The sequence below is a fragment of the Pricia antarctica genome (assembly GCF_900101815.1).
GTDB classification, from domain to species: domain Bacteria; phylum Bacteroidota; class Bacteroidia; order Flavobacteriales; family Flavobacteriaceae; genus Pricia; species Pricia antarctica.
In genome coordinates this window covers 1-230,686 of record NZ_FNAO01000003.1, presented here as the reverse complement: position 1 = coordinate 230,686, position 230,686 = coordinate 1, and the positions used below count along the sequence as shown (strand labels likewise).

208 protein-coding genes and 3 pseudogenes (1 of these 211 cut by a window edge) are annotated in these 230,686 nt (G+C 44.4%); 103 read left to right on the top strand and 108 right to left on the bottom strand.

Going from position 1 to position 230,686, the window contains the following annotated elements; genetic code table 11:
• From eno to BLT07_RS06220, 8 genes are all read left to right on the top strand, one after another.
• On the top strand, positions 1-927 hold the 3' portion of the coding sequence (gene eno, locus BLT07_RS06255) for a phosphopyruvate hydratase (RefSeq protein ID WP_091866885.1). It extends 366 nt beyond the left edge of the window; 927 of the gene's 1,293 nt are visible here — the last part of the coding sequence; its start codon lies off the left edge, out of view; the stop codon is at positions 925-927.
• 179 nt (positions 928-1,106) lie between these two features.
• Positions 1,107-2,642 (top strand): glycogen synthase, encoded by a 1,536-nt coding sequence (locus tag BLT07_RS06250; protein ID WP_091866883.1) that lies wholly within the window; start codon positions 1,107-1,109, stop codon positions 2,640-2,642.
• 124 nt (positions 2,643-2,766) lie between these two features.
• The gene (locus tag BLT07_RS06245) at positions 2,767-4,053 is read left to right on the top strand and encodes a citrate synthase (protein ID WP_091866881.1); all 1,287 of its coding nucleotides are present in this window, start codon (positions 2,767-2,769) and stop codon (positions 4,051-4,053) included.
• A 342-nt stretch (positions 4,054-4,395) separates the two neighbouring features.
• Positions 4,396-5,310 carry a dimethylarginine dimethylaminohydrolase family protein gene (locus BLT07_RS06240; RefSeq protein ID WP_091866879.1) on the top strand — a complete coding sequence of 305 codons (915 nt, stop codon included), beginning with the start codon at positions 4,396-4,398 and terminating at the stop codon, positions 5,308-5,310.
• 3 nt (positions 5,311-5,313) lie between these two features.
• The gene (gene ctlX / locus BLT07_RS06235; RefSeq protein ID WP_091866877.1) at positions 5,314-6,243 is read left to right on the top strand and encodes a citrulline utilization hydrolase CtlX; all 930 of its coding nucleotides are present in this window, start codon (positions 5,314-5,316) and stop codon (positions 6,241-6,243) included.
• Between the two features lie 146 nt (positions 6,244-6,389).
• On the top strand, positions 6,390-6,551 hold the full coding sequence (locus BLT07_RS06230) for a DUF1328 family protein (RefSeq protein WP_091866874.1): 162 nt from the start codon (positions 6,390-6,392) through the stop codon (positions 6,549-6,551).
• Positions 6,548-7,960: a nicotinate phosphoribosyltransferase gene (locus tag BLT07_RS06225; RefSeq protein WP_091866872.1), complete on the top strand. Its 1,413-nt coding sequence runs from the start codon at positions 6,548-6,550 to the stop codon at positions 7,958-7,960. The genes BLT07_RS06230 and BLT07_RS06225 overlap by 4 nt, the downstream gene beginning before the upstream one ends.
• A gap of 208 nt (positions 7,961-8,168) precedes the next feature.
• On the top strand, positions 8,169-9,443 hold the full coding sequence (locus BLT07_RS06220) for a chloride channel protein (RefSeq protein WP_091866870.1): 1,275 nt from the start codon (positions 8,169-8,171) through the stop codon (positions 9,441-9,443).
• 15 nt (positions 9,444-9,458) lie between these two features.
• Here BLT07_RS06220 and BLT07_RS06215 read toward each other — a convergent pair whose 3' ends face one another.
• The 3 genes from BLT07_RS06215 to BLT07_RS06205 all read right to left on the bottom strand — a co-directional run bounded on the left by BLT07_RS06215 (position 9,459) and on the right by BLT07_RS06205 (position 13,261).
• Positions 9,459-10,916, bottom strand: coding sequence for a BCCT family transporter (locus tag BLT07_RS06215; protein WP_262503239.1), 1,458 nt, complete (start codon positions 10,914-10,916; stop codon positions 9,459-9,461).
• A gap of 320 nt (positions 10,917-11,236) precedes the next feature.
• The gene (locus BLT07_RS06210) at positions 11,237-12,661 is read right to left on the bottom strand and encodes an SDR family oxidoreductase (protein ID WP_091866866.1); all 1,425 of its coding nucleotides are present in this window, start codon (positions 12,659-12,661) and stop codon (positions 11,237-11,239) included.
• Positions 12,662-12,835: 174 nt separating this feature from the next.
• The gene (locus BLT07_RS06205) at positions 12,836-13,261 is read right to left on the bottom strand and encodes a hypothetical protein (protein WP_091866864.1); all 426 of its coding nucleotides are present in this window, start codon (positions 13,259-13,261) and stop codon (positions 12,836-12,838) included.
• Between the two features lie 223 nt (positions 13,262-13,484).
• On the opposite strand from BLT07_RS06205, the gene argS reads away from it, so the two are divergent.
• Positions 13,485-15,329 carry an arginine--tRNA ligase gene (gene argS, locus BLT07_RS06200; protein ID WP_091867351.1) on the top strand — a complete coding sequence of 615 codons (1,845 nt, stop codon included), beginning with the start codon at positions 13,485-13,487 and terminating at the stop codon, positions 15,327-15,329.
• A gap of 239 nt (positions 15,330-15,568) precedes the next feature.
• On the opposite strand, the gene cysI is transcribed toward argS, so the two are convergent.
• The 4 genes from cysI to BLT07_RS06180 form a co-directional block, all read right to left on the bottom strand.
• The gene (gene cysI, locus BLT07_RS06195) at positions 15,569-17,269 is read right to left on the bottom strand and encodes an assimilatory sulfite reductase (NADPH) hemoprotein subunit (RefSeq protein ID WP_091866862.1); all 1,701 of its coding nucleotides are present in this window, start codon (positions 17,267-17,269) and stop codon (positions 15,569-15,571) included.
• Positions 17,270-17,308: 39 nt separating this feature from the next.
• Positions 17,309-19,123, bottom strand: a complete 1,815-nt coding sequence (locus BLT07_RS06190) for an assimilatory sulfite reductase (NADPH) flavoprotein subunit (protein WP_091866860.1) — start codon at positions 19,121-19,123, stop codon at positions 17,309-17,311.
• 230 nt (positions 19,124-19,353) lie between these two features.
• Positions 19,354-20,247, bottom strand: a complete 894-nt coding sequence (locus BLT07_RS06185) for a LysR family transcriptional regulator (RefSeq protein WP_091866858.1) — start codon at positions 20,245-20,247, stop codon at positions 19,354-19,356.
• A 71-nt stretch (positions 20,248-20,318) separates the two neighbouring features.
• On the bottom strand, positions 20,319-21,236 hold the full coding sequence (locus tag BLT07_RS06180; protein ID WP_245726462.1) for a 3-keto-disaccharide hydrolase: 918 nt from the start codon (positions 21,234-21,236) through the stop codon (positions 20,319-20,321).
• A 507-nt stretch (positions 21,237-21,743) separates the two neighbouring features.
• Between BLT07_RS06180 and BLT07_RS06175 the strand changes: the two genes are divergently transcribed.
• Positions 21,744-24,392 (top strand): DUF7133 domain-containing protein, encoded by a 2,649-nt coding sequence (locus BLT07_RS06175; RefSeq protein ID WP_091866856.1) that lies wholly within the window; start codon positions 21,744-21,746, stop codon positions 24,390-24,392.
• A 61-nt stretch (positions 24,393-24,453) separates the two neighbouring features.
• On the opposite strand, the gene BLT07_RS06170 is transcribed toward BLT07_RS06175, so the two are convergent.
• From BLT07_RS06170 to BLT07_RS06160, 3 genes are all read right to left on the bottom strand, one after another.
• Entirely contained in the window at positions 24,454-26,976 is a 2,523-nt protein-coding gene (locus tag BLT07_RS06170; protein ID WP_091866854.1) for a TonB-dependent receptor, read from the bottom strand.
• On the bottom strand, positions 26,957-27,868 hold the full coding sequence (locus BLT07_RS06165; RefSeq protein ID WP_091866852.1) for a FecR family protein: 912 nt from the start codon (positions 27,866-27,868) through the stop codon (positions 26,957-26,959). Before BLT07_RS06165 ends, BLT07_RS06170 begins: the two co-directional genes overlap by 20 nt.
• 144 nt (positions 27,869-28,012) lie before the next feature.
• Positions 28,013-28,525, bottom strand: a complete 513-nt coding sequence (locus BLT07_RS06160) for an RNA polymerase sigma factor (RefSeq protein ID WP_091866850.1) — start codon at positions 28,523-28,525, stop codon at positions 28,013-28,015.
• A gap of 91 nt (positions 28,526-28,616) precedes the next feature.
• Here BLT07_RS06160 and BLT07_RS06155 point away from each other — a divergent pair, with 91 nt between their 5' ends.
• The 4 genes from BLT07_RS06155 (at position 28,617) to BLT07_RS06140 (ending at position 34,156) form a co-directional block, all read left to right on the top strand.
• Complete coding sequence (locus tag BLT07_RS06155) at positions 28,617-30,002, top strand: hypothetical protein (protein WP_091866848.1); 1,386 nt, start codon at positions 28,617-28,619, stop codon at positions 30,000-30,002.
• A gap of 189 nt (positions 30,003-30,191) precedes the next feature.
• A complete protein-coding gene (ffh, locus tag BLT07_RS06150; RefSeq protein WP_091866846.1) occupies positions 30,192-31,520 on the top strand; it encodes a signal recognition particle protein in 1,329 nt (442 codons plus the stop codon).
• A 130-nt stretch (positions 31,521-31,650) separates the two neighbouring features.
• The gene (gene folD, locus BLT07_RS06145) at positions 31,651-32,535 is read left to right on the top strand and encodes a bifunctional methylenetetrahydrofolate dehydrogenase/methenyltetrahydrofolate cyclohydrolase FolD (protein ID WP_091866844.1); all 885 of its coding nucleotides are present in this window, start codon (positions 31,651-31,653) and stop codon (positions 32,533-32,535) included.
• Between the two features lie 553 nt (positions 32,536-33,088).
• Positions 33,089-34,156, top strand: a complete 1,068-nt coding sequence (locus tag BLT07_RS06140) for a PAS domain-containing sensor histidine kinase (RefSeq protein ID WP_091866842.1) — start codon at positions 33,089-33,091, stop codon at positions 34,154-34,156.
• Positions 34,157-34,314: 158 nt separating this feature from the next.
• On the opposite strand, the gene BLT07_RS20920 is transcribed toward BLT07_RS06140, so the two are convergent.
• Positions 34,315-34,461, bottom strand: coding sequence for a hypothetical protein (locus BLT07_RS20920; protein WP_175455270.1), 147 nt, complete (start codon positions 34,459-34,461; stop codon positions 34,315-34,317).
• Positions 34,462-34,604: 143 nt separating this feature from the next.
• Here BLT07_RS20920 and BLT07_RS06135 point away from each other — a divergent pair, with 143 nt between their 5' ends.
• The 5 genes from BLT07_RS06135 to BLT07_RS06115 all read left to right on the top strand — a co-directional run bounded on the left by BLT07_RS06135 (position 34,605) and on the right by BLT07_RS06115 (position 40,449).
• Positions 34,605-35,909 (top strand): MFS transporter, encoded by a 1,305-nt coding sequence (locus BLT07_RS06135; protein WP_091866840.1) that lies wholly within the window; start codon positions 34,605-34,607, stop codon positions 35,907-35,909.
• A 182-nt stretch (positions 35,910-36,091) separates the two neighbouring features.
• Positions 36,092-36,889 (top strand): 3-keto-disaccharide hydrolase, encoded by a 798-nt coding sequence (locus BLT07_RS06130; protein WP_091866838.1) that lies wholly within the window; start codon positions 36,092-36,094, stop codon positions 36,887-36,889.
• 16 nt (positions 36,890-36,905) lie between these two features.
• The gene (locus BLT07_RS06125) at positions 36,906-38,330 is read left to right on the top strand and encodes a Gfo/Idh/MocA family protein (RefSeq protein ID WP_091866836.1); all 1,425 of its coding nucleotides are present in this window, start codon (positions 36,906-36,908) and stop codon (positions 38,328-38,330) included.
• A 31-nt stretch (positions 38,331-38,361) separates the two neighbouring features.
• Positions 38,362-39,222 (top strand): alpha/beta hydrolase, encoded by an 861-nt coding sequence (locus BLT07_RS06120; RefSeq protein WP_091866834.1) that lies wholly within the window; start codon positions 38,362-38,364, stop codon positions 39,220-39,222.
• A 255-nt stretch (positions 39,223-39,477) separates the two neighbouring features.
• Positions 39,478-40,449, top strand: a complete 972-nt coding sequence (locus BLT07_RS06115) for an aldo/keto reductase (protein ID WP_091866832.1) — start codon at positions 39,478-39,480, stop codon at positions 40,447-40,449.
• Between the two features lie 24 nt (positions 40,450-40,473).
• Here BLT07_RS06115 and BLT07_RS06110 read toward each other — a convergent pair whose 3' ends face one another.
• The 4 genes from BLT07_RS06110 to BLT07_RS06095 all read right to left on the bottom strand — a co-directional run bounded on the left by BLT07_RS06110 (position 40,474) and on the right by BLT07_RS06095 (position 44,097).
• Positions 40,474-40,899: a VOC family protein gene (locus BLT07_RS06110; protein WP_091866830.1), complete on the bottom strand. Its 426-nt coding sequence runs from the start codon at positions 40,897-40,899 to the stop codon at positions 40,474-40,476.
• A gap of 49 nt (positions 40,900-40,948) precedes the next feature.
• On the bottom strand, positions 40,949-41,923 hold the full coding sequence (locus tag BLT07_RS06105; RefSeq protein ID WP_091866828.1) for a YitT family protein: 975 nt from the start codon (positions 41,921-41,923) through the stop codon (positions 40,949-40,951).
• 20 nt (positions 41,924-41,943) lie between these two features.
• The gene (locus BLT07_RS06100) at positions 41,944-42,492 is read right to left on the bottom strand and encodes a hypothetical protein (protein ID WP_091866826.1); all 549 of its coding nucleotides are present in this window, start codon (positions 42,490-42,492) and stop codon (positions 41,944-41,946) included.
• A 102-nt stretch (positions 42,493-42,594) separates the two neighbouring features.
• Positions 42,595-44,097 (bottom strand): helicase HerA-like domain-containing protein, encoded by a 1,503-nt coding sequence (locus BLT07_RS06095; RefSeq protein WP_091866824.1) that lies wholly within the window; start codon positions 44,095-44,097, stop codon positions 42,595-42,597.
• Positions 44,098-44,252: 155 nt separating this feature from the next.
• Between BLT07_RS06095 and BLT07_RS06090 the strand changes: the two genes are divergently transcribed.
• Positions 44,253-44,900 carry a 7-carboxy-7-deazaguanine synthase QueE gene (locus BLT07_RS06090; RefSeq protein WP_091866822.1) on the top strand — a complete coding sequence of 216 codons (648 nt, stop codon included), beginning with the start codon at positions 44,253-44,255 and terminating at the stop codon, positions 44,898-44,900.
• A 15-nt stretch (positions 44,901-44,915) separates the two neighbouring features.
• Here the strand turns inward: BLT07_RS06090 and BLT07_RS06085 are convergent, their stop codons facing one another.
• Positions 44,916-45,842, bottom strand: a complete 927-nt coding sequence (locus BLT07_RS06085) for a hypothetical protein (protein ID WP_091866820.1) — start codon at positions 45,840-45,842, stop codon at positions 44,916-44,918.
• A 222-nt stretch (positions 45,843-46,064) separates the two neighbouring features.
• Entirely contained in the window at positions 46,065-46,766 is a 702-nt protein-coding gene (locus tag BLT07_RS06080; RefSeq protein WP_091866818.1) for a class I SAM-dependent methyltransferase, read from the bottom strand.
• 150 nt (positions 46,767-46,916) lie between these two features.
• Here BLT07_RS06080 and BLT07_RS06075 point away from each other — a divergent pair, with 150 nt between their 5' ends.
• Together BLT07_RS06075 and BLT07_RS06070 are read left to right on the top strand one after the other, a co-directional pair.
• Positions 46,917-47,423, top strand: coding sequence for a YkgJ family cysteine cluster protein (locus BLT07_RS06075; protein ID WP_091866816.1), 507 nt, complete (start codon positions 46,917-46,919; stop codon positions 47,421-47,423).
• Positions 47,424-47,562: 139 nt separating this feature from the next.
• The gene (locus BLT07_RS06070; RefSeq protein ID WP_091866814.1) at positions 47,563-48,420 is read left to right on the top strand and encodes a sterol desaturase family protein; all 858 of its coding nucleotides are present in this window, start codon (positions 47,563-47,565) and stop codon (positions 48,418-48,420) included.
• Here BLT07_RS06070 and BLT07_RS06065 read toward each other — a convergent pair.
• Positions 48,389-49,768 carry an exo-beta-N-acetylmuramidase NamZ family protein gene (locus BLT07_RS06065; RefSeq protein ID WP_245726461.1) on the bottom strand — a complete coding sequence of 460 codons (1,380 nt, stop codon included), beginning with the start codon at positions 49,766-49,768 and terminating at the stop codon, positions 48,389-48,391. The genes BLT07_RS06070 and BLT07_RS06065 overlap by 32 nt on opposite strands.
• Before the next feature lie 15 nt (positions 49,769-49,783).
• Between BLT07_RS06065 and BLT07_RS06060 the strand changes: the two genes are divergently transcribed.
• From BLT07_RS06060 to BLT07_RS06050, 3 genes are all read left to right on the top strand, one after another.
• Positions 49,784-51,025 (top strand): ABC transporter permease, encoded by a 1,242-nt coding sequence (locus tag BLT07_RS06060; protein WP_091866812.1) that lies wholly within the window; start codon positions 49,784-49,786, stop codon positions 51,023-51,025.
• Between the two features lie 234 nt (positions 51,026-51,259).
• Complete coding sequence (locus BLT07_RS06055) at positions 51,260-52,240, top strand: PLP-dependent cysteine synthase family protein (protein ID WP_091866810.1); 981 nt, start codon at positions 51,260-51,262, stop codon at positions 52,238-52,240.
• A 149-nt stretch (positions 52,241-52,389) separates the two neighbouring features.
• Positions 52,390-53,163, top strand: coding sequence for an aldose 1-epimerase (locus tag BLT07_RS06050; RefSeq protein ID WP_091866808.1), 774 nt, complete (start codon positions 52,390-52,392; stop codon positions 53,161-53,163).
• Between the two features lie 110 nt (positions 53,164-53,273).
• Here BLT07_RS06050 and BLT07_RS06045 read toward each other — a convergent pair whose 3' ends face one another.
• The 4 genes from BLT07_RS06045 to BLT07_RS06030 all read right to left on the bottom strand — a co-directional run bounded on the left by BLT07_RS06045 (position 53,274) and on the right by BLT07_RS06030 (position 59,042).
• The gene (locus BLT07_RS06045; RefSeq protein WP_091866806.1) at positions 53,274-53,990 is read right to left on the bottom strand and encodes a DUF4369 domain-containing protein; all 717 of its coding nucleotides are present in this window, start codon (positions 53,988-53,990) and stop codon (positions 53,274-53,276) included.
• 398 nt (positions 53,991-54,388) lie between these two features.
• Positions 54,389-55,651: a DUF819 family protein gene (locus tag BLT07_RS06040; protein WP_091866804.1), complete on the bottom strand. Its 1,263-nt coding sequence runs from the start codon at positions 55,649-55,651 to the stop codon at positions 54,389-54,391.
• Positions 55,652-55,881: 230 nt separating this feature from the next.
• Positions 55,882-56,685 (bottom strand): HAD family hydrolase, encoded by an 804-nt coding sequence (locus BLT07_RS06035; protein WP_091866802.1) that lies wholly within the window; start codon positions 56,683-56,685, stop codon positions 55,882-55,884.
• A 98-nt stretch (positions 56,686-56,783) separates the two neighbouring features.
• Entirely contained in the window at positions 56,784-59,042 is a 2,259-nt protein-coding gene (locus BLT07_RS06030; RefSeq protein WP_091866800.1) for a transglycosylase domain-containing protein, read from the bottom strand.
• A 125-nt stretch (positions 59,043-59,167) separates the two neighbouring features.
• On the opposite strand from BLT07_RS06030, the gene BLT07_RS06025 reads away from it, so the two are divergent.
• Positions 59,168-59,938 (top strand): S1/P1 nuclease, encoded by a 771-nt coding sequence (locus BLT07_RS06025; RefSeq protein ID WP_091866798.1) that lies wholly within the window; start codon positions 59,168-59,170, stop codon positions 59,936-59,938.
• 18 nt (positions 59,939-59,956) lie between these two features.
• Here BLT07_RS06025 and BLT07_RS06020 read toward each other — a convergent pair whose 3' ends face one another.
• The 3 genes from BLT07_RS06020 to BLT07_RS06010 form a co-directional block, all read right to left on the bottom strand.
• Positions 59,957-60,235 carry a TIGR03643 family protein gene (locus BLT07_RS06020; RefSeq protein ID WP_091866796.1) on the bottom strand — a complete coding sequence of 93 codons (279 nt, stop codon included), beginning with the start codon at positions 60,233-60,235 and terminating at the stop codon, positions 59,957-59,959.
• 304 nt (positions 60,236-60,539) lie between these two features.
• Positions 60,540-61,154 (bottom strand): alpha-ketoglutarate-dependent dioxygenase AlkB family protein, encoded by a 615-nt coding sequence (locus BLT07_RS06015; protein WP_091866794.1) that lies wholly within the window; start codon positions 61,152-61,154, stop codon positions 60,540-60,542.
• Between the two features lie 121 nt (positions 61,155-61,275).
• Positions 61,276-62,163 (bottom strand): AraC family transcriptional regulator, encoded by an 888-nt coding sequence (locus BLT07_RS06010; RefSeq protein ID WP_091866792.1) that lies wholly within the window; start codon positions 62,161-62,163, stop codon positions 61,276-61,278.
• A gap of 212 nt (positions 62,164-62,375) precedes the next feature.
• Here BLT07_RS06010 and BLT07_RS06005 point away from each other — a divergent pair, with 212 nt between their 5' ends.
• On the top strand, positions 62,376-62,957 hold the full coding sequence (locus BLT07_RS06005) for a hypothetical protein (RefSeq protein ID WP_091866790.1): 582 nt from the start codon (positions 62,376-62,378) through the stop codon (positions 62,955-62,957).
• A 160-nt stretch (positions 62,958-63,117) separates the two neighbouring features.
• Here BLT07_RS06005 and BLT07_RS06000 read toward each other — a convergent pair whose 3' ends face one another.
• The 5 genes from BLT07_RS06000 to BLT07_RS05980 all read right to left on the bottom strand — a co-directional run bounded on the left by BLT07_RS06000 (position 63,118) and on the right by BLT07_RS05980 (position 66,329).
• Positions 63,118-63,471, bottom strand: a complete 354-nt coding sequence (locus BLT07_RS06000; RefSeq protein WP_091867345.1) for a DoxX family protein — start codon at positions 63,469-63,471, stop codon at positions 63,118-63,120.
• An 80-nt stretch (positions 63,472-63,551) separates the two neighbouring features.
• Positions 63,552-64,184: an MOSC domain-containing protein gene (locus BLT07_RS05995; protein ID WP_091867343.1), complete on the bottom strand. Its 633-nt coding sequence runs from the start codon at positions 64,182-64,184 to the stop codon at positions 63,552-63,554.
• Positions 64,185-64,352: 168 nt separating this feature from the next.
• Positions 64,353-64,772 (bottom strand): hypothetical protein, encoded by a 420-nt coding sequence (locus BLT07_RS05990; RefSeq protein WP_091866788.1) that lies wholly within the window; start codon positions 64,770-64,772, stop codon positions 64,353-64,355.
• 18 nt (positions 64,773-64,790) lie between these two features.
• Positions 64,791-64,979: a hypothetical protein gene (locus BLT07_RS05985; RefSeq protein WP_091866786.1), complete on the bottom strand. Its 189-nt coding sequence runs from the start codon at positions 64,977-64,979 to the stop codon at positions 64,791-64,793.
• A gap of 231 nt (positions 64,980-65,210) precedes the next feature.
• Complete coding sequence (locus tag BLT07_RS05980; protein WP_091866784.1) at positions 65,211-66,329, bottom strand: helix-turn-helix domain-containing protein; 1,119 nt, start codon at positions 66,327-66,329, stop codon at positions 65,211-65,213.
• A gap of 144 nt (positions 66,330-66,473) precedes the next feature.
• On the opposite strand from BLT07_RS05980, the gene BLT07_RS05975 reads away from it, so the two are divergent.
• The gene (locus BLT07_RS05975) at positions 66,474-68,072 is read left to right on the top strand and encodes a solute:sodium symporter family transporter (RefSeq protein ID WP_091867341.1); all 1,599 of its coding nucleotides are present in this window, start codon (positions 66,474-66,476) and stop codon (positions 68,070-68,072) included.
• A 125-nt stretch (positions 68,073-68,197) separates the two neighbouring features.
• Entirely contained in the window at positions 68,198-69,010 is an 813-nt protein-coding gene (locus BLT07_RS05970; protein ID WP_091866782.1) for an inositol oxygenase family protein, read from the top strand.
• A 12-nt stretch (positions 69,011-69,022) separates the two neighbouring features.
• On the opposite strand, the gene corA is transcribed toward BLT07_RS05970, so the two are convergent.
• The 4 genes from corA to BLT07_RS05950 all read right to left on the bottom strand — a co-directional run bounded on the left by corA (position 69,023) and on the right by BLT07_RS05950 (position 73,436).
• Positions 69,023-70,129 carry a magnesium/cobalt transporter CorA gene (corA, locus tag BLT07_RS05965; protein ID WP_245726460.1) on the bottom strand — a complete coding sequence of 369 codons (1,107 nt, stop codon included), beginning with the start codon at positions 70,127-70,129 and terminating at the stop codon, positions 69,023-69,025.
• Between the two features lie 93 nt (positions 70,130-70,222).
• Positions 70,223-71,188, bottom strand: coding sequence for a succinylglutamate desuccinylase/aspartoacylase family protein (locus BLT07_RS05960; RefSeq protein ID WP_091866780.1), 966 nt, complete (start codon positions 71,186-71,188; stop codon positions 70,223-70,225).
• Positions 71,175-72,053, bottom strand: coding sequence for a 30S ribosomal protein S6--L-glutamate ligase (gene rimK / locus BLT07_RS05955; RefSeq protein WP_091866779.1), 879 nt, complete (start codon positions 72,051-72,053; stop codon positions 71,175-71,177). The genes BLT07_RS05960 and rimK overlap by 14 nt, the downstream gene beginning before the upstream one ends.
• Before the next feature lie 357 nt (positions 72,054-72,410).
• Positions 72,411-73,436: a glutamine synthetase beta-grasp domain-containing protein gene (locus BLT07_RS05950; protein WP_091866777.1), complete on the bottom strand. Its 1,026-nt coding sequence runs from the start codon at positions 73,434-73,436 to the stop codon at positions 72,411-72,413.
• A 241-nt stretch (positions 73,437-73,677) separates the two neighbouring features.
• Between BLT07_RS05950 and BLT07_RS05945 the strand changes: the two genes are divergently transcribed.
• Positions 73,678-75,864, top strand: coding sequence for a glutamine synthetase III family protein (locus tag BLT07_RS05945; RefSeq protein ID WP_091866775.1), 2,187 nt, complete (start codon positions 73,678-73,680; stop codon positions 75,862-75,864).
• Between the two features lie 42 nt (positions 75,865-75,906).
• Positions 75,907-77,085: an AIR synthase related protein gene (locus BLT07_RS05940; RefSeq protein ID WP_091866773.1), complete on the top strand. Its 1,179-nt coding sequence runs from the start codon at positions 75,907-75,909 to the stop codon at positions 77,083-77,085.
• A gap of 7 nt (positions 77,086-77,092) precedes the next feature.
• On the opposite strand, the gene BLT07_RS20915 is transcribed toward BLT07_RS05940, so the two are convergent.
• Positions 77,093-77,236, bottom strand: a complete 144-nt coding sequence (locus BLT07_RS20915) for a hypothetical protein (protein WP_175455269.1) — start codon at positions 77,234-77,236, stop codon at positions 77,093-77,095.
• A 267-nt stretch (positions 77,237-77,503) separates the two neighbouring features.
• Between BLT07_RS20915 and BLT07_RS05935 the strand changes: the two genes are divergently transcribed.
• From BLT07_RS05935 to pyrF, 7 genes are all read left to right on the top strand, one after another.
• Complete coding sequence (locus BLT07_RS05935) at positions 77,504-77,950, top strand: QcrA and Rieske domain-containing protein (protein WP_091866771.1); 447 nt, start codon at positions 77,504-77,506, stop codon at positions 77,948-77,950.
• Positions 77,951-77,980: 30 nt separating this feature from the next.
• Positions 77,981-78,415 carry a thioredoxin family protein gene (locus BLT07_RS05930; RefSeq protein ID WP_091867337.1) on the top strand — a complete coding sequence of 145 codons (435 nt, stop codon included), beginning with the start codon at positions 77,981-77,983 and terminating at the stop codon, positions 78,413-78,415.
• Positions 78,412-79,407, top strand: a complete 996-nt coding sequence (locus BLT07_RS05925; protein WP_091866770.1) for an FAD:protein FMN transferase — start codon at positions 78,412-78,414, stop codon at positions 79,405-79,407. Before BLT07_RS05930 ends, BLT07_RS05925 begins: the two co-directional genes overlap by 4 nt.
• A 78-nt stretch (positions 79,408-79,485) precedes the next feature.
• Complete coding sequence (locus BLT07_RS05920) at positions 79,486-79,698, top strand: DUF4266 domain-containing protein (RefSeq protein WP_394331305.1); 213 nt, start codon at positions 79,486-79,488, stop codon at positions 79,696-79,698.
• 77 nt (positions 79,699-79,775) lie between these two features.
• Positions 79,776-81,053 (top strand): DUF3570 domain-containing protein, encoded by a 1,278-nt coding sequence (locus BLT07_RS05915; protein WP_245726459.1) that lies wholly within the window; start codon positions 79,776-79,778, stop codon positions 81,051-81,053.
• A gap of 164 nt (positions 81,054-81,217) precedes the next feature.
• Positions 81,218-82,294 (top strand): peptide chain release factor 1, encoded by a 1,077-nt coding sequence (prfA, locus tag BLT07_RS05910; RefSeq protein ID WP_091866766.1) that lies wholly within the window; start codon positions 81,218-81,220, stop codon positions 82,292-82,294.
• Positions 82,295-82,407: 113 nt separating this feature from the next.
• Positions 82,408-83,229 (top strand): orotidine-5'-phosphate decarboxylase, encoded by an 822-nt coding sequence (gene pyrF / locus BLT07_RS05905; protein WP_091866764.1) that lies wholly within the window; start codon positions 82,408-82,410, stop codon positions 83,227-83,229.
• Here pyrF and BLT07_RS05900 read toward each other — a convergent pair whose 3' ends face one another.
• The 4 genes from BLT07_RS05900 to ubiE form a co-directional block, all read right to left on the bottom strand.
• On the bottom strand, positions 83,230-83,427 hold the full coding sequence (locus BLT07_RS05900; protein WP_091866762.1) for a hypothetical protein: 198 nt from the start codon (positions 83,425-83,427) through the stop codon (positions 83,230-83,232).
• 285 nt (positions 83,428-83,712) lie between these two features.
• Entirely contained in the window at positions 83,713-84,393 is a 681-nt protein-coding gene (locus tag BLT07_RS05895) for a DUF4197 domain-containing protein (protein WP_091867332.1), read from the bottom strand.
• A gap of 91 nt (positions 84,394-84,484) precedes the next feature.
• On the bottom strand, positions 84,485-85,204 hold the full coding sequence (gene porT, locus BLT07_RS05890) for a type IX secretion/gliding motility protein PorT/SprT (protein WP_091866760.1): 720 nt from the start codon (positions 85,202-85,204) through the stop codon (positions 84,485-84,487).
• A gap of 1 nt (position 85,205) precedes the next feature.
• A complete protein-coding gene (gene ubiE / locus BLT07_RS05885; RefSeq protein ID WP_091866758.1) occupies positions 85,206-85,937 on the bottom strand; it encodes a bifunctional demethylmenaquinone methyltransferase/2-methoxy-6-polyprenyl-1,4-benzoquinol methylase UbiE in 732 nt (243 codons plus the stop codon).
• A 202-nt stretch (positions 85,938-86,139) separates the two neighbouring features.
• Here ubiE and trkA point away from each other — a divergent pair, with 202 nt between their 5' ends.
• On the top strand, positions 86,140-87,489 hold the full coding sequence (trkA, locus tag BLT07_RS05880; protein WP_091866756.1) for a Trk system potassium transporter TrkA: 1,350 nt from the start codon (positions 86,140-86,142) through the stop codon (positions 87,487-87,489).
• A 16-nt stretch (positions 87,490-87,505) separates the two neighbouring features.
• On the top strand, positions 87,506-88,996 hold the full coding sequence (locus BLT07_RS05875; RefSeq protein ID WP_091866754.1) for a TrkH family potassium uptake protein: 1,491 nt from the start codon (positions 87,506-87,508) through the stop codon (positions 88,994-88,996).
• Positions 88,997-89,002: 6 nt separating this feature from the next.
• On the opposite strand, the gene xseB is transcribed toward BLT07_RS05875, so the two are convergent.
• The 3 genes from xseB to BLT07_RS20910 all read right to left on the bottom strand — a co-directional run bounded on the left by xseB (position 89,003) and on the right by BLT07_RS20910 (position 90,982).
• A complete protein-coding gene (xseB, locus tag BLT07_RS05870) occupies positions 89,003-89,230 on the bottom strand; it encodes an exodeoxyribonuclease VII small subunit (RefSeq protein WP_091866753.1) in 228 nt (75 codons plus the stop codon).
• A gap of 3 nt (positions 89,231-89,233) precedes the next feature.
• Positions 89,234-90,634 carry an exodeoxyribonuclease VII large subunit gene (xseA, locus tag BLT07_RS05865; RefSeq protein WP_091866751.1) on the bottom strand — a complete coding sequence of 467 codons (1,401 nt, stop codon included), beginning with the start codon at positions 90,632-90,634 and terminating at the stop codon, positions 89,234-89,236.
• A gap of 198 nt (positions 90,635-90,832) precedes the next feature.
• Positions 90,833-90,982: a hypothetical protein gene (locus BLT07_RS20910; protein ID WP_175455268.1), complete on the bottom strand. Its 150-nt coding sequence runs from the start codon at positions 90,980-90,982 to the stop codon at positions 90,833-90,835.
• Between BLT07_RS20910 and BLT07_RS05860 the strand changes: the two genes are divergently transcribed.
• Both BLT07_RS05860 and BLT07_RS05855 read left to right on the top strand, forming a co-directional pair.
• A complete protein-coding gene (locus tag BLT07_RS05860) occupies positions 90,981-91,316 on the top strand; it encodes a hypothetical protein (RefSeq protein ID WP_091866749.1) in 336 nt (111 codons plus the stop codon). The two genes, BLT07_RS20910 and BLT07_RS05860, sit on opposite strands and share 2 nt — an antisense overlap.
• A gap of 102 nt (positions 91,317-91,418) precedes the next feature.
• Positions 91,419-92,459 carry a quinone-dependent dihydroorotate dehydrogenase gene (locus tag BLT07_RS05855; protein WP_091866747.1) on the top strand — a complete coding sequence of 347 codons (1,041 nt, stop codon included), beginning with the start codon at positions 91,419-91,421 and terminating at the stop codon, positions 92,457-92,459.
• Between the two features lie 83 nt (positions 92,460-92,542).
• On the opposite strand, the gene BLT07_RS05850 is transcribed toward BLT07_RS05855, so the two are convergent.
• Entirely contained in the window at positions 92,543-92,968 is a 426-nt protein-coding gene (locus BLT07_RS05850; protein ID WP_091866745.1) for a Dabb family protein, read from the bottom strand.
• Positions 92,969-93,165: 197 nt separating this feature from the next.
• Between BLT07_RS05850 and BLT07_RS05845 the strand changes: the two genes are divergently transcribed.
• From BLT07_RS05845 to guaB, 10 genes are all read left to right on the top strand, one after another.
• A complete protein-coding gene (locus BLT07_RS05845) occupies positions 93,166-93,792 on the top strand; it encodes a LysE family translocator (RefSeq protein WP_091867330.1) in 627 nt (208 codons plus the stop codon).
• A gap of 31 nt (positions 93,793-93,823) precedes the next feature.
• On the top strand, positions 93,824-94,690 hold the full coding sequence (locus tag BLT07_RS05840) for a hydroxymethylglutaryl-CoA lyase (RefSeq protein ID WP_091866743.1): 867 nt from the start codon (positions 93,824-93,826) through the stop codon (positions 94,688-94,690).
• 357 nt (positions 94,691-95,047) lie between these two features.
• Positions 95,048-96,322: a ribonucleotide-diphosphate reductase subunit beta gene (locus BLT07_RS05835; RefSeq protein ID WP_091866741.1), complete on the top strand. Its 1,275-nt coding sequence runs from the start codon at positions 95,048-95,050 to the stop codon at positions 96,320-96,322.
• Complete coding sequence (locus BLT07_RS05830) at positions 96,323-98,110, top strand: ribonucleoside-diphosphate reductase subunit alpha (protein WP_091866739.1); 1,788 nt, start codon at positions 96,323-96,325, stop codon at positions 98,108-98,110.
• A gap of 412 nt (positions 98,111-98,522) precedes the next feature.
• Complete coding sequence (locus tag BLT07_RS05825) at positions 98,523-99,848, top strand: DUF4856 domain-containing protein (RefSeq protein ID WP_091866737.1); 1,326 nt, start codon at positions 98,523-98,525, stop codon at positions 99,846-99,848.
• A gap of 46 nt (positions 99,849-99,894) precedes the next feature.
• Entirely contained in the window at positions 99,895-101,043 is a 1,149-nt protein-coding gene (locus BLT07_RS05820; protein WP_091866735.1) for an imelysin family protein, read from the top strand.
• Between the two features lie 111 nt (positions 101,044-101,154).
• Positions 101,155-102,522 (top strand): HTTM domain-containing protein, encoded by a 1,368-nt coding sequence (locus BLT07_RS05815; RefSeq protein WP_091867329.1) that lies wholly within the window; start codon positions 101,155-101,157, stop codon positions 102,520-102,522.
• A complete protein-coding gene (locus BLT07_RS05810) occupies positions 102,503-104,977 on the top strand; it encodes a TonB-dependent receptor domain-containing protein (RefSeq protein ID WP_091866733.1) in 2,475 nt (824 codons plus the stop codon). The genes BLT07_RS05815 and BLT07_RS05810 overlap by 20 nt, the downstream gene beginning before the upstream one ends.
• 47 nt (positions 104,978-105,024) lie before the next feature.
• Positions 105,025-105,498, top strand: coding sequence for a heme-binding domain-containing protein (locus BLT07_RS05805; protein ID WP_091866731.1), 474 nt, complete (start codon positions 105,025-105,027; stop codon positions 105,496-105,498).
• A gap of 37 nt (positions 105,499-105,535) precedes the next feature.
• Positions 105,536-107,008, top strand: coding sequence for an IMP dehydrogenase (guaB, locus tag BLT07_RS05800; protein ID WP_091866729.1), 1,473 nt, complete (start codon positions 105,536-105,538; stop codon positions 107,006-107,008).
• A gap of 135 nt (positions 107,009-107,143) precedes the next feature.
• Here the strand turns inward: guaB and BLT07_RS05795 are convergent, their stop codons facing one another.
• Complete coding sequence (locus tag BLT07_RS05795; protein WP_091866727.1) at positions 107,144-107,680, bottom strand: thioredoxin family protein; 537 nt, start codon at positions 107,678-107,680, stop codon at positions 107,144-107,146.
• Between the two features lie 63 nt (positions 107,681-107,743).
• A complete protein-coding gene (gene lysA / locus BLT07_RS05790) occupies positions 107,744-108,997 on the bottom strand; it encodes a diaminopimelate decarboxylase (protein WP_091866725.1) in 1,254 nt (417 codons plus the stop codon).
• A 210-nt stretch (positions 108,998-109,207) separates the two neighbouring features.
• On the opposite strand from lysA, the gene BLT07_RS05785 reads away from it, so the two are divergent.
• The 3 genes from BLT07_RS05785 to BLT07_RS05775 all read left to right on the top strand — a co-directional run bounded on the left by BLT07_RS05785 (position 109,208) and on the right by BLT07_RS05775 (position 111,807).
• Entirely contained in the window at positions 109,208-109,855 is a 648-nt protein-coding gene (locus BLT07_RS05785; protein ID WP_091866723.1) for an LON peptidase substrate-binding domain-containing protein, read from the top strand.
• Positions 109,856-109,998: 143 nt separating this feature from the next.
• Complete coding sequence (sucC, locus tag BLT07_RS05780; RefSeq protein ID WP_091866722.1) at positions 109,999-111,192, top strand: ADP-forming succinate--CoA ligase subunit beta; 1,194 nt, start codon at positions 109,999-110,001, stop codon at positions 111,190-111,192.
• Positions 111,193-111,465: 273 nt separating this feature from the next.
• Positions 111,466-111,807: a hypothetical protein gene (locus BLT07_RS05775; protein WP_091866721.1), complete on the top strand. Its 342-nt coding sequence runs from the start codon at positions 111,466-111,468 to the stop codon at positions 111,805-111,807.
• A gap of 80 nt (positions 111,808-111,887) precedes the next feature.
• Here the strand turns inward: BLT07_RS05775 and ald are convergent, their stop codons facing one another.
• The 5 genes from ald to BLT07_RS05750 form a co-directional block, all read right to left on the bottom strand.
• Positions 111,888-112,976: an alanine dehydrogenase gene (ald, locus tag BLT07_RS05770; protein ID WP_091866719.1), complete on the bottom strand. Its 1,089-nt coding sequence runs from the start codon at positions 112,974-112,976 to the stop codon at positions 111,888-111,890.
• Positions 112,977-113,075: 99 nt separating this feature from the next.
• On the bottom strand, positions 113,076-114,227 hold the full coding sequence (locus tag BLT07_RS05765; protein ID WP_091866717.1) for an AEC family transporter: 1,152 nt from the start codon (positions 114,225-114,227) through the stop codon (positions 113,076-113,078).
• Between the two features lie 127 nt (positions 114,228-114,354).
• Entirely contained in the window at positions 114,355-115,542 is a 1,188-nt protein-coding gene (locus BLT07_RS05760) for a pyridoxal phosphate-dependent aminotransferase (protein ID WP_091866715.1), read from the bottom strand.
• A 28-nt stretch (positions 115,543-115,570) separates the two neighbouring features.
• A complete protein-coding gene (locus BLT07_RS05755; RefSeq protein WP_091866713.1) occupies positions 115,571-116,080 on the bottom strand; it encodes a hypothetical protein in 510 nt (169 codons plus the stop codon).
• Between the two features lie 28 nt (positions 116,081-116,108).
• On the bottom strand, positions 116,109-119,057 hold the full coding sequence (locus BLT07_RS05750; RefSeq protein ID WP_091866711.1) for a TonB-dependent receptor: 2,949 nt from the start codon (positions 119,055-119,057) through the stop codon (positions 116,109-116,111).
• 559 nt (positions 119,058-119,616) lie between these two features.
• On the opposite strand from BLT07_RS05750, the gene BLT07_RS05745 reads away from it, so the two are divergent.
• Together BLT07_RS05745 and BLT07_RS05740 are read left to right on the top strand one after the other, a co-directional pair.
• Positions 119,617-120,090 (top strand): Lrp/AsnC family transcriptional regulator, encoded by a 474-nt coding sequence (locus BLT07_RS05745; RefSeq protein WP_139205110.1) that lies wholly within the window; start codon positions 119,617-119,619, stop codon positions 120,088-120,090.
• A gap of 187 nt (positions 120,091-120,277) precedes the next feature.
• Positions 120,278-120,613, top strand: a complete 336-nt coding sequence (locus BLT07_RS05740; RefSeq protein ID WP_091866707.1) for a hypothetical protein — start codon at positions 120,278-120,280, stop codon at positions 120,611-120,613.
• Positions 120,614-120,658: 45 nt separating this feature from the next.
• Here the strand turns inward: BLT07_RS05740 and BLT07_RS05735 are convergent, their stop codons facing one another.
• Entirely contained in the window at positions 120,659-121,021 is a 363-nt protein-coding gene (locus tag BLT07_RS05735; RefSeq protein WP_091866705.1) for a DUF1456 family protein, read from the bottom strand.
• Between the two features lie 127 nt (positions 121,022-121,148).
• On the opposite strand from BLT07_RS05735, the gene BLT07_RS05730 reads away from it, so the two are divergent.
• Positions 121,149-121,550 (top strand): hypothetical protein, encoded by a 402-nt coding sequence (locus BLT07_RS05730; RefSeq protein ID WP_091866703.1) that lies wholly within the window; start codon positions 121,149-121,151, stop codon positions 121,548-121,550.
• A 332-nt stretch (positions 121,551-121,882) separates the two neighbouring features.
• On the top strand, positions 121,883-122,308 hold the full coding sequence (locus BLT07_RS05725) for an Hsp20/alpha crystallin family protein (protein WP_091866701.1): 426 nt from the start codon (positions 121,883-121,885) through the stop codon (positions 122,306-122,308).
• Between the two features lie 678 nt (positions 122,309-122,986).
• Here BLT07_RS05725 and uvrB read toward each other — a convergent pair.
• The 4 genes from uvrB to BLT07_RS05705 all read right to left on the bottom strand — a co-directional run bounded on the left by uvrB (position 122,987) and on the right by BLT07_RS05705 (position 128,452).
• Positions 122,987-124,975 (bottom strand): excinuclease ABC subunit UvrB, encoded by a 1,989-nt coding sequence (uvrB, locus tag BLT07_RS05720; RefSeq protein ID WP_091866699.1) that lies wholly within the window; start codon positions 124,973-124,975, stop codon positions 122,987-122,989.
• Positions 124,976-125,034: 59 nt separating this feature from the next.
• Positions 125,035-126,486 (bottom strand): T9SS type B sorting domain-containing protein, encoded by a 1,452-nt coding sequence (locus BLT07_RS05715; protein WP_091866697.1) that lies wholly within the window; start codon positions 126,484-126,486, stop codon positions 125,035-125,037.
• A gap of 124 nt (positions 126,487-126,610) precedes the next feature.
• Positions 126,611-127,444 (bottom strand): ABC transporter permease, encoded by an 834-nt coding sequence (locus BLT07_RS05710; RefSeq protein WP_091866695.1) that lies wholly within the window; start codon positions 127,442-127,444, stop codon positions 126,611-126,613.
• A gap of 105 nt (positions 127,445-127,549) precedes the next feature.
• Positions 127,550-128,452 (bottom strand): ABC transporter ATP-binding protein, encoded by a 903-nt coding sequence (locus BLT07_RS05705; protein WP_091866693.1) that lies wholly within the window; start codon positions 128,450-128,452, stop codon positions 127,550-127,552.
• Positions 128,453-128,629: 177 nt separating this feature from the next.
• Here BLT07_RS05705 and BLT07_RS05700 point away from each other — a divergent pair, with 177 nt between their 5' ends.
• Positions 128,630-129,712 (top strand): hypothetical protein, encoded by a 1,083-nt coding sequence (locus tag BLT07_RS05700; RefSeq protein WP_091866691.1) that lies wholly within the window; start codon positions 128,630-128,632, stop codon positions 129,710-129,712.
• Between the two features lie 4 nt (positions 129,713-129,716).
• Here the strand turns inward: BLT07_RS05700 and BLT07_RS05695 are convergent, their stop codons facing one another.
• The 11 genes from BLT07_RS05695 to BLT07_RS05640 all read right to left on the bottom strand — a co-directional run bounded on the left by BLT07_RS05695 (position 129,717) and on the right by BLT07_RS05640 (position 141,351).
• Positions 129,717-130,775, bottom strand: coding sequence for a nucleoid-associated protein (locus BLT07_RS05695; protein ID WP_091866689.1), 1,059 nt, complete (start codon positions 130,773-130,775; stop codon positions 129,717-129,719).
• 218 nt (positions 130,776-130,993) lie between these two features.
• Positions 130,994-131,488 carry an IS1096 element passenger TnpR family protein gene (locus BLT07_RS05690; RefSeq protein ID WP_091866687.1) on the bottom strand — a complete coding sequence of 165 codons (495 nt, stop codon included), beginning with the start codon at positions 131,486-131,488 and terminating at the stop codon, positions 130,994-130,996.
• Positions 131,489-131,719: 231 nt separating this feature from the next.
• Positions 131,720-132,748 (bottom strand): COX15/CtaA family protein, encoded by a 1,029-nt coding sequence (locus BLT07_RS05685; RefSeq protein WP_091866685.1) that lies wholly within the window; start codon positions 132,746-132,748, stop codon positions 131,720-131,722.
• Positions 132,749-132,910: 162 nt separating this feature from the next.
• On the bottom strand, positions 132,911-133,849 hold the full coding sequence (locus BLT07_RS05680; RefSeq protein ID WP_091866683.1) for a PorP/SprF family type IX secretion system membrane protein: 939 nt from the start codon (positions 133,847-133,849) through the stop codon (positions 132,911-132,913).
• A 179-nt stretch (positions 133,850-134,028) separates the two neighbouring features.
• The gene (locus BLT07_RS05675; RefSeq protein ID WP_091866681.1) at positions 134,029-135,438 is read right to left on the bottom strand and encodes a CCA tRNA nucleotidyltransferase; all 1,410 of its coding nucleotides are present in this window, start codon (positions 135,436-135,438) and stop codon (positions 134,029-134,031) included.
• A 126-nt stretch (positions 135,439-135,564) separates the two neighbouring features.
• The gene (locus tag BLT07_RS05670; protein ID WP_091866679.1) at positions 135,565-136,134 is read right to left on the bottom strand and encodes an L-threonylcarbamoyladenylate synthase; all 570 of its coding nucleotides are present in this window, start codon (positions 136,132-136,134) and stop codon (positions 135,565-135,567) included.
• A gap of 46 nt (positions 136,135-136,180) precedes the next feature.
• Complete coding sequence (locus BLT07_RS05665; protein WP_091866677.1) at positions 136,181-136,966, bottom strand: glycosyltransferase family 2 protein; 786 nt, start codon at positions 136,964-136,966, stop codon at positions 136,181-136,183.
• On the bottom strand, positions 136,956-138,050 hold the full coding sequence (locus BLT07_RS05660; RefSeq protein WP_091866675.1) for a glycosyltransferase: 1,095 nt from the start codon (positions 138,048-138,050) through the stop codon (positions 136,956-136,958). The genes BLT07_RS05665 and BLT07_RS05660 overlap by 11 nt, the downstream gene beginning before the upstream one ends.
• On the bottom strand, positions 138,047-139,162 hold the full coding sequence (locus tag BLT07_RS05655) for a glycosyltransferase family 4 protein (protein ID WP_091866672.1): 1,116 nt from the start codon (positions 139,160-139,162) through the stop codon (positions 138,047-138,049). The genes BLT07_RS05660 and BLT07_RS05655 overlap by 4 nt, the downstream gene beginning before the upstream one ends.
• Before the next feature lie 207 nt (positions 139,163-139,369).
• Positions 139,370-140,419, bottom strand: coding sequence for a glycosyltransferase family protein (locus tag BLT07_RS05645; RefSeq protein WP_091866669.1), 1,050 nt, complete (start codon positions 140,417-140,419; stop codon positions 139,370-139,372).
• 92 nt (positions 140,420-140,511) lie between these two features.
• A complete protein-coding gene (locus BLT07_RS05640) occupies positions 140,512-141,351 on the bottom strand; it encodes a glycosyltransferase family 2 protein (RefSeq protein WP_091866667.1) in 840 nt (279 codons plus the stop codon).
• Between the two features lie 304 nt (positions 141,352-141,655).
• Between BLT07_RS05640 and BLT07_RS05635 the strand changes: the two genes are divergently transcribed.
• Positions 141,656-142,534: a GT-D fold domain-containing glycosyltransferase gene (locus BLT07_RS05635; protein WP_139205109.1), complete on the top strand. Its 879-nt coding sequence runs from the start codon at positions 141,656-141,658 to the stop codon at positions 142,532-142,534.
• 68 nt (positions 142,535-142,602) lie between these two features.
• On the opposite strand, the gene BLT07_RS05630 is transcribed toward BLT07_RS05635, so the two are convergent.
• Entirely contained in the window at positions 142,603-143,418 is an 816-nt protein-coding gene (locus BLT07_RS05630; protein WP_091866663.1) for a 2,3,4,5-tetrahydropyridine-2,6-dicarboxylate N-succinyltransferase, read from the bottom strand.
• Positions 143,419-143,555: 137 nt separating this feature from the next.
• Here BLT07_RS05630 and ruvX point away from each other — a divergent pair, with 137 nt between their 5' ends.
• The 3 genes and pseudogenes from ruvX to BLT07_RS05615 form a co-directional block, all read left to right on the top strand.
• Positions 143,556-143,969 (top strand): Holliday junction resolvase RuvX, encoded by a 414-nt coding sequence (gene ruvX / locus BLT07_RS05625; RefSeq protein ID WP_091866661.1) that lies wholly within the window; start codon positions 143,556-143,558, stop codon positions 143,967-143,969.
• A complete protein-coding gene (gene def, locus BLT07_RS05620; protein ID WP_091866659.1) occupies positions 143,966-144,556 on the top strand; it encodes a peptide deformylase in 591 nt (196 codons plus the stop codon). The genes ruvX and def overlap by 4 nt, the downstream gene beginning before the upstream one ends.
• A 61-nt stretch (positions 144,557-144,617) precedes the next feature.
• Positions 144,618-145,037: pseudogene (locus tag BLT07_RS05615) on the top strand (DUF5606 family protein); the annotation flags it as partial.
• Positions 145,038-145,193: 156 nt separating this feature from the next.
• On the opposite strand, the gene BLT07_RS05610 reads toward BLT07_RS05615, so the two are convergent.
• From BLT07_RS05610 to BLT07_RS05580, 7 genes are all read right to left on the bottom strand, one after another.
• A complete protein-coding gene (locus BLT07_RS05610) occupies positions 145,194-146,810 on the bottom strand; it encodes a family 20 glycosylhydrolase (RefSeq protein ID WP_091866656.1) in 1,617 nt (538 codons plus the stop codon).
• A 92-nt stretch (positions 146,811-146,902) separates the two neighbouring features.
• Complete coding sequence (locus BLT07_RS05605) at positions 146,903-147,550, bottom strand: GDSL-type esterase/lipase family protein (protein WP_091866654.1); 648 nt, start codon at positions 147,548-147,550, stop codon at positions 146,903-146,905.
• Positions 147,551-147,605: 55 nt separating this feature from the next.
• Positions 147,606-148,331 (bottom strand): MIP/aquaporin family protein, encoded by a 726-nt coding sequence (locus BLT07_RS05600; RefSeq protein WP_091866652.1) that lies wholly within the window; start codon positions 148,329-148,331, stop codon positions 147,606-147,608.
• 144 nt (positions 148,332-148,475) lie between these two features.
• On the bottom strand, positions 148,476-148,934 hold the full coding sequence (locus BLT07_RS05595; protein ID WP_091866650.1) for a DUF1569 domain-containing protein: 459 nt from the start codon (positions 148,932-148,934) through the stop codon (positions 148,476-148,478).
• A 60-nt stretch (positions 148,935-148,994) separates the two neighbouring features.
• Entirely contained in the window at positions 148,995-149,219 is a 225-nt protein-coding gene (locus BLT07_RS05590) for a hypothetical protein (RefSeq protein ID WP_091866648.1), read from the bottom strand.
• A 126-nt stretch (positions 149,220-149,345) separates the two neighbouring features.
• Positions 149,346-150,530 carry a pyridoxal phosphate-dependent aminotransferase gene (locus BLT07_RS05585; RefSeq protein WP_091866646.1) on the bottom strand — a complete coding sequence of 395 codons (1,185 nt, stop codon included), beginning with the start codon at positions 150,528-150,530 and terminating at the stop codon, positions 149,346-149,348.
• A gap of 46 nt (positions 150,531-150,576) precedes the next feature.
• Positions 150,577-151,677 (bottom strand): fatty acid desaturase family protein, encoded by a 1,101-nt coding sequence (locus BLT07_RS05580; RefSeq protein ID WP_091866644.1) that lies wholly within the window; start codon positions 151,675-151,677, stop codon positions 150,577-150,579.
• Positions 151,678-151,804: 127 nt separating this feature from the next.
• On the opposite strand from BLT07_RS05580, the gene rsmG reads away from it, so the two are divergent.
• Positions 151,805-152,440 carry a 16S rRNA (guanine(527)-N(7))-methyltransferase RsmG gene (gene rsmG / locus BLT07_RS05575; protein WP_091867327.1) on the top strand — a complete coding sequence of 212 codons (636 nt, stop codon included), beginning with the start codon at positions 151,805-151,807 and terminating at the stop codon, positions 152,438-152,440.
• An 18-nt stretch (positions 152,441-152,458) separates the two neighbouring features.
• Here the strand turns inward: rsmG and BLT07_RS21550 are convergent, their stop codons facing one another.
• The 5 genes from BLT07_RS21550 to BLT07_RS05550 form a co-directional block, all read right to left on the bottom strand.
• Positions 152,459-152,587: a hypothetical protein gene (locus BLT07_RS21550; RefSeq protein ID WP_262503237.1), complete on the bottom strand. Its 129-nt coding sequence runs from the start codon at positions 152,585-152,587 to the stop codon at positions 152,459-152,461.
• A gap of 256 nt (positions 152,588-152,843) precedes the next feature.
• Positions 152,844-153,356, bottom strand: a complete 513-nt coding sequence (locus tag BLT07_RS05570) for a DinB family protein (RefSeq protein WP_091866642.1) — start codon at positions 153,354-153,356, stop codon at positions 152,844-152,846.
• Between the two features lie 195 nt (positions 153,357-153,551).
• Positions 153,552-155,180: an L-glutamate gamma-semialdehyde dehydrogenase gene (gene pruA, locus BLT07_RS05565; RefSeq protein ID WP_091866641.1), complete on the bottom strand. Its 1,629-nt coding sequence runs from the start codon at positions 155,178-155,180 to the stop codon at positions 153,552-153,554.
• A 93-nt stretch (positions 155,181-155,273) separates the two neighbouring features.
• A complete protein-coding gene (gene apaG / locus BLT07_RS05560; RefSeq protein ID WP_091866639.1) occupies positions 155,274-155,660 on the bottom strand; it encodes a Co2+/Mg2+ efflux protein ApaG in 387 nt (128 codons plus the stop codon).
• Positions 155,661-156,205: 545 nt separating this feature from the next.
• Positions 156,206-157,450 carry a type IX secretion system plug protein gene (locus BLT07_RS05550; protein WP_091866636.1) on the bottom strand — a complete coding sequence of 415 codons (1,245 nt, stop codon included), beginning with the start codon at positions 157,448-157,450 and terminating at the stop codon, positions 156,206-156,208.
• 174 nt (positions 157,451-157,624) lie between these two features.
• Here BLT07_RS05550 and BLT07_RS05545 point away from each other — a divergent pair, with 174 nt between their 5' ends.
• From BLT07_RS05545 to BLT07_RS05510, 8 genes are all read left to right on the top strand, one after another.
• The gene (locus BLT07_RS05545) at positions 157,625-158,977 is read left to right on the top strand and encodes a Na(+)-translocating NADH-quinone reductase subunit A (RefSeq protein ID WP_091866634.1); all 1,353 of its coding nucleotides are present in this window, start codon (positions 157,625-157,627) and stop codon (positions 158,975-158,977) included.
• A 3-nt stretch (positions 158,978-158,980) separates the two neighbouring features.
• Positions 158,981-160,258 (top strand): NADH:ubiquinone reductase (Na(+)-transporting) subunit B, encoded by a 1,278-nt coding sequence (locus BLT07_RS05540; RefSeq protein WP_091866632.1) that lies wholly within the window; start codon positions 158,981-158,983, stop codon positions 160,256-160,258.
• A 2-nt stretch (positions 160,259-160,260) separates the two neighbouring features.
• The gene (locus tag BLT07_RS05535; protein ID WP_091866630.1) at positions 160,261-161,010 is read left to right on the top strand and encodes a Na(+)-translocating NADH-quinone reductase subunit C; all 750 of its coding nucleotides are present in this window, start codon (positions 160,261-160,263) and stop codon (positions 161,008-161,010) included.
• A gap of 1 nt (position 161,011) precedes the next feature.
• Positions 161,012-161,659 (top strand): NADH:ubiquinone reductase (Na(+)-transporting) subunit D, encoded by a 648-nt coding sequence (locus BLT07_RS05530; protein WP_091866628.1) that lies wholly within the window; start codon positions 161,012-161,014, stop codon positions 161,657-161,659.
• Between the two features lie 22 nt (positions 161,660-161,681).
• On the top strand, positions 161,682-162,551 hold the full coding sequence (gene nqrE / locus BLT07_RS05525; protein WP_245726458.1) for an NADH:ubiquinone reductase (Na(+)-transporting) subunit E: 870 nt from the start codon (positions 161,682-161,684) through the stop codon (positions 162,549-162,551).
• 3 nt (positions 162,552-162,554) lie between these two features.
• Positions 162,555-163,862: an NADH:ubiquinone reductase (Na(+)-transporting) subunit F gene (gene nqrF, locus BLT07_RS05520; RefSeq protein WP_091866626.1), complete on the top strand. Its 1,308-nt coding sequence runs from the start codon at positions 162,555-162,557 to the stop codon at positions 163,860-163,862.
• A gap of 120 nt (positions 163,863-163,982) precedes the next feature.
• A complete protein-coding gene (locus BLT07_RS05515) occupies positions 163,983-164,342 on the top strand; it encodes a Na(+)-translocating NADH-quinone reductase subunit F (protein WP_091866624.1) in 360 nt (119 codons plus the stop codon).
• Positions 164,343-164,517: 175 nt separating this feature from the next.
• Positions 164,518-165,525 (top strand): FAD:protein FMN transferase, encoded by a 1,008-nt coding sequence (locus BLT07_RS05510; protein ID WP_091866621.1) that lies wholly within the window; start codon positions 164,518-164,520, stop codon positions 165,523-165,525.
• A gap of 46 nt (positions 165,526-165,571) precedes the next feature.
• Here the strand turns inward: BLT07_RS05510 and BLT07_RS05505 are convergent, their stop codons facing one another.
• From BLT07_RS05505 to gpmI, 3 genes are read right to left on the bottom strand one after another with little or no spacing between them, the layout of a single operon-like run.
• Positions 165,572-166,336 (bottom strand): class I SAM-dependent methyltransferase, encoded by a 765-nt coding sequence (locus tag BLT07_RS05505; protein WP_091866619.1) that lies wholly within the window; start codon positions 166,334-166,336, stop codon positions 165,572-165,574.
• Between the two features lie 52 nt (positions 166,337-166,388).
• Positions 166,389-167,207 carry a type I methionyl aminopeptidase gene (map, locus tag BLT07_RS05500; RefSeq protein ID WP_091866617.1) on the bottom strand — a complete coding sequence of 273 codons (819 nt, stop codon included), beginning with the start codon at positions 167,205-167,207 and terminating at the stop codon, positions 166,389-166,391.
• Between the two features lie 20 nt (positions 167,208-167,227).
• Positions 167,228-168,745 carry a 2,3-bisphosphoglycerate-independent phosphoglycerate mutase gene (gene gpmI / locus BLT07_RS05495; RefSeq protein ID WP_091866615.1) on the bottom strand — a complete coding sequence of 506 codons (1,518 nt, stop codon included), beginning with the start codon at positions 168,743-168,745 and terminating at the stop codon, positions 167,228-167,230.
• 217 nt (positions 168,746-168,962) lie between these two features.
• Between gpmI and BLT07_RS05490 the strand changes: the two genes are divergently transcribed.
• Entirely contained in the window at positions 168,963-169,358 is a 396-nt protein-coding gene (locus BLT07_RS05490) for an ankyrin repeat domain-containing protein (protein WP_091866614.1), read from the top strand.
• A 119-nt stretch (positions 169,359-169,477) separates the two neighbouring features.
• On the opposite strand, the gene BLT07_RS20905 is transcribed toward BLT07_RS05490, so the two are convergent.
• The 5 genes from BLT07_RS20905 to BLT07_RS05470 all read right to left on the bottom strand — a co-directional run bounded on the left by BLT07_RS20905 (position 169,478) and on the right by BLT07_RS05470 (position 176,636).
• On the bottom strand, positions 169,478-169,645 hold the full coding sequence (locus tag BLT07_RS20905; protein ID WP_175455267.1) for a DUF6747 family protein: 168 nt from the start codon (positions 169,643-169,645) through the stop codon (positions 169,478-169,480).
• Between the two features lie 218 nt (positions 169,646-169,863).
• Positions 169,864-170,655 (bottom strand): M48 family metalloprotease, encoded by a 792-nt coding sequence (locus BLT07_RS05485; protein WP_091866612.1) that lies wholly within the window; start codon positions 170,653-170,655, stop codon positions 169,864-169,866.
• A gap of 42 nt (positions 170,656-170,697) precedes the next feature.
• The gene (locus BLT07_RS05480) at positions 170,698-171,432 is read right to left on the bottom strand and encodes a M15 family metallopeptidase (protein WP_091866610.1); all 735 of its coding nucleotides are present in this window, start codon (positions 171,430-171,432) and stop codon (positions 170,698-170,700) included.
• A gap of 165 nt (positions 171,433-171,597) precedes the next feature.
• Positions 171,598-172,749: a T9SS type B sorting domain-containing protein gene (locus tag BLT07_RS05475; protein WP_091867326.1), complete on the bottom strand. Its 1,152-nt coding sequence runs from the start codon at positions 172,747-172,749 to the stop codon at positions 171,598-171,600.
• A 170-nt stretch (positions 172,750-172,919) separates the two neighbouring features.
• Positions 172,920-176,636 (bottom strand): beta strand repeat-containing protein, encoded by a 3,717-nt coding sequence (locus tag BLT07_RS05470; RefSeq protein ID WP_091866607.1) that lies wholly within the window; start codon positions 176,634-176,636, stop codon positions 172,920-172,922.
• A 312-nt stretch (positions 176,637-176,948) separates the two neighbouring features.
• Between BLT07_RS05470 and BLT07_RS05465 the strand changes: the two genes are divergently transcribed.
• Both BLT07_RS05465 and BLT07_RS05460 read left to right on the top strand, forming a co-directional pair.
• The gene (locus tag BLT07_RS05465; RefSeq protein WP_091866605.1) at positions 176,949-177,695 is read left to right on the top strand and encodes a carboxypeptidase-like regulatory domain-containing protein; all 747 of its coding nucleotides are present in this window, start codon (positions 176,949-176,951) and stop codon (positions 177,693-177,695) included.
• Positions 177,695-178,471: a carboxypeptidase-like regulatory domain-containing protein gene (locus BLT07_RS05460; RefSeq protein ID WP_175455266.1), complete on the top strand. Its 777-nt coding sequence runs from the start codon at positions 177,695-177,697 to the stop codon at positions 178,469-178,471. The genes BLT07_RS05465 and BLT07_RS05460 overlap by 1 nt, the downstream gene beginning before the upstream one ends.
• 62 nt (positions 178,472-178,533) lie before the next feature.
• On the opposite strand, the gene purU is transcribed toward BLT07_RS05460, so the two are convergent.
• Both purU and BLT07_RS05450 read right to left on the bottom strand, forming a co-directional pair.
• Entirely contained in the window at positions 178,534-179,385 is an 852-nt protein-coding gene (gene purU, locus BLT07_RS05455; RefSeq protein WP_091866603.1) for a formyltetrahydrofolate deformylase, read from the bottom strand.
• 121 nt (positions 179,386-179,506) lie between these two features.
• Positions 179,507-179,902, bottom strand: coding sequence for a hypothetical protein (locus BLT07_RS05450; RefSeq protein ID WP_091866601.1), 396 nt, complete (start codon positions 179,900-179,902; stop codon positions 179,507-179,509).
• Positions 179,903-180,042: 140 nt separating this feature from the next.
• On the opposite strand from BLT07_RS05450, the gene BLT07_RS05445 reads away from it, so the two are divergent.
• The 4 genes from BLT07_RS05445 (at position 180,043) to BLT07_RS05430 (ending at position 184,973) form a co-directional block, all read left to right on the top strand.
• Complete coding sequence (locus BLT07_RS05445) at positions 180,043-180,534, top strand: Lrp/AsnC family transcriptional regulator (RefSeq protein WP_091867323.1); 492 nt, start codon at positions 180,043-180,045, stop codon at positions 180,532-180,534.
• A 143-nt stretch (positions 180,535-180,677) separates the two neighbouring features.
• Positions 180,678-182,750 carry a T9SS type B sorting domain-containing protein gene (locus BLT07_RS05440; protein ID WP_091866599.1) on the top strand — a complete coding sequence of 691 codons (2,073 nt, stop codon included), beginning with the start codon at positions 180,678-180,680 and terminating at the stop codon, positions 182,748-182,750.
• Positions 182,751-182,849: 99 nt separating this feature from the next.
• Positions 182,850-184,262, top strand: a complete 1,413-nt coding sequence (locus BLT07_RS05435; protein ID WP_091866597.1) for an alpha/beta hydrolase — start codon at positions 182,850-182,852, stop codon at positions 184,260-184,262.
• A gap of 51 nt (positions 184,263-184,313) precedes the next feature.
• A complete protein-coding gene (locus BLT07_RS05430) occupies positions 184,314-184,973 on the top strand; it encodes a DUF1684 domain-containing protein (RefSeq protein ID WP_091867321.1) in 660 nt (219 codons plus the stop codon).
• Positions 184,974-185,040: 67 nt separating this feature from the next.
• On the opposite strand, the gene BLT07_RS05425 is transcribed toward BLT07_RS05430, so the two are convergent.
• From BLT07_RS05425 to BLT07_RS05400, 5 genes are all read right to left on the bottom strand, one after another.
• Positions 185,041-186,111 (bottom strand): outer membrane beta-barrel protein, encoded by a 1,071-nt coding sequence (locus tag BLT07_RS05425; RefSeq protein WP_091866595.1) that lies wholly within the window; start codon positions 186,109-186,111, stop codon positions 185,041-185,043.
• A 118-nt stretch (positions 186,112-186,229) separates the two neighbouring features.
• Positions 186,230-187,468, bottom strand: a complete 1,239-nt coding sequence (locus BLT07_RS05420; protein ID WP_091866593.1) for an ammonium transporter — start codon at positions 187,466-187,468, stop codon at positions 186,230-186,232.
• 27 nt (positions 187,469-187,495) lie between these two features.
• Entirely contained in the window at positions 187,496-187,834 is a 339-nt protein-coding gene (locus BLT07_RS05415) for a P-II family nitrogen regulator (protein ID WP_091866591.1), read from the bottom strand.
• A gap of 337 nt (positions 187,835-188,171) precedes the next feature.
• The gene (gene crcB / locus BLT07_RS05410) at positions 188,172-188,543 is read right to left on the bottom strand and encodes a fluoride efflux transporter CrcB (RefSeq protein ID WP_091866589.1); all 372 of its coding nucleotides are present in this window, start codon (positions 188,541-188,543) and stop codon (positions 188,172-188,174) included.
• A 378-nt stretch (positions 188,544-188,921) separates the two neighbouring features.
• Positions 188,922-189,110, bottom strand: a complete 189-nt coding sequence (locus BLT07_RS05400) for a hypothetical protein (RefSeq protein WP_091866585.1) — start codon at positions 189,108-189,110, stop codon at positions 188,922-188,924.
• Positions 189,111-189,275: 165 nt separating this feature from the next.
• Between BLT07_RS05400 and BLT07_RS05395 the strand changes: the two genes are divergently transcribed.
• Complete coding sequence (locus tag BLT07_RS05395; RefSeq protein WP_091866583.1) at positions 189,276-189,662, top strand: pyrophosphohydrolase domain-containing protein; 387 nt, start codon at positions 189,276-189,278, stop codon at positions 189,660-189,662.
• 79 nt (positions 189,663-189,741) lie between these two features.
• Here the strand turns inward: BLT07_RS05395 and BLT07_RS05390 are convergent, their stop codons facing one another.
• On the bottom strand, positions 189,742-190,806 hold the full coding sequence (locus tag BLT07_RS05390; RefSeq protein WP_091866581.1) for a branched-chain amino acid aminotransferase: 1,065 nt from the start codon (positions 190,804-190,806) through the stop codon (positions 189,742-189,744).
• Between the two features lie 115 nt (positions 190,807-190,921).
• Between BLT07_RS05390 and mnmD the strand changes: the two genes are divergently transcribed.
• The 9 genes from mnmD to BLT07_RS05345 all read left to right on the top strand — a co-directional run bounded on the left by mnmD (position 190,922) and on the right by BLT07_RS05345 (position 200,256).
• Positions 190,922-191,581: a tRNA (5-methylaminomethyl-2-thiouridine)(34)-methyltransferase MnmC2 gene (gene mnmD / locus BLT07_RS05385; protein WP_091866579.1), complete on the top strand. Its 660-nt coding sequence runs from the start codon at positions 190,922-190,924 to the stop codon at positions 191,579-191,581.
• 144 nt (positions 191,582-191,725) lie between these two features.
• A complete protein-coding gene (locus BLT07_RS05380) occupies positions 191,726-192,706 on the top strand; it encodes a TIGR01777 family oxidoreductase (protein WP_091866577.1) in 981 nt (326 codons plus the stop codon).
• 289 nt (positions 192,707-192,995) lie between these two features.
• Positions 192,996-193,559 carry a nucleotide exchange factor GrpE gene (locus BLT07_RS05375; protein ID WP_091866575.1) on the top strand — a complete coding sequence of 188 codons (564 nt, stop codon included), beginning with the start codon at positions 192,996-192,998 and terminating at the stop codon, positions 193,557-193,559.
• Positions 193,560-193,643: 84 nt separating this feature from the next.
• Entirely contained in the window at positions 193,644-194,771 is a 1,128-nt protein-coding gene (dnaJ, locus tag BLT07_RS05370; protein WP_091866573.1) for a molecular chaperone DnaJ, read from the top strand.
• A 241-nt stretch (positions 194,772-195,012) separates the two neighbouring features.
• Positions 195,013-195,948 carry an ABC transporter ATP-binding protein gene (locus BLT07_RS05365; protein ID WP_091866572.1) on the top strand — a complete coding sequence of 312 codons (936 nt, stop codon included), beginning with the start codon at positions 195,013-195,015 and terminating at the stop codon, positions 195,946-195,948.
• The gene (locus BLT07_RS05360) at positions 195,941-197,269 is read left to right on the top strand and encodes an ABC transporter permease (RefSeq protein ID WP_091866570.1); all 1,329 of its coding nucleotides are present in this window, start codon (positions 195,941-195,943) and stop codon (positions 197,267-197,269) included. Before BLT07_RS05365 ends, BLT07_RS05360 begins: the two co-directional genes overlap by 8 nt.
• 2 nt (positions 197,270-197,271) lie before the next feature.
• Positions 197,272-198,201, top strand: a complete 930-nt coding sequence (locus tag BLT07_RS05355; protein ID WP_091866568.1) for a mechanosensitive ion channel family protein — start codon at positions 197,272-197,274, stop codon at positions 198,199-198,201.
• Positions 198,198-199,082, top strand: coding sequence for a DUF6268 family outer membrane beta-barrel protein (locus tag BLT07_RS05350; protein WP_091866566.1), 885 nt, complete (start codon positions 198,198-198,200; stop codon positions 199,080-199,082). The genes BLT07_RS05355 and BLT07_RS05350 overlap by 4 nt, the downstream gene beginning before the upstream one ends.
• A 10-nt stretch (positions 199,083-199,092) precedes the next feature.
• Positions 199,093-200,256, top strand: a complete 1,164-nt coding sequence (locus tag BLT07_RS05345) for a sigma-54-dependent transcriptional regulator (protein WP_091866565.1) — start codon at positions 199,093-199,095, stop codon at positions 200,254-200,256.
• 55 nt (positions 200,257-200,311) lie between these two features.
• Here BLT07_RS05345 and BLT07_RS05340 read toward each other — a convergent pair whose 3' ends face one another.
• Positions 200,312-201,010 (bottom strand): hypothetical protein, encoded by a 699-nt coding sequence (locus tag BLT07_RS05340; protein ID WP_091866563.1) that lies wholly within the window; start codon positions 201,008-201,010, stop codon positions 200,312-200,314.
• 195 nt (positions 201,011-201,205) lie between these two features.
• Between BLT07_RS05340 and BLT07_RS05335 the strand changes: the two genes are divergently transcribed.
• The 3 genes from BLT07_RS05335 to BLT07_RS05325 are packed head-to-tail and all read left to right on the top strand — an operon-like array spanning position 201,206 to position 204,470.
• Positions 201,206-202,090, top strand: a complete 885-nt coding sequence (locus BLT07_RS05335) for a PPK2 family polyphosphate kinase (RefSeq protein ID WP_091866561.1) — start codon at positions 201,206-201,208, stop codon at positions 202,088-202,090.
• Complete coding sequence (locus tag BLT07_RS05330) at positions 202,087-203,478, top strand: M28 family peptidase (protein WP_091866559.1); 1,392 nt, start codon at positions 202,087-202,089, stop codon at positions 203,476-203,478. The genes BLT07_RS05335 and BLT07_RS05330 overlap by 4 nt, the downstream gene beginning before the upstream one ends.
• Positions 203,479-203,537: 59 nt before the next feature.
• Complete coding sequence (locus BLT07_RS05325; protein WP_091866557.1) at positions 203,538-204,470, top strand: peptidylprolyl isomerase; 933 nt, start codon at positions 203,538-203,540, stop codon at positions 204,468-204,470.
• A 332-nt stretch (positions 204,471-204,802) separates the two neighbouring features.
• On the opposite strand, the gene BLT07_RS05320 is transcribed toward BLT07_RS05325, so the two are convergent.
• The 4 genes from BLT07_RS05320 to BLT07_RS05305 all read right to left on the bottom strand — a co-directional run bounded on the left by BLT07_RS05320 (position 204,803) and on the right by BLT07_RS05305 (position 207,367).
• A complete protein-coding gene (locus BLT07_RS05320; RefSeq protein WP_013994176.1) occupies positions 204,803-204,997 on the bottom strand; it encodes a cold-shock protein in 195 nt (64 codons plus the stop codon).
• Between the two features lie 203 nt (positions 204,998-205,200).
• On the bottom strand, positions 205,201-205,590 hold the full coding sequence (locus tag BLT07_RS05315; protein ID WP_091866555.1) for a hypothetical protein: 390 nt from the start codon (positions 205,588-205,590) through the stop codon (positions 205,201-205,203).
• A gap of 127 nt (positions 205,591-205,717) precedes the next feature.
• A complete protein-coding gene (locus BLT07_RS05310) occupies positions 205,718-206,566 on the bottom strand; it encodes a hypothetical protein (RefSeq protein WP_091866553.1) in 849 nt (282 codons plus the stop codon).
• Between the two features lie 162 nt (positions 206,567-206,728).
• Positions 206,729-207,367, bottom strand: coding sequence for a peroxiredoxin (locus BLT07_RS05305; protein ID WP_091866551.1), 639 nt, complete (start codon positions 207,365-207,367; stop codon positions 206,729-206,731).
• Between the two features lie 109 nt (positions 207,368-207,476).
• Between BLT07_RS05305 and BLT07_RS05300 the strand changes: the two genes are divergently transcribed.
• Positions 207,477-208,037 (top strand): YfiT family bacillithiol transferase, encoded by a 561-nt coding sequence (locus BLT07_RS05300; RefSeq protein WP_091866549.1) that lies wholly within the window; start codon positions 207,477-207,479, stop codon positions 208,035-208,037.
• A gap of 195 nt (positions 208,038-208,232) precedes the next feature.
• Here BLT07_RS05300 and BLT07_RS05295 read toward each other — a convergent pair.
• Positions 208,233-208,789 (bottom strand): annotated as a pseudogene (locus BLT07_RS05295) (thioredoxin family protein).
• Between the two features lie 386 nt (positions 208,790-209,175).
• Here BLT07_RS05295 and BLT07_RS21690 point away from each other — a divergent pair.
• A pseudogene (locus BLT07_RS21690) lies at positions 209,176-209,286 on the top strand (tRNA-binding protein); the annotation flags it as partial.
• A 23-nt stretch (positions 209,287-209,309) separates the two neighbouring features.
• The gene (locus BLT07_RS05285) at positions 209,310-210,353 is read left to right on the top strand and encodes a 1-acyl-sn-glycerol-3-phosphate acyltransferase (protein WP_091866547.1); all 1,044 of its coding nucleotides are present in this window, start codon (positions 209,310-209,312) and stop codon (positions 210,351-210,353) included.
• Between the two features lie 68 nt (positions 210,354-210,421).
• Here the strand turns inward: BLT07_RS05285 and BLT07_RS05280 are convergent, their stop codons facing one another.
• From BLT07_RS05280 to BLT07_RS05270, 3 genes are all read right to left on the bottom strand, one after another.
• The gene (locus tag BLT07_RS05280; RefSeq protein ID WP_091866545.1) at positions 210,422-212,944 is read right to left on the bottom strand and encodes a M14 metallopeptidase family protein; all 2,523 of its coding nucleotides are present in this window, start codon (positions 212,942-212,944) and stop codon (positions 210,422-210,424) included.
• 228 nt (positions 212,945-213,172) lie between these two features.
• The gene (locus BLT07_RS05275; protein WP_091866544.1) at positions 213,173-213,553 is read right to left on the bottom strand and encodes a PUR family DNA/RNA-binding protein; all 381 of its coding nucleotides are present in this window, start codon (positions 213,551-213,553) and stop codon (positions 213,173-213,175) included.
• 91 nt (positions 213,554-213,644) lie between these two features.
• The gene (locus tag BLT07_RS05270; protein ID WP_091866542.1) at positions 213,645-215,399 is read right to left on the bottom strand and encodes an ABC transporter ATP-binding protein; all 1,755 of its coding nucleotides are present in this window, start codon (positions 215,397-215,399) and stop codon (positions 213,645-213,647) included.
• A gap of 148 nt (positions 215,400-215,547) precedes the next feature.
• Between BLT07_RS05270 and nusB the strand changes: the two genes are divergently transcribed.
• From nusB to BLT07_RS05250, 4 genes are all read left to right on the top strand, one after another.
• On the top strand, positions 215,548-216,495 hold the full coding sequence (gene nusB, locus BLT07_RS05265) for a transcription antitermination factor NusB (protein ID WP_091866540.1): 948 nt from the start codon (positions 215,548-215,550) through the stop codon (positions 216,493-216,495).
• A gap of 174 nt (positions 216,496-216,669) precedes the next feature.
• A complete protein-coding gene (locus tag BLT07_RS05260; RefSeq protein WP_091866538.1) occupies positions 216,670-217,140 on the top strand; it encodes a DUF1573 domain-containing protein in 471 nt (156 codons plus the stop codon).
• Between the two features lie 252 nt (positions 217,141-217,392).
• The gene (gene yajC, locus BLT07_RS05255; RefSeq protein WP_091866536.1) at positions 217,393-217,680 is read left to right on the top strand and encodes a preprotein translocase subunit YajC; all 288 of its coding nucleotides are present in this window, start codon (positions 217,393-217,395) and stop codon (positions 217,678-217,680) included.
• Between the two features lie 154 nt (positions 217,681-217,834).
• A complete protein-coding gene (locus BLT07_RS05250; RefSeq protein WP_091866534.1) occupies positions 217,835-219,184 on the top strand; it encodes a Gfo/Idh/MocA family protein in 1,350 nt (449 codons plus the stop codon).
• 60 nt (positions 219,185-219,244) lie between these two features.
• On the opposite strand, the gene pepT is transcribed toward BLT07_RS05250, so the two are convergent.
• Positions 219,245-220,474, bottom strand: a complete 1,230-nt coding sequence (pepT, locus tag BLT07_RS05245) for a peptidase T (RefSeq protein ID WP_091866532.1) — start codon at positions 220,472-220,474, stop codon at positions 219,245-219,247.
• 148 nt (positions 220,475-220,622) lie between these two features.
• Between pepT and BLT07_RS05240 the strand changes: the two genes are divergently transcribed.
• Positions 220,623-223,481: a TonB-dependent receptor gene (locus tag BLT07_RS05240; protein ID WP_091866531.1), complete on the top strand. Its 2,859-nt coding sequence runs from the start codon at positions 220,623-220,625 to the stop codon at positions 223,479-223,481.
• Between the two features lie 458 nt (positions 223,482-223,939).
• On the opposite strand, the gene BLT07_RS05235 is transcribed toward BLT07_RS05240, so the two are convergent.
• From BLT07_RS05235 to BLT07_RS05225, 3 genes are all read right to left on the bottom strand, one after another.
• Positions 223,940-224,704 (bottom strand): LytR/AlgR family response regulator transcription factor, encoded by a 765-nt coding sequence (locus BLT07_RS05235; protein WP_091866529.1) that lies wholly within the window; start codon positions 224,702-224,704, stop codon positions 223,940-223,942.
• Between the two features lie 64 nt (positions 224,705-224,768).
• On the bottom strand, positions 224,769-225,803 hold the full coding sequence (locus tag BLT07_RS05230) for a sensor histidine kinase (RefSeq protein WP_091866527.1): 1,035 nt from the start codon (positions 225,801-225,803) through the stop codon (positions 224,769-224,771).
• A 172-nt stretch (positions 225,804-225,975) separates the two neighbouring features.
• The gene (locus BLT07_RS05225; protein WP_091866526.1) at positions 225,976-226,392 is read right to left on the bottom strand and encodes a hypothetical protein; all 417 of its coding nucleotides are present in this window, start codon (positions 226,390-226,392) and stop codon (positions 225,976-225,978) included.
• Between the two features lie 344 nt (positions 226,393-226,736).
• On the opposite strand from BLT07_RS05225, the gene BLT07_RS05220 reads away from it, so the two are divergent.
• Together BLT07_RS05220 and BLT07_RS05215 are read left to right on the top strand one after the other, a co-directional pair.
• On the top strand, positions 226,737-228,326 hold the full coding sequence (locus tag BLT07_RS05220) for an FMN-binding glutamate synthase family protein (RefSeq protein WP_091866524.1): 1,590 nt from the start codon (positions 226,737-226,739) through the stop codon (positions 228,324-228,326).
• Positions 228,327-228,372: 46 nt separating this feature from the next.
• On the top strand, positions 228,373-230,601 hold the full coding sequence (locus BLT07_RS05215; protein WP_091866522.1) for an FUSC family protein: 2,229 nt from the start codon (positions 228,373-228,375) through the stop codon (positions 230,599-230,601).
• Positions 230,602-230,686: the final 85 nt, after the last annotated feature.

Here is a 230,686-nt window from a genome sequence, read left to right as displayed (position 1 = left end):
AACGAGCTCGGTATGTCCTTATATCGTTATGTGGGGGGAGTAAGCGCGAATACACTTCCGGTTCCGATGATGAATATTATTAATGGAGGTTCGCATTCAGACGCACCGATTGCTTTTCAAGAATTTATGGTGATGCCGGTCAAGGCAAAAAGCTTTTCCCATGCCATGCAAATGGGTTCGGAAATCTTTCACAACCTTAAAAAGGTATTACACGACAGAAATCTAAGTACGGCGGTAGGTGACGAAGGCGGATTTGCACCCACATTGGAAGGTACAGAAGATGCCCTCGAAACAATTGCCAAGGCTGTTGAAAATGCAGGTTATAAATTAGGGGACGATGTAATGATCGCCCTGGATTGTGCCGCAGCGGAATTTTATGTCGATGGCGCATATGACTACACTAAATTCGAAGGCAGCAAAGGCGCCGTGCGCACATCTGAGGAACAAGCACAATATTTAGCGGACCTCTCCCAGAAGTATCCGATAATTTCTATCGAAGACGGTATGGATGAAAACGATTGGGACGGATGGAAGTCCCTTACCGATAAAATTGGGGATAAAGTACAATTGGTGGGCGACGATCTATTCGTAACCAATGTCGAACGACTGGCAAAAGGTATCGAAAATGGTATTGCCAATTCTATACTTATCAAGGTGAACCAAATTGGTACGTTAACAGAGACCATTGCCGCCGTGAACATGGCCAAAAACGCGGGATATACTTCGGTAATGTCCCACAGATCGGGTGAAACCGAAGACAACACCATTGCCGATTTGGCGGTCGCACTGAATACCGGACAGATCAAGACCGGATCGGCATCGCGTTCCGACCGTATGGCCAAGTATAATCAATTGTTACGTATTGAGGAAGAATTGGGCGATGTTGCTTATTTCCCCAAGGAAAAGGCGTTTAATCTAAAAAAGTGAAAAAGTTGACGGTAGTTGCTGTAGAAAATTGGATGTAAGCACACCAGATGACAGACCATAAACGTCAAACAATTTAAAAAAAGCCTTTCGAAACTCGGAGGGCTTTTTTTTGCGATATCATTAAATTTATTTAACTTAAATCGATATATTGTAGTCTGACACAAACTAACGAAGACCCTATGAATAATTTTCTTTTTGTTGCCGCTGAAAACGATGGTATCCATAACTGCAAAGCTGGGGGCATGGGCGATGTGGTACGAGATGTTCCCAGGGAGATAGCAAAGCGCGGGGATAAGGTTCACGTGGTGGTTCCTTCGTATTCGCGGTTACATAATGATGGCACTCTTGTGGCCAATTTGAATTTTCCGTTGAGAGGAACAACCTATACGGCCGAACTGTACCAGGTCGCGCCAAAAAAAGAGTTCGACAACATTACGCATTATGTGATACATCATCCCGAAATCACCGAGGGTGGTATAGCCCATATCTATCATGATGATCCTACCGAGCCGTTTTTCAACGACTTTGTTAAATTCATGGTTTTCAATACAGCGGTCGCCGAGGCCATCAAAGTCGGAGCTTTTGGTGATCTTGATATCGTACATATGCACGATTGGCATTCCGCCGCACTGCTGTTTATCAAAAAATACCATCCGAATTACCAAGACTTGAAGAAGATGCGTTATGTGTACAGCATTCATAACCTTGCGATACAGGGTATACGTCCGTTCTATGATAATTATGCTTCCGTACATCATTGGTTTCCGGAGGTCCCGTTAGATATCGAAGCTTTGCAAGATCCTCAATATCCAGATTGTATCAACCTGATGGGTGTAGGCATCCGGCTCGCTGATGCGGTACATACGGTTTCCCCATCCTATAAAGAGGATATTATGTTGCCCAGCGCCCGGCCCGAGTTTGTCGGTGGGGAAAGTTTGGAGAAAGGGCTTCAAAAAGCCAACGATGAAGGTAGGTTGTACGGTATTCTCAATGCCTCGAACTACAATAACATCAGAAAGGCCGAAAAAGGACTGCTCTATCGGAATACCGTCAAGGCGCTGTTTCGATGGCTTCAAGATGAATCCAAAAAATACAAGGCGGATTTTCTGGCGCATACCGGCGAAAAAATTATGGAGTTCGTTACGGACCGCCCCAAGTTCATTGTATCGAGTGTGGCCCGCTTGACCGAGCAGAAATTCTATTTTATGATGCGTTCCCCCGAATCCTTCGAAAAAATGCTGGAAAGTTTGAAGAAAGTCGATGGCATCTTTATGCTGTTGGGCACGGGCGATCCCGATTACGAAGAGATGTTCCGAAGTTTGAGTTACAAGCATAAGAATTTTGTTTTCACGAATGGGCAGTCCGAAGATCTCATCGATTCCATGTATCTCGAAACGGACCTGTATTTTATGCCCAGCCTTTTCGAACCTTGCGGTATCAGTCAAATGTTGGCCATGCGAAATGGTAACCCATGCCTTGTTCACCATACCGGCGGTCTTAAAGATACCGTGGAACATATGAAAACGGGATTTGCCTTCGACGGGGAAACCTTTGAGGCCAAGCTTGAGGATATGGTGGTGCGATTCGATGAGGCACTGGATATATGGCAAAATGACAAGCCGAAATGGAAGAAAATACAAGCCGCGGCCAAAAAAATGCGGTTTACTTGGGATAAATCCCTCGATGAATACTACGATAAACTATATTTATTGTAGTAGTTTCCCATTGCACTTCCGAACGAGAAACGCGTTGTTAATTATTACCCAAAGGAATGTCCTGCCAGTGTAAGAACTGCGGTTTTTGCTAAATTTACATTTACCCTTAAAATCAATAAAATACATGTCAGATAAAGCTACTTTAGAATACAACGGTAAAAAATATGAATTTCCTGTCATAAAAGGTACCGAAGAGGAGTTCGCAATCGATATAAAAACCTTGCGTTCTGCGACCGGTGGCCTTATTACTTTAGATCCCGGTTATAAGAATACGGGTTCCTGTGAGAGTGCTATTACATTTCTTGATGGTGAAAAGGGGGTTCTCAGATATCGGGGGTATACTATCGAAGAACTGGCAGAAAAGGCCCAGTTTTTGGAAGTGGCCTATTTATTGATTTTTGGAGAGTTGCCTAATAAAGAGGAATTGGCCAAATTCCATAAAGACATTACCGACGAGTCGCATATCGATGAAGAAATGAAGAAGATTTTGGACGGTTTTCCGAAATCGGCGCATCCGATGGGTGTTCTTTCTTCGTTGACCAGCGCATTGATTGCCTTCAACCCATCTACCGTGGATGTTTCTTCCGAGAAGGAAATGTATCATGCCATCGTTCGTATTTTAGCCAAGTTTCCAGTATTGGTGGCTTGGACGCTGAGGAAGAAAAAGGGGCTGCCCCTGGATTATGGCGATGACGATTTGGGATATGTGGAGAATATCCATAAGATGATGTTCAAAAGACCGAGCCAAACTTATAAAAAGAACGATGTAGTTATAGAGGCTTTGGATAAATTGTTAATCCTACATGCCGATCACGAACAGAATTGCTCTACTTCCACGGTACGGATTGTCGGTTCTTCGCACGCTGGGCTCTTCGCCTCGCTTTCCGCGGGAATATCGGCTCTTTGGGGACCTTTGCATGGTGGTGCGAACCAAGCCGTACTTGAAATGCTGGAAGCTATCGAAAAAGATGGCGGCGATACCAAAAAATATATGGCCAAAGCCAAGGATAAGGACGATCCCTTTAGACTGATGGGTTTTGGTCACAGAGTGTACAAGAACTTCGATCCCAGAGCAAAAATTATTAAAAAGGCTGCCGATGATGTTTTGGCAGATCTCGGTATCGACGACCCCATCTTGGAAATTGCGAAAGGCCTGGAAAAAGAAGCCTTGGAAGATTCCTATTTCGTGGATAGAAAATTATATCCGAACGTCGATTTTTATTCTGGAATTATTTATAGGGCACTGGGCATACCCACCGAAATGTTTACGGTAATGTTCGCCATGGGCCGCCTACCCGGATGGATTGCCCAATGGCGCGAAATGCGATTGCGTGGAGAGCCAATAGGTCGACCGAGACAGGTGTATACCGGTGCGACGAAAAGGCCTTTCGTCGAAGTTGAGAACCGATAATTAAAAAATAAGGGGACTATCTCATAAAGTGTGTAAAGATCAAGGACCTGTCCAGTTAAAAATGTGGCAGGTCTTTTTTATTGGTTTTAAGCAATCGGCAATCGGCAATCGGCAATCGGCAATCGCCTTACGCGCTTCGCCTTCCGCACGTGGCCAATCGCCAATCCCCTTTCGTCTTTCGCGCTTCGCCTTCGGCACGGACCTAATCGCCAATCGTCTGTCGCCCCGTCGCAGTGTCACCCCGTCGCACTGTTGCACTGTCGCAGGCGTTTTTAAAATTTGGCAGCTTTAATTTGGAATTTCAGTTCCCAACCTCCCTATCTTTACATAAATTTAAATTGGATGCTTCTATTGAATGTCAATGACGAGATTTCCCCGTTAAAAGCGGTGGTGTTGGGTACGGCCGAAAGTCCCGGTCCCGTTCCCAGGCCCGATCAGGCATATGATCCGAAATCTCTGGAACATATTTTGGAAGGCACCTATCCCAAGGAATCCGATATGGTCCGTGAAATGGATGCCTTTGCCCAAGTTTTTGAAAATTACGGCGTGAAGGTCTATCGGCCGGAGGTGTTGAAGGATTGTAACCAGATTTTCTCCCGTGATATTGCCTTTGTAATTGGTGACAAGCTGATTAAAGCCAATATCCTGCCGGAAAGGGAGAAGGAGGTCGAAGCAATTTTACATGTTTTGGATAAGATTGATGATAAAAATATTTTACAACCACCGGAAGAGGTGCATGTAGAAGGCGGGGATGTGATGCCTTGGTACGACCATATTTTCATGGGTACATACACGGCTATGGATTATCCCGATTTTATTACAGCCCGTACCAATGGAGCAGCTGTCGAATATATTGCGGAGCAATTTCCGGATAAGATTATAAAATCCTTCCAACTCAGAAAATCGAATACCGAGGCTATAGAGAACGCCCTGCATCTCGATTGCTGTTTCCAGCCCTTGGGAAAGGGAAAGGCAATACTTCATAAAAATGGATTTTTAGTCGAAGAGGAGTACCAATGGTTAGTAGATTTCTTTGGAAAGGAAAATGTCTTCGAGATTACCAAACAGGAAATGTACCGCATGTTCAGCAATGTTTTTTCCATTTCGCCCGAAGTTGTGGTCTCGGAACGCAACTTTACCCGTCTTAATGATTGGCTGCGAAAGCAAGGATTTACGGTTGCCGAAATTCCCTATGGCGAGATTTCCAAACAAGAGGGATTGTTGCGCTGTAGTACCTTGCCCTTAATAAGAGAATAAAAAATGCAAAGCACCAACACTATATTGATGATTCGTCCGGTCAATTTTCGAATGAACGAACAGACTGCGGTCAACAATTATTTTCAAGAGGATATCGATATAAAAAATTCAGCCATAAATACAAGGGCACAAGAGGAGTTCGATACTTTTGTTACCGTTTTACGGAAAAGGGGAGTTCATGTTATCGTAGTAGAAGATACTAAAAATCCTGATACCCCCGATTCCATTTTTCCCAATAATTGGATTTCCTTTCATGAAGACGGCACGGTCGGCATCTACCCCATGTTCGCGGAAAACCGTCGCAACGAAAGACGGAACGACATTTTGGATATTTTGGAAAACGAAGGATTCGTCATCAAAAACAGCATAGATTACACCGCCGCCGAGGCCGAAGGTTTTTTCTTGGAAGCAACGGGTAGCATGGCTTTGGACCGCGTCAATAAAAAGGCCTATTGCGCCCTTTCCGACAGGGCCGATGAAGCCCTTTTTATCGAATTCTGCGAAGATTTTGAATATTCCCCTGTAATTTTTACCGCTTATCAATCCGTCGGGGGAAAGCGGATGCCTATCTACCACACGAACGTGATGATGTGTTTGGCCGATACGTTTGCGGTCATCTGTTTGGATACCATCGATGATAAAAAGGAAAGAAAGAACGTCGCCGATCATCTAAAACAAGACGGCAAGGCAATCATAGCCATAACCGAACAGCAAATGCACCATTTTGCCGGAAATATGTTGCAGGTATTGGGTGCGGACAACGAGCCTCTACTGGTTATGAGTACCCAAGCTTATAATAGCTTGACTCCTGCACAAGTGGCGTCCATAGAAAAAAATTGCGGTATCGTGCACAGTTCGTTAGAGACGATAGAGACCTGCGGTGGCGGAAGTGCCCGCTGTATGATGGCGGAAGTATTCTTACCGAAGATGTAAAAATAGTCTGTGTATCCAATCTTCGCACATATCTTAATGCGATACCGCGTACCTTTTTAGATTATATTTAGAACTGATAACGCACAGCTTCCGAAATCCATTAACGTAGTTTTAACTTACAAAAGTTAAATTAAAACAATCTGATTATGTTTAAATGGATGATTATCTTTATTATTATCGCAGTTATAGCCGGAATCTTTGGTTTCGGGGGAATTTCTGAAGCTGCGGCTGGTATCGCGAAAATTATTTTCTTTATTTTTATCGTTCTAGCCATAATTTCTTTCTTACTTTTTAAAAAGATTTTTTGAAAACGATTTCAGGTCTGTTTACTGATCACTATCAACTATCAATGGCCGAAGGTTATTTTTCAGCCGGCCGGAAAGATGATAGGGTCAACTTCGATTATTTTTTTCGCAAAAATCCTTTCGGCTCGGGTTTCACAATCTTTGCCGGACTGCAGGTGCTTTTTAATCTGATCGAAGATTTTCAATATGATTCTGATGATATCGATTTCCTTTATAAGAGGGGGTTTCATGACGATTTTCTTGATTTTCTGAAAAACTTCCGCTTTCGGGGTAGTATCTATGCTCCCAAGGAAGGAGAAGTGATCTTCCCCACGGAATCTATACTTAGCGTAGAAGGGAATATCATAGAGGCCCAATTATTGGAAACGCTGCTTCTGAACACACTTAACTACCAATCTCTCATAGCAACTAAAGCAAACCGCTTACGGCAGTCCGCCGGAAAGCGATCTGTAATGGAATTCGGCATGCGTCGGGCACAGGGATGGGCAGCGATCCATGGAAGCAGGGCCGCCGTAATCGGTGGAGCCGATAGCACCTCTAACGTGCAGAGTGCCTATATCTACGACTTGGATTCTTCGGGGACACAGGCGCATTCATGGGTGCAAAGCTTTGACGATGAATTGACGGCGTTTAGAACCTTCGCCCAATTGCGACCGAAAAAATGTGTACTGCTGGTCGATACTTACCATACTCTAAACAGTGGCGTTCCCAATGCAATCAAAGTTGCCAAGGAAATGCAGCAACAGGGACACCAACTTTTTGGTATCAGATTGGATAGCGGCGACTTGGCCTATCTCTCTAAGAAGGCGAGAATTATGTTGGATAAGGCAGGATTGCCAGAAGTAAAAATCGTTGCCTCTAACCAGCTGGACGAATATCTCATAAAAAGTCTTATCCATCAAGGAGCGAAAATCGATGTTTTCGGGGTAGGAACAAACCTGATTACTGCAAGGGACGATGGAGCCTTAGACGGAGTTTACAAATTAAGTGCAGTGAACGATAGACCGACAATCAAATTATCGGAAGACGTTGCTAAAGTGACCTTGCCGGGAAAAAAGAAGGTGATAAGATATTTGAATGGCAATGGCGAATTCTACGCGGATGGCATTTTGCTTTCCGAGGATGATCCAGATGATGTCGATATGATTTATCATCCCCAATATGCGGATAAAAAATCGATGGTAAATGGATTGGAAAAAGAAAATTTGACTTCGAAGGTTTTTGAAAACGGAAACGTGCTGACAGCGAAAAAATCCATTGGGGAAATCTCGGAATATAGGAGTTTAAGGGTCTCTCAGTTGGCCGACGAATATAAAAGATTTGAATACCCGCATATCTACAAAGTGGGATTAAGTAGCAATCTGATTCAATTAAGAATGGACATGATAGCCGAATCTAAACGATCGAAGTAGGGTTTTTGCGTGCAAATGATTTTAAGTTGGCGTTTAGACCTTAAGACCGATGGTTATCTAAAAGTCTTAGTTTTTTTAGTATTATGGCTTGCCGTAGCGCATAAAATAAAAATCTCCACCTATATTTGCACCCCGATATGCCAATTGACCTCAATGGCTTAATCCATTTTGTGGTTTACCGCTATTTTGTCATAAATTAAGCGCTCCATTGAAACTGAAAAGAAGAAGGAAATTAGTCAATTACCTGAATATGTTGGATCAGCCGATACGGTTTAATCCTTTTCTTTTCAGTCGTACGTTTTTACTATGGGCCGTTCTAGGATTGATAGGCGGACTTCTCTCCGGACTGTATTGGATTGTTCTTATATTCCTAACGGAAAAAATTGCTTTTTTCGATGGTTGGCAGGTAATTCCGGCTATGACTATCTGTGGTTTTTTGGCAGGTTTAGTCATTCATTTTATCGGTGAGCCGGGGGAGATACACTTGATCGTTAACAACATACGTTTCAATAAGGGAAAATTAGATCCCAAGAACAATCCGTCGATGATTTTGTCGTCGTTGCTCTGTATCGCCTCGGGCGGAAGCCTCGGGCCTGAAGCCCCCCTGATCCAGGTCACGGGATCTACTGGTACCTGGTTAGGGAAACTTTTTCGTTTAAAGGGTGAAGATTTGCGTTCGATGAGTATTGCGGGAATGGCCTCAGGTTTTACCGCAATGTTCGGTGCCCCTTTGGGCGGCAGCCTGTTCTCGTTAGAAATTTTGCATCATCGCCATGCCGTTGAATATTATAAAGCAATCATACCAGCATTGGTAGCGAGCAGTTTTAGCTATATAGTATTTGCCTTGATCATTCACTTGGGCCTCGGTGCTATATGGGATTTGTCCGCCTATGAATATTCCGATATTTTCGACTTTGGATACGCCGTACTGTTTGCCGTACTAGGGGCGTTTACAGGTTGGTGCTTTATCTATTGCACCAAGTTTTTTAAGGTCGTCTTCGAAAAAAAACCGATTCCCATTTATCTAAAAACTGCTATCGGCGGCCTCTTGCTGGGAATCATCGCTTTTTATTTTCCACTGACCCGGTATTTCGGACACTTTGAGATTGCGGAACTTCTGACAGGGGGTTTCCCCATTCGCCTATTATTTTTATTGCTGGTCTTTAAGCTGATTGCCATTGCGATTACGGTAACTTCGGGCTGGCGGGGCGGTTTTATTATTCCCCTTTTCTTTGTCGGGGCGACATTGGGGCTGATTATCCATCACTTTTTCCCCGGCACTTCGGTGACTTTGGTGGTCGTAAGCTGTATGGCCGCCATCAACGCTTGCGTTACCCGAACCCCAATGAGCACTACTATTTTATTGGCCACGCTGACGGGTTTCTCTTACTTCGTTCCTATACTGTTCGCGAGTTTGACGGGCTATTTCTTGGCTCCTAGAATTCCGTTTATCGGTTCTCAGATGGATAAAGGAGAAAAATGAGCTAAAAGCTGATTTTTACGGATCCGTCGGCTTTCTTTTTTTTGATACTTCTAGGATAAATAGGATAGCCATAAAGACCATAAAGAAAGCGAAAGGTAGCGAGGTGATAATCAATAATTTCTGTACTGCCGTGAGTATATCGATATCGGGTTTGGCATTTCCTAAAAGTAGTAGCGCCATCGTTCCCAAAAGGATGAATACCGACCAGATCAGGCGATGTTTTTTACTGGGTTCTTTTTTGCCCTTATCCGTAAACATGCTCAAAACGAACACGGCAGAATCCAGCGAGGTTACCAAAAATCCGATGAGCAAAAATAACGTTACCACATTCAAAAGTGTAGCCAAGGGGTAGTGGCTGAAAAAGACGAACAAGGAAGAGAACACGTTTCCGAATTCGTCGTTGTAAGTTCCGAAAGATTCGATCAATTGAAAAGCCGAAGTACCGAATACGGAGAACCAAAAGAAAGTACCTAACGAAGGCAGAATCAAAACGCCAAATAGAAGCTGTCGCAAGGTTCTTCCCTTCGATATCCTTGCAATAAAAATACCTGTAAAGGGAGCCCAAGCAAGCCAAAAGGCCCAGTAATAAAACGTCCAATCCGTGAGAAATTCGATTCCAGGATTATAGTTTCCTAAGGCTAGACTCATGGGAATGAAATCGACGAGGTAGTTAGATGTCGCTATTCCGAAGGCCCTACCTATCGCTATCATATCACTGGTAAAGAATATGAAGAGCAGCAGGAGAAAGGTGACCAGAATATTAATTTTGGATATGATTTTTATGCCTTTGTCGACTCCTTGCCAAGCTGAATAAAAGGCAATTGCAGAAATCAGAACGGCCAGCGACAAGGTAACCGCCAATCCGAATCCGCCGCCGAAAACATGGTTCAGACCGCCGTTTATCTGGGCGACGCCAAGCCCTAAGGCAGCTATCAACCCGAATACAGTGGTAATGATAGTTGTGATATCTATACCTTTTCTGGCCACTTTGTTCGAGATGGTATCCTCGATGGTAGCACTGACGCGCACCTTCTTTTTTCGTACGAAAAGAGCGTAGCCCATAACCATGGCGAAAAGTCCGTAGAACGCCCAAGCGGTAAAACCCCATTGGTAGAAGGTGAATTCCAGCGCCAAGATTTCCGGTTCGAGACCGGAAGCGTAAGGTGGATTCTGCTGCATAAAGATGGGTTCCTGAACCGCGCGCAAAAGAATGCCTGCACCCATTCCGGCGCTGTATAGCATGGCCGTCCATGCCCATAAGGAATGTTCCGGGGTATCGTTTGTAGCGCCAAGTTTGAGTTTCCCGAGGGGTGAAAATGCCACCCCAAAAAGTAGAAGAACGCAGCCTAAGCCTAGATATAGATAGAAGTATCCGAAGTAGGTGCGTACCCAGAGCGAGACCTCCTCAATGGCATTGTAACTAGCCTCTGTGGCAAAGAGTACAAAAGCTGAACAGAGAAAGATTATCCCGATAGATATGGTAAGCAGGGGATTTTTAAATAAAGATTTTGAAGTGATGGCTTGGGTTTAAATTTTAGGTAATTGTGAAAATTTAAGTTTCAATCGCTACTTGATAGCAGTTCAAGGTTCAAGGTATAAAAGTTTAGGGGTTTATAAGGTTTAGAAGTTTAGATTTAGAATGTTTCCACGCAAATGGGCAAACTTTAAGGTTCAAATCTGCCGTAGTCAGATTTGAACCTTAAAGTTTTCAAGCTGAGCGGTTAACCTCGACATTTTTAACAAGGAGACATCGGACACCGAGCATCGAGCATCTAGCATCGAACACCGAGCATCTAACCTTTTGCGATTCCTCGGATCATCCCGCCGAAAATAAAATAATGAAAGGGCACGATACTGTACCAATACAAACGCCCTTTCAATCCTCTTGGACGAAAGGTAGCGGTTTGGTGTAAGATATTATTTTCGTCGATCCTGAATTCCAGCCAGGCTTCACCGGGCAACTTCATTTCGGCAAATAGCAGCAGGCGTTTTGCCTTTTTGTCCGCTAACAGCACCCTCCAAAAATCAAGGGCATCGCCCGCATAAATCTTGTCTGGGTGGGTGCGCCCGCGACGCAGGCCGACGCCACCGGAGAGTTTATCCATGAATCCACGTAATTTCCATAGCCAATCACCATAGTACCAGCCTGTACTTCCGCCGATTTTCCAGATATTTTTTAGTACTTGTTTAGGGTCGTCGATCTGTATTTTTTTTACATCCCTTAAGACCCCGAACTTAGGTACCTGAATATACTTTTCTAGGTTTTTTTTAAAGCGGCCACTGATCATGCTGTCCTTCCAACTGCTGACCACCAAATTCTGTTCGATTTTTTTGAAGGCCATGTCTATAGCTTCCCGATAGGTATGGGGTTTGATGCCTAAGATATCTTGTAAACGGGTATCCCTGGCAATCACTTCCACTTTCATACTGTCCACGAGGTTCAAGGCCAACTTGTAGGAGGTCGAGGTCACAAAATAAAGCCAGTAGCTCGAAAGTTTTGGCGTCATGACCGGTACCGTAAGTATCCAGTTCTTAAAATCGCGCTGTTCGGCATATTGATACAGCATTTCTTTATATGTGAGTACGTCGGGCCCGGCAATGTCGAAAGAATCGTCATAGGTTTCTTTGTGACCGAGCACTTTGGTAAGAAAGCTTATAATATCGCGAATCGCAATCGGTTGCGTTTTGGTCAGCACCCATTTCGGGGTAATCATGAAAGGTAATTTTTCGCAGAGGTCACGAATAATCTCAAAAGAAGAACTTCCCGAACCGACAATGATTCCGGCGCGAAGCACAGTGAGGTGAAAAGGCCCTTCGGACAATATTTTCTCGACATTTTTTCTCGACCACAGGTGTTTTGAAAGATTCTCATCGTTCACAATGCCACTGAGGTAAATGACCTGTTCGATTTGTGTATCCTTTAGGTACAGATTGAAGTTTTCAGCCGTTTTGGATTCCATCTCCACAAAGGCTTCTGTGGACGAGCTCATGGAATGGATTAAAAAATACGCAACATCGATATCCTTGGGTAATTTTCCTTCGACGACCTCATTTAAAAAATCGATTTCCACCACCTCGATCTGCGAGCGCATTTCTTTATCAATGGCGAACCGTTCTTTATCGCGAACCGTGCAGATGACTTCATGGCCCATTTCGATCAATTGGGGTAGCAGGCGCATGCCGATGTAGCCGTTGGCACCTGTGAGGAGTATTCTCATAGCTTTGAAATTCTACTGTTTTTTTAATGATGTCTTATTAGCGGCACAAGTACGGTACCAGAACCAGGGCTGTTCCTTTAAGGCCAAGTCCTTGATTATTGTGGATTAAGACCCAGGTTTATGAGTCAAGACCTTTTCATTCCAGTATCTCGACGCTAATATTTGCTTCCTTCCTTAGAGATCCTCCACCGAGGTCGGCGCATTATCCGCTTTGTAATCCAACAACTTCCTGAAAAATTTCTGCACGGCCTTCGTATCTGCTTGCACTTTTATAAAATAATGATCACGATATATGGAAAATATGGCCAGATCACCTTTGTAAACCGTGAGTTTATAAAAGGGAATGACCAACGCAAAAGTTTCCAGCAGGGAACGGAACCGAACGATAATACCTTTCGGGCGTATTTCGACGTTGCACTGGTCGCGATTGTTGTCAAGTATGAGAAGATTTCTGATTTCTATACTGGTTTCCGTAATGAACAGCCGCGGTGACCCGATGCCCCCCATGGCCCAGCGTTCTTTTAGGGTGAAAGGCTTGCCGACCTCGGCATCGACTTTTCGGGTAATTTCTTTGTTGTTGTAGGATACGTTTACGAGCATTTGCAATTTTTCATAAAGTTAACGGTAACTGACCAGTACCGAAAACGGAATAGGTAAAAAAAAGCAATCAATCCGAAATTATTTTAGTCGAAGGCCAAAGTGTGATTTCTTTGGGCACTTTATACATCAACGGCCTTCCAGCGAGACAAGCTTGCTCACTTTGCGCTTAGAAAAGTCTGAAAAATGATTAGTTTTGCAGCCTGAAAGCGCTTATCAAAAAAAAATGAATTTAGAAACATTACTTACCCAAAAAGTCAAGGAAGTCATTTTTAATGAATTTTCGATGGAATTGCCAGCAGTGGAATTCCAACCTACCCGCAAGGATTTCGAGGGTGATATTACCGTAATGGTGTTCCCGATGCTACGCCACATAAAAGGCAATCCTGTAAAAATCGGGGAGCAAATCGGGGCTTTTCTTAAGAAGGAAGTTGATGCGGTTTCCGATTATAATGTAATCCAAGGATTTTTGAACGTCGTCATCGATGACGCCTATTATCTCGATTTTTTTAATGGGATAAAAAATGATTCGGCGTATGGATTCGTAACCGAATTGGGAAAGGAGGGGGTCATGGTGGAGTATTCCTCACCGAATACCAACAAACCTTTGCATTTAGGGCATATCCGCAATAATCTCTTAGGATATTCGGTCGCCGAAATATTGAAGGCCTCGGGCAAAAAAGTCTACAAAACGCAGATAATAAACGACCGCGGCATTCATATTTGTAAAAGTATGTTGGCCTGGCAACGTTTCGGAAATGGGGAAACTCCCGAAAGTACCAGCCTAAAAGGCGATAAACTAGTGGGTAACTATTATGTAGCCTTCGACAAGGCGTATAAAAAACAAGTAGCCCAAAAAATCGCAGGGGGAATCGACCCGAAAGTGGCCGAAAAGGAAGCCCCTATTCTCTTGGAGGCTCAAGAAATGCTCCAAAAATGGGAGGCCGGTGACGAGCAAGTAGTTGCCCTGTGGAAAACCATGAATGGCTGGGTTTACAAAGGTTTCGAGGAGACCTATAAAAACCTAGGTGTCGATTTCGACACTTTATATTACGAAAGTGATACCTATTTATTAGGTAAGGATGTGGTGACGGAAGGCCTACAAAAAGGTGTTTTCTACCGGAAAGACGACGGTAGCGTTTGGATCGATCTTACCGATGAAGGCCTTGATGAAAAAATAGTGCTTCGTTCCGATGGCACCGCCGTCTACATGACACAGGATATCGGCACCGCCATACAGCGGATTAAGGACCGCCCCGATGTCGGGGGAATGGTGTACACCGTCGGCAATGAACAAGACTATCATTTTAAAGTACTCTTTCTTATCCTGAAAAAACTGGGATACGAATGGGCCCAAAGTCTTTACCATTTAAGCTACGGTATGGTAGATCTGCCCAGTGGAAAAATGAAGAGTAGGGAAGGTACGGTGGTCGACGCCGATGACCTGATGATTGACATGACCCGAACCGCCGCTGAAATTTCCGAGGATCTGGGCAAATTGGAAGGTTATTCCGAAACCGAAAAACAAGACCTCTACAAAATGATAGGGTTGGGCGCCCTAAAATATTATATCCTTAAAGTAGACCCCAAAAAGCGCATCCTTTTCAACCCCGAAGAGTCGGTGGATTTCCAAGGGAATACCGGGCCATTCATTCAATATACCTATGCACGAATTCAGTCCATCCTCAGAAAAGCCGAAGAGCTAGACCTTCAGGATTTTGACGACCTTACAGGTCAAACCGGAAACGACCTGCATGGTGCCGTCGGTCCCAATGAGCTTCTTCTAGGTCAAACCGCGGGCCTTCACCCCAAAGAAAAAGAACTCATCAAACAGCTGCAGCTATTCCCCGAAACCGTTCAATTGGCCGCAGAGAATTTGAGTCCCGCTTTAATTGCCAATTATACCTATGATTTGGTTAAGGAATTTAATTCTTTCTACCAACAAGTATCCATTTTGGGCGAGGAAGACGTTGAAAAGAAGCTGCTTCGGGTTCAGCTTTCGAGAAAGGTCGGAGAGGTAATCAAATCAGCATTTGGACTTTTGGGGATTGAGGTGCCAGATCGGATGTAATTAGTATTACATGGAGAAATCACTGGCATGAAACGAACCGTAATATCCAATCAATACCTTTTGAATGGGGGATTAATACACAAACTTACGCCCGGTAGGTTAAGAATTATTAAACCGACTCTCTCCGAGATCCGTCATATCCACACCTGCTCGGATACGTTTAGACGGGCAGGGCCATCGGGTATTTTTTAGATCAAAAAAACAATACGGCAACAGATTTCTTTAGTGCAGCAACTGTATTAGTGTAGCACCTGTAAAGGACGATTGGTTGCTTCTACTATTTCTTTCCGTATCACGAAGTCTCCAAAACTTTCTTCCTTTTCTCTTTCTTGGGCATATGCCGCTATAATGGGGTCCAGTTCTTGCAGGATATCCTGTTCGGATAGCATTTCCTTGTAGAGGGTATTCAATCTGTCTCCGTTATGACTAGCTCCCAAATATAGGTTATAGCGTCCGATGGCACGGCCGACAAAACCGATTTCCCCTAGGGATGAACGCGCGCAGTTATTGGGACAACCGGTCATCCTGATAGTGATCTCGTCTTCTCCAAGACCATTTTTCCGCATTATGATATCGAGTTTATCGACCAAGGAAGGCAGGTAACGTTCAGATTCCGCAAAAGCGAGTCCACAGGTGCCCAATGCCACACATGCCATAGAATTCTTTCGAAGTCCTGTGAGTTGGGAATGGTTCTTTACTCCGTTTTTCTCCAAAATAACTTCGATACTTTCTTTATCCTTTTCCACCACATTTCCAATAATGAGATTTTGGTTTCCTGTTAACCGAAAATCGCCGGTATGGATTTGGGCTATTTCCCGGAGCGCCTTTTTTAATTCGTGTCCCTCCTCATTTTTTACCCTTCCATGTTCTACGAACAACGTAAAGTACCATTTTTCGTTTATCCCTTTTAACCAACCATAGGTATCACCGTTCGATTTAAATCGGTAGGGCTCCGGACTGTCAAGTTCCCAACCCAGGCGGGTATGCAGCTCTTTTACGAACCACTCCAAACCTCTATCGTCGATGGTGTGTTTCAACCTCGATAATTTCCGGTCCGATCGGTTGCCATAATCCCTTTGGATAGCAATGACCGCTTCGGCCACTTCAATAACCTTTTCTTTAGGCGCGAAACCTATCACATCGGCCAGACGTGGATAGGTGGCATCGTTGCCAAAAGTACTTCCCAATCCACCGCCCGCACAGATATTAAAGCCGGTGATTTTATTGTTTTTTTCGATGACTATGAGACCAAGGTCATTGGCGAAAATATCAATATCATTGTCTGGCGGAATTGCCAAGGCTATTTTGAATTTTCGCGGCAGATAGTCATGATGGTATAAGGGTTCTACATCGGTAGTACCTGCCACTTTTTCCTTATTCAACCAGATTTCGTGATAGGCGGTAGTTTTTGGAAGAAAATAATCGCTTATCTCGCCCGCTAGCCGATACACTTCTTCGTGAATCTGTGACTGGTAGGGATTGGGATTGCACATCACGTTCCGGTTCACGTCGCCACAAGTAGCCAGGGTACTCAATAAGGTTTCGTTTACCGCTTGAATAGTGGATTTTAGATTTCGTTTTAGAATCCCATGAAACTGAAAGGATTGCCGGGTAGTTAATTTAAGGGTTCCGTTGCCGTATTTGTCCGCAAGTTCATCTAAGGTAAGCCATTGTGCGGGCGTAGTGATTCCGCCCGCAGCCCTTACCCTTACCATGAATTGGTACAGGGGTTCCAGTTTTTTTTGCTTCCGTTCGGCCTCAAGATCTCTGTCATATTGTTGATAAGAGCCATGATATTTTATAAGTTTCACATCCTCTGGGTCGAGGGCACCGGTCAAAGGGTCTTTTAAGCTCTCCTTGATAGTTCCGCGAAGGAAATCACTTTTATCCTTTATATATTCGTCTTCCGATAAATGCTGTTCCTCTGATCGATCGCTCATAAATGGGTTTTCACTGTTGTAAGAGTTTTTTGATGCAAGTCAATAAATATCCGCTTGGTACCGATTGGCCAATTGAAGCTTTTTAACATAATCTTCCGCCTTTTCAAGGGTTACCCCGCCTTGTTCCTGTATAATTTGCTTTAGCGCGATGTCCACATCCTTTGCCATCTTTTGTGCATCCCCGCATACATAAAAATGAGCGCCATTTTCAAGCCAGTCGTACAATTCTTTGCCATTTTCCAGCATACGATGTTGCACGTAATCCTTTTCTGTTTGATCTCGTGAAAAGGCAACGTCGGCCTTGGTCAATACGCCTTCTTTGAGGTATTGTTGCCATTCGGTCTGATACAGGAAATCGGTCGTAAAATTCCGATCGCCGAAGAAAAGCCAAGATGGCCCTTTTTTCTCAGCGACTTCCCTATGCTGCATGAATGCCCTGAAAGGTGCTATCCCGGTTCCCGGGCCTACCATGATAATGGGTGCATCGGGATTTTCCGGAAGTTTGAAACGCGTATTTTTATCCACAAAGATTTTGACTTTATCGTCCACTTCCAACCGATCGGCCAAGGTAGAGGAGCAGTGCCCTTCTTTGTCCCTACCAAACGCATTGTACCGTACTACAGATACCAGCAGGTGCACTTCTTCGTCCACAGCTTCTTGGGATGAGGCTATGGAGTACATTCTGGGCGTGTTTTTTCGTAGCACCGAAATTAGTTCGTCCGGTGAAAATTTATGGGGTTCCTCGGAGAGAAGGTCCAGAATATCCCTTCCCGGAAGATATTCCAAAACGGCGGTATTGTCACCCAGAATTTTTTTCAGGCGTGGATTGTCGGTTATTTCGGCGTATTTGGTCAAAGAGACTTTCGATAAGGGGGTAAGCTCGTAATCATAGGTCAATGCCTCCAGCAAGGTTTTTTCTCCATTGTGGCTAACTACCCTCTTTTCGCCAGATAAATTCGTTTTCTCCAAAACCGCTTTTATCAGTTTGGGGGAATTCGCCCCATAGACTCCCAGTGCATCTCCCGGTTCATAGGTTATTCCCGAACCTTGAAGGTCCAGTTCCAAATGCATGGTCTCCTTGGAGGATCCCGTGCCGTTAAGATTTATTTTTTCGAGGATCGTGGCTTCAAAAAGGTTTTTCCTAGAGTATTTTGTCCCAGTTGTCGGTGCGATTTCATTGGCCGGACTTTGTATATGTGATGTTTCGCCCGATTTCTTTGAGATGGCATCAACTAGGGCATTTTGCCAAGTTTCGGCGTCGTCCTCATAATCGACATCACAATCTTGACGGGGAGTCATACGCGTAGCACCCAAGATCTCCAGAATGGCATCAAAATCCTTTCCCGTCTGGCAAAAATCGACATAACTGCTATCGCCAAGACCTAAAACGGAAAATTGGATATGGGAAAGGTCCGGCGCCCTTTTGCCATGCAGATAGGTATACAGGTCTTCGGCCTGAACGGGAGGTTCTCCCAAGCCATGCGTACTCACGATAACCGCCAATTTCTTTATTTTCTTGAAGTCCCTGGTCTTAAAGGAAGCCATATCGGAAACTTCTACCTCGATTCCCCTTTCCTTTGCCAGGTTGGCTAAATTTTCGGCCAAAGCTTCACTATTTCCCGTATGGCTGCCAAATAGAATATTCAATTTTTCCGGTTCGACCGTGGAAGTATCTGGAGAAGCTCCGTTCGTAGTAACTTCTGTTTCTACAGAAATAGGGTTCAGGGCGATGCCGGAAAAGTAACCGTTCAGCCATTGAAGCTGTCCGGAATCCAATCCGGAAAGGGCTTCGCTTAGCTTTTCTGCCTGTTTATCATTGAACGGGCCCCGTTCCAATCCTTTTTTTAAATCCATGTGAAGAATTATTGTTGGTAAAATATTGCGCGTCGTTTTGCAATTCTTAAACGATTGTCCTTATTTATTGAGGTACAAAAATACCTTGAACAAGGTTCATTCGCCAATTACAAATCTTGATACTCAATAACCTGAAGTTATAGTTAGACTCAAAAAAGGGGAGGATAAAGGAATCAGGAAACAAAATTGCGCAACGGGATAGTATTAGCGGGCAATCTTCCCCTGGAATCTCACAAATTATGATTTCGGATCAAAAACTGCATCAATAACCCGGCAAGCCCCCCTTTCGGTCCTTGGGGCGTAATAAAATAGAACTGCCTGTGGATGGGTAATTTTTTTATTTCGATAATTTTAAGGATTCCGTCCTGAAGTTCCTTAAGCACGGCATGTAAGGAAATAAATGCCATACAATCCGAATGTTGAAGATAGGACTTTATAGCCTCGGTACTTCCCAACTGCATTTCTACCTTGAGGTCGGAAAGACGGATTTCCTTTTGTTTTAATGCACCGGCAATTACTTCCAAGGTTCCCGAACCGGGCTCCCTCAGTAAAAGGGGAATGTTTTTTAACTCCTCCGGTCGTATCTCATCCTTATTGGCCATAGCGTTATTACTACTGCACACCAGAACGATTTCATCCTTTAAAAATGAGGTATAGTGAATCTCACGCCTTTTCGATTTACCTTCGACAACACCTAGTTCGATACTTTTGTTCAGTAGTGCCTGCTCGATCTGTTCCGAATTACCACTTAGTAATTCCACCTTGACATCTTGATGCATGCTATGAAACCGTGCAAGTAACGGAGGTAATATATATTGGGTGATCGAAGTACTGGAACCTACATGCAGCAGCCCGGTCTGCGTTTCATTAAACTGATTCAGATCAAATTCTATTTGCCTGTAAATCCCTTGAATATTTTCGGTGTGTCTCAGCAATACTTGCCCTGCGGAAGAAAGAACTACTTTATTTCCCTTCCTATCGAAAAGCGCTAGTTTGAACTGACTTTCCAATTCTTTTATATGCTTCGTGACGGCCGGTTGCGATATGAGCAACTCTTCAGCCGCTTTGGTGAAATTGAGCCTTTTGGCAACGGTATAAAAAACTTTTAAACGGAAATCGGTCATTTACTTACTACTTATATTTTTGGAAGGGTAAGCTGCGCTACTTCGATTTGAGATCTTGCAACCTAAAGACCTCAATACACACAACTGGTATTGTCGGCCTCCACATAATAGCTTTTATAGTTTTTTGCTTTCTTATCCATACATCCTTTAAGATTTAGGACTTGGATGGACCTGAAATCAATGGGAGCGGTCTCCGCTTGAATGGCTATAAAGCCTTCCTTCACCGGGGCTCCCTCGCGGTAGGCGCTTTCCTTATAACCGCTTACATTTCCACCTCCAATGGTCGGCTTGCGGTATTCCATGACTACCTGGTCCTCCAAAATGTGCTGGATCAATGAATCTCCAAGTACCAGGGCCTCGACTTCCACCCATTGATCTCCGGGATACGTCTTTGATGACGAATTAATGCAATGTGGGGTATACAAGGAATCGCCGAGAACGACGTTCGTGCCCGGGGTACATAAATTGGCATTGGTGCGTTCATTAACGCCATTGCCTCCCAAAAGTTGCAGTTCTAACGATATGGGAAAATCTTGATTTAGTCCAAGAGAGGCGGGGTCTTGACAGTGGAGCATGAGGCCATTATTACGAACGGCCCAACCTGGGCCTCCGGTCATCTGCTTGCCTACAAAACGGTACACAACCTTCAGCCTGTAGTGTGAGAATTTTTGATTGTAGTAAAGATGTCCGAAATCCCCACTGAAGGTATCCTTTTCAGCATAGCGAACACTAAGAAGACTATCCTTGACAAGGAATCTATTTTTATAGTTTTCACCCAATTCAAAACCTGTGAACTTAGGGGTCCACTCTTTCATTTCAGATCCATTGAACAGCTCGATCCATTCCTCCTTATCCGGATTCGACGCCGAGGGTGAGCTGGACTTCAATAAAAGAGCAGCTATAAAAAGCAGGGCCCACGCCAGACCTTTTAAATTCTTGTATTTAGAATGTTCCATCTCATAGTTGTTTTGGTTCAATGCGCTTGCCATTAATTTGGATTTTATTTTTTTAGATGGACTAAAAACTTTCCATTCCAACTGGACTGATTTATGAAGAATGCTCCAGTAGCCCTTATTTTTATATAAATATACTGAAGTCAATTCGACTTTTTGTTTGGAACCAAGATATTCGGCTTTTTTGTCTTAATGATGTCATTTTTCAGTTGCATGGTTTATGCTACGGAACTTAAAAAAGACGAAATTAGGGTTACAACTATGAATATCGCAGGTAAAAAAAAGCGAGTAAACGATTTCTCCTAAAGGTTATTGCCCCATTCAATTTTTGACTGATATATCTTAACAAAAAAATAGTAAGCACTACTTTTGGAATAGATAAAATGCTTTTGCCTTGGCTCCTGCTTTATGATTTGACAATAGGTTTGTCCAAAATTCGTTTATTTGCAATCCCAAATAAAATCGAATTTTATAGTAAAGTCTTGCTCAATTCAAAGTAAGCCAAGCCATCTGGTAGGAATAAAAAAATAAGATAGTCTTGATATGAACAAAATTCTCGTATTTTTTGTGATGTTGACCATAGCTTTAACGAGCTGTAAAAATAAAAATGAAAACTGTATACCCAGTGCCGAAGTTATCGAATATCCTACCGATTCTGTGCTAAACGCACTTAATTGGCCCGAAGATTTGGTGATAAAGGGTTTTTCCGGTCCCAAAATTACCCCTAGTCCTGCCTGTATGGCAGTGGCAGCTTCGGGCGAGGTTTTTGTCGGCGTGGATATGATGGGTTCCCTTGGAAAAGAGATCGGAAAAGGATTTATAAAGCGTCTGGTCGATTGTAACCATGACGGTATTATGGATTACCATACCGAGTTTGCACAAGTGGATAACCCAAGGGGGATTTTACCTATCGGTGATCAAGTATTTGTACTTCACACCACATTTTCGGACGACACAAAAAAGGCCGATAATATGGATCTCGTGGTTTTGGACGATAAAGATAAGGACGGAATTGCCGATGGTCCGCCCAAAGTGCTGATCAAGAACATGAGCAATTCGAAGTATTTGCGCGAACGTGGAACGGACCATGCCACAAATGGCATTCAAATGGGTATCGATGGTTGGATTTACATCGCCGTGGGCGATTTTGGATTCTACAATGCAACGGACAGGGAGGGTAGCAAAATGACTCAATTGGGAGGCGGTATTGTGAGGATACGACCCGATGGCACCGACATGGAAGTTTATTCACATGGAATGCGCAATATTTACGATGTCGCCATTGATCCTTTCATGAATATATTTACACGAGGCAACACCAATGATGGCGGTGGATGGAATGTTCGGTTTACACATCAAATACAATCTGGAGAATACGGTTATCCGATACTTTTTAAGCATTTTACTGAAGAAATTTTACCTGCGTTGGTCGATGTAGGGGGGGGTTCTGGAACCGGGTCACTTTTTATGAACGATGATCGATGGCCTGAAAAATATAATAACGTTCCCATGATGGCCGATTGGGGCAGGAACCAGTTATACATTCATAGGGTCACAAAAGACGGTCCGAGCTTCACCCAAAATGAGAAACAGTTTATTCAATTGCCACAAATCACGGATGTAGATGTAGATGCTTCGGGTACGATGTACCTATCCGCTTGGGACGGTGCCGGTTATTCCGGAAACCCCGATAAAGGCTATGTGGTTCGGGTCACTCCTGAAGATTTTACGTACGAGTCTTTCGTTGATGTAAAAGAGGTATCGATCAACGACTTGATCGATTTATTAAAAGCTAAAAATGCAAAGTCGCGGTTGAGTGCCCAGTACGAGTTGTTGCAACGACAAGAAAGCGAATCGGTCGTACAGGTACTGGAGCTGGCAAAGGAGAAAAATCAAGCCTTGGAAGTTCGTGCGGCGGCAATTTTCACCTATGCCCAACTTGCCGGTGCCAAGGGCATTGCCGAATTGGTAACCTTGTCAAAGGATGCTTCTGTACAAAGATTTACGCTACGGGCCTTGGCGGATCGTAAGGAGTTTGTGAAGAAAGTGCCCGTCCAACCTTTTTTAACTGGGTTGAAATCTACATCGGAAGAAGTAAAGGCAGCTGCTATTATCGGTCTGGGACGCTTGGGAAATCCTAGTGTGGCCCAGGAACTATTGCAGATAAAGGTGCCGAGTTCATTTGCCGCCCCAAAAATAAATAGCGAAGGCCCGCATGCCACTCCTAACGCCGAAATTATTTTTCCCCATTTGGCCGTTAAGGCCTTGGTGGAATTGAATGCGGTCGATGATTGTATTGCCGCCCTTGGTACCGATAATGAAGATTTGGCCTTATGGGCAATGCGGTATATGCATAATCCAAAGGTGGTGAAGGCACTTATTGAAGCGTACAACGATTCCACAGACGAGGTTTTCAAGAAAAAAGCAATACACACTTTGGCAAGGATCTATCATAAAGAAGCGCCTTACGATACTTCTTGGTGGTGGAGCACCAGACCCGATACGCATGGACCCTACTACAAGACCATGGAATGGGAACAATCACCTGTTATTCGGTCGTTTTTAGTTGCACAATTTAAAGCAAGGGATAAAAGCAACACACCTTTTTTTGCCGAACTCAACAGTAAATATCGATTGGCAATCGATGCTTTTGGGGAGGTGAAATTTGACGAACCGAAAGAGGATATGCCACTGGTCGATTTTGAGAAGATCAAAAATAAAAAAGGTCAGATCGGGGAGGCTTCCATAGAAGATGTAATACTTTCCTTGGGCAAAATCAAAGGGAATGTCCAAAAAGGCGCGGGTCTCTTTAATACCCAGGGTTGCGTTGCCTGTCATAGCATCAATAAAGATCAAGTCCTGAAAGGTCCTTTTATGGGGCAAATAGGTGCTATCATGAACCGGGAGCAGATCGCGGAATCTATTTTAAAACCGAATGCCTCCATTTCACAAGGATTTTCTACAGTGCAGATCAGCACCAAAGGAGGTGATAATTATGTTGGCTTCGTTACAGCGGAATCGGCCGATAGGCTGACCATTCGTAATATTGTAGGAGATGCTACGGAGCTCAAAAAAGCGGATATAGCCGAACGAAATGAATTAGAGACGTCCATGATGCCTGCCGGGTTGGCAAACGCACTGAGTTTTGAGGAAATGGCGTCTTTGGTAGCGTTTTTATCACAGCAGAAATAGATTTCGCTCTGATCTTATACCTATATCACACCTTAAAAATAAGGTCTACGCGCTCGATATTTTAAAACGCCACCCGAAAACTAACATTAGGGGTAAGTCCCAATGAAATATTTTCAGTTTTTTCAATTTCGTTTTGGTCGTCAAGCCGATAATAAGCGTTCAAAATATTTTTACGATTCGTGAAATTCAACACGGATACCCCTGCCGTGGCCTTCACGGTTGAACCGATATCGAAGTTATAGATGGCGGAAGCATCTGCGCGAAGGTATTCCGGCAAACGATTGGCATTCGGGGAACGATAGTTTATCCGGTAGGGAAAAAATGAAGTATCTATCGGGTCATCGGCCTGCGGTTCTGTAATCGGTTTTCCGGTATGGTAGTTCAGCCCGAGACTGAACTTCAGGTTATTCGAGGTGTACGTGCCTGCCAAAGTACCGGTGTGCCGAATATCGAGATTGTTAGGGAATTCGGAAGGCACTATATCCGGAAAATAGTAGGAGTTAACGTTATACCCATAGCTGGCCCAGATACTGTAGGCATCCGTTTTTTTGTTGATCAGGAACTCGATGCCCTTCACATCGTAGTTTCCAATTTCGCCGTTGAACTGGTTTTGGTTCTGAAATCCTTGCGTAGTGGTACTGATGCCGTTCACCTCCTTGTAAAATGCCTCTAGGCCGATATATAGGTTTTGGTGATTGTAATTGAAGCCTACGGCTGCCTGCTTGCTTTTGGTGATGGGTAGCTTATCCCCATCGGAAACTATCCAACGTCGTTTTTCGATACCCAGAAAATTTTGCTCCAAATCGATGATCTGGTTGGTTCCCTGACTTTTGAATTCCCCCAATATTTGGAATTTTAACTCCCGCGTAAGGGCATAGTTCAGGCTCAGACGGGGTTCGATCAGGACCTCCTTGAAGGAATCGGGATTCTCGAAATGGTTCACCCGCACGCCGCCCCTTGCGAACAGTTTTCGATTGCTAGATTGGTAGGTGATTTCGGAGAAAAGGGCCTGGCTGCGTATGATGTCCCGTACGTCACTCTGAAAAGGGGGTTGGGTCACGTCGGTGGCATTGGCAATGGCCGTTTCTATAAATTGGTATCCATTGTCCCATTCGAAACGGTCGTTCATTTGATATTTCGTAGTAAGCTTCAAAGCCGTCTCTTCTACCTGATTATTTTGAAACAGGGTCTGTTTGGCATTGGAGGATGTATTTCGTGCATCGAGATTGTAGTCGGTATTGTAAACGTTTAAAAACGTTGAGAACTTTTTGTTCCAAGTACTTCTCAGGCTTCCCCCGAAGGATAGATTCGTCTGGTCAAGGTCGCTGCGGGTGCGTTCGCCGGAATCCATATCGGCTTCCGAATACTCTAAAAGGTTATTGACGCTTATAAAGCTGAGGCGAACTTTTTGATTTTTGTTGATGTCGTACAGTAATTTTCCCGTAAAGTCGTAGAAATAGAAATTCCCGTTCCGGTTCACCTGGCTATCCTCAAAAACCCGGGTAAAGAACTTTTGGTAGGTAGGGGTATTCAAAATATCGGTAAGGGAACGCCGCGCGGATACCTGCAGGGCAAGCTTGTCGGAAATCGGTAGGTGTCCGTACACATCGCCGCCGATCAGGTTAACGCCGGCACCACCGTAAAATTGGTCCGAAATGCTGTCCTTCGTGCGTATATCGATGATGCCACTGACACCTTCGCCATATCGGGAACTTGTACCATTTTTTGTTAAGATAACTTGATCGGTCAGATACGGATTGAAGGCGGATATCAATCCGAAAAAATGTCCGGATTGGTACATTTTGATGCCGTTCCATAGCACGAGGTTCTGGTCGTTGGTACCCCCGCGAATATTGATGTTCGAAACCGTTTCATCGATACTTTCGATTCCCGGAAGGGCCCGAACAGTTTGCAGTACGTCTGGTTCAATCAAGCCTGGAAGAATACCGAATTGCTCGCTGTTCATCTCGATACTACCATCCAATTGTTGTACCAGACCTTGGGTGAGGAATTCGTAGACGACAACTTCTTTCAAGGGTTGATAGAACTGCGCCAATAGCAAGGTCGCGCAGGGTTGTTGCTTCGTTAAATCCTTGGCATCGACAAAAAGGGTCTTATAGCCGATATGCTTGATTTGAATTTTGGCGGTCTGCGGTACGTTGCCAATCGCAAAATAGCCGTCCGCATCGGTAATTAAGGCAGTTTTTGTTCCCAGAACCTCTACCGTTGCCCCAGTAACAGTGTTCCTCTCAAAATTATCCAGAACTATCCCGCAAATATCGACTGAAAAACGCCGTGTTATGGTATAGTACCGCTGGTTCAGTTTTTGAATTTGGAGTTGGGTCTGCTCTTGGACATCCGCTAAAATAGCCTTTAAATTTTTCGTTTTTGGAACGATGACACTCAGATTACGGATATCATCGTCCGCGTAGGAAAATTTGATTTCAAAATTGCGTTCCAATTTTTGGAGAAAGGAAATAAGCGAAACACTGGACGTATCTTCTTGCGCGTCAACACTTTTAGGAAATGAAAAAAGGATAAGGCAAAGCAGGGCAAGCGTACGTTTACGGAGTGTTTTCGCCATAGAAGAGCACTTTGTCGCCTTCAAATTTAAACTTTATTTGCGAAGGGACACTAATACTTTTCAAGGCAAGTCCGGTATCGGAATTACTGAAAGAGCCAGTAAACAATTGACCTAAATCAATGTCTTGCGTCTTTACGGCGATATCGTGCTGGCGCTCAAATTCATCGAGCACATATTTCAGGGGAACACTTTTGAAGGAACTTTCATCGTGCATCCAAGAAGGTTCGGAGGTATGGGCTGCGCCAGATTCTACGATTTCACCATGGATCGCTATAAATGAACTGCCGGCGCGCAGTTGGGTTACTGTATTGTTGAAGGCAACACTTACCAGGCCTTCAAAACAAGTGACTTCAAAAAAACCCTTTCTGTTTTCAACGTTGAATTGGGTACCCAGAACCGCAACGTTTCCGGCATCGGTGGCAACGGTAAAACGTTTGCCTTTGGCTACTCTGAAAAAGGCTTCGCCTTTAAGATCGACATTACGCTTTTTGTCCCATTTGCTTTCACTATATGATATTTCGGAGTCTGCGTTCAACACGACCTCCGACAGGTCGGGCAAGGTTATTTCCTTGTTTTCGGCGAAGGATGTAGAAATCGTTTCGTCCGATAAATTCAGATAGAGATAAGATCCCAGTATAAGTACTGCCGCCACCGCTGCGACCCGTAAAAATTTTCGGAATGGATGCAATGTAATGACCTTGTTGTCCCGCAGTTCGCGTCTGTTTTTCAACGCCTGATAAGCGCCGTCAGCATCGAACTCCGGTGCCTGCATGCTATCGGTAGTATCGGCGATACGTTTATAGGAAGCATACGCATCGGAATTTTCGAATTCCGCAAGCTCTGCGTCCGTAAGGTCGCCGTTCAGCCATTTCGCCAAGTAATTTTCTTGCATTATTTCTATCTTAGTACCTTAATAACAATCCCTTGAGGAAAAACCCTACTAGTGAAATTCAAGCGCAAGTTCAAATATCAAGTTCAAAAGAGTTTATAGGTCATAACAGCCGCGATTTTCCGATTTTGAGTACTGCTTACGGCTCTAAATCCCGTCAATTTTCTCCCGCAGCGATTTAAGCGCCAAATGCATCCTTTTTTCGATGGCTTTGACACTAACCTCTTCCATTTCAGCGATTTCGGCATATTTTTTACCGTCTATCCGGTGCAACAAAAAAGTAATGCGCTGGTTGTCGGGAAGGGCGTTCAGGGCATCGTCCAGTTTTTGCTTGAATTCGTTCTCCTCCATCAGAAATTCCGGGTCCTCGTGGGTCGTCTTTAAGGTCTTGTCCGCATATTTCAGACGTACTTTTTCCGCTTTTATTACGTTAAGGTATAGGTTGTTAGCTACGGTATAAACATATGATTTCGCCTTTTCGGGAGGGACTTTCGAACAGTTTTCCCATAGCTTCAAAAAGGCTTCCTGAACGACATCATAGGCTTTTTCTTCATTTCCGAACTTGTAATAAATGTAGTTGAAAATTGTTTTGGAATTCGCTTTGAATAACGTATCGAATACTTGCTCGTCGCAAACATTGCCTGTATCTTTACCTTTCAAGGGGGCCTATTTTTTTCAAAGATATCCGAAAAAATTATAAAAAGTAGGGTATTTTCTTAAGAGGTTGTTTTACAGGAAATTCCAAATCATTATGTATCCTATTTTTACGTATCCGCGATATGTCATCCTACTGGCGGCGGTGATACTTTTTGCCTCTTGTCAAAAAGAGGAACCGTTTCATGAGGCCATCGATCCCGAGCTGACTTTGTCGGCTCGTTCTGTTACTGTGGAGACGATGAAACGCACTACTTCCCACGACGGATCCTACGATAATATCGTTGACGGTGCAAGTTGTATGGCTATCCAATTTCCCTATACGGTCTCGGTAAACGGTTTGGAACTGCAGATTGAAACGATGGCAGACCTACAGAAAATCGAGGATGTTCTTGACGCGGCCGATGAAGGCGAATATAGTATGCAAATTACGTTTCCCATAACGGTAACGATGTCCGATTATACCGAAATCGTCGTCAATAGTGAAGCGGTGCTTCAAAAGTATGGCGAACAATGCGTCGAGGGCGGCAATGACGATGATATCGAGTGCATCGATGTGATTTATCCCGTAGATCTTTTTACCTACAATCTCAATCTACAGCTGACCGGTAGCCTTACGGTAAACCACGATAAAGAACTGCGGCGTTTTTTGGCAGGGTTAGAAGCTGACGATTTGATCAGTATCGATTTTCCCATGACTTTTGAAATTTTCGACGGTGCCGAACTGACCGTAAACACCAATACCGAATTGGCCAATGCCATGGAGCGCGCGATCGATATGTGTTACGAAGACGATAACAATGACCATAACGACGATGATTTTACCAAAACAAGTCTTGACGGTCGTTTAACGACCTGCCCTTGGCTCGTAAAGGAATTAAAAAAGAAGGATTTGATCGGCTCCGAGACCTATCAGGAACAGCTGCTAACTTTTATGGAGGATGGAAGGGTTACCTTGGATAATGGGTTTGATGCTGTCAGCGAGGGCACGTGGTCCGTCACCGTTTCCGATTTTAAGGTTTTTCTCGCTATGGAATTTATGGATGCGGATGCGTTCAATGGAGCTATGTACACTTACGAAATAGGGGAAGACACGATAAAATTGGATGGAGGGGAAAATGACCAAATTATTTTGGAGCAGTTTTGTGCCTACGAAATGCAGACTTGTAGCCAAGTATTTATAGAAGAAAATCTGCAGGACGAATGCCGATGGTCGATTACCGACGGTAAAGGGGAATTCAGCGAGGACATAACTATCGATTTTTCCCAGAAGAACATCCAGGCCTACAATGCTAACGATACCGTTGTGGACGAAGGCAACTGGAATATTTCAGATACTACCCTGACCTTCAGCGGGCTGAGCACCACCCTTGAATATTATGTCGGCGATTGGAAGGTTGTCGGCTGTAGTGAGGAGCGATTCAGGCTTCAGCGTGGTGATGATAGTCTAGTTCTTGTGAAAAATTGTGAAGCCGGACATTAGTGCCTATTCAGAAGTGCCAGTTCAGAAATGAATTGATCCTGCCGTTTTTACTATAAATGGCACGGCCGGTCAGCGTCCGAATTCCTCAATTTTTTATATCCAATTTTGGCGAATTAGCTTCGTCGTATGGGTGCTTTTTTGTTCCCTGCTTTATGCTTAAATTTGTCCCCATCAAAATAGAAAAGACCGATGTTCGACAATTTAAGCGAAAAACTGGATAAGGCCCTCCACACCCTCCGTGGCCACGGGCAGATAACCGAAATAAACGTAGCGGAAACCACGAAGGAAGTCCGAAGGGCCTTGCTCGACGCGGACGTCAATTTCAAGATAGCCAAAGAATTTACCAACCGGGTCAAGGAAAGAGCCTTGGGCCAGAACGTACTGACCAGTCTACAGCCCGGCCAGTTGATGGTGAAGATCGTAAAAGACGAACTTACCGAGCTTATGGGCGGGGAGACCGAAGGCATCGATCTTTCGGGAACACCGTCGGTCATTTTGATGTCCGGCCTGCAAGGTTCGGGTAAGACCACATTTTCCGGAAAGCTGGCAAACTACCTAAAAACTAAAAAATCCAAGAAACCTTTGTTGGTCGCCTGTGACGTATACCGTCCCGCAGCTATCGACCAATTGCATATCGTCGGGGAGCAGATCGAGGTCGATGTCTATTACGACAAGGATAATAAAGACCCGGTGGCCATTGCGAAGGCCGGTATTGCAAAGGCCAAAGCGGAAGGCCACAACGTGGTCATTATCGATACCGCGGGCCGACTGGCGGTCGACGAGAAGATGATGGCCGAGATATCGGAAATCCATAATGCCATCCAGCCTCAGGAAACCCTTTTCGTGGTCGATGCCATGACGGGTCAAGATGCCGTGAATACCGCAAAAGCCTTTAACGATGTTTTGAATTTTGACGGGGTCATCCTGACAAAACTCGATGGCGATACCCGGGGCGGTGCGGCCATTTCTATTAAATCCGTAGTCGATAAGCCCATCAAATTTATTGGAACTGGCGAGAAGATGGAAGCTATCGATGTCTTTCACCCCTCCCGTATGGCGGATCGTATTTTGGGTATGGGCGATGTAATTTCCTTGGTTGAACGGGCCCAAGAGCAGTTCGATGAAGAGGAGGCCCGAAAAATCCAAAAGAAGATTGCTAAGAACAAGTTTGGCTTCGACGATTTTCTGTCCCAGATCCAGCAGATCAAAAAAATGGGGAATATGAAGGACTTGATGGGCATGATTCCCGGGGCCGGAAAAGCCTTAAAAGGATTGGATATCGATGACGACGCCTTTAAGCATATCGAAGCTATCATCCATTCCATGACCCCCGATGAGCGTTCGAATCCATCCAAACTGGATGTAAGCCGTAAAAAACGGATCGCCAAGGGCAGCGGCCGCGATATGAAAGAAGTGAACCAGCTGTTAAAGCAGTTCGACCAAATGGGCAAGATGATGAAAATGATGCAAGGTGGTGGCGGCAAGAAAATGATGCAGATGATGCAGAATATGCAATAAGCAAGTTAGCAGTTGCAGTGAGGTTAGGCAGTGGGCCATTGATTACATAGGCGCAAAGTTTACGAAAGGTCCGCAAAGCGTTTTCAGTAATCTTTCTGATTACGCTTTAGAAGCTAAAATTATTAAATACATGATTATATTAGATGGAAAGAAAATTTCCAACGAAATAAAGGAGGAAATTACAGTCGAAGTCTTGGCAATGAAAGAACGTGGCGAAAAGGTCCCACACTTGGCGGCTGTACTGGTAGGCAACGATGGGGCAAGCCTTACCTATGTGGGTAGCAAGGTACGATCCTGCAAGAAAATCGGGTTTGAATCCACTTTGGTCCATTTGCCCGAAGAGACTACCGAAAAAGCCCTGTTGCAAAAAGTACACGAGCTGAACGATGACGATGACATTGATGGTTACATCGTACAACTGCCCCTGCCCAAGCATATCGATGAAGAGAAGGTATTAATGGCTGTTGATCCGGATAAGGATGTCGATGGATTCCATCCTGTCAATTTTGGAAAAATGGCCTTGGATATGGAAACCTTTATCTCCGCCACTCCCTACGGAATTATGGAGCTGTTACGGCGCTACAAAGTCGATACCGAAGGTAAACATGCAGTGGTTATCGGTCGTAGCCATATTGTGGGTAGACCTATGAGCATTCTAATGAGCCAAAAAGGGAAAGCGGCCAACTGTACGGTAACCCTCACCCACAGTCGCACCAAGAATATGAAGGAATTGACATTACAAGCAGATATTATTGTATCCGCTCTTGGCGTCCCCCATTTTCTTAAGGCGGATATGGTGAAAGAAGGTGCCGTAATCATCGATGTGGGTATCACCCGTGTGCCCGATGATTCCAAAGAAAGGGGCTATTACCTGACCGGCGATGTCGATTTTGAGAATGTCAGCAAAAAGGCATCCTATATTACTCCCGTCCCCGGTGGGGTGGGGCCGATGACGATTGCGATGTTGTTGAAAAATACGCTTCTGGCTCGCGAAAGGCACAGAAATAAGGGCTGATTGCCGGTTTACGACATCCTTTACAAATTACCGAGTGAATCAGTTTTTGGGTTTAACGATGGATAGCCTATTCTTAGAAAAAAATGCTCTTGAAATTCAACTTTCAGGATGTAACTTTTCCAGAATAAATCGGTCAGATTAACTTCGTACTAAAACCTCTAATTCTTAAAATATTAAAATGAACAGGATTCTTACGGTCCAATGGGTCGCGGTGGTATAAATTACCATTTTGCTGCCTGTTCGCCCAAGAATGTACTAAAGTGGTCTCCAATATCCCATTAAAATCCGGAAATATATACTAATCATCTGTAGATAAGTAAATTAGAATCGTCCTTAAATCTTAGTAACAGGTCTCTAAACGATAAAAAATACAAGTTGAGCTTTTCAATTAAAATAAATTGTGCTTTGAGAGACTAACCATACCTTTTCGAACGTTTGATTACTAATTCCCCATGAGACCTACGCGTATGATTTGACCTGTTTGCAGTAAGACATAAAGAATTAAATTGCTTTAATTTGATTTTTTAAAGAAACCATCAAATAACCGAAACCAATGAACCACCAATTAGCACCTTTCTTTGATTTATCCATGGATTGCCTTTGTATTGCCGGCTATGATGGCTATTTTAAAAAGATCAATCCGGCCTTAGTGAAGTTGTTAGGATATTCAGAGGAGGAATTGAGCTCCAGATTAATATCCGAATTTATTTATGAAGAAGATAGGGGATTGACTGCTTTGTATCGCCAAAACCTGAAGGATAATAAGCCGTTAACTAATTTTGAAAATCGATATGTCTGCAAATCCGGAGAACTTGTTTGGCTCCATTGGACCTCCATTCCTTTAGAAAATGAACAACTGATCTATGCCATTGCAAAAGATATAACCCATAAGAAAGAGTTAGAAAATGAGCGGGTTTCACATATGAGCCATCTTTCCAAAGTAAACGAAGAACTCAAACAACTGAACTACACCACCTCCCATGATTTAAGATCTCCTGTGAATAACTTGATTTCTATGGTCGATTTGATCGATTTAAGCATAATCGATGATGACGATACGATACAAATACTACAGTTTATTCGACTTTCGGCAGAAGGCCTAAACACTTCTTTAAACGCATACGTAGATGCTTTGAAGCGAAGAGATACCCAAAATGATCAATTGGAAGAAGTGCACTTCAATGAAATATTCCAAAAGACCCAAAAATCCATTAGTTCGTTGATCCAAAAAGTGAATGTTGAATTTAAGGTAGATTTTTCGGGTTTGGAAAGTATACCGCACAACCCTACTTATATGGAGAGTATTTTCCTGAATCTCATGACCAATTCCATTAAATACGCCAGACCCGATGTTCCGCCGGTTATCTCAATAGTTGCGGACCAACAAAATGATAATAAAACATTGACCTATTCCGACAATGGTCTTGGATTTAATATGGATAAAGTCGGACATCGCATCTTTAATTTAAACCAAAAATTCCATGATAATGAAGATAGCAAAGGGGTTGGGCTATATTTAGTGCACAATCATATCACCAGTCTTGGGGGAAGTATCTCTGTAGACAGTACGGTCAACGAAGGAAGTACGTTTACGATTAATTTCAATAGCGTCTGTCAGTGATGAGCCATTAAATCTTCGATATTTGATGTGGCTGGGGTTACGTTGTCAAACTTCCGATAGCAAGAAAAACGGATTCCTTTAGAGTATCCATCCAATTAATAATCGCCTGTGGGAAGGGGCTCAGTGCTATTTCAAAATAGGTCCCTTCTCCGAAGTTCTTAAAGAGGCTTTTTGGGAACGATTGTTCCAATAATTACCGTATCGCCTGGTTTTATAATCTCAATATCGTTGCTGTCGTCGACAGTGCAGCTTCCCATGGCGATTAACGTTGCAAAAATTAGGGTGAAGTAGGCCAATTTTTTCATAGTATGGAGATTTTTAAAAAAGTGCGATCTGTTCTAATGGTAACGTTCAAAAACCTATTTCGGTATCCCATTTCAAAAATCTTACCGAATAATGGGCGTTTCTCCTAACTAATCCCCTTACTTTTGCGGCTTTTAAAATACCCATGTCCGCCAAAAGTCGTTTTTCCTTTATCGATCCCGCTAAAAGTCCGTTTTTCTATGGCTATGTGATTTTGGCTGTTGGTACATTGGGTATCTATGCCAGTATTCCCGGGCAGACCATCGGTGTTTCCGTCTTTACCGATCCGGTAAAAGATGCCTTGGGCCTGTCGCGCAACCAGTTCAGTAACGCCTATATGATCGGTACCATCGGTAGTTCTTTGGTCATCGGTAGGGCAGGGATCTGGTTCGATAAATATGGGGCACGTTATGTGGCCTTTTTTGCAGCTCTAGTTTTGGCGGCGGCCTTGATGCTCTGCTCGTGGTCTGTGCAGATGAGCGCGTTTGCCAAGCAAATGTTGGATTCCAGTTCGTGGTTGATCCCCTTTACTTTGATGACGGTGCTATTCTTTACCCTTCGATTTTCCGGCCAAGGGGTGTTGACCATGGCCTCTCGAAACGTAATCATGATCTGGTTTGACAAGAACCGGGGCAAGGTAAACGCAATCAGTAGTGTAGCGATATCCTTTGGATTTTCATCCTCTCCATTATGGGTAAATGCCTTGATCGAAGGCTATACTTGGCAAAGTGCTTGGCAAATTCTTGCAGGGGGACTTCTTGTTATCAGTTTCTTTATCCTTCAATTTTTCAAGAACCGGCCCGAAGAACATGGTTTGTTGCCCGATGGGGAAAATGTCGAGGAGGAGAACGAGACTAAAATCGTTCCATTGGCAAAGCAATATACGCTGGTAGAAGCCAAGCGCACAAGGGCTTTTTGGATGTACGGCCTTATATTGGCCTTCAACAGTTTTTTTATAACGGGACTTACCTTTCATGTCGTATCCGTTTTTGCCAGCGAAGGTTTTCCTAAAGCGGACGCCATCGCCATTTTTCTGCCCACTTCCGTTGTAGCGGTAAGTATATCCTTAGTCTTTAATTATTTGAGCGATTATTTACGGCTCAAATGGTATCTATACCTCATGATTTTAGGCGGTATAATGGCTTCCGTGGGATTTTTATTTTTGTCGTCGAACGTCGGTATACCTCTTCTGGTTGGCGGATTCGGTATCATGAGTGGATTTTTCGCAGTGCTGAACGCTATCGCATGGCCCCGTTTCTACGGCCGCAATCATTTGGGCGCCATAACAGGCAAGATAATGTCATTCTTAATTTTGGCAAGTGCGCTGGCTCCACCGATTTTTAGTTTTTGTTTTTCTACATTCGGATCTTATCGTTTATTGGGCTATCTCGGACTGGCGTTTTTACTATTTTTGGCATTGGCGTCGGTAAAGGCCAATAATCCGCAATAGGCATTCAAAGTAATTCTACTTTTTCATATCCGCTATTGCCCGTTCGCAAGGAGTGGCCGCAAGAGTGGTGACATATATTTTGATTCTTCAATGAATGTTGCTAGCTTTAGACGTTTAATGAAGAGTCCAATTCGGAGCCATTAATTTTAAAATAATCCTAGTCAACAAAATACCGAAATCACATGAGGAAATCCTTTTTACTTTTCACCTTTTTAAGTGTTATCATTTCCTGTAAAACCGAAAAAAAGGAGGAAAAAGCCGAGCAGTCGGCCCAAGAAACCAAGACAGCGGCCGAAGACAATGATTGGATTCCTCTTTTCGACGGCACCAGTACCGATGGTTGGCGCGCTTTTAACGGTGATTCTTTGCCTCCGGGATGGATAATCGCAGACAATGCCTTGACCTTCGATACCGAACTAGGGTTGGAACAGAATTATTCAGGTGGAAAAGATATTATTTATGGCGCGGAGGAATTCGACAATTTTGAGTTATATCTCGAATGGAAGTTGCCTAAAGGGGGTAACAGCGGTATTTTCTATCATTTAAAGGAAGGCTACGACAGTCCCACGGGCATTTCGCCAGAATATCAGCTGATCGATGACAAAGGTTACGCCGCTATTCATGACCTCACGGAATATAACACCAGTCTCGGTTATGACAATCCCAAGGAATTAAAACCCCTTCAACAAACCGCTTCGGATTACGCCATGCACCCCGCCGACCCTGAAAAGAAGATTTTACACCCCATCGGCGAATGGAATTCATCTAAAATCGTTTTTACTCCCGAAAAAGTGGAGCATTGGCTAAACGGGAAAATGGTACTTTCCTTTGTCCCATGGGATGACGCGTGGTACGAAAAAAAGAATTCCAACAAATGGAAAGATAGTCCGGATTACGGAAAATTCAAAACGGGTTTTATCGGACTTCAAGACCATTCGAGTCCGATCTGGTTCAGGAATATCAAAATCAAGAAACTATAATTCAAACCATACGATAATGAACAAAAGAGAATTTCTTAAAAGTGCTGCCGCTGTATCATCTTTTGCCCTACTGCCCTCGGGCGCTTGGGCCTTTTCGGAAGACAAACGCTTGCGAACGGCGCACATCGGTGTAGGAAATATGGGCGGTGAAGACCTAAAGGCCATTTCGTCCCATAAAGCGGTCGATGTGGTTGCCTTGTGCGATGTTGATTCGATAAATCTTGCCAAGGCACATAGGCTGCACCCCAATGCCAGAATATTTTTTGACTATCGCGCCATGCTCGACGAGATGGGTGACGAAATCGATGCGGTCATCGTATCGACCCCGGATCACACCCATGCACCTGCCGCATTATTAGCCATGGAGCATAACAAGCCGGTGTACTGCCAAAAACCCTTGACCCATTATGTCCAAGAATCCCGAAACATGATGAAAGTGGCCAAAGAAAAGAATCTGGTGACCCAAATGGGTATCCAGGTCCATTCTTTTTACGATTATAAATTGGCGACTTTGTTAATTCAATCGGGCATCATCGGCAAGGTACATACCGTTCGCGCATGGTCGCCCAAAAACTGGGGGTACAATGGTCCTGAACCTACCGGTGAGGACCCGGTTCCGGATCAGCTGGATTGGAATCTCTGGTTGGGTACGTCAAAGAAACGCCCGTATAAAGAAGGCTTCTATCATCCCGGCAATTGGCGGAAACTGTTAGATTACGGTTGCGGTACCCTCGGAGATATGGGAGTTCATATTTTTGATACACCTTACAACGCCCTTGAGTTGGATGTTCCCCTGACGATTATGAACGAATGCCGGGAGCCGAACGGATTCGGATATCCCGAAAATAATACGGTCACTTACGAATTTCCACAAACACCCCATACGGCAAAATCCTTGAAATGGGTATGGTATGATGGTCCGGGCATGCCACCTGCGCACGAAGATCTGATACTGCCCGGGGCAACAGATAAAATGGATAAAAAGGAAGGGAAGGAACAAAGTGTAGAAGATAAAATGTCCTTGGACGCTAAAACTGCGGCTGAAGGCCAATTGCCCGACCAGGGAGCCATGTTCATCGGTAATAAGGGTCGTTTATTATTGCCACATTTTATGCAACTGCCCCAAAAAATCGTTAAGGGAAAATACATAGATATTTCATCGGAAATCGAAAAAGTTTCCAAAGCCAATAATTTGGGAGAAATTATTCGCAATTACGAGACCGAAGGACCCAAACACTACCATCAGTTTGTCGATGCCTGTCTGGGAAAAGCGAAAACCTCGGCACCATTTTCATATGCCGGTAAATTGACCGAGACCATTCTTTTGGGTACTATAGCGGGACGTTTTCCGAATCAAACCCTACATTGGGACGCGGAAAATGCTAAATTTGAGGAGGAAGAAGCCAACCAATATTTGAATGCCGAATATCGGGACTTTTGAGTAATGCTAACAGAAAAAAAATGGAAATAATATGAAGCGCTCCCTTACTGTATTGTCCGTCATACTTTTTGTGACGACATCTGCCTTGTCCCAGACGGGAAAGGTATTCGACAACTTGACCCTAGGGAGCAAAATTTTGGACAGCGAACGCAAGTATGCGGTATACTTACCTCCGGATTATGAAACTTCCGAACGTAGCTATCCCGTTTTGTATTTGCTGCACGGGGCAGGTGACGACCAGACCGGCTGGGTGCAGTTCGGCGAGGTTTTGCGTATTACCGATGCTGCGATCAAAGAAGGTACGGCAACCCCTATGATCATCATAATGCCCGATGCAAATACGGGCAAACGTGGCTATTTCAATCAAGGGGAAGACTGGTGGTATGAGGATTTCTTTTTTGAGGAATTTATGCCTGCAATCGAAAAAAAGTACCGGATAAAAAATGAAAAGCGATACCGCGCGATAGCCGGGTTATCCATGGGCGGTGGCGGATCGTTCATGTACGCACTGCACCATCCGGAATTGTTTTCTTCTGCCTGTCCTTTAAGTGCCTATATCGGCCCTTTGACGATGGATGACTTCAAAGCGCGTATAAAGGATAGTGATGTGAAGTATTCCCCATCGGAAATGAAAGCCTATTATAAACGGCACAATGTTCTGGAACTACTCGAAACGGCGCCCGTTGAGGATGTCAAATCCGTACGCTGGTATATCGATTGCGGGGACGACGATTTTTTATACGAGGGCAATAGCTTGGTACACATCGCCATGAGAAAAAAAGAGATTCCCCATGAATACCGCGTTCGTGACGGACGACATAGTTGGACCTATTGGCGGGAGTCCTTACCAACAGTTCTTGGCTTTGTTTCCGATGCTTTTCACCAGAATTGAAAGAATTATTGTATTTTAACATGTAGTGAAAAGTAAATCATTATATCGTTCGTATTATTAAATAAATTTTGGACAAAATGATAATTCGTTTTGCCCTTGCATCGAACGAAGAAAGTACTACAGATAAAAATTCATGGTTACAAAGACGAAGATGTTAATCCATTAAATTCTAGGTAAACATTAATTCTAATCTTTAAATCAATACTTAATAATCAACCCTTGGGCTACCCTCAAGGCAAGTAATCAATAATTAAGATGAAATACAGAAGATTCGGCAGAACCGATTGGAAAGTAAGCGAAATAGGATACGGAATGTGGGGCATGGCAGGTTGGACGCAGTCCGACGACAAGCAGTCTGCCCAGTCTTTGGATTTGGCCGTGGAGAACGGGGTCAACTTTTTTGATACGGCTTGGGGCTATGGCGAAGGCCATAGCGAGGAGCTGTTGGGCCAATTAGGTAGACGACATCCCGAAGTGGAATTGTTTATGGCCAGTAAAATACCCCCTAAAAACTTTGAATGGCCCGCAAAACCGGAATACACGTTTGAGGAATCTTACCCGACGAACCATATCATCGAATATACTGAAAAGACCCTAAAAAATCTGGGAATGGAGCGTATCGATCTTATGCAGTTTCACACTTGGGATGACGGCTGGTCGCACCGTGAGGAATGGCAGCGGGCGATTGAAGACCTTAAAAAAGCGGGAAAAATTGCTGCTATGGGCATCAGCGTCAATCGATGGGAGCCCGAAAACGGAATCAAAGCCCTAAAAACAGGAATGCTCGATGCCGTACAGGTAATCTATAATATCTTCGATCAAAATCCCGAGGACAAGTTATTCCCCCTGTGCGAGGAAAAGGATATCGCCGTAATCGCACGGGTTCCCTTCGACGAAGGCACGTTGACCGGAAAAATCACGAAAGAGACCACATTTCCCGAAGGGGACTGGCGAGGCACGTATTTTGTGCCTGAAAACCTAAACTCCAGCGTTGAGCATGCCGATGCCCTGCGCCCACTGGTGCCCGAAGGTATGAGCATGGCCGAAATGGCCTTGCGGTTTATCTCCATGAATAAGACCATAGGCACCATGATTCCCGGAATGCGCAAAGCCCCTCACGTCAAGGCCAACACGGCTATCAGCGATGGGAAAGGACTTTCGGAGGAATTATATCAGTTATTAAAACAGCATCGTTGGGACAGGGAGCCAACGGTTTGGTCGCAATAGTCCGTAGTTCCGCTAGCAGTGAAGTCACTTCGCAAACAGTTGCCCCATATCCCGAAACGCCTTAAATTCTAACGCATTTCCCGCCGGATCTAAAAAGAACATGGTCGCCTGTTCCCCAACTTGGCCCTCAAAACGAATGTAGGGTTCGATTACAAATTTGACACCTTTGGTTCTAAGTTCTTCGGAGAAGCTTTGAAATGTTTTCCAAGGAAGAACCACACCGTAATGTGGTACTGGAACATCATGTCCGTCTACTGGATTCGAGTGTGTTTCTTCAGTTTCCGCTTTGGGCTTGTAGTGGATGACCAACTGATGCCCGAACAAGTTGAAATCGACCCATTGTTCGCTGCTGCGACCTTCTTCGCATTTCAAGGTTTCACGGTAAAAAGTTCGACATTCCGCTAGATTATGCACGGGGATAGCGATGTGGAAAGGGGTTATTTCTGACATTTTAATTTATTTTTATATGTTTTGTGATGTAAAATGGTACTACGAAAGATTACTTCATCGGCTTCTTTTTGATCATTCCACCTTGAATATCCTTTACGACACCCATAACGATAAAAGCGTTTTTATCGATTTTATCGATTTCGGTACTTAGCTTGGCCAGTTCCAAGCGGGTCATAACGGTATATACGATTTCTGTATCCTGACGTTGACCGCCATTTTTACTAAATCCTTGCCTTCCTTGAAAAATAGTACAAGCCCTTCCCATTTTTTTGGTCAGCATCACCCGTATTTCTTCGTTCTTCGGAGAAATAATGGTTACACCGATATATTCCTCGACGCCATCTACTACATAGTTTACTGTTTTGGCGGCGACCAGATAGGTGAGTATGGCGTAAAGGGCAGTTTCGATGGAAAGTAGGTAGGCACCTGCTGAAAAAATGAGGATATTGATCAAGAGTAGTATATCGCCGATGGTCATGTGCCATTTTCTGCTGAGATAAATGGCCAAAACCTCGGTGCCGTCGATCACACTACCGCCACGCATGGCCATACCGATACCCAATCCTAGGAAAAAACCGCCAAAGACAGCAATCAGCAGTTTGTCATCGGTAACGAGTGGGTAAGGCACAAAGTGTACCACGATCGCAAGTGCCGAAATGGCCAGGATGCTTTTAAATGCGAAGGTTTTGTTGATAGTTTTGGCACCCAGAACCAAAAACGGCAAATTGACGATTACCAACAGAATACCTAAAGAGACATTCGATTTTACCTGTATCAATAGGGATACTCCAGTCACCCCGCCGTCAATAAACTGGTTGGGCAGCAAAAAACCTTTAAGGCCAAACCCTGCGGCAGCCACACCTATAACGATGAACAAAATTTCCTTGGCGGCATGGATCAATTCTACCTGTCCGGTTCGGATTTCTTTGACCAATAGACGCTTGCGCAGTTTCTTAGGGTCTTTTTCGTTTTTAAGCTTGTTCTTGGCGCGCTGTACCAATATGTATTGCAAAAGTGTATTCATGGCAACGCTTTATAACTTTATCAATCCCACCCCACCATCATATACTTGATCTTGGCATCATCGGGAATCTGTACCGCCTCGATATTCACACTAGAGGCATACCGCAAACTAGAAGGCAGTTGGTCTTTGCTGATGGTGAAATAAATATCACTATCCTTTAAAAGTAGTACTACGTTGTTCATCGAAGTGATTACCTTCCGTATTTTATAATTATCCTTAATATCTTTAAAAGTACTCTTAAGGCCGACCCCCTTATCAGTTACAAAACGGGAATCTTCAATCCTTATGTTCTCTATGGTAGGAATGCTATCTGAATTTGGAGTCAATGTCAACAATTGCTTACCCCCTTTTTCAAAAATCTTTATCTTTTTACTATTGTTCGAGGCGTTGATATAAGTGGTGTCCTTTACGATCGAATCATTGGCATATATGATTTCAAGATCTCTGGTCAAACTAATTTTATCGAGTTTGCCGATCGCATCTTTGGTAATCAAAAAGGTGGTATCGATTTCTTTTTCACATCCTATCAGTAAAAGGATAAAAAATAAAGCGTGTATACTGGTTTTCATCGGATTTGGTGGTTTATTATTGGTCTTGTTAAATTAGGACGGTGCTATTGTCAGTTCACCTCTCAATTACTATTTTTTGCTATTTGCGCCATGTCTCGTACCTTACCGCATAACTTTTTTCAAAACGCCCAATACGCCCCGAATAAAGGTGGCACTGGTCAACACTTTGATTACCGGATTCATTCGGTTGCTAGTAGCTCTTCGGCTACTGGTTCTAGGTTTTTCTTTTTCCTCTTTGGCGACGGCTTCCGCTTTTTCCATCTTTTTGTTCAATATTTCATAGGCACTCTCGCGGTCGATGATCTCGCCGTATTTATCTACGAGCTTGGAGTTGTCGATAACGGTAGCGAGTTCCATTTCAGTCAATACATCCATACGGCTCATGGGGGCGCGGAGTAGGGTAGCGGCCAAGGGCGTGGGCCTTCCTTTTTCGTCCAAAGCGGAAATTAGGGCCTCGCCGATTCCCAAGGAGGTCAATACTTCTTTGGTATCATAGAATTCCGATTCAGGATAGTTTTCAGCGGTAAGTTTTATCGCTTTCCGGTCCCTAGCGGTAAAGGCGCGAAGGGCATGTTGTACTTTCAAACCTAGCTGTGCCAGGACATCATTGGGCACATCGGTAGGATTTTGGGTGACGAAATACACTCCGATGCCTTTCGATCGAATCAATTTTACGATACTCTCGATCTGATCCAACAAAGCCTTTGAGGCCTCGTTAAAAATAAGGTGAGCCTCGTCTATAAATAGAATGAGTTCGGGCCTTTCGCTATCGCCCTGTTCGGGAAAGGTGTCATAGATTTCGGCCAGCAGGCTAAGCATAAAAGTGGAAAACAATTTAGGACGGTCTTGAATATCGGTCAACCGGAGGATGTTGATATAGCCTCTGCCCTGGTCATCGATTCGGGTAAGGTCGTTCACTTCGAAGGATTTTTCACCGAAGAAAAGGTCTGCCCCTTGCTGTTCCAGTTCTATGATTTTTCTGAGGATGGTGCCCGTAGAACTTGTGGAAATACGTCCGTAATTTTCGGCAAATTCCGCTTTTCCTTCATCTGTGGCATATTGCAGGACTTTTTTGAAATCCTTTAGATCTAATAACGGATATTTATTATCGTCACAATATTTGAACACCACGGCCACAATGCCCTGTTGGGTTTCCGATAGGTCTAGGATGCGGGATAGCAGAACGGGCCCGAATTCCGAAACGGTAGCCCTCAACTTGACACCATCTTGTTCGGAAAGCGTCAGCATCTCGACGGGAAAGCTTTTAGGTTCGAAAGGGATGCCTATCTGGTTATGGCGCTCGTCGATTTTGGCATGACCTTCACTCGGTTGTGCCAGTCCGCTTAAATCCCCTTTCAAATCCATTAACAATACAGGGATACCTTTATCGGATAGGTTTTCTGCAAGTACTTGTAACGTTTTCGTCTTTCCCGTACCCGTAGCCCCGGCAATGAGTCCATGTCGGTTTAAGGTCTTAAGTGGAATTTTCACGAGGGCATCCGTCACGGCTTCCCCGTCGAGCATGGCTGCGCCCATGGTAATAAAATCGCCCTTGGTGGCGTAGCCTTCATCGATATGTTTGCGGAATTCTTCTTTGGTGGGCATTGTCATGTAATTTGGCTCAAAAATAAGGGTTTTTGAGTTTATTAGCTGATAAGTTTTTGAGTTTATGCGTTTAGAAGTCCAATGAAAAAAGGGGTAAGTTTGAATTTATGATTTGGAATTTATGATTTGGATTTAACAACCGCTATCTTTGCCGAATGGTAAAAAATGAAGTGTCCGCACACGAAGTATCGGAACTGGTAGACCAAGGATTGCTATTGCCTTTGATGGAAGAATTTTACACAATTCAGGGCGAGGGTTTCCATAAGGGTACCGCCGCTTATTTTATTAGGATAGGGGGTTGCGATGTGGGTTGCCACTGGTGCGATGTAAAGGAAAGCTGGAATGCCGAGACCCATCCGCCTACCGAGATCTACAAGATTGTGGAAAATGCCGCCAAATATTCCGATACCATCGTGGTCACGGGCGGAGAGCCATTAATGTGGGATATGCAGCCCTTGACGGAAGCGCTAAAGGCCAAAAACCTGAACATTCATATAGAAACTTCCGGTGCTTATCCGTTAACAGGAATTTGGGATTGGATTTGCCTGTCCCCAAAAAAAAATAAATTGCCGGAGGGACGTATTTACGATGAGGCACACGAGCTGAAAGTTATCGTCTACAACAAACACGATTTAATTTTTGCCGAGCAAGAAGCCGCTAAATCAAACAAAAATTGCATTCTATACCTACAGCCCGAATGGAGCGTACGGGATAAGGTAACGCCGATGATCGTCGATTATGTAATGGCAAACCCAAAGTGGAAGGTGTCATTGCAGACCCATAAATATTTGAATATACCTTAAGAACCCACACCTTTTTTATCTTCCTCCGTTCGTTTGCAGGTCAAGAATACACTCACTGTCAAGATCAGGGGCCAATCCACCTTTAGCAGTTTGGGAGGATAGCATATGTAGCACACTCTTGCCGCTCAATCGGCATGCTGCTTGAACTCCGTTTTCATTTTTTGCCGTTAGTGATGTACTTTTTGCCGATGCGCCGCCGAACTGAAGTTCAGCATTCATAAGGCATCCCGCTACATTGCAATGGCTATTCCCCGACGTTTTGCCCTGGTCATCCAAGACAGGTTCTCCCATGTCATCCTTTTGAACATCTTCATGGTCGTTCACTGGAGAGATCCCTAAGTTTACCAATCCGAAGAGATGTCCGAATTCATGGTTTAAAGTAGAACTCTCGACATCGGCATCGGAAATGAAAATACTTTGGTCGGCCAATTTGCGAACCGTGGCCTCATGAATAATCATCGAGGTGTTCCGGTAAACGGCGCCTAGAGTCACCAAATCTTTCGCTTCATCGTCCTCTTCGGCCGGGGCATCCGAAAAATAAATGTATATAGCCAGCGTATCACCATCGTTATAAGCCGTTCTATTTTCCTCTTCAAGTTTGTCGATTTCCTCCAAGGTCAATTTTTCTTCCTTGGGCGATGCCAGTTCATTGTACACAAGTTCTATATTCTCCTTAAAAGTGTGCTGTTTTAGGTAAGCGACAAATCCATCCATAGCCGCTTGTGTTGGGCGAAAGCCAGTAACGTAGGCGATTTCGATACGCAGATTGGAGAAGGTACCGTTCGAAAGCAGGTCGACGGCGGAGTCGCCCGTGCCCTGCCTATTGGGTATTTTGTCAACAACTTTTGGGGTTTCTGGGCCGTTATCATTGGCATCGTTGGAGCAACCAAATAACAAGCTCAGAAATAATAGGGATAAAATGGGGAAGCAAATTTTTCTCATCGTATGGTGTTTTCTAAATATATAACGTAAGAATACGCTTAAGCGTATGTATACTCGTGCCATTTATTACTTTGGGTTTATGGCTTCTTCCTTGCCCTTTGCCGGTGTTAAAATTATCAACCGTAGCTACACTAGGCTTGAAAATTTTGCCTTGGCAAAGAAAAGAATAAATTTCCTGAATTGATAAATGGGAAAAGTGTACGTAACAGGTTAGCTTTACGATTACCACAATCGAGCCAAATAATCGTAATGGTCTCCTTTTGAGATAATTTCACAATCTAATTCATTGGTAAGGGCTGCACTTTTCAAGGTTTGGTAATCCAAATATAGCCAAATAAATGGTTCACTTTTCACGCCTTTGTATTGTATCGTAAACGCCACCTCTCCGTAATAGCTGCCGGAATTGGGTACCCATCGGCCACCATCGTCGTCTTCATCGAACATGTAGATGATGTCGCTGGAATCTAACAAGATTTGACCGCCGGGCTTCAAAAGTGTTTTTAAATGTTTAAGGAAACCGCTGAGGTTCTCAAGATTTCCGACAATGCCGATGCCGTTCATGAGCATCAGCAGCGTGTCAAATTTACGTTCTTTAAAATCAAGGATATCCGTGAGCACCCCGTTTTCAACACCCCTAAGCCGGCAGGTTTCGATGGCTCCTTTCGAGCGGTCGAGTGCCGTTACCTCTAATCCTTTTTTTTGTAGGTAGAGGCTATGGCTTCCTGCCCCGCATCCGATGTCGAGAATGCTTCCCTTGCAAAGTTCCAAGGCTTTTTGCTCTATCGGGGGCATCGCATCAAAATTGCGGAAGAGGTAGGGAAGTGGAATCGTGTCTTCTTCATCCAAGGAAGAAAATGTTGCGATATCCTCGGAATAGATTCCGCCTTGATAATCCAATAATGCGTTTCCGTAGATATCTTTCATAATGAGGACAAAAATCGACTTTTAGTTTCATAATCGAAAATTACGGATTGTGAACGACTGTCCCTTAGAGATTGGATTCATTTACGATTGCGTACTTTACACTTCGTGCCTTGATTTTTCTTGCTAATTTTGGATGTATATTAAAATAGGATGGACGAAATACTAAAACAACTCCCCAAAAAAGCACGGGAGAAGCACGCCGAGAATAAAAGGTTCTTCAAAAAACTCAAGAGGAAGCCACCCAAAAATCTGGATTATGTCATGCAAGAGCTGCATGAAGCGGAATTCGAGCGGACCGATTGCCTTGAGTGCGCCAATTGCTGTAAAACCACCGGTCCGCTGTTCACGAATGCAGATATTGAGCGTATTGCCAAGCACTTTCGGCAAAAACCGCAGGTATTTATCGAACAACATCTACGGATCGATGAAGACAATGATTATGTGCTGCAACGAGTACCCTGCACGTTTCTGGGAGCGGATAATTATTGTTCCATCTACGATGTACGGCCCAAAGCTTGCCGTGAATTCCCCCACACCGACCGGAAAAGGTTCCAGCAGATCTCGCAGCTGACATTGAAGAACGTGGCGGTGTGTCCCGCAGCTTTTAATATTGTGGAAGCGATGAAGGCAAGGGTTGGTAGTGGCGGTAAACAATAAAGAAGTTCAGTCTTATGATTCCAGCGTTATAAGTTTGGAGTGTTAATGGTTCGGTTTTTTGATGCTTAAGCGTCCGGCACTTCAAATTCAAATTCAAATTTCAATTCGTATCTTTAGAATATCCTTGAACCTTAGCCCCATGCAAACCATCATCGACTATTTCGAAACCATTCCCTCTCTGCATCGGTCGTTGATCTTAGTCGGGGGTATCACGTTTTTTTGGATTTTGGAAGGCGAAGTTCCGCTATTCAGGTTCACGTACAAAAAATGGAGGCATGCTCTGCCCAACCTATTTTTTACGTTGACCACAATTATCGTGAATTTCGCCTTGGCGTTTCTTCTATTAAAAACGGCGGATTGGGCGGCCACAAATGATTTCGGAATCATCAACTGGCTACCCGAGATGCCGCTTTGGCTATATGTGGTTCTAGGAACACTCTTGCTGGATTTTCTCGGTGCCTATCTGCCTCATTATGTCGAACACCAGGTAAAACCGCTTTGGATGATCCATCTCGTACACCACACCGACCATAACGTAGATACCACCACCGCAAATAGGCATCACCCGCTAGAAAGTGTGATCCGGTTTGTGTTTACTCTGGCGGGAGTACTTATCATCGGCACTCCTATCGGAATCGTTTTTCTCTACCAGTCCCTATCCTTGGTGGCTACCCAGTTCGGCCACGCCAATATCAAACTGCCAAAAAAAGTGGACAAGGCCCTGAGTTGGGTGATCGTTTCGCCCGATATGCACAAGGTACACCATCATTACGTGCTTCCGTATACCGATTCCAACTACGGCAATATCTTTTCGATCTGGGACCGTATGCTCGGAACGCATATGGAATATGATAGGGATTCCATTGTTTATGGGGTGGATACCTTTCCCGATGAAGTCGAAAACGCAAGTATTTCCGGGCTGCTAAAACAGCCGTTTCACAAGTATCGGAAGCCAACGGGTGCGCCTATTCCCGATACAACAAATATTTCCCCCTGACCTTTCTAAATTTCGCCAGATCACCCTGCCAGGTTGCCTTGATTTCTTCCTCGGTTTTGCCGGCTTCGATCAATTGTTGAAGTTTTTCAGTGCCAGCGTGTTTGGTGAAGCCACTGGTGTTGAAGACCTTGCTTTTATCGACAGCATTGGTATAGGCATCGATGAGCCATCGCAGTGAAACTTCTTGCATTCTCGGATTTTCCGATAGGTCTTTACCAAAGCACTTTTTGCCCTCTTCTTTAGGCGTTTTCGATCCGAAATTGGGGATTGGGGTATACGTAAAACTGTATTGGGTGCTGTCTAAAAAAGAAGCCCCGTAACGCTGAAACTGGAATTCAGTGCCTCGTCCGGCATTGACATTTGTGCCTTCAAAAAGCCCTAAGCTGGGGTACAATGTTATGGAAGTGTCATCGGGCAGGTTGGGTGATGGCCGTATCGGCAGGTGATATTCGGTGTTGTGGGTCCAGTTTTCCAAGGGAATTACTTTCAGGTCGGCCTTTCTTTTGCCTTCCAGTAATCCTTCTTCGTTGATCATTTTGGCGTATTCGCCGATGGTCATGCCGTAGACGAGGGGAATTTCGGTCATACCCAAAAAGCCGGTATGCGCGGCTTCCATTGTGGGGCCGTCTATGTAGTTCGCGTTGGGGTTGGGCCGATCGAGAACGATGATGGGCACATTATTTTCGGAACAGGCCTCCATGACCAATTGTAGCGTCGCAATGTACGTGTAGAAACGTACGCCGACATCTTGAATGTCAAAAAGTATAACGTCAAGACCTTTCAATTGTTCGGCTGAGGGCTTCTTGTTTTTCCCGTAGAGGGAAATCAAAGGTAATTTCGTTTGGGCATCTATACCATCCTTTACTTTTTCCCCTGCATCGGCCTCTCCGCGAAAGCCATGTTCTGGAGCAAAAACCTTTTTGATATCCACGTTCAAAGAAAGCAGGGAGTCGACCAAATGGGTGTACGGGGTTTGTAGCCCGTCTGTCGGCGAGGCAGGTTCTTCGCTCTTCAACGAATCGACATCCTCTTCATTACTTTGTACGTCATTTTGCTTACCTCGTACATTCTCATCAATATCAGGCCTTCCGACATCGGCCATCGGTCTTTCGTCTTCCTTGAAAATTACACTCGTTTGATTCGCTACCACGCCTACCTTTTTCCCTTCGAGCAGCGTCAGATATTCGTCCGTTCTATTGGCCGCGACGACAACCGGCACCGGAACAAAGGAATCGGTTTCGACCAAAGCGATTTCCGGATGCGCATTCTCGGATCTAGATAGGTTTCCACAGGCGCAGACGGCCAAAAACAAAATGAAAAACGTATTTTTGATATTAACTATGTTCACGATAAACACCTTGAATTGAATTTTGAATATTTCTTGGCCAAGCGCCTTATCAAGGGCGCAGCGCATAAAGTTAGTATTTCCGCACCGATAATAAAAATAGCGATCGCAGCTATTGCATTGGGTCTTGTGATGATGCTGATTACCGTTGCCACCAGTGCGGGTCTTCAACTGAAAATACGTGAGAAGGTAGCGGCGTTCAACGGACACATACAAATCTCGAACTACGATAACAATGCTTCCGATGTTTCGGTAGTGCCAGTTTCACGGGATCAGGAATTTTATCCCGAGTTCAAATCCGTTGACGGTATTGCGCACGTACAGGCGGTGGCCAGCAAGGGGGGTATCATCCGTACCGAAAATACCTTCGAGGGTATCATCGCCAAAGGGGTCGGTAGTGATTATAATTGGTCGGCGTTCGAGGAATATCTTGTCGATGGTAAATTACCCGATTATTCGGGGAAACTGAATAATGAGGTCTTGATGTCCCGTTTAATGGCGAACCGTTTACACCTGAAAACGGGAGACTCGTTCTTTGCTTTTTTTTTAAAGGATGACAATGTGGACAAACTGCCCAACCAGCGGAAATTTACCATTACGGGACTTTACGACAGCGGGTTCGAAGAATTTGACCGTCTTTATATTTTCACGGATATCCGTCATATTCAACGTATGAACCAATGGAATGAGGACCAAGTCGGAAATTTTGAGGTTTTTTTGGATAGTTTTGACGATATCGATGTGAAAAGTAAGGAAATCTATGGGAAGACGCTCTCTTCGCTGGATACCCAGACCATACTCGATAAATATTACAAGATTTTCGAGTGGATTGGATTGTTCGATTTCAACACGATCCTAATTATCAGTATCGTAATTATCGTCAGCGGTTTCAATATGATTACCGCCTTGCTGGTGCTGATTTTGGAGCGTACGCAAATGATCGGTATTTTAAAGGCACTCGGCTCTGCGAACTGGAGTATCAGAAAGGTGTTCTTGTACAATGCTGCCTATCTTATTGGTATTGGGTTGTTATGGGGCAATACCATAGGTCTTGGTGCGATCTGGATCCAGGATAGATTCAAAGTGTTAAAATTCCCGAATCCCCAAGAATATTATATCGATTACATTCCGGTACATATCAATGGGTTGACCATTCTAATTTTAAATATCGGGGTTTTGCTTTTATGTCTACTAATGCTTTTGGTGCCCTCTTATATTATTACAAAGATTACACCGGTGAAGGCGATTAAGTTTGAGTGAAAAAAAAGTTTATGGGTTTATGAGTTTAGGAGTTTATTTTTTTGCTGAATGCAGAACATCAAACATCTGAAATCGAGCATCGGACAAGATATCCAATCAATTATTATCTATCAACTAAATTTTTATAAACCAATAAACCAATAAACCAATAAACCCATAAACTGGTAAATAGTTGGACAAAGTTCACAATCCCGGTCCACCGGCCAGGGTAATGGATTCATATAAAAATCTATTATGAAATACGCAGAAAACATCCTAGAAACCATTGGCAACACGCCGCTAGTCAAGCTGAACAAGTTGACAGCAGAATTGCCTTGTCTGGTATTGGCGAAATACGAGACCTTCAATCCCGGGAACTCGGTGAAAGATCGGATGGCATTACAGATTGTTGAGGATGCCGAGGCGGCGGGCATCCTCAAGCCTGGAGGAACCATTGTGGAAGGCACTTCTGGCAATACGGGCATGGGCTTGGCCTTGGCGGCAATCGTGAAGGGGTATAATCTTATATGCGTAATCAGCGATAAACAAAGTAAGGAAAAAGTCGATATCCTAAAGGCCATGGGTAGCGAGGTTCATGTGTGTCCCACCGATGTTGAACCCGACGACCCTAGAAGCTACTATTCGACGGCAAGACGGTTGGCCAAAGAGATTCCCGGGGCTTGGTACGTCAACCAATACGATAATCCATCAAATACCAAGGCGCATTTTTTGAGTACGGGTCCCGAAATTTGGGAGCAGACCGATGGCAAGATTACCCATTTCGTTGTCGGCGTCGGCACTGGCGGTACGATTTCGGGCGTGGGGAAATTCCTGAAATCCAAAAATCCCGATATCAAGATATGGGGCGTAGATACCTATGGCTCCGTATTTAAGAAATTCCATGAAACGGGTATTTTTGATAAAGGTGAGATTTATCCATACGTGACGGAAGGTATCGGGGAAGACATCCTCCCGAAAAATGTAAACTTCGATATCATCGACGGCTTTACCAAGGTGACCGATAAAGATGCGGCATTTTATACCCAACGACTGGCCAGGGAAGAGGGTTTCTTTTTGGGCAACTCCGCCGGCGCGGCCATTAAGGGCGTCCTGCAGCTTAAGGAGCATTTCGCCAAAGATGATGTGGTGGTTGTCCTTTTTCATGACCACGGCAGCCGCTACGTCGGGAAAATGTTCAACGACGACTGGATGCGGGAAAAGGGCTTTATTGAATAAATTCGACTTGCGCTTTACGCTTTCTCCACGCATCAAAGATCTCTAGGGATTAAGTCGAGGCGAACTGCACATGTCCCATTAGGGAATGTAAACCGATTATAAACCTTTTTCCATTTGATATTGAAGGATTAATTCAAAAAAAATCCAAAATGCTAGAACTAAAACTCGAGAAGCAATCTGTAAAAATCGATGCCGGCGAGCTTGTCGGTTACAAGGTCGATGCTCACGAATACATCCATCAAAAAGGAAGTCCCGGTTGGCGCAGTTCCGACACCGAAATGTTTCCCATTATCGGGCCGACCACGGAAGCTAAATTTCAGGTGCAGACGCCAAGGGACATCGCTGTTCAAGACCAGCATGGTCTATTGCGGGAAATGGAATACGAGCTAATCTCGCAAACGGAAACGGGAGCTATTTTTCAAAAGGAATACCAGGCGCACACGCTGGTTAAAAACTCGAAGTATCCCGAAAAATCGAACCGGGAATATTTGTTCTGGACATATGATTTTGGTTTCCAAAAACAGTTTTCGTTAACGGAATCGGGACTCGAAATTACTTTTGTCGTTTCCGGTGAACGCGATAGTCCTTTTATGTTGGGATACCATCCTGCTTTCAAGCTGTATTCCGAAAACGCCCAGATTATTGCGGGAGAAAAAACAATTTCCTTGGAAGAAATTTTAGCGGTCGGCAACCGCGCTTTTGAGGTGCCGGATTGTAATGAAATCCTGCTAAAGGATGAAAAGCAGCTCCGCATCAAAACGAAAGGCTTTGGCAATTTCATGCTTTGGACGGAAGTATCCAATATGGTCTGTATCGAGCCGATCACGTTTTATCCCTATGCCGTCGAGCAGCGGAATTTGAACGAAGGCTTTCGGTATTTGGAGGATGGGGCGAAGACGTTTAAGGTTTGGATTACGCCTTGACAACATGATGCTAATGAAGAATCATTTGCGAGCTCTCTCTTCTAGATCAGATGGGCGAGAGTGAATTTAGATGTTACGCCTACCCAGCAGTAGGCAATGAACAAAAACACCTATCGATTTGCCTCCTTTATCTCCGTCAAATACTCCCCCAATTTGCTACCATACTTCGAATCCGCAACTTCAGGGGTTAGGGAATTGTAGATCGAATCCAGATAAATGACGTTGGCATCCGATACTTCAGTGAGGGCGATATAAGGCGCTATGTAGGAATCTTTGTTGTTCAGTGCGAAATTCAAGGCAAAGGCATAGCCGCGCTGGACGTTTTTATTGCTTAATCGTTGTATGGAATCCATTTGTAGGGAATCTAAAGCGGTCTGTCGGTTCGCAGCAGTTTGCATCAGCTCTAGATTTTTAAAGTTGAAGCGGGACATGGTTTTTTGATATTCCTCCAATTTTTTTTGAGTCTTTGACCCCTCGATTTTGGCGTCGGTATCAAAAGTGTTCCAAGCGGTGTTAATAGTGATGGTGCCGGGCTCACCAAAAAAGGTAATGCGATCGTTGATCTCGTTCGCATCTTTCTTTTTGAGGTACAGGTAGAATATCTCGGGACTTTCCAGCTCGGTCTTGAAACTAAAGCTGCCATCGCCTTCAACCTGAAGTGAATCTAGGGTCACCAAGGTAGAATCAGGAATGTATTGTAGGAACAGCGTGCCCTTTTTAAGGCCTTTGACTTTTCCGGTTACAGTCATTGTGTTGTCCGAAAGATTGCCGCCGCAGGCAACAAATAGTAGGACAAGTAATAGGGAAAATAGTATTGTCTTTTTCATTTTGGTATTTGGATGATTTTGGAAAACCGAACAGACCGACGGGCCTGCCGACAACATAGCGTTGGACGAACACCTACAAATTATAGCCTCATCTAAAATGTAAGGTCTCAAATCTCAAGATACAAATATCACGATTTTTTTATTTTTTCCTTGGTTTACCCGAGTTTAAAATATCTGCAATCGACCAACGGTTAGAAACCGTGCAGGTCATCAAGCGGATAGGCGATTTCATCGAAAATTCCCAGTAAAAATGTAAGAAATACGAATATTTCCATAATTTTGACGAAAACTCCTACTTATGAACAATTATATCGTTCTGTTCTGCTTTTTTGCGATTTGTTTTGTCATGGCCTGTCTTTTGGTCCTGTTTTTGTCTGACGACAAGGGTTGAGCATCATTTACATTTTGGAAGCGATTTCCATCAAATAGGCACAGAGTAAAGCTCCGCCCGTTCCTACAACATATCCAAAAACGGCCAAAAGCACGCCCACCGATGTCAACGATGGATGGAATTCCGCAGCAACTACGGGAGCTGATGCCGCACCCCCGACATTGGCCTGACTACCAACGGCCAAAAAGAAATAAGGGGCTTTGATGAGTTTGGCGACAAGGATTAAAAGTCCCGCATGAATCGAAATCCAAACAAAACCTACGGCCAGCAGTCCGGGATTTTCCAATACCCTTCCAAGATCCATTTTCATCCCAATGGTGGCCACTAAAATGTAAATAAATACCCCGCCAATCTTACTGGCACCTGCGCCTTCGTAGTTCTTGGCTTTCGTAAAGGATAGGCCGATTCCCAATGCTGTGGCGAGAACTACCATCCAAAAGAAACCGGAACCTAAAAAGGACATAAAATTGGAGGGGTCCGCGACTTGCGCACTGTTCGCTATCAAATAATCACTGATTTCGTCCCCGAAAAAATGGGCAATACCGGTCGCTGTAAATGCAAAGGAGAGCATCATTATGTAATCTTTCAAGGTCGGTACCCGGGCTATTTTTTCTGCAAATTCGGTGACCTTTATCTTTAAGGTCTCAATGGCCGAAGTATCCGCCTTTAACCATTTGTCGATTCGGGTACTTTTACCTACCCCGAATAGGATAACGGCCATCCAAATATTGGCGATAACGATATCCACTAAAACCATTTTACCGTATTCATCGGGATTGTACCGAAAAATTTCCAGCATGGCCGCTTGGTTGGCACCGCCTCCGATCCAGCTTCCGGCAATTGTGGAAAGTCCACGCCACACAGCGTCAAAATCGCTTCCCCCTACCGTATCCGGCGAAAAAATGGAAACAATTAAAATAGCAATGGGGCCTCCGATAATAATACCCACCGTGCCGGTCAAAAACATAATCAGGGCTTTGGAGCCGAGGTTGGAAATGGCTTTCAAATCAATACTCAAAGTCATCAAGACCAAGGCAGCGGGCAAAAGATAGCGGCTCGCCATAAAATAAAGGTTGGAGGTCTCATCCGAAACCACGCCGGTACTGGCCAAGATAGCCGGTAAAAGATAGGCCATAAGTACAGCGGGAACTATGGAATAGAACTTATTCCAAAACCCTGTTTTTATGGAAGAGGTGTAGAAAATAAATCCGAGGCAGAGGGTAAGAAGGCCAAGAACTACGGTATCGTTGGCAATTAGGGGTTGATCCATTTTCTAGTTATAGGTTCAGAGTTGTGAGTTGAAAAGTGAAAGAGTAAAGGAGTCAAAGATTGCCGGTTTTCAGATTGGGGTAAGTTTTAAAATTTGAGCTAATTGTTGGATAAACTTACGCATTTTACGGGTATGGCTTTTGGAATTTGACCTATAAACTTCGAGAGTACTTGGATTTGTGCATCAGGAATACAAATTTATAGTCAAATTCGCTATTTGGTAACCAGTCATTAACCTTCTAAATGTTCTTTGATAAACTGCGCCACCCCATCTTCATAATGGGGCAGGGTAGTATTATCGGCTATTGCTTTTACTTCTTCCCGAGCATTGCCGACGGCGACTCCATAGCCACAATGTTCTAGCATTTCGATGTCGTTGTAGTTGTCGCCGAACGCGATGACATCCGACAGCGATTCATCCTTCTTCAGCAAATTTTTGATAGCGGTAAGTTTGGAGACGGATTTCGGGGCGATTTCGATTAGCGTATCGTTCGAACGGTACAGGTGCAAATCATCACCAAATTGCTTTTCCAGCAACGGATACAGTATATCCGAAGTAACCTTTGTGCCCATCAGCATGACCTTGTGCGCTCCGATTTCGCGGTCTTCCCAATCTTTCAACGTATCTGAAGTAGCCCTAAAAATAGGCGTGGATTGGGTATACCGGATTTCCTTTCGTACCCGCGCTGTATTTTCTTCCACAAACCATTCATCCGCATAGTACAATCCCAATTTTGTGAAATGCAATTGGGCGAGATTGTGTATTTCCGAAAGATGCTGCATCTCGATTACGGTCGATGAAATTTCGATGGTCCCGTGCATGACCAAGGCCCCGTTATAGCAAACAATGGGCTGATCTAAAATACCCAATCTTCGCTGCAAATAGACCATGGCCCTCGGCATTCGGGCCGAGACTAGAATAATTTGCGTTTTGTCCCTAATCCGTTCAAGTTCGGAAATCGCAAAATCCGACACATCGCTTTTGCTGGATAGCAATGTACCGTCAAGGTCGGAACAGAGTATTTTGTATTTCATAGAATCAGAGTTTTGTCCAAAGGTCAATTGCAATTTACCGACTATGAGTCGGAAATTTTTTTCGTGATACCCTTATAGCTACCGGTTGAAACCACTTGTTACCCGTCAGAATCCTTCCTTCGAAACTCCCTTTTTTTCTTCTTGTCGGGATTTGTGAACAAACGTTTGAAGAAGCCGTCGCGTTTGACCGGGTCGCAATCCATTAATCTTATAATCTCAGGGTTCGGTTTCTTAAAATGTGCTTTGGTAATGGTGTCATACGAAGGATGCCGGTTCAGCTCTTGCATAAACTTGGCGAACATTGGCAAGGCGGCATTGGCGCCTTGACCAAGTGCCGTACTTCGGAATCCGATTTCATGGTTCTCAAGACCAACCCAGGTTACGTGTACCATTTTGGGGGTCAGGGCAACGAACCAAGCGTCTTTATTGTTTTGGGTGGTACCGGTCTTGCCGGCGATATCGTTTTTGAGTTTGTAGCTGGTTCGCAGTCGAGAGGCTGTGCCCATATTCACGGTCGATTTCATCATTTCAAGCATAATTTGCCGAGTTTTTTCCGAAAAAGCGGGAGTTTTGGCACGTTTGGGCTCGAATTCGGTCAAAAGAGAGTCTTTTTTGTCCGTAATCCGTTCGATGAGGTAGGGCAGCACCGCCTTGCCATCGTTGAGATAGGTAGCATAAACGCCTGCCAGTTCGTTGAGATAGAGTTCTCCCGTTCCCAATGCAATGGAGGGCTCTTCGGGCAGTTCCGTGAAGACGCCCATATTTTTGGCCATGGTAATGACATTGGTGAGTCCCGTTTTTTCTAGGACTTTTACGGTGACCGTATTCACCGAATTGCTTAGGGCCTGTTCCATTGAATAGTTGAGGTAAGCCTCGTCTTCATCACCGGAATTACCGGGCGACCAATTTTTTAGGTTTTCGTATTCCACCTCTTCGGCGGACCAATACGTGCAGGGCGCAATCCCCGTTTCCAAGGCAGCGGTATATACTATCGGTTTGAATGTTGACCCGACCTGCCGTTTGCTCTGCGCCACATGGTCGTATTTAAAATGTTCGAAATCTACCCCGCCGATCCACGTTTTTACAGCCCCGGTTTGCGGGTCGATGGCCAAAGATCCGGTATTCAAAAATTTCATGTAATGTACGATACTATCATACGAACTCGCCTCGACGGTTTTTTCGCCTTCCCAGTCCGTAAGCGCCATGGTTCGTTTGGTTTTCAGCGAATCCATGATTTGGGCGTCATTTAGATTTTGTGCCTTGAACTTTTTATAAACGCTAGAGGCACGGACTATTTTATTGATCAATTTGGTATTGCTGAGCCAAGGTGCGTTCTTGCCATAACTTTTTTCGAACTGTTCCTGCAGACTTGCCATGTGTTCGCGCATCGCCGCTTCTGCCCAAAATTGCATGTTGTAGTCGAGGGTGGTGTAGATTTTAAGTCCATCCGTATAGATATTGTGTTCGTTACCTTCCTCGCCCTGTTCGAGGCTCCATTTCTGCATCTTTTTTCGGACTTCTTCTCGAAAATAGGGGGCGAGGCCGTCATTGTTGTCGTATTCCCGATAATCTAAAGTAATGGGGATGTCGATCAGGCTATCCTTTTTTTCTACGGATATCAAATCGTTGTTCGCCATGGAAAGCAGTACCAGATTTCTACGGGATAGGCTTTTTTCGGGAAATATCCTGGGATTGTATCCATAGGTGGCCTTGAGCATGCCAACCAGTGTGGCGGCTTCTTCGACGGTAAGGTCCTGGGCACGTTTGTTAAAGAACTTCAAGGATGCACTTTCGATGCCGAACGTATTGTCACCAAAGGAAACCGTGTTCAGATAGTGGGTCAGTATCTCATCCTTTGAAAAGATATCCTCTAATCGGGATGCGATAAACATTTCCTTGATTTTGTCCACTGCAATATTCGATACTTTTCTGTCCCTTCGCGGATATAGGTTTTTTGCCAATTGCTGGGTCAGTGTACTTCCGCCCCCTGAGGATTGGTCCTGCATGAGTACCGTCTTTATAGCGACCCGCCCCAAGCTTTGGTAATCGATGCCCGAATGTTCGTAAAAGCGTTCGTCTTCGATCGCGACCAGGGCATCCAACACATGCTGCGGGATGCTTTCAAAAGCAATCGGCTGCCTGTCGTACAGGTAAAATTTACCGATAAGTACACTATCGATGGTGTACACCTCGGATGCACGCTGGTATTGAAAATCGGAAAGTTCTTCTTTATTCGGAATTTTCCCCCAAGTGCCCCAGTAGATACTGAGGATAAATAGGAGGAGGAGTACAATTCCAGCAGCAATGGAGAGGATACTATATCTTAAGATTGGGGATTTTATTCGTTTTAAGAGCAATGGTATTGTTATTTAGGATGATATACGTCTTATCGTCCGCAATATCCGACTAAAAAATAAAAACCGCACATAGCTTACCAATTGATTTGATTTAGTTGGACTATTTTTGCCGAAAATAGTATGGAATGAAAAAATATATCCTCTTAGTGTTTTTTGCCACCCAATTAGGTTTCGCCAACAATCCCGTTTGGTCAAAAGGGGGACATCGGGTGGTCGGTGAAGTAGCCCAGGAGAACCTCACGAAAAAAGCGGCAAAGGCTATCGCTGCTTTGCTCGATGGTCAAAGTTTGGCCGCCGTATCCACCTTTGGGGATGAGATCAAGGCCGATAGTTCGTATCGCGGATTCAGTGCCTGGCATTATGTCAATTATCCCGCGGATAAAAAATATGGTGACGAACCGCCAAGTAAACAGGGAGATTTGATGACCGGTATCGAGAAATGCATCGAAATCATCAAGGATGAAAACAGCACAAAAGTGGACAAGGCCTTTTACCTCAAGATGCTGGTACACCTGATTGGGGATCTGCATCAACCCATGCACGTCGGCCGATTAGAGGATAAGGGCGGCAACGACATTCAAGTACGATGGTTCAACAAAGGCAGTAACTTGCACCGGGTCTGGGATTCGAACATGATCGAGGACTACGGTATGAGCTATTCCGAATTGGCGTACAATTTACCGCAGTTAACAAAAGCGCAAAAGAAAACGATGCAAAAGGGAGATATCTACGATTGGGTCGAAGAATCGCAAGACTTGGCGAATGACATCTACGGTTCCGTTGAAATGGGGGAGAAGCTTTATTATCGCTATAGTTATGACTGGTTTGGCACCGTAGAGGCACAATTGGAGAAAGGTGGATTGCGGTTGGCGAAGGTGTTGAATGATTTATTCTGAATCAAAAATTCCACTGCCTTACCGCTTTGAAATCTTATTTCCGGAAATAGGTTTCTGTCTCGAACTCTTGAACCGATCGATATCGTCTTGCCTTAGTTTGGCATGTTTCGTACTTCGGCCCTGCACCCTTTTCCGCCACATTCTAAAACTACTCGGTTTCATTTCGCGGCGCATGATTTCGATGGTCTCCTGTTCGGAGATGCCGAACTGAAAGGTAATGGCCTCAAAGGGGGTTCGGTCTTCCCAGGCCATTTCGATGATGCGGTCCAGTTCGCGTTCTGTAAAATCTTTTTCCATAGCTCTACAAAAATAGGAAATGATACGCGGAATAGTGGATATCGATTCTACGATTCTTAGTGTCCGTTCACCCCATAAATCTGAAACTTGACGATCTGTTATACGCGAACCGTTTTTTCTAGGTTATAGTAGTGAAGTATGTTGCGAGGACATTAGCGGCCGCCCGATCGCTAAAGACAGTAACCCGCTTTTTAAACCAGGGTCCCACTAAAAAAAATCGGCTTTTAAAAAAGTCGGTTTTTTTGTTTTAAGAGGCTCCCCAAGTCGGTTCGCCGACAGAGTAAATCCCAGAAACATAAGCTATTTACCCAATTATCCTAAACGTCAAGTTAATCCGCTCCCCAATGGTTTTTGCCGTTTTGGGTATCTGGTGCAGCCAATGGTGCTGGGTGGTTCCTTGCATCAACAATAGGCTGCCATGTTCTAATAGTAATTTGTGCTTTAAGTGCTTATCCTTACGGTGTTTGAGATGGAAATAGCGTTCTTGTCCGAGCGTTAACGATGCGATTATCGGATTGAGTCCCAATTCCTTTTCATTGTCGGCATGCCAACCGTTGCTGTCTTTTCCATCACGATACAAATTCAATAAACAGGTCGTAAAAACGGCATCGGTCTTGGTCTCGATTTTCTGCTTAATTTCCAGTAAAACATCCGTAAAATCATGGGGCTGCATGGTGATGTTGGAATAGGAATAGGCTTTCCCGGTATTGCCGTACAGTGCCGTCAACCGAGGTTGAGGATAGATTTTACCAAAAACCTTTATGTCGTCTTGCTGCCATGGCACTTCCCTTTTAAAATGATTAAAATAGGTATCCGCTTTAGCCTTAGAAAAAAAATTGGCGAAATAGATGATTTCGCTATCGGGTAGGTTTAGGGGTATTCCATTAGTTTCTCCCGAATGTCCTTGTAAACTAGTCATTTAGTACACTATTTGGATGAAGCACTAAGGCTTAGAAAATAGGAAATCTAACCTAAAATTTTGGGATTGTATGCTGGGCCCTTCAGCTGTGCTAGGGATAAAAAATTTATAATTTTTTGCATCATTGAAGAACGGTTTTCAACTGATTGCGATACTCCGACGGGTTTTGGCCGGTAAATCCCTTGAACTGTTTGTTGAAGTGCGAAAAATTGTTGAAACCGCTTTCGAAACAGACTTCGGTGATGCTCAGGGGCTGTTCTGCCAATAATTTTGAAGCGTGTACTAATCGATATTCGTTGACGAACTGCGTAAAAGTTTTGTTCGTAATCTTTTTGAAATAACGGCAGAACGAGGGTACGGTCATACTGACCAGGTCGGCAATCTCCTTCAAACGAATCTCGTCCTTAAAATGGGACTTTACATGATTGAATACGTGGTTGATACGGTCATTGTCCTTTACCTCGGTCTCCATTGAAAATCCTTGGGCGTTCAGAATCTTGAACTCCTTTGAGTTTCCCAGCTCGTTCAGAATGTTTAAAATGGATAAGAGCCGCTGAAAATCGGACTGGTATTCCAAAATATCCATTTTCTCACCAATTTTACGTTTGGTCTTTCCTGAAAAGGAGATACCTCCCTTGGCCATTTCGAAGAGGGATTGAATTTTCTTCATTTCCGGGATGTCGAAAAAATCGTTTCCCAAAAAATCGGACTTCATCTGTATCACGGTCTCACTATCGTTACCGGTTAGTATATCTGTAAAACCGCAATGGGGAAGGTTGCTTCCGATCAAGATGAGATCTCCCAGAGAATAATAGGATACATGGCTACCTATTTGCCGCTTACCGGAACCTCCCTTGACATAGACGAGCTCGATTTCAGGGTGGTAATGCCAAATGGTATTCTTGTTTTTTTTATTCGCATCGAACTTTTGGTAGGTATACGAGTGCCCAAAACTGGGTTCTATGGCCTCAAAAGCTGGTTTTTGTGCTAGCGTAGGGGTTTTTTGCATGCTACAAAGATATCAAAGGTGTTATGGAAAATCATTGCAAAATTACCTAAAAGATGTTCTAAATTACCTTTATACTAATATTTTACAATTTCGTATGGTAAAATAGAACATAAATGGGAAAATAGACCAGTAGTAAGGGCATAATTTCGGGGCTAAGTTTGTATCAAATTAGTAACCCACCTGCCTTGGTGCAGGATTTAAAACAAAAAATCATGAAAAAAGTAATAAGAACAGCAGCAATGATTTCCTTACTGTTTGCTACCGTTACGGGTATGGCCAACGACGAAAAATTGAGCGTGGAAACAAAAAAGGAATCCAAAAACCTAATTTTTGAAATGGATTCGCAAAAGGATACCGAGATTAAACTTTTTGATGCGGCCAATCATGTTATCTATTTTGAGAAGGTATCCCATGCCTCGTATTCCAAAAGTTTTAATCTCAAGAATCTGACGGACGGTTTGTACTATTTCACTACGGAAGATGCTTTGAGAAAGATAATCTACACTATTGTCGTCAAGGGAACCAACGTTGAGATTATTCGGAAAAATGAAAATGCCAAGCCCGTTTTTAGGATGGCGGACCGTATGGTTTATCTAAACCTCTTGAATCTTAGTAAAGAAGATGTGAAAATCCATATATACGATAGTAGCGATCGACTGGTTTTTTCGGAAAAGCGTGAGAACGAGATGATTATCGAAAAAGCACTAAATTTTAAAAAAGCGTACAAAGACCGCTACTCCATAGTTGTAATGGATAGTGAAAATACCTATTACGAAAGTATCGTAGTTCAATAGATAGTTAGTTCAAGTTGAGTTATACCCAAAGGCTTTGGTGCTGAATTTAGTTCGGCATCGCCTTTGGGTTCTTTTTTTTGGGTTTAGTTTCCGTTGATAGAAATTTTTTTTCCAATTCGCCTTTTTGTCGTGACAAACCCAAATAGGTCACTTTCTAAAATCACAAATACCAGTACGCCCAATACATCAAGCCAAATTGCAGGGGAATCCTTAAAATCAAAATCCATTTGGGAATACCGGCGGATGCCTTCTCTCCTGAAAGCATATAAAAATGGACTAGAAGAAATACCGAAAGCATAAGGATAATGCCATAAATCGCGATGTCTTTTGTAACCGAAAAACACAGCCCTATTCCCAATACAATCTCGGTAATACCGCTTAGGGTCACCAAAAATTTATGCGACGGCAAGTACTGGGGCATAATCCGCAGATACGCCTTTGGCTTTATAAAGTGCATCACGCCCGCAACGATATACATTGCGGCCATTAGGTAAAGGTGCCAGGGGAAGTTCAAATTAAAGTTCAAAAAAAGTTTAAGAGTTTATTGGTTTATTTTTTTAAAAGGGACGATTTTTAGGGCTGCTTTGTGCTTTTTTAAATATACTTCTGCATCCGAATCTTCTTATATTCCGGTACCGAATCGTTAGCCATAAACAAACGTAATAGCTCAGGACTCTTTTTCTTGGCGTAGAGCAGACGGAAAAATTGGTTTACGGTTAAGGCGTTCTTCGACTGCTCGAGTACTTTCAAATGATCTCCTATGTTGACTATTCCTTCCTCCAAGACACGCACATAGGTGCCGGGGTGCCCGTGTTCGATATATTTTTTAAGGATTTTTTGGTCTTTGAACCGAACCCCCAATTTATAGCAAGGCTCGCGGGGTTGCGAAACCTGAACTGTGGCGCTTCCTATTTTAAAGATATCGCCGATCCGTAGGATAGCTTCATCCAAACCTTCCACGGTCAAGTTTTCGCCGAACATGCCCCAGTCCCACTCCAGATTAGGATATTCCTTTTTCCAATAGGGATATTCATCCGCCGAGAACAAAAAACAGGCCTTGTTGAAGCCTGCGTGGTGCTTGCGGTCGATGACCGTATCCTTATCAACATCCGTATTCCCTAAAAATAAGGGTTTGGAAACCGGATATTTGAAGATGCCCGTTTTTTCTTCCTTGCCGTTCCAAAGAATAATCGTCGGATTACCAATGTTTGTAGAAATGATTCGCATATCCCAAAAATAGAAAACCATCCCGAGTAAAGGATGGTTTTAAGGGATAATACTCCCAAAACTTTAGAGTTTTGGGAGTATGACTCAGAAACATGGATTAATCGTGGGGGAACTTTACCAATAGGTATCGATTACCACGTTCGGAGTCAACCCAAAGTCAGTGTCCGATCAACTGGCGGATTGCATTTTAAGTCCATCTGTTTTTTCGATCAAAGGTTTAAATTCTATGGCATGTAGGAATAAGATATTCTCGCCGATGTTTTCAAAGTCATATATCGACTCTATGCCTTCATGTTTTATAAACATCGAATCGCCCTTGTTGATTCGTACCAATGAAATCTTGCCATTATCAACACGGCTAAGCGCCAAACCCTCGGTCATGGACGTAAAGTTATAGTTTCTGCTGACTTTTCTAAATGGAAGCCGTTCTCCCGGAAAAAGTACGGCTTCCCAGACCTTTATCGTTTTATTTTCGAACAGCAGTTTTTGACCAAGACGTCCATCAATTTGCTTTTTTTGTAATTCTTTTAATTTGGAAGGCTCCCAAGGTTCAAAATTCCCTTCGGGATTAAGTTCTATACACTTCATTATCAAGGGGTTTTTTGATCAGGTTTTAGTTGGGAGTACAGAAGGTAAACCGTAATCAGCAACAGCACCGGCAATACCATCAAATCGTATCGGACCTCGTAATTTTGATCCAATCTGGTCAGGGTCTGTATTTGAAATTCCCAGATTAGGAAAAGGCACCAAATTAAAGATAAGGAATACCCACTGCTGTTTATCAGCTCTTTTCATAGCTTTAGATTTGGGAGATGCAAACTACTTTTTATTGCGATGCAAATATTCAACAAGTTGTAAGGCGAATCCTAAGAATTACTGTCCAAAGAAGTACGGATTTCAGAATTCCGAACGAAAATTCCAATAATTAGGGACTTTTCAATTTTTTTCAGGAGTTATAATCTTTCCAAAAAAGTCTAACATTAGGAATCGGAACCCTGTGTTTTCCGTATGCATCAAGGGGAACATTCACACCATCACGTTCTCCTTATATTTATAAGGGGTCGTTCCGTTATATTTTTTGAAGGCGGAATAAAAGGCACTTTTGCTGTGAAAACCAACTTCGTTACCGATACCTTCGATGCTAAGATGGGCATATGCTTCGCTCCCGAGCAGTTTTTCCGCTTTCCGTATCCGAAAGCGATTGACATAGGCATTAAAGTTCTGATGGCATATCATATTGATTGCGGTAGAAATGCGCTTGGGGTGTGTTTCAAGTTCCTTGCCGAGATCCATTATGGTCAGATCATTATTTGTAAAGGGTTCAGAGTTTCTCATGAGGTCATCGATACGCTGCATCAATCTCTGGAGACTATCGTCGGATAAGGCCGGCAAGTCCATCTTTCCCGAAAGTTTTGGTGAAAGGTCTTCAAAATGCTGTTTTTTGGCAAGTAGGGATAGAATATTTCGCTGTTGAACTCCGTGATACGATACCCAATAAATCAAGATCAGGTCGAAGGTCGCAAAGAAGATTTTTGCCAGTAAACTGTTAGCGATCGTAGTAGAGAAAACAGTATATACTATCGACCCCGAAATGTTATAGAAAAGAAAGATTCGGGCCCATGTCAATTCTTTCGACTCGAGCAACGAAAAGTAATTGCGCACCTCGATTTTATGTTTGAACAAGAGCCTTAATGTATAAATGCCTATGCTTAGCCCGTACAAGACCTTGCACGAGAAATAAATGTCATAGCCCACACTGGCGGTGATGGCTACTTTGGTAGTATAGGGTAAGAAAAAAACAGCAATCTGTGCGATGAAGGCCGCGATGCCGGGGTAGAGTACCCAATATTTCGCTTTCTCGTTAGAAAAAATACATATCTGGTGTACATAGATATAAAAAATAGGAAAATGCAACCAAAAAAAGTCGAAGGGCAATAGGTAGAGTTCAGGATACAAAGGATAGGCATTCAAGGCATCCAAAACGATAGGAATTGTCTCGAGACCGAACAGTATTAGAAAAATACCGAGAAAAAGGGTACTCCTGTATTTATTCTTGTTCATGAAAATCAACAACATGCCAAGCGTTATGGCCTGGACCAAGCCCACGGTTTCGAATAAGGCGTAAAGATTGTAGTCAAGTTCCATGGGTAATCGATCGTCTCTCGATTACAAGATAGGTATTTCTATATTGAAAAAGGCGAAAAAACTTACAAGTAATTGCTCGATATAGGCGCAGGTATACCTGCGCACCAAGTATCAAACATCCAACTTTTTTCCTATTTTTACGCAATGGCACTTTTCACCTTTCTTCTGTTCACTGGTTTCGTAGCTTTCTACGCCACTTGGAAATTACGCCGCGATAAACTGGATACGCAGGATGGCTATTTTTTAGGAGGTAGATCATTAACGGGCATTGTAATTGCGGGATCCTTATTATTGACCAATATTTCTACGGAACATTTGGTGGGCATGAACGGTTCATCGTATCGAAATGGCGCCATCATAGTAGCTTGGGAAGTCACCTCGGCTCTGGCATTGGTCATCGCCGCCCTGTATTTCGCGCCACGGTATTTGAAAATGGGATTGACCACTATTCCCGAATTTTTAGAAAAGCGTTTTGATGGTCTGACCCGTACACTTGTTGCGCTACTATTGATTCTATCATTCGTATTGACCCTGCTGCCCATCGTTCTGTATACCGGTGCTTTGAACATTGAGGCTATCTTCGAGATTTCCGAACTGTTGAACGTAACCACAGAGCACGGCATATGGATCACCATCGTCGTCGTCGGAACCATCGGGGCGGTATATGCCATTTTCGGAGGCCTGAAAATGGTGGCCTACACCGATACCATCAACGGTTTCGGCCTGCTGGTAGCCGGACTTTTGGTGCCGATACTCGCTCTTCTGGCCATTGGCGACGGCAACCTTTTCGAAGGGATGGGGGCAGTGTTCAAAAACAGCCCCGAAAAATTTAACGTTATTAGCCATGAACCGGGAGTAGGGGAAGGTGCACGTACGTCCATTCTGCCGTTCGAGGTCTTGTTTACGGGCCTGATGGTCAATCAGATTTATTTTTGGACGATGCACCAGTCCATCATACAACGCGTATTGGGCGCGGTAAATCTTAAGGAAGCCCAAAAAGGATTGCTATATACAGGATTGTTGAAAATTTTGGTGCCCCTGATCATCGTCTTGCCCGGATTGATCGGTTTTTATTATTTCGGGGAGAGCCTTTACGACAATCCCGACAATGTATATCCGTTGTTGGTCAAAAAAGTGTTGCCCCTATGGCTGACCGGATTTTTTGTTGCCGTAATGATGGGCGCCATTCTCAGTACCTTCAACTCCGCCCTGAACAGCGCCGCCACGGTGTTCAGTCTTGACATTTTCAAAAGGTATATCCAAAGGGATGCTTCCGAAAAAAAACTGGTCTCCCTCGGCAGGTGGACGTCCGCGCTACTGGCCATTTTTGCCATCGGAATCGCTCCTTTTGTAGCGAAAGCTCCCGAAGGTCTCTACCAATTGCTACAGCAGCTGAACGGCATTTTCTTTATCCCTATAGCCAGCGTAATTATTGCGGGATTCCTTTTTCCCAAGGTATCGGCATCGGGGGCTAAGATCGGGCTGCTGTTCGGGCTTTTGTTCTATATCATAATGTATTATGTGGTTCAGGTGGATCTCCACTTTGTTCATATCTGGGGGCTGGAGTTTGTGCTGAACATTCTAATAATGCACTTGGCCTCTCGGTTCTTCGGTAGGGAAGCCAAATTCGAAATGGTGGATTCCGGTAAACTGGATTTAAAACCTTGGAAATATGCCAAAGGCTTTAGTTTGTTTTTAGTGGTATTCACCGTAATTTTGTATCTTGTATTGGGTAATGTCTAAGGAAGTAAGCAGCATATTACATCTCAACTATACCCTATAAATCCATACCATCCTAATTTGGATAGTGGAAGCACTGGGCAACAAACACCCGAGCACTAAGCAAACTTGAACTTGAATTTTATATCATGGAAACAAAAACATTCAGAAACTACGAAGCCGTCGATGTAAAGGCGGCCGTTAAAGAGCATTACCGCAAAATGCGTAAAAACCAAACCTATGATTATGTGCAGCGCATGCATAGGAAATATTTGAATTTCGATAAGCCGATGGAACTTTGGGAGGCTATGGGGCATTTGAATCGCCTTATCGATGTCAGCGATCCCGATCTCGATCTTCCGAACGTGCAGCACCTGATTCAAAGTGCCGAGGCCATCCGTGGAGACAATCGTCCGGATTGGATGCAATTAACGGGACTAATCCACGACCTTGGTAAGGTAATGTTTCTCTGGGGCAGTGATGAAGACGGTACCAGCCAAGACGAGCAGTGGGGTACGGTGGGAGATGTTTTTGTTGTCGGCTGCGAATTGCCCGATTCCTGTGTATATCCCGAATTCAATCAGCTCAATCCCGATATGCAAGATGAGCGTTACAATACGCCCTTGGGAATCTACGAAGCGGGCTGCGGTCTCGATAATTTGGATCTCGCTTGGGGCCATGACGAATATCTGTACCAAGTGTTGAACAACCATAAGGCGAACAAACTCCCCGCAGAGGCCATGGTCATGATACGCTACCATTCCTTTTATCCTTGGCATACCGGTGGAAGCTACAAATCCCTGCTAAACGATACCGATGCGAAATACTTGGAGCTTATTAAGGACTTCAACAAATACGATCTTTACACTAAAAGTCAAAAAATCTACGAATTGGATGAGGTACGTGACTATTACGAACCTATTGCGAAGAAATATTTAGGTGACGGTCCTATTTTTTGGTAGATAGGCTAGTTTTCATAACCATTTCCGATGTTTAAAATAGAGCAACATGCCGATGGCCACTACTAACATCACGCCCCACATGATAAAATAGCTGTATTCATATTTTAGTTCGGGTACGACATCGAAGTTGGTGCCATAAATACCGGCGATAAAGGTAAGGGGAATAAAAATGACCGAAAAAATGGTCAGGAATTTCATCACATCGTTCAGTTTGCTGCTGATGGTCGTATGATAAATATTGAGCTGATCAGAAAGTATTTCGCGATAGGTTTCCGATGAGTCGGTCGCTTGGTTGATATTGTCCAAAAGCTCCCTAAAATGTACGTCCGTACTTTCCCTGATCATTTCGGATTCCAACTTCGATAAGGTCAGAATCATTTCTCGGGCGGGGGTTATGTTTTTCCTAAGAAAATTCAGTTCCCTTTTATAGGTATAGATTTCGTCGATAACACTCTTTTTAGGTTCCTGTAGCAGGTTTTCTTCCAAGGTCTCTATTTTTTCACCCAAAATACCGATGATATAAATATAGTTGTCGACTACTATGTCCAACAAAGCGAAGGTCAGGTAATCCGTGCCACCGTTGCGTATGCGTTTTTTTTGGTTTCGGATCCGTTCCCGTACCGGCTCAAAAACATCGCCCCTTTTTTCTTGAAAGGATAGCAGTACCGATTTAGTGATAATAAGGCTTAAGTTTTCTACGGAAATACGATGGGTCACCTCGTCCTGTTGCATCATTTTAAGCGAGAGTAGGATGCAGTTTCCGAACTCCTGCACTCTCGGACGCGCATGGACGTCCATCACCTCCGCCAAAACTAGCTTATCAAAATCGAACCCGTCCGCAATCTGTTCGATGATGTTGGTATCGTGCAGTCCATCGATATTGAACCAGGTCACCGAAGGCTTCTTTTGGTAGGGGAGCACTTGGGATACCGATTTGATAATCTCCTCTTCCAAGGCATCGGCATCGTAATCGATGAGACGTAAAACGACGGTATCCATTTTCTTTTCTCCCCTAAAGGAGATATCATCGGGAGAAAGACCTATATCCTCTTTTCGTTTGGTAACGAATCGCGCCAAATTCTTGGGCGGTACGAAGATATTTTTGGTATTCAATTTCATGTCGAGGTAGTTAGGATGGGAGCTTTTAAGGTACGTATAAAATCGTTAGCATAGTCGATCAGCAAATGTTTGCTTTTAACCGGTTTTCCGAAATCAGTCCGTGGAAATATGGAATATAGCATCTCCTTGAGTTACGATGGGCGCCTCATTGATACAAATGACATAGCCTGAATGTTGCGCCTTTATCTTTCTTTCGAAATAGCCGAAAGGCCCTGAAATACTTCCTAGAACCTCTCCCTTTTTTACCATTTTCCCCAAATCCACAAAAGGATGGAACATACCCGAATATTTGGCACGCAGCCATAAGGTATTGTGCAATATGATCGGCTCATAGGCCTTAACGACAAGATTATCGATTTCTTGCCCGAATTCCCGCATACCCAAGTGCTGCATGATTCGCAATGCCCCGGCAATGCCCATTTGGGTTACCACCTTATCGATATGTATGGATTTTCCGCCCTCAAAAAGTAATACCTTTTTTTGCAGTTTGTACAAGGTTTCCCGAAAGGATTTTTCCTTGCGCGCCGATTGGATAATAAAAGGGGGATTGAAGACTTTTGCCAAAGCAAGACTTTCGGGATCCTCGCCCCCAACGCGGATTTGGGGAACATTGAATCGGCTGTCGCCCCCGGTGTGGTAATCGATGCAATAATCGGCCAAGGGTACAATTTCTTTGATGAGATGATATGCAAATCTGCTTGCCAACGACCCCCTTGGACTTCCTGGAAATACGCGGTTGAGGTCTCGACCGTCAGGAAACTGCCGTGCTTGGTTCAGAAAACCGAAGACATTGACAACGGGAATGCAGATGACCATACCACTCTCCGGTTTGTTATATTTTTTCGCGATCAGCTGGCGTACGATTTCAATGCCGTTGATTTCGTTACCATGAATACCACCGGTAATGAGCAGGGTGGGGCCGTCTTTTTTGCCCCTTTCGATTATAATCGGCACCTGTATCTTGGTGCGGGTATGCAATTTGGCAATATCGAGGTTTACCAAGGCTCCTTTTCCCTTCGCAATGGTATGGCCTAGGATTTCAATTTTAGTGTTCCGCATTCCGTTCCACGTACTTGATGATCAATCCGGCAATATCTTTTCCGGTTGCCGCTTCGATGCCTTCCAATCCAGGGGAAGAATTGACTTCAAGTATCAAGGGCCCTCTTTCGGATTGTAACAGGTCAACCCCGGCAACGCCGAGCCCCATGACCCTAGCCGCCTTGATGGCCGCATTCTCTTCCTCATCGGAAAGTTCGATGATATTCGCTGAACCGCCCCGGTGCAGGTTAGAACGGAATTCCCCCTCTTTTCCTTGGCGTTTCATAGCGCCCACAACGACTCCATCGACCACGAAGGCCCGAATATCGGCCCCCTTGGCCTCCTTGATAAATTCTTGTACAATTACCCTAGCCTTCAGGCCGTTGAACGCCTCCAAGATAGATTCTGCCGAGTTGTGGTTATCAGCTAAAACAACCCCCAGCCCCTGTGTGCCTTCTAAAAGTTTAATGACCACAGGCGCACCGCCGGCCTTTTCGATAATAGAGGCCACGTCTCTGGAATAGTTGCTGAATACAGTTTTGGGCAGGCCAAGCCCTGCTCTCGAAAGAATCTGTAGACTCCGCAATTTATCTCTTGACCGTACCAAGGCCTGAGACTCCACGGCGGTAAACACTTTCATCATCTCAAATTGGCGCACCACTGCCGTACCGTAAAAGGTAATGGATGCACCGATACGTGGAATTACACCGTTGATTCCGGAAAGCTCTTCCCCTCTATAGGTAATCCCCGGTTTTTTCTTTTCGATTGTCAAGTCGCATTTTGAATGGTCGACCACAAGCATGTCATGCTTTTTCTTCTTTCCGGCCTCGATAAGGCGTTTGGTGGAATATAAACTTGGATTTTGGGACAGTATTACGATTTTCATGAATATGTGTATTTTTTGTGATTCTTGAGAAGCCAGGAAGCTCTGATGCTGAATTTTTTTATTTCATTTCAACGCTTTGTCTATACTCGGATAAACTCCGGCGGAAAATTCATCAAATAATTTTAGTATCATTCCCATATTTGGGCCATGCTCATCATTACTCCGAAGGGAATCTCTTAATTGGATTTTTTATGTTTTCCGTGAAGATAGTAATCAAAATTTTACGTCGGAAATGTACGATATTTTATTGTGCTATGTAGCGATAGGAGGAATGAATTGAACAAAAAACCGTCTTCAGCTTTCGCCAAAGACGGTCAATATTTAGGGAAGTAAATTAATTTTCGATAAACGAACTCGCTAGCTAGCCGTTTCCTTTATTTTTGCGGACTTTACAGTTTCAACGATTCTTCTGGCAATTTTGTACGGGTCACCATTAGAAGCCGGCCTTCTGTCTTCTAACCAGCCTTTCCAGCCATTTTGGACCGTGATGATGGGAATACGAATGGAAGCACCCCTGTCGCTTACGCCGTAGCTAAAGTCATGGATCGAGGCGGTTTCATGTTTTCCGGTAAGACGCTCGTCGTTGAACTCGCCGTAAACCTCAATATGTTCCTCGGTAACGGGTCTGAAAGCTTCGCAGATCTGCTCGTAAATTTCTTTGGAACCACAAGTTCTTAAAGTGGTGTTCGAGAAATTGGCGTGCATTCCCGAACCGTTCCAATCGCCCTTAACGGGTTTTGGATGGTATTCGATATAATATCCGTAGCTCTCGGTCAATCGATCCAAGAGATAGCGGGCGACCCAGATTTCGTCACCGGCCCTTTTTGCCCCTTTCGCGAATAGTTGAAACTCCCATTGACCACTGGCCACCTCTTGATTGATACCTTCGAAGTTCAGTCCAGCAGCGATACATAGATCGGCATGTTCTTCAACGAAGGCGCGACCGTGCGTATTTCTTCCACCAACTGAGCAATAATACATTCCCTGTGGTCCCGGATAGCCACCAACGGGAAAGCCCAACGGCAACTGTGTTTCTTTGCTCATGATAAAATATTCCTGCTCGAAACCGAACCAAAAATCATCGTCAGGATCGTTTATTTTGGCACGTGAGTTCGATTCGTGCGGAGTGCCATCCGCGTTCATGACTTCGTTCATGACCAAGAAGCCATCGGTTCTGGCAGGGTCCGGATAGATGGCAACCGGTTTTAAAAGACAGTCCGATGAACCGCCCAATGCCTGTTTGGTAGAACTTCCATCAAAAGCCCAAAGTGGACAATCTTCCAATTTACCGCTAAAATCGTTTTCGACTTTGGTTTTACTTCGCAGGTTGGCAGTAGGTTCATAACCATCTAACCAAATGTATTCTAATTTTGACTTGCTCATAATAGGGTAGTTAAATTTACTTTTAATTCGAACAAAAATATATTTTTTAGCTGATTTACCTAGTATTCTAGGGGTTAAAATTATAAAAATTCATTTTTTTTTAGGATGACCCTAAAATATTAAGGGTCTTTTGCCAACATTTAATATTTAAGGGAAAATATTATTAATTCCCTAATTCTTATTTTTGTACCAATTAATGCGGATACGGCTTAAAGTCGATATCAATAAACCCAGACCTTCAATGTCAAGACAACGATTCGACGCCATTTCGGAAAGTCAAAAAAGAAAACCAATTCATATAGATGAAAAGGGGAGGCGATCCGAACTCTTCGCGACTAATGTATTCAACGAAGAGCGGAGACTTCAATACCTGACCAAGGATGCTTTGGAAAGTGTTCAAAATGCCATTTTTTCCGGATCGAAAATCAATCGCAAAATTGCCGATCAGGTCGCCGAGGCTATGAAAGCATGGGCCATATCGATGGGCGCCACACACTATACCCATTGGTTTCAGCCCCTGACCGGTACAACTGCTGAAAAGCACGATGCCTTTTTTGACCTGTTACCCGATGGCAGGGCTTTGGAAAAATTTGGCGGTGGACAATTGGTACAGCAAGAACCAGATGCCTCCAGTTTTCCCAGCGGGGGAATTCGCAATACGTTCGAGGCACGGGGATATACAGCTTGGGATCCTACAAGTCCCGCATTCGTCTACGGGACTACGCTCTGCATCCCGACCATTTTCGTTTCTTACACGGGCGAAGCTTTAGATAACAAGACCCCGTTGTTAAGGGCGCTCAGCGCAATGGATGAGGCGGCGACCGCTGTGGCCAAGTACTTCGATAAAAATGTGGTCAAGGTCAATGCTACCTTGGGATGGGAGCAGGAGTTTTTCTTGTTGGACAAGTCCCTTGCCCAATCCCGGATTGACATTAGTCTTACCGGGCGGACGCTGATCGGTCGTCCCGCTGCAAAAGGGCAGCAGTTAGGTGACCATTATTTTGGGGTCATCCCATCCCGAGCCTTGCGTTTTATGAAAGATTTAGAACAGGAATGTTTAAAACTCGGTATTCCCGTAAAAACACGGCACAACGAAGTTGCTCCCAACCAGTTCGAACTGGCCCCCGTTTTTGAAGAGGCCAATCTATCCGTCGATCACAACCAGTTGTTGATGGACGTAATGAACAAAATGGCGGACAAGCATAATTTCAAGGTGCTTTTTCATGAAAAACCCTTTGCGGGAATCAACGGATCCGGTAAGCACAATAACTGGTCTTTGGTAACCGATACTGGCGTAAACTTGCTCAGTCCCGGTTCTACCCCAATGAAAAATCTTCAGTTCTTGACCTTTTTTATCAATACGATCAAAGCTGCAGATACCTACGAAGAACTACTGGGTGCTTCAATCGCCTCGGCCAGTAACGATCACCGATTGGGCGAAAACGAAGCGCCCCCGACCATATTTTCCATATTTATCGGGTCACAATTGGGTCATGTTCTTGATGAATTGGAAGGCGTTTCAAAAGGAAAGCTATCCCCTGAGGAAAAAACGGAACTTAAATTGAACGTGGTGGGCAAGATTCCTGAAATTCTGTTGGACAATACCGATCGTAACCGCACCTCGCCCTTTGCCTTTACGGGAAACAAATTTGAAATGCGGGGTGTCGGCACCCAGACGAACTGTGCAAAACCTATGACGGTGTTGAACACTATCGTCGCCAAACAGTTGCGGGATTTTAAAAAGGAAGTCGACACATTGATCGATAAGAAAAATTTAAAAAAGGATGAGGCGGTGTTCAATGTGCTCCGGGAATATATCAAGACTTCAAAACGGATCCGCTTCGATGGTGATGGTTATGGAGATGAGTGGCAAAAAGAGGCAAAACGGCGAAAATTAAGTAACAATAAGAATACGCCGAGTGCGCTTCAAATCATGACCTCTACAGAAAGCTTGGCACTTTTTAAGGATATGGCGGTTTTGAGCGAAGCCGAGGTCAAGGCACGCCAAGAAATCGAGTTCGAAGCCTATGTCAGGCATCTGCAGATAGAGGGCAGGGTATTTGACGAACTGGTGTACAGCCAAGTGATTCCCGCAGCCATCCAATACCAGAACAAGTTGATAAAAAATGTGCTCGGCCTAAAGGATATTTACGGAGTGGCCCATAAAAATCTTTCTGACGGACAATCGGGAATCATAGAGCAGATTGCCGAACATATCGTATCCCTAAAGAAAAGCACGGATGCGATGACGGATGCTCGAAGAAAAGCGAACAAAATTAACGATACCCAGAAGAAAGCTTTTGCCTATTGCGATAATGTCAAGCCTTTTTTCGAGGATATTCGGAAACATTGCGACACATTAGAACAGCTAATCGATGACCGTCTATGGCCGTTGACGAAGTATCGGGAGTTGTTGTTTATAAAGTAGAATTTCAAGTTCAAACACAAATTTCAACTTCAAATATCAAACATGAGTTCATCGAACAGCGAAAGATATAGTCAAAGAGGGGTTTCCGCCTCTAAGGAAGACGTACATAACGCTATTAAAAACATTGACAAAGGACTTTTTCCACAAGCTTTCTGCAAAATTGTGCCCGATTATTTGACCGGAGATGAAGACTACTGCTTGGTTATGCATGCCGATGGTGCGGGAACGAAATCTTCCTTGGCTTATATGTATTGGAAGGAAACCGGTGATGTTTCCGTTTGGAAGGGTATCGCCCAAGATGCGCTCATCATGAATATCGACGACCTGATCTGTGTCGGGGCGACGGATAATATTATGCTTTCCTCGACTATCGGGCGGAACAAAAATTTGATTCCCGGGGAAGTCCTTTCCGCCATCATCAACGGTACCGAAGAACTGATTTCCGATTTGGCCGAACACGGTATAAGCATTCATTCTACGGGTGGCGAGACGGCCGATGTGGGCGATCTTGTCCGTACGATTATTGTAGACTCTACCGTAACGGCACGTTTGAAAAGAACGGAAGTTATCGACAACGCCAACATCAAAGCGGGCAATGTCATTGTCGGTCTGTCATCTTTCGGCCAGGCCACGTATGAAAAGGAATACAACGGGGGTATGGGAAGCAACGGACTCACCTCGGCACGGCATGATGTTTTCTCGAAATATTTGGCCGAAAAGTATCCTGAAAGCTACGATGCATCCGTACCTGAAGAATTGGTGTATTCCGGAAATACGAAACTTACGGATGCCATTGATGAATCGCCTTTAGATGCGGGTAAACTGGTGCTTTCCCCAACGCGAACCTATGCGCCGATAGTGAAAAAAATAATGGAAAAATATACCTCCAAAAATATTCATGGTATGGTGCATTGTAGCGGTGGGGCACAGACCAAAATCCTTCATTTTATTGATGAGCTGCATATTATTAAGGATAATCTTTTTCCCGTGCCACCCTTGTTCAAATTAATTCAGGAACAATCGGGAACGGATTGGAAAGAAATGTACCAAGTTTTTAATTGCGGGCATCGTTTGGAGCTGTATGTCAATCCATCCATCGCCGCCGATTTGATTTCTATTTCGCAAAGTTTTGACGTCGACGCAAGAGTTGTTGGACGGGTAGAAGCACATCCTTCTAAAAAATTGACCATCAAAAGCGAATTCGGCAGATTTTCCTATTAATTTTCAGCTATTCGCTATTCGCTGTTCGCTGTTCGCTGTTCGCTGTTCGCTGTTCGCTGTTCGCTGTTCGCTGTTCGCTGTTCGCTGTTCGCTGTTCGCTGTTCGCTGTTCGCTGTTCGCTGTTCGCTGTTCGCTGTTCGCTGTTCATCATATAGCTTAAAATCCCCCTCCCAAAAATTCTAGTTCGAACAACTTGTATGAAGCACCCAGAACAAGGTATTCATCACTGGGCATTGGTCTTACAGCATTTGTCATTTGTCCATAGACGCTCTTTGAAGGGCATTATTTCCGTTTCATACTTTTAATTTGACCGGAACCAAAATCAAAGTATACTTTTCCTATAAATATTGCGTTTGTTACTTAGTAGCACTTGGAAATTTCGGAATTTCCATTGGCTATGTATATTTAACCTTTTGTAATGGAAAGAAAACAGTTTCTCAGAAGCCTAGGGGCCGGCGCTGCATTTGCCATCGCCTTTCCTTGTTTGGGAGCATGTTCAAAAGATGGGGGCGAACCGGGCGGCGGAAATACGCCTGTGCCTACTGGGGTCGATTTTACCTTGGATCTACAGTCCGCCGAAAGCGAAAAACTGAGTAGAAATGGGGGATTTATCACTAAGAACTCAGTAGTCATTGTCAAAAACTTGGAAGGAAATTTCGTGGCAGCTAGCCAAGTTTGTAGCCATCAGGGCTATGAGGAGGTCCGTTTTTTAGATCGAGACGGCGGTATCTTTTATTGTGAGGTGCACGGCTCACGATTCGAACAGAGCGGAAAGCCCCTGAACAAGGTCGACCAAGCTCAAGCGAAGTCCCTAAAAATTTTTAAGACGGAATTATCGGGAGCCTTGCTTCGGGTATTTGAATAATTGGCATTGATTTTGCCTTTATTAGGCGTTATGAAGAACATCCTAGTCATTTGTTACCTATTTTTTACAGCTGCACTTTTTGCGCAAGAATGGCAACCGAGCTATGCGGAAGCACTCGTGGTATCCAAAGAACAGCATAAACCGATACTCTTGGTATTCGCAGGTTCCGATTGGTGTGCCCCGTGTATAAAGCTAGATAAGGATATCTGGCAATCCGATGTCTTTCGTACCTACGCCAAAGAGAATTATGTGCTTTACAAAGCGGATTTCCCCAGAAAAAAGGCGAATCGATTGCCGGAAGCGGTGGCCGAACAAAACAATGCGCTTGCGGAAAAATACAACCCGAACGGACATTTCCCGTTAGTTTTGCTACTGGACAGCAATGAAAATGTTTTAGGAGAGACCGGATACCTTAACCGTACCCCTCAAGCGTATATCACCCATTTAAACTCCTTTGTAAAATGAGATTGCTGACCTACATCCTCTTTTGCTTTTTGACCATGGGCGTTTTTGGTCAGGAAACGGAGTATGTCACTTCGACCAAGACCCTGAAACTGATGGGTACGCGTTTCGATATCACGGTGGTAGCCATCAACCAAGATATCGGCCAGATTAATATTGATGAAGCCACCGCAGAAATAAGACGGATAGAAGCATTGATATCATCATGGAATCCTGATTCCGAGACGTCTTTGATTAATAAAAATGCTGGAATACATCCAGTGAAAGTAAGCCTAGAACTCTTTAAGCTAATCGGTAAGGCAAACCAAATATCGCAAATCACCGATGGCGCTTTCGACATTTCTTACGCATCCATGGATGAAATCTGGAAATTCGATGGCTCGATGAAACGAAAACCGACGGATGCCGAACTGGAAAAATCAATAGCCAAAATAGGCTACCAAAAAATCATTATGAACGAGAACGACCAGACCGTTTTTTTAAAGGAAAAGGGCATGAAGATTTCGTTTGGGGCCATCGGAAAAGGCTATGCCGCCGACAAGGCCAAAGAACTCTTGATATCCAAACAAGTCGTCGGCGGAATTATAAATGCTGCAGGAGATTTGACGACCTGGGGCACTAGGCCAGATGGAGAAAAATGGCTGATCGGTATTGCCAATCCTTTGAGCAAAGAGAAGATTTTTTCCTGGCTGCCCATCGTAGAATCCTCGGTGGCAACCTCTGGCAATTACGAAAAGTTCGTCGTTTTCGATGGCATTAAATACTCGCATATCATCGATCCCAGAACCGGATACCCTGCGACGGGCATGAACAGCGTCTCGATATTCGCCAAGAGTGCCGCATTCTGCGATGCCCTAGCCACGGCGGTATTCATCATGGGCAAGGAGGCAGGACTCGCACGGATCAACCAATTGCCCGATACAGAAGCCATTTTGGTAGATAGCGATAATAAGATTCATAAGAGTAGCGGCATTTTGTTCGAAACTACCCCATAGAACGAAAGCGAATGAAATAATTATTCTAATTTTACCAAATGCATCCGCGACTATGCGGACGATAATCCCAAGATTCCAGTGTTGATAAAGGTACTACTTCTTTTCGTTTTTGGTGTGTTTTTCACCTCCTGCGTAGCGGTGAAACCCTACGAAAAAGTCTATCTAAATGATGATGAAATGCAGCTTTCGGCAAAGGGGGCGGAACGTTTCGAAACCAATTTTCAGGTGTATCGTGAGGCCGCTTCGGGAGCCAATGGTGGGAAAAGTGGGGGAGGCTGTGGATGTAATTGATTTGAATATTGAACGTTAAATGTTCCGACCAGCAATCTAATAACTTCTAAACTACGATCAAACCGACATTATCTAAATTGAAATTTACAATCACAATAGCGTTACTTCTCACCGTAACCTTGGTTTTTTCCCAAGAAGAAACTTCCTATAAAAAACGCATCTTGGAATCCGCTGAAATCGATCTGCTGTTCAGTTATTACGGACAAGATGGTAAAAACGCCGCGGTAACCGGGGGTTCGGGAACTGAAGAATTGACCGATGCCACTTCGGCCTTAGTAGTGAGTATCCCATTGAACGATGATGATGTTTTGACCGCTGATGTAGGTATTTCGGCCTACACTTCGGCGTCTTCAAGCAATATAAATCCCTTTGACGGTGATGTGAACCGAACTGCGAGTCCGATTAGCGCATCCTCGGGGGCTTCGCGCCAAGATGTGCTGGTCCATTTTAATCCATCGTACGCGCACACTGCTGACGATCGGAATTCGACGACTACCGTTAATGCCTATGTCTCTTCGGAATACGACTATTTTTCCGTTGGTTTTGGCGGAGGATATTCCCGATTGTTTAATGCTGAAAATACGGAGGTTTCCTTGAGCGGCAAAGTATATTTCGACAAGTGGAATCCGCAATATCCCATAGAATTACGGGATGGCTTTTTTGATTCCCGAACGATCGGAAATGGTACCTATGCCCCGGATTTCAATGTGTTTTCAGATGAAAAAAGGAATTCATATTCATTGTCATTAGGTCTTTCCCAGATTTTGGGCAAACGATGGCAGGGAGCGATTTTTATGGATGCCGTAGTTCAGAATGGTCTTCTCAGTACCCCGTTCCAACGGGTGTACTTTGGGGATACCAACGATTTTTTTATTGAAGATTTTCAATTGGCCGATGATGTTGAACGATTGCCGGATAGCCGATTCAAACTTCCTATTGCCGGTCGCTTGAACTACTACCTCAACGATTCTTTCATCCTTCGGAGCTACTATCGTTTCTATTATGACGACTGGGGCATCACAGCACACACCGCCAGCTTGGAGGTGCCGATAAAGTTGAGCGATACTTTTACGCTATATCCGAACTATCGATTTTACACGCAATCCGCTGCGGACTATTTTTATGAAAAGGATATTGCCCTGTCAACCTACAGTTTTTATACTTCCGACTATGACCTATCGAAATACCGTGCGCACCAATACGGCATGGGCGTTCGGTATACCGATATATTTACGAAGGCGAAAATACTTAGTTTTGGATTGAAGACTTTAGATCTGCGGGCTAGCCAGTATAATCGAAGCGATGGGCTAAATGCTTTTATTGTTACCTTGGGAGCGACGTTTGTCGCCAATTGAAATAGTTGTTAGTTTCTTACAATACAATGGGAAACATTGCTCCTTCATGGCGAAAGGTGCAAAGGCCCGGCCGAATTTCACAGGTTAAGGGTGCTTTCATTTTAGCATACACCGCATAATTATACCGTTTTTTCGTAAATTCGCTGCCCTATCCAAGATAGAACATGATTGATAAACTGAACATTGTAAAGCAGCGTTTCGATGAGGTTTCCGACCTGATCATTCAACCCGATATTATTTCGGACCAAAAGCGCTATGTGGAACTGACCAAGGAATATTCCGATTTGAAGGACCTTGTTGCAAAGCGCGACCAGTACATAGAACTGACCGATAATATACAGGAGGCCGAGGAAATCATCTCGGATGGTAGCGATGCCGAGATGCTCGAAATGGCCAAAATGCAGCTGGAGGAGGCCAAGGCGGAACTCCCGAAGCTGGAGGAGGAAATTAAAATGATGCTCATTCCCAAAGACGCCGAAGATGCCAAGGATGTGGTCGTTGAGATCCGAGCCGGAACGGGCGGTGACGAGGCCAGTATATTTGCGGGAGATCTTTTTCGTATGTACACCAAATTTTGCGAATCCAAAGGATGGAAGACCAATGTTATCGACCTGAGCGAGGGTACCAGTGGGGGCTATAAAGAGATTCAGTTCGAAGTAACGGGTAAGGATGTTTATGGTACCTTAAAATTTGAAGCCGGGGTGCACCGTGTTCAGCGGGTGCCGCAGACCGAGACCCAAGGCAGGGTGCATACGAGTGCCGCAACGGTTATGGTGCTTCCCGAAGCCGAGGATTTTGATGTGCAGATCGACCCCAAGGATGTCCGTATCGATTATTTCTGTTCCTCCGGACCGGGCGGGCAATCAGTGAATACTACCTATTCCGCCGTGCGTTTGACTCACCTTCCCACTGGATTGGTAGCGCAGTGTCAGGATCAAAAATCACAACATAAAAATAAGGATAAAGCATTCAGGGTACTACGTTCACGATTGTACGACCTCGAACTGGCCAAAAAGCAGGAAGAGGATGCTGCCAAACGGAATTCCCAAGTAAGCAGTGGTGACCGATCGGCAAAGATCCGCACCTACAATTATCCGCAAGGTCGGGTGACCGATCACAGAATCGGACTTACGCTCTACGATTTGCAGAACATCATCGATGGCGATGTACAAAAAATCATCGACGAACTGAGCTTGGTAGAGAACACGGAGAAGCTGAAAGAGGCGTCTGAGGTGTTTTAAGGATCTAGTTTGTTCGGATTTTTTTAGACTACTTATCCGTTTCGAAAGCCTTGATATATCAAATCCATCTTCGAGCACCGATCATCTAACCCCTTGCTAACATTGCATAAGAAATGACAACTTCACAACTCGTTGAACAGATACATTTAAAACAATCCTTCCTCTGCATCGGTCTTGATACGGATTTGAAAAAGATACCGGTACATTTACTCGAAAAACAAGATCCCATTTTTTCCTTTAACAAAGCAATAATCGATGCGACGCATCATTTATGTGTTGCTTATAAGCCAAATACTGCCTTTTACGAAGCCTATGGAATTGCGGGATGGAAAGCTTTGCAAAGGACCATCGGATATCTCAATGAAAACCATCCTGAAATTTTTACCATTGCCGACGCCAAACGCGGGGATATCGGCAATACTTCGACGCGCTATGCCAAGGCCTTTTTTGAAGACCTACAATTCGATTCCATAACCGTTGCTCCCTACATGGGTAAAGATTCCGTGGAACCCTTTTTGGCGTTTACGGACAAGCATACCATTCTCTTGGCGTTAACCTCGAACGATGGGGCCTACGATTTTCAAACAAAGCTCATTGGTGGCAAAGAGCTATACAAGCATGTACTTGAAACCTCCAAGAGTTATAAAAATTCTGAAAACCTAATGTATGTGATAGGGGCGACCAAGGCGGAGTATCTTCTGGAAATTAGAAAAATAGTGCCCGATAGTTTCCTTTTGGTACCGGGTGTGGGCGCCCAAGGCGGCAGTCTAGAAGAGGTGTGTAAATATGGAATCAACGAAAATATTGGCTTGCTTATCAATTCCTCAAGGGGAATCATATATGCATCCGAAGGGAAGGATTTTGCGCATGCCGCGGCGTCGAAAGCAGGAGCCCTACAAAATCAAATGGCTTTAGTATTGAAACAGATGAAGTGATTACTTCATCATATTCTCCAATATTTTTTGGATTTTCTTCGCTTTCTGCTCAAAAAATTCTACCAATTTGGCATCGGTATATTCCAAGTTGCCAGCTTTTTCCAAAAAGTTCTGATACTGATACTCCAAAAGCGATATAACGTTTCTGTTCGCGGTCATTGGGGTAACGCTTCCTACTTTACAATATTGATTTTCCATAGTCGTACGAATAAGTCCCTAATATACGGCGTATCCTCGATTTTGGATGTCGTTATCCGTCATATTCCGTTAAAAATTCGTTATAATAATGTTTAATTAACATTGGGCTTTTGAAACGTGAAGAACGGTAGTGTAAAGCGTTCTCAACACCGCATAAAAAAAACCGATGCTCCCACCGGTTTTAAACTAACTAACTCAAAAATTACTAACTAAAATAATTTTCCACTCTCTAATTTAACGGGTTAATTCTTAAGTTATTGTAGCTGTTAATGGATTTTTAGCGACTTAATCCTGTAACGCAAAAACCTTTCTCAAAAGGTCGGTTGTTCGCGATGAAGCCCTATTACGGATTTCTTTTTCCTCTATTGCAATCATGGTGTAGACGCCGGTCAAAGCCTCTTGAGTCACATAATCCGTTAAATCGGGATTCACCTTGCTGGTCAACGGAATACTATTGTATTTATTGATAAGATTGCTCCATACCCGATCGGCGCCGACTTTTTCAAAGGAACTTTTGATTACAGGGCTGAACTTTTTATAGAGATCCGCTTCGGTTTGGCCTGTCAGATAGAGGGTGGCCGCATTATCGCTACCCAATAAAATGTTCTTGGCATCGTTGAAAGTGATGCCCTTCACCGCATTTACAAAAATGGGCGTTGCCTCACTAACGGCATCTTCGGCCGCTCGGTTCAAAACTTTAAGGCCTTCGTCGGCCAAACTTCCCAAACCGATATCCCGAAGGGTTTTATCTACTTTTTGGAGTTCGGCAGGCAAGGGGATTTTTACCAGTTCGTTCTTAAAAAATCCGTCTTCTTGGGTAAGTCGGCTTACCTGTTTGTCGATGCCTTTGTCTAGGGCCTGCCGCAGTCCCTCTGCTATTTGGGCGTTTCCGATACCTGACTGCTCTTGTGGCAGTTGATCGATTACCTGCTGCAGTTCGCCACAAGACAGCAATTGGAAAATCATGGTAAATGAAAGTAGTTTTTTGATCACGATTCTTTCCGGTTTTTAGCTGCCTTTTACTTTTTTGATTCCTTCCTTTTTCAAACCACAACTGTTATTCGAACGTAAAATTAACAAAGAGCCCCCGGGTTCTCATGGCATCAATGTTGCTGGTCCATGGGCTATTGGGGTCATTATCGGGTATGAGCTCGTTGTTAATTCCGAAAACGCCACGTACCGATGGCGTGAACTTGAAATATTCCAGGTAGAAATCGATACCGAAACCGAGTTCGTAGTTATACGTCCATTTTTTTAAACGGAAAGTGCCGCTGCTATTATCGTCGAGGCTTTGCTCGTTGCTACCCAGGTTCAGCGAAGCCGACGGGCCGGCCACTAGAAAAGGCTTCCAGTTACCGTAGCGTTTTGTACTGACTTTCAATAACAACGGAAAATTGATATAGGTAGATTTTACCTCCCGAAAAGCATCCCTTCGACCTTCGTCGGTGTCTAAGAATCCGGGAAAACCTAAAGTTCTTGCGTTATAGTAAAGTCCGGGTTCCAAACGCAGGTCCAAGAATTCGTTGAGGCGCATTTCTCCAATAAGGCCTACGTTAAAGCCCGTTGATTCCAGCACTTGAACATCGGTGTTTCGAGGCCCCTTATCGTTTTTATAGTCGAATTTAAAGCCATAGCGGTTAAATCCCAAAAAATAGCCGTAGTTCAAGAAATTCTTGTCCTTGTTCTCGATATTGAGAATGGGGTTTTCGTTAAACTGGGCATTGAGACCGTTACAAAAGAGCGTCAGAAGGATCACTACCAAAAAAAATTGCTTCATATTAAGGCTTTGTGGCGACATAAATCGTTGCGACCCCGAATGTCTGGGGTCTGTTCTCTACCTCTATAAACCCGATTTTCCGTAAAATATTGTTGAAGGTTTCCCCATGCGGAAAAACGGATGCGGATTCGCTCAGATAGGCATAGGCCGATCGGTCTTTTGAAAACAGTTTTCCGATGAGGGGCAGTATGTTTTTCGTGTAGAAACGATACCCTTGTTTATAGGGCGTTTTGGTCGGCACGGACGTTTCCAAGACTACAAAAGTGCCTTGGGGGGCGAGAACGCGATAGATTTCGGCCAGGCCCTTGTCCAAGGTTTCGAAATTACGGACTCCAAAGGCCACCGTGACGGCTTCAAAACAGTTGTCGGCAAAAGGCAGGTTTTCGCTGTCTCCCATAACCATTTCTATGGTATCGCCTAAATCTTTGGCGGCAACTTTCCTTTTGCCTACATCTAACATCCCGGGAGATATATCGAGACCGACAATTTTTGGCGCGCCGGTTTTCACTAGATTTATGGCGAGATCGCCCGTACCCGTTGCAATATCCAAAATGGTTTTCGGATTTTGTTCGGATAGGATGTCAACGACCTTTCTGCGCCATTTTACATCGATGCCGAAAGAAATGATCCGGTTCAGACCATCGTACTTTTCAGAAATCGTATCGAACATCCGGGTGACCTGTTCTTTCTTACCTAGTTCCGAATCTTTATATGGAGTAATTTTCTTCGCCATATTGGGCAGTTTTAGCCGCAAAGATATCGTTTTTGATGCTCCTCATTTTACCTTTGCACCAAAATAATACGTAATTTTGCAGCGCAAATCCAATATGTGAATAACGTAAACGGAATAGGAGCATTGTTTGTAGACATGCTCAAAGGCCTTTTGAATCTGGAATAAGGCCAACGGGTTTCATACCACACAAAGTTATCAATAGATGAAAATAATTATTGCAGGTGCCGGTGAAGTTGGATTTCACTTGGCAAAACTGCTATCTTACGAATCTCAGGACATTACCTTGATCGACTCTAATAAAGAGAGTCTGGCCTATGCCGATACCCATCTTGATATTCGGGTCTTGCGAGGTGATGCCACCTCGATTGCTGTTTTAAAGGATGCGCAAGTAGCCGAATCGAATTTGGTAATTGGGGTGACTTCCTCCGAGACCACCAATATAACTTTGTGCATGCTTGCCAAACAGTTGGGTTGTCAGCGTACGATTGCCAGGATTTCGAACACAGAATTCACGGATTGTAAAGACACCATCCGATTTTCCGATCTTGGGATCGACGAATTGATTTCTCCCGAAGAATTGGCGGCGAAGGAAATAGAAATGCTTTTGAACAAATCCGCATTCAACGACACCTATGAGTTTGAAGAGGGCAAGTTAATTATGGTGGGTGTTTCCTTGCCTTCAACGGCACCTTTTGTGGGCAAGATGGTCAAAGAGGCCGCATTAGTTTTTCCCGAACTTCATTTTATGCCAATCGCCATGCAGCGAAAAGGCACGCAATACACGATTATTCCCCGAGGGGATACCGTCTTTAAAGATGGGGATCAGGTCTATTTTATCACCACCAAGCAAGGGGTCGAAGAGCTCTATAAGTTGACAGGAAAGAAAAAAGAGGATATCAAAAACGTGATGATCCTTGGTGGAAGCAAGGTCGGTTACAAGACGGCGCGGGCTTTATGTCTTAAAAAGTTCAACGTAAAACTCATCGAGAAGAACAAGGAGAAAGCGTTCGACCTAGCCGATGAGCTGCCGAACGCCCTCGTAATCAATGGTGATGGTAGAAATGTGGAACTTTTGCAAGAGGAAAGCCTTGAATCTATGGATGCGTTCATTGCCGTGACGGGCAATTCGGAAACGAACATCATGTCATGTCTCGTGGCGAAATCCAAATTTATTAAAAAGACCATAGCCCTGGTCGAGAATATGGACTATTTTCAACTATCCCATTCCATCGGCATCGATACCTTGATCAACAAAAAACTATTGGCGGCCAATAATATTTTCAGGCACATACGAAAAGGGGAGATTGTGGCCTTGATGCGCCTCAACAACCTGAACGCGGAGATTCTGGAGTTTGTGGTCAAACCTGATTCAAGGGTAACGGGTAGTATGATTCGAGAGCTTGATTTTCCGAAAACGGCCACTATCGGAGGCGTAATCCGTGACGGAGAGGGCATTATCGCATTGGGTGGATTCGAAATTCGTCCCGGAGACAGGGTAGTGGTATGCTGCATGCCCGAGGCTATCCAAAAAATCGAACGGTTGTTTTTGTAAACTTTTACCCAATTTCATGCGTTTAAACTCCCAAATAATTTTCCATATCATGGGTCTGCTTATGCTCTGCAATGGCTGTTTTATGCTGATAGCGGCATTCGTCAGCGGTTTATATGCCGACGGGGCGACCTTGAGCATTTCGCTTGCGGCCATCGTGACTATGTTCGTAGGTATTTCCGCCATGTTCTTTACCAGGGGGCATAAAAAAGAGGTTAAGCGAAAAGAGGGTTATATCATCGTTACTTTTGGTTGGCTGGCGCTGACCTTTTCAGGGATGTTGCCCTATGTGTTTTCGGGGGCCGTTCCTGATATTACAAATGCTTTTTTTGAGACGATGTCAGGGTATACTACCACTGGGGCATCCATTATGGACGATATCGAAGTGATGCCCGAAGGTATCCTTTTTTGGCGCAGCCTGACCCATTGGATCGGAGGTATGGGTATCATCGTACTTGCCATAGCGATCCTCCCGCTTTTAGGCATCGGTGGTATGCAGTTGTTCGCCGCCGAGTCGCCGGGCCCGAGCGGTGATAAGCTACATCCAAGGATTACCGATACCGCCAAGCGACTTTGGCTGATCTATTTAGGATATACCATAGCGGAAACCATATTGCTGAAACTGGCCGGAATGAACTTTTTTGATGCCATCAACCATTCAATGGCCACCCTCTCGACCGGAGGATTTTCTACTAAAAATCTGAGTGTGGCCTACTGGAACGATCAACCCTTGATACAGTATATCATTATTTTATTCATGTTTTTGGCGGGTTCGAACTTCGTACTGAGCTATTTTGCCCTTAAGGGAAGAGTTCAACGCATTATTATGGACGAGGAATTCAAGGTCTATACCTTATTCGTCGTATTCTTTTCCGTAATTGCCGCCTTGGTCATTTATTTTAAGGCGAATGTTCCCGTTACGGAGTATCACCCCCAAGTTTTTGGGGCTGCTGAAAGCGCATTCCGACATAGTCTTTTCCAGGTCACATCAGTGATTACTACAACAGGGTTCGTTAGTGCGGACTATACCAGCTGGACCCCCTTTTTAACGATTTTCTTTTTTGGTTTGATGTTTCTTGGGGGATCTGCGGGATCAACTGCCGGAGGCATTAAAGTGATGCGCCATATTATGATCATTAAAAACGGCCTTCTGGAGTTTAGGCGAACGATACATCCCAACGCCATGCTTCCGGTGCGGTATAACGGTAAGTCGGTAAAGGAGAATATTGTTTACAACATCATCGGTTTCTTTGTACTGTATATGCTGCTCTTCATTATCGGCGCCTTGGTCTTGGGGGCCATGGGCATCGATTTCGTAACGGCTATCGGAGGTTCTGCTTCCTCTTTAGGGAACGTCGGCCCTGCATTTGGCAATTTGTATCCGCTGAGCAATTTCAATGGTCTTCCCGACGCCGGAAAATGGTGGTTAGGTTTTCTTATGCTCGCGGGAAGGTTGGAGCTTTTTACAGTGCTCATCCTCTTGACTCCCTATTTTTGGAAGCGTACGTAATGGGTTTTATTCCCCATTAGTTTTGTCGGATGAGGCGTCTAACTCCCGTAGAATCTGGTTCACGTCTTCCTCGGTCGTCTCGAGCTTGTTTTTGCAGATAGCTATTAAATGGGATGCCCTTTTCACTTTTTTGGAAAGTTCGTCCACCGAGATTTCACCTTGCTCGATTTCGGTGACGATTTCTTGTAATTCGGTAAAGGCTTCGGTATACTTCGGAGTGTCGTTTTCGTTCATTTTTTAAGCTTTTTTTGTTGATTGCACCGTGCTCGAAACGCTTCCTTCATACAACACTGTGGTAAGCAAATCGCCCGGGTTTACTTGCTCGGTCGAACGGATGGCTTTCCCGGCCAATTGGGTGATACTGTATCCGCGTTTAAGCACGTTTTGCGGACTGAGATTGTGAATGTTCGTTTCTAAATTCTTCAATCCCAAAGACTTTTGTGCGAGCTGCCGATGAATAGCCTTTTTCAGGTCCGCCGTGAGGTATGACGTATGATGCTTTTGGGCCGTACAGAATTGGTAGGTACCTTTTCTGATGTCTTCTCCCGCAGCGGTCAACACCTTCTTTTCGTTTCCGAGCCGAAATCGGGATTGCTGCGAAAGGGATTGAGCTTGCTGCCTGACCGCGTTCTTGTTTTTATCCAGAATATTCCGGGTCACCGAACGCAACAGCTTTACTTCGGATGCGAATTTGGTTTGCGCATCGCGAATCAAGCTCCGACTCCGGTCAATGATTTTTTCTTCCGCCTTATGCACGGGTACCGAGAAATCGTGAAACTTCTGGATCAAGAACTCCGCCAGTTTTGTCGGGGTAATGGCATTTTCATGGGCAATCAGTTCTGCGACCGTTTCGTTGGTAGAATGCCCGATGCCCGTTATTACGGGAATGGGAAATTCCGCAATTTCCTTGGCGAGGTCGTAGTTGTTGTAACAGGATAATCCGATATCGCCACCGCCGCCCCTAACGATGGCCACCACGTCAAAATGATGAATGACTTTTTTGATTCTTCTCAACTGCGCGATTATAGTTCTCACCGCATTGTCTCCCTGTAAAAGTGATGGGAAAAGAAGTTGGAAAAAGGTATAGTTCCAGCTCCTACCGGCCGATTCGAATACGTTGAGAAAGTCCGCATACCCTTTACTGGTCTCTACGGAAATGATAGCAATCCGTTGCGGCAATACCGGAAGCGCAAGCTGCTTGTTCTTCGAGAAAATACCGGCAAGCCGGAGTTTATTGATGGTATCTTGTTTCTCCTTTTCAAGATCTCCCAAGGTGAAGCTTGGGTCGATATCGTTGATCTGTAATGTCAATCCATATTTAGGGTCGAAATTAATTGTGGCGGAGAACAAAATCTTGATACCGTCTTTAAGCGGCTCCTTCAGTACCCGTTGAAAGTTGGTATTTATCTTTTGATAGTCGCTCTTCCATAGAATGGCGCTGATTTGGGCGATAACTTTCCCCTCTTTCTTTTCCACCAATTCGGGATAACAGTGTCCCGACCTTTGATAATGGTTCAGTTTGTTCATCTCCGCCTTAACCCAGAAGGCGGTTTGGTAGCGATTTGTAATCGTTTTTTGGATGCTTTTCGTTACCTCGAGCAGGGAAAATATGTGTTTGCCGTTTACTTTTTCGGACATTTTTCGGTGTTTTGCTGTTCAGCAGTGATTTGGACTAGGGCAGTTGCAGCAGTCGATAATTACTGATATGAAACCTACAACGGTCATACTCGGGACAGGGTAAAGTTAAGTTTAGATTTTTAAAGGTTTATATACTATCCGGAAAAAAATGCGTTTATTTAGTAGAGAAACTGAAGGGAGCCGACAAAAGAAAACCCTTTACATCACTACAATAGTATCGCCATAATCAAAGTAATAGCCCATGAGAATTTTCTTGAAATTACTATGTTCGTCTTTGGTTTTGATAAGTGTATCGATCAATGCCCAAAACTGCACTTTGGACATCGGTGGAAAGAATACCGAAACCATGATTAGCGTTTTTCAATTGAACGAAGCCCAGGTGGCGACATTGGAAACCTTGCGGAGACTCCTTGCTGTGGAAACTGGACATTTGGAAGAACGAATCGAAAAACTACTGGCCGAACATCCGCAAAGTACACAAGACGAACTGATTAAAATGGCGGATAAGTATAAGGTCTTACAGCAAGAAATCGTTACGGTTTCTTATGAAAGCGATAAAAAATTCTTGTCGGAGTTTAACGCTAAGCAATACGAACGGTATCTTCAACTCTGCAGGGCCGCGATCCGAAGGCCGATTGCCGTCGTTCCAAAAGTTTATAATGATTCCATTGCCCCAAAATAAAGAGCTCTTGAGGATCTCTGTGCTGATATACTTCCAAACATTCTCTTAAGGCTATACACTTTTTTTAAAGTTCGTACTTTTGACAAAACTACACGTTCGTCTATGTACAAATCTTTTATTCGTCCTATTCTCTTTCTGTTCGATGCGGAGCGTGCCCATCACCTAACTTTTTCCCTTGTCCATTTTCTTTCCAATATCGGTTTTTCAGGTATTTTTAGGAGGATGTATACGTTGGAAGATACGCGTTTGGAACGGGAAGTTTTTGGTTTACGATTCAAAAATCCGGTGGGATTGGCCGCTGGCTTCGATAAAGATGCCAAACTCTATAACGAACTTTCGGATTTCGGTTTCGGTTTCGTCGAAATCGGTACGCTGACCCCCAAACCCCAAGAAGGAAATCCCAAGAAAAGATTGTTTCGACTAAAACCGGACCAGGCCATCATTAATAGGATGGGATTCAACAACCAGGGCGTCTTCGATGCTGTCGAACGTTTGAAAAAAAAGCATCGCGTCTTAGTTGGCGGCAATATTGGAAAGAACAAAATCACACCAAATACGGCAGCTGTAAAAGATTATCTTATTTGTTTCGATGCCCTTTTTGACCACGTAGACTACTTTGTCGTCAATGTCAGCTCTCCGAACACCCCAGGGCTACGTGAACTGCAGGACAAAGAACCCTTGAACGCCTTGCTGCGCCAATTAAAAGAGCGGAACACGACGAATGCGGAAAGGCAATCCGTAAAGCAAAAGCCGATTCTGCTAAAAATTGCTCCGGACCTTACAGATGAGCAACTCCTTGATATCATAAGCATTGTCGAAACCACAAGAATCGATGGCGTCATCGCAACCAATACTACTATTTCCCGTAAAGATCTAAAGTCGGAAGCGGTTCAAACCGAAGAAACCGGAGGATTGAGCGGAAAACCCCTGGCTAAAAGAAGCACCGAGGTCATTCGGTTCTTGGCGGAAAAAAGTAACAACGCTTTTCCGATTATCGGAGTAGGAGGTATTCATTCGCCCGAGGATGTCCTTGAAAAATTGAATGCCGGCGCAGCTCTGATTCAGTTATATACGGGTTTTATATATGAAGGGCCGAGTCTAGTTAAAAGGATCAACAAAGCGTTATTGAAGCGATTTAATTAATAGCCAAAACCCTTACTGCCGATTTTCATTTTGCATTATTTTAAACGTACCCTTAGAAAAATAATCTTTCCAACGGTAACTGTTTACTCTTTACTAGACCAATAATCCAACACAAGTACATCATCCAAAGACGGTCCTAAAATCTCTCCAAAAGCTTTATGGTCGGGATGTGGCAAATAAACGGCCCGGTCTTCCTCACTATTGAAGGTCAGGAAAAAAATGTGTGTAAAACCTTTGTCAAGTCCTTCGGGACTATTGTTGGTACCCCATTCATACGAAACGATTTGCGGAATCTTCGAAGGTAATGCGCTAAAAGCTTCCTGTACCTTGCGGATATCCTCCTTTGAGGTATCTTCCTTAAATTTGAACATTACTACGTGGCGTAGAAGACTGTCTTGTTGCATGGTTAATTCTGTTTTATTCGATCTTAAATCCTTCCGATTGAAGGAAACCAAGGTTAAGGAGAGAAAAACAAGCAATAAGGTGATGACTTGGTTGATAGTTTTCATAATTCGTTCTATTTTTTGCCAAGATATGAAAAAGTACTCTTACTTTGACCGCAGAAATAAAACAATTCAAGCCTGTCTGCCGGCAAGGTAGGGTTCCAAGTTGAGTGTCGAATGCATTACCTTGAACACCTGTACTGAGCTAAATCGAAGTATTGAACCTATCGCCAGGCAGTAATAAACCTTGAACCTGTTTGAACTTGAACTACGAAACCCTTTACGCCTTTTCACTTGCGACCGCCGCCTTGGCCCTATCTCCAGGGCCGGACAATATATACGTTCTGACCCAAAGCTTGGCGAACGGCAAAAAATATGGATTGGCGACTCTAGCGGGACTTCTATCCGGATGTTTGGTGCATACCACTTTGCTGGCTTTCGGTGTTTCCGTGATTATTCGGGAAAGTGATACCTTGTTCTTGGGCATCAAAATTCTCGGGGCGGTTTATTTACTCTATTTAGCGTTTATAGTCTATCGGAGCGATTCGACTCTGGACATTGCCGGGGATAAGGTCGCTAAAAAGGGATTGTGGCAACTGTTCAAACGGGGCTTCATAATGAATGTTCTCAACCCCAAGGTGACCATCTTCTTTTTGGCTTTTTTTCCGGGATTTTTGTTCAGCGAAACTTTGAGTACGGTACTTCAGTTTTATGTTCTCGGACTTTTGTTCATGACCGTATCAGGTTTTATTTTTAGCGGGATAGCGGTTCTTTCGGGAACGATTTCGAAGTTTCTTGTCCACAACAAAAACGTGGGCCCCGTGCTGAAATGGTTACAGATTGTAGTGTTCATCTGTATTGCTCTGTATCTGCTGCTATCGGATAATTAATGCTAAATTTGATGCAAGTATCCAATTGCCCATGTCCGAAAAAGTAAAACTGATCGAATGTCCCCGGGATGCCATGCAAGGTATCAAGGCGTTTATTCCTACAGGGGAAAAGGTAAAATACATTCAATCCCTATTGGGCTGTGGGTTCGATACTATCGATTTTGGAAGTTTTGTTTCACCCAAAGCGATTCCTCAAATGGTCGATACCGCTGAGGTACTGGCACAATTGGACCTGTCAAAAACCAATAGTCAACTTCTTGCTATCGTCGCCAATGTGCGCGGGGCACAAGATGCATCCGAACATACGGAAATCGATTATCTGGGCTATCCCTTTTCCATATCCGAGAACTTTCAAATGCGGAATACCCATAAAACGATAGGGGAATCGGTAGACATCCTTCAGGAAATCATAAACCTTGCCGATGCTACGAAAAAGAAAGTAGTGACCTATATTTCCATGGGATTCGGCAATCCCTACGGTGACCCGTGGGATGTGGATATCGTAGGGGAGTGGACTGAAAAGCTGGCCGATATGGGCGTAAAAATTCTTTCGCTTTCCGATACGGTCGGCACATCTACCCCCGAAAACATCGATTATCTTTTTTCCCATTTGATTCCCAAATACCCGAACATCGAATTCGGGGCACATCTGCATACCACCCCGACCCAATGGCACGAAAAAGTGCATGCCGCCTACAAAGCCGGATGTCGCCGGTTCGATGGCGCGGTGCAGGGTTTCGGAGGCTGCCCCATGGCCAAGGACGAACTGACGGGCAATATGCCGACCGAAAAAATGTTATCTTATTTCACGGCCGCGAAAGCGGATTCAGGAGTTAATTGGATGGTTTTCGAAGCCGCCTACAATAAGGCCACGGAGCTATTTTCGGCTTTCCATTGATTTACATAAGGTTTCCCGCTCCGAAGGTAGTACCGTTAACCAGGCTACTTTACCCTTTTTTTCGGCAAGAAGGCTGGGGTTGCGTACTCAGCTACATCCCCTAATTTTATCTTTTGGAAACGCTCATATTCAACGATAAATTCCTACTTTTTATAGATAAATTTTACTACAAATACAAGCCAAATTCGAAATATTTTATTTTCAATTTATCACCCATCCGAAACCCCCGTTCAGCCTACAAATTTCATCCATTGTTGATAACCCTGTGGAAAAACTTAAACTTCTTTCTAACGAATAGGGCGAATTAATCATGACCTTTATACACTGCCAGTAAACAAACAATTAATTCTATCTGCTATGGAAATTACCCAGGTCATTAAACGGGATTTTACGACCAAACCCTTTCATTTACACAAAGTTACGAACGCTATTCTAAAGGCCATGACCGCCGTTGAGCTGGGAGGCCTTGCCGATGCCGAACAGGTTTCGGATAAAGTATATGCCGGACTCTTAGAACGAAAGAAATTAGACGAAACCTACGTGCCTACCGTCGAGGAGGTGCAGGATTTTGTTGAGAAAAAACTCATGGAAACCGAGTTTTTCGAGGTGGCCAAGGCGTACATTTTATACCGTAACGAGCAGGCCAAAAAACGAAAAAGCAATATATTCGAAAAGCGCATCAATCTGAAGCCCTACGAGTACCCTGAACTCTATGAGTATGTTCCTGCCATTCGGCATTCGTATTGGATCCATTCCGAGTTCAATTTTACTAGCGATATACAGGATTTCAAGACCTCACTCTCCGAAACCGAGCGTAATGCCTTAAAGAACACCATGCTCGCCATTTCCCAGATCGAAGTGGCGGTCAAGAGTTTTTGGGGCGATATCTATCACAAGATGCCCAAGCCTGAAATCGGTTCGGTAGGCGCCACCTTTGCCGAAAGCGAAGTGCGTCATGCGGATGCCTATTCACACTTGCTCGAGATTTTAGGATTGAACCAAGAATTCAAGAACCTCAAGAAAAAACCGGTGATGATGAAGCGGGTGCAGTACTTGGAGACTGCCCTCAAAAGCGCAAAAAGTGATGATAATAGGGAGTATTCGGAGTCCATATTGTTGTTCTCGTTGTTCATTGAGCATGTTTCCCTGTTTTCCCAATTCTTGATCATTATGGCCTTTAACAAGCATAAAAATGTGTTGAAAGGAATATCGAACGTGGTCGAGGCAACTTCTAAGGAAGAACAGATCCATGGCGATTTCGGTATCGATATTATCAAAATTATCAAAAACGAGAATCCAGATTGGTTCGATGACGAACACGCATTAATGATCCGGCAAATGTGCGCCGACGCCTTCATGGCCGAAAGCGAGATTGTAGATTGGATCTTTGAGAAAGGGGAGCTCGATTTCTTGCCCAAGGCCGTAATCAATGAATTTATAAAGAACCGGTTCAACAATTCGCTTACTAGCATAGGCATTGATACAATTTTTGAAATAGACGCTACCCTATTACACCAGACGGAATGGTTCGACGATGAGATTATCGGCACCAAACACGGCGATTTTTTCGTAAAACGCTCCATCAATTACAGCAAAAGAACCCAAAGTATAACCAGTGATGACCTTTTTTAAATGAACGATCCAAAAACCACTTTTGACACACAGACAAAACCTCTTTCTCAAGGCGACCAATTAGTGAACGCTCGAAAAGAGGCGCTTAAAAGCCACCAACCGCAAAATCAAGACGGTTTTAAATGGCTGACCGAACACAGCCGAAACTTTCTGGCATCAGGATACCTGACCGAAGGAGTGACCCCGGAACAACGTATCCGTGAAATAGCCGATAGGGCAGAACAGCTTTTGGACATGCCCGGCTTCTCCGATAAGTTCTATGGATACATGTCCGAAGGATTTTTCTCCCTCGCCTCGCCCGTATGGTCGAATTTCGGGAAAGAAAGAGGACTTCCCATTAGCTGCTTCGGGTCGCATATTGCCGATGATATGGGCAACATCCTGTACACACAATCCGAGGTGGGCATGATGTCCAAATTGGGCGGCGGTACTTCCGGATACTTCGGTAAAATCCGTCCACGGGGAGCCGCGGTAAAGAACAACGGACAAGCTTCGGGATCCGTGCATATCATGCAGCTCTTCGAATCGATGGTCGATGTGGTCAGTCAGGGGTCCGTACGTCGCGGGCGATTTTCGCCATACCTTCCTATAGAACACCCAGACATCAAGGAATTTCTGGAAATCGGTACCGAGGGAAATCCCATTCAAGAACTCACCCATGGGGTAACCGTAACCGATGCCTGGATGCAGGAGATGATTGATGGTGACGGCGACAAACGGGCGCTTTGGGCCAAGGTATTGCAGCGTAGGGGAGAGATGGGCTATCCGTATATATTCTTTAAGGACAATGCGAACAATGGCGCGGCCGATGTATATAAGGATAAGAACCACACCGTTTACGCGAGTAATCTGTGTACGGAAATCATGTTACCTTCCAATGACGATTGGTCTTTTGTTTGTGTGCTATCATCCGTAAATCTGTTGCACTACGACCAATGGAAAAATACCGATGCCGTAGAGACGATGGTGTATTTCTTGGATGCCGTAATTACCGAATTTATAGAAAAACTGGAAAGCTACCGCAATTCTGAAAGCCGCGAAGATCGCCAGACCTTCCTATTTATGGAACGTGCTTATAATTTTGCCAAAGATAACCGGGCCTTGGGCCTAGGGGTCTTGGGATGGCATTCGCTATTGCAGTCCAGAAAACTGCCGTTCAACAGCCAGGAGGCCTATAATCTGAACAGCGAGATTTTTGAAGGTATCAAAAAAAGGTCCTATAAAGCATCCGAAGAATTGGCGGAAAAATTTGGGGAACCGGCCGTGCTTCAGGGGTATGGCAGACGTAATGCTACCTTGAACGCCATCGCTCCCACTACATCATCGGCGTTTATTCTCGGACAGGTATCCCAAGGTATCGAGCCTATTTGGTCCAATGTATATGTAAAGGATATTGCTAAGGTAAAGACAACCATCAAGAATCCGTTTTTAGAGGAGCTATTGTTGGAAAAAGGAAAGAGTACCCGCGAGGTCTGGCGAAGTATCCGCGATAGGGACGGCTCCGTACAGCATTTGGATTTCTTGACCGATACTGAAAAGGAGGTTTTCAAGACCTATTCCGAAATAGATCAAATGGATATTATCTATCAAGCCGCCAACCGACAGAACCATATCGATCAAGGGCAGTCGGTCAACATCATCGTCCACCCCGACATGCCGGTGAAGGATATCAATAAAATCCATGTTACCGCATGGAAATTAGGACTAAAATCGCTCTACTACCAGCACAGTATGAACGCCGCCCAGAAATTCAAGCAGAAGAAGGATTGCGCCAGTTGTGAGGCCTAGGGAGTTTTGATTTTGTATGTTGTTTTCCCATTGGGCGCCGCAAAATGCGAATGCTTAAAATAAACTACCAATAACTTCGAGAAAATCGACTTCCCTAAGGAAGTCGATTTTTTTTTTGATTGCTATCTAGCTGAAAATCCCAAATCCCAAATCCCAAATCCCAAATCCCGGACTCCGCTATTATTCGTTTGCTTTTGACCCAGATCTCCGAAAAGTGGCACGCTTAAAAGCAAGCACAGCAAATACCCTAGAAACACACCAAAAAATCTTTTCAACTCCAAAAAACCCAACCCTTAAATGTTAAATTTTCTCTTTTTATTTAGATTTAATATAAATAGTTTTGCCAAATTCGGCTTCATGCTTTAGATTTGCGCAACTATTTAAAACAAGTCTAAATAAACAATAGTATCCTATGAGAAAGATTGCCTTTGCCTTAACTATTGTGGCCGGTGTTGTTTTTACCTCCTGTAGTTCTGATGATAATGATATCGTTGAACAGGCCGCTACGCCGACCTGTAGCGATGGCATCCAAAACGGTGATGAGACGGGTGTCGATTGCGGTGGAACCTGCACTCCATGTAAATCCGGTGGAGAGAATACTATTGAAAATCCAACGACCTACGCTTTTGATAGAGACGGAACCACTACAGTGGATTTTTCTGGGCAGACGACGCGATTGAAAATGGGTGGCGAATTTGTATCCGCCTTATCCGACAACATGCGTACGGCCGAACAATTGCAGGCCATGTTCGCCCATGAAGCGGGTAATGCCGATTTTACCGATGTCGATCTGAACGCTTCCGATAAAAGTATAAAGAGCAAAACCGCGGCCTCCGCCGATTTTTTTGGTGGGAATGCCACCGATCAAGCTGCTATACGTGCCGATTTTGACGGCTGGATCACCGGCCAGGTCGAAGAGGTATTCGTAAACTGGGAAACCACTGCCGCCCCAGGAGTTGCCGGGCAAATGCCCCACGGGGAGCAGGTCCGCTATATAAACGCCAAAGGTTTGGAGTATAACCAAATGATCAACAAAGGGTTGATAGGGGCGTTGGCACTTGATCAAATCGTGAATAATTATTTGAGTCCCGCCGTGTTGGACGAAGGGGATAACCGGACCACTAACGATGCAGATACCATGGAGGAAGGAAAATCCTACACCGCCATGGAGCATATGTGGGACGAGGCTTACGGCTATTTGTTCGGTCTAAATACAGATGCAGCAAATCCGCTAGCCGGAGAAAATGACGGAGACCGATTTTTGGGAAGTTATATCGGACAGGTGGCTGAGGATCCCGATTTTAGTGATCTACTAACCGCTTCCTACGATGCCTTCAAGTTGGGAAGGGCGGCCATTGTAGCGAAAGACTATGCGGTTCGTGACGAACAGGCCAAGATTATCAAGGCAAAACTCGCATTAGTGCCTTCGGTAAGAGGCGTTTTCTATCTACAGGCCGGTAAAAATGCCCTGGCGGAAGCAGTACCCAATTACGGTGAAGCTTTCCATGCGTTGTCCGAGGCATACGGCTTTATATATAGCCTTCAGTTTGCGCAAGATTCTACCACGGGAAAAGCGTATTTCACAAAAGCCGAAGTCGATGCCCTTTTGGCGCAGCTATTGGCGGACGGTGAAAACGGACTTTGGGACGTAACGCCCGAAACTTTGGATCGTATTTCCGAAAGCATCGCGACCAAGTTCGGCTTTACCGTTGCACAGGCAGCACCGGAAGCCATTTAATTGTTAGTACTGAGATGAAAATTTAGAGGATAAATAAAAATTAGCTATGCAAAGAATTTGGGGAATAGTATTAGTAATGACCTTGATTTGGGCCTGTTCATCCGATAATGGGAGCGGGTCCGGAATGTCCGACGATGTGGATCCGGGTCCAGGCCCAACAGCGGAAACTTTTGCAAGGGGCCCGATGTTGGCCAATTGGGCCGATAATATCATTATTCCCGCGTACACCGATTTTTCCGAAAGACTGAGCGGTCTATCGGCAGAACTCGAAGCTTTTAAAGCGGAGAGCAGCGAAGCCAATCTGGTCGCCTTGCGCAACGCTTGGTTAGAAGCCTACAAAGCATGGCAGCATATCGATATGTTCGAGATTGGGCCTGCTGAAGCGGTGGGACTGCGATTGAACCTCAATTCCTACCCCTCCGATACCACTATCATAGAAAGTTACGCATCAAAGGGAACTTATGACTTGAAGTTGCCCTCGAATAGGGTCGCCAAAGGCTTTCCGGCCTTGGATTACCTTATCAACGGACTGGGCGAGTCGGATACAATTATTGTAGCCAAATTAGGTTCGGAAACCGCCAAGACGACCTACATTGCCTACATGGATGCGGTACTAAAGGATATGCGAGAATTGTCCGATCAAGTTCTTTCGGAATGGCAACAAGGCTATCGCGATACTTTTGTGAATAACGAAGGTGCCTCGGCCACGGCCTCGGTAGACCGCTTTGTAAACGACTATATCTTTTATTACGAGAAATTCCTTAGGGCCGGTAAAATGGGTATTCCCCTAGGTGTTTTTTCAGGAAATACCCTTCCCGGAAATTTGGAAGGCTATTACGACAACGATATATCGAAAGTGCTGTTTTTGGAGAGCTTGAACGTTTCCCAGGATTTTTTCAACGGAAAACACTTCGCATCCGATGCAAAGGGCGAAAGCTTGGCCGCTTATCTCGATGCCCTTAATGCGATTAAGGGTGGCGAAGATTTAAAAAAGATCATTAACGATCAGTTCGATACCGCCCGTGAACAAGTAACAGCTTTGGGCACCTTTCGGGAAGAGATCGAGAATAACGACCCGCCGTCAAATATGCTCTTGGCTTATGATGAGGTGCAACGCATAGTTCCTTTGCTAAAGGTCGATATGGTATCCGCCATGAGCATCAGTATCGCATATGTTGATTCCGATGGTGATTAATTGGGTCACATCACACCCCGACCCTGCGACGAGCAGATCTTATTTCTGCCGGGAGGCAATACCCTCTTTGGTCGAAAGCTTGAAGCACTGAATGTTAAACTTGGCCATACTATTTTGTCCCAATTAAAATTATACCTCGAAACCCCAGTAGAGGCCGCCCCCTTGGCGGTCTTTCGCATTTTGTTCGGTGGGATGATGCTGTTCGGTATGCTGCGGTTTTGGAGCTATGGGTGGATTGACAAACTCTACGTTCGGCCCCAATTTTTCTTTTCCTATTATGGTTTTGATTGGATCAAACCTATCGGTAACTACACCTATCTTGTTTTTGCCGTCTGCGCGGTAGCGGCTGCCATGGTGGCCATTGGCTACAAATATCGTATGGCTATTATTGTGTTCTTTATCAGTTTTACCTATATCGAACTGATGGATAAGACCACCTATCTCAACCACTATTATTTTATCAGTATTTTAGCTTTCTTAATGATTTTTTTGCCGGCCAACGCCTACTACTCGGTCGATGCCCTTCAACATCCCCGAAAATCCTTTCAAAAAATTCCGGCTTGGACTATCAATAGCATTAAATGGCTATTGTGTATCGTCTATATTTATGCAGGCCTTGGCAAACTGAATTCGGACTGGCTTTTAGAGGCCATGCCCTTAAAAATTTGGTTGCCGTCAAAGTTTGACGTACCCCTGTTGGGTGATTTTTTTCGGTTCGAATGGGTGCATTATGCCTTCAGTTGGGGCGGAGCCGCTTACGATCTTTTTATTCCCTTTTTATTGTTGTACCGAAAGACTCGGCCTTTTGCCTTTGTGATGGTCGTCATTTTCCACCTGATGACGCGGGTCCTGTTCCCCATAGGGATGTTTCCTTATATCATGATCGTCTCCTCCCTGATATTTTTCGATGCAGGCGTCCACCATACACTTTTAAGGTATTTGGATAGGTTCTTAAAACTTGGGAAACAACGTTTTGACACCGGTACAATTTTGGTGTATGGATCAACTGCCGGCAATCGCCTAAAATATGCGGTACTCCTTGTTTTTTTCGGGATTCAGTTACTACTCCCATGGCGCTATCTCGCCTATCCCGGGGAACTGTTCTGGACGGAGGAAGGCTACCGATTCTCATGGCGGGTCATGTTGATGGAAAAATCCGGATACGCGCAGTTCAAAATAGTGGACGGAAAGACAGGAAGCTATTTTTATGTGGACAATACCGATTTCCTGACCCCCTTTCAGGAAAAACAAATGGCCTTTCAGCCGGATTTCATTTTAGAGTACGCTCATTTTTTAAAAGATCATTTTAAAAAGGACGGCCACAAGCACATTCAGGTGTTTGTCGAGAGCTACGTCAGCCTGAACGGGCGTTTAAGTACCCCCATGGTCGATCCAAGAGTGGACTTGGCCGCACAAAAAGAATCATTTGAACATAAACCGTGGATAACCCCCTTCAACGATGTTATTAAAGGAATTTAGTTGCTTCTTTTTAATTTTGTTGGTACTGCAAATAGGGCAGGCGCAATTCGAACTCTCGGGCAAGATTACCGACCCTGAGGGTCAAGTGCTTTCCGACGCCGAGGTATACCTGCAAGCCTTGGATTTGTTTGCGAATACGGATTCCGACGGGATGTATGTTTTGAATACTATCCCCGAAGGTACCTATCAATTGGTTGTTTTTGCTTACGGATATCGGGTCAATACCCTCAATTTTTCCATCGCATCCGATACCGAACTCGATGCGGTCTTGGAACCGCTTGGCGAACAGCTGTCGGAGGTGGTCATAACCCAGCAGCGCGAACAGGTCTTCGCCCTAAAACAACTTAAAAAAGTGGAGGGTACCGCCATATATGCCGGTAAAAAAAGCGAAGTGGTATTGCTATCCGGCCTGACCGGAAATATGGCCGCCAACAATGCCCGGCAGATCTACAGCCAAGTCGTCGGCCTAAATATCTACGACAGCGGCGATGCCGGACTGCAACTGAATATCGGGGGCAGGGGCCTGGATCCCAGACGGACCTCCAACTTCAACACCCGCCAGAACGGCTATGATATCAGTGCCGATGTTTTGGGCTATCCCGAAAGTTATTATACACCGCCGGCAGAGGCCTTGGAAGAGATTCAGGTCATTCGGGGCGCGGCATCCCTCCAATACGGCACCCAGTTCGGGGGCCTGGTCAATTTTAAGTTCAAACGGCCGAATCTCGATAAGAAAATCGAACTGGTATCCCGGCAGACCCTCGGTTCCTACAATCTGTTTACCAGTTTTAATAGCTTGGGCGGCACCGTCGGTAAGTTGGGCTATTATACGTATTTTAATTACAAGGATGGAAACGGATTTCGGCCGAATTCCCATTACAATAGCAAAAATTTCTACGCCCATATCGATTATCGCTTTACCGATCGGACCAAACTTACTTTGGAGACCACTTTTATGAACTATCTGGCCAAACAGGCAGGCGGCTTGACGGATGCCCAGTTTTATGAAGATGCTACATTCAGTAATCGAAGCCGGAACTGGTTTGGGGTGGACTGGAAGCTGTACTCCCTACGGTTGGACCATCAATTTTCATCGAAGACCGATTTTAGCCTAAACCTCTTCGGTCTCGATGCCACCCGTAAGGCCTTGGGTTTTCGTACCAACCGGGTTTCGCAACCTGACGACCTAAGCGAACCCCGCGAACTCTTGATCACCGACTTTAGGAACTGGGGCGCAGAGGCCCGAATATTGAATCGATATACGATTGCGGATAAAGATGCTGTACTGCTTTTGGGCGTCAAATACTACCAATCCCAAAACAAGCAAAAACAAGGTTCGGGCACCATTGCCTCGGATGCGGATTTTAGTTTCACCGATGCGCAATATCCCAATTATGAACCCCAATCCCAATTTGCATATCCGAACCTGAACCTGGCCTTTTTCGGCGAAAATATTTTTAATTTGAGTCCCAAATTCACACTTACTCCCGGCTTTCGACTGGAACATATCAAAACCCAAAGTGAGGGAACCTATAAAAACATTTCGGAAGATTTGGCCGGGAACGTTATCCTCAACGAAGAAATCGATGACAATCGCATTTTTGATCGCACGTTCGTGCTACTGGGTATCGGGGCCACCTACAAAGCCTTGCCAAGTATGGAACTGTACGCCAATTTTTCCCAGAATTATCGATCGGTAACCTTTGGCGATATCCAAACTATCAATCCTACTTTTGAGGTAGACCCAAATATTACCGATGAAGACGGGTTTACGGCCGATATTGGCGCTAGAGGCCGGTTCAAGGATTATTTGTCGTACGATATTAGTGTCTTTGGTCTATGGTATGGCGACCGTATAGGTGAAGTATTGAAAAAACAGACCCGTACCGGTACCAACGGACAAGAAATAGAAACCGGCAAGGTCGTCCGCTCCAGGGGCAATATCGGGGACGCGTTCATCTATGGTCTGGAGAGTTTTGCGGATTGGAATGTCAAGGAGACCCTTTTTTCAGCAAGCGAAAAGCTAAAACTGAACTATTTTGTAAATATGGCCCTGACACAATCGGAATATCAGGATTCCGAAGGCAATAAAAATGTGGAAGGCAATCAGGTAGAATTTATTCCTGATTTCAACCTAAAGACCGGTTTGAATTTTGGATACGGAAATTTTTTGGGAAGTCTTCAATACACCTATTTATCAAAACAATTCACGGATGCCACCAACGCCCCCCAAGTCGTAGACGACAATCAACGTGGCATTGAGGGTAGTATTCCCGCTTACGACATCCTCGACCTAAGTTTTTCCTATTCCTATAAAAAATGGAAACTGGAAGCAGGCATCAACAACCTTTTAGACAACCGTTATTTTACACAAAGGGCCACGGGTTATCCCGGTCCGGGTATTATCCCTGCACAACCTAGAACTTTTTACAGTACTTTGCAGTTGAAATTATAAAAGTCAAATTTTACACCCAACATAGCATCCACTAAAAAACATCCCTTATGAAAATCACAAAAAGAATCCTTATCCTACTATTGATTGCACTCATTGCGCTGCAATTCTATCGTCCTGAAAAAAATGATGCCGAAGTAAGGGACGTAACCTCCTTTGAAAAAGAAACCAAGCCGAGCCCATTAGTAGTGGGTGTGCTGCAGACCAAATGCTATGATTGCCATAGTAACAAAACGGTGTATCCCTGGTACGCCGAGGTTGCGCCGGTCTCATTATGGTTGAACGACCATGTCGAAGAAGGGAACGAACATTTCAACGCCTCGGCCTGGGACAGCTACGAAGACAAAAAGAAAGACCATAAATTGGAAGAACTGATCGAGGAAGTCGAGGAAGGCAAAATGCCCTTGAATGAATACACTTGGCTGCACGGCGGTTCGTTATCCCAAGCTGAAAAGGATGCGGTAATCGCATGGGCGAAAGAAGCCAGAAAAAAATACAAGTCGGCAGTGACTGACGGTCAATAAAAACCGTACATTTGCACGCAATTAATACGTAATTGCCATGCAAGCCCACCACGACAAAATTTTAGGCGAAGGTCTCACGTACGATGACGTACTTCTTGTGCCTGCCTATTCCGAAGTACTTCCCAGAAAAGTCAACATCCAATCCAAATTTACGCGGAACATTACTATCAATGTGCCCATTGTTTCCGCGGCGATGGATACGGTTACCGAATCGCAAATGGCCATTGCTATGGCGCAGGAGGGTGGTATCGGAGTCTTGCACAAGAACATGACCATTGAACAGCAAGCCGTTAAGGTGCGTAAGGTAAAACGGGCGGAGAGCGGCATGATTATCGATCCGGTAACCTTGCCTTTAAATTCCCAGGTCAAAGATGCCAAGGCGAACATGAAGGAATTTAGTATCGGCGGCATTCCTATTGTCGATGATGAAGGAAAATTGCTCGGTATCGTCACCAACCGAGATCTTCGTTTTGAGAAGAACAACGACCGGCCGATTTCCGAGGTTATGACCACAAAAAACCTAGTAACCGTAGGGGAGGGGACTTCCCTAGAACAGGCAGAGGACATTCTTCAAGAGAACAAGATCGAGAAACTGCCCGTAGTGGATAAAAACTACAAGTTGGTCGGCCTGATTACCTTTCGCGACATAACTAAATTGACCCAAAAACCGATAGCCAATAAAGATACCTACGGCAGATTGCGCGTAGCCGCTGCCATTGGGGTTACGCCCGATGCCGTCGATAGGGCCGCCGCTTTGGTCGATGCCGGGGTGGATGCGGTCGTAATCGATACTGCACACGGACACACACAAGGCGTCGTAACAGTTTTAAAGGAAATTAAAAAGAGATTTCCAGATCTCGATGTTGTTGTCGGCAATATTGCTACCGCGGAAGCGGCCAAATACTTGGTCGATGCCGGTGCGGATGCGGTCAAAGTAGGTATTGGTCCGGGTTCTATTTGTACGACACGCGTCGTAGCAGGAGTCGGTTTTCCACAATTTTCGGCCGTTTTAGAGGTGGCCGCCGCCATTAAAGGCAGTGGCGTTCCCGTAATCGCCGATGGGGGCATTCGCTATACGGGTGATATTCCTAAGGCCATTGCTGCCGGAGCTGATACGGTAATGTTGGGCTCTTTACTTGCAGGAACGAAAGAATCTCCCGGCGAAACGATAATCTACGAGGGTCGAAAATTCAAATCCTATCGTGGTATGGGTTCTGTCGAGGCCATGAAAGAGGGTAGTAAAGACCGCTATTTTCAGGATGTTGAGGACGATATTAAAAAACTGGTTCCCGAAGGCATTGTCGGCCGTGTACCCTATAAAGGCGAACTCTACGAGAGCATTCACCAGTTTGTGGGCGGGTTGCGGGCCGGAATGGGCTATTGCGGTGCAAAGGATATCGCTACCTTAAAGGAAAACGGCCGTTTTGTGAAAATAACTTCCAGTGGTATCCACGAAAGCCATCCGCATGACGTGACCATTACCAAGGAGTCGCCGAATTATAGCCGGTAGAAAATTCGTGGATTAATTTTGTTACCGTTTGAAAGCAACCTTTTTCTATTTTGTCCATCTTTCTAAAAAAGAACTGGAATGATGGGTAGAAAGAAGTGAGAAAGATGATTTCAGCTCCAACTTTGAACATTAATTTTATCTCCCGCTAGCCCCGATATAGGCCTTCCAGTCTTTTTCTTTATAAATATTATCCCCAAAATACTTGGCAATATCCAGAAAAGGTTTCGGTTTTTGGTAGCCCGGCACTGGAGACAGCATGTTCATTTCCTCATCCAAAAATATCGTGGTCGGATAACTTAAGCGGCCTTGCATCAAGGTGGCGGCAAATTCGTGGTAGCCGTTTCTTCCCTGGGGTACGAACTTATAGCTCTTTCCCTTGTACTCAATAGGTTCTTTGCCTTCGCCATCCAACTTGACCATGTAAAAATTCTTGGACATGTAGGCGGCAACTTCGGCATTTTGGAACGTATCTTTGTCCATCTTTTTACACCATCCACACCAATCCGTATATACATCAATAAAGATTTTCTTAGGATTTTTTTCGGTCGATACCAGTTCCGCTGCATCGCTCCATGTGAGCCACTCCACTTCCTGAGCCTCGGCGGAAAGACACAAGAGACCAATACCGATAAAAAGTATGGTTTTGAATGTATAGTTTGAAATCGTTTTCATAAAGAAATATTTATTGTGGAAGAATTCCAACAACCATACCAGAACAACGAAAATAGCGATACTTTATTTTATGCCCACCTTTTCCTTTTTCGGGATATCCTTTATGGCGAACAGATCTTTCACATCCACCTGATGCTTTATAAGGTCATCGAAAGTTTCGCGTTCCCTTATTAAAATGGCTTTACCTTCATGCCATAGCACCTCGGGCGGACGAAATCGGGAGTTGTAATTGCTCGCCATAGTGAAGCAATATGCCCCGGCATTTTTAAAGCAAAGAATATCACCCTCCGAAATTTCGTTGATACGCTTGTTGCTCGCAAAGGTATCGGTTTCACAAATGTAACCCACGACCGAATAGTATCGTTCCCTACCTTCGGGATTGGAAATATTCAATATCTGATGCGTAGCCCCATAAAGCATCGGCCGGATCAAATGGTTGAAACCAGAATCGATACTGGCGAATACCGTTGAGGTAGTCTGTTTTACCACATTGACCCGGGCCAAAAAATGTCCCGCTTCACTGACCAAAAACTTACCGGGCTCAAAGGCCAAGGTCAATTCCTTGCCATAGGCCTTGCAGAATTCGTTGAAGCGATCGCCTAATTTTTTACCGAGCTCCTCAACATTCGTTTGTATATCCCCTTCTTTATAAGGTACTTTGAAACCGCTACCAAAATCTATAAAATCAAGGTTCTTAAAATTCTGCGCGGTCTCGAAAAGAATTTCAGACGCATAGAGAAAAACATCGATATCCAAAATATCGCTCCCAGTATGCATGTGTATACCGTTCACGTTCATTTTCGTCAGTTCGACGATACGCAGCAAATGGGGAATCTGGTGGATGCTGATACCGAACTTGGAGTCGATATGTCCCACTGAAATCTTGGAATTTCCCCCTGCCATTACATGGGGATTGATGCGCACACAAACGGGAATATCTGGGTGCTTATTGCCGAATTGTTCCAATATCGACAGGTTATCGATATTGATACGAACACCCAATTTCGAGGCCTCCTCGATTTCTTCCAAAGACACGCCGTTTGGCGTAAAGATGATATCCTCAGGGTTGAAGCCTGCCAATAATCCCAATTGAACCTCTTGTATGGAAACGGTATCCAACCCGCTGCCCAAACTGTTCATCAATTTAAGAATAGCCAGGTTCGATAGGGCCTTGGCCGCGTAGTTGAGCTTTAAATTTTTAACGCCGCTGAAAGCGTTGGTCAAGCGTTGGAACTGCGAAATAATTTTTTCCGAATCATAAACATAGACGGGGTCACCATAGCTAGCGGCAATCTTTAGTAAATCGGCATTTTTCATGGACATCATTAATTTGATACAAAGCTAACGCCTTCATCCGATATGGGCAAAGAATTCGAGGGAAATATAAAAAATACAACAAAATGTTATTTTTGTAACAAAACATATATGGTCACATGCATATCCAGCAATTCCGAGTGGCTAACCGGCAGAATTGATAGTTGTCGATTATTCTTTTGAGTCGTACTTTTATCAAAAATTGAAAAAACCATGAAATTACCTTTGTTCCCATTACAATCTATATTTTTTCCAGGAGAGACGGTCCCGCTACACATTTTCGAGGAGCGGTATATACAGCTGATACACGACTGTAGAAGAGAGGCGGTAACCTTTGGCATTCCGGTATATATCAATAATAATGTGGCCTTTGGTACCGAGGTGCAGCTTGTAGAAATCGTAAATTCACATGAAAATGGAGCAATGGATGTGACCTGTGTAGCGCGGCAGGTTTTCCGGATTCTCAGTTTTAATAATGAAATGAAAGGAAAACTTTACGCCGGCGGAGAAATCGAGTTTTTGGATAATGTCAACGACGCCGATAAGGCCATGAAAACTGAAGTACTCAATAATTTGCACCAGCTCTACGAACTAATGGACGTACCCTTCACGCCCCTTCCCGTTGAAAAGTTTAACAGCTTCGTATTGGCACATAAAATGGGACTTTCTTTCGATCAAGAGTACCACTTGTTAAAATTGCGGAAAGAAAGTGAGCGACTATCTTTTATAAAATCACATCTGGTTTCGACCATTAAGGTGTTGCAGGAAGTGGATCGTACTAAACAAACGATTGAGATGAACGGTGATTTTAGGAATTTCGATCCGCTCGATTTTAAGGATTTTAAGGTTAGTGAGCAGTAGCGTTCAAATTCGCAGTAGCGGTAAGCAGACGTACCGAGCACCGATAACATCTGGAACCTGAACTGGACACTTGAGCTTGAACTTTATTTACTGCCAACTAAAATTTGTTACTTTTGTAAATGAACCTAAATACACCTTAATATATGAATCTTCACGAATACCAAGGAAAAGAGATATTGGAAAGCTTCGGTGTGCGCATTCAGCGTGGCATCGTGGCCCACAACGCCAAGGAAGCCGTAGATGCGGCCAAACAGCTGACCGCCGAAACTGGAACAGGCTGGCACGTCATTAAGGCTCAGGTGCATGCAGGTGGCCGCGGAAAAGGCGGTGGGGTCAAACTGGCCAAAAATTTAAAGGAAGTAGAGGAAATAGCAGGGGAAATTATTGGAATGAACCTGATTACCCCTCAAACTTCCGCCGAGGGTAAAAAAGTACATCAGGTATTGGTGGCCGAAGATGTGTATTACCCAGGGGATAGTGAAACGAGCGAATTCTATATGTCTGTCTTATTGAACCGGGCCACCGGAAGAAATATGATTATGTATTCCACCGAAGGCGGCATGGATATCGAAGAAGTCGCCGAAAAAACACCCCATCTTATTTTTAATGAGGAAATCGATCCCGCAACCGGGCTAATGCCTTTTCAAGCACGAAAGATTGCTTTCAATTTGGGACTGTCGGGTACGGCTTTTAAAGAGATGACCAAATTTGTAACCGCTTTGTACAAGGCTTATTCCGAAAGCGATGCCAGTATGTTCGAAATTAATCCGGTTTTAAAAACATCGGATGATAAGATCATGGCTGTGGATGCCAAGGTGTCCATTGATGACAATGCGCTTTTCCGAAGGAAAAAGTATGCGGAGATGCGTGATTTAAGGGAAGAAAATGCCATTGAAGTGGAAGCGCGCGCTGTTGGCTTAAACTATGTCGATCTCGATGGAAACGTGGGCTGTATGGTCAATGGTGCCGGATTGGCCATGGCCACGATGGACTTGATTAAAATGGCCGGAGGTGAACCCGCCAACTTTTTGGACGTGGGCGGTACCGCCGATGCAAAAAGGGTAGAAGAGGCCTTCCGCATAATCTTGAAAGACGATGGTGTCAAAGCCATTTTAATCAATATTTTTGGCGGTATCGTACGTTGTGATCGTGTGGCCCAAGGGGTCGTCGATGCCTACAGGAATATGGGCGATGCCATGAAAGTGCCTATTATCGTGCGCTTGCAGGGCACCAACGCCGAACTCGCCAAAGAAATTATCGATAAATCGGGATTGGCAGTACATTCCGCCGTCCAGTTTCAGGAAGCTGCGGATAAAGTCAAGGAAGTATTGAAATAAAATTTTTGTTTTCTAAAGAATATAGGATGCCCTTCAACAGGGCATCCTTTTTTTATGATTGATTTAAAATTAGGGCAATGTCAATGTGCCGTAGTCACCAGTATTTTTGAGGACGCCATTATTAAAAGCTAACGATTCGTCAGCTTTTAATATCATTTTTTGACATTCCTATTTTTTAGTGTTAATTTTTATTAAATACTCAATTTCACAACGATTTTTTATCATATATTTATAATAGAAAATAAAAAATCCACTTTAAAAGCCTTTTTTGACATGAAAAAAATACTATTTTTAGCGATATTCGTCCTTACCTTTAATTTAAGTCATGCGTCAGATGGAAACATCGATCGGCACGAGCCTAAACCCGCGAAGATAATTGCTTCCCAGATATATACGATGTTGGGTGAGTTTGCCATACCGGATGATATTCGAGGTTCTAAAGCAGAAGTACGAATTGCCATAGACAACGGGAATTATATAAGAGTACTATCGGTGGAGACGGAAAATGAGGCTTTGGCAGCCTTTATACGAAGTAGCATCGACTTCGAAAAACTGAATAAGGGAACTTTTGAAAAAGGTATCGTTTATCGCGTTCCTATAGAGGTTAAAAAATAATTCGGATTACCTGATAAATTTTGAATAAAGCTCCCAATTCGTAATTAGGAGCTTTTTTAGTGGGATTTATTACATTGGTATTAGTTCCAACCGAAGGTTTCTATAATTTCGTCGTATACCACTTCTCCCCTTATTATATTCACGCCTTTGCGAAGTGCATCATCAGATTCGGTGGCTTTTTCCCAACCCAGGTTGGCAAGTTTAAGTACATAGGGCAGGGTAACGTTCGTAAGGGCCATCGTTGAGGTATACGGCACCGCGCCGGGCATGTTCGCTACAGAATAATGTACAATGTCGTCAATGATGTAAATAGGATCTTCGTGGGTGGTAGGTTTTGTAGTTTCCACACATCCGCCTTGATCAACTGCTACATCGACAATAACGGTCCCCGGGCGCATATCCTTCAGCATGTCCCGGGTAATCAGGTTCGGTGCCTTAGCTCCTTTTAATAGTACACCGCCAATGATGAGATCATGGGTCTTAATATGTTTCCGGATATTGAACTCGTTCGAAAATTCGGTCACCACGTGTGGCGGCATGACATCGTTCACATAGCGCAAGCGTTTCATGTTAATATCCAAAATCGTGACGTGGGCACCAAGCCCTGCAGCCATCTTGGCCGCTTGTATTCCTACGACCCCGGCACCTAGCACCAGAACCTTACCGGGCGCAACGCCGGGTACGCCTCCCAAAAGTACGCCTCTGCCTTTGACCGGTTTTTCGAGATATTTAGCGCCCTGTTGAATCGCCATTCTACCGGCAACCTCCGACATCGGGGTCAACAAGGGTAGCGTTCCTTCTTCATCTTCGACCGTTTCATAGGCGATACAGATCGATTTACTTGCTATCATGGCCTTGGTCAAGGGTTCACTGGAGGCGAAGTGAAAATAAGTGAAAACGATCTGACCCTCCCTTATAAGAGGGTATTCCCTCTCAATAGGCTCCTTTACCTTCACTATCATTTCGCTTGCCGTATAAATGTCTTCCAGTGTATTCAAAATTACGGCTCCCACTTTTTCATAATTTTTGTCAAAAAAGCCGCTGCCCTCCCCGGCTTTGGACTGCACATTGACCGTATGACCCTTTTTTGTGAGTTCGAATACGCCGCCTGGGGTCATGCCTACACGGCTTTCGTTGTTCTTGATTTCTTTAGGGACACCAATTGTCATTTGAAGGGGATTTTATGAGCTATGAATTTTATACTTAGGGTTGAAACGTATGTGCTTTTTTAGTGTACAGCTAAACTTTCACTTGTCCTCCGAAGCTTTTCACTTGTCCTCCGAAGATTGTGATTGGGCGTTTAGGCCTACGTACGTACTGTAATTTCCGGATGGTTCCGACTGCTCATCCCCTTTCAATCGAAGTATCAAATTAGGCATGAAAGAGCCCCCTATGAACAAAGCTCCGAAGGCCAGTAAAACTATGGGGTCTATAAACAGCTGGTCGAAGGAAAAAATTCCGATAACCATAACGGTCGAAAAGGGGAGGGAGCAGGCCAGAACATTGACCGCAAAATCAATATCAAAAGTCGGTTTTTTCTGGGCATCGGTGTCCTCAAGGGTACTTATGGCGCTCATATGCGCAAAGGGCCAAAAACTACAGGCACTCTGCGGGAAAACTACCAGTAATAATAGTAGAGCGGGACTCAACGTAGGAAATAGGAAAACAAAAGCAGCGGACACTAAAAAGGTAATTCCCGCGCGTCTTGCCAGCAATGAAACGATAATACCGAATTCCCCGGATTTTATACGTACCGCCATACCGATAAACAAAAGTATCAAGGGGGCCATAATCATCTTAAGTTCTCCAATGGTGTGCTGCAGAAAAACAGGAAGTGATTCCAGGTTCAGGCCAAGCGCCAATAGCACCAACCCGACAATGATCACCATATTGATAGGTTCTCTCAATAGTGCCAGACCAAGATCACGCAGTTTACTTTTCGAAGAGGTTTTAATAGTTTTTAAGGAACGTAAATGATACCAATGCATAGCGAGCATGTAGAGCAAGATCAAAACGAAAATTTTATTACCTACATCCGCCAAGGCCGCCAAGGCCAACGAATCGTCACCGAGATAGACGACGATAAAGGGGAAACATGATAGTCCCGGTGCCAACGAGGGCATGAGCATCATCAGGGTCCGTTTTTTAGGCCCCTCGTTTTTAGGAAGGGAAGGGGCGAGTACATATTTCGTCGCTAAAAATAGAATCAGGTTAAAAGCAAGTGCAAGCAGGGGAAAAATCAAGAGAGAGCTTTCCAATTTTATTTTTAGAAGGGCGACAAATATAACAGCGGGCAGCGCCACACTGAGAATGATAGTTTTAACGCCTTTTAAATCTTGTTTCGCTATTTTTTTTTGAAGTAGAAGCCCAAGGCCAATGACCAAAACGAGTTCTAGGGTATTTTGAAGGGCAAAGTTCATGTCATTTTCAAGTTTAAAGGTTTGTAGATAGTGTTCAAAACAAATATGAAGTAACCCTTCAAAGCCGGATAATCTCCGTATCGAGGCAAATCGTACGTAAAAACCCGGCTCTTCGGGCCAACTTAACTTAAACCATTACTTTCTCAAAGGCAGCGGCGAAAAGTTTCATCTCGTCCATAGTACCCATACTGACACGGCACCAGTTTTTGCCTTTGACTTCAAAAGCTCGGACGCCCACCTGTTGTGCGGTCATTTTTTCTAGAAAGGCTTCCCCATCCATTTCAATCGGAAAAAGAATGAAATTGGTAAAGGAAGGCACGTATTCATAGCCCATTTTATCGAGCGTAGCGTACACGAATTCCCGACATTCCGCGTTCAGTTTTCTTGATTTGTTTTTGAATTCTACATCGTCCATACTGGCTGATGCAGCAAATACCGAGGGATAAGTAATGCCCATACCGCCGCGGGTCACCGCTTGAATTTTATCCAAGGTAGTTTCCTTGGCGACTATGTAGCCAACTCTTAGACCCGCCATACCGTGTATTTTCGAGAAGGTCCGCGCAATGATGACGTCCTTGCCCTGATTGACCAGCGATACCATACTTTTCGTATCACCGTCCTCTAAAAAGCCCATGTAGGCCTCATCGACGAAAACAGGTACTTTCTCGGATACCCGAGAACAGAAATCGACGAGTTCGGTATGGTCGGTCATACTACCGGTGGGGTTGTTCGGATTACAGATGTAGACCAGTTTGGTGTCGGCATCGATAGCCGCTTCCATAGCTTGGAGATCATGTGACCAATCTTCTTTTAAGGGAACGGCCTTCCATGACGCGCCCGTGGCCTCGGCCACCTTGATCAACGACATGTAGCTTGGGTCTGCGGAAACCACGTTGCCACCTTCGGCGAACATGATCATGGCCGTTTTTTCCAAAAGGTCGGAAGAACCCGGCCCCATCATGATATTCTTCGCATCGACATTTTCCAGAACGGCAATCTTGTCCACGAGGTCAAAAAGTTCCTTCCAAGCGTACCGGTTGCCAAAGTGCGCCGATTTTTTGAAGGCCTCGACCGCCATTGGCGATGGACCGTACGGGTTTTCGTTGGCATTTAGTTTGGCCAATAATTTAGTTTCGTCCGGGAAAACGGCTGCATTGTACTCCTTAAAAAACGGACTGTACAATGTTCTGCCTCGGTTGTCGAATTTTAGCTGCGCCCTGGGTGTCTCGCCAAAACTTAGGTGTGGCATTACTAATGCTCCTGCGGCTGTCAAAGCGCCTCGCTTCAACCATGCCCTTCTGTCTAATGTACTCATAGTGTTATATGGATTTAAGTTAAAAGTTCTAATCTGTTGCAACTGGCATTGCATTAATGCCGATATCGCCGGTTGCGACTATTGTATCGTCGGCATCGCTAAGGTAAATGCTCACGTGAGCGTCCAACGATGCTGCTTCGCCTTCCAGCGAATCGTAAAAAGCGGTATCCTCAATAATGAAAAATTTGCTATTCGAAAATTCTCCAGTGCTTCCATCGATATCATTCAGGGTTATCAAGGTTGACACGTCCGTTCCCGTGGGCCCTTCCAATACGAGAGCAGGGTGCATAAAATCTGCAATGGTATTGTAAAGTGATATCTGCGCTAAGGTCTGGTCTAGGGTGGTCTTGTAAAAGACGACCCTTCCATAAACGTTCGAACCGGTAGGATCGGTCGAAGCTAGGTCATACGCTACGTATTCATTTAAGGTGCCACCACCTTCGGCGGTAGTGAGAATAGGTTCTAGCCTTTCTTGCTCGCAAGAGAACATTCCGAATATTAGTACTAAGAGAAAGGTGCTTTGTATATGTTTTTCCATCTTTTTTCTTTAAGGTTCAACGCGTTTATTACAGGGTAAAGGTCAATCGTGCAAAATAGTTGGCCCCCGTCGACCCTTGCTGGTATTGCGAGTAGAGACCGAAGGTTCGAAGCTCATATCTAATAATTTCTGGATATTCATTGAAAATGTTGTTGCCCCCCACGGTTAAACTAACGGTATCGGAAAAGCTGTAGGTAAGGCCAAGGTCGACCGTAAATTCAGGTGTAAAATATTGATCGGCAAAACCGAAGGCACCTCCCAAAAGGTCACGCTCGCGACTATCTCTAGTCTGTACAGATCCGAATCGTGTTCCCCTGAGCATCGTAGAGAATTTACCTGTCGAGTAGTTCAGGGTACCAATGATTTTACTGCCGGGGGTACCGGTCTCAAATTGTCCTATAAGGTCGCGACTAACATATAATTCGGTAAGTTCTTCATCGGTCAGAGCAGTATTGAGGTCAGGAACATTGGCACCTTCAAAAGTATTTTCCCTAAATATACCTGCAAGATCAAATCCTAATTTACCGTTGCCAAAATGGGTAGTGTAGCTCAGTACGGCTTCTATCCCCTTGGTGCTAATATCGCCTCCGTTAATTCTGAAGTTCGCCAGACCCGAGCCGATAACAGGCGCTAATACAGGTGCCTGACTTGAATTGAATTCGCTGGTCTGAAATATTCTATCGAAAATGTCGATTTGATAGGCATCCACCGCCAAGTCGAATTTTCCGATTTCCGCGGTAAAGCCCACACTTACGTTTCGAGAGCGTTCTTCCTGTAAAGCCCCAATACCCAAAGCGCGTGCCGGAGAGCTACTGTTCGGATATAGGGTGCCATCAAAGGGAACTAATCCTACGAAAAATGTAAAACTGTGCGAATATCCCAATTCCTGTAACGATGGGGCTCGGAAGCCGCTGCTATACGATCCTCGAACTGCAAATTTTTCACCAATGGAATATCGGGTTGCCACTTTTCCCGTAAGTACATTCCCGAAATCGGAATAGTTTTCAAAACGTAATGCCCCTGATACGAGCCAATCTTCCGTGACATCCAATTCCAAATCTCCATAGGCCGCCATTACCGATCGAAATCGATTGCCTTCATTTTCAGGGGCAAAGCCCCTGAAACACTGACAATTCAACGCATAGTTTTTTACTAATTCTTGGCTGACACCGGCATTGGGCAGCACTATTGGGGCGCCAGTGGTATCTACGATGGGGTTTCCATCTAAATCTTCCAAAGGAAATCCATCAGGACCTATGATTAGTTGATTATCCTGTGTGGCGGTAAAGACTCCTGCGGTACCTGCAGTCCAGCTTTCTTCCTGGCCCGCTATAATTTGATAGTTTTCGACCCGTAATTCAGCTCCGAAGGCAACATTTAATCCCTCTAAAACACCCTCATAAAAATTGGTAGCATCAAAATTAAGGGTGTTCTGTAAAAAGCGATGCGTTCCAAGGTTCATTTCGGTAGGCGACGATTCCCCGATACTGGCGTTCCAAGTATTGAACATACCATACTGTGCCGAATTGGTACCTATGATATTGCTGAGGTCGAAATCAAAATCCCCCAAAACACCGGTTATACCGGTCGCTAACGAAAGGTTGTACTGGTCTGTATAGATTTGCGGTCTGAATCCGTTGGGATACAGGGCGTAACTAGTTCGATCTGCCTGTGCCGCCCTTCTATAAAAGCAGCTGTACGCGTCGGTATATTTATATCCAAAATCTCCAAAGGCGTAGAAGTCGGTATTTTCGTTCAGGGGATTTTCCATATTAAAGGCCAAGCTCATCTTGGTCTGGGCAGGGAGGCCCGAATACGTTGCCGCATCAAACTGCTCGATACCCCGTGCTGCCATTAGACCCTCGACGGTGCCCAAACTGGCAACGGCAGCGGCATCCCCGCCAGACTGGGCAGCAATAAGCTCAGGATTGGTAATAATGGGAACCCCCCTGACATTGGTGGTCTGGTTATTAAGGTAATCGCTGCTGTATAGCGGGGCTCGGGCGATGTCTAAAACGCTAGTTCGGATAGTTCGTTCAGAAGATGCTACAAGCGCGGAAACGTTAAAATAGCCTCCATTTTCAAAACCTAAACCATAGTTGCCATCGAACTGAAAATTATAACCATCCCAATCTCCCGTGGATTTGTTGAACGCCCGCTCCCCGTCGGTAAGGTCGGAATCACTGAAGTCCGGGGAACTATTGATATACGCCCCACCGGTCAGGGAGCCCGTAAATTTACCAGTACCTTTTTTCATGACCATATTGATAACCCCTGCTATGGCATCTGAGCCATATTGTGCGGAGGCACCATCGCGGAGAATCTCTATACGCTCAACACCTATATTCGGTATAAAGCTCATATCAACAGCAGGGCCGGGGGTACCGGTTTGGTTTCCAGCTAAGATGGCCGAGGTGTGCCTACGTTTGCCGTTAACCAATACCAATACTTGGCTGGCGGCAAGACCGCGCAGACTGGGTTGGCTAACAAACGAGGATAAGTCTCCGCCACCACTTTGAAAGGCGGTGAAAGAAGGTGCGGAGGCCGCCAACATTTGGGAAAGGTCCTGCTGAGGCATATTTATGGCCTGTTCCGCGATGTTGATAACGTCAACGGGCACAGGGGTATCCAAAGCAGTTCTGGGTTTTCCCCTAGAGCCTATTACGATGGTCTCCAGCAGCTGTTCCGCTGCGGTTTCTAAAACAACGTTTAAGGAGGTCTGACCATCGACTGAAACTTCCTTTTTGCCAAAGCCCAATGAGGAGAATACCAAAACGGCATCGGCAGGCGCGTCGATAGTAAATTCCCCATCGAAATTTGTAGTTGCGCCTTTGGTGGTTCCTTTAATGATTACATCCGAACCGGGCAAAACGACCCCTTGGTCATCGACAACCGTACCGGTAATCATTATTTCTTGAGCCTGCAATAGACAGATCGAAGTTAAAAAAATCAATGTAAGTAGTAACGCTTTCTTCATAAGTACAAGGTTTTGGTGGATTCTAAACAGTGTTCGTACAGCGCTTTAATCGCTGCAACTTCCCAAACGGAGAATGAAACATTGAAAAAAGCACAAAAGAAAAGTTCCGGATACTTTACGTCATTATTCCGCTTTTAAAGCAGCAAAACAACAGGTACAATATTAGAGGGAGTTTTTGATAAATAAAAATTTGGAGGCACAGTGAAGGACTGATTTTAAGCAGCTTACAAGCTTAAAAGCTGACGAATAAAAAGTTTATAAAGTTATTCCAGTCATATCCTCAGCTTTTCATTTTTTAGGATGCGTAAGCTATCGATATGTAGAAAATGATTGAAAAATCATTTTTATTACATCCAAAATCAAGGGATATTTAAATTATATTATTATCAGTAAAATGACATGTTTATTATTGTATTATACCCTAATTTTTAAAATGCTTAAATTATATTTACTGAAATCCATATTTTCTAAATAAATAATGAGGATTTATCAATTTTTAATTTTCAAAGCTTGATTGGCAAACGATTTTGTGCAGGTAGTTAAAATCCAGAAAGTACGAATGAGAGACAAACTAGACCTAATAGACCACCAAATACTGACTTTGTTGTCGGACGATGCCCAAATGCCCTACACCGAGGTGGCAAAACGCGCCGGAATATCACCTGGAACGGTACATATGAGAACACGAAAAATGAAGGATCTTGGAATCATCAAAGGGGCGACCTTAACGCTCGATTACAGTAAGATGGGCTGGAAAATGACGGTATTTCTAGGTATATTTTTACGCGAAAGCAATCTATATAAAGTAGTAATGGAAGAATTATCAAAGGTCAGGGAAGTCGTCAAGATACATCACAGCACCGGTAAATACGATATTTTCATAAAACTGCACGCTCGTGACAGCTTACATTATCGAAATCTGTATCAAGAATCTATTTTGACCATTGATGGCATTCGGGGCATAGAATCCTTTATGTCCGTAGAAGAAAATATGAGCAGGCATATCAGTTTTACCACCCAAGATAGTAAATGACCTCACTGAAGGCTGGAATAAGTTCTATATAAAGGATAAGCAATCAAATTGGAGTATCTTAAAAAATTGTTAATCCGGTAACAATTTCACTTATGTACCGTCTTTATAGTAACATCATCAATCCGTACTAATCAAATGCTGAAATAAAGCCGTTAATCAGCGGTTCAGGATTTAAAAACAAAAAGTCATGAGAAAACTTAGTGTAGTACTGGTAGCTGCAATGCTACTGGCAGCAGGAAATGTCTTTGCAAACGAAGTTACAAGCGTAGAGCCTTCAGAAAGTATTTCCGCGCAAATTTCAAAATTGTTGAGTCACAACGCCTTCATCCAGAATGAAAAGGCTTTGACTGCCCAAGTGAGGTTCACCCTTAATAATGTGCACCAAATTGTGGTGCTGTCGGTCGAAACTGAAAATCTGGCTTTGGCGGATTTTATAAAGCAAAAACTGAATTATGAAAAAGTAGATTTAGAGGCTTATAGAGAAGGCAAAATCTTTACAATCCCGGTGCGAATTGTGGACTAAAGAGCTCGGGGAATTATTCGAAATCCTGATACGAAAGTGATCGAATCAGGATTTTTTCTTGTTCTTATATTTGACATTTGTAATGTTACTATCTATTTTTTTTCGCTGTTGGGCCTTAAAGCTGGGCGTTTTCCGTGCTGCGGATTGGGTAACTTTCCTGGACAGAACGTCCCCGGGGTGTGTCGGATTTTCTTTTGTTCCCCGTAAATGAATTACCAATCCGTTCAAAAAATTCCGTAAGACCTGATCGCCACATTCCATATAATTAGGATGGTCTTCCTTTCTGAAAAAAGCGCCCAGTTCGCTCTTACTGATCTTAAAATCGGCCAATTTCAAGATGTCTACAATGGCATCGTCCCTAAGCATTAGGGCTACCCGAAGCTTCTTAAAAATATCGTTGTTCGTCATTCTTTATTTTTTTGACAAGATAAAGCAAATAAAATGTTTAAACGCGCCGTTGAGCGTATTAACATAGGCTCGCATACGAAAATCTTATTTTTGCGTTTGTATATAGAATACGTTCCATACTATATCTATGAGCTCCAAAAAAGAGAGATTGAGTATCCTATCCGAAATGATCGCTTTCGCAAAGGTCGATGGCAAGGTCAAAGAACCCGAATACAACTTTTTACTGGGGGTATCCTCCCAACTTAACGTTGATAGGCAGAGTTTCGAAGCGCTTTTCGAGACCAAGGCAGAACATATCATTCCGAAAACCCAAGCAGAACGCATATTGCAGTTCCACCGGCTGGTTTTGTTGATGAACGTAGACCAGGTTCAAGATGAAATCGAGATTACCCGTTTACACCAAATCGGTTTGGGAATGGGACTCCCGCCAACGGCCATCGACCGAGTTCTTGCCGTTATGCATGATTATCCCAACAAAGTAGTGCCGCCCAAAGTGCTTATTGACATATTCAAAGCACACTATAATTGAATTTCAAAGGTCTCGGTACTCGGTCTAAGCTGTTGACCAATCAACATATGAGGTTCACCAATACAGCTACTTATATCATGGAATTCCAAATAAAACGCTCCTTTGTTTCTGAAAATTAGCGAGTTGGCTTGCTGATACTCCTTCCCTTCTCTCCGCTTCGACAACACCTAGTCTACCGTATATCTCAACACCTAAGGTTTTCACTTCCACAAAAGTGTCAAAATGACAGCTATTTGAAGTCTATAGGTGACAAAAAGGCGCTAACTTCCAGTTGGTATATCCTTTGACTATGTGCAAATGAATTTGAAGTTTAATCTTAAAACATAAATATCATGACTACTACAAAAAGAAACCATCTAGTTTTTCCATCCTTAATGAATGAAATTTTCAAACCGGATTGGTTTGGTGGAATGGAGAATGCTGTGGGCACCGCTCCTGCGGTGAACATTAAAGAGAATGAGAAGGATTTTGAGCTGGTATTGGCCGCTCCGGGAAGAAAAAAATCCGATTTTACCATCGAAATCGATAAGGATATCCTGACAATTTCTTCGGAAGTCAAAATCGAAGGTGAGGCTAAAGAGGAAAACTACACGAGAAGGGAATTTGCATTCTCTTCTTTCAAGAGGGCTTTTACCTTACCGAAGACTATCGACAACGATAAGATTGAAGCGAACTATGAAGATGGTCTTCTGCGGTTCGTTCTTCCTAAAAAAGAGGAGGCTTTGCCAAAGCCAAAAAGAATGATAGAATTGTCGTAATGAACTTTAAAAAAAAGTAATTTCTTACGCTATTCGTAGGGGTTGATAAAAATGGATTTAGTTGGTTAGTTTAGAGAAGCGTCATGAGAGATCAGGGCGCTTTTCTTTTGCGCCCTTATTGGGTCCTGTACATCGATTGGTGATTAAGATCGATAGAATACTATGCTTTTGTCGGGTATTTAGTATTTTAGACTTGTCTAAAAATAATTGATACTAATATATTCACCAATACTGTAGCGTTAACTATTGTTAGCTATTGTTTAGGTATATGGAATTTTGATATACTTCTTGAAATTTATCGGTTTTGAGGATGATTTTTGAAAATTTATAATTTTTTTTCGGTAAAGTAATTCCTTGGCGGGTTTCCCCTATTAAAATTAACCACAGTGAAGGGTAGGGTACCAAAGGAATATTTGGGAAAATTGTAGGAATTATAAGCTTGGGTGCACCCTGATTTGTCTTACGGCGGCTAGCTGTAAAATATAGATTACAAAGTCAAAAATCGGGAATCTCTAAACCTTTTTGGGAATATGGGTTTCACTTTAACTTTCAGCGGCGCGAGGGGCGAGAAATTTAAAATTCAGCTGCGAAGTCTCGGAGGTGATTTAGTATATGTCATCTCGACTGCCCCTATTGAGGCAGGCTTGATGTGACCGTCCTGAAATACGGTAATCTTCTTTAGTCCTGCTCCTGTAACATTTTTATTTCGTCACGCAGTTGAGCTGCTTGCATAAAGTCCAAGTCCTTGGCTGCTTTTTCCATGGCCTTTCTTTTGGTGCGGATCAATTTTTCGACTTGGTCCTTGGTAAGATAGTCCAAGTCGGGTTCGGCGGCACGCAGTTCTTCCTTCTCGAAATGATAGGTCGAAACTGAATTTTTGGAGAGTGCACTGTCCAGATTCTTTTTTAGGGCTTGTGGGGTGATGTTATTTTCCTGATTATAGGCGGCCTGCTTTTCCCGGCGGTAATCGGTCTCGTCCATGGTCTTTTGCATGCTGGCGGTGATCTTGTCCGCATACATGATTGCTTTTCCGTTGAGGTGCCGGGCCGCGCGTCCGACGGTTTGGGTCAGGGAGCGGTTGCTACGCAGAAATCCTTCTTTGTCGGCATCCAAAATCGCAACTAGGGAAACCTCGGGAAGATCTAGGCCCTCCCGCAATAGGTTTACCCCGATAAGAACATCGAAAATCCCTTTTCTTAGATCTTGCATGATTTCAACACGTTCCAAGGTGTCCACATCGCTGTGAATGTAACGGCAGCGAACGTTGATCCGTGTCAAATACTTCGCCAGTTCCTCGGCCATTCTTTTGGTAAGTGTAGTCACTAAGGTGCGTTCGTCCTTCTCTACCCGCTGTTGGATCTCTTCAACAAGGTCATCGATTTGATTTAGACTGGGTCGGATTTCAATTACAGGATCTAAAAGTCCCGTTGGGCGTATGACCTGTTCGACATAAATTCCTTGACTCAACTGCAGCTCGTAGTCGGCAGGGGTCGCGCTAACATATATAACCTGATTCTGTAAGGCCTCGAACTCCTCGAACTTTAAGGGGCGGTTGTCCATCGCCGCCGGCAGGCGGAAGCCATAATCCACGAGGTTGACTTTTCTGGAACGATCGCCTCCGTACATGGCGTGCACTTGGGGTATCGTTACGTGGCTTTCATCGACTATCATCAGATAATCATCTGGAAAATAATCCAATAGGCAGAAGGGGCGAGTGCCCGGTAGGCGGCCGTCCAGATATCTGGAATAGTTTTCGATTCCGGAGCAGTACCCGAGTTCGCGGATCATTTCCAAGTCGAAGTTGGTCCGTTCTTCCAAGCGTTTAGCTTCCAAGGGCTTCCCGATTTCCTTGAAATAATCGATCTGTTTGATTAAATCGTCCTGAATTTGGTGGATGGCGTTTTGAAGAACATCCTGAGAAGTAACGAACATGTTCGCCGGATAGATGTTCAGGGTTTCGTATACTTCGACCACGTTATTATTGAATGGATCGAACGCCTCGATTTCCTCGACTTCATCCCCAAAAAAATGGATGCGAAAAGCGTGGTCGGCATAACTTGGGAAGACATCCACAACATCCCCTTTAACCCTGAAATTCCCGTTTTTAAAATCCGCCGTAGTCCTTGAATATAATCCTTGAACGAGTTGATGTAAGAATTTGGTACGCGCGATTACCTCATCTTTCTTGATGGAAATCACATTTTTCTTGAATTCAACGGGATTGCCGATACCGTACAGACAGGATACCGAAGCCACCACGATGACATCACGTCGCCCGGAAAGTAAGGAAGACGTCGTACTCAGGCGCAGTTTCTCGATATCCTCGTTAATGGAAAGGTCCTTTTCGATATAGAGTCCCGATGTAGGAATAAAGGCTTCCGGTTGATAATAATCGTAATAGGAAACAAAATATTCCACCGCATTCTCCGGAAAGAATTGTTTGAATTCGGAATACAGTTGGGCGGCCAAGGTCTTATTGTGCGCCAAGACCAAAGTGGGCCGTTGCACATTCTCGATAACATTGGCCACGGTGAATGTCTTTCCCGATCCGGTAACACCGAGTAGCGTCTGGTATTGCTCGCCGCCTTCCATGCCCTCGGTCAATTGTCTGATGGCTTCAGGCTGATCGCCCGTTGGTTTGAACTCTGATACTACCTTAAATTTCATCGCCTAAAATTACAAAAGAAGACCGGTTTGACGTGAGGGATTTGGGGAATATTTGAATGTTAGCGTATTAAGCTAAAATGCCCTTTGACTACTTGTTGGTTCAACGCTATGGCCTTATACCAATAATCGGAAGAAGGTAATCGGCGACCCGAAAAAGTACCGTCCCATCCTCTTGATTCGGGGTCGACCACCGCGAGTAGATTACCATACCTATCAAAAATATGGATGACCGTCAAGACAATTTCATCCTCGATCTCGGGGGTTATGTACTGCCAGAAATCGTTCGTATTGTCCCCGTTCGGCGTAAAGAACTTTGGAAAATCATCACTACTCAAATTCCGCTGTACCGAACTTTCGCTAATGCCGCATCCGTTTCGGTCCCGTACATAGATATAATGAAAATCGCTGGAAACATTTTCGAAAACGTTGCTGTTTTGGTACGTTCCTTCCCTGTTATCCAGCGCATATTCATAGTTTCCATCCCCAATCACATTTACTTCCACCCTTCTACCATTGGAGAATTGGTCATCCTTAATGGAAGAAATAAGGGCGATTTCAGATGCATTTACCACAAATAGCTTTGAGCTGCCACATTCGACGGTATTGGTCGACCTGGTAACAAAGTTATAGGCTTCGTAACGATACTCGCCTGTCTGTATTAGTTCGACCGAACTGCTCGAAGACAATAGGGTTTCCGTGCCATCCGTATGTATAGCAAACCATCGGTAGCCGTCCGCCGCATCACTACTTTCTACCGTAATGACCGAACGGTCGTTACATAATCCGATTCGATCGGGGAAATCGATTTCGGGGCCAAGGGATACCGTTTGTCCTGTTTTGTAGTCATAAAACGGACCGCAGTCTATAACGACAGAAGTGGTAGTAAAACTTTCTTCGCCACAAGATATCGCTTTTCCGGCATCGTTATAGGGGGTGAGGGTAACATAGACAGGCCCGTCTGCCGGGAGGCCGCCCGAGGGTTCAAAACTTAATACATTGCCGACATCCAGAGCATCGAGAACATCCGATCCACTAGGTGTTGTTCCTACCGAAAGAAGGTATCCTGTTGCCGTGGGGGCATAGTTCCAGTCCAATTTAGTTTCCGCCGCTATGTTATCGGAGCCGTTGAGGGGTTCGGTTAACTTCGTGCATTTGGGTGCGGCGGTCACTTTTGACGTGCGAAAGGTTTCTCCGGCGCAGGTCGTAAACTTTTGCCCCGCCTTATAGAAGCCTATCGTGACGTAAATTTGAGTGTCTGCGGGTAGGCCGGTTTCCGGAATGTAAAAATTGTTGAGGCCCGACGAACGGTTATTAATGATATCGCCTTCACCGGGAGCAGTACCAAAAGAAACTACAAATCCGATAATATCCGGGATTTCAGACCAGCTTATTTTGGTATTCACCGGTACATTGACGGCTCCATCACGTGGTTGCGTTAACGACGAGCAGGTTTGGCCAAAGGTTAACTGCGCCATGAACAACATCATAAGATATAGCAATTCTTTTTGCATCTAAAACGAAAATGAAATGCCTCAAGATACTAAATCTCCTTGAATCGGATATACTTGTTTAGGTCGTAGCGTTTCTGTTAGCATATTTAAAAAAAAACGTTCACGATGAAAATAAGTGGCGTATTTATAGATCACGCTTTTTGAGCAGTGCATACGAGAGGTAAACGAAAATGGCCGTCCAACAAAGAACGATGGTGATTTCGTACCAGTGTACCTGATAGTCCAGAATAACTTGTTCCCCGATTTCGTTGGCAATAGATTGAACCGCCTTCAGTCTTGAAAAAGGTTCTTTGATCAGATTGGACATCGACTGGAGCGGAAAAAATCCTTTGATGATTTTTGCCGTTTCCCAAGAAACGAATTTCCATCCCAATATCCCGAATACAATCTGTTCTATAATGGACCATAATATCAGAAATCCGAGGGCGAAAGCGGAACGTTTCACCAATATCCCTAGAAAAAGACAGAACGAGAAGAAGCCGGTCAATTTGAGGAAGAAAGCCAAGAGGAATTCCAAATCGGAAAAGATGATGGGCAGCTCATTGAAATCGGAATAGACCAAGCCGAGAATCAAGGAGACCACAAATACAAAAATCGTCGATATCAAAGCAAAGGAAATGACGGTCAAAAATTTGGATAAGATAAACTCCTTCTTGGAAAGTCCGTCTATCAGATTCTGTTTGATGGTCTTGTTGCTATATTCGTTCGACATCATCGACACGATAACGATGGCCAAAAATAGTTTGAAAAGTGCAGCGATATAGGTATTGAAATGCCATACGTAGGGAAAGTTGAAAATACCCTGATCGGCCAAATGAAATTGTATGGGGCCGATATCGAATTTTATGGCGGCTACCAGCGCAATAGAGGTCAACAGCACAAAATAAGAAATAATCAAAATTTTACTGGCCCTGTTGTTCCAAAGTTTTATAAACTCGATGTGTAAAAGTCGTACCATTTTATCTTGTGTATGGTTGATTGCCGTGCGCTGGGCGGTTTACGCGGTTCGCAATATATTAAAAAAGGCGTGTTGCGCATATCTCATGGTGTGCTGCACATGGCGCTAATTCGCTTGATTTTTCGTTAAAGTCAAAAACTGTTCCTCCAAGCTTTCCTTTCTCTTGACCAGATGCGAGAGTACGACACCTTGGGCAAAAAGGGTTTTATTAAGTGCTGTAGCGTCCATTTCTTCCTTTAGAATGGCTGTGACGAGTCCGTTTTCGACCTTTATAGGGCCGAAACTGGCATTTTTTTCAAGATAATCGGTTAAAAGTTTGGTGTTTTCCGTTCGCAGCTCGAAAAAACCATGGCTGGCCAACATACCATCGACGCGGCCTGAATAGAGTTTTTCACCTTTTCTAAGGATGATGACATGGCTACAGACCTTTTCTACTTCGTCCAGCAAATGCGAGGCCAATAAAATGGTAGTACCTTCGGATGCTATTTTTTTAATGATTTCCCGAATCTGGTGGATGCCCTGGGGATCGAGTCCGTTTGTGGGCTCGTCCAGAATCAATATCTCCGGGTCGTTGAGGAGGGCAGAGGCAATGGCCAAGCGTTGTTTCATACCCAGTGAATAGGTGTTGAATTTACTGTTCTTTCGGTCTAGAAGACCGACGAGTTCAAGTTTTTCTTCAATCTTGGTGTTGGGTACTTCCTTTATTTTACATACCAAGTTCAAATTCTGAACGGCGGTCATATAGGGATAGAAATTCGGCCTCTCGATGATGGCGCCCACTTTTTTCAAAGCTTCGTGGGTCGAGGTATTTCCGTCGAACCATGCAAAGTCGCCCTTCGTTCGATTGACCACATTCAAGACAATGCCAAGCGTTGTGGATTTTCCGCTACCATTGGGCCCAAGGATGCCATATACATTTCCTTTTTCGATGGTAAAAGATAAATCCTTCACCGCTGTCAGATGACCGAAATTTTTGGTCAGATGATTTACTATGAGTATTTTTTCCAAATTAAAGTAGTGCTTAAGCCGTTATTGGTATGCCGATTAATTCACTTGTAAATCGATATTTGAGAATTAGGATACTATACAATTGAGTACCCTCGGAGGTACTATTGTGGAATCTAATATTTTGAACATCACTAACATGACGATAAAACCGTAAGTTTGTTACAAAGTAAAGGGAATATGTCCGAAGAAAGATTAATGTCGAAGAAAAAACCGGCCTATCCGGTCAACAAGAAGTTGGATGCTTACCTTGACCATTACAACCGTAAAATAGAAATTCCGATTTTTTATGAGGACCTGTTGCGCTTTTCAGGGTCGGTCGTGGTATATGATTCCAACGATGAAGATACCCTCTGGATTCGGGTCTACTACCCCGAATTCGAGCGGAGGGAAATTGATGACAGCCTTAAAAAAGTGTATTCCATCCTGCATTCTGACGGTAGCAATAGTATCAACCAATACTTGAATGTAGATGCCGTGGATTATTGTACGTTTGGTAATTCAAAACCTTTTCGCATTCGGGTCAGGAATATTCTTAACGATAACTTCACCTATTTCTATATCAAGAAAACCGATGCCTCCAGAATCTATGGTCTGGAACTGGAACATATGCTATCGCCCTACAACCTGAATTTTTTGGTCTGTAGGGATACCTTGATAGAAGAGCATATCGCGGGTATTCCCGGGGATGTTTTTATTAAGGATATGTTGCCTAGATGCACCGAGTCCGAAAAGGCACAATTGGCCAAGGAATTCGTAAAGTTCAACGAACGTTGTATGATCCGTCTTTTGGGCGATATGCGTTCCTATAATTACGTCATCGTGCCGGTTCACGATTTTGATCACGTGGTCTACCGCATACGTGCCATCGATTTTGATCAACAGTGTTATGAAGGAAAATTGAACGTCTACCGTCCCCAATTTTTTAAGGAAAATTTTCAAATGGTCGAACTCGTCCGCCATAAACTGTTGCGGGATTCTGTCGACCAATATAAACTAGAAGAGCGTTCCATCGTCGCCAAGCGTATCCTCAGTTCCGGAAACCGTATCAAAAGATTAAGGGCCATCGCTAAAAAGGATACTATCTCGACCAAAGAAAATACAGAAATGCTTCGTGATAAGGTTTTTGAGCTCACTTCGGATATAAAATTCAAACAGTGTAAGACCATGGGCGAGGTGCTTGACCTAGCACTTAACTTTGTGCGCCGAAATTATCAAGGTGTAAGTGTGAAGCAGATTATCGAGCGAAAGATCAAGATTTAGTGGGCTAGCTTTTCTCTTCTTTGTTGAAATACACCAAATAATAGTACATCTGCTTCTCCTCGTCCCATCCTTTTTCGACGAATTTTTGGGCGGATTCGGGATCGATGAAATCCATTTTTATTTGGATGTGGGTGTCTAGATTAATAACATTCTTTATCTTTTTTCGGGCGTCGGATACCGCCTTGTTGGCGATATTGAAGTTTGAAACATCTTCGACACTATATTTAGGTCCTTTTTCGACTTTGTAGTGCTTGAATTCGGGAATCAATTCGGGATTTTCCATCACTTCGTTAAGAAAGTTACTTTCTTCAAAACTGTCGTTCTTGGCAAAATGGTTGACCGCGCGGTTCATGAAAAGTACCTCCTGCTGCTTGTCCTCGGCCGGTAAAACGACGTCTTTGGCGAAGTTCTGGCAGAACTTAAGGTAATTTTTCGTATAGAAGTTTTCGTCGGCCAATGCGGTGGCTCCCAAAAATTCTTCCAGCCAGTATTTGGTGTCGTAGCGGTTGCTGTCAACCGATAAAACCTTATAGCCCTCTTCCTTGTTGACGTTGAAGATCAAACATCCTTTGTCAAGTTTGTTGATGTTGATGCCCTGTTGGATGACAATATCCAGATTACTTCCCTTTTCCTCGAATTGGAGAAAATCGTGCTTTAGCTCACTCTTGAAAATACCGATGGCGTCAACTTTAACGTTATCCAAAAGAAGTCCCGTTAAATGGGCTACATAAACCTCTCCGCTTTTGATATGGGGGTGGTTGGATTGGTCGAAAAGGTGCTTGGCGATTTTTTTGGAATTGGCATGCGTCCTGTCCGGATCGGCAAAAATATCGGATGCCATTTTGTAAAGTTCATTGAACTCCACATCCACCTCGTTGGAAAGTTTAAAGTAGTTCTCCTCTTTTTCCCGGAAGGGTTTGAAGAAATATTCCTTGAGCAGCCCCGTAGTTTCGTCGTTTAGTCGAAAGGGTTCTTCGGAAAGAAAGAGACCCTCGGCTTTGTTTTTATTCCCCACGCGATGCAGGGAAATCGTTTCGATTTGGGTGGAATATAGGTTTATCATATTAGGAGTTCAGTGTTAATTAGTATCGGCCATTGCGAGGAGCCTCTTGCAAAGTTAACTGTAACAAAATTTCAAAGGCGACGCGGCAATCGGTTATGTATTCTACACAGTTGTATACAGGCGTGGGTTCAACATAGCAGTAGCTCCAAAAGATTGCCGCCTCGTCCGGTTTGCCCGAGGCAAATTGGACTCCTCGCAATTACTGCCGGCGAAAAACCTTAATTCCAATTCTCGTCAAAATCAAGATCATCGTAATTTTCAAAGGTATCCTCAAAATCAAAGGCAGCTTCGGACTTAAAATTGGTCTCTGGTGGGTTCTCGGGCAGTTCGCCAAAACTGAACAGCAAGTTAGGGTAGGAGGTGCCTGATTCCGGTTCGACGATATCCGCCAGTTCGACCAAGAACGTCCACATACTTAAAAAATCGTAGACGTAAATCAATTTCGGACTGTTTTCGGTCATCACATCCTCCAAAAAAGTTTCGTTCATCAGGCGTACGTCAGATATGCTGTCGCTCATGTCGAAAAGCGCTATTTCTTCGTCTTGGTTCCATTCCTCGTCACAGGTATAAAACGAGGCCATCTCATTGCCCAAGAATCCGAAAGATTGCGCAATGGCATTGTGAAATTCCTCCATTGTACTACTGTCCTCAATCTCAATATCGCGGAAAATATCCTCTTTGGCATCCAAGATTATCCGTATTTTATAAATCATGGTGTTCGTTTTTGTAGGAGGGCAAAGTTACGAAGAATTCTAAGGTTTTAGGTTTAGGAGTTGAGAAGTTTAGAACAAACAGAAGCAGGCTATAAAAAATTCAAGGTTCAAGTCTGTGGTTGACAGATCTAGGCTTCAAGGTTAAAAATACACGCAACCCTGCCTAAATGGTGGGTAGGGTTGAACAGCTACGAAGTAGGGATTGAACCTTGAATTTTTCAACTTGGAACGCTAAGCCCTTACGAACTTTTTCGCCCTAAACACCTCCAAGACCAAATAAAACTGTACGCCGAACAATACCGATGCAATGATAAGATGTACGGGTTGTGTGGCGAACGGAAAATCGAGATAATACATGCTGACACCGGTCAGTATTTCGATGCCGATAAGGATGAGTACCCAGTTTATTTTCGAAAAGCCCAGCTTATGTTTCCAAATTTGTCGCCCCAAAAACAAGTTCAATACAACGATCGCTATGGAAAATGAGCGGTGGACGTAAAACTCCCAATCGACATCGGACAACCACAAATGTTTTGCGGTTTCCCCGACCACATCGATTTGCTCATCGACGAAATGCCGTACTTGGGTGCCCAATATAATCTGTACCATGGTAGCAACAAACGCCATGAGAAGCCATTTGGCAAGGTTTTTTTGGTAGGTCAAACCTTGAGAATTCTTGGTCGTGTGGATGAGATAAATCAATAAGGCGACGATGAGCAGGGCCATGACCATGTGAACGGTAATCTTCGCCGGCGCCAGAACGGAATAGACCACCGTCGCGCCGAGCCAAGCCTGAAAGCCCATGCCAAAAACCACAAGCCAAGAAAATAGGGTAATTTTTTTATTGTGTCTCCAGAAGCGAAATGAGAAAATGGCCAAAACGAGGGTGGCGAGCCCGGCCAAAGCTCCGAAGAGCCGGTTGATAAACTCGATCCAGGTGTGCCAAGGATTGAAAAGGGCGTAATCATGTTTGGTATAGGGCGCCCAATTTTGTGGGTCGTATTCAGAAGCGGTCTTGAAATCCGCGTTGGCCACCTGCAAGGTTTGGTCGACTATAATGACCTGCCCTTTTTTAAATTCCCGCTCCGGTTGCCATTGCAATTGCGTAGCTTCGGTCGGGGGAATATAATAGCCAAAACATTTAGGCCAATCGGGACAGCCCATGCCGCTACCCGTCATTCTGACAATGGCACCGGCGGCGATGACCAGATAAACAAATACTAAAGCGATTTTGGCAATTTTTCGGAAGTGGTGTTGCATTTTGCAGTACAGTTTTGCAGTGCAAATTTACCACTCTTTGATGGTATACGGTACATTTCAAATCAAATTCCCGCCCAGACTTTGGAGCCAAATCCGAAATTTCAAATCGGATATTCCAATTCTGAATGTCGAATTCCTAATATATTTGGAGATTTCCCGATCTTAAAAGAACCTGGGGACAATCCTTCGTTGAAAGCGGGTCAAGAACTCGTACCTAAGCAGTATCTCGAACGACCCGTCGTTAAAGGTTGCGCCACCGAGTTCGGAAAGTTCACGATCATAGGCAAGCCCTAACATCAGATTTTCATTTATCTGAAACCCAACAATAGCGCTAAGTGCTGCATCCCATCGATACGCCGCTCCCAAAGTAAATTTTTCATTAAAAAGAAAATTGGCGGAGACATCGACTTGTAATGGTGCCCCCTGTTCGGCCCTTAGTAACAGGGCCGGCTTGAATTTTACGATGGGGTGTATATCGTATACATACCCGGTCATCAGGTAAAGATTGAGCCGTTCCTTTGCCAAAAAGGAATTACTGGATTTCGAATCGTCAAAGTGTTGGGTCCTTAAAAAATTAGGTATCGATATACCTGCGTAAAATCGCTCATTGTAATAAAAGGCACCCACTCCAAAGTTAGGGGAAAACTTGTTATCGATATTCGCGAGTCCCGATGCCAACACCTCCTGTTCATAATTAGCCAGCTTGGTAAAATCTACATTTAGCAAATGGCCTCCGGCTTTTATGCCGAAAGCCAATTTGTTTTCCCTTGCAAAGGGAATGGTGTACGAAAATACACCATCGAAATAGGTTTCTTGATTGGTGCCCTTGCCGATGTCATCGTTTACTATCGACAGGCCAATGCCGACCCTTTCGGAAACTGGAGTATGAAAATTTATGGTTTGGGTCTTCGGGGCACCTTCGATGCCCAGCCATTGCGATCGATGCATGCCCGTTATACTAAAAACTCCCCTTGATCCCGCATAACCGGGGTTTATGGACAAGGTATTGTAAATGTACTGCGTATATTGGGGCTCTTGTTGCGCCAAAATAATTTGTGAGGTACTAGCAACCAAAAGTATGAACAGAACCAGTTTCTTCATGTAAGCCGATTTAACCTAATTATTTTCGTTGGCGTATTCAACCTGTAAACGTAAATAAAGGTATTTCTGTATGTACCACCGTGGGTAATTGTTGGTCAAAATGGGTAATTGTTGTTCAAAAATAGACTTTTAGGATGAAGGTGTCTTTTCAGGGAATGATTTTTGGTGCCTAAACCGTTTTACAAGAGACCTAATTCTTCTCCCTTTTTGAGCATAAATTTTCTTGCAGGCTCATACTCATTGGGAATTTCCCCTTCCAAAATAGCTTCCTTAATCGCCTCTTTGATGATACCGATTTCCCGGGACGGTTTTATGCCAAAAGTCTCCATTATTTCCTCCCCGCTGACCGGGGGTTGAAAATTGCGGATGTGGTCGCGTTCTTCGACTTCTTCTATTTTTTGGCGAACAAGCTTGAAGTTGTTCTTGTATTTTTTCTGCTTTTGGGAATTTTTGGTCGTAATATCCGCTTCGCACAAGGTCATGAGATCGTCGACATGGTCACCTGCATCGTGTACCAATCGCCTTACGGCAGAATCGGTGACGAATTCCTCCGACAGTATTTGAGGTCGTGAGCTCATCAGCACCATCTTCTGAACGTACTTCATCTTATCGTTCAGGGGCATTCGCAGGCGCTTGAAGAGTTTGTAAACCATTTTAGAGCCGATAAATTCGTGGGCATGAAACGTCCACCCGATTTTTTTATGGAAACTTTTGGTGGGCGCCTTTCCGATATCATGTAAAAGGGCAGCCCAGCGCAACCAAAGGTCATCGGTGGTTTCGGCGATGTTGTCGACAACCTCCAAGGTGTGCCAAAAATTATCTTTATGGCGTTGGCCCTCTTTTTCTTCGATACCCTGTAAGGCAACCAGTTCGGGAAGAATAAACGGCAACAGTTCGGTTTTTTGGAGTAGCGCAAAGCCTTGTGACGGTTTTTCACTGGCTAAAATCTTGTGCAGCTCGTCAACGATACGTTCTTTGGAAATGATTTTAATCCGTTCCTTATGTTCGGTAATTGCTTGTAGGGATTTCAGTTCTATCTCAAAATTCAGCTGTGTCGCAAAACGGATAGCCCGCATCATACGTAAGGGATCATCGGAATAGGTTACCCCAGGTTCCAAGGGCGTACGGATGGTTTTCTTTTCTAAATCGGCAACGCCACCGAACGGATCGAGCAGTTCTCCGTAATTATTTTTGTTTAAGGATATTGCCAACGCATTGATAGTGAAGTCCCGCCGCTTCTGATCATCCTCCAAGGTGCCGTCTTCCACAATAGGTTTACGACTATTTCGGTCGTAGCTTTCCTTTCGGGCTCCGACGAATTCCAGTTCGATGCCCTCGTGCTTCAGCATGGCCGTACCGAAGTTTTTAAAGATGGATACTTGGGGATTGCCCGGCAGTTTTGATGCCACTTTTTTCGCCAACTCGATGCCACTGCCTACCGCAACGATATCGATATCTTTCGGAGTGCCCCGTTTTAAGAGATAATCACGGACAAATCCGCCGATGACATAACTATCCGTACCGAGTTCGGAAGATGCTTCGGCAACCCATTTGAAGACAGGGCTTTTTAGGGCGTTTTTATAGTTCAATGTTTACTATTCAATATTCATATAAAGACGCAGTTCATACCCACGCTATGCGGTTTAAGATTAAATTGGGGCATTTATTTTTGTCTCAATCCGTCAAATCTATTAGCATAGCAGTCTCATCTCTTTTCACGCCCGAATCACCTTCACCGTACCATCATTGCCCAACTTAATAATCGCCGATGGAACCGCGTTGGGGTTTTCGGGGTGTAAATTTACCACATAGTCGACACCTTTTAAAATGCTTTCGGATATTTCATGGAAACCTTTGGGACTAGGTTCATCGGAAACATTGGCGGAGGTTGAAACAATGGGTTTGCGGAATTTGTTGATGAGGTATTTGCAGAATTTGTCGGATGCCACGCGTATTGCCAGCGTGTTATCTTCGGCGATAAGGTTCTTGGCAACACTTTTGGGCCGGTCGTAAATGATTGTCGTCGGTTTGGTCGACAGATCCATGATATCGTAGGCCAGTTCGGGCACCTTGTCTATATGTCTTTCGAGCATCGCATCATTGGCTACCAAACAAATCAGGGCTTTGCTATCATCACGGTTTTTTAGGGCGTACACTTTCCGAACGGCTTCTTGGTTCGTGGCATCGCATCCGATACCCCAGACCGTATCGGTAGGATAAAGGATGAGGCCCCCTTCTTCAAGAACCTTAAGGCAGGCGTTTATTTCTTCCGTAAACTTGTCCACGTTATTTTAACTATTTTCACTTTTCACTCCATCACTTTTCACTCCATCACTTTTCACTCCTCACATTTTTCTCCCGCAATCGCGCCAATTCCTTATACCGGGCGTGCACGCCCAGAGCGTTCAGGTAGCAGATGATGATTCCCTTTTTACCGTCCAATATCCCAAGTCGAAAAATGTAATGGTTTACAAACTTATAAAAGGGGCGGAACCAAAAATGGTACAGATTGGGGGAGTAGTCCTTATCCATTTCCTCAAAGGCCTTCATCTGGCCGTACTTTATCATTTTCCCTTTGTAATCCTCATAGCATTTATAGGAATAATGAATCAGCTTATTTTTTAGGGTGCCTGATTTTCCGTTGATCACCAAAGTCTCGTGAACGATACGCTCCTCCGAAAAATACACCTTGCTTTTTCGGAACAGCCGGTAGTTTTTATCGCTTTGCCATCCACTGAAATGTAAGACCTTGTCCTTGAACATAAAAGTCCGCAGAAAATAATAGGCGTTGGCCGGGGGTTTCTCGAGGTTAACGGTTTCAATGATTTCGTCCTTTAAGGCTTCGGTGACCCTTTCATCCGCATCCAAGAACAGCACCCAGTCGTGGGAAGCCTGATCCAGTGCAAATGATTTTTGGTCCGTAAAGTTTTCAAAGGGTCGCTGTATTAGTTTTATATGCGGTCGCTCCCGAACTTTTTCCGCGGTACCGTCGGTGCTATAGGAATCAACAACGATTATTTCGTCGGCAAACGAAATATTGTCCAACACCCCATCGATGTGGAATATCTCGTTGAAAGTGATGAGTACGGCCGTTATTTTCTTCTTCCTATCGCCCATGAACCAAATAGTTTACTATTTTTTCCTGAATAATTCCATTGTCAAAATTTTCACGTGCAAAAGCAAATCCTTTTTGTCCCATTTCTTGTCTTTGCTTTGGATGTTCGGCAAGGTACTGGACTTTGTCCGCAAAGGCTTCTACATTGTCAACGGGCGTAAGGAAACCCGTACTCCCGTCTACCACGACCTCCGGATTGCTGCTACAATCGAACGCAATAATCGGTTTTTTGCACAGGGCCGCCTCTGCCAATACGTAGCCAAATCCCTCCCATAAGCTGGGCAGTACGAAAATATCGCCGCTGCAAATCAGATCTTTCGGGTTTTCGATAAATCCAGCGAACACTACCTGTTGCTCTACCTGCAACTTTTTCACCCTGCTTAGAAGTTCGTCCCTTAAACTTCCCTCGCCACCGATAAGCATTTTAAATTTTAGTTTTCTACGTTTGAGTTCCGCTGCCAAATCGATCAGAAATTTCTGGTTTTTTTGGAGCTCCAAACGGCCTAAATTCGATAGCACCAGCTCATCGGCATCTTTTTTTTGATAACTGGGTCGGGTAGCTTTTCTTACGAAGGTGTCTATTTCGATACCGTTATAGATCACTTTTATTTTATCCTCTGGAAAGAGATTGGGATTGTTGACCAAAACCGTTTTCTTGGTGGCATGGGAATTTGCTAATACTTCGGATACTACGGTCTTGAAATAATAGCGATTTAACCACGAATTTTTAATGGGAATGGCACTTCCCCTTCTATAGATTATACGTTCAATTCCCGCCCATTTGGAAGCCAGCCCTGCCAATTTCAGATCTCTGGAAAGGTTCATTACAATCGTACCTACATTATGTCTCTCCAGAATTTTTTCAATCGACTTTAATTTCAAAAGGTTCAAAAAACTAAGATTGGTAACCCTTATTCCCAGGCATTGAATATCGGAGTCCAATAATCGGTTGTAGAGTTCGCCCCTGATATGTGCAATTACTAAAACCGGATATCCTAAAGCATGGAGATGTCCGCTGGCTTCTAAATGCCATTTTTCTCCCCCGCCCCAGGCTTCGGTACTGTTGAAAAAGCAAATGGTCTTCATACCAACACCGATTTGTAGACTTCATAAATATTTTGGGCGACAGCTTCGTCGGAAAATTTTTGAACGAATCGATAGCCTTCTTCCTCGATGTGTTTTCGGTCGGCAGGATTTTCGAAAAGACGGCGGATCTCATTTCTAAGGGCATCCGCATCTAGCGATGCCACATAAACGGATTGAGGGCCACCGGCCTCGGGAAAACAGCCGCCTTCCGAGGTAATCACCGCGGTTTTACTGAACAGGGCCTCGATGATCGGTATCCCGAAACCTTCGCAAATAGAGGGGTAGCAGAATATCGTGGCCAACTGATAAATAGCTGCAAGTTCGGTGTCTTCCACATTCTTTAAAAAGATAACCTGCGATTGCAATTTGTTCTCCCGAATATAGGCATGGATTTTTTGCGCGTATTTTTTTTCGGAACCTACCAAAACCAGATGATATTCCGTTCCGTTTATGGCCTTTACCAAGGTAAAAGCGTTTTTACGTTCTTGCAGCGTGCCCACGTTCAGCACGAATTCTTGGGGCAGATTGTATTTGTTTCGGACTTTATCCTTAAAATTGGCGTCGTATTCCTTTTTATAGACATCGTTACACCCTTGATAGACCACCGTTATTTTGTTTGGATCGGCATCGAGGTACTGTACGGCATCCTTTTTAGTCTGTTCGCTGATGGCAATTATCCGGTCGGTATTCGCAGCGGCATACTTGAACTTTTGGGTGTATATGACCCGATCAAAGAAGGAATAATAATGCGGATGGGTCAGGAATATAAGGTCGTGGATGGTGACCACCGTAGCGATATTCGTCTTTTTGAGTCCCGCCGGAAGTTCGCCGGTCAAGCCGTGAAAAATATCCACCTTATCCTTAATAATTTGTTTGGAAACCGGACCTAAACGCCAAAGGGAAGAGAATTTTTTCCAGAACCAGCCCTTTGGATATTTGATATAGATTTTCTTTTGGATGTCTAACCGGTCGACGTTGGACGGGGCGGTATTATAGAGCACGAATTTTTCTATGGGCGTATACCTGTACAAAATGCGGATGGCGTCACGCCCGTAATTGCCTAGCCCTGTGTTGTTATGAAATATTCTTTTGGCATCAAAACCAATTTTCATCGCCTTGTTTTTCGTGGTCGTCAAAGGTCAAAGATAATGAACTCGTTCAGACTTTTTCTTATGCCTCCGATTTTCACATTTTGCACCCTAATTTCCTCATTTTTGATTTCCGTAGCTACGGCTATGCAACTAAAAAATGACATCATTAGGGCACAAAAGCCGAAAATCTCGGTTCCAAACAAAAAATCAAAACAAGTTCGATGTAAGCTAGTCATTAATAAAATCAATATACTTTTTTTGCTGAAAACGATAGTCCCATTTGGGGTCGGAATAGGATGTGGGGGATTTTAAATTTCCCGCATCGATTTCGGTAATGAGCTGTGGGAAAGTTGTTTCGTCGAAGAAGAGGGAATTTGCCCGCAAATCGGGAATATCCCGGAAAAAGCTGTGGCAAAGCATCGGTTTTTTATGCGCAAAGGCCAAATTGAAGCTGCCCGAAATTTTGTACTTAAGATAATCGGTATGCAGTGTCAGCAAAGGCATGATGAAATCGCAAGCAGCCAGATACGAATGAAAATTCCGGTTTTCTATAAAGGAATGGAATAATTTGAAACGCCCCAATTGTCCTGATTTTTCCAAATGGTCATAGAATCGTTTGCCGGTTGCAGTATTGCGGTCGACCTTACCCAAGATAACGAACTTGACCCGATGTAACGCGTTGATTTCCACGAGTGCGTTAACCAAAAAATCATAGTCCCTTCGATTGTAATCGACCCTTCCGGGGATGCCGATCCAAATATCGTTTTGCTTATAGACCGGCACCGGTTGGTATTGTGGAAAAAAAATGGGGTAAAAACTCTGGACTTTGATATCACCCGCAGGCTCGTCCACGGGAAGCAACGCATCGTTCAGTACAAAATACTTTTTTATTTTTTTGGATATCATCCGCTGCGTAAAACTGCTATCCAGTTTTTTGGTGTTGTGCAGGAGGCCCACGCATTTGGTGCGCGCCAATCGAAGTAATACCGTCAGGTTTCGTACAACGCTGTAGGAATGGGCCGTGTTCAGTACAATAAGATCGAATTTCTTGAGCCTATTGAACAGCTGCCACTGGAGTCCGAGTTTTTTAAAAAAGCCCTGGTTATCAAAATCGATGTAAACCACGTTGTCCGCCAGGTTCGCATAGTCGGTAATTTGTTGAGCGAGTATGGGGTGCAGTATCAAGGTTACCTGATGTCCGGCGTCCTTTAAAAAGCTCAACTGGGTGCAGATGCACTCCTCGTGGGATTCCTTTATTTCTACTAGGGCGGTTTTCATGGGATGGTATCAGACCGCAAGATAATGGATTATGGTCTTTGTCCGAAGTCAGTCCATTGTAAAACGGATAGGGATGATACAGGAAAAGAAAATTACTCGCGAACAGGGCTCAGAACAGCAGTGTCGTGTAGTTCGGTGCTTTTTCGGTTCAGTTGGCGGAATTCGCGATATCTTTCTAGATCGCTCAGTGCATTCAGGTAGCAGATAATGATGCCTTTTCTACCGTCAAGCATTCCCAGTCGGATGGTGTAGTTGTACAGGAATTTCCAAATTGGGGCGGCCATTAGTTTGAGGGGAAGAACCTGCTTTCCGTTTTCGTGGCACTGTAGGGCCTTTAGTTGGCCGTAGCGCAGCATTTTTTCTTTGTAATCCTCGTATTTTTTATAGGAATAGTGTAACAACCGTTTGTTGAGAACGCCCGATGTGCCCTCTACCTCCAAACGTTCGTGTACCCTTCGTTCTTGGCAGAACGCCACTTTGCTTTTTCTGAAAAGCCGATAATTTTTATCCGTTTGCCATCCACTGAAGCGCAAATGGGCGTTTTTGAACATGAATTTTCTGTAGAACCAATAGGCAACATGGGGTGACGGTCGGTTTGTAACGGCGATAATTTCTTTGCGCAAGCCTGCTGGAACAACTTCGTCCGCATCCAAAAAAAGCACCCAATCATTGGACGCCTGCTTCAGGGCAAAGGTTTTCTGTTTGGTAAAATCCTGAAATGGATGTTGAATGACCTTTATTTTAGGATGGGCGGATAGATACTCGTAAGTTCCATCGGAGCTGTAAGAATCGACAACAATAATCTCGTCGGCAAAACCGACAGAAGCGATACAGTGCTCTATGTACCCCATTTCATTATAGGTAATGATAACTGCCGATATTTTCTGATGTTCACCTATTTTCAAAACACTTTGGGTATTCTTCCGAATCATCCGGGATAATTTATAACAGAAAAAAAGTCTTAAAATTGTATGGGGATTAAAAAATTCTAAAAATTGGGAGGTCGAGTATAAAACAGTCGAAATCGGATTGACCCTACTTCTTTAGTTAAAAGATGTCAAGATTAACGAAAGGTTGCGTTTTTTTTCGACTTTTTTTTCGGGTTTAAGGGGTATTCCAAGGGAAAGCCTAAAAAGAATACGGGTAATCGCCGATTTTATGGGAACTTTGCGCTGTACTCGCGCCATATACAAACCCCCAAATCTAGGAGGCGGGAGGAGTAACATAATCCAAAAAATGAAGACCTTAAAATATTACTTCCATATGCTTTTTGCCCCATCGAAGGAAACGGCCTTGGATACGATTCGTACCAAAAATATCATGCATTCCTTTCATTTCCTGGTCGATGCCCTTAAGAACCATGATCGCCTATTTTTCGTACGTTTTGGCGATGGGGAATTCGTGACCTTGATGCAACAGGACCATCGTAACTATGTGTTCAATGCAAATTTGGAAAAGGAGCTTGAGGCATCCTTTCGTATTCAGGATGAGGAGTATCTGATTGCCTGCCCCATTAATTATCCGTACGATGAATTCCACGCCAAGGGCATATATCGGCAGTTTTCATGGCAACAGGAAATGATAGATGTGATGCAGCAGCGGAATTTCCCCAAAGATCTAGTTTTCGAAAATCCCTGTATCTTTCAATGTCTAGGGGTCTTTAGACCCAAGCTGCTCAAAGGTTTTTTAGACGATTTCATCCGAAAGGAAAAGAAAATGTTCATCGGTTCGACGGATAAGGAGATAGCGGAAAAATTATACGGCCAAATTGACTATTACGTTCGAATTCCGGAGAGAAACGCCTACGAGTCCATACAGCAATGGTGGCCAGAAGTGGAGCGCAACGTTGATAAGGTAGATTTGGTCATCCCTTCAGCAGGCAGTACTTCCAATGTTATTTCAATTCGGCTATGGAATAGCGGAGTGCGTTGCAAAGTGATCGACTTTGGATCTATCGTAGACGCCGTGGCGCAAAAAACCTCTCGAAGCTGGATTCGGCTTCAGGGACATCAAGTGCTGAAAACGCTTGAAAATCCACCGAAATTATCTATTGGGCAACGTTGGGAATTCTTGCGTAAGGATATCAAGTTTTATTTCAGGAACCAGATTATTTGAGAGGTTAGATGCATAGCTTAAGGATTAGAGTTAGCGGATTGACACTTCGGAAAAAATCGCTTTTTTAATTACACCGCCACATCATACTCCCTAAGCGCATCGTTCAAAGAGGTTTTTTTGTTCGTACTCTCCTTTCGGGTACCGATAATCAGGGCACAGGGCACTTGAAACTCCCCCGCCGGAAACTTTTTGGTATAGCTGCCGGGAATTACCACGGAACGTGCAGGTACTAAGCCTTTTGTTTCCTTGGGTGTATCTCCCGTCACGTCGATGATTTTGGTAGACGCCGTCAACACCACATTGGCCCCTAATACGGCTTCTTTTTCAACACGGACGCCCTCGACCACGATACATCGGGATCCGATAAAGGCATTGTCCTCTACAATGACCGGGGCTGCCTGTAAAGGTTCAAGAACCCCGCCGATACCGACCCCGCCGCTCAAATGCACGTTTTTTCCGATTTGGGCGCAGCTGCCTACCGTAGCCCAGGTGTCGACCATCGTGCCTTCGTCGACATAGGCCCCGATGTTGACGTAGCTCGGCATTAAAATGGTTCCCGATGAAATATAGGCGCCATGTCGGGCCACCGCGTTGGGTACAACCCGGATACCTTTCTCCTTATAGCCTCTTTTCAGGGGAATTTTATCGTGGTATTCGAAGATGCCGGCCTCTAAAGTTTCCATTTTTTGAATCGGAAAATAGAGTACGACCCCTTTTTTTACCCATTCATTGATCTGCCATCCCCCTTCAGTAGGCTCGGCACAACGAAGCTCGCCCGCATCCAGCAAATCTATGACTTGGCGAATGGCGTCTTGGGTTTCTTTTTCCTTGAGCAGTTCGCGGTTGTCCCAGGCGTTTTCTATAGTGTGTCTTAAATCGGTCATTTGAAGAAAAGTTTATGGGTTTATGGGTTTAGAAGTGTATGAGATTCACCGCAAATATAATCTCTCAAATATGATTTAGGCGCCAATTTTACACTTATAACAAATTATCGGTTATTTTTGCCAAAAATTGTACGGGTTTGGGAAGGGTTTTGGCATTGGATTATGGTAGAAAACGCACAGGAATAGCCGTTACCGATGAACTACAACTGATTGCGTCAGGGCTGACCACGGTTTCGACCTTTGAGTTGCTTGACTTTTTGAAGCAGTATACCCAAGACGAAAAAGTAGTGCGGTTTGTGGTAGGGGAACCCCGGCAAATGAACAACATGCCGTCGGAATCCGAAACCTTTATCGCTCCGTTTCTAATCCAGTTGAACAACAATTTTCCCAACATACCTATAGCGCGTCAAGACGAACGTTTTACCTCTAAAATGGCGGTACAGACGATGATCGAGGGCGGATTAAAGAAGAAACAACGTAGAAATAAGGCCCTGGTCGATGAAATAAGTGCGACCCTGATTTTGCAGGCCTATTTAAACACCATACAATGATATTACCTATAGTAGCTTACGGTGATCCGGTCTTGCGGAAAATCTGCGAAGATCTGCCCGAAGATTTCCCGAAGATGGACGAATTGGTCGCCAATATGTATGAGACCATGTACAACGCCAATGGTGTTGGTCTTGCAGCGCCGCAGGTGGGGCTGCCCCTTCGCGTTTTTGTGATAGATACGACTCCATTTGCCGATGACGACGATCTGTCATCTGATGATCAGAAGGCCCTGAAGGGATTTAAACAGACGTTTATTAATGCGCATGTGAGAGAAGAAACCGGTGCGGAATGGGCCTTTAACGAAGGTTGCCTGAGCATACCGGAAATCCGTGAGGATATCAAGCGGAAGGATACCCTGACCATCACCTTTATCGATACCGATTTTAAGGAACATACCGAAACTTACGACGGACTTCTCGCCCGAGTAATACAGCACGAGTACGACCATATCGAGGGCATACTGTTTACCGATAAGCTTTCCCCCTTGAAAAAGAGGATGCTGAAGGGCAAGTTGAACAATATTTCCAAGGGAAAAATTGAGGTCGATTATCGAATGCGATTTCCCAACGTAAAAAAAGCACGGTAAACCGCTGCCGTAATCCATCGAAAAGTGTAATCTTTGTGTTCCTCAATTGCAAAAAAATACTATGACTTTAGACAAAATTTTATCCATCGGGGGAAAACCCGGCCTTTACAAATTGATAACCCAGACCCGTGGCGGTTTTGTCGCGGAATCGCTGCTGGATAAGAAACGGATTACGGTAAGTTTGCGTACCAATGTCAGCGTACTTTCTGAAATCGCTATGTATACCCTTGAGGAAGAACTGCCGTTGCGTGAGGTATTCCTAAAAGTACAGGAAAAAGAGGATGGCGGTAAAACTTCGATAAGCCATAAGGACGATAAATTGAAATTGGAAGAATACTTTTTTGAGGTACTGCCCAACTACGACGAAGACCGGGTTTATGCCAGCGATATCAAAAAGGTAATCCAATGGTACAATATTCTACATGAAAACGGTATCACCGATTTTTCCGATAAAAAAGCGGAAAAATCAGAAGGGGAATCCACTGAGAAAAAGCCTCAGGAAAAGAAATCACAAGAAATGAAATCCCCTGATACGAAGGCGGTAGCGAAAAAATCGTCCAATCCAAAGTCTTCGGGCAAGAAAGTGGCCCAAAAAAATCCGGCTGCTAGGAAGAAGTAAGGTTCTTTTATTGACCGACTAATCCTTCTTAATTTCTTCATAGGTAAATTTACTTTTCTTCCAGTCGATTAAGGGTGAGGGGTAGTATTTTACATCCATTCTATCCAAAAACGGGGCTTGGTTCGCCAATCGTACCTTATAATTTTCCCAATTCCGGTTTTCCGGAGTAGACCAGCTTAATTCTGAATAGCCAATAGCCCGTGGAAAAGCCAAGTAGGCGAGTTCATCGAAAGTCTCGATGGTCTCGGACCATAGCGGCGCCTCGATGCCCAAAATGTTTTTCAAAGGAATTCCTTCATAGGCTTCCGGATTCCACACATAGGCGGAATCAACGGGTACATAGGCGGCCCAATGCAAGCCATATTTCGAAAGGCTGTCATACTGCATATCGAGATAGGCTTTTTTGGCGGGTGAAAGAATCATCTTAAGGTTTTTCCGCACGGCTGCTTTTGCGTTATCGCCGCTGCTCCAGTATTGGGGAATGGCTGTGGAATCGACGTCCGCGGTCACGATTTCGTCCCATCCGATCATACGCTTTCCGTGTTTGTTTACAATTTTTTGCACCTTTTCGACAAAATAATTGAAATCGTTCTTTTTGGTCGCATGGCTTTCATCGCCGCCGGCGTGGAAATAGGGCCCGGGCGTGATTTCGGAAATTTCGCGTACCACATCATCGATAAACGTGTATACGGTATCTTTTCGGGTGTCAAATGTACTGAAGCCCACGTTTGTGCCTTCATAAGGTTCGATTTTTTTGCCGTTGCCGTTTAAAAACGGATAAGCTACAGAAGCGGCGTTCGTATGCCCGGGCATGTCGATTTCGGGTACGATGGTCATATGTTGCGCTGCCGCATAGGCCACGATGTCCTTATAATCTTCTTGCGTATAAAAACCGCCTTCTCCGCCACCCACTTCCGTGCCGCCGCTAACCTCTGTGAGCTTTGGCCAGGATTTGATCTCGATACGCCAGCCTTGATCATCGGCGAGGTGTAGATGCAACACGTTGTACTTGTAATAGGCCAGCAAATCGATGTATTTTTTTACTTCTTCAACCGTAAAAAAATGCCGGGCGACATCGAGCATAGTGCCGCGATATTCAAAAACGGGATTATCGATGATCTTTCCCGTTGGAATCGTCCATACCTTATATTCCGCCAAAGTATCGTTGCTTGTTTCAGGTATAATCTGGCGTATGGTCTGGATGCCCCGAAATGCGCCCTCGGCGGTATTGGAATTCAGTATCACAGAGTCGGCCGTAATATAAAGCTGATAGGCTTCCGGAGCGTCCAGTTCTAGACTGTCCGACTGGTTGATGTAGATGATACCCTCTCGATTGGGTACTTCGTTTACATTTACAGGGATTTGAAGGTTTGTCTTTGCCCTTATTTTATCCGCCAAAAATTGCCCCACCTCAGGAAATCCGGATGCGTTTTCCGAGGTATATATTGCCGTAAATTCATCCAAGGCGAAACCTCCGTTGGTAGGAATGATTTTCATGGGCTTGGGAATCATGTTTTCCATCGCAAGATCAGTTTTGGGAAAATTCAAAACGCGTTTCTTCTTTTCCGCTTCGCAGGATAGCAATGCGACGAATGCGAGGCAGATGAGTAGGCTTTTGGTTAAATTGGAATTCATAGCTGTTTAATGTTATAGTTTTATATGTTTAAAATGCATTGAAACGATTGAAAACGCTATAGGTTAACATTATATATTTAATTTCTAGTGGGTCAATTCACAAAAGGCTCGAGAACGTCATACCAAATCTGATAGCCTTTCGCATTCATATGTAGTCCATCTTCGATAAAAATATCCTGTTTTACTTTGTTGCCGTCGAGCATGGGGTCCCATACGTCGGCATACGCCACTGACGGAGTATCATCAGCAAGTTTTGCCATTTTTCGGTTAAGGCGTTTGTATTTTCCCTTCAACTTCCATCGGGCGATACTGGGCTTGGCGGCGATAAGCACGACTCGTGTAGTGGAATCGTTTCTATGGATACCTTCGATAATATTTTGAATCTTTTCTATAATTGCGGTAGGTTTCTTTTTGGCAAAAATGTCATTATCCCCTTCATAAAGGAATACTTTTTTGGGATGGAAACGCAATATTAAATCGTAAATATAAAAGGATAGGTCTGAAGCCTGTGATCCCCCGAAGCCTGTGTTGACGACTTGGTGTTCAGGGAATCGCTCTTGAACATCCCGCCACATCCGGATGCTTGAACTTCCTGTAAACACTATAGTTTCTTGGGATGCATCAAAAACCGTATCGTATTTATTTTGTAGGTCTTCGACCTCGCCCTTAAATGGTACTGGGTCTTGGGCATTTGCAATGGAAACTATCAGGCAGAGAACGGTAAATACAATGAATTTCATGGGAAAGGTTTGACCGTACAAGTTACTTTTTATTTGTCAGGGGGCAAATAAATTTTCACACTCCTATCCACATATACATCAGTGCGGCCAAAGCTCCTCCGATTAAGGGGCCGACAATAGGTACCCAAGCATAACTCCAATCACTGCTGCCTTTTCCCTTTAGAGGAAGGATGGCGTGCATGATCCGGGGTCCGAGATCTCGTGCCGGGTTGATGGCATAGCCGGTAGGACCGCCGAGTCCGAAACCGATGCCCATAACCAAAAGCGCTACTGGCAGGGCATCAAGGGCACCCAGTTTGATGGGTTCGTCGGAAACGGTTCCTCCGGCGATGTAGAACACGCCGAAGACCAAGGCAAAGGTGCCGATAATCTCGGTTACCAAATTCCAAAAGGGACTCCGAATAGCCGGAGCGGTCGAAAAAGTTGCCAAGAGGGCACCTTGGTCTTCCGTGGCATCGTACTGCTTTTTATAGGTCAGCCAAACCAGAAGATTTCCCATCATTGCACCCAAGACCTGGGCTACCATATAACCGGGAACGAGTTCCCAGGCAAATTTTCCAGCGGTAGCGAGACCGAAGGTCACGGCAGGGTTTAAATGGGCCCCGCTCACATCGGCACTTATAAAGACTCCGCTAAATACCGCAATGCCCCATGCGAGGGAGATTCCCGTCCAGCCCGCATCTGCACCTTTCGTACCTTTTAGCACGACGTTGGCGACGATACCGTTACCGATAAGGATCAGCATGGCGGTTCCGATAAACTCAAAAATATATACGGTCATATAGTCGGTTGTTTAGGCGGGGTAAAAGATAAAGAAAAATTTGGAAATGATGGAGGTATATTCCCGCTTGTTAGCATCGGAACCTAAGAGTACGACCCATAAATTGATTGCATAGACGGGTTCAGAAATTCTACGATGAAGTGGTTAAACACCAAATTGCTTCAAGTGATGGTCGAGATGCTTGGAGAAAAGTGTATTCCATTCCGTGTCGGTCAAGGCGCCAAAGGCGTGCGACTCTTTTTTGTTGAAATGTGCCGGGCCTAACTTTTGGGTCTTTTCTATATGTGCGATCAGGCGCTTTTTTTCGGTTTCGAAATTTCTCTCATCGGTAATTAGGAACACCGGGGCGGTTCGGAGGTTCTTTTTATAGGGTTTTGGCCCAACGACTATTTTTTTCGCAAAAAGCTTGACCAGAAATTTCTGAAGGCCTTTGGGCTTGGGATGTTTGTCCGTATATACCAGTTCGTAGGCGACGTTGCAGTGAGCCAGCATTTCCGATACGTTCATTTTTCCCCATTGGGGCTGCGTTTCCGGGGTCAGGGCATTGATACGGCCAATGGTTTCTTTGGCCTCTTTTTCGTTAAAAAGGTTTTTCCAGGTCATGATTTTGATGGTTAGTGGATATAAGTTAGTAGCGGATGTACAGGGGTAAAATCGTGGTTTTCATTCTATAATTTCGTATTCGATACTTAGTTTTCGCAAAGCTCTCAAAGCGGAACCCGAGTTTTTGTCTTCCACTTCAATAGCTATAGCGTCTCCTTCCAAGAGGATATCGGTGAGTTCGTTCGACAAAGATTCCTCGCTGTTAAAGGAAATTTCTGCAATACACTTGGCTATTGCCCTTCTATCTGGTCTCAGAGCATCACAAGACACTAAGTTTAATTTCATACGAACCGTTTATACTGCAATATACTAAAGTTGAGATATGTCTGGACTACATACGTATGACAATTATCCAATAAAAAACCCGTTGCGATGGCGACGGGTTTTTTATTATGCGGATGTTGAATAAGTTTATAAGACCTCCTTGATTCGCTTTACGGCTTCCTTCAGTTCATCTTCCGAAGCGGCATACGAAATACGAATGCAATTTGGATTTCCGAAGGCTTCACCGGTTACGGTAGCGACATTAGCATGCTCCAATAGATACAAGGCAAAGTCAGAAGCGTTGTTGATAGTCACTCCGTTTAACGTCTTTCCGAAGAAATATGAAATTTCGGGGAAGACGTAGAACGCGCCTTCCGGAACGTTGAGGCTAAAGCCCTCGATTTCGCCCAAAAGTTTTAGGATCAAATCCCGGCGTTCGTGGAACTTGTCGATCATGAATTGAATCTTGCTGAGAGGGGCTTCCAAAGCGGTGATAGTGGCACGTTGGGCAATAGCATTGGCACCGCTGGTCATTTGGCCCTGAAATTTGGTACACGCCTTGGCGATCCAAGCGGCGGCACCGAGATAGCCAATACGCCATCCGGTCATTGCGAAGGCTTTTGATACGCCGTTTACCGTGATGGTGCGGTCGTACATGCCTTCGATGCCAGCGATACTGACATGGCCACCGCGAAAGTTGATATGTTCGTAAATTTCGTCCGATACGACAAAGATACCGGGATGTTTTCTCAGTACTTCCGCCAATCCTTCCAACTCCGCTAAACTGTACACTGAACCGCTGGGGTTACAGGGCGAGCTGAACCAGAGCATTTTTGTCTTGGGCGTAATGGCCGCTTCGAGCTGTTCGGGCGTCATTTTAAAGTCGGTGTCGATACTGGTCGGCACTTCTACGGGAGTACCTTCCGCTAGTTTCACGATATCACTATAGCTGACCCAGTAGGGGGCGGGCAAAATCACTTCGTCACCTTGGTTTAACATGCACATTGCCACGTTGGCAAGGGATTGCTTCGCTCCGGTAGAGACAACGATTTGGTTCAATCCATATTCGAGATTATTATCACGCTTGAATTTATTGGCGATGGCTTTTTTCAGATCGGCGTATCCATCGACGGGGGAATAGCTGCTGTAGTTGTCGTCTATGGCCTGCTTTGCCGCATCCTTTATAAAATCGGGAATGTTGAAATCGGGCTCCCCAAGGCTAAGACCGATAATATCCTTGCCTTCATTGCGTAGTTCCCGGGTCTTGGCCGCCATAGCTAAAGTAGCGGAAGTGGACATGTTGTTTATCCGATCCGAAAGATGTTGGTTCATGTAGTGGTGCTATTTAAAATTGGGTAATAAATCGAATCTTGGGCAATCAAACCTGCAACGCTGGTGGCCTTCCCAAATCCCTCAAATGCTTAAAGTGCGAAATTATAGCTTTTCGGGTAGTTTTGTATTCGTTATAGGGCAAATTGAACTCCTTTGCCGTTTCCTTCACAATTTTAGAGATATTTGTGTAATGTACATGGCTAATGTGGGGAAAGATATGGTGCTCGACCTGATGGTTCAATCCCCCTGTAAACCAGTTGACGATACGGTTTTTGGTACCGAAATTAACGGTGGTGAACAATTGATGAATCGCCCAAGTATTCTTCATGGTTCCGCTTTCGTCCGGTAGGGGGGTATCGGCTTCGTCGACGATATGGGCCAATTGAAAAACGACGCTCAAGATGACACCGGCCACGTAATGCATAATAAAGAAGCCTAAAAGTACTTTCCACCAAGCAATATCGATGAAAACTAAGGGAAGTACGATCCAAATGGTGATATACAGTAATTTAGAAATCACCATGGTACTCCAGTTCACGATAGGGTTGGGAAATTTCCCAAAACTCAATTTTCGTTTCGTATACCGGTACATCTGCATAAAATCGGTGGTGATGGCCCAGTTGAAGGTCAGTAATCCATAGAGAAAAACGGAGTAGAGATGTTGGAATTTATGGTGCCGCTTCCACTCGGTATGCTTCGAAAATCGCAGAATGCGACCGGCTTCCATATCCTCGTCATGTTCGTGGATGTTGGTGTAGGTATGATGCAGAACATTGTGCTGTACCTGCCAATTGTAAACGTTTCCGGCCAAAATATAAATACTGCTCCCCATCAGTTTATTGACCCATTTTTTGTTCGAATAGGCATTATGGTTGCCATCGTGCATTACATTCATGCCGACACCGGCCATGCCCACGCCCATTACAATCGTCAAAAGAAGGTTGGCCCAATTGGGAAGCCCCAAAGTCAAGATCAGGAAATAGGGCGTTAAGAACAGGGCGAACATAATCACGGTCTTTACGTGCAACCGCCAGTTTCCCGTCTTTTTAATCTGGTTGTCCTTAAAATAATCGTTAACCCGCTTGTTAAGCGTCCTGAAAAAATTTGCGGAATCTTTTCTTGAAAAGCGTATGGTTTTTCGATCCATGGTGTGCAATCTTTTGGTAAATATCGATAAAAATGATGAGCCTAAGGTACGGAAATTCCTTTTTTTGCCGGTGAATATGGTAATTTTGTCCGGAACTCTAAACGGGTTTCCCTATGCAAATATACGTATGAACGCAAATTTAGTATTTAAATATTTTCATAATTTATCGGAAATCCAGCAAACGCAGTTTTTACAACTTGAGGATTTGTACAAGGATTGGAACCAAAAAATCAATGTGGTTTCACGAAAGGACATCGACGAGCTGTACTTGCGCCATGTGCTTCATTCTTTGGGAATCGCTAAAATTCAGCAGTTTAAATCGGATGCATCCGTATTGGATGTAGGTACCGGAGGTGGGTTTCCGGGCGTTCCCTTGGCCATTTTGTATCCCGATGTCCACTTTACCTTGGTCGATTCCATCGGAAAAAAAATAAAAGTGGTCGACGAGGTCGTGGCCGGACTGGGCCTAGAAAATGTAACTACCATCAATGATAGGGTAGAGGTTGTAAAGGGACAATTCGATTTTATAGTGAGCAGGGCCGTAGCGGCGATGCCCACGTTTGTGCATTGGGTCAAGGGGAAAATCAAAAAGGAATCCTTTCATGAGAGAAGAAATGGAATTCTTTACCTGAAAGGAGGTGATTTAGCGGAGGAATTAAAAGGATATAGAACGGCCGAAATTTTTGACCTGACCGATTATTTTGAAGAGGATTTCTTCGAGACCAAAAAATTGGTATATCTGCCCATGAAATTCAAGGGATAGACCACTCGTTAGGATTACTTAAATCTTCAGCATCCCATCGAACGAATACCTGCAATTATCAGCGTACTTCTTTAGGAACAAATGGATGTTCTCTAAAAAGGACTTTTTGACTTTCTTGGTTTTCACCTTTAGTTTATTTGTTTTCATCACAGTTTTTTTATTGTAGACCTAAAGTTACTGAAAGTTTACGATTACTTAACGTTAAATTTACATTGATTATTGTGCTATGACAAGAAATGAATTAAACGGGCCGTGTTTGTGATGACAAGCGGCATTAAAAAAGTCCTTATCGGTTTATCGATAAGGACTTTTTGTAATTCAGTAAAACTTAGGTCACTTTTTGGCCCCAAATTTCAGGGAGATACTTGTAACCTGACAGGCGACAAGCTGGTTTAGAATTTTTCTATTCACTCCAAGGCGGCGTAACTCCGTTCGATCGGGCATAGGCAATCAATTGGCCTTTGTGTTCGCCGTTGTGTTCCATAATCGACAAAAGACCTGCTAGCTTGTTCATTTTGGCAAAACCAAAATCGACCTCTTCGTTCAATTGGTCGTTTTCGACCATTGCGATTTTTTCAAGAACGAAAGTATTTGATTTTTTCAAGGCGGCCAAAATGTCGTCTTTTCCGGTAATTTTATTCAAACTCGTCATATCTACATCCTCCGGTGGGGCAAATCCCATTTTCGAGGCCAGGTAATAATTGCCCCCTGCCACGTGCAAGAGCGATTCCCCCACGGAGCGTACGCCATCCGCAGGTCGCCAATCATACTGTTCTTCCGAAAAGGCTTCCCCAAGTTGTACCACTTGTTCTTGATTGTGTGTAAGAACGCCTTGAATCGTACTTTGGGTCAAATCATCCTGGGCGTAACACGTGACGGTTCCCACAAATAGGAGTAATAAGCTAATTTTTTTCATTTTCTAAAAATTTAGTTGTTCGTTGTTAATTTTCGTTATCATTGCCTTTATTGAAGACACTCTTGCACAAGATATTAAAAATCAACGAATTATTGTCCTATAATTTTAGAATTTGGCATCGCGACTTCTGTGAATGCTGAGCCCGGCCTAGGTCCTCCTAATGATAGGTTTAAAAATTTGGAATTTGCAACCGCTTTATCCCAAAAACGGATACCGATAATTTTCCGGGGTCACAAAGGTTTCCTTGATCAATCGCGGTGATACCCAACGCAATAGATTCTGCATCGATCCCGCCTTGTCGTTCGTGCCCGAAGCCCTGGCACCACCGAAAGGTTGTTGCCCGACGACCGCACCTGTGGGCTTGTCGTTGATATAGAAATTACCGGCGCAGTTCTGTAGTGCCTTGGTCGCTTCGTCAATGGCGTAGCGGTCTCCCGAAAGCACGGCTCCCGTCAATGCATAGGGCGAGGTCTCGTCTACCAATTTCAGGGTTTTTGACCAGTCCTTATCCTCATAAACATATACCGTCACCACGGGGCCGAAAAGTTCGGTTTCCATAGTGGTGTAGTGGGGATCGGTGGTTACAATGACCGTGGGCTCGATAAAGTAACCCTTCGATTTGTCATATTCGCCACCCGCAAAAACTTCCGCATTCTTATCTTTTTTCGCCTGATCGATATATTTGGCCAATTTATCGAAAGAGCCCTCGTGGATGACCGCCGTGATAAAGTTGGACATATCTTCGGGAGAACCGGGTTTGTTGAACGATTCGATATCCTTTTTAACAAGCTCCAGAATCTCTTTGGATGTCGATTTCGGAAGGTACACGCGCGAAGCCGCACTACATTTTTGTCCCTGAAACTCGAAAGCCCCTCGGGATATAGCCGTAGCCACCTGTTGTGGTTTTGCCGTTGGATGTGCGATAATGAAATCTTTGCCACCCGTTTCACCAACAATCCGTGGATAGGTTTTATAGGTATTGATATTATCACCGATTTTCTTCCAAAGCCCCTTAAAGACGCTTGTCGATCCGGTATAGTGGATGCCCGCAAAATCAGGACTCGCCAATGCCGTATCCGTAATCATAACCGGATCGCCGTACACCACATTGATTACACCGTCGGGCAGGCCGGCTTCCTTAAAGACATCGACAATGACCTTGGCCGAAAAAATCTGGTGGTCGCTGGGTTTCCACAGTACCACATTGCCCATCATGGCGGCGCTGGCGGGTAGGTTCGCGGCAATCGCGGTAAAGTTGAAGGGCGTAATGGCGTATACAAAGCCTTCCAAGGGCCGATATTCCACTCGGTTCCAAAGACCTTCTGCGGAATCGGGCTGATCGTCGTAAATCCGGGACATATATTCCACATTGAACCGCAAAAAGTCGATAGTCTCACAAGCGGCATCGATTTCCGCCTGATGAATATTTTTCGATTGCGCGATCATGGTCGCTGCATTTATCTTGTCGCGATAGGGACCTGCGATCAGTTCCGCAGCTTTCGAGAAAATGGCACTGCGTTGTTCCCAAGCCAGGTTAGCCCATGCTTCGCGAGCTTCTAATCCGTTTTTGATGGCCTGCTCCACATGTTTTTTCTCTGCCAAGTGGTACTGGCCCACAACGTGCTTGTGGTCGTGGGGCGGGGACATCGGTTTGGTGTTGCCCGTTTTTATTTCTTTATTTCCTATATATAAGGGAACATCTACATTCCCCTTAAAATAAGCGTGGTACTGCCTGAGTACGTCTTCGCGCTCAGCAGAGCCGGGAGCGTAACTTTTTATAGGTTCGTTAATCGCGATTGGTACGTGGAAGAATCCTTTTCCCATGGAGCTATTGAATTTAGAATTAGTATGTGAGGATGCGAAGGTAACAAACACTCATGGTTAATTCAATAGGGGGAGCTGATTACTGATCAATAATCAATTAAGGGCAAAAGGTGCAGAAAATTTAAACGTAGGGATATAAACACGGAATTTCTCGGTCGTAGAAAAGTTGACCATATTATAGTGGCCCCGCATGGCGCCGATAGGTGATGCCAAAAGGCAGCCGGAATTATAGGTATGCGATTCGCCGGGCTTGATCACCGGTTTCTTGCCGATAACGCCCTCGCCGTCGAGCACCTCGAGTGCGTTGAGCGCATCGTAGATTTTCCAGTGCCGCGAGGTAAGCTGCACGGAATCTTTACTCTGGTTTTCTATGGTAATGGTATAGCCAAAGGCAAAATGCATTTTATAGTTCTTGAAGAAGGTGCCTTCAAAACTGGTCTTTACGGAAATCTTAATGCCTTTGGTAACTTGTGTTGTCATGGGATGGTTTTGGTCTAAGTGAAATTCGATTTCAATGGTAATTTAGTCAAAATCAATAGGTAAAAATGTTGGCCGTAACCAATATCAAGGTCGCGAGCACAGCCAATATAAAAAAAATAGTATTCAAAAAAATATATTTAACACTAGTATTAAATAGCCCTTGAGCATAAAAATTTCGTATGGCCTGAAAAAGATATAATCCGAATAGTATCAGAAAAATCCAGTTGCTGGTTATCTCAAAAATGGAATCGATCAAATAACTAATTATGAGCAAGATAAACAACAATGCCGTATTGTGAAAGCTAAAGACCAAATGATCGGTATAATTGTACCTTTTTCTGACATAGACCAACCAAATAAAGAGGGCAATAGCTATCACTGATATCCAATGAATGCCCGCAGTTTAGGCATTCGGTTCCTCGATATTTAAAACGGTACCTGCCTTTTTCCGGTTTTTCGGGAAGGTTTTCCATGTATTTATCCAAATTGAGTACACCGGAGATGTTGTTGATATACTCATCAACCCACATCGATCATTGGTCTTCCTAATTACTGATATCTTGGGAGTTCGCCGACCCCACCCCGATAATACTGTCATACATATCTCCGAAATTCCGATAATACACCAAGATCAGATAGGTGTTCTCGGTAAAGTGAAAATTACCGCAAATCGTGTTGAGGTCGATGACCCCATCTTCGCGCTTGATCACGTATTTATAGTTGTAAAATCCCTGTTTTAGTTTAATAGTGGCTTGCATTAGGCCATTGTTCTTAGTATAGGTCATTTTATTTTCGTCGGTCAAGGCGTAATTGTTGAACTTTCCGAAAACGTAGACATCATCGAGAGCAAGTAGCTCATCATAGGGCAGGGAAAAATGTACCTGAGTGTATTCGGCTTCCCGGGAATTGTCTTCGCCCTGAAGGGTGCGCACCACGAAATCGCCGTTAATATCGGGGTAATAGGTGTATTCCCTGTCGAAGCGATAACCATCGGTAAACAGGTAGTGCTCGTAAAGATCGGCAACTTCTATGCGCGATATCTGCGAGGTCGGTGCCCTCAGGTCGCTGGTGTCGAAATTCAGGTATTCGTTGCCCCCGAAGAAACTGGTTTCCTTATCGTACTTGTAGACCAATTCGCCGCCCAAGGTGTATTGTGGGGGTATGTTGTAGAGGGCCGTTTCCCACTGATAGTTCTGCAAAATGGTCACTTTTACTTCTTTCTTCGGATTGACGAGCTGAAAGTTGCCCTGGTTAATAGTGAATTGCACCACCTGCTTTTCGTTGAGAAAATTGAAGTCCCGCGAGCGTTTGACCGTTCCCCCCACGTTTACGGCATCGGTATAGACCACGAACCTTCTCGAAAATTGGAGCTCATAATTGTCGTTATAGATTTCGAGCACATAATTGCCGCTGACCTTGAGGCTCACATTTTCGTTCGGTATCGTCAATCGATAATTCGAATAGGGTTGTAAGGTATTGTAACTGTTTTCGTAATCGGTGATGCGTTGGTTGTCTATACCATCAAGATATTGCGATTTCAAAAGTTGCGAGGGCGACCAGTCATAATCGCAATGTATAATTTTGTAATAATAGTCCTGCTCGTTGGCCAGCGTATCGTCAAATTCGAGCCTGATAGTCTCCCCGAGCATAACGACGGGAAACTGTTCTCCTGCCGGTCCACCGAAGATAACGGTCTTTATGTTTTCTGGGGGATTTACCTCTTGCTGTACCTGGGAAAATAAGGAGGTTGCAAAAAGAAGAATTATAATCTGTTGAAGGCTTCGGCGCATTTTTCCGCTATTTTTTGGGTAAAGGTAAACAAAATGTGTTCCTATGGAATTCGGATCGGCAAACGACCTAAATTTATGGGCAATTATTATGAAAACTTTCTTTTAAGTAGTATTTTTGACCCGAAATTTACGGAGTCCAATCTTTGGATTCCTTAACATAAGGTCGACTACAACATGTCAAAAGACATCAAGATCACAAAGGGCCTGGACATTAATCTTGTCGGTGCCGCTGAGCAAAACACTTCAAAAGCCGTTCTCAGTAATGTATATGCCATAAATCTGAACGATTTTCATGGGCTGAACCCTAAAATGTTGCTCAAGGAAGGTGGCGAGGTTAAAGCCGGTGAGGCGCTTTTTTACGATAAGAATAAAGAGGATATGAAGTTCGTATCCCCCGTTAGCGGAGAGCTTGTCGAAATCGAGCGTGGGGCCAGAAGGCGTATTCTAAGCCTACGGATATTGGCGGACAAAGAACAGGAGACGGTAGCGAATAGTATCATGGATGTCGAACAGGCATCTAAGGACGATATTAAGGCCTATCTGCTCAAAACAGGATGTTGGCCTTTTATCATTCAGCGGCCGTATTCCGTGATTGCCGATCCCGATGACAATCCGAAGGCCATATTCGTTTCCGGGTATGCGACAGCCCCCTTGGCTGCAGATTCCGATTATGTCTTGCAGGGAAAGGAAAAGGAACTACAGGCCGCTATTACGGCTTTGGGGAAACTTACGGCAGGCAAGGTGCATGTTTCCGTTGGAAAATCTTCCAGTTCCCCGTTGGCAGGCCTCTCGGGCATAGAACTGCACCAGGTTACCGGTCCGCATCCGGCAGGTTTGGTCGGTACCCAGATAAATAAGATCGATCCCATCAATAAAGGGGAAACGGTCTGGACGATTTCCCCACAAGACCTAGTCATCATCGGTGAAATGTTGTTGACCGGTAAATTCAATGCCCAGCGCACGATTGCGTTAGTAGGGTCATCCGTCAAAAAACCGCAATATTATACCACCAAGATCGGTGCCGAGGTATCCACCTTTCTTTACGCCAGCGGTGTGAACGATGAGCGGTTCAGGGTCATCAACGGGGATGTACTCACGGGTACAAAATCAAACCAAGATGGGTATTTGGGCTATTATAACAATACGGTAAGTTGTATTCCCGAAGGCGACGATTACGAGTTCTTCGGATGGAACAAACCTGTTTTCAACAAGATTTCGGCTACCAGGGCACTGACTTTTTCATGGTTGCAGCCCAATAAAAAATATGATCTGACCACGAATACGAACGGAGAACATCGGGCTTTCGTAGTTACCGGTATGTACGAAAAGGTCTTTCCAATGGATATATTCCCCATGCAGCTGCTAAAAGCCTGTATGGTCAAGGATCTTGACGAGATGGAACAATTGGGTCTCTATGAAGTAGCCCCTGAAGATTTTTCGCTAACTGAATTCGTCTGCATTTCGAAACAGCCCCACCAACAGATCATAAGGGATGGATTGGATTTGCTTCAAAAAGAAATAGGATAAAAGATGAGTGATAAAAGACTGACTTTTAAGAAAAGGCTTCATATTATAAAGCATCATTACCGCGGCAAGAAAATGGCACCGGCCTTCAATGCGCTGCATACGTTTTTGTTCACGCCCGACGAAACAACGCATTCTGGTTCCCATGTTCGGGCGGCAGATGATTTGAAACGTACGATGAATACGGTGATCATGGCGCTGATACCGGTGTTGTTGTTCTCCATGTTCAACGCAGGATACCAGTATTATGCTGCCATTGACGCGGCAAACGGAACGGTAAGGGAACTTTCCGTATTAGGGAATTTTTTGACATGGGACAACTTCTGGATCGGTATCATAAAAGTACTGCCCTTAGTGATCGTTTCTTATGGCGTGGGTCTTTTGGTAGAGTTCATCTTTGCCGTTATTAAGGGACACGAGGTAGAAGAGGGCTATTTGGTAACCGGTATGTTGGTGCCCCTAATTGTACCGATCGATACCCCCCTTTGGATGTTGGCCGTTGCCGTAATATTTGGTGTCATCATAGGAAAAGAGGTGTTTGGTGGTACGGGAATGAACATCTTGAATCCCGCACTGACCATCCGTGCATTCCTATTCTTCGCCTATCCTACTTGGATGAGCGGTGACAAGGTCTGGGTGCACAATGCCGTAGACCTCGCAGGTACCCCAGACGCGATTTCAGGGGAGACCATATTAGGGTCTTTGGCCCAAGGCGACGTGTACAGCTATTCCATTTCGGATATGTTCTTTGGATTTATTCCCGGTTCCGTAGGGGAGACCTCGACCTTTTTGATACTGCTCGGTGGCCTCTTTCTGATATTCAGCAAAATTGCCAGTTGGCGGATCATGCTCAGTGCCGTTATCGGTTCATTGGTTATGGGTCTGATTTTTAACGGCGTAGTGGACCAAGGATGGATCGGGGATACCAGTAAGTTCTACGGATTGATGAGCTTCCCGTTTTGGGAGCATCTTATTGTGGGCGGGCTTGCTTTCGGTATCGTTTATATGGCGACCGATCCCGTGACCGGTGCACAGACCAACCGCGGGAAATGGTTTTATGGCTTTTTTATCGGATTTATGTCCGTTATGATTAGGGTATTCAATCCCGCCTATCCCGAAGGTGTATTCTTGGCTATCCTATTAATGAACGTTTTTGCACCGACCATCGACCATTACGTCATCCGTGGAAATATAAAACGAAGATTGAAACGATTGAAGAACGCCACAATTTTGCCTAAGGATTCTGAGGGCGAGGAAAAGGAACTTCAAGTAGAAACTGCATAGTTATGGCAATGAACACAGATAAGAACGTCTATACCATCGTATTTGCGGCCATTATGGTCGTTGTCGTCGGTTCGACCCTGGCTTTCGTGGCCTCGGGGCTCGGGGGAAAGATCAAGGAGAACGAAAGGTTCGAAAAACAACAGAACATACTCTACGCCATGGGCGTTAACGAAAATGTCGATGAGGGCAGCGTCAACTTTGTGCCGGCGGATGAGGTCGAGGACGAATTCTCGAAATACATCAAGAAACAGTTGGTCATTAAGGGCGACAGTCTGATTACCGACAATGAGGCGTACCTGATCGACATGAAAAAGCAATTGGCCAATTATAAAAAAGGGGTAACTCCAGAACTTCCGCTTTTCATTGGCGAGAAAGACGGAAAGGAATATTATATCATCCCCATGTACGGCAAAGGCCTTTGGGATGCTATTTGGGGCTTTATCGCTTTGGATAATAACATGGTCGTACAGGGCGTATTCTTTGATCATAAAGGGGAAACGCCCGGTCTGGGTGCCAATATCAATCAGCGTTATTTTATGGACGATTTTACAGGGGAAACCATTATGCAAGATACCCGATATGCGGGCATTAGTGTTGCCAAGGGCAACAACGACCCCTTGAACGATAGAAAAGAGGATAATAAGGTGGACGCCCTGGCAGGGGCGACGATTACCGGTAACGGGGTTTCGGCCATGATTAGCGAAACCGTAAATCTTTACAAAGATTATTTACAAACTATTAGAGCAAAATAATATGGCATTATTAACAAAAAAAGATGCAAGCCTTATAACGGATCCGTTGGCGGACAATAATCCGATCACCATTCAGGTACTGGGTATCTGTTCGGCACTGGCGATTACGGCTGAACTGAAGGCTTCGATTGTTATGGCCATCGCGGTAATGTTCGTATTGGGTCTTGGTAACGTGGTCATCTCGCTGATGCGGAATGTCATTCCCGGCAAAATACGGATCATTGTGCAACTGATCGTGGTCGCCGCTTTGGTGATCGTTGTCGATCAGGTTCTTAAGGCCTTTGCCTACGAACTGAGCAAAACCTTATCGGTATTCGTCGGCCTCATCATTACCAACTGTATCATTATGGGCCGTTTCGAGGCCTTCGCCCTTGCCAACGGCCCGTGGCGATCCTTTTTGGACGGTATCGGCAACTCGATGGGTTATGGTCTGATTTTGGTCATTGTTGGGTTCTTTAGGGAATTATTGGGATCCGGCACGTTGCTCGGTTACAAAGTGCTGGGAGATCCTATTACCAAGACGGGCCTATATGCAACAGGTTACGAGAACAACGGGTTTATGATTATTCCGCCGGCGGCGCTAATTGTGATCGGAATCATTATTTGGGTGCAGCGCTCCAAAAATGTGGCGCTTATCGAAGATAATTAATTTAGATTTTATAAAGTCTGATATGTTAGAACATGTAGAATTATTTTTTAGGTCCATTTTCATAGACAATATGATATTCGCCACCTTTTTGGGGATGTGTTCCTATTTGGCGGTTTCCAAGAAAGTGACCACCGCCGTGGGCTTGGGGGCGGCCGTAATCTTTGTTTTAGCCGTGACCGTACCCCTGAACTGGTTGTTGGACCAGTATCTCTTGCGAGATGGTGCCCTGACCTGGTTGGGCCCGGAATATGCGGACTACAACCTGAGTTTTCTATCTTTTATCCTGTTTATAGCTACCATAGCCACCATGGTGCAGCTAGTAGAAATCGTCGTAGAGAAGTTCTCGCCGGCGCTGTATAACTCTTTGGGAATCTTTTTACCATTGATAGCAGTGAACTGTGCGATTTTAGGAGGATCATTGTTTATGCAATCCCGTGATATCCAAAGCTTGGGCCTTGCCTTCAACTATGGATTAAGTTCCGGAATTGGCTGGTTTTTGGCCATATTGGCGATTGCCGCTATACGTGAAAAGATACGATACTCGAACGTGCCGCCACCTTTGAGGGGTCTTGGTATTACTTTTATTATTACCGGATTGATGGGCATTGGTTTCCAAAGTTTCGGAGGGATGCTGACCGGAGGGGACGATGCAGCTCCTGCTGAGGGGACCACCGCCGGAGTACCGACAAATAATGAGGACGCCACAGCAGAAACCAAGGTATTTTTGACTAGGGATGATGATCCTATTTCTAAGGAAAATGCTGCGAAGCTAGGTACAACTGCCAGTGAGCCGGCAAATTTATCCGAAAACGCGAAGCAAGAAACTGAAATCACGAAGGATCTTTTCAATAAAGAAAAGGAAGTATCCTATCATGAAGCAATAAATAAATAAATTATGCTATTAGCTACAAGCACGGGTGGTACGATATTGATTACCGTGGTCGCCTTTTTGATACTCTTGATGATCTTGGTCGCTTTGTTGTTGTTCACCAAGGAAAAATTATCCCCGTCCGGTCCCGTAACTATCACTATAAATGGTGAAAAAAAGTTAGAGGTGGGTTCCGGAAGTTCATTGCTAACTACGTTGAGCAACCAAAAGATATTCTTGCCTTCGGCCTGTGGTGGTGGCGGTACCTGCATTCAGTGCGAGTGCCACGTGCTTTCGGGCGGGGGAGAGGCACTACCGACCGAAACACCGCATTTTTCAAAAAGGGAACTGAACGCAGGTGCACGCTTGTCCTGTCAGGTTAAGGTGAAACAGGACATGGAAATTACGATACCCGAAGAGGTGTTCGGTATCAAAAAATGGCCCGCCAAAGTGGTACGAAATTATAATGTGGCTTCTTTCATTAAAGAATTTGTAGTCGAGATCCAAGAGGATATGGGGTATAAAGCCGGGGGATATATCCAGATTGAAATCCCGAAATGTGAAATCAATTATAAGGATATCGATATTACGGCGCATCCAGAGGAGCATGAGACTCCCGATAAATTTCAGGAGGAATGGGACAAGTTCAACCTATGGCCCTTGGTAATGAAAAATCCGGAAACCGTGGAAAGAGCCTACTCTATGGCCTCGTTTCCCGCTGAGGGCAAAGAGATTATGTTGAACGTACGCATCGCGACCCCACCTTGGGACCGCTCAAAGAACGGATGGATGACCGTCAATCCGGGTGTGGCTTCCTCGTATATATTTTCCTTGAAAAAGGGCGACGATGTGACTATTTCAGGGCCTTTTGGTGAATTTTTTATAAACGAATCGGATTCAGAAATGCTTTACGTAGGTGGGGGTGCAGGTATGGCGCCCATGCGATCGCATCTCTACCATTTGTTCGAGACCTTAAAGACCAATCGGAAGGTATCCTACTGGTACGGGGGCCGCTCAAAACGGGAACTTTTCTATATCGATCATTTCAAAGCCTTGGAAAAGGAATTCCCGAACTTTAAATTCTACATGGCGCTTTCCGAGCCTGCCGAAGAGGATAACTGGAAAGTCAAGGAAGATATCGATGCCCCCGGCGATGGTTTTGTCGGTTTTATCCACAACTGTGTTATCGATAATTATTTAAGCAAACACGAATCTCCCGAAGATATTGAACTGTATTTCTGTGGTCCTCCTTTGATGAACAAAGCGGTACAGAAAATGGGCGAGGATTACGGTATTCCAGATGAACACATCCGATTTGATGATTTTGGCGGGTAATTAAACTTTTTGTCATTCCCGCCTTTCCACTCCGCCTAGGATGAATTTCGTCGGGAATCTAATACATCATTAAGAAGACCGATATCTCGATATCGGTTTTTTTGAACGAATAGTTGAACCATGGCAAAACCCCTGACGGAACAAGAGCTTCACAACCTGGCCATGAATATCGTCGGCAAGCAGTTAGAAGCCGAAGGTTTTGAATTTATGGCGGTAAACAGCAAACCAAAAAAGAATCCACAGTTCGTCTGCCTGAAAGAAAAACAGCTGCATTTTATTGTGGTACGCTGTGTGTCTTATCCCGAAAACCCCAAGGAATATGACGTCAAACTGATAGAAAAGGTAAAAAAGCATGCCGAAAGTTTCGAAGCCAAATCCTATTTTGCAGGCGTCGGGCTTTCGAATGCGAAAGACCAAGGGCTTCCCGTATATCTTAACGAGGATTATATCGTGGAGTACGAAGGACTGGTAGAAGTTTAAAATTTAAGTCCAAATCCATCCGCAGCGGTGTTCCGAGGGAATTAAAGCGCAGACGGGAATCTTTTTGGCATATTGAAATTATATTGCCTCACTATGCGAAATCCTGTACCTTTTGCGGTAAGGCCGGGGAATCTCTGAAGATTTTGAAATAAATGTTTGAATTTCAGTAGTCATAATGAAATATACCTATTTTTCCCTCATTGCCTTATTGTTTTTTTCCTGCTCACCCAATGGACCGGAAATATTTAAAAACCAAAACGCTGGCAGCGCTTTGGGTACTTCCTATAGCCTTACCTATTTGTCCGACAAACAGCTCGATTTACAAAAGGAAATCGATTCCGTTTTCGATACGGTCAACCGGTCCCTGTCTACCTACATTCCCAATTCGGATATTTCCAAAATCAATCGCGGCGATTCTACCCTTGTGGTCGATGCCATGTTTCGGGATGTTTTTGAACTTTCCAAAGAAATTTATGAGAAAACGGAAGGGTATTTCGACCCTACCGTAGGCGTTTTGGTCGATGCCTGGGGCTTCGGTCCTGGGGAACAAATGGAACTGGACAGCGTTCGAATCGATAGTTTGTTAAATTTTGTTGGTTTCGACAAGGTAACCCTAACCGATGAAAACACCATCGTAAAATCGAATCCGGACATTCATCTGGATTTCAACGCAATCGCTAAAGGATACACGATAGATCGGTTGGCGCGGCTGATGGATCAAAAGAATATTCAAGATTATCTCCTGGAAGTAGGAGGTGAAGTGGTCGCCAAGGGCTTGAATAAAATCAAGGAGAAGCAGTGGGTAGTCGGTATTGATGACCCCCAAATGGGCGATACCCGTAAACTCAAGATTCTAATCAACTTAAAGGACAGGGCTTTGGCCTCTTCGGGAAACTATCGAAAGTTCAGAACGGATCCGATTACAGGTAAGAAATATGTGCATACCATAGATCCGAAGACCGGATTCACCAAAAATGCGAATACTTTAGGAGTCACCACCTTGGCCAACACCTGCGCCAAGGCCGATGCCTATGCCACGGCCTTCATGGCTATGGATCTGGACGAAGCCATTAAACTATTGACCAGTCAGCGCGAACTGGAAGCCTATATCGTTTACCTCGATGAAAAAGGCGAGCCGCAGGAATTCATGACCGAAGGGTTCAAGCAGCTGATTACGGAGTAGGATCAAGACAGGCCTATTTCTACAAAAAGGAATACATATTTCGGGTTTATTTTCTTACCACGGGAATAATCTCCCCATCAGCAAGTCGAAATTTTTCAATGTCCGATGCCAGTAAGGAGGCGGTATAATCAACTTCTTCGACCGTAAAACCGACGCTTCTCAGTTTGTCGAAATAATCCCTTCCGTAAATGCGAACATGGTCGTATTGCCCGAAGATTTTGGCGCGTTCTTTTTGATCGGTAATGGTATCGTCTTCAAAGGTTTCATCCCTTTTCAGGTCTTGGGGAATTTGAAATATGCCCCATCCCCCCGTTTTGAGTACCCTGTACATTTCTGACATGGCTTTGGTGTCATCGGGAATATGTTCAAGAACGTGATTGCAGAGAATGACGTCGAAGGTCTCTTTTTCAAAAGGCAGATCGCAAATATCGGCTTTGACATCCGCCAAGGGGGAGTTCAGATCGGTGGTGGTATATTCCAGATTTTTTAGCTTCCGAAAGCGTTTGTAGAAAGCCTGTTCGGGAGCAAAGTGTAAAATTTTAAGGGGAGCGGTAAAAAAATCGGTCTCCTTCTTAAGATACAACCATAACAGCCGGTGGCGTTCAAGTGATAGGGTAGAGGGGGAGAGTACATTTTCACGGGGACTTTCATAGCCGTAGGGCAAGAAGCTCTTGAAACGTCGGCCGTCGATAGGGTCTTCGTACCGATAGCCCCGCATCAAGAGCGCCAATATGGGGCGAGCCAGATAGCTCAATTTAATGAGCAGTGGCCGAGGAAGGGTATTCAGGATGTACTTGAAAAATTTGGACACGGATAACAGGAATTTGAACTACTTTTTTAAATTTTTTGCCCCCGTGTTTTGATTATAACACCAATTTAGACTGCCGAAACTCATTTTCCTCATCACTATCGACCCCTAACGCTTCATAAATATACTGAAACGTAGAAAGAAGCTCCGGTTTACCATTCACAATCGCCACATTGTGCTCGAAGTGCGCACTAGGTTTTCCGTCGGCCGTAAGTATGGTCCACCCATCTTTTAACTGTTTGATACGTCGGGTGCCGCCGTTGATCATGGGCTCAATGGCGACTACCATGCCTTCGAGGAATTTTTTACCCCTTCCCCGCTTACCGTAATTGGGCATTTCGGGCGCTTCGTGCAGTTTTTTCCCCAAACCATGCCCTACCAACTCGCGTACCACGCCATAGCCATGCCCTTCGCAGTAGTTTTGTATAGCATAGCCCACGTCGCCCACTCGGTTGCCGATCTTAAATTCACGGATGCCGATATAGAGGGACTCCTTCGTGACCCGCAACAGTTTTTCGGTTTCGGGATCTATTTCCCCGATAGGGAAGGTATAAGCATGGTCACCGTAATATCCGTTTTTAAGGGCACCACAATCCACAGAGAGAATATCGCCCTCTTTCAGCGGTTCTTTATTGGGAATACCATGTACCACTTGGGCATTGGGACTCATATTCAAGGTATTCGGAAAGTCGTACATTCCTAAAAAACCAGGTTCCGCACCTTGCTCGCGGATGTAATCTTCCGCAAGTTTATCCAGATAAAGCGCATTTACCCCGGGTTTGATTTCCGATGCCAGCATGCCCAAAGTCTTGGAGACGACCAAGGCACTTTCGCGCATCAATTCGATTTCTTCGGATGTTTTGATTTTGACCATAGTTTGCAAAGATAAAGTTTTCAGACCAACGCATGCCTAGTCATCAATTCCGGCTGTTCGATGCCCATCATTTTCAAAATGGTCGGTGCGATATCGCCCAAGACTCCATCTTTGATTTCTTTGATATCGTCATCCACCAAAATTAGAGGTACGGGGTTGGTAGTGTGCGATGTATTAGGACTGCCATCGGGATTGACCATGGTCTCGCAATTGCCGTGGTCGGCGATAACGATGACAGAATATCCGTTTTCCTTGGCCACCGTAATGACGGACTTGGCACAAGCATCGACAGTTTCGCAGGCTTTGATGGCCGCTTGCATATCGCCGGTGTGGCCTACCATATCGGGGTTGGCAAAGTTCAGGCATACAAAATCGACTTCGCCTTTTTGCAGTTCGGGAATAATGGCATCCCGAATCTCATAGGCGCTCATTTCAGGCTGCAGGTCATAGGTCGCGACCTTGGGCGATGGACACAACAAACGCTGTTCGCCATCGAAAGGAACTTCCCTTCCTCCGTTAAAAAAGAAGGTCACATGCGGATATTTCTCGGTTTCGGCGATACGGATCTGTTTTTTTCCGGCTTTTTCCAATACTTCCCCTAAGGTTTCCTTGATATTTTCTTTGTTATAGACCACGTGAATATCCTTATAGGCATCATCATAGTTGGTAAGGGTTACGTAGTACAGGTTCAGCTTATGCATATTCTTTTCATGCATGTCTATCTGGGTCAAGACCTCGGTCAGCTGTCTTCCACGATCGGTCCTGAAATTGAAGAAAATGATTACATCGTCTTCTTTGATTTGGGCGACCGGTTCGCCTTCGGCATCCGTCATAATGATCGGCTTGATAAACTCGTCGGTGATATCGGCGTCATAACTTTTCTGCATGGATTCGGCAATATCCGAAGACTTTTCGCCTTCGGCATTGACCATGGCATCGTAGGCCAGTTTGATCCGTTCCCAGCGTTTATCTCGGTCCATCGCATAATATCGGCCGATTACGGTAGCCAGTTTCGTATGTTTATCGGAAGCGAATTCCTTTAAATCTACCAAGAAACCCTTCCCACTTTTAGGATCGACGTCGCGACCATCGGTAAAAGCATGTACGAACATGTTTGACACTCCATAATCATATCCGGCTTTGATCAGTCCCTTGATATGGTTAATGTGGCTGTGTACCCCGCCGTCGCTTACCAGGCCTAAAAAGTGTACGGCCTTATTATTTTTCTTGGCGTAGTCAAAGGCATCCTTTAATACCTTTTCGTCTTTGAGCGTATTTTCTTTGACGGCCAGATTGATTTTGGCCAAATCTTGATAAACGATACGGCCCGCACCTAAATTCATGTGGCCCACCTCACTATTGCCCATTTGGCCTTCGGGAAGGCCTACGTTCATGCCATCGGTCAAGAGATTGGCATTGGGATACTCTTTGTAGAGTGAGTCGACAAAGGGGGTGTTGGCGTTATCTATAGCGGAGATTTTGGGATCGGGTGACTTGCCCCATCCGTCCAAAATCATGAGTATTACTTTTTTGTTCATTTTTGGATTTTTATCGGTAGTCAAAAATAAAGCTATCCATTTAGTATACCCAGTATTTCCCGTAGCTTTTTAAACTATGTACAGGACCAAAATGTTAAAATAATGTTATTTTGTACGGGATGATGAAACATTATAGGGCAAGCTTCGTCTCTTTAGTATAGGATTTCACGAGAATTCCTTTATAAATTAATTATTTCATCAATCTAAATCATTCATCATGAGAAAAACGATTCTAACTGTTGCCGCGGCCTTTATGGTCGCCGTGACCGGCCTTAGTGCCAAGGAAATTTCAGCTGCAACCGATGGGCCTGCCATCACCAAGAACATCAAGGAAGTCAATATCAGTTCGTTCTGTAAGGCCATCGTAAAAGGGGACTACAATACCGTAAAAAGTTTGGTCGACCTCGGCGAAGACGTCAACCAAAAATCATTGGGCATGACCCCTGCGATGTTCGCGGCCCGTTACAACAAAGTGGAAATTCTGGAACTGCTTATCGAAAGCGGCGCCGACTTGCAGATTAAGAGCGACAACGGCTTCTCGGTAAAAAAATATGCCGAACTCTCGAATGCCGTGGATGCCCTTGCCGTTTTGGAAACGGCTTTAGGCAGTTGATATATCCAAGCGGTCGTTAAAAACGGCAGAAAAAGAAACCCGATTATCTTGCTTCGTGCGGATAATCGGGTTTTATTTTTTAGTTGTAGGAGGGGGACAAGTAAAGAAGCAGCGGATTTCTAAAAATCAAATCCATTTAAGGCCCTGTCCATAAAAGCATATACGGCCAAAAAGAGCATCAGGGCGCAGAACACCGAATATACTTTTAGCAGTACCACCAGTATCTCAGGCTTACAGCCCTTAAAAGCTTGGATATAAATAGTTCGAAAATGTGATAGCGTACCCATATAGAGGTGATTTAGTCACAGCTAAGAGGGTTGAAGATCACTGGGTAAGATATACTTGGGCAACACAAATGTACGAAAATTACTGCTTTATAGAGGGACGACTCAACGAATTTAATACCCGTTCAACGTAAAATTGAAATACGAAATGGAACATCAGGCCATTAATAATTCTATGGACTAGTTTCAAGTGCCAAACTTCAGCAGGCGACTTGTAAACTTCAACTGGCAACCTTCAAGACACCCTCTTCATTTCGATATTTCTCGATCGATTCCCGAATTCTTTCGATGCGATTGCCGGGGTCGGGATGGGTACTTTGAAATTCCGGCACCCTCTCCGAGCCTCCTGAGGCGGCTTTTAGAATTTCCATTACTTGAATCATTTCTTCGGGATCGTATCCGGATTGCATCATAAAAAGAACCCCAAGGTCATCGCTTTCCAACTCGTCGCCGCGCCCGTTTTTCAAGAGGGTATTCTGGCCGATGCCAGCTACGACCCCTCCCATATCGGCACCTACGGATGCGCCAGTAGAAACGGTCTGCCAAAATTCGCTGTCCGCGATACGTTCTGCGGAGTGCCTGCCGATGACGTGGCCAATCTCATGGCCCAAAACGCCGGCCAATTGGGCCTCGTTCAATTCTTTAAAAAGCGCATAGGTGATAAAAACGGGTCCGCCGGGCAGGGCAAAGGCATTGACGGTCTGGTCATCGGCCAAGAGATGGAAATCATATTGATAGGGGGTCTCTTTGGCGATGCTGTTCTGGACCAGACTTTTGCCTACCTTATCGACATAGGCCTGTAATTTTTCGTCGGGATAAAGTCCGCCGTACTGCTGTGCGATTTCAGGGGTACTTTGCAGCCCGATCGCAATCTCCTGATCGGCACTCATGTTAATGGTCTGAGACCTTCCGGTATACGGGTTTTCCTCTTTGTTACTACAGCGTTGCACATAGGCGAAGCCCACAATGGCCAGCCCGATTAGTATCCGTATTTTCCAATTCCCTCGTCGCATGGTTTATTTTTTGATAAGGGATTCAAGATACGAAAAAGATGATTACAACAACTCTGTATTAATATCCAGAATATTGTCTTCGATGTAATGGGTCAAGAAACCTTCGGTAAAATGGTCGCTTCCGATAAAATCTTCTTTTTGTAGGAGGAGCATGATGTTCTTTCTGCGGAATTCGGCCAACATGGGAATGGATATCGGGGCGTAGCTATAATGCCAAGGCTCGTATTTAAAGCCACGGCGCCCGGGAGTATCGGTATAGACCAGATGAAAATCGTAGGTTTTGGAATTTTCGTCCATCCATTTTTTGAAATCCGCATAGGGTTTGCCTTCGGCAAATTTGGAAGGCACTAGCACATCGCCCTCGACTTTTCGGTAGCCGTCGACGATATCGATATCAGTTCCCCAATGGTGTCGGCTAGTACCGGGAATGGTAGAATATTCGATGATCTTATCGATCGCCGCAATGGGTTTCATTCCGTCGTCATCGGTATAGCGCTGGTATTTCCGCTCAAAAATGGAACGCTGATGTTCGAAACTCCGATAGCTCGATACCGGCTTAAGGTCGATACCGTCGCTATAGGCCGCCTTTTTCATGGTGACAAACGCGTCGTGTGCCTCTTTTTTTAGTTGATAGCCTTCGCCATATAACTCGATATCGGCCTTGCCCATCAACTCTAAAATGGAATATTCAAAATCGTTTGAAAAGGACAGATGGGGCAGGGCAGTCAATGCCAGTCCGGTTAGACCTGTTTTTTGGAGGAAGGAACGTCTTTGCATGGTGATGGTTTACTAAGTTAACGGAGGATATTTTGGTTTTGGTATTTTGCTACCTTACAAATATACTGCCAATCCGTTTTTTCGGGCGGGCTGAGCGTATTATTATGGAATAAAAGCGAATATTCACTGATTTTTTTCTGTTTTGCCACTTGGGACTGAACCTGTCTAGTCGTTCGCCAAATACAAAAACCCTTGAAACATAAGACTGATATCGTCCATGGAAACGATATAGAAATACACGCCGGAAGGTAGGCCCTTATCCCTAGATATTACCAGGTTGTCTACATTTGAAAAACCGTTGAATTCATTGGAGTAATTGACTTTTTCGAAAACCTTGGACCCGTTTCGGTCGTAGATTTTCATGTGGTTGTTGGGGGATTGCGCCAATTCGGGAATATTCAAAAAGTCGTTGATGCCGTCTCCGTTCGGGCTGACGAGATAATCGTCAAGATCGAGATAATCGCGGGGTTCTGCGGATGCGCCAAAAGTTATCGCCGCATAGTTGTCGGGAATAAATGCATTGGAAACGGCAAAGCCTTGTGAAAGGTCGCCCATAGTGGTGGGACCGCTAAGATTTTCCCACTGGTTCAAAGCCTTGCTCCAACCTACCAGAACGATTTCGGATACGTCATTGGTCAGGTTGGCAATGTCGCTGCGTTCGTTCCAGCTGAGCTGCACGGTAGAGGATTCCGAACCTTCCAACCGCCAGAATTCTACGGTACTGATTTTACTGATATTGACCGGTCGGGCACTGGTACTAAAGGAAGTGGCAAACGTACTGGGGGTATTGGGGTCTTCGAAAAAATAGGCGCATTTGCTGATTGTATTGATATTGGTGGAGTTTAAGATCAGCGGCCGTAATTGTTCGAAATCGCCCACGGGAAACGTAAACCCCTGTTGCCCGGCCAGACTGACATAACCTTCGACCTTACCGATATCGCTTTCCCCGGTGGAAAAAGCGTTGTCGAGAAAATTCAGGGTGGTACCAGAATCGGCTCTAGGCGTAGATACGTCTCCCGTTATAAAGTTGACATTGTTTATAATGTTTAGGGTATTGTTTAGGACCACTCCGTTTTGGGTGACGAATTCCGCATCAAAAAAGGAAGGGAACAACGCCCCGGAAATACTTATCGGCAAATCGCCGTAAAACCCGACCAGTCCCAGGTTTTCATCGAAAAGCCCATCGTTGACCAGATTGGTATGGAAGCCCATTTGGCCGTTTTCATGTATACGCAGGTTGCCCGTGTTTTGCAGGGCGGTTTGAGCGTGGAGGCGCAAAGCGATGAATATAAATAGTATGAAGAGTTTTTCTTTCATAAATCGTCTATGGTCGATGTTTAAGCCATCGATTTTTGTAAAATCGCTTTTGTCAGTTAATTGGTGCAACACACTGGGATCAACCTATTAAAAGCTTCCATCATTTTCAAATAAGGGCCGCTTTGCTGACAAGGAGATTATTTCAAAGTAAACGTTGGTCCTTGTATACGTTATTTCAATTTTTTGAGCATGGTCTTGATTTCTTCCAAATCATTTCGCAAGGCTTTGACTTCATCCGATAAGACTTCTTTTTCCGATTGTAATTGGTTGATTTTTTTCTCTTGCTCGATGGTATGGAGGTAGAGTTCTTCGATTTTTTCGAGGTTTTGTAGGTTCGATTCGCTTAGATTCCAAAAACCGTCCTTTTTGACCTGTTCGGCTGATTTGATGCCGGGGAGGTGGTGGTTTTTTTTGATGAAGGTTTCGATTTCTTCTAAGGTTTTGAAGTTGTAGGTTTTCTTTAGTTTGGAGGAGTCTTTAAAATATTTTTCGAATACGTAGTCCGGATGAACTATTGTAACACCGACGGTGACACTACCAGTTGTGCTAATATCTTGAGGCCCGAAATTTGGGTTTATTTTTGTTCCGTCAATAGCTGCGCCTGCATTAATATCAATATCGGTTATTGTGCCATCAAATATCTCACCTGTTTTTACGGCTCCAGATTTAATTTCTTGACTATCGACCGAATCTGCTTGTAAATCGGAAGCTGTTATCGAGTCGTCAGTTATTTGTCCTCCAAAACCACCAGATATTTCTCCGACCGACAAATCATAATTATTTCCTGTTTTTACTATTGTTATTGAACCGTCAGAAGACAACGTAGTTGTCTCTCCAGCGGCCCAGACTACATTTCCGCCGACCGTAGTTAGCACTTCCCCGTCGGTTGGTGATGGCTGTATTTTTGCAGGCGTTACATTGGCATCGGCAATGTTTGGAATAGTCACTGCATCATTAGCCAATTCAAATGCGGTAATTGCATCATTTCTTATAGTCAGAGGGTCTCCTGATGTTCCATCTCCAATAATCCTGTCGGTGTTCGTGAATACGAATCCGGCGTCAGCTGCCGGTGCCCATGCGGTGCCGTTCCATTTAAGGACCTGGTCGTTTGCGGCTCCCATGTTCGCAAGGTCCTCCGCAAGGATGGTGGCATTGGCTATCTTGGCGGAGGTCACGGCGTTCCCGGCGATGACCGTGGCGGATGTCGGCCCGGAAACCTCACCTACAAGATCGACCACGTTGAAATCGGTTCCCGTAAGAGTAAGGCCGGTACCCGGGGTATATGGGGTTCCACCCGAATCTGCTGCCGGTGCCCATTCCGTACCGTTCCATTTAAGGACCTGATCGTTCGCGGCTCCCATATCCGCAAGGTCCTCCGCAAGGATGGTGGCGTTGGCTATCTTGGCGGAGGTGACGGCGTTGCCGGCGATGACCGTGGCGGATGTCGGCCCGGAAACCTCACCTACAAGATCGACCACGTTGAAATCGGTTCCCGTAAGAGTAAGGCCGGTACCCGGGGTATATGGGGTTCCACCGGAATCTGCTGCCGGTGCCCATTCCGTACCGTTCCATTTAAGGACCTGGTCGTTCGCGGCCCCCATATCCGCAAGGTCCTCAGCAAGGATGGTGGCGTTGGCTATCTTGGCGGAGGTGACGGCGTTCCCGGCGATCACAGTTGCGGAGGTCGGCCCGGTGACCTCACCTGCAAGATCGACCACGTTGAAATCGGTTCCCGTAAGGGTAAGGCCGGTACCCGGGGTATATGGGGTTCCACCAGCATCTGCTGCCGGTGCCCAACCCGTACCGTTCCATTTAAGGACCTGATCGTTCGCGGCCCCCATGTCCGCAAGGTCCTCCGCAAGGATGGTGGCGTTTGCTATCTTGGCGGAGGTCACCGCATTCCCGGCGATCACCGTTGCGGAGGTCGGCCCGGTAACCTCCCCTGCCAAATCGTCCGCACTGAAAACGTTGTCGGTGAGCGTAATCCCGTCCCCGTCCGTATATGGGGTTCCCCCGGCGTCTGCTGCCGGCGCCCATGCGGTACCGTCCCATTTGAGGACCTGGTCGTTCGCGGCCCCCATCTGGTTCAACTTTTCCAACGTAATTGCAGCTTCGGCAATCGTCAAAACACCAGTATTGTCAATTGTGGCATCACCACTAATTGCAACGGGCTGGGCAGCGTTCGTAGCATCGCCAATCAGAAAATTACCGTCGTTTAATGGCGTGCCACCGGAAGTGATAGCCCCGTCGACATAGGATTTGGTGGCGGCATCTTGATCATCCTCTGGATTACCAATATTTTTAATAAGTAATCCGCCACCATCATTTCCCTGGGTCAAGACCTGACCCAAATCTTGATTGCCTCCGCCGCCACCGGAAGGTAAAGCATCCAACTCGTCTTTTAGCTCCTGCACAGCTGCTTGAACATTATTGCTTAGTATAGATTGATATGGAGCAAAAGGTACTTGGGCGGCCGTTTGATTGTCGGATCCCCCGCCTCCACCGCCTGAAGCCAAAGCTAAATCAATCCCGACTAAATGCGCCTCCACATCTTGGGTGATAGCGGTATAATTAATTGGATTAGTCGTAACAGGCACTTCGGCAGCGGTTGGCGCGACAACGCCGCCACCGCCTGTTGGCAAATCCGCCCAAGTAACATCAGTACCAACAGTTGTTAATATTTGTCCATCACCACCCGGTACTATGGTAAATGGATCTAATGGGGTACCGAAGCCGCTAAGGGTAATGCCATCAACTTCTTCGGTAGTTCCACCCCCGCTAGTACCAATGGTGGCAAGTTCGTATGGAGTAGCAGCTGAACCATCCCCCAATACGCTAATACTGGGTGTCGAATTAATTACGGTAGGAGCACTCCCACCGCCGCCCAGACCTGTCAAATCAATATTAAATAGGTTACCCCCTTCGGTTAGGGTCAGTATATTGCCATTCAATTCGGAAGCGGTAATAAGTTCATTCGAAATATCCCCATCCACTTCATTCTCCGCATCGATAATAAAAGGAGTACCCGCGGTTCCGTTGCCCGAAACCGTAATCCTATTTCCAGTCGGTTGTATATTAGTCTCCGAGCCATTCGAAGTAGGCAACGTGACCAAACCGCCCCCTAACGAAAGCGATAACTGGTTTCCAGATATCGATAATCCCTGAATTTCATTTCCTGCATCCGTATCCCCATCCGCAGCAATACCTGCCGTATTGGCGGCTATGGCCGTCTGCAATCCCGAATCATCATAATAGGCCCCGCCATCGGCACCTGCAACAATCGCATTATCCGCATCCCCACTGATAAGATCCGTATCCCGAATAAATCCGGTACTATTATTAAAATCCGAAAGGTCGATACTGTCGTTGTCGATGGCGTATGGGCCTACGGAGTTTTCCGCCAATTTCGTCCGGTCTACCGAACTGTTCTGTAGCTTGCCCCGCCCGATTGAACCGTTCTGGATATCGATACCGTTGATGCCGCCATCGATAATCATACTGCTGTTGATGCTACTCTTGGCGATTTCGATGTTTCCACCGTTCGGGGTAGGGGTGATGACGATAGTAGCTTGGGGGTTTACGATGGGATCCGTGGTAAGACCACCGACGGCGCCGTCACCACAAAGGTTGATCCAATCCGTACCGTTGTAGTAAAAGACACAGTCCGCCGATGTATTGTAGACCAGGGCGCCACGATTAGGTACGATATTCGACATCTGTATCGAATCGACCCGGGTAATGACCAGTACCCTTTCGGTACTTTCGAGCTCAAGCACGGAGGCCGGATCAATGGTCTGTGGATTATCGCCAATCTTTACCTGGGCCGAGGCAAAACTACCGATAAGTAGACCGATGATAAGTATTGGAAATGCAATTCGTGTTCTCATACGATACATATTAAAAAAAAGGTATAACAAAAATAAAAGTATCCATCCATAAATCTAATTAATGGGATGAAATACACTTCGGCCAAGGTAAACGGCCAATATAAATGGCTAGGTAGGTTCGGTTGGGCGGTAGTACCGGCCGCAAATTAACAAAAGTTTATCCGCTGCCGTTTTTTTTAGATCGAAACTTGTATTTTCTTTATGAACTGGATTAATTATCATTTATTATTTCCGTCATAGAAAAAACTCATCATCCTGACCATCGAAAAATCCAGTAATCCTGTTTCCAGTAATCCTGTTTAAAACAATCCAATGAAGTATATCCCTACTCTAATTTTATTTCTTTTTACCCTTACGACCGTATTTGCGCAAGATGATGGGCGCGAAGTGCTTCGTGGTGCCGTATTGTACCGCAATGTGCCGGTACCGAACCAGAACGTGATCAATATTGATACCGAAAATGCGGTGATATCGAATAATGCGGGAGAATACGCGATTCGAGTGAAAGTCGGGGATCAGCTGGCGTTTTCCGCGGTCAATTATCAGTTAAAAGTCGTAGAGATTACCGAGGCGATTCTTGAAAATGAACGTCTGGTCATCGAAGTGAACGAAAAGGTGACCGAACTAGACGAGGTGGTGGTGAGCCCCGAAAATCAGGAAAAGTTTCTCGATGCCCAGAACGCACGTTTTAAAAAGGTGGAATATGAGACCGACCGCTCCACCGAAGTGGAGAACATCGCCATAAGCCAACAGGAAAGGGGCCTACAAAACGGCATTAATTTTGTCAATATTTTCAAGGCCTTGGCGAAATCGGGTCAAAAGGATGATGCGGACAAACGGCCTCGCCTGAAAATGAGCGAGGTATTGCGGCAGGTGTACGATGATGAGTTCTTTGTGGTCGATCTGAAACTGCCACAGGACAAGATCAATGATTTTTTGTTCTATGTAGATGATGCCCATCCCGAGTATTCCTTATTATTAAAGGACAACGAGTTCGAGCTCTTGGATTTTTTGGTGAATGAAAGCAAGGCCTATCGGAAGCAGATGGAAGAGGAGTGATGCCGATACAACATATTCTGATTCCTTGTTGCCTGATCATGGCGGCTTCAGCACAGGGACAGGATTTCTTTTCGGAAAAAATGGAAGGTCGGGTCTACAGCGATGATGGCGATGTGGCCGCTACCCATGTACTCAATACGACCACTGATAGGGCTACCATTACCGATAGCGATGGCTTTTTTGCCATTTCCGTACACTTGAACGATACCTTGGTTTTTTCCGCCGTACAGTACAAACGCAAGGAAATTGTCGTCACCCTGAATCTTCTCGAAAGCAAATTAGTACTGATTCCCTTGGAAGAGGCACTTACGGAACTTGATGAGGTCGTCGTCACGCCTTACAACCTGTCGGGTGATATTGCAAGGGATCTTTCCAATCTCGATATCGAGCCCGTCGTCACGACCTCCACCCTCGGCTTGCCCAATGCCTATGTAAAACCCATCAGCAAAGCGGAAAGGGAGCTATATGCAGCGACCGCCAACCCGATAATGAGTTTAGATCCATTGATCAACACCATTACGGGTCGCAAGAAACTATTGAAAAAGCGGGTCGAACGCAATAAAATATACGCCCGTACCGAACGTGTAAGGGATTTTTATGTGGATTCCCTCTACACCACGAAATTGAAGATTCCCAAAGAAAAAATCGATGACTTTCTGTATTTCTGCGAAGTGGACCCCGATTTTCAATCCCTCGTCGATACGCATGACCGATTGGCGATTTGGGAGTTTATGCGGAAGAAGAGTTGGGTGTATCTTGAAGGTACCAAGCAATGAGATAGGGCAACTACCTACTTCGTACGCATCATTTTTGGCGGATTTTGCCGGATATCAAAACCCTAATAAAAAATCACCGTCTTATTATCATAGACCATCGTCTTCCGCTGTACATGCAACTTTACCGCGCGGGCAAGGACGATTTTCTCAAGGTCGCGGCCTTTGGTGATAAAATCGGCAATTCGGTGGGCGTGGGTAACGGTCGTTACGTCCTGTTCGATTATGGGGCCTTCGTCAAGGTTTTCAGTAACGTAGTGACTAGTGGCGCCGATGATTTTCACCCCTCTTTTGAACGCAGCGTGGTAGGGTTTGGCCCCGGCGAACGCGGGTAAGAAGGAGTGGTGGATGTTGATGATTTTATTGGGATAGTGATCAATAATCTTGGCGCTTACGATTTGCATATAACGCGCCAAAACGATAAAATCCACATCATGGGAAGCCAGTAGCTTCAGCTGCTCGTTTTCGGCATCGCCCTTGTTCGCCTTGGTAACTGGAATATGGTAAAAAGGAATTTTGAACTGTTCGGCAATCGGGCGAAGATCGGCGTGGTTGCTGACTACAAATGGGATATCCACTTCTAACTCCCCGGAACTGTAACGGCTCAACAAATCGTACAAACAGTGATTGTATTTGGATACAAAAAGGGCCATTTTCGGTAGTCTACCCGCCCGATGCATGCTCCACTGCATGGTATAACGCGCGGCCAAATTCTTTTGGAATTCCTTCTCAAAGTCGGATTCCGAAAAGAGGTCCGCATCAAAATTGCTTTCCAAACGCATAAAAAATACATTGGCCTGCTGATCGACGTGCTGATCGAGATATACAATGTTGCCACCTTTGGCATGTACAAAACCGGTTACGGCACTGATAATGCCCTGTTGATCGGGACAATGAATGAGAATGGTCGTTTTCAAGGGATGGTTTTTAATCCCAAATTTAGGACAATAAATGGAATTTGGTATAGCTTGGTGAAGATACCTGGGCCGGACTTACGTCAAATTCAGGGATGAAGTCAATTATCGGGAAGCCCCCAGTTTACTCGGCGGATAACGATCCGCGCCAAATTTTGAAGGATTTTCGGAAACTTTTGATTTCTTGACGGAGCAAGTTCAGGTATTCGATTTCCTTAACGCCATCTTTTTCCAAGCCTCTACAATACGAATTTATATTCCGTATCATGATATTGATGTAGGTAGCAATCTTCATACGCTCGTTATGGCAGGTCGTAGATTCCGCCAACGCAATTTTTTGGGGAATGAGTATCGCATCGGTCAATAGTGAATCGGCGATGTTGTCGCGATGACTGTTCGATTGGTACAGTTTCAACAGATTTTTGTTGAAAGATACGTACGAAGCGATTTCCCGGCTCATATGGCGGAGTTCAAGTGCTTTCTTATATACCGGTAAAGAACCGAAACTTTGATACGTCATTATAGATCGACAAAATGAACTCCATGTGAGTTCGTTACTACAGAATATAAAGTTACGTCGGTATTCTATATTTTATCTTTCGAATCAATAGCAAATATGTATTTTTGCTATGGATACTAACTTTATAATAACTTTTGACTTTGGATTCAACTATCGACGATTTGAACTGGAAAATATTGGACTGTTTGCAAGCGAACGCAAGGGAAACCTTCGCCAGTATCGGCCGTAAAGTAGGCCTAACACCTCCCGCCGTAGCGGAGCGGGTAAAAAAAATGGAAGATCTCGGAATCATCGAAGGGTATAAGGCCAAGGTATCCCACGCCAAAACGGGGCATCAGCTCAAGGCCATCATTACGTTGCGGGCTTTTATGGGCAAATTAAAACCTTTTCTGGCGATGGTAACGACCTATAAGGAAGTGGTCAATTGCTATCGCATCACCGGAAACGAGAATATCGTTATGGAAGTAATACTCAACGACCAGTTTCACCTCGAGGAATTTATCGATAAACTCATCCAATACGGCGAAACCCGCACGCATATTATACTTTCGAATGTCGTAACAAATGCGCCGATCGGGAAGAAAGCTCAGGCGCAAGGATCAAGTTCAAGTTCAAAAAAAGTCATGCCCTAGTATTGAAATTAACCGCGGTCAAGGTACTAATTTTGACGATTAAACGGATTTTTGGATTGAAAGTATGGGAGGCGTTCAAAAGGAGTTCACTATATTTAACTTCTGATTGATGAGAATTAACGCTCGTCTCTCGGGAAAGCGCTATGAAAATCGGAGTCCTAATCATCGGTATATTTTTTATGGGCAACTACGCCCTGTTCGGCCAGATCACGGTCGATGATTCGGGCTATACCGTTGAGCAATTGGTGCGTGACGTTCTGATCAATAGCAACTGTGCCGCGACCTCAAGCTACAGCAGTTTTACGGGTACCGAGCAGAACGTAAACGGTATCGGCTATTTTAATGCCAATGCTACGGATTTTCCCTACAAGGAAGGTATCATTCTATCGACTGGCAGGGCGAGGGACGCCCAAGGCCCCAATACGGGCATCAATGATTCGGGCACCGAAAGCTGGCCGGGCGACCAAGACCTGATAACGGTCACCAATACAGGCAACCTGTTCAATGCCACCTATATCCAGTTCGATTTTGTACCGCTTACCAATAGTATCAATTTTAATTTTCTGTTTGCTTCCGAAGAGTATCAGGAGAACTACCAGTGTACCTATTCGGACGTGTTTGCGTTTATCTTGACCGATTCCCAAGGGGTTTCGACAAATTTGGCCATCGTTCCCGGTACGGAAGAACCGGTTAGGGCAACGACTATCCGGCCTGGGATACAGGGGCAATGTGATGCCCGTAACATCGACTTTTTCGGCAAATTAAACGGTGCCAACGATCCCATATCCTTTTACGGGCAGACCGAGAGCCTGAAGGCGGAATCCCTGGTTACACCCGGGGAATCCTACACCATCAAACTTGTAATTTCCGACAATCAGGATTCCCAAGTCGATTCCGCCGTTTTTTTGGAAGCGGGCAGTTTTTCTTTGGGATATGATTTGGGGGAAGACCGAACGGTAGCCAACGGCAATCCCGCCTGTATCGGTGAGAACATCCCCTTGGATGCCACGGTAGAAGGCGTTCAGGATTATCGCTGGTACAAAGACGGAAGCGAGGTCGCGCAATGGGCGGGCAATCCGCAAGTGACACTCACGGAAAACGGACAGTACCGGGTCGATCTTATTTTTTCGGCATCCTGTATTTCCGATGGCGGTCTGACGGTGGAGTTTATAGTGCCTCCGAAAATAAATGGAAATCCGGTAGATATAACCGCTTGTGATTTAGACGGCGACGGTAGCGAAACCTTCGATTTTTCCACCAACGGAACCCGTATGATGGGTACCCAAGATTCGGCCGTTTACGGGGTCACCTATTTTGCTTCGGAAGTAGATGCCCAGAACTTTACAAATCCTATTGAAAATCCCGAAAACTACGAGGTACAGGGCACCGAAACCATATATGCGCGGCTTTCATCGGGCCAAAGTTGTTCCGAAATAGTCCCTTTTCAGTTGAAAGTCCAAGGTCTTGATTTTGAATCTTCCCTGAAAGCATCCTATATATTGTGTTTCGATGGGGAAGGTGAAAAATTGGAACCTTTACCGGTATTGGACACCGGCTTGTCCCTTTCAAAGTATATGTTTACATGGTACACAGAAACTATTTCGGAAGAAAATAGGATTACCGATGCTACCGGCCCTTCCTTCACCGCATCCGCCTTGGGCACCTATCATGTGCTCTTGCAAAACCTGGAATTCGGTTGCGAATTTTCCATTGCCACCGAAGTACTTCCATCGCAGCAGCCGGAAGTATTCGAAGTGGATTTCGTATCCGATCTATTTTCCGATAGTAACACCGTTGAAATTAAAGCGCAAGGGGAAAGCACGTATCTTTTTGCCGTTGATGATAGTGATTTCGGTACTTCGAACCGCTTTGAAGACCTCAGTGCCGGCGAGCATGTCGCCTATGTTACCGATAGCGAGAATTGCAGTGTACTTTCCGAGGACTTTTTGGTGGTGGATTTTCCCCGTTTTTTCACGCCCAATGGCGATGGCAACAACGACATCTGGCAAATTGTCGGATTTCCCGAAATCGAAAAAGCCGAAATTGCGATTTTTGACCAATACGGCACCTTATTGTACCAGTTCAATAACGGCTCCGGTTGGGACGGTACCGCCAACGACCACAGAATGCCCGCCAGTGATTACTGGTTTAGAATAGCCTATGTTAAAGACAATGTGCAGAAGGAATTTAAGAGTCACTTTTCCTTGAAACGTTAGTTTTTAAAGCTCAGAGTCTGCCGAAAACTGACTCGCCTTTCGCAATGGCAAGATTCAATCTTAAATGTATCTGGCTAGATTTTTGATGATTAAAGTACTATGAAGCAACTATTGACCGTAATCGCCCTGGGCATTAGCATTTCTTGCTCCGCCCAGCAGATGACCTTAAAAAAAGGAATCGTTATCGACTCCCTTCCCGTATCCATTAACGATACGATATCGGAGACCTTTTCGTTATATCTTCCCCAAAAATTCGAGGTTTCCTCGACTTGGCCGATACTATTCGTTTTTGATATGGATGGCCATGGCAAACAGGCCATGAGTCTCATTTCTGCGGCGGCCGAGGAGCAGGGCTATATCTTGGCGGCCTCCAACAATGTAAGGGATACCTTGCCTATTTCCGACAATATTCTGATCGCCAATAGAATGTTCAATGCCGTGACCCGATTTTTGCCGATCCATAAAGAGCGGATCTATGTCGGGGGATTTTCCGGCGGCGGTCGCTTTTCGACCTTGATACCCGCTTTTATCAAAGGGATTCAAGGTGTTTTGATCTGTGGCGCGACCGTGGCGAATACCGAGCTGCTGACCTCTAAAAATCCTTTTCACTTAATTGGTATCGTTGGTAATGAAGACTATAACTATCCCCAAATGCTGGAGACGGAGAACCTATTGAATCGCATGAAATTTCCGAACCAACTGCTGATGTTCGAAGGGGGCCATAATTGGCCCGATGCGGATATGCTGGGTAATGCCCTCGAAATATTTACCTTGGCGGCCATGGCCAAAGGCCGTATACCCAAAGACGACGCTTTTATTAATGCCAAATACGAAGAGAGTCTAACACGGGCCAACATCTTCTTCACAGCGAACAAGCCCTTAATGGCCTATAACCTTCTTGACGAAATGTTGGAAATCTATAGCCCCTTTCGAGAAATCGGTTCGATAAAGGATAGCCAAAAGACCTTGAAAAGAAGTAACATTTTCAAGACTCGCAACCGAGACCAAACGGCTATTTTATTCAAGGAAAGTTTAATAAAGGAGGATTATGTGTATTATTTGGAGGAAGACATACTGACCTATAACTATAACAACCTCGGATGGTGGAAGTACCAGATCGAAGAGATCGAAAAGTTTATCAAAAACCCCGACGAATTACAACAGCAATTGGGCAAACGCTTGAACGGCTATGTCAACGCTTTGGTCGCCGATAATATCGATATCGTGAAATCAGGAGATCCGGTCGACGGGGAAGCCTTAAATTTCCTTTGGATGTTGAAGACCGTAATCAACCCCAAAGATTATGCGAGTTACCTGAAGATCATTTCGTATAACGCCAAGGTCGACGACACGAGTACCGCCCTTTTTTATCTGGAAGAACTTTTGAAAAATGGATATACCGACAGGGCGGAACTCTATGACCTTGAAGATACCGCATTGTTACGCCTTACCCCGGAGTTCAATGACATTGTGGCAAAATATTTGAAAGCGTCCCGTTACGGGTTGGATTAAAATGGGATTTATTTTCCTGTGGCTTATACCAAGGGAAAAAAATGGAAAACAATGAAACCAACGTTATATATAGTGCTGGCAGTGATTCTGTTTTCTACCGCCTGCAAGGAGAAAAAAAAGTACCATGACAGTAAAAAGGATGAAATTACCGAGGCGCCGACCGACGCCTTGGCCGATATCCTCGAATTTCAAAAGGAGCTGAACGAAGAATACAAAGACCCCGAAACCTCGCCTTTGCCGGACCGCTATAGAAAGGACTTTGAAAGCTTGGATTTTTTCGATCCGGATACCACCTATGTCGTCCAGGCCCGATTGGTGCGTACCCCGGAATCCCTTCCCTTTGCCATGCCCACGACCACTGATAGAACCTCTAAGAACGTAGTTTATGGTATCGCCCACTTTACCCTGTTCGGAAAAAAACGGCAACTGGAAGTCTATCAAGACCAGGAATTGATGCAGCAGGAAAAGTACCGCGATTACCTGTTTCTTCCTTTTACCGATGATACCAATGATAAGGAAACCTACACCGGAGGCCGATATATCGATCTTCGCATTCCCGAGGGCGATGTCATCCGAATCGACTTTAACAAAGCGTATAATCCCTATTGCGCCTACAACAAAAAATATTCATGTCCTATTGTACCATCGATAAACGCCATAGACACAGAAATCAGGGCAGGGGTAAAGGCCTTCAAGCCGAAAGGGAAATGAAAAAACCCCGGTCAGTTTGGGGCTGACGGGGTTTTTAAGTACAACACTTAACCTGTAATTTTCTATTTTAGAAGGAATAGATGGCGGCCAGAACGAAAGAGGATAGGCTCTTCTGTGCCATCAAATCACTATCCAAGAAATTTTCGGATTCGTCGGATGCGGTATCCAATCGTAATTCCGGTTTGATTATTAAATTGCCTATGGTGGCGCTTCCCGTTAAGGTCACGGCAAAAACACTATCATCGGCCTCAGCAGTACCAATGGCCCCAAATCCATCAGTTTCCGTAAAATATTCACCCCGCAATCCAATCGTAAAATTTTCGGAGGTAGTATATTGGGGGTACAAAGCAGCACCGGCAAAGTTTCCTATGCCTTCGTCTCCGTCGAAATAAGCGGCATTAATCCCTAAGAAAAAAGATTCCGAAAGGTTAAATCCTCCGGTATAGTCTAATTCATAAGAGCCATTATCGATCAAGAGATTGAGATATTGTCCGCTATACCCCAATTGTGCACCATAGGCATACTTTCCGGTCAAATTGAGTTCTGTAATGTCCGTTTGGTTCATAACGGCCAGCATCATGCTGAAATCTTCTGACAGCGTAAAATCCGCTTTCAAACCGGTATGGCTAAAAGGTCCGTAAGAAAACAAATAGGAAGTGCTGTAGTTAAAATTGGCAACTGGAGAAATAACCTCATAGCCCAAAAACGTATTGAAATTCCCCAAAGTTAATTTTACATTATCGGAAACGTTCCAATAGCCATAAAGTTGATTGACAATATTGCCGGTGGCCGAGTAAATAGGGGAGGCAAAAATGGCATCCGTACCTCTAGGGCCAAAAACCAAATCAGCTACGAAGCCTGCTTTTTCGCCTTCATAGCCCAAAATGACGTTTGCCATTCCCAGAGCGAATCCGGGTAAATTGGCAAATGATGAACCTGGAGCTGCATTGGGCACACCATCCGGTGCTGAGTTATCCCCGTTTAAATTTGCCCGGTAGTAGGCATCGATTGAGCCGCTAATAGTGAATTTCGGTTCCGTGTCTTCCTCCTCCTGCGCAAAAATAGCTACGTTCGAAAAGAGTAGTAATCCCAATAAAACAAGATTTTTTACGTATTTTGTATATGTAATCGCTTTCATAGGTTTTGATTTAAGTTATCCACCGCAAGGCGGATGATTATTTTGAGTGATTAAAATCTGAAACGGTTATAAAACGGAGCGTTCTGCAAAACGCTCCGTTTGCTTTTTAGGTTATACTTTAATCGTTAGTGAAATCGGGATACGCATCCATACCGTGCTCGTGAATATCGAGACCTTCGACTTCCTCTTCCTTTGAAACCCGTATGCCCATAATGGCTTTTAAGGCGCTCAAAATAATCAAGGAGCATACGATACAGAAAGCACCGACGATCAAGACTCCGTACAGTTGGGTCATAAATTGACCGCCACCGGCTTTTGAGCCAAAGATACCTACGGCCAGGGTACCCCAAATACCGCAGATCAGGTGAACGGCAACAGCACCTACCGGATCGTCCAATTTAAGTTTATCGACAAGGGCTACGCCGAGTACGATGATAAGACCTGCCAAAAATCCGATGATGATGGCTTCGTTGGGTGACATAAGGTCCGCTCCCGCGGTAATACCCACTAGGCCTCCCAAAATACCGTTGAGGAACATGGTAAGGTCCAAATTCTTGTATAGAATATAGTTCAAGAGCACGGCGCCCATACCCCCGGCGGCAGCGGCCAAACTTGTGGTGACCAAGACCAAGGAAGTCAGTTCGGGATCTGCGGAAAGTACCGATCCGCCGTTAAAGCCGAACCAGCCCAACCAAAGGATCAACACCCCTGCAGTTGCCATGGGAATACTGTGACCGGGAATCGCTTTGGATTTTCCATCGTCACCGAATTTGCCAATACGGGGCCCTAATAGTGCGACGGCGACCAAAGCGGCCCATCCACCGACGGAGTGAACCAAGGTAGAACCTGCGAAATCGTAGAAGCCCCAGGCATCCAAAAAGCCGCCGCCCCATTTCCATGCCCCTACAATAGGGTATACCAGTCCCACGTAAAAGACCGTGAAAACCATAAATGCTCCGATTTTCACCCGTTCCGCGACCGCACCTGATACAATGGTAGCGGCTGTAGCTGCGAACATGCCCTGAAAGAGAAAATCGGTCCACCACGTGTAGCCTCCATCGGCATATTCGGGGGTCATTCCGTTTTCCGGGGGGGCAATTCCAAAACTATCCATTGAAAATTGGAAAATACCTGCCGATCCTTCCTCAAATCCGGGGTACATTAAATTGAAGCCCCAGGCATAGTAGAGCAGCAGTCCCGCCGTAATGATAAATATATTCTTGAATAAAATGTTGATCGTATTTTTTGATCGGGTCAATCCGATTTCCAAAAAGGAGAACCCGGTATGCATGAAGAACACCAGAGCGGTGGCGATCATCATCCATATATTGTTTGCTGTAAATAATCCTACGTCCATTTTCTTAAGGGTTTTATTGGTTGTTTTTTAGTTGATTCCTGCGTGTCCGCTTTCCTTGGTCCGGATTCTATAGGCCTCGATGACCTCGGAAACGAATATTTTACCGTCACCGACATTACCGGTCGAAGCCACCTCTAAAAGGGTATCGACCGTTCTCTGTACAAAATCGTCGGACACCACAATGGATAGGTATCGTCTTTGGATATCACTTGTACTATAGGAAATACCCCGGTACACGTGCCCTTGTTTTTCATTCCCCACTCCCGTTACGTCCCAATAGGTGAAGAAGTTGACCTCGATGCGATGCAAGGCCTCTTTGACCTCGTCGAACTTGGATTTTCTGATAATTGCCTCGATTTGTTTCATTTGTTTGATTTATGTTAAGAGCGCCAAATGTATGTTAATTAAAATATACCCCATAAAAAATTAGGGGTATTGATTCCATTTTTATAGTATTAATAATTTATACCCTTGAAATTTTGGGGTATTCTATTATTAAATGATTAAAAAAATGATATTGAATATCAAACTTTTTAAATGTTGGACGACTTGGAGAATAAAATATGAAGTGAATTGTGGTAAATTGGCGGGGTTCATCTGTTACATAACACATGGCAGTGAACGCTCAATTGATTTCCCATACTATCTGGAATCGGTATAGAGTCAACCCAATTACAAAGAAAAAATGGATAATCGGTTGTTTTTAAAGGACTTTCGCCAGCCAAAGGCCGAATGCGACGGCCGCTATGCCGACGACGATACTACTAATAAGGTAGAAGGAAAAATGAAAAAGCTCACCCGCAGTTAAAAGGGCGTGTTTTTCAAAGGCAAAAGTGGAAAAAGTGGTAAAGCCCCCGCAGAAGCCGGTGGCCAGTATCAAAATCTGATTTTCGGAGAGGTAATTGCCCTTGAACGAAAGGCCCAATATGAGGCCAATGAATAGACAGCCCAAAATGTTGACCAGAAAAGTACCAAGGTAAAAATATGCAAAATAAGTATTGAAAGACTTGGAGATAAGATATCGCAATACACTTCCTATTCCGCCCCCGATAAAAACGAGCAACCATTGTTTCATCGGTGCAAATTAAGAAAATAAAATGGGTATCCTACAGCGATTTAATAGATACGCCCTTAGGTTATATTTCGGAAAAAGCAGTGTATTTAAACCGCCTTCTTGATTTTGGAAGAAAAATTCTGCAAACGATAGACCTTTGAGGATCTGGTTTTAGATACGGTGTCGTTGGATTTTTTTCGTCCGTTGGACGTACCTGAAAGACTGAATACCATGAAGACGGCATTTGCCCCGACCAAGATTAGAAGTATAGTAAAAAAACTTAACATGTGTTTGCCCCTTTTATAAACAACGCAAAAATACGTTATTTGGTATAATATACGAGACAAACTTAATTATTGTTGTCACTGCTGCGTTTTTTTTATATCCGCAAAACTAGGTCTAGTTTTTAAGTAGGTATTTTATAACAAACAAGATAAGAATGAAAGCTATAAAGGCCATAGCGACCCACTGCACTCCTTTATAATTTTTTTTGTGCAGTTTTTTATCCTTTTTATAGCTAAAAATGATAATGGCGATAAAGCTGATCGCAAAAAGTAGGGCGAAAATGAGTTGTCCGGTACTGAACATAAAATGGATGTTTTAGCAAAATTAAGGTTTCCAAACGGTATAGCAGATTAAAACTGACCTCAGGTACATCTCAAATCAATCCCCTCTTGTTTCCAATCACTCTCCTCTTGTTTCCGAGCGGATAATTTCGTTCATTGTGAACCTATAGAAGCTAAATATTTCGATATGAAAAACAAAATAAGTGCGGTAGAACTGTTCCATACATCTTTCGGACTTGGTGTTTCCGAAACGATGCGGGCCGATTTGGGCGCCGCAAAAAACACACTACGCTTTAACTTAATGGACGAGGAGAACAAAGAGTATCTTGAGGCCTCCAATAATGATGATCTAGTGGAAGTAGCGGACGCCTTGGGCGATATGCTTTACATCTTATGCGGTACGATTCTCGAGCACGGCATGCAGCACAAGATCGAAGAAGTTTTTACCGAAATCCAGCGTAGCAATATGAGCAAACTGGGGGCCGACGGCAAACCCATTTACCGTGAGGACGGTAAAGTGTTAAAAGGCCCCAACTATTTTAAACCGGATATTTTAGGCGTTTTGAAGCGGTAAGAGCATATGTAAACACCCAATAATCCTACATCGATATCAAATTTGCGGATCTGGGGGTTTAAATCACGAAGTTTTCAGTTTAAACCCCATGCCGCCATCCAAAAAGATCTTCTGCGCGATTGTACTGAATATCGATAATTCGTTTTTTAAGTCGTGAGGCAAAACTGCTTTCGAGTTCGGGTAGGTCATAGTCCACTTCCCGATAACCAAAAGTAGCTATGGGCGATATCACCGCGGCGGTACCGGCACCGAACATTTCTTTCAAGCTGCCGTTTTTGGCCGCTTCGACCACTTCGCCGACGGTTATTTTGCGCACTTCGGTGGTTATACCTTCGTCTTCGGCGATTGGTAGAATGCTTTTCCGGGTGATGCCATCCAATATACGGTCGCTGATCGGTGCTGTGATCAAGGTATCGTTGATGCGTACAAAAATGTTCATAGCCCCGGCTTCTTCGATAAACTCGTGATTGTGGTCATCCGTCCAAATGACTTGTTGATATCCTTTTTTTACGGCCAGTTGCGTCGGAAAGAACTGTCCCGCATAATTACCGCCCGCTTTGGCAAAACCTACGCCACCGTTGGCCGATCGAGAATATTTTTCCTCGATAAGCACCTTTACTTTTCCCGAAAAATAGGGGCCGGAAGGAGCTAGGCAGATAATAAATTTGTACTCATCGGCGGGCGAGGCGTGGAAGCCTTTTCCCGTAGCGAAGATAAAAGGGCGAATGTACAAGGCGCTACCTTCTTTTTTGGGTATCCAATTTTCATCTAGTTTTATGAGTTGCTTTAACCCATCCATAAAAAATTCTTCGGGCAGTTCGGGTATGGCCATCCTTTTGGCTGAAATATTCAAACGTTTATGGTTTTCAAGCGGACGGAAGAGCCAAATTTTTTCATCGGCATCTTTGTAGGCTTTCATCCCTTCGAAGATGGACTGTCCATAATGAAATATCTTTGCGGAAGGTTCCAAACTAATGGCCTGATATGGCATTATTTGGGGAACTTCCCAAGCGCCATTTCGGTAATCGCAGACTAGCATATGATCGGTAAACACGCTTCCGAACGCCAGATTGTCAAAATCTACCTGATCTATTTTCGTTTTTTCCGTTTTTTCGATACTGATATTTTGCATGGTCGTCTCCATAATTTTGTTTTGAAGGATTAAAATTACGCATTCTTACCAATTCCTTCTTCCTTTTTCGTTCAAAAATGTCCAATTTTGTAGCAACTTTGTAACAGCCCAATACGTTTTGAGGGACATGAAACGGAAAATAATCACAACCGCCGACGGCTCAAAAACCATTCAAATCGAAGAATGGGACGAGCAGTACCATTCCAAACACGGAGCGGTACAAGAAGCCTATCACGTATTTATCGAACACGGACTTTCCCTGTTCCCCCATCGTAAAATTGCCATTCTGGAAATTGGTTTCGGCACCGGTCTGAACGCTTTCATCACCTTTTTGGAGGCTAAAAAACTAGATATTTCGGTACAATATACGGGAGTGGAAGCCTATCCCATTTCCGTCGCGGAACTACAACAGCTCAATTATGTTTCCGAATTGAAAGCGGAAGGGTATGCCGCCGAATTTCTTAGGATGCACGAAGACCCCTGGGAGAAAAATTTCAGAATTTCATCGGATTTTAGCCTACAAAAACAACGAAAGGATTTTTCCCGTATCGAGGATGAAAATCGGTACGATCTAATCTATTTCGATGCCTTCGGAGCTCGGGTTCAACCCGAACTATGGACGGAAGACATCTTCTCAAAAATGTACCGTGCCCTTAACAGGAATGGCGTACTGACCACCTACGCCGCAAAGGGAAGTGTACGTCGTGCCATGCAATCGGTCGGGTTTACCGTCGAACGCTTGCCCGGCCCGCCCGGAAAACGAGAAATGCTTCGGGCCAAGAAATAAATCGTACTTGCATCTGCATATTTACGGTCGAATCCGACTATATTCTTAACATAAGGTTAAGCAATACGGCATAATGCCAAGCAATACTGTTAAATCCGAATTAAATGGCAATTTCATGGTACTGAGAAGGCTTACCTTTGAACTATGAGAATTTTGATTACAGGTGCAACCGGACTGGTAGGCAATGAAATTGTCAGACAATGTCAGGCTCGTAAGATATCGGTCAATTATTTGACGACCAGCAAAGACAAAATGGTTACCAAACCGGATTATCATGGATTCTACTGGAATCCGGATTCGGGGGTAATCGATGAAGCATGTTTTGAAGGCGTTACCGCCATTATCAATCTGGCCGGGGCGAGCATTTCAAAAAGATGGACTACCCATAACAAAAAGGAAATTCTCTCAAGCAGGGTCAATACACTTCGCACTTTGCACAGGGCGCTTAAAAAACAAAAGACCTTAAAACCGGGCAATTATAAGGCGATAACCTCATTTGTTTCTGCCTCTGCTATCGGGGTCTATCCCGATTCCCTTTCAAGTTATTATACCGAGATCGAAAAGAAAATCGACGATAGTTTTTTGGGCGAGGTTGTTGAGGTCTGGGAGAAGGAAGCCGATGCCTTTAATGACTTTGATTTCAGTGTCGCAAAAGTTAGAATCGGTCTCGTAATGTCATCGGATGGCGGTGCGCTGCCCGAAATGGCAAAACCGGTCAAAAATTACGTGGGTGCCGCTTTTGGCAGTGGGGAGCAATGGCAATCCTGGATCCATGTTTCGGATCTGGCACGCATGTTTCTCTTTACCGTCGAAAATGCGCTCATTGGGATATTTAACGGTGTAGGTCCCAATCCCGTTACGAACAACCGATTGGTCAAAGAAATCGCCAAGGCAGTCGATAGACCTTTGTTCCTTCCCAATATCCCGAAATTTGTAATGAAGACCATTCTCGGTGAGATGGCCTATCTTCTTTTTGCGAGCCAAAGGGTCAGTTGTAAAAAAATAGAGGAGGAAGGATTTATCTTTACTTATCCCAATGTTTGCGTGGCCCTCAAGGAAATTTACGGCAACGGGCAAAATGAAAACGCATCGGATGTTGTTTATAATAAGGAATATAGCTCTTAGTGCATGTTACGGCCAATGCAAACTGAAAACCGGTAGTTTGACGAAGCAGGGTTTTTGAACACGCTCTTGATTAGAAAGTAACTAATAAATAGTACCACTATAGCGTCCCTCACTTTGGGATGCTTTTTTTATAGATACCATTATCTATAAGCGTTCGGAAAATGGGATACCGACAAGTGCAACTGCCCAGCGTCCATTTCTTTTTATGCCATTTTGACATTTTCACCGAATTGGCAGTACTTTTGCCAATCTAAACATCAGTATTCAAGAATTTAACGGCAAAACACACATGAGTGAAAAAGATATAACAGAGGATTTTGACGAACAGATGGACGAGGATTTGTTGGATGACGAAATGGAGATGAACGTGGAATCCCCTGAAACTCCCGAGCAAGACGAACTCACCGAGGAAGAACAGTTGCGTGATGATTTGGCCAAGGAAAAGGATAAGTTTCTTCGCCTTTTTGCTGAGTTTGAAAATTTTAAGAGACGTACATCCAAAGAACGGATGGATATGTTTAAGACCGCAGGCCAGGAAGTCATTACTTCGCTATTGCCGGTTTTAGACGATTTTGACCGCGCCCTAAAGGAATTGGCCAAATCTAAGGATAAAGAGATGTTCAAGGGAGTGGAATTGATTCGGGTTAAATTACGCGAAACCCTTAGGTCGAAAGGTCTTGAGGAAGTGGAAGTCAAGGTGGGGGATTCATTTGATGCCGAGGTACACGATGCCATTACGCAGATACCGGCTCCCGACAAAAAAATGAAGGGTAAGGTTGTCGATGTTATCGAACGTGGCTTTAAGCTCGGCGAACGTATCATCCGCCATCCTAAAGTAGTGGTAGGGAAATAGCATTTTTTTGCGAATTTATACTGCTGCCGGTTTTAGTGCGTTACGATCGATACTCGAGAGCAGGGCAGCAACCAAACAATAAGAATGAAGGAAGATTATTACGACATATTGGGCATTACCAAAAATGCCTCCGCGGCAGAAATTAAAAAGGCCTACCGCAAAAAGGCCTTGAAGTACCATCCGGATAAAAATCCCGGGGATGCCAGTGCCGAGGACATGTTCAAAAAATCGGCGGAAGCTTACGAAGTATTGAGTAATGCCGATAAAAAGGCACGATACGACCAATTCGGCCATGCCGCATTTCAAGGTGGTGGTGGTTTCGGAGGGGGCGGTATGAACATGGACGATATTTTCAGCCAATTCGGCGATATCTTCGGGAGTGCATTTGGCGGCGGTGGAGGCGGCTTTAGTGGTTTCGGCGGTTTTGGTGGCGGTGGTCAACCAAGGGTCAAGGGAAGTAATTTGCGCATTCGCGTAAAACTTTCCCTAAAGGAAGTCGCCAACGGGGTCGAAAAAAAGGTCAAGGTCCGCCGGAAGGTCCAGGCCGAGGGTGTAACCTATACCACATGCAGTACCTGCAACGGTCGCGGGCAGGTAACCAAGATTACGAATACCATTTTAGGTCGTATGCAGACAGCGGCCACTTGTAGTACCTGTGGGGGAAGTGGGCAGATTTTGGATAAAAAACCCAATGATGCCGATGCACAGGGCATGAAGATGGTCGAAGAGACCGTATCGATCAAGATACCTGCGGGCGTGGAGGAAGGCATGCAGCTGAAAGTTCCCGGAAAGGGCAACGACGCCCCGGGCAACGGTGTTCCCGGCGACCTTTTAGTGGCCATGGAGACCGAAATCCACGATACGTTGAAGCGTGAAGGTGATAATTTGCATTACGATCTGTACGTCAGTATTTCGGATGCCGTGTTGGGCATTTCAAAGGAGATAGATGCCGTAGAGGGCAAGGTGCGCATTAAGCTGGAACCGGGCATCCAATCCGGTAAAATCTTACGCCTGCGTGGAAAAGGTATCTCAAGTATCAATGGTTACGGTACCGGAGATTTATTGGTACACGTCAATGTATGGACGCCCAAAGAGCTGAACAAAGAACAAAAGGAATTTTTCGAGCGTATGCAGGGCGACGATAATTTCGAGCCCAAGCCCGAGAAATCCGATAAATCTTTCTTTGAAAAGGTCAAGGATATGTTCTCTTGACGAACTTGGCTTGAGTTCAGATGAAAATCGTAGGTAAAAGAGAAACTCAAGACGAGTCGGACTTGCTCTTCCACAGATTTTTTCGAAAAACTTTTATTTCTAAATAAAAACCGTATATTTGAAATTGATATTGGGAAACCAATATTAATTTTCTTTTTCATAGCAATTTTTTTTCCCATCCTTGAATTCGTTTAAGGGTGGGTTTTTGTTTTAATGCCATATCTTTGGAAAAATTGCTTGCATGAACAACATTTTGGTTACGAAGGAAGTCACCAAACGCTACGGGGGGCACACCGCCCTTGATAAGGTTTCATTGGAAATCCCTAAAAATAGTATCTACGGCCTTTTAGGCCCCAACGGTGCCGGAAAGACGACGCTTATTCGAATTATTAACCAGATTACCTTTCCTGACCAAGGCGAGGTCTATTTCGATGGCGAACTTTTAAAACCCCAACATATTGCCATGATAGGCTATTTGCCAGAGGAAAGAGGTTTGTACAAATCGATGAAAGTAGGGGAGCAGGTGCTGTATTTGGCACAGTTGAAGGGGCTCTCGAAATCAGAGGCACAAAAACGCCTGAAATTTTGGTTCGAACGTCTAGAAATAGGAGATTGGTGGAACAAAAAGATTCAAGAACTTTCCAAGGGTATGGCCCAGAAGATTCAGTTTATAGTAACCGTACTTCACGAACCCAAACTTCTTATTTTTGACGAGCCTTTCAGTGGTTTCGACCCCATCAATGCTAATATTATTAAGGATGAGATTCTACGATTGAAGGAAAACGGTACCTCAATCATATTTTCGACCCACAGAATGGAATCGGTAGAAGAGCTTTGCGAATATATCGCCCTGATTCACCGTTCGGAAAAAATATTGGACGGAAAGCTTTCCGATATCAAAAGGGCCTATAAGAACAATATTTACCAGGTGGGGCTTGAAACCGACAACGGCGATATGATTTTGAAAGAGTTGGCCGACAAATTCGATATTAGCTCATCAAAGTACAATATAGGGGAGAAGCAGCTTGATTTTACGGTACAGCTTCCCGACAGCAACTCCGGGTCGGTACTGAATTACCTTTCTACCAAGGCGAATATCAACCATTTTGTGGAAACCATTCCCTCGGCCAGCGAAATTTTTATCCAAACGGTACAAAGCAAGGGTATCCATGAATAAACTGCCACTTATCATAAAGCGGGAATATCTGGCCAAGGTGCGTAACAAGTCCTTCGTGATCATGACCTTTTTAAGTCCCATTTTAATGGTCGCCATGGTAGTACTTATCGCCTATTTGACCAAGATCAACGATGGCGAAAAGCGAATTATTGGCCTTTTGAACGAAAGCGACTATTTCACACATGAATTTTTGATGAGCGAGGGTACCTCATATGTGCACTTTAGCGATATTTCTTTGGAGGCCGCAAAAGATTCTACGGCAAATCAAGGCTATTACGGCTTGCTCTACATTCCCAACGGAAAAGATCTGGAAAAAGTGGCTGAGGGATCGTTTCTTTATACAAAGGATGCTCCCAATACGGATGTTCTAGATAGGCTGGATGGTATTTTTCAACAGCGATTGCGACAGGAACGTTTGCAAAAAATGGGTGTTTCTACTACTGATTTTGAGTCGATCGACAGTCGTTTCGAAATCAATACGGCCACCTACGACGGCGATTTGAACATCAAGGGTATCAATGAAATAAAAGCCTTTATTGGAGGTGGGTTCGGTTATTTGATCATGATGTTCATAATCATCTATGGCGGTTTTGTAATGCGCAGCGTTATCGAAGAAAAGACCAGCCGGATCATTGAAGTCATCATATCTTCGGTAAAACCCTTCGAACTGATGTTGGGCAAGATTATAGGTACTTCTTTGGCTGGGGTTACCCAGTTCGCGATCTGGATCGTTTCAGGCGGACTGTTATTGATCGTGGCCTTTGCCATATTCGACATCGATCCTTCTTCCATGAACAGTGGGGCCGCGGTCGGGGCTAATTTTGGTCCACCGATTCCGACTGCCGATCAGACCCTACAAATCTATGCCCAGGAACTTTTCAAGATTCCTTGGGCGATGTTGATTACCTTTTTTCTGATCTATTTTATTTTGGGCTATTTGATCTATAGTTCCATTTATGCGGCCATCGGAGCAGCGGTGGATAATGAAACGGATACGCAACAGTTTATCTTTCCCATTATCCTTCCTTTAATGTTGGCTATTTATGTCGGGTTCTTTTCGGTATTCAGCAATCCTAATGGTCCCATAGCTGTTGGGTTTTCCCTTTTTCCATTGACCTCTCCCATCGTTATGCTTATGCGTTTACCCGGGGGTATTGGTGAGGGCGGGGTGCCGATTTGGGAACTGGTGACCTCCATCCTCTTATTAATAATTACTTTTATCGGAATTGTATGGCTCGCCGCTAAAATATACAGGGTAGGCATCTTGATGTACGGCAAAAAGCCCACCTATAAAGAATTGTTCAGGTGGTTAAAATACTGATGATGGGCCAAGAAGATATGAGCAAGGTAGAAGAGTTTGTCGAGAAGGATATCTGGGGCGCTATAAAGGAGTTTCTCGGTTTGGGACTTAGTTTTGGGGAAGGCGATAATAAAATTAATATTACCATAGGTCTATTAGTGGCATTGGTTATCGCTTTTTTTGTTACCGCTTTTCTGCTGAAGTGGTTGCGGCATCTGTTGACCCGGAAAATGGATAGTGACGATAAGCTGAAGTTCATCAGTTTTTTCAAGTTCATCAGATATTCCGTCTATGTTGCCGTAATCGTAATTACCATGAGTTCGGCAGGTATCGATATTACCCTGTTGCTTACGGCATCCGCAGTATTGTTCGTCGGTCTAGGGCTTGCGCTTCAAGATATTTTTAAGGATATTCTGGGCGGTATTTTTATCATTACGGACAAATCGCTCCACGTAGGCGATATCGTCGAGGTCGACGGGAGGGTGGGCAAGGTTTTCGAAATCAAGTTGAGAACGACCAGGGCCATAACCCGCGACGACAAGGTAGTCGTTATTCCCAATCATCATTTTATCACCAACATCATTTACAACTACACCCAGAATCACAAAATGACCCGGGAAAAGATACTTATAGGTGTTGCCTACGGTAGTGACGTAGCATTGGTCACCAAAATTCTGGAATCTATCGCAAAGAACCATAAAACCGTCCTCAAAAACCCGAAACCTTTTGTGCAGTTCGATGATTTTGGGGATTCTGCCCTGCTATTTTCCCTGAACTTTTATATCAATGATAGCTTTAGCGATCCGCGATTAAAAAGTGAGATGCGGTATGAAATCGACGCTAAGTTCAGGGAAAATAGAGTTAGCATTCCTTTCCCACAGAGAGATGTGCATATATTTCAATCCGGGCCGTTCGAACACCGAAATGCCATTAATAAAGCCGATACGAAATGAAGATTCGAAGAAGATTAAAATACGTTTGTTTCTGGGCGGGCTCTTTATGGACGGTTTGCGGAGTTGCGCAAACTCCCGATATTTTCAGGGCAGAATATATGATGATGCCCAGAAACGATCAAGGAGCCAAATTATCACGTATAAAACTGGTGGTGAACGTGCCCATTACCTTAAAAGATTCAAGTAACATCATCATCGGGGGCGAGTACAACCGTTTGGACTACGGGCTTCGTCGTGACGGAATTCCCAGTGGGGTAGAGGGGCTGCGGCATTTGCACGTCGCCGACTTCAATTTGGCCTATGTGTATCGGTACAATGAATTTTGGCGAATTATTGGCGTCGTGACCCCGCGCTTATCTTCCACTTTAGGTCAACCGATAGGAAAGGGAGATATCTCCTTTAATGTGACGGCCGGAGTGCTTAGAGAAAAGAAACACGTCGATAAGCCTTCTAAATTGGTATTAGGTATCGCCTACAATTCAACGGTCGCCCTTAGAGTGCCGCTGCCGATCGTATATTATGAAAAACGTTTTCATGAGCATTGGACCTATGTGATAGGCGCACCAAAAACGGCTATTAAATATCATTTCAACGAAAAACACCAATTGCAGTCCGAATTCATATTGGACGGGTATTATGTAAACCTCCAGAATTCCATCGTGCTTCCCGGCGGCGGGGCGGCAACATCGATTTCATCCTCTGCCGCCTTGGCTACTTTGGGATACCAGTACGCCATCCAGAAATCCATGTTCCTCTATATTTACGGGGGTCATACCCTGTTTCAAACAGGCGTTTTGAGGAATTCGGATAGAGACGATATTTTTACTTTGAACGACGGTCCCAGTTTTTATATGAGGGCCGGGTTTCGGATAGGACTTTAAAAAAAACGCAATGCCAAAAATATTAATAATTGAAGATGAATCGGCCATTCGTAGGGTGCTGATCAAAATACTTTCCGAGGAGAACGATACCTATCAACTGGAGGAAGCAGAAGATGGATTAAAAGGATTGGAAGCGGTCAAGAACAACGATTACGATTTGGTTCTTTGCGATATAAAAATGCCCAAAATGGATGGCGTGGAAGTATTGGAAGCCGCTCGGAAGCTAAAGCCCGAAATACCCTTTATTATGATTTCTGGACACGGAGATCTCGATACTGCGGTGAACACCATGCGTTTGGGGGCCTTTGACTACATTTCAAAACCTCCCGATTTGAACCGTCTTCTGACCACTGTACGCAATGCACTTGACCGAAAGGTATTGGTAGTAGAGAACAAAAAGCTACGTAAAAAAGTGAGCAAGAATTATGAAATGGTCGGGGAAAGCGAAGCCATTTCTGTCATCAAGGAGATGATCGAGAAAGTTGCCCCGACCGAAGCGCGCGTATTGATAACGGGTGCCAATGGCACCGGAAAGGAACTCGTCGCCCATTGGATACATGAAAAAAGCGAGCGTAGTGGTGGGCCGTTCATCGAGGTCAATTGCGCTGCGATTCCCTCCGAATTGATAGAGAGCGAACTTTTCGGCCATGTAAAAGGGGCATTTACCTCTGCGGTGCGCGACAGGGCAGGCAAATTCGAAGCGGCCAACAAAGGCACTATTTTTTTGGACGAAATCGGTGATATGAGCCTATCCGCCCAGGCCAAAGTGCTGCGGGCCTTGCAGGAGAGCAAAATCTCAAGGGTGGGGACGGACAAAGATATTAAAGTCGATGTACGCGTGGTGGCCGCCACCAACAAGAATCTTAAAAAAGAAATTGAAGCAGGTAGATTTCGGGAAGATCTCTACCATCGTCTGGCCGTAATCCTGATGCAAGTACCTGCCCTGAACGATCGTCGTGACGATATTCCTATTTTGATCGAATATTTTTCCAAAAAAATTACTTCGGAACAGGGCGTAATACCCAAAACTTTTTCTGAAAAGGCCATTAAATTATTAAAAAGCTATGATTGGACGGGTAATATCCGGGAATTACGAAATGTGATCGAACGCCTGATAATTCTAGGGGGTAAAGAGGTTTCAGAAGAGGATGTAACCCTTTTTGCCAGCAAGTAGAAAAGCGGGATTTTACAATCGTACACTTTGCGCCAGGAAGATGTAAAATTTTGATTTATTGCCCATTCGGCACGCATTCTCCCAATTGCTGAAGTACCTTCCCCGTAATCTCCTTTGTCCTCAAATTATAGTACTTTTTCCCCTCCGAAAGATCGGACCTTAAAAGTTGTTGTTCGCAATTTTCATAGATGCGAGTGGCAAACGCGCGAGCCTCTTTGCAGTTTACCGTGTTTACCACTTTTTGTAACGATGTGCTGTATTTCGTTAACGAGGAATCTATTTTTTGTTTCACTATTTTTTCGTCCGGTGGTAAAGATGGGTTTTGCCCGGTTTCGATATCCGTAGTATTGACCGTAAGATGGTCCGTACCGTAAGGGCTGCCATGCTGCTCGTGCCCATAGAGGGCCTCAAGACCTTCCCCGGCAGAATGGGAAGCTTTTTGGAGCAGAATACGGGCAGCTGTCAGGGAAGAAGTTTGGGTGGCACTTTTTAAAAGTTCCGATACCTCGATAATTCGCTCCGAAGCGTCCTCGCAAGCGCAATCCTCTAACTGGCGTTTTGATTTGACGATAGCATCAAGGGCTTTGTAGATATGGAATCGCATCAATTGTAAGTCTTCCATCTCCAGGGCTTTTTCCGTTTGAGCTTTTACATAGGCGATGTTAGAACCTGCATATTCGCAAGGTTGTGTCGGACCAAAAGACGAAAAAAGACAGAAAATAAGCGTGTAGCGTATCAGGTAATAAAGCTTCATCCGGTAGGTTTGGTTCGTAAAATTTGGGTGTTTTACATTGCAAAGTTACCGCTATCAGGGGCTTACCACCTATTTTATTCGATGCACCGCAGTGCGTTTGGGTTATTTTGGATAAACTGATGTTTTCTGGGGGCAAACGGTTATTTTTTCCGGTTTCGATTACCGTTCAACGAATGGTTTTTCTATCTTCAACCCATGGATATATCAAAAATCACTTCATTCAAGGTCAATGGCCCACTGAAGCTCTCCAATCAACAGACGTACGAGGATTTCGGTGCGTCGGACAAGCAGTTAAAAAAGGAATATAAGGACATTAGGAAAGACCTCGGTGATCTACAGGACACCCTCTATGCGCACGGAAAATATAGCGTCTTGGTCTGTTTACAGGGGATGGATACCGCAGGAAAGGACAGTTTGATCCGCGAGGTTTTTAAGGATTTCAATGTGCGTGGGGTAGTGGTGCACAGTTTCAAAGTGCCCACCGAGCTCGAACTGAAGCACGATTATCTGTGGCGGCATTATATCGCCCTGCCCGCCAAGGGAAAGTTCGGCGTGTTCAACCGTACCCATTATGAAAATGTACTGGTAACACGGGTACATCCGGAATACATAATGGGAGAGAACATTCCCGGTATCCATTCCGTGGCCGACATTGATCAAAAATTCTGGGATAGACGCTTCGATCAAATCAATGATTTTGAAAAGCATATAGCGGATACGGGTACTATTATCTTTAAGTTTTTTCTACACCTGTCTAAAGAAGAACAGCGCCAGCGCTTATTGCGCAGGTTGAACCTTGAACGAAAGAATTGGAAATTTTCCCCCGGCGATTTGAAAGAAAGGGAATTATGGGACAAGTATCAGAAGTGTTACGAGCAGGCCATCAATAAAACCTCAAAACCGCATGCGCCTTGGTATATAGTGCCAGCGGACAACAAAAAAGCCGCCCGACTATCGGTAGCATCGATTTTATGGGACGAATTAAAAAAATACAAGGATATCAAGGAGCCGGAACTGGATACCAAAATAAGGGCTGATTTGGATAGTTATAAAGAAAAGCTGCAAAAGGAAAAAGGATGAAAAAGCTATTGATTCTACTTCTTCTGACGAGTTTTCATTCATACGCCCAGAACGATGACGAAAAACAACTTAAAAAGATATATGATGCCGCACTCACAGAGGGCAAGGCGTACGATTGGCTCAACTACCTGTCCAATCAAATTGGGGGTCGGCTTTCGGGATCTTTAGAAGCGCAGCGGGCGGTGGAATACACCAAGACGCAGCTCGATTCATTGGGCCTGGACAAGGTTTGGCTTCAACCGGTGATGGTACCCAAATGGGTGCGTGGTACTCCCGAATTTGCATATTTGGAGACATCGCCCGGTATGACCACTACGGTTCCCATTTGCGCCCTTGGCGGTTCGGTGGCCACACCTGTGGGCGGCCTGAAGGCGAAACTCATTGAAGTAAAGGGCATTGAGGAACTAAAGGCATTGGGGAGATCTAAAATTGAAGGAAAAATAGTGTTTTATAACCGGCCTATGGATCCCACTTTGATCAGCACTTTCGATGCGTATTCAGGAGCTGTCGACCAGCGATTTTCCGGTGCGGAAGAAGCGGCCAAATTTGGTGCGGTCGGGGTAATTGTGCGCTCAATGAACCTGCGGCTTGATGATTTTCCGCATACCGGCTCTATGAGCTATGGCGAAACCGCCGTTGCCGACAGAATTCCCGCTGCCGCAATAAGTACCAATGCTGCGGAGATGTTAGCCACCACCTTGAAGTTAAACCCCGAAACCAAATTTTATTTCAAGCAAAACAGTAAACAATTCGACGATGTGGAATCGTTCAACGTTATCGGTGAAATCACGGGAAGCACCCATCCCGATGAGATAATCGTGGTGGGCGGACATCTCGATTCTTGGGATCTTGGCGACGGCTCCCACGATGACGGTGCCGGATGCGTACAGAGCATGGAGGTACTTCGCCTTCTCAAAATTTCTGGCTACAAACCCAAACGAACGATTAGGGCGGTACTCTTTATGAATGAGGAAAACGGACTGCGCGGTGGTACCGAATATGCCGCCAAGGCCGAAATGAGCAACGAAAACCATGTTTTCGCATTGGAAAGCGATTCAGGTGGCTTCACTCCACGGGGATTTTCCTTCGACGGCTCCGATGCCGATTTGAAAAAAGTACAAGCTTGGGTACCGCTTTTCGAACCCTATATGGTCCACTCCTTTCAAAAAGGGTACAGCGGCGCGGATATTGCTCCCCTAAAAAAGGAAGGCATGGTACTGGCAGGTCTATTGCCCGATTCACAGCGGTATTTCGCACATCACCATGCCGCGAACGATACCTTCGAATATGTCAATAAACGCGAACTCGAACTCGGGGCCGCCAGTATGGCCAGTTTAATTTATCTTTTTGATAAATACGGGGATGACTTCGGTACTTTGAAACCCTAGCACGCTATCTTACACCCAAACATTTTTATTACCTTTGGTGCTCACAAAAAACGAGTAAAATGCAAGACGGAATCTACGCTAAATTCAATACCTCCAAAGGAGAAATACTAGTAAAACTTACTCACGAAAAAACACCCGGCACTGTCGGTAATTTCGTGGCCTTGGCCGAGGGAAAACAAGAAAACAAGGTAAAACCAAAGGGTGAGCCGTATTATGATGGTTTGAAATTCCATCGGGTTATTCCTGATTTTATGATACAAGGCGGATGTCCTCAAGGTATCGGCACAGGAGATGCCGGTTATAAGTTCGATGATGAGTTCCATCCTGATTTGAACCATTCCAAGCCCGGTGTACTTTCTATGGCCAATTCCGGACCGGGCACCAATGGGAGTCAATTTTTTATCACACATGTACCGACTCCGTGGTTGGACAACAAGCACACCGTTTTCGGTCATGTGGAATCTGGTCAAGACATCGTAGATGACATCGCACAGGGTGACCACATTGAAAGTCTCGAAATACTAAGGGTCGGGGACAAAGCCAAAGATTGGGATGCTGTTGCAGCCTTCGAAACCTTCAAAAGCTCAAAGGAAAAACGTATCGCGGAACAAAAAAAGAACCAGGAAGCGGAACTCGATAAAATTTCGGCAGGATTTGAGAGTACCGAGAGCGGACTACGTTATAAAATGATTCAGGAAGGCAATGGGGCGAAGGCTCAAAAAGGTCAGACCGTTTCAGTACACTACGAAGGTTCGCTGATAAACGGGCAAGTTTTCGATTCTTCCTACAAACGTAAGCAGCCCATCGATTTTCAATTGGGCGCCGGTCAAGTAATCTCCGGATGGGACGAGGGTATCAGTCTGTTGAAAATAGGAGATAAAGCACGTTTTGTTATTCCATCCGAATTAGGATATGGAAGTGCCGGTGCCGGAGGTGTCATTCCGCCAAATGCAACACTGCTATTTGACGTCGAATTGATGGATGTAAAATAAAAAACGGAAATAAATTTACAGGTATAATTATTAAAGCCTCGGGATTAGCTCGGGGCTTTTTTATGAACTTTATCGCGTATGTCGCTCAATCTTTTTGATACGTACTAAGAATAACAAGCAGTACATTAAGGACAACAAGGATAATGAGGATGGAAAAAAAGGTGAACATTTGATTAAATATTGAACATTAGGGTATAAATGATTTCATTAAGAAACACCAAAAATCGGAAAAACCCTACTTTTTATCGATTAAATATCGTGAAATTTAATAAATGGAAAAAAAAAGCCCCGACAAAATTGCCGGGGCTTGGTACAAAAAAAGTTTATGCGTTCTAGTCTACTACTTTCACATTTACCGCGTTCAATCCTTTTTTACCTTGTTGTAGTTCAAATTCTACAACATCACCTTCACGAATTTCGTCGATTAAACCAGAAATGTGTACAAAGTGATCTTCGCTTGAACCATCTTCAGTGATAAAACCGTAACCTTTGGAATCATTGAAGAATTTTACTGTGCCTTTACTCATAATACTAAAAAATTAAAAATTAAATTAAAGTGCAAATATAGGATTTAATTATTTAAGTGGGAGCTTTTTAGGAAGTTAAATTTTGAAAATGGATAAAGTGGTACGGAGTTAAAAGCGAAAAGAGGTTAAGCGTTTTATCGGAAAGGTGCCAAGAAATCGAAAATGTTCGAAGGACGATGCGCGGTTATTTTAGGATTTTAAAATCACGCTGTTTTTGCCAACAAACCTTTAATGGAAGCAGTAATGCCTTTCGGGTCCAATCCGATAATGGCGATAGCCAGGGTCAAGACCGAGGTAGCACGGTCCAAAACTGTTTGTACAGTGGTCAGATTTTTATAGAGCTCTTGGGTTTCAAGGGTAATGGTATCTATTTGTTTCAAGGAAGTTTCGACATCGTCCATTACCAATACCGCCGATTTGGTATATAGTTCCGTAGTGTGTGAGAGTTGCTTTTCGTGCAGTTCCTTGATCCGCTGATTTTCATCTTCCGACAAGCGCTCGGAATTTTCATAGCGATAGTTTCCGAGACCATTGGTCATTCTGAGAAGATTGTCGGCAAGATCTTTTACTTGTTCCGATTTTAAGTGCGCCATTTTTTTAAATTTAAATAAACCCTATCCAATACTACTCTAATTTTTAGACCGTACACCGTACACTGCAGACTGCAGACCGCTGGTACACGAAGATCACACCAAAAACAAACAACCTAAGCCATTACGTTCACATCCGGCGCAATGATGAAATTGTCTTGTTCATTTGCCGGCCGTATCCCGCCAATTCCTTTTTTACTTCTTCGGTACTCATGTTACTTACGTTGTTATACAATAGGGTATGGGCTTCAGCAACTTCCCGTAAAATTTTGATAAAGGTTTCGAGCTCGTTTTGTTGTTTATCTATTTCTGTAATCCTTTGAAAATAGTCTTCTGCAAATTTGGTGCGTTCGTAGACCGACAATTTTTTATCCCTTATAAAATCAAAGTAAAAATTTTTTAGACTACTTTTTTGCACTTCAAGTTTCCCCTTAAGATTACCGGTCAGGTTGAGTTCTAAAAAGTGGAGCAACTTTAGTAAGGGGCCATGGGCTTGGGCGACATATTCCTTTATTTTTTTTCGGCGAAAGCCATCGGTAAACGCTCGGAGTACAAGTGTCGAAACGTCGGAATAGGCTTTCACATCGGCCTCGTTCAATGTAATGGGGCCAAAATCACCGGTGGCCAGGGCTTCGGTAAAGTCATCGGTTTTATAATTGGTAAGTTCGTTTTGGCTAAGGTGCGACAAGCCATAAAAATAACCTTTTGTGGCGTTGTAGATTACTTGGGTAATACTATCGGCCTTTTGGTTTTGAGAGCAATCACAGTCCGTATTATGAATTTGCAGTTTACGAATGTACGTTTGCTGACAATCTTGCAGGCAGACTTTTGAGAACCCCGGAGAAATGGTCTCGTACTTTTCGATACCCTCGATTGAGGTTTCAGAGAACTTGCCTACATGCTTTAGGTTAACACAGCTGGCAAGAAGGACTGTGATACACGGCAAAAGCAGTATTTTTATCTTTAAGGAGGATGACATGGGTACGAATTTTCATCCTACAAGTTAGAAATAATACCGTAATCGCACTTAATTAATACCGACAATATCCCCTCATCCTAAAAAAGGCCATCAAATCCGATAGATTCTGATGGCCTCTTAATAGTTTCGCCGAACTCTTTTAACGGAGTTGGGCATGTAGAATTACGTAGTTGGATCCGGCGTCATCCTCAAATAGGGTTTGATTTCCTTTACGCCTTTTTTGAACATTTCGACGGCATCTTTGGTTGAAATAGAAGGACTCACAACAACATCTTCTCCATTTTTCCAGTTGGCGGGAGTTGCCACTTTGTGATTTGCGGTAAGCTGTAACGAATCGACGACCCGTAGTAGCTCGTAAAAATTACGGCCGGTAGAGGCGGGATAGGTCAACATCAGCTTTACCGTTCTATCGGGTGCGATGATAAATACAGAACGAACCGTAAGGGTGTCATCGGCCTTCGGATGAATCATATCGTACAGGTCGGAAACCTTTCGATCCGTATCGGCGATGATAGGAAAATTGACCGTAGTACCGTTCACTTCGTTGATATCCTTTATCCATTCTTTGTGCGAGGCGGCATCATCGACACTGAGCGCCAACATTTTTACGTTGCGCTTATCGAATTCGCCCTTGAATTGGGCCGTGGTGCCCAATTCGGTCGTGCAAACCGGGGTAAAATCTGCCGGATGCGAGAAAAGAATGCCCCAGCTATCGCCAAGATAATCGTAGAGATTGATTTCCCCCATGGAGCTGTCCGCCGTAAAATCAGGAGCTTTGTCGCCTAGTCGTATTGTTGCCATTTTGATCTGTTTTATTAGATTAATATTTATCCTATAAATCTAGTAGATTAATCAGGAATTGCCATATCCTTATGGTTAAAAATGTATTAAAGTTTACTACTTTTAAAGGATGGAAAACAAGGATTTGGACAAACTAAAATACCCGATTGGTACATATGAAGTGCCACAAGAAATTACCGATGCCCACATTGAGGAATGGATCCAAAGTTTGGAGCGTTTACCAAACCGTTTAAGGAAACTGGTAGAAAATCTCTCCGAAGAACAACTGGAAACCCCATACCGCCCCGGCGGATGGACGGTACGCCAGACTGTGCACCACATTGCGGACAGCCACCTTCATAGCTATATCCGTTTTAAATGGGCCTTGACGGAAGATAAACCCATCATCAAAGCCTACGACGAAAAATCCTGGTCCGATTTGTTCGATGCCAAATCCGCACCCATAGCCCTTTCGCTAGACCATCTAAGTGCGGTTCACGCTAAGTTGGTATATCTTTTAAAGGGACTTTCAAGGTATCACCTACAACGGGTTTTTATCCATCCCGATGGAAATGTAGCATCACCGCTCGATGAAAATATCGGTCGATACGCCTGGCATGGCAACCATCATTATACCCATATCGAGAATTTGATCAAGAGGTCTTTTGATAAAGACACCAGCCAGCAGTGAAAAGTGAATGATTCAACCGTGCTTAGGGCAGGTGTTCGGTCATGATCAAAGCCACGGTTTACAGACCAAGGTTTACAAAAGCAAGAAACAAACGGCAGTACATCTTAAAGCTGCCGCCATGGTAAACTGAAAATTAATTTGTCTATTTTCTATTGCGATTGTATACGTTAGGAACAGATGCAAAATTCTGCTTCCCTAGGCTTTCCATTTAATGTTGCAGCCAATACTCGGTTTTTGATCTTGATCGATTTCTTTACCTTCCAGTAAAGCGTCCATGGCACGCCTCAAATCCCTCCCGGTCAGCGGGATCCCGTTTCCGGGTCGGGAATCGTCCAGCTGGCCGCGGTAGACCAATTCCAGATTCGTATCGAAAAGATAGAAATCGGGCGTACAGGCCGCTTTATAGGCTTTTGCCGTTTCTTGGGTAGCGTCATAGAGATAGGGAAAGGTATAGCCCATTTGTTTGGCGTTATCTTTCATCAAATCGGGAGCATCCTGCGGATAATTTTCCACATCGTTACTGGAAATCGCAATAAAACCAATACCCTTTTTTTCATACTCGGCGGCCAGTTTTACGATTTCAGGATTGACATGCTTAACGAAGGGACAGTGATTACATATAAACATAATTAGTGTTCCCTTTTCCCCTTCAGGGCTTGTAGGTTTACGGTTTTTTCTGTTACCGTGTCCGTGAGGCTGAATTCAGGGGCCACCGTGCCGAGGGGAAGCATATTGCTGGGCGTTCTTGACATGTTGAAGAAATTATTGGTTACTATTTAATCTTTAAGGGTTACAAGTTACGGTTATTAAGTTAAGATCTTGATGCCGGTTGTCGGAAGCATTCAGATGTTGAAATCATTTTATCCTTATCCTTTCTATTTCAGACCAACGAAAATTAAAAAAGAACAATTCCCACTACATGCAAAGTTTTAGATTGTTCTGGTAGAAATCTGAAACACCTGTGCCGGGGGAATTAGAAGCTTTAGTAGGTTGCGAAGTAGCTAGGGAACTTTATATTTTACGGTCAAAACAGTATCTTGTAGCCGGCCATCCTATTTAATTATAAACCATACTACATGTCCGAAACCATAACTTGGCCCGATTTCACAAAAATAGAAATGCGGGTAGGCAAGAGTGTAAAATAGCTAATTTTATGAGCGAATGTCTTATCTTGGGTGCCGTCGATGGTAAAGACGTAGTACTGTTGCAGCCGGAAACCCCCGTAATCAATGGACTTAAAATTTCCTAATCCAGTCAATGTTTAATTAGCGTTTGAAAAATTCAGGATACCGACTACTTAAGCTCTGGGTCAAAGCCGGATTATATCTTTATTACGGTAACATAAAGATTTCGGGTTTACAGAACGTGCCCCGAAATGAGCCCGTGCTTTTTCTGCCCAATCACCAAGGTGCGCTCATGGACGTGTTGCTGATCGTAACAGATTGCCATAGAAAACCTTTCTTTCTGACCCGTTCCGATGTGTTTGAGCGTACAACCCTAATTAAATTTTTCGCCTTTCTAAGGATGCTGCCCATTTATCGTATTCGCGACGGAAGGGAATCCCTGAAAAAAAACAGGGCAATCTTCGATCAATGTTCACAGTTATTTGGGCAAAATCACGCCATGGTAATGTTCCCGGAAGCGAACCACAACATCAAACGTCGGGTTCGGCCGTTAAGCAAAGGTTTTACACGCATTCTTTTAAATACGTTGAAGAGGAACCCTGAATTGAAAATTCACATCATTCCCGTAGGGATGAACTATCGCAGCAACACTGGTTTTCCCGATAAGGTTGCACTGAATTATGGAATGCCTATTGTGGCCAATGACTATTACGATGAAAAAGAGACTCAAAATACCATCCATACTTTAAAGGATGTGGTTTCCGATAGCTTAAAAACACTCACCACCCATATTGAGGATGAAAAAAAGTATGATGCGACCCTCAGGAAATTGGATGCTTTACAAGTCGATTACCTAAATCCTTCGGAAACGAATTTCGCGATAAAAAATTGGGACGCTTCTGATGACAAAAAAGCGGATCTTCAAACCCCCGCCGCGCTAAAAGCGTTTTTTAAAGGAATATTTATCGTACTAAATCTCCCGGTAATCATCTTATGGCGGACCGGGATAAAACCCAAGGTGAGGGAACCGGAATTTATGGGCACGTTTCGGTTCGGTTTTGCGCTGCTGGTGTATCCTATATTTTACTTGGTGCTTTTTGCAGTTATCGCCGCAATTTGGAACGGATTTGTCGGAATGGCAGTTATAATCGGATTATTTTTGTTCAATTGGGGGTACGTGAGGTGGAATTAAGGGTTCTCAAAATTATTTGAGTTTGACGTTATTTGAGTTTGAACTTGCACTACTGCCTGAACTTTTTTTCACATGCTATCCCCAAAAAAGATAGCATTCATCAACAGCTTGTTGGTGCCGTACCAAAATGCGCGGAAATTGGTGTTGTCGGTAAAGACGATGACACGGCCTTTGCCGGTTCGTTCCACTTGAAACGGCACGCTATTTTTTAGCAGATCCAAATTTTTCTCGGAAATATAACCGCTCATAAGTGGATTGTTTGTGTATTGAATCGGATTATTATAGCTGTTCTTATCGGGTTCGATGTAGATATTCGTGTTCCGGAACAGGGGCAGCCGATCATTTTTATACCCGAAGTTTATAGGATGCGAAAGATCCAGTTTGGCCTCGAAAATTGCTCCGCCCGTAACCTGTGCACCTTCGAAATCCTCTTTTTGGTCGAAGGCGATGTTTTTGGCGATTAAGGTATCTTTCTTGAATTTCAGGTGCATCAGTCCATTTTTAGCGAACGATTCCGCCATGTTTTGGTAGCCGATCAACGTGCCGCCCCCTTTGATCCATTCCTTCAATTTATTGGATTGTTTTTTCGAAAGACCACCACCGCCCATACTCGGGATAATAAGATCGGTGTATTCGCTCAAATCGACGGAATCAAAATATTCCGTGTCTATTTTGGTGATGTTCATATCATACCGGGTATCGAAGAGATGCCAGATTTCCCCAGCATCGTACGAGCGGACCCCATCACCGACCAATAGGGCAACCTTTTGCTTTTTAACGGGATCAAAGTCGTTGCTTCCTAAATCTATACCCTGGGTGAGTCCCGTGCCTACCGCAGTAATCTGAAGGTTGCTTTCAAGCGCGACTTCCTTTAAAAACGTGTACATTTCTGCGGTATTCAAGGCTTGCCGATGAACAGGTATCATAATGGTACCGTAGCCATAATCGGTTCCTTCTAGGTTAAATGGCGCTTTGGCCACTTTGGCGCGAAGGCCTCGGTTTGCGATTTTGTTCAGCGCCTTCGGACTATAATATTCGTTCCATTCGAAGAGGTAGGCATAATCACTTTGGGCATCCAGGCTTCCGGTCAAAGGGGGTAGCTTGGTAACTTCCTCTCCCGCAAGGCGCAAGGACCGCAATTCGGCATAATCGAGATTGAAGGCGAGGGGAAGGGTCCAAGCGGAAATATCATAGAAAATACTGTCGGTAAAACTGGTCCGCTTTTCGAACATGGCTTTGATCAAACGATAGTTTTTTTGGATTTTCGGCACTACATAGCTATATCCTTCTTTATAGTCTTTTCCGTTAAGTCGGACGTCATTGGAAAGTTGGTGGAACTTGATATTCTGGCGCTGTAAAATTTCCGCGAAGTGCCAGGTTTTTGCGGCATTTTTGCTGTCGCCGAAAACCAAGGCCTTTTCACGGCCAATGGTCGATTCGATGCCCATGTCCCTAAAAAACGCTTGCTGGTACTCCAACATCTTAACCCGCATGGCTTGGGCCGCCTTGATTGTGGATAAAGCCGTAACGAACTGGTTGCGAATGGTAAACGGAAAGCTAAGGACGCCGTTCTCGCTTTCTTGCAAATGGCCCCTTGAACTGGCTTGTTCGAAAAGGATACCGACGCCGCCATTGATATCGGGAAAGGTAGAGCCCTTGCCATAGTAGAAGTCGTCATAATCTTCTTCGGAATAGTACAGCGACCCGATGCTATCAAGGGCCTTGGCGTGATACGTCCCGATTTCCGCGGTAAGTTCTTGATTCATCTTAGGGGTAAGGGGATGCACTCTTGTCGGCTCCCCGGGCTGAAAAAAGAAGGTAGAATTCGTACCCATTTCGTGGTGGTCGGTCAAGATATTGGGCATCCATTTATGGAAAGAAGCGATACGGGCGCGGCTTTCGGGCAGTTGAACCGGCAGCCAATCCCGGTTCATATCAAACCAATAGTGATTCGTGCGTCCGCCAGGCCAACCTTCATGGAATTCCCTATCGTTGCTATCCGAATTCAGGTGGTCACTTTTATTGGTGTTCGCCCAATGGGCAAAGCGCTGCAACCCATCGGGATTGAAGGAGGGGTCCATCAAAATGACCGTATTTTCCAAAAGCCCCTCGATTTCAGGGCCTTGGCCAGCGGCAAGATAATAGGCATAGGCGAGGCCGGCATTGGCACCACTAGGCTCGTTACCGTGAATGGAAAAACCCTGATAGACCACTACTGGCATACTATCCAGATTGGGACTGCCCCCACCATTTTCGGTAAGCGCAATATGATCTTGTTGAATTTTATCAATATTTTGATGGTTTTCGGGCGACGTGATGGTAAGCAAAAGAAGCGGCCTTCCCTCAAAGGTTTCGCCCCTATTTTCGAGGGTTATGCGGTCACTTGCCTTGGCCAAGGCCTGCATGTAGAATACGAGCATGTCATGGGTAACGTGCCATTCGCCGACCTCATGGCCGATAATATCTTTTGGGATAGGTATTTTTGGATCGTAGCTGATGTTTTGAGGAAGATAGTCGCTGAGATCTAGGTTGTTTTGGGAGAAACCGATTTGAAGAAATAAAAAGGCAATCAGAAATAGGGCGCTTTTCATACAAAATCCGTTTTAGGGCAGATTATAAAAGTAAGTAATACAAAATCGTATGTCAAGATGAAGCTACTGGTGAAAATAAAAAAAGGCCCGAAAAAGGCCAATTTATACAATAAATTAAAAGGTGAAGCATTTTGGGCAAAATCTGACCCTTCGACCCCGCTCAGGGCTACGAGTTTGGCGGTAAGCCTTTCAACTGCGCCCTGGGTGACCTACTTGGAATTCCCCGTCCTAAATATCGTCAAAACTTACATCCGTAAAATTATCCGTCGATTCAACTTCCACGTTTTGAACGGGCTCTTCATCATCCTCCTTCTTAAAATCCTTTTGGTGTCTTTCTGAGATGACTTCCGTTCCCTTTTCGTCGATAATGAAGTCCATCATTTCTTCGACATTTGCCCGAAAATCTTCAAAATCCTCTTTATAAAGGTATATTTTGTGTTTTTTGTAGTGAAATGACCCATCGTCATGGGTAAATTTTTTGCTTTCAGTGATTGTTAGATAATAATCGCCCGCTTTGGTACTGCGTACATCGAAAAAATAGGTTCTTCTGCCCGCACGCATCACTTTGGAGTGAATTTCTTCTTGGTCTATTGAATTTTTCCCTTCCATCTCTCTTCTGGTTTCTTATGGTTGTTATTATCCAAAAGTGAAAAAAAAAAGTCAATACGCCAACAATTTTTTAGTTTTCTTTCACAAAATGTCAAGACGTATTCTCTGCCAACTGCGTAATATATAGTTCTTTGTAGTATCCTTCCTTATTATTTAGTTGTTCATGGCTGCCTTCTTGTAGGAGTTCACCGTCTTTAAGAACGAGTACCCTATCGGCGTTCTTGGCCGAGGATACCCGATGGCTGACAATAAGCGTCGTTTTGTTAGTGGAGGCTTTCTTGAGATTGCTTAAGATTTCTTCTTCTGTTTCCGTATCCACTGCGGATAGGCAATCGTCGAAAAGATAAATTTGGGGATCTTTCAATAGGGCGCGAGCAATGGACACCCGCTGCTTCTGGCCTCCGCTGAGGGTAATGCCCCTTTCCCCGAGCACGGTATCATATTCTTTTGAAAAACCCTTGATATTTTGATGCACTACGGCCTCTTTGGCAGCTTGAACCACCTCTTCGTCCGTGGCGTCTTCCTTTCCGAATTTGATGTTGTTTTTAATGGAATCCGAAAATAGAAATGCATCTTGCGGTACCGCACCAACCGCCTTTCGTAAGCTATCGATGTTCAATTGTTGGATAGGAATATCATCGATAAGAATTTCGCCCGAAGTCACATCGTATAGCCGGGCAACGAGGTCAAGGATGGTGGACTTGCCGGATCCGGTCTTGCCGAGAATGGCTACGGTTTCTCCCGCCTCAATCGTAAACGAAAGATTTTTGAGGGCTGTAATTTCGGTATCCTCATAGGTGAAGGTTACATTCTTGAACTCGATTTTCCCCTTTATTGGGGTAAGTTCATTTACGGTATTGACGATTTCCGGGGCCTCCAGTAAAAATTCGTTGATCCGTTTTTGTGAAGCTTCCGCCCTTTGAACAATGGAGGTCAACCAGCCGATAATGGCTACGGGCCAAGTAAGCATATTGACGTAAAGGATGAATTCCGCGATAACCCCTACAGATTCGATTTCACCATCGATAAACTGTTTTCCGCCGATGTAGATTACAAAGATGTTACTGATACCGATTAGCATCACCATTAATGGGAAAAACCAGGCGTCTACCTTGGCCAAATTCATGCTCTTATTTTTGCCCTCCAAAGCGAGCGTTCCTAATTCGGTATTGATCCGGGGTTCCAGTGCATAGGCCTTGATGACCGATACCCCAGAAAATACCTCTTGTGTAAAGGTAGAGAGAGTGGATAAAAATTGCTGTACGACGGTGCTGCGTTTATGGATAACTTTACTGATATGATAGATCAGTACCGACAAGACAGGTAGGGGAATCAATGCATAGGCGGCAAGTGTCGGTGCCTTAATGAACATAATTGGGATGATACAGACGAAAAGGGTAACCGTATTGATGCCGTACATCAAGGCCGGCCCGGCATAAAGGCGCACTTGGTTCACATCTTCACTGATACGGTTCATCAGGTCGCCGGTGCGGTTTTTTTTATAAAAGTTGAGACTTAACAATTGGTAATGGTCGAACACCTCGTTTTTCAGGTCGTATTCGATATAACGGGACACGTTGATAATCGTCTGCCGCATCAAAAAGGTAAAGAATCCCGATAAGAGTGCGGCGCCGACAATGATAAGTATGAATTTTAAAAGTAGACTCTCGGCCTCCGATTCCGCAATTTCAGAATCCATAAACTGCTCGACCACGCCGATGGATTTGTTTACGTAGGATGGCATTACCAGTTGCAACATTCTGGCAATAATCGTAATTACGATGCCTACCAGCAATTTCTTCCAGTATTTTTTAAAGTATTTGTTGAGGTGTTGGAGTTCCTTCATGCAGATGACAGATACGTGTACTTGGATATAAATTTTGAATGGGCCAAAGATAACCAAGAAACAAGAATCAAGGGCCAAGAAACCAACTTCTTTTCCTATTTTTGCCGCTTGAAAAAGAAGTAATCCTATTCCAAAAGTTCTTTACCGTATGTTGACACGAAGGCACATTAGAATCAAGGTCATGCAATGCATTTACGCCCTGACGCAATCAAAGGACGATTCTTTGGAAAAGCAGGAGAAATTTCTGCGGTACAGTATCGAAAGCATGTACAATCTTTACTTGCTGATGATGAGCTTGATGATCGAAATACATCACAGGGCCGGCGAGCAGTTGAAACTGTCTTCGAAAAAGTATTTGGCGACCGCATCCGACACCTATCCCGATCAAGAAAAGTTCGTAAATAATAGACTGCTGCTCCAGTTGGCCAACAACGAGGCCTTAAAGGCGGAACTCAAAAAACGCAAGCTCAAAAACTGGTACCTTAACGATGAGTATGTGAAGATTTTGTACAACGAGACGGTCGAGTGTCCTTTATATTCCAAATATATGTCCTCCGGGAATAGCTCGTACGAAGAAGACAAACATTTTTTAGCATCTATTTTTAAGGAAGTCATCGCGCCAAATGAAAAAATCTATGATTATTTTGAGGATGACAAATTGACCTGGGTGGATGACATCCCCATTGTGAATACTTTTATTTTAAAATTGTTCAAAAAAGCGAATGAAAACCGTCCCGAATCCTTCTTTTTGCCCCGATTGTTAAAGGATGATTCAGATATGGATTTCGCCCAAAAACTGTTGACGAAAACCTTGCTCAAAGATGCCGAGTGGACCAAGGAAATTGAGGGAAAAACCCCCAATTGGGACAAAGACCGTATTGCGGATATGGATTCCATCCTATTGAAAATGGCGATATGTGAGCTTTTGAACTTTCCGACCATTCCCGAAAAAGTGACCATAAATGAATTCCTTGAAATCGCCAAAGAATATTCAACACCGAAAAGTAGCATTTTCATCAATGGTATTTTAGATAATCTGGTGCGGGAATATAAAACCGAAAATAAACTGAATAAAATCGGCAGGGGACTAATTTGATTATACTTAGGCTCACTGGAAATTAGTAGGTTTTGGGGAATTTTATAGGAGCAGAAGTGTTTACCCAATAAAATCGAAATAAATACGTTAAGGGGGTATCTATTCGTTTTGATCGACGTAATACTACTTATAAAAAATTTATTAATTTTGCAGACTAATTAAATAGTACAGACCATGAAAAAAGTAATTTTAGCCTTAAGTGCCATTTCAGTAATGACTTTCACATCTTGTAAGGATAATGCCTCGAGCAAGATTAAGTCGGATAACGTAGCCGAAGCGGCACAACGCGATGAAGCCGGCAACCAAGTACCCGTTATGGAGTTCGAAGAAATGGAGCACGACTTCGGAACTATCGAACAGGGCACTCCCCAAGAAACTGCATTCAAATTTAAAAATACCGGTAACGCGCCGTTGATCATTACCAATGCGACCAGTTCTTGCGGCTGTACCGTTCCGAACCCACCGAAAGATCCTATCGCTCCCGGTGAAACCGGAGAATTGATAGTAAAGTTTAACGGATCCGGACAAAATCAGGTGAGCAAGACCATTACTGTGACCGCAAATACCGAGAAAGGTTCGGAGATGTTGCGCATCAAGGCCTTTGTAAACCCAAAGAACGCCGGTCCCGTTAGCCCGAATTCTTAAAAAATTGATTTCACCTTGCGCTTGCCTTTGTATAGATGACGCGAAAGATATATCCCTGTGTTATGTTAATGCTGAAAAGGCACATTGGATGATGTGACGATTTTTGCTTCACTTAACGCTGGCATATTAGGTCGACGTAAGACTTGCCGGTCGGTGGGTCTTAAGTTGATTGTTTTTAAATCGATAGGCAAGAAGTAAGGCTTTACGTTTAAACCGAGAGTAGAACACTAACCAAGAAAATTGAAATAAATAATGGGTGACATAGGACAGTTTCTTCCGATGATCTTAATCTTTGTGGTGGCATATTTTTTTATGATACGCCCACAAATGAAACGTTCAAAAGATGAAAAAAAATTCGCCGCCGAACTGAAAAAGGGCGACCGGGTAATTACCAAAAGCGGATTGCACGGCAAGATTATGGATCTGAACGATAAGGATTTTTCCTGTATCTTGGAGACAATGGCCGGAAAACTCAAATTCGACCGCTCTTCAATTTCCATGGAAATGAGTAAAAAATTGAACGCGCCCGAAAAGAAATAAAGGGCAAGTTTCTACATGTTTTAAGCATCGGTTTTTTAAATCGATGCTTTTTTTGTTGTAGACCTTGTTGAACGGCTGTCTTGGATAAAAAACGCCCCTATATCGTTTTTACCGTTGAAATTACTAACTTGTTCACCAAATTTAAAGAAGGATTATGTACCAGAACAGAAGAAATTTCATAAAAAAAAGCACTTTGGCCCTGGCGGGCTCCAGTGCGGCATTCCTATTTCCCATGGAACTTTTGGCCGCGATGCGTACCCCTGTTGGGGCGAACGATCGTATCAATGTCGGACTTATTGGCTGCAATGGCATGGGTTTTAGTGATTTGAGTTCGATGCTGAAAATTAGCGAGACAAACGTAATCGCCCTTTGCGATGTCGATGAAAACGTGCTAAAGGCCCGTACCGCGGATCTTGAAAAGGCAGGCATCAAAAAACCGATGTGGTACAGGGACTATCGGAAATTGTTGGAAAATAAGGATATCGATGTGGTCATCATCGGCACGCCCGACCATTGGCATTGCCTGATGTTGACCGATGCCCTGCAGGCGGGTAAAGATGTGTATTGCGAAAAGCCGATTGCCAATTCCATTCAAGAATCCAATATCATGTTGAACTACGTGGGCGCCAGCGATCGGATGGTACAGATAGGACAATGGCAACGCAGTCAGCCGCATTTTGTCGATGCCATTAATTTTGTGCATTCCGGAAAATTGGGGAACATCCGTTTGGCGAAGGCCTGGGCCTATCAGGGTTGGATGAAACCAGTACCCATATTGCCCGATGCTGCAGCGCCGGAAGGCGTGAACTACAAGATGTGGTTGGGACCGGCGCCCGAACGACCGTTCAATCCCAACCGTTTCCATTTCAACTTTCGATGGTTCTGGGATTATGCAGGTGGATTGATGACCGACTGGGGCGTACATATGATGGATTATGCATTGTACGGCATGAAGGCGGGCACTCCCAAATCTGTCATGGCCTTGGGCGGAAAATTCGCGTACCCCGATGATGCTTCTGAAACTCCCGATACCTTACAGACAGTATACGAGTATGATGGATTTTCGATTCTTTGGGAACATGCCACCGGTATTGACGGAGGTAATTATGGTAGGAACCACGGGGTGGCCTTTATTGGCAATAACGGTACCTTGGTCGTGGATCGCAATGGTTGGGAAATTATTCCCGAATCGGAATTCCAAGGATGGGGCAAACCGGGCATCCCGAAAATGGAAGCTGAATCACACGGTACGGGAGGCGTAAGCGGACTCGACCTGCACACCGTCAACTTTATCGAATCCGTAAAAAGTAGGGACCTTGCCAGCTTGAACGCCCCTATCAAAGTGGGCTATGATGCGGCCGTCGTATCCCATATGGGCAATGTAGCCTTCAAGACCGGTAATCGCATTTACTGGGATGAAATCGCGGGGGAGTTTAAAGAGAAAGCAGCCAACGCCTATTTGAAAGCGAATTATCAGAACGGGTGGAAGTTGCCGATGATTTAAAAATCAAAGCACCAAATCCCAAAACTAGAGATTGGAATTTGGTGCTTTGAGTTTGGAATTTTACGTTGTTCTAGTCGCGACGATTTCACAAATCTTCACAATAACCTCAACCGCTTTTTGCATGCTCTCAACGGGTACATATTCATATTTCCCATGAAAATTATGCCCTCCGGCAAAGATATTGGGACAGGGAAGCCCCATATAGCTTAATTGCGAACCATCGGTACCGCCACGGATCGGTTTAATAATCGGCGTCACTCCGACGGCTTCCATGGCCTTTTTGGCAATATCGACGATATGTATGACCGGCTCTACTTTTTGCCGCATGTTGAAATATTGGTCCTTGATTTCTAACGCGATACAGTCTCCATAAACGCTGTTCAGTTTTGCGGCGATGTCACAAAGCAGTTGTTTTCGTTTTTCGAAAAGTGTTGCATGGTGGTCGCGAACGATCAATTCGAATTCCGCATGTTCGATTCCGCCTTTGAGATGGTGCACGTGAAAAAAGCCTTCCCGCCCTTCGGTGTGTTGGGGTGTTTCTTCCGGGGGTAAAATTTGAAGGAATTCCGTGGCGATGCTGATGGCGTTCACCATCTTGTTCTTGGCGTAACCCGGGTGTACGCTTTTTCCCGAAATGGTCACTTTGGCACTTGCGGCGTTGAAATTTTCATATTCCAGTTCCCCGATCTGGCTGCCGTCTAGGGTGTAGGCCCATTCGGCTCCGAACTTGTCCACATCGAAAAGGTGTGCGCCGCGTCCTATTTCCTCATCGGGCGTAAAGCCTATCCGTATTTTTCCATGTTTGATTTCCGGGTGATCGATCAGGTATTCCATCGCCGTCACGATTTCGGTAATTCCTGCTTTGTCATCGGCTCCCAAAAGGGAAGTGCCATCCGTGGTAATCAGGGTCTGTCCTTTATATTCCAGTAAATCCTCAAAATAATCAGGGGAAAGTATGATGTTGTCCAAAGCATTGAGCACAATATCCTTTCCATCGTAATTCTCGACAATTTGGGGGTTTACATCCGTTCCCGAAAAATCTGGACTTGTATCAAAATGCGAGATGAACCCTATAACTGGCACCTCCTCCTCTACATTACTTGGTAGAGTGGCCATGATGTAGGCATTATCATCGATTGTAACATCCTCTAGACCGATCTCTTCAAGTTCATCGACCAGTTCTTCAGCAAAAAGCCATTGTTTTTCCGTACTGGGCGTAGTTTTGGAATTTGGATCGCTCTGTGTATCGATTTTCACGTATTTCAGAAAGCGCTCGATGATAGGTTGCATGGTATCTCAAATTTGAACTAAAAGTACGAAATCGACGATAATCTGGATGTTGGTCTGTTATGTAGAACAATATTTATGACTGTTTTCTTACGTATTAGCATAATAATTACTTAATTTCAGCATTCAAATTAACAAAAACAAACACATTATGAAAACAAAGTACTTTATCGTATTGGTTCTATTATTTGGTGTCGTCGGCATAGCCAGCGCCCAAATAACGGGAATCGTTTTGGATGACGAACAGGCCCCCTTGCCCGGCGCTTCGGTAGTCATAAAGGGTACCACAACGGGAGCTACGACGGATTTTGACGGTAATTTTTCGATCAATGCCGAGGTTGGCGATACGTTGGTGGTCTCCTACATCGGTTTCGAAACTAAGGAAACCACAGCGGAAGCAGGGGAGATGAGCATACAACTATCGTCAGGTGTAGCCTTATCGGAAGTTGTGATTATTGGGTCCCGCGCCCCGAACCGAACCGCGATTGAAAGTGCGGTGCCGGTAGATGTCATCGATATGAAAGAACTGAACAGCGTAGGCCCACAGGTCAACCTGAACCAGATTCTGAACTACGTCGCTCCCTCCTTTACCTCGAACACGCAGACGATTGCCGATGGTACAGACCATATCGACCCCGCTTCTTTACGAGGTCTTGGTCCCGATCAGGTCTTAGTGCTGATCAATGGTAAGAGGCGGCACAACTCTTCGTTGATCAACGTAAACGGTACCTTCGGCCGAGGTAGTGTGGGTACCGATTTAAACGCGATTCCCGCCGCTGCCATTCAGCGGATAGAAGTCTTGCGCGACGGTGCTGCCGCCCAGTATGGTTCCGATGCAATCGCTGGCGTCATCAATATCGTATTGAACAGAAGCGTTAATGAATTGAACACCTCAGTAACTACGGGAGCTAATTTCACCAAAAATGCCAACGACCAGACCGGTGGTGTAGATGGTGCATCCACCAACGTCGCAGCAAGTTATGGCGTGCCCTTGGGTGATAATGGCGGCTTTCTGAATCTCTCTGGAGATTTCGATGTGCGACAGGATTATAGCAGGATGAAGGAATGGGAAGGAACTGTCTTCAATCAATACAACGTTGTCGAGCGTGTTGCCAACGCTGATGGCTACGATATTACTAATCTGTTGGACGATGATGTGGCCGATGTCATTCAATACGCTAATCAGGCTGGTATCGCGCTGAACGGGGCTACCACTAAAGCAGAGTTACAGCCTATACTTGGTGCGGATGCTACGGAAGCTGAACTATCGGCCCGTGGTCAACAACGCAGCGATTACAATATGCGAGTCGGACAATCTGCTTTGCGCGGCGGTCGTTTTTTCGCCAATTTCTCTTTACCCTTGGACGATAACGGTACGGAAGTGTATTCCTTTGCCGGATTAAGCTCACGTACCGGCAATTCCGGGGGCTTTTACAGATTGCCAAACCAAAGCCGGACCTATACACCGGCCTACATCAACGGATTTTTGCCAGAAATCAATTCCAATATCAAAGACCAATCTCTTGCCGTTGGTATAAAAGGAAAAATAGGCGATTGGGATGTTGATTTGAGTAATACCTACGGCCGAAACGCTTTTTTGTATACGATAGGAAATACCTATAACGCCTCTATGCAGCGGGCTTCACCTACTATTTTCGATGCTGGTGGATTTTCATTCACTCAAAACACCGCCAACCTCGATGTCACCCAATATTTCGACGATGTCATGGCTGGACTTAACGTTGCTTTTGGAGCGGAGTATCGTACTGAAAAGTACGATATACAAGCGGGCGAGGAGCCTTCTTACGCCCAGTATACCGCAAATGGCCAACGTATTACGTTAGCCTCTCAACAAGCTTCCCAAGATTTCTTTGGGAATAGCAGACCGGGCGGGTCGCAGGTATTTCCTGGATTTGCTCCCAGCAACGAACTCTCGAGAGGTCGTAGTAGTGTGGCAGGTTATGTGGATTTAGAAGCTGATTTATCTGAAAAATTCTTGGTCAGTTTTGCTTCACGTTTTGAAAATTACAGTGATTTTGGATCCACCATTAATTTTAAGTTATCCACGAGATATAAAATAACGGATAACATTAACATTAGGGGTGCTGCGAATACCGGTTTTAGGGCACCATCTTTGCATCAGATTAATTTTAACTCTACTTCGACCATTTTTGATAACGAAGGAAATCCACAGGAAGTCGGTACTTTCGCCAATGACAGTAGGGCTGCAAACCTTTTGGGAATTCCCGATCTCAAGGAAGAAACCTCAAAAAGTGTCAGTTTGGGTCTTACCGCAAAAATTCCCGATGCCAATCTGACGTTTACAATAGATGGGTATTATGTTGAAATCGATGATAGAGTGGTCTATACGGGTCAATTCGAGGGTCCAGGTACCGGTACTGAATTGGATAATCTTTTGCGTCAGGCCAATGCGACGGCGGCGTCCTTTTTTGCCAATGCAATCAATACCGAATCTAGGGGCCTTGATGCGGTAATCACCCACAACGCCAATCTAGGCACGAATTGGAGGTTAAAGTCCGACTTGGCTGGTACTTTTTCCCGTACCAATCAAATCGGTGATATTAATGCGTCGCAAGTATTGACCAACGCGGGACTAGTTGACACTTATTTTCCTGAAGATAGTAGGGTCTATTTGGAAGAGGCCGTACCACGAACTAAAATTAATTTGTCGAATAGCCTGACTTCCGATAAATTAGTATTCTTTTTAAGGAATGTCTATTTTGGTGAGGTGACCGAGGCCACTACTACCTTTGAGAATCAACAAGTATTCGGTTCGAGAATAGTGACCGATCTATCCGTCGGCTACAAATTCACGGATGCGCTAACACTTACAGTTGGTGCGAACAACTTGTTAGACATCTATCCCGAGCGGGCGTTCGATCAATACGGCAACCGCAGCGACGGCCGATTCGATTGGTCGCGTAGGGCACAGCAGTTCGGTGTTGGTGGGAGGTATCTGTTCGCGAGATTGAACCTTACGCTTAAATAATTTTAGAAATCAACTATACCTATAAAGGCTACCTGAAAAGGTGGCCTTTTTTTTGTTCATCTTTTTATCCGAAAAAATAAGCCTCCAATTTCTCAAAACGAAAAAGTTATGTTCTAGAGTACGTATTTCCAAGAGTATTCCGTTAGGGAACTATCCTCTTTAATCAACACCGATCTTTCGACACCCACATAGCGTAGCATCGAACTCCATTTGATAGGGAACTTATTTAGAGGTATTGTCTGGAACCGAGAATATTGGCTTTTGAGGTCAGATGAAGTCACTTTGTAACGGCATAGCAGGGCTACGGTTGTCAAGAATAAGGAAGTAGGCCCTCAAGATGTGATATTCGTAGGTAAAAGAAAAAGTCTAAATGAGTTCATAACTAATCCCATGTAAACGGGAAGATTTAGGAACCAACTATTGAAGGTGTTTTGTCTCTAGATAACCCTAAAGTGGTATCAAGATCCCAGCCAATCCTTGAATTCGGTGGCTTTGGCTTTGCTGATTACAATGCGCTCGGGACAAATGGGTTTTACCTCAACAATCAGTTTACCATTAAAATAGCTTTTAAGATTGACGACCGCCTCTTTGTTGATGATGAACTGTCTGTTGGCCCGGTAGAAAAGGCTGGGATCTAATTCTTCTTCGACATCTTCAAGTTTGTCGTCAACGGAATAGGAAGTATTATCTGAGGTAATCGCTTTGACGATACCGGTATCTATTCTGAAATAGGCGATAGTATTCGTTTTTAGGGGAATCAGTTGGTCGCGATGGCTGACTAGAAAAGTGGTCTTAAAACTCTTGCGTTCGGTCTGTATTAAATCAAGTAGGCCCTTTACCTGTTGGTCGTCGATTCTTTTTCCCTTGTTCTGCACCTTGAATTGATGCAGGGCATCTGCCAACTCTTCTTTATCTATGGGTTTCAATAAATAATCGATACTGTTGAACTTAAAGGCTTTCAGGGCATATTGGTTGTAGGCGGTCGTGAATATAACGGGAATGTCGATGCTCGACTGTTCAAAAATCTCGAATGAAATGCCATCGGCCAGATGAATATCCATAAATACCAATTCGGCATCATGGGGTCTGGAGAAAAAATCCACGGATGCTTTTACCGAATCCAAGACTTGCACCACCTCGATATTCTTGTTGATGCTATGTAACAGATAGGCTAGGTTGTCACTGGCCGCCAATTCGTCTTCTACGATCAGTACTTTCATCATATCTTAAGCGTATTTGACTGGTTGTTCGGACTGTTCATTAAATCTCGAAACTTGGCATGCTACGTTACGGTTGCTTGACCAAGGGCAGTTCTACTGCAAAGATATTATTTTTGGTATGTACCTTGACCTCTTTCTTGAGCAGCAACACATATCTTTTCTTCAAGTTCAATAATCCATTTTTAGTGCCTTCTTTCAATACCGTCCGCGGTTGTATCTTGTTTTCCACATAGAGCGAGCCTTCCTGAGAGTAAATATGTACCGTTAAAGGCTTGCTCGTTGAAATTTCGTTGTGTTTTACGGCATTTTCTACCAATAGCTGTAACGCCAACGGAGGGATTTCTTGATCTAAAAACTTTTCATTTATTTGAATATTTATCGAAAATCGGTCGCGATATCGGGTACGTATCAAGTGCGTATAACTTTCGGTAAATTTGAGCTCTTCCCTAACGCTCACTAGATCGCTTTCACCACTTTGCAAGATATACCGATACATATGTGACAGTTTCTTGACGAATCGTGTTGCCTTTTCGTTCTCCCGGATCAAGGAGGTTAAGGAATTGAGGGAATTGAACAGAAAATGTGGGTCGATCTGGTTTTTTAACGCCATAAGTTCGTTCTGTAAACTCTGTTGCTTGAGACGCTCGTTCTCTAAACGGCTTTCTTGCTTATCGGTTTGCAGGCGCAGGATCCTTCCTATAAAGAACAGAACGATCAGCATGTTGGCATAGGTAAAGTTTAAAAATCCGTTGTCACGTGCCGAAATTTCGGTGCCAAGCAAAATAGGATAAAGGAATTTGAACAATGCAAGGGCCGTGATCAGGATCGCAATGTTGATCATGACCAAAACGGCCATTCGCATTTTGGTCGACCATTTGTACTTAGCGTAGCCGATGTTGGCGTTCAGTTCCAAAATAGCCCAAGAGAACAAAAGGAAAAAAACCAAGCGGTAGAGCATATCCATGATCCAAATCATGGAAAATCCTGGATTGCCTTCCATAATCATTTCATATAAAAAAATGGTCTTTGGAAGGGATGCCAAGATGGCGATTAGCACGGCAATCTTAATAATCGCGGATTGTTTGACTTGTGTTAAGGCCATGGAAAAATGCTTTTATGGGGATGTTTCAAATGTACATTAAATTTCAGGGGAAATTTTTTCGGTAATAGATTTCAAAAGGATGGTTTGTAAAAAAAAACCCTCAAATCTGATTTGAGGGCCTAATTTTATTTCTGCCATATGAATGACTTAGAGCATTGTTTTGCCCATGCTCTTATCTGGAATAGGCGTTGAAATTTTCCGGAAGATAATTTTGGACGTTAAAATCCAGTTCGATGGCTTCCTCATCTTCGATAAAAACTACGTCTTCAAGGTTGAGTTCCATACCCTTGTAAGCGTCAAAGTCGATGGGCAAATAGAATGCGGTATTAAAGCCGAGGTCCATTTCTTCCTCTTTTTCTATAAACACCACTTTAGATATATCTGCGTCCATTCCTTTATAGGCATCAAAGCCATCGGGAAGATAGGCTTTCGTATCGAAATCCAGTGCGACCTCCTCCGTCGGTTCGATATAATTAATTGTATCGATGGGTAGCGGTTCGCAATTGGTCTTACAATCAGGGGTTGAGGAAAAGGACGTTAGTACCGTTCCCAAGAATAGGATACCTAAATATGTTGTTGCTTTTTTCATAATATATTTTTATGTTGTTATGCTTCGTTTTATTTTATGGGACAAATATACGATCGCATTACCCCTGAAATTGGGACTTTTTGAGTGAAACGACTAAATTGGGCAGTGAAACGGCTATTCGGCAAAGTGAAGTTTATTGGAATCCCAACCTTTTATGGAGAGGTCGTTTCCAAAGTTTTAATATTGGGAAAGAAAGATATCAATGCGACACTAGCGAACTGGAGCTGAGCTGGAAATAACATATTCTCATAATACAATTAAAATTTTGACGACACCTTAAAATATAGAACCTATTCTTACCTTTGCCGCACCAAAGCTAATCTTGGTATTGAAAAAATGATGTCATGAAAGTCCGCGAGTATTTTATCCTAATTAGCGTTGTGTTAGTTGTTCTCATCGTAGGTGTAGCAACGGTATGGCCCCCTGTATTGTGGTGGTTTATTCTGGTAGGCCCGTTGATTGTGATGGGCGTTATTGACATCCTTCAGAAAAAACATACCATTCGACGCAATTTTCCCCTTATCGGTCGGTTCAGATATATTTTGGAGGACATACGGCCCGAAATCCAACAATATTTTGTGGAGACCGATACCGAAGGTAGACCACTGAACCGTATTTTAAGGTCGGTAGTTTATCGGAGGGCCAAGGGAGCTACAGATACGGAGCCTTTCGGTACGCAGATGGACCTTTACCATGCCGGTTACGAATGGATGGAACATTCGATGTACGCTAAACACAACCCCAAGGAAATCGGGGAATTTCCGCGATTGAAAATTGGGGGTAAAGACTGTTTGCAACCCTATTCTTCAAGTCTTTTGAACATTTCGGCCATGAGTTTCGGTTCTTTGAGCGACCATGCAATAATGGCCATGAACAAGGGCGCTAAAATGGGCAATTTTGCCCATAATACCGGCGAGGGGGGCATTAGCGACCATCATCTAAAATATGGTGGCGACCTAATCTGGCAGGTCGGTACCGGTTATTTTGGCTGTAGGAACGATGACGGTACGTTTAACGAAAAGACATTTCGGGAAAACGCGATTCGGCCCGAAGTAAAGATGATAGAGATTAAATTGTCGCAAGGAGCGAAGCCCGGGCATGGCGGAATTTTGCCTGCGGTAAAAAATACGGAGGAAATAGCAAAGATTAGGCATATAAAACCCGGTATTGCGGTACATTCGCCCCCTTCGCATTCCGCTTTTGCCGATCCGATACAGTTCATGAACTTCATTAAAAAACTGCGAGGTCTGTCCGATGGAAAACCCATAGGATTCAAATTGTGCGTCGGCAGAAAACAGGAGTTTATGGACTTCTGTGAGGCTATGATTTATACGGGAATTACTCCCGATTTTATTACGGTCGATGGGGGAGAGGGCGGCACGGATGCCGCCCCGATGGAATTTTCAAATACCATGGGCATGCCCTTGCGCGAAGGTTTGATTTTCGTGCACGATACCTTGGTAGGCTTCGGGTTGAGAAAAGAGATCAAAGTAATCGTTGCGGGCAAGATTATTACCGGTTTTCATATGGCAAGGGCCATTGCGTTGGGTGCCGATGGCTGTAACAGTGCGCGGGCCATGATGTTGTCTGTAGGCTGCATTCAGGCCTTGCAATGCAATATGAATACATGTCCGACGGGGGTTACCACCCAGAACAGATCCCTGGTAAAAGGGCTAGTGGTCGATGACAAGGCACCCCGAGTAAAAAATTATCATGAGGCTACTATTCACAGTCTTTTAGAGCTAGTGGCCGCTGCAGGCCTGAACGGTCTTGATGAACTTGACCGTAGCCATATCAGCAAACGGGTAGGTATGTACAATGTGCAGACCTATGATGAGATCTATCCGTATATGCAGGAAGGTTCGTTGTTGGAAATCGATACCATCCCCGACAATTACCAACGTTATTTTCAATTGACGCGGATAATGAAGTAGATCGGTGTGATTTTGAACCGTATCTTAGCGACATAATCGTTCGGTTTTGAAACTATCTTCTCAAAAGCTTTCCGAAAATACGAAAGGGCTGTGGCAGTTCTTGAAGAGCACCGATTTTTCAAAGGCCATTCTGATCGGTATCGCGGTGACGGTACCCATTGTTTTGGGCATTGGGTCAGATCATTTCGAAATCGGACTGGCACTTTGCTTTGGCGCATTTTGGAGTTCCCCCAGTGATGTCAACGGTAGTTATCGTCACAAAAAATACGGTATCCTTTTTTCGGCATCACTGGCCATGGTTGTCAGTTTTATCGGTGGCTATCTACATTTTAGTCCGTGGCTTCTTGTGCCGGTACTTGGCGTTCTTGTTTTTGCTATTTCTTTTCTTGCCGTTTACGGTTTTAGGGCCTCTCTCATCAGTTTTTCCGGACTGTTGGCATTGGTTTTGAGTTTTGCCCATACGGTCGAAACCCTTAAAATCTATCAGTACGCCCTTTTAATCGGGCTGGGGGGACTCTGGTATTTGCTTTTATCCACACTTTGGTACCGTTTGAATCCCAAGGCCCAGACCGAAGAAATCTTATCGGAAACCTTTTTACTCACCGCCCGGTATCTTGAAACACGCGGTAAACTAGTGGGACCGAATGCCGACCGAAAAAAATTGCAATCCCGATTATTGATTTTGCAGAGCGAGTTGACGGATACGCATGGGATCTTGCGGGAGATTTTGATCCAGAGCCGCACACGCTCGGGAAAATCAAACTACCAAGGGAAACGGTTATTGGTCTTTGTCGAACTTATCGATATTCTGGAAACGGCGATGGCCAATCCCGTGCAATACGACAAGATGGATGCCTTGCTCAAAAAATATCCCGAATTCATCAAAAGCTTTCAAGAACTGATTTTCGAAATAGCGCGTCAGTTGCGGATGATCGCGGAAGCGGGGGATAATACTCGAAAATACCCCACCAACAGAAATCTTTCGGCATCCTTTGAAAATGTTGGACGTCATCTAGAGACCTTTAACGCCGATAAAGCGAATACTGATTATCAGGAGTATCTGATGCTGCAAAACCTATACGAATACCAAGAAAAACAATTTGAAAAGTTAAAACGGATAAAATGGTTATTGGGTGATCCCGAGACCGACACCATCGATTTTATCGATAAAGAGGTATCCAAACGTTTTATTGCAGATCAAGATTACGATCCCAAGCTTTTGCTGCGCAACCTTAGTTTTAAGTCCACCATCTTCAAACATGCCTTGCGTTTGGCGGTAACCGTAATGGTCGGTTATACTTTGGGCGTATTTTTGGATTTCCAGAACCCGTATTGGATATTGCTGACCATCATCGTGATCATGCGGCCCAGTTATGGCCTAACCAAAACCCGCACCAAAGACCGTATTATCGGTACGCTCATCGGCGGAGCCATTGCGTCTGGACTGGTTTTTCTTATCGAAGACCCCTATATTTATGGAGGTTTGGGCATCGCCTCTTTGGTTGTGGCTTTTTCCATGGTTCAGAAAAACTATAAGGCCTCGGCCACGTTTATTACGCTAAGCGTAGTATTTATATATGCTATCATACGTCCCGATGTACTGACCGTCATCCAATTTCGAATATTGGATACACTCATCGGGGCGGGCCTTTCGTTTCTGGCCCTGCGTTTTTTATGGCCTGCCTGGAGCTTTTTGGAAATCAGTTCAACTATCGAGAAAAGCGTCAAGGCCAACAAAGCTTTTCTGCATTGTATCGCCAATTTTTATCAAGAGAAAGGCAAAGCATCCACGGAATTCAAAATTTCACGAAAAGAAGCTTTTCTAGAAACATCGAACCTAAGTTCCGCTTTTCAGCGTATGGCCCAAGAACCCCGTTCGAAACAGAAAAATCTTGATAAAATATACGAAATGGTCGTATTGAACCACACGTTTTTATCATCGTTGGCCTCTTTGAGTACCTATATTCAGCAGCATAATACTACTGAAGCTTCTGAAACTTTTACGACGAGCGCACAAAAAATAGAGGAAAACCTCGCTCAAGTGCTTCAGTCTTTAAGAGATGAAAATTTTAATGCCCCATATCACATTCCCGCGGATGGATTGGTGTCGACCGAAGCTTCTAAGATATGGCAGCAAAAATACGAGGAGCACTCCAGTGCCGCCGATGCTACCAAACGGAACCGTCAGGAAGCCCATTTAGTTACGGAGCAGATGCAATGGTTATTCTCGTTAAGTGAGAAAATGTTGCGGTTTGCGGGGGATACGAGAGTGTAAACTGAACTCTGTCTGAAATAAATTTTAATCATTAATTTTATTCAGACAGAACCATGAGAAAAGAAGAACAAACGGAATTCGAGAA

Excerpts from the sequence above, each read along its gene's own strand:
- folD (WP_091866844.1), top strand. The coding sequence starts at position 31,651 with ATGATTATATTAGATGGAAAGAAAATTTCCAACGAAATAAAGGAGGAA.
- BLT07_RS06040 (WP_091866804.1), bottom strand. The coding sequence starts at position 55,651 with ATGGATCAACCCCTAATTGCCAACGATACCGTAGTTCTTGGCCTTCTT.
- BLT07_RS05825 (WP_091866737.1), top strand. The coding sequence starts at position 98,523 with ATGAGAAAGATTGCCTTTGCCTTAACTATTGTGGCCGGTGTTGTTTTT.
- BLT07_RS06020 (WP_091866796.1), bottom strand. The coding sequence starts at position 60,235 with ATGGAAAAAGATTTTACAGAACGCGAACTGGACCGCATCATCGAAATG.
- apaG (WP_091866639.1), bottom strand. The coding sequence starts at position 155,660 with ATGACAACACAAGTTACCAAAGGCATTAAGATTTCCGTAAAGACCAGT.
- BLT07_RS05365 (WP_091866572.1), top strand. The coding sequence starts at position 195,013 with ATGAACAACATTTTGGTTACGAAGGAAGTCACCAAACGCTACGGGGGG.
- BLT07_RS05745 (WP_139205110.1), top strand. The coding sequence starts at position 119,617 with ATGAGAGACAAACTAGACCTAATAGACCACCAAATACTGACTTTGTTG.
- BLT07_RS05695 (WP_091866689.1), bottom strand. The coding sequence starts at position 130,775 with ATGATAAACCTATATTCCACCCAAATCGAAACGATTTCCCTGCATCGC.
- BLT07_RS21550 (WP_262503237.1), bottom strand. The coding sequence starts at position 152,587 with ATGAAAACAAATAAACTAAAGGTGAAAACCAAGAAAGTCAAAAAGTCC.
- BLT07_RS06155 (WP_091866848.1), top strand. The coding sequence starts at position 28,617 with ATGTATCCTATTTTTACGTATCCGCGATATGTCATCCTACTGGCGGCG.
- BLT07_RS05945 (WP_091866775.1), top strand. The coding sequence starts at position 73,678 with ATGTCAAGACAACGATTCGACGCCATTTCGGAAAGTCAAAAAAGAAAA.
- BLT07_RS06075 (WP_091866816.1), top strand. The coding sequence starts at position 46,917 with ATGGACGAAATACTAAAACAACTCCCCAAAAAAGCACGGGAGAAGCAC.
- BLT07_RS05900 (WP_091866762.1), bottom strand. The coding sequence starts at position 83,427 with ATGGAAAATCAATATTGTAAAGTAGGAAGCGTTACCCCAATGACCGCG.
- cysI (WP_091866862.1), bottom strand. The coding sequence starts at position 17,269 with ATGAGCGATCGATCAGAGGAACAGCATTTATCGGAAGACGAATATATA.
- pepT (WP_091866532.1), bottom strand. The coding sequence starts at position 220,474 with ATGCAACCTATCATCGAGCGCTTTCTGAAATACGTGAAAATCGATACA.
- BLT07_RS05225 (WP_091866526.1), bottom strand. The coding sequence starts at position 226,392 with ATGAAAAAAGCAACAACATATTTAGGTATCCTATTCTTGGGAACGGTA.
- BLT07_RS06170 (WP_091866854.1), bottom strand. The coding sequence starts at position 26,976 with ATGGCGAAAACACTCCGTAAACGTACGCTTGCCCTGCTTTGCCTTATC.
- BLT07_RS05435 (WP_091866597.1), top strand. The coding sequence starts at position 182,850 with ATGAAGCAACTATTGACCGTAATCGCCCTGGGCATTAGCATTTCTTGC.
- BLT07_RS05470 (WP_091866607.1), bottom strand. The coding sequence starts at position 176,636 with ATGAGAACACGAATTGCATTTCCAATACTTATCATCGGTCTACTTATC.
- BLT07_RS05665 (WP_091866677.1), bottom strand. The coding sequence starts at position 136,966 with ATGGGCGATAGGAAGAAGAAAATAACGGCCGTACTCATCACTTTCAAC.
- BLT07_RS06205 (WP_091866864.1), bottom strand. The coding sequence starts at position 13,261 with ATGCTCGTAAACGTATCCTACAACAACAAAGAAATTACCCGAAAAGTC.
- BLT07_RS05860 (WP_091866749.1), top strand. The coding sequence starts at position 90,981 with ATGATTAGCGTTTTTCAATTGAACGAAGCCCAGGTGGCGACATTGGAA.
- BLT07_RS20915 (WP_175455269.1), bottom strand. The coding sequence starts at position 77,236 with ATGATGAACAGCGAACAGCGAACAGCGAACAGCGAACAGCGAACAGCG.
- sucC (WP_091866722.1), top strand. The coding sequence starts at position 109,999 with ATGAATCTTCACGAATACCAAGGAAAAGAGATATTGGAAAGCTTCGGT.
- BLT07_RS05530 (WP_091866628.1), top strand. The coding sequence starts at position 161,012 with ATGGCATTATTAACAAAAAAAGATGCAAGCCTTATAACGGATCCGTTG.
- BLT07_RS05240 (WP_091866531.1), top strand. The coding sequence starts at position 220,623 with ATGAAAACAAAGTACTTTATCGTATTGGTTCTATTATTTGGTGTCGTC.
- BLT07_RS05515 (WP_091866624.1), top strand. The coding sequence starts at position 163,983 with ATGGCAAAACCCCTGACGGAACAAGAGCTTCACAACCTGGCCATGAAT.
- BLT07_RS05970 (WP_091866782.1), top strand. The coding sequence starts at position 68,198 with ATGGAAACAAAAACATTCAGAAACTACGAAGCCGTCGATGTAAAGGCG.
- BLT07_RS06105 (WP_091866828.1), bottom strand. The coding sequence starts at position 41,923 with ATGAATACACTTTTGCAATACATATTGGTACAGCGCGCCAAGAACAAG.
- BLT07_RS06180 (WP_245726462.1), bottom strand. The coding sequence starts at position 21,236 with ATGGCAAGCGCATTGAACCAAAACAACTATGAGATGGAACATTCTAAA.
- BLT07_RS05340 (WP_091866563.1), bottom strand. The coding sequence starts at position 201,010 with ATGAAGCTTTATTACCTGATACGCTACACGCTTATTTTCTGTCTTTTT.
- BLT07_RS05345 (WP_091866565.1), top strand. The coding sequence starts at position 199,093 with ATGCCAAAAATATTAATAATTGAAGATGAATCGGCCATTCGTAGGGTG.
- BLT07_RS06210 (WP_091866866.1), bottom strand. The coding sequence starts at position 12,661 with ATGAGAATACTCCTCACAGGTGCCAACGGCTACATCGGCATGCGCCTG.
- BLT07_RS06010 (WP_091866792.1), bottom strand. The coding sequence starts at position 62,163 with ATGCAAAAAACCCCTACGCTAGCACAAAAACCAGCTTTTGAGGCCATA.
- BLT07_RS05275 (WP_091866544.1), bottom strand. The coding sequence starts at position 213,553 with ATGGAAGGGAAAAATTCAATAGACCAAGAAGAAATTCACTCCAAAGTG.
- BLT07_RS06115 (WP_091866832.1), top strand. The coding sequence starts at position 39,478 with ATGAAATACAGAAGATTCGGCAGAACCGATTGGAAAGTAAGCGAAATA.
- porT (WP_091866760.1), bottom strand. The coding sequence starts at position 85,204 with ATGAAGCAATTTTTTTTGGTAGTGATCCTTCTGACGCTCTTTTGTAAC.
- BLT07_RS05315 (WP_091866555.1), bottom strand. The coding sequence starts at position 205,590 with ATGGCGCACTTAAAATCGGAACAAGTAAAAGATCTTGCCGACAATCTT.
- BLT07_RS06045 (WP_091866806.1), bottom strand. The coding sequence starts at position 53,990 with ATGAAAAAGACAATACTATTTTCCCTATTACTTGTCCTACTATTTGTT.
- BLT07_RS05950 (WP_091866777.1), bottom strand. The coding sequence starts at position 73,436 with ATGAGCAAGTCAAAATTAGAATACATTTGGTTAGATGGTTATGAACCT.
- prfA (WP_091866766.1), top strand. The coding sequence starts at position 81,218 with ATGATTGATAAACTGAACATTGTAAAGCAGCGTTTCGATGAGGTTTCC.
- BLT07_RS05300 (WP_091866549.1), top strand. The coding sequence starts at position 207,477 with ATGGAAAACAAGGATTTGGACAAACTAAAATACCCGATTGGTACATAT.
- BLT07_RS05715 (WP_091866697.1), bottom strand. The coding sequence starts at position 126,486 with ATGCAAAAAGAATTGCTATATCTTATGATGTTGTTCATGGCGCAGTTA.
- BLT07_RS06165 (WP_091866852.1), bottom strand. The coding sequence starts at position 27,868 with ATGCAAGAAAATTACTTGGCGAAATGGCTGAACGGCGACCTTACGGAC.
- BLT07_RS05630 (WP_091866663.1), bottom strand. The coding sequence starts at position 143,418 with ATGACCGATTTAAGACACACTATAGAAAACGCCTGGGACAACCGCGAA.
- BLT07_RS05540 (WP_091866632.1), top strand. The coding sequence starts at position 158,981 with ATGAGTGATAAAAGACTGACTTTTAAGAAAAGGCTTCATATTATAAAG.
- mnmD (WP_091866579.1), top strand. The coding sequence starts at position 190,922 with ATGAAACGGAAAATAATCACAACCGCCGACGGCTCAAAAACCATTCAA.
- BLT07_RS05685 (WP_091866685.1), bottom strand. The coding sequence starts at position 132,748 with ATGCAACACCACTTCCGAAAAATTGCCAAAATCGCTTTAGTATTTGTT.
- BLT07_RS05510 (WP_091866621.1), top strand. The coding sequence starts at position 164,518 with ATGAAATATACCTATTTTTCCCTCATTGCCTTATTGTTTTTTTCCTGC.
- BLT07_RS05635 (WP_139205109.1), top strand. The coding sequence starts at position 141,656 with ATGAAGACCTTAAAATATTACTTCCATATGCTTTTTGCCCCATCGAAG.
- BLT07_RS05975 (WP_091867341.1), top strand. The coding sequence starts at position 66,474 with ATGGCACTTTTCACCTTTCTTCTGTTCACTGGTTTCGTAGCTTTCTAC.
- BLT07_RS06025 (WP_091866798.1), top strand. The coding sequence starts at position 59,168 with ATGAAAAAATATATCCTCTTAGTGTTTTTTGCCACCCAATTAGGTTTC.
- ffh (WP_091866846.1), top strand. The coding sequence starts at position 30,192 with ATGTTCGACAATTTAAGCGAAAAACTGGATAAGGCCCTCCACACCCTC.
- BLT07_RS06230 (WP_091866874.1), top strand. The coding sequence starts at position 6,390 with ATGTTTAAATGGATGATTATCTTTATTATTATCGCAGTTATAGCCGGA.
- BLT07_RS06140 (WP_091866842.1), top strand. The coding sequence starts at position 33,089 with ATGAACCACCAATTAGCACCTTTCTTTGATTTATCCATGGATTGCCTT.
- BLT07_RS05465 (WP_091866605.1), top strand. The coding sequence starts at position 176,949 with ATGAAGTATATCCCTACTCTAATTTTATTTCTTTTTACCCTTACGACC.
- BLT07_RS06245 (WP_091866881.1), top strand. The coding sequence starts at position 2,767 with ATGTCAGATAAAGCTACTTTAGAATACAACGGTAAAAAATATGAATTT.
- BLT07_RS05750 (WP_091866711.1), bottom strand. The coding sequence starts at position 119,057 with ATGAAGAAAGCGTTACTACTTACATTGATTTTTTTAACTTCGATCTGT.
- BLT07_RS05420 (WP_091866593.1), bottom strand. The coding sequence starts at position 187,468 with ATGGACGTAGGATTATTTACAGCAAACAATATATGGATGATGATCGCC.
- BLT07_RS06095 (WP_091866824.1), bottom strand. The coding sequence starts at position 44,097 with ATGCCCACCAAAGAAGAATTCCGCAAACATATCGATGAAGGCTACGCC.
- ubiE (WP_091866758.1), bottom strand. The coding sequence starts at position 85,937 with ATGGCGAAGAAAATTACTCCATATAAAGATTCGGAACTAGGTAAGAAA.
- BLT07_RS05400 (WP_091866585.1), bottom strand. The coding sequence starts at position 189,110 with ATGTTCAGTACCGGACAACTCATTTTCGCCCTACTTTTTGCGATCAGC.
- BLT07_RS05570 (WP_091866642.1), bottom strand. The coding sequence starts at position 153,356 with ATGAAAAAAATTAGCTTATTACTCCTATTTGTGGGAACCGTCACGTGT.
- pyrF (WP_091866764.1), top strand. The coding sequence starts at position 82,408 with ATGACAACTTCACAACTCGTTGAACAGATACATTTAAAACAATCCTTC.
- BLT07_RS05785 (WP_091866723.1), top strand. The coding sequence starts at position 109,208 with ATGAAATTACCTTTGTTCCCATTACAATCTATATTTTTTCCAGGAGAG.
- BLT07_RS05460 (WP_175455266.1), top strand. The coding sequence starts at position 177,695 with ATGCCGATACAACATATTCTGATTCCTTGTTGCCTGATCATGGCGGCT.
- BLT07_RS05425 (WP_091866595.1), bottom strand. The coding sequence starts at position 186,111 with ATGAAAGCGATTACATATACAAAATACGTAAAAAATCTTGTTTTATTG.
- BLT07_RS05755 (WP_091866713.1), bottom strand. The coding sequence starts at position 116,080 with ATGGAAAAACATATACAAAGCACCTTTCTCTTAGTACTAATATTCGGA.
- BLT07_RS06110 (WP_091866830.1), bottom strand. The coding sequence starts at position 40,899 with ATGTCAGAAATAACCCCTTTCCACATCGCTATCCCCGTGCATAATCTA.
- xseA (WP_091866751.1), bottom strand. The coding sequence starts at position 90,634 with ATGTCCGAAAAAGTAAACGGCAAACACATATTTTCCCTGCTCGAGGTA.
- BLT07_RS05820 (WP_091866735.1), top strand. The coding sequence starts at position 99,895 with ATGCAAAGAATTTGGGGAATAGTATTAGTAATGACCTTGATTTGGGCC.
- BLT07_RS05875 (WP_091866754.1), top strand. The coding sequence starts at position 87,506 with ATGCGTTTAAACTCCCAAATAATTTTCCATATCATGGGTCTGCTTATG.
- BLT07_RS20905 (WP_175455267.1), bottom strand. The coding sequence starts at position 169,645 with ATGGGTACGCTATCACATTTTCGAACTATTTATATCCAAGCTTTTAAG.
- BLT07_RS06070 (WP_091866814.1), top strand. The coding sequence starts at position 47,563 with ATGCAAACCATCATCGACTATTTCGAAACCATTCCCTCTCTGCATCGG.
- BLT07_RS05595 (WP_091866650.1), bottom strand. The coding sequence starts at position 148,934 with ATGACCTGGAAAAACCTTTTTAACGAAAAAGAGGCCAAAGAAACCATT.
- BLT07_RS05250 (WP_091866534.1), top strand. The coding sequence starts at position 217,835 with ATGTACCAGAACAGAAGAAATTTCATAAAAAAAAGCACTTTGGCCCTG.
- BLT07_RS06015 (WP_091866794.1), bottom strand. The coding sequence starts at position 61,154 with ATGACTAGTTTACAAGGACATTCGGGAGAAACTAATGGAATACCCCTA.
- BLT07_RS06250 (WP_091866883.1), top strand. The coding sequence starts at position 1,107 with ATGAATAATTTTCTTTTTGTTGCCGCTGAAAACGATGGTATCCATAAC.
- BLT07_RS05280 (WP_091866545.1), bottom strand. The coding sequence starts at position 212,944 with ATGAAAAGCGCCCTATTTCTGATTGCCTTTTTATTTCTTCAAATCGGT.
- BLT07_RS05260 (WP_091866538.1), top strand. The coding sequence starts at position 216,670 with ATGAAAAAAGTAATTTTAGCCTTAAGTGCCATTTCAGTAATGACTTTC.
- BLT07_RS05830 (WP_091866739.1), top strand. The coding sequence starts at position 96,323 with ATGAACGATCCAAAAACCACTTTTGACACACAGACAAAACCTCTTTCT.
- BLT07_RS05930 (WP_091867337.1), top strand. The coding sequence starts at position 77,981 with ATGAAGAACATCCTAGTCATTTGTTACCTATTTTTTACAGCTGCACTT.
- rimK (WP_091866779.1), bottom strand. The coding sequence starts at position 72,053 with ATGAAAATCGTAATACTGTCCCAAAATCCAAGTTTATATTCCACCAAA.
- corA (WP_245726460.1), bottom strand. The coding sequence starts at position 70,129 with ATGAAATTGAATACCAAAAATATCTTCGTACCGCCCAAGAATTTGGCG.
- BLT07_RS05475 (WP_091867326.1), bottom strand. The coding sequence starts at position 172,749 with ATGAAAGAAAAACTCTTCATACTATTTATATTCATCGCTTTGCGCCTC.
- BLT07_RS05840 (WP_091866743.1), top strand. The coding sequence starts at position 93,824 with ATGTCCGAAAAAGTAAAACTGATCGAATGTCCCCGGGATGCCATGCAA.
- argS (WP_091867351.1), top strand. The coding sequence starts at position 13,485 with ATGAATTTAGAAACATTACTTACCCAAAAAGTCAAGGAAGTCATTTTT.
- BLT07_RS05335 (WP_091866561.1), top strand. The coding sequence starts at position 201,206 with ATGGATATATCAAAAATCACTTCATTCAAGGTCAATGGCCCACTGAAG.
- BLT07_RS05765 (WP_091866717.1), bottom strand. The coding sequence starts at position 114,227 with ATGAACTTTGCCCTTCAAAATACCCTAGAACTCGTTTTGGTCATTGGC.
- ald (WP_091866719.1), bottom strand. The coding sequence starts at position 112,976 with ATGACAATTGGTGTCCCTAAAGAAATCAAGAACAACGAAAGCCGTGTA.
- BLT07_RS05310 (WP_091866553.1), bottom strand. The coding sequence starts at position 206,566 with ATGTCATCCTCCTTAAAGATAAAAATACTGCTTTTGCCGTGTATCACA.
- BLT07_RS05805 (WP_091866731.1), top strand. The coding sequence starts at position 105,025 with ATGAAAATCACAAAAAGAATCCTTATCCTACTATTGATTGCACTCATT.
- BLT07_RS06005 (WP_091866790.1), top strand. The coding sequence starts at position 62,376 with ATGAAAAAAGTAATAAGAACAGCAGCAATGATTTCCTTACTGTTTGCT.
- BLT07_RS05690 (WP_091866687.1), bottom strand. The coding sequence starts at position 131,488 with ATGATTTATAAAATACGGATAATCTTGGATGCCAAAGAGGATATTTTC.
- BLT07_RS05935 (WP_091866771.1), top strand. The coding sequence starts at position 77,504 with ATGGAAAGAAAACAGTTTCTCAGAAGCCTAGGGGCCGGCGCTGCATTT.
- BLT07_RS06120 (WP_091866834.1), top strand. The coding sequence starts at position 38,362 with ATGAAGCGCTCCCTTACTGTATTGTCCGTCATACTTTTTGTGACGACA.
- BLT07_RS06240 (WP_091866879.1), top strand. The coding sequence starts at position 4,396 with ATGCTTCTATTGAATGTCAATGACGAGATTTCCCCGTTAAAAGCGGTG.
- BLT07_RS05980 (WP_091866784.1), bottom strand. The coding sequence starts at position 66,329 with ATGGAACTTGACTACAATCTTTACGCCTTATTCGAAACCGTGGGCTTG.
- guaB (WP_091866729.1), top strand. The coding sequence starts at position 105,536 with ATGCAAGCCCACCACGACAAAATTTTAGGCGAAGGTCTCACGTACGAT.
- BLT07_RS05985 (WP_091866786.1), bottom strand. The coding sequence starts at position 64,979 with ATGAAAAGAGCTGATAAACAGCAGTGGGTATTCCTTATCTTTAATTTG.
- ctlX (WP_091866877.1), top strand. The coding sequence starts at position 5,314 with ATGCAAAGCACCAACACTATATTGATGATTCGTCCGGTCAATTTTCGA.
- BLT07_RS05730 (WP_091866703.1), top strand. The coding sequence starts at position 121,149 with ATGAGCTCCAAAAAAGAGAGATTGAGTATCCTATCCGAAATGATCGCT.
- BLT07_RS05380 (WP_091866577.1), top strand. The coding sequence starts at position 191,726 with ATGAGAATTTTGATTACAGGTGCAACCGGACTGGTAGGCAATGAAATT.
- BLT07_RS05850 (WP_091866745.1), bottom strand. The coding sequence starts at position 92,968 with ATGAAAACTATCAACCAAGTCATCACCTTATTGCTTGTTTTTCTCTCC.
- BLT07_RS05395 (WP_091866583.1), top strand. The coding sequence starts at position 189,276 with ATGAAAAACAAAATAAGTGCGGTAGAACTGTTCCATACATCTTTCGGA.
- BLT07_RS05415 (WP_091866591.1), bottom strand. The coding sequence starts at position 187,834 with ATGAAACAAATCGAGGCAATTATCAGAAAATCCAAGTTCGACGAGGTC.
- BLT07_RS20910 (WP_175455268.1), bottom strand. The coding sequence starts at position 90,982 with ATGGTTTCGGTATTCTTTCCACCGATGTCCAAAGTGCAGTTTTGGGCA.
- BLT07_RS05355 (WP_091866568.1), top strand. The coding sequence starts at position 197,272 with ATGGGCCAAGAAGATATGAGCAAGGTAGAAGAGTTTGTCGAGAAGGAT.
- BLT07_RS05375 (WP_091866575.1), top strand. The coding sequence starts at position 192,996 with ATGAGTGAAAAAGATATAACAGAGGATTTTGACGAACAGATGGACGAG.
- trkA (WP_091866756.1), top strand. The coding sequence starts at position 86,140 with ATGAAAATAATTATTGCAGGTGCCGGTGAAGTTGGATTTCACTTGGCA.
- BLT07_RS05360 (WP_091866570.1), top strand. The coding sequence starts at position 195,941 with ATGAATAAACTGCCACTTATCATAAAGCGGGAATATCTGGCCAAGGTG.
- BLT07_RS05660 (WP_091866675.1), bottom strand. The coding sequence starts at position 138,050 with ATGAAGACCATTTGCTTTTTCAACAGTACCGAAGCCTGGGGCGGGGGA.
- BLT07_RS05305 (WP_091866551.1), bottom strand. The coding sequence starts at position 207,367 with ATGGCAACAATACGACTAGGCGACAAAGCTCCTGATTTTACGGCGGAC.
- BLT07_RS05235 (WP_091866529.1), bottom strand. The coding sequence starts at position 224,704 with ATGATGAAAGTACTGATCGTAGAAGACGAATTGGCGGCCAGTGACAAC.
- BLT07_RS05655 (WP_091866672.1), bottom strand. The coding sequence starts at position 139,162 with ATGAAAATTGGTTTTGATGCCAAAAGAATATTTCATAACAACACAGGG.
- BLT07_RS06125 (WP_091866836.1), top strand. The coding sequence starts at position 36,906 with ATGAACAAAAGAGAATTTCTTAAAAGTGCTGCCGCTGTATCATCTTTT.
- BLT07_RS06135 (WP_091866840.1), top strand. The coding sequence starts at position 34,605 with ATGTCCGCCAAAAGTCGTTTTTCCTTTATCGATCCCGCTAAAAGTCCG.
- BLT07_RS05990 (WP_091866788.1), bottom strand. The coding sequence starts at position 64,772 with ATGAAGTGTATAGAACTTAATCCCGAAGGGAATTTTGAACCTTGGGAG.
- BLT07_RS06185 (WP_091866858.1), bottom strand. The coding sequence starts at position 20,247 with ATGACCGATTTCCGTTTAAAAGTTTTTTATACCGTTGCCAAAAGGCTC.
- BLT07_RS05925 (WP_091866770.1), top strand. The coding sequence starts at position 78,412 with ATGAGATTGCTGACCTACATCCTCTTTTGCTTTTTGACCATGGGCGTT.
- BLT07_RS06035 (WP_091866802.1), bottom strand. The coding sequence starts at position 56,685 with ATGAAATACAAAATACTCTGTTCCGACCTTGACGGTACATTGCTATCC.
- BLT07_RS05590 (WP_091866648.1), bottom strand. The coding sequence starts at position 149,219 with ATGAAATTAAACTTAGTGTCTTGTGATGCTCTGAGACCAGATAGAAGG.
- BLT07_RS05550 (WP_091866636.1), bottom strand. The coding sequence starts at position 157,450 with ATGCGCCGAAGCCTTCAACAGATTATAATTCTTCTTTTTGCAACCTCC.
- BLT07_RS05440 (WP_091866599.1), top strand. The coding sequence starts at position 180,678 with ATGAAAATCGGAGTCCTAATCATCGGTATATTTTTTATGGGCAACTAC.
- BLT07_RS05480 (WP_091866610.1), bottom strand. The coding sequence starts at position 171,432 with ATGCAAAGACGTTCCTTCCTCCAAAAAACAGGTCTAACCGGACTGGCA.
- pruA (WP_091866641.1), bottom strand. The coding sequence starts at position 155,180 with ATGGGAAAAGGATTCTTCCACGTACCAATCGCGATTAACGAACCTATA.
- BLT07_RS05760 (WP_091866715.1), bottom strand. The coding sequence starts at position 115,542 with ATGAGTACATTAGACAGAAGGGCATGGTTGAAGCGAGGCGCTTTGACA.
- BLT07_RS05610 (WP_091866656.1), bottom strand. The coding sequence starts at position 146,810 with ATGAATTCCAATTTAACCAAAAGCCTACTCATCTGCCTCGCATTCGTC.
- BLT07_RS05735 (WP_091866705.1), bottom strand. The coding sequence starts at position 121,021 with ATGACGAACAACGATATTTTTAAGAAGCTTCGGGTAGCCCTAATGCTT.
- BLT07_RS05640 (WP_091866667.1), bottom strand. The coding sequence starts at position 141,351 with ATGATTCGGAAGAATACCCAAAGTGTTTTGAAAATAGGTGAACATCAG.
- BLT07_RS05450 (WP_091866601.1), bottom strand. The coding sequence starts at position 179,902 with ATGACGTATCAAAGTTTCGGTTCTTTACCGGTATATAAGAAAGCACTT.
- BLT07_RS05645 (WP_091866669.1), bottom strand. The coding sequence starts at position 140,419 with ATGAAAACCGCCCTAGTAGAAATAAAGGAATCCCACGAGGAGTGCATC.
- BLT07_RS05230 (WP_091866527.1), bottom strand. The coding sequence starts at position 225,803 with ATGGCCTTAACACAAGTCAAACAATCCGCGATTATTAAGATTGCCGTG.
- BLT07_RS06085 (WP_091866820.1), bottom strand. The coding sequence starts at position 45,842 with ATGAGAAAAATTTGCTTCCCCATTTTATCCCTATTATTTCTGAGCTTG.
- BLT07_RS05535 (WP_091866630.1), top strand. The coding sequence starts at position 160,261 with ATGGCAATGAACACAGATAAGAACGTCTATACCATCGTATTTGCGGCC.
- BLT07_RS06100 (WP_091866826.1), bottom strand. The coding sequence starts at position 42,492 with ATGAAAACCAGTATACACGCTTTATTTTTTATCCTTTTACTGATAGGA.
- map (WP_091866617.1), bottom strand. The coding sequence starts at position 167,207 with ATGGTCAAAATCAAAACATCCGAAGAAATCGAATTGATGCGCGAAAGT.
- BLT07_RS06050 (WP_091866808.1), top strand. The coding sequence starts at position 52,390 with ATGCTAGAACTAAAACTCGAGAAGCAATCTGTAAAAATCGATGCCGGC.
- BLT07_RS06175 (WP_091866856.1), top strand. The coding sequence starts at position 21,744 with ATGAACAAAATTCTCGTATTTTTTGTGATGTTGACCATAGCTTTAACG.
- yajC (WP_091866536.1), top strand. The coding sequence starts at position 217,393 with ATGGGTGACATAGGACAGTTTCTTCCGATGATCTTAATCTTTGTGGTG.
- BLT07_RS05485 (WP_091866612.1), bottom strand. The coding sequence starts at position 170,655 with ATGCGACGAGGGAATTGGAAAATACGGATACTAATCGGGCTGGCCATT.
- BLT07_RS06080 (WP_091866818.1), bottom strand. The coding sequence starts at position 46,766 with ATGAAAGATATCTACGGAAACGCATTATTGGATTATCAAGGCGGAATC.
- BLT07_RS05960 (WP_091866780.1), bottom strand. The coding sequence starts at position 71,188 with ATGCGGAACACTAAAATTGAAATCCTAGGCCATACCATTGCGAAGGGA.
- BLT07_RS05545 (WP_091866634.1), top strand. The coding sequence starts at position 157,625 with ATGTCAAAAGACATCAAGATCACAAAGGGCCTGGACATTAATCTTGTC.
- BLT07_RS06190 (WP_091866860.1), bottom strand. The coding sequence starts at position 19,123 with ATGGATTTAAAAAAAGGATTGGAACGGGGCCCGTTCAATGATAAACAG.
- BLT07_RS05835 (WP_091866741.1), top strand. The coding sequence starts at position 95,048 with ATGGAAATTACCCAGGTCATTAAACGGGATTTTACGACCAAACCCTTT.
- lysA (WP_091866725.1), bottom strand. The coding sequence starts at position 108,997 with ATGAAAAATGCCGATTTACTAAAGATTGCCGCTAGCTATGGTGACCCC.
- BLT07_RS05700 (WP_091866691.1), top strand. The coding sequence starts at position 128,630 with ATGTCCGAAGAAAGATTAATGTCGAAGAAAAAACCGGCCTATCCGGTC.
- gpmI (WP_091866615.1), bottom strand. The coding sequence starts at position 168,745 with ATGAACAAAAAAGTAATACTCATGATTTTGGACGGATGGGGCAAGTCA.
- uvrB (WP_091866699.1), bottom strand. The coding sequence starts at position 124,975 with ATGAAATTTAAGGTAGTATCAGAGTTCAAACCAACGGGCGATCAGCCT.
- BLT07_RS05605 (WP_091866654.1), bottom strand. The coding sequence starts at position 147,550 with ATGAAATTCATTGTATTTACCGTTCTCTGCCTGATAGTTTCCATTGCA.
- BLT07_RS05775 (WP_091866721.1), top strand. The coding sequence starts at position 111,466 with ATGAAAAAAATACTATTTTTAGCGATATTCGTCCTTACCTTTAATTTA.
- xseB (WP_091866753.1), bottom strand. The coding sequence starts at position 89,230 with ATGAACGAAAACGACACTCCGAAGTATACCGAAGCCTTTACCGAATTA.
- BLT07_RS05320 (WP_013994176.1), bottom strand. The coding sequence starts at position 204,997 with ATGAGTAAAGGCACAGTAAAATTCTTCAATGATTCCAAAGGTTACGGT.
- BLT07_RS20920 (WP_175455270.1), bottom strand. The coding sequence starts at position 34,461 with ATGAAAAAATTGGCCTACTTCACCCTAATTTTTGCAACGTTAATCGCC.
- BLT07_RS05350 (WP_091866566.1), top strand. The coding sequence starts at position 198,198 with ATGAAGATTCGAAGAAGATTAAAATACGTTTGTTTCTGGGCGGGCTCT.
- BLT07_RS05390 (WP_091866581.1), bottom strand. The coding sequence starts at position 190,806 with ATGGAGACGACCATGCAAAATATCAGTATCGAAAAAACGGAAAAAACG.
- rsmG (WP_091867327.1), top strand. The coding sequence starts at position 151,805 with ATGAACGCAAATTTAGTATTTAAATATTTTCATAATTTATCGGAAATC.
- BLT07_RS05330 (WP_091866559.1), top strand. The coding sequence starts at position 202,087 with ATGAAAAAGCTATTGATTCTACTTCTTCTGACGAGTTTTCATTCATAC.
- BLT07_RS05710 (WP_091866695.1), bottom strand. The coding sequence starts at position 127,444 with ATGGTACGACTTTTACACATCGAGTTTATAAAACTTTGGAACAACAGG.
- BLT07_RS06055 (WP_091866810.1), top strand. The coding sequence starts at position 51,260 with ATGAAATACGCAGAAAACATCCTAGAAACCATTGGCAACACGCCGCTA.
- def (WP_091866659.1), top strand. The coding sequence starts at position 143,966 with ATGATATTACCTATAGTAGCTTACGGTGATCCGGTCTTGCGGAAAATC.
- BLT07_RS05580 (WP_091866644.1), bottom strand. The coding sequence starts at position 151,677 with ATGGATCGAAAAACCATACGCTTTTCAAGAAAAGATTCCGCAAATTTT.
- BLT07_RS06130 (WP_091866838.1), top strand. The coding sequence starts at position 36,092 with ATGAGGAAATCCTTTTTACTTTTCACCTTTTTAAGTGTTATCATTTCC.
- nusB (WP_091866540.1), top strand. The coding sequence starts at position 215,548 with ATGTTGACACGAAGGCACATTAGAATCAAGGTCATGCAATGCATTTAC.
- BLT07_RS05600 (WP_091866652.1), bottom strand. The coding sequence starts at position 148,331 with ATGACCGTATATATTTTTGAGTTTATCGGAACCGCCATGCTGATCCTT.
- BLT07_RS05895 (WP_091867332.1), bottom strand. The coding sequence starts at position 84,393 with ATGATTTTCCAATTGCTGTCTTGTGGCGAACTGCAGCAGGTAATCGAT.
- BLT07_RS05995 (WP_091867343.1), bottom strand. The coding sequence starts at position 64,184 with ATGCGAATCATTTCTACAAACATTGGTAATCCGACGATTATTCTTTGG.
- BLT07_RS05430 (WP_091867321.1), top strand. The coding sequence starts at position 184,314 with ATGAAACCAACGTTATATATAGTGCTGGCAGTGATTCTGTTTTCTACC.
- nqrF (WP_091866626.1), top strand. The coding sequence starts at position 162,555 with ATGCTATTAGCTACAAGCACGGGTGGTACGATATTGATTACCGTGGTC.
- nqrE (WP_245726458.1), top strand. The coding sequence starts at position 161,682 with ATGTTAGAACATGTAGAATTATTTTTTAGGTCCATTTTCATAGACAAT.
- BLT07_RS05220 (WP_091866524.1), top strand. The coding sequence starts at position 226,737 with ATGAAAGTCCGCGAGTATTTTATCCTAATTAGCGTTGTGTTAGTTGTT.
- BLT07_RS05740 (WP_091866707.1), top strand. The coding sequence starts at position 120,278 with ATGAGAAAACTTAGTGTAGTACTGGTAGCTGCAATGCTACTGGCAGCA.
- BLT07_RS05810 (WP_091866733.1), top strand. The coding sequence starts at position 102,503 with ATGTTATTAAAGGAATTTAGTTGCTTCTTTTTAATTTTGTTGGTACTG.
- BLT07_RS05585 (WP_091866646.1), bottom strand. The coding sequence starts at position 150,530 with ATGAACCAACATCTTTCGGATCGGATAAACAACATGTCCACTTCCGCT.
- BLT07_RS06090 (WP_091866822.1), top strand. The coding sequence starts at position 44,253 with ATGGTAAAAAATGAAGTGTCCGCACACGAAGTATCGGAACTGGTAGAC.
- BLT07_RS05680 (WP_091866683.1), bottom strand. The coding sequence starts at position 133,849 with ATGAAGAAACTGGTTCTGTTCATACTTTTGGTTGCTAGTACCTCACAA.
- BLT07_RS05795 (WP_091866727.1), bottom strand. The coding sequence starts at position 107,680 with ATGAAAACGATTTCAAACTATACATTCAAAACCATACTTTTTATCGGT.
- BLT07_RS05325 (WP_091866557.1), top strand. The coding sequence starts at position 203,538 with ATGCAAGACGGAATCTACGCTAAATTCAATACCTCCAAAGGAGAAATA.
- BLT07_RS05855 (WP_091866747.1), top strand. The coding sequence starts at position 91,419 with ATGTACAAATCTTTTATTCGTCCTATTCTCTTTCTGTTCGATGCGGAG.
- BLT07_RS05940 (WP_091866773.1), top strand. The coding sequence starts at position 75,907 with ATGAGTTCATCGAACAGCGAAAGATATAGTCAAAGAGGGGTTTCCGCC.
- dnaJ (WP_091866573.1), top strand. The coding sequence starts at position 193,644 with ATGAAGGAAGATTATTACGACATATTGGGCATTACCAAAAATGCCTCC.
- BLT07_RS05270 (WP_091866542.1), bottom strand. The coding sequence starts at position 215,399 with ATGAAGGAACTCCAACACCTCAACAAATACTTTAAAAAATACTGGAAG.
- crcB (WP_091866589.1), bottom strand. The coding sequence starts at position 188,543 with ATGAAACAATGGTTGCTCGTTTTTATCGGGGGCGGAATAGGAAGTGTA.
- BLT07_RS05490 (WP_091866614.1), top strand. The coding sequence starts at position 168,963 with ATGAGAAAAACGATTCTAACTGTTGCCGCGGCCTTTATGGTCGCCGTG.
- BLT07_RS05725 (WP_091866701.1), top strand. The coding sequence starts at position 121,883 with ATGACTACTACAAAAAGAAACCATCTAGTTTTTCCATCCTTAATGAAT.